General features: G+C 48.2%; 181 protein-coding genes, 5 tRNA genes, 3 rRNA genes, 1 other RNA gene, 3 pseudogenes and 2 other annotated features (2 of these 195 cut by a window edge). Of the genes and pseudogenes, 120 read left to right on the forward strand and 73 right to left on the reverse strand.

Going from position 1 to position 230,686, the window contains the following annotated elements:
* Positions 1 to 175 carry the 5' end (the start) of a GntR family transcriptional regulator gene (locus tag EWA64_RS10870; protein WP_061895256.1) on the reverse strand. The gene continues 485 nt to the left of window position 1, outside the view, so the window shows 175 of its 660 coding nt (coding positions 1–175); the start codon lies at positions 173 to 175; the stop codon falls past the left edge of the window.
* Positions 176 to 342: 167 nt separating this feature from the next.
* Positions 343 to 1,755 (reverse strand): pyruvate kinase PykF, encoded by a 1,413-nt coding sequence (pykF, locus tag EWA64_RS10875; RefSeq protein ID WP_061895255.1) that lies wholly within the window; start codon positions 1,753 to 1,755, stop codon positions 343 to 345.
* Between the two features lie 428 nt (positions 1,756 to 2,183).
* Between pykF and EWA64_RS10880 the strand changes: the two genes are divergently transcribed.
* Together EWA64_RS10880 and glmS are read left to right on the forward strand one after the other, a co-directional pair.
* The gene (locus tag EWA64_RS10880) at positions 2,184 to 2,945 is read left to right on the forward strand and encodes a DeoR/GlpR family DNA-binding transcription regulator (RefSeq protein WP_061895254.1); all 762 of its coding nucleotides are present in this window, start codon (positions 2,184 to 2,186) and stop codon (positions 2,943 to 2,945) included.
* A gap of 73 nt (positions 2,946 to 3,018) precedes the next feature.
* Positions 3,019 to 4,851 carry a glutamine--fructose-6-phosphate transaminase (isomerizing) gene (gene glmS, locus EWA64_RS10885; protein WP_061895253.1) on the forward strand — a complete coding sequence of 611 codons (1,833 nt, stop codon included), beginning with the start codon at positions 3,019 to 3,021 and terminating at the stop codon, positions 4,849 to 4,851.
* A gap of 150 nt (positions 4,852 to 5,001) precedes the next feature.
* Here the strand turns inward: glmS and EWA64_RS10890 are convergent, their stop codons facing one another.
* From EWA64_RS10890 to EWA64_RS10910, 5 genes are all read right to left on the reverse strand, one after another.
* On the reverse strand, positions 5,002 to 5,532 hold the full coding sequence (locus EWA64_RS10890; RefSeq protein WP_061895252.1) for an MltR family transcriptional regulator: 531 nt from the start codon (positions 5,530 to 5,532) through the stop codon (positions 5,002 to 5,004).
* A gap of 56 nt (positions 5,533 to 5,588) precedes the next feature.
* Positions 5,589 to 6,737, reverse strand: a complete 1,149-nt coding sequence (locus EWA64_RS10895; protein ID WP_061895251.1) for a mannitol-1-phosphate 5-dehydrogenase — start codon at positions 6,735 to 6,737, stop codon at positions 5,589 to 5,591.
* Between the two features lie 111 nt (positions 6,738 to 6,848).
* Positions 6,849 to 8,801 (reverse strand): PTS mannitol transporter subunit IICBA, encoded by a 1,953-nt coding sequence (locus EWA64_RS10900; RefSeq protein WP_061895250.1) that lies wholly within the window; start codon positions 8,799 to 8,801, stop codon positions 6,849 to 6,851.
* 500 nt (positions 8,802 to 9,301) lie between these two features.
* The gene (locus tag EWA64_RS10905) at positions 9,302 to 10,381 is read right to left on the reverse strand and encodes a TRAP transporter substrate-binding protein (RefSeq protein WP_061895249.1); all 1,080 of its coding nucleotides are present in this window, start codon (positions 10,379 to 10,381) and stop codon (positions 9,302 to 9,304) included.
* Positions 10,382 to 10,659: 278 nt separating this feature from the next.
* A complete protein-coding gene (locus tag EWA64_RS10910) occupies positions 10,660 to 12,423 on the reverse strand; it encodes a bifunctional lysophospholipid acyltransferase family protein/GNAT family N-acetyltransferase (protein ID WP_061895248.1) in 1,764 nt (587 codons plus the stop codon).
* A gap of 394 nt (positions 12,424 to 12,817) precedes the next feature.
* On the opposite strand from EWA64_RS10910, the gene EWA64_RS10915 reads away from it, so the two are divergent.
* Entirely contained in the window at positions 12,818 to 13,534 is a 717-nt protein-coding gene (locus EWA64_RS10915) for an SIMPL domain-containing protein (protein WP_039437528.1), read from the forward strand.
* 70 nt (positions 13,535 to 13,604) lie between these two features.
* Here the strand turns inward: EWA64_RS10915 and EWA64_RS10920 are convergent, their stop codons facing one another.
* Together EWA64_RS10920 and EWA64_RS10925 are read right to left on the reverse strand one after the other, a co-directional pair.
* Positions 13,605 to 13,868 carry a hypothetical protein gene (locus EWA64_RS10920; protein ID WP_061895247.1) on the reverse strand — a complete coding sequence of 88 codons (264 nt, stop codon included), beginning with the start codon at positions 13,866 to 13,868 and terminating at the stop codon, positions 13,605 to 13,607.
* A 168-nt stretch (positions 13,869 to 14,036) separates the two neighbouring features.
* On the reverse strand, positions 14,037 to 15,911 hold the full coding sequence (locus EWA64_RS10925; RefSeq protein WP_065860340.1) for an RCC1 domain-containing protein: 1,875 nt from the start codon (positions 15,909 to 15,911) through the stop codon (positions 14,037 to 14,039).
* Positions 15,912 to 16,062: 151 nt separating this feature from the next.
* Here EWA64_RS10925 and EWA64_RS10930 point away from each other — a divergent pair, with 151 nt between their 5' ends.
* On the forward strand, positions 16,063 to 16,302 hold the full coding sequence (locus EWA64_RS10930; protein WP_061895246.1) for a hypothetical protein: 240 nt from the start codon (positions 16,063 to 16,065) through the stop codon (positions 16,300 to 16,302).
* A gap of 645 nt (positions 16,303 to 16,947) precedes the next feature.
* Here EWA64_RS10930 and EWA64_RS10935 read toward each other — a convergent pair.
* The 6 genes from EWA64_RS10935 to rpsU form a co-directional block, all read right to left on the reverse strand.
* Positions 16,948 to 18,137, reverse strand: a protein-coding gene (locus EWA64_RS10935) for an IS3 family transposase (RefSeq protein WP_439655066.1) whose coding sequence is annotated in 2 segments (ribosomal slippage) — positions 16,948 to 17,870 and positions 17,870 to 18,137 — 1,191 coding nt in all. Because the reading frame shifts where the segments join, the coding sequence is not laid out codon by codon here.
* A gap of 875 nt (positions 18,138 to 19,012) precedes the next feature.
* Positions 19,013 to 19,088 (reverse strand) — tRNA-Ile (locus EWA64_RS10940).
* 143 nt (positions 19,089 to 19,231) lie between these two features.
* Positions 19,232 to 21,106 carry an RNA polymerase sigma factor RpoD gene (gene rpoD, locus EWA64_RS10945; protein WP_061894107.1) on the reverse strand — a complete coding sequence of 625 codons (1,875 nt, stop codon included), beginning with the start codon at positions 21,104 to 21,106 and terminating at the stop codon, positions 19,232 to 19,234.
* Between the two features lie 99 nt (positions 21,107 to 21,205).
* Positions 21,206 to 22,972, reverse strand: a complete 1,767-nt coding sequence (gene dnaG / locus EWA64_RS10950; RefSeq protein ID WP_061894108.1) for a DNA primase — start codon at positions 22,970 to 22,972, stop codon at positions 21,206 to 21,208.
* Between the two features lie 86 nt (positions 22,973 to 23,058).
* Positions 23,059 to 23,502 (reverse strand): GatB/YqeY domain-containing protein, encoded by a 444-nt coding sequence (locus tag EWA64_RS10955; protein ID WP_039435597.1) that lies wholly within the window; start codon positions 23,500 to 23,502, stop codon positions 23,059 to 23,061.
* A gap of 28 nt (positions 23,503 to 23,530) precedes the next feature.
* Entirely contained in the window at positions 23,531 to 23,746 is a 216-nt protein-coding gene (rpsU, locus tag EWA64_RS10960; protein WP_001145625.1) for a 30S ribosomal protein S21, read from the reverse strand.
* A gap of 227 nt (positions 23,747 to 23,973) precedes the next feature.
* On the opposite strand from rpsU, the gene tsaD reads away from it, so the two are divergent.
* Together tsaD and EWA64_RS10970 are read left to right on the forward strand one after the other, a co-directional pair.
* Positions 23,974 to 24,993 (forward strand): tRNA (adenosine(37)-N6)-threonylcarbamoyltransferase complex transferase subunit TsaD, encoded by a 1,020-nt coding sequence (gene tsaD, locus EWA64_RS10965; RefSeq protein ID WP_061894109.1) that lies wholly within the window; start codon positions 23,974 to 23,976, stop codon positions 24,991 to 24,993.
* 53 nt (positions 24,994 to 25,046) lie between these two features.
* Positions 25,047 to 25,862, forward strand: coding sequence for an alpha/beta fold hydrolase (locus EWA64_RS10970; protein WP_061894110.1), 816 nt, complete (start codon positions 25,047 to 25,049; stop codon positions 25,860 to 25,862).
* An 83-nt stretch (positions 25,863 to 25,945) separates the two neighbouring features.
* Here EWA64_RS10970 and plsY read toward each other — a convergent pair whose 3' ends face one another.
* Complete coding sequence (plsY, locus tag EWA64_RS10975; protein WP_039435591.1) at positions 25,946 to 26,554, reverse strand: glycerol-3-phosphate 1-O-acyltransferase PlsY; 609 nt, start codon at positions 26,552 to 26,554, stop codon at positions 25,946 to 25,948.
* A gap of 124 nt (positions 26,555 to 26,678) precedes the next feature.
* Here plsY and folB point away from each other — a divergent pair, with 124 nt between their 5' ends.
* Genes folB through EWA64_RS10990 form a run of 3 tightly spaced genes read left to right on the forward strand, consistent with a single transcriptional unit; the run spans position 26,679 to position 28,335 of the window.
* Positions 26,679 to 27,038 carry a bifunctional dihydroneopterin aldolase/7,8-dihydroneopterin epimerase gene (folB, locus tag EWA64_RS10980; protein WP_061894111.1) on the forward strand — a complete coding sequence of 120 codons (360 nt, stop codon included), beginning with the start codon at positions 26,679 to 26,681 and terminating at the stop codon, positions 27,036 to 27,038.
* Positions 27,035 to 27,517 (forward strand): 2-amino-4-hydroxy-6-hydroxymethyldihydropteridine diphosphokinase, encoded by a 483-nt coding sequence (gene folK / locus EWA64_RS10985; protein ID WP_061894112.1) that lies wholly within the window; start codon positions 27,035 to 27,037, stop codon positions 27,515 to 27,517. Before folB ends, folK begins: the two co-directional genes overlap by 4 nt.
* A gap of 14 nt (positions 27,518 to 27,531) precedes the next feature.
* Entirely contained in the window at positions 27,532 to 28,335 is an 804-nt protein-coding gene (locus tag EWA64_RS10990; RefSeq protein ID WP_039440726.1) for an undecaprenyl-diphosphate phosphatase, read from the forward strand.
* Between the two features lie 90 nt (positions 28,336 to 28,425).
* Here the strand turns inward: EWA64_RS10990 and EWA64_RS10995 are convergent, their stop codons facing one another.
* Positions 28,426 to 29,646 (reverse strand): multifunctional CCA addition/repair protein, encoded by a 1,221-nt coding sequence (locus EWA64_RS10995; protein WP_061894215.1) that lies wholly within the window; start codon positions 29,644 to 29,646, stop codon positions 28,426 to 28,428.
* Positions 29,647 to 29,742: 96 nt separating this feature from the next.
* Here EWA64_RS10995 and EWA64_RS11000 point away from each other — a divergent pair, with 96 nt between their 5' ends.
* On the forward strand, positions 29,743 to 31,869 hold the full coding sequence (locus EWA64_RS11000; protein WP_061894113.1) for an AAA family ATPase: 2,127 nt from the start codon (positions 29,743 to 29,745) through the stop codon (positions 31,867 to 31,869).
* A 51-nt stretch (positions 31,870 to 31,920) separates the two neighbouring features.
* Here the strand turns inward: EWA64_RS11000 and EWA64_RS11005 are convergent, their stop codons facing one another.
* The 3 genes from EWA64_RS11005 to EWA64_RS11015 form a co-directional block, all read right to left on the reverse strand.
* On the reverse strand, positions 31,921 to 32,532 hold the full coding sequence (locus EWA64_RS11005; protein ID WP_061894114.1) for a TIGR04211 family SH3 domain-containing protein: 612 nt from the start codon (positions 32,530 to 32,532) through the stop codon (positions 31,921 to 31,923).
* Between the two features lie 184 nt (positions 32,533 to 32,716).
* Positions 32,717 to 33,976 (reverse strand): inorganic phosphate transporter, encoded by a 1,260-nt coding sequence (locus EWA64_RS11010; RefSeq protein WP_061894216.1) that lies wholly within the window; start codon positions 33,974 to 33,976, stop codon positions 32,717 to 32,719.
* 128 nt (positions 33,977 to 34,104) lie between these two features.
* Positions 34,105 to 34,785: a TIGR00153 family protein gene (locus EWA64_RS11015; RefSeq protein WP_061894217.1), complete on the reverse strand. Its 681-nt coding sequence runs from the start codon at positions 34,783 to 34,785 to the stop codon at positions 34,105 to 34,107.
* Between the two features lie 205 nt (positions 34,786 to 34,990).
* On the opposite strand from EWA64_RS11015, the gene EWA64_RS11020 reads away from it, so the two are divergent.
* Complete coding sequence (locus tag EWA64_RS11020) at positions 34,991 to 36,508, forward strand: CYTH and CHAD domain-containing protein (protein ID WP_061894115.1); 1,518 nt, start codon at positions 34,991 to 34,993, stop codon at positions 36,506 to 36,508.
* A 31-nt stretch (positions 36,509 to 36,539) separates the two neighbouring features.
* Here EWA64_RS11020 and EWA64_RS11025 read toward each other — a convergent pair whose 3' ends face one another.
* Positions 36,540 to 37,292, reverse strand: a complete 753-nt coding sequence (locus tag EWA64_RS11025) for a potassium channel family protein (protein WP_061894116.1) — start codon at positions 37,290 to 37,292, stop codon at positions 36,540 to 36,542.
* A 113-nt stretch (positions 37,293 to 37,405) separates the two neighbouring features.
* Here EWA64_RS11025 and EWA64_RS11030 point away from each other — a divergent pair, with 113 nt between their 5' ends.
* From EWA64_RS11030 to hldE, 3 genes are all read left to right on the forward strand, one after another.
* On the forward strand, positions 37,406 to 38,662 hold the full coding sequence (locus EWA64_RS11030) for a methyl-accepting chemotaxis protein (RefSeq protein ID WP_061894117.1): 1,257 nt from the start codon (positions 37,406 to 37,408) through the stop codon (positions 38,660 to 38,662).
* A 165-nt stretch (positions 38,663 to 38,827) separates the two neighbouring features.
* On the forward strand, positions 38,828 to 41,626 hold the full coding sequence (gene glnE / locus EWA64_RS11035) for a bifunctional [glutamate--ammonia ligase]-adenylyl-L-tyrosine phosphorylase/[glutamate--ammonia-ligase] adenylyltransferase (protein ID WP_483368914.1): 2,799 nt from the start codon (positions 38,828 to 38,830) through the stop codon (positions 41,624 to 41,626).
* A gap of 70 nt (positions 41,627 to 41,696) precedes the next feature.
* Positions 41,697 to 43,127, forward strand: coding sequence for a bifunctional D-glycero-beta-D-manno-heptose-7-phosphate kinase/D-glycero-beta-D-manno-heptose 1-phosphate adenylyltransferase HldE (hldE, locus tag EWA64_RS11040; protein WP_061894119.1), 1,431 nt, complete (start codon positions 41,697 to 41,699; stop codon positions 43,125 to 43,127).
* A 123-nt stretch (positions 43,128 to 43,250) separates the two neighbouring features.
* Here hldE and tolC read toward each other — a convergent pair whose 3' ends face one another.
* Complete coding sequence (gene tolC, locus EWA64_RS11045; protein ID WP_061894120.1) at positions 43,251 to 44,576, reverse strand: outer membrane channel protein TolC; 1,326 nt, start codon at positions 44,574 to 44,576, stop codon at positions 43,251 to 43,253.
* Positions 44,577 to 44,804: 228 nt separating this feature from the next.
* On the opposite strand from tolC, the gene nudF reads away from it, so the two are divergent.
* The 6 genes from nudF to parC all read left to right on the forward strand — a co-directional run bounded on the left by nudF (position 44,805) and on the right by parC (position 51,701).
* A complete protein-coding gene (gene nudF / locus EWA64_RS11050) occupies positions 44,805 to 45,440 on the forward strand; it encodes an ADP-ribose diphosphatase (protein WP_061894121.1) in 636 nt (211 codons plus the stop codon).
* Positions 45,440 to 45,889 carry a DUF1249 family protein gene (locus EWA64_RS11055; protein WP_039440701.1) on the forward strand — a complete coding sequence of 150 codons (450 nt, stop codon included), beginning with the start codon at positions 45,440 to 45,442 and terminating at the stop codon, positions 45,887 to 45,889. Before nudF ends, EWA64_RS11055 begins: the two co-directional genes overlap by 1 nt.
* An 18-nt stretch (positions 45,890 to 45,907) precedes the next feature.
* Positions 45,908 to 46,723 (forward strand): 3',5'-cyclic-AMP phosphodiesterase, encoded by an 816-nt coding sequence (gene cpdA / locus EWA64_RS11060; protein ID WP_039440698.1) that lies wholly within the window; start codon positions 45,908 to 45,910, stop codon positions 46,721 to 46,723.
* A 1-nt stretch (position 46,724) separates the two neighbouring features.
* On the forward strand, positions 46,725 to 47,315 hold the full coding sequence (gene yqiA / locus EWA64_RS11065; RefSeq protein ID WP_039464805.1) for an esterase YqiA: 591 nt from the start codon (positions 46,725 to 46,727) through the stop codon (positions 47,313 to 47,315).
* Between the two features lie 225 nt (positions 47,316 to 47,540).
* Positions 47,541 to 49,421, forward strand: a complete 1,881-nt coding sequence (gene parE, locus EWA64_RS11070; RefSeq protein ID WP_061894122.1) for a DNA topoisomerase IV subunit B — start codon at positions 47,541 to 47,543, stop codon at positions 49,419 to 49,421.
* Between the two features lie 3 nt (positions 49,422 to 49,424).
* The gene (gene parC / locus EWA64_RS11075; RefSeq protein WP_061894123.1) at positions 49,425 to 51,701 is read left to right on the forward strand and encodes a DNA topoisomerase IV subunit A; all 2,277 of its coding nucleotides are present in this window, start codon (positions 49,425 to 49,427) and stop codon (positions 51,699 to 51,701) included.
* Positions 51,702 to 51,743: 42 nt separating this feature from the next.
* On the opposite strand, the gene degS is transcribed toward parC, so the two are convergent.
* From degS to zapG, 3 genes are all read right to left on the reverse strand, one after another.
* Positions 51,744 to 52,811, reverse strand: a complete 1,068-nt coding sequence (degS, locus tag EWA64_RS11080; protein WP_061894124.1) for an outer membrane-stress sensor serine endopeptidase DegS — start codon at positions 52,809 to 52,811, stop codon at positions 51,744 to 51,746.
* Positions 52,812 to 52,929: 118 nt separating this feature from the next.
* Positions 52,930 to 54,297, reverse strand: coding sequence for a DegQ family serine endoprotease (locus EWA64_RS11085; protein WP_061894125.1), 1,368 nt, complete (start codon positions 54,295 to 54,297; stop codon positions 52,930 to 52,932).
* A gap of 150 nt (positions 54,298 to 54,447) precedes the next feature.
* A complete protein-coding gene (zapG, locus tag EWA64_RS11090) occupies positions 54,448 to 54,897 on the reverse strand; it encodes a Z-ring associated protein ZapG (RefSeq protein WP_061894126.1) in 450 nt (149 codons plus the stop codon).
* A 159-nt stretch (positions 54,898 to 55,056) separates the two neighbouring features.
* Here zapG and zapE point away from each other — a divergent pair, with 159 nt between their 5' ends.
* The 8 genes from zapE to sspB all read left to right on the forward strand — a co-directional run bounded on the left by zapE (position 55,057) and on the right by sspB (position 61,393).
* The gene (gene zapE, locus EWA64_RS11095; protein ID WP_061894127.1) at positions 55,057 to 56,160 is read left to right on the forward strand and encodes a cell division protein ZapE; all 1,104 of its coding nucleotides are present in this window, start codon (positions 55,057 to 55,059) and stop codon (positions 56,158 to 56,160) included.
* Positions 56,161 to 56,411: 251 nt separating this feature from the next.
* Positions 56,412 to 56,840, forward strand: coding sequence for a 50S ribosomal protein L13 (gene rplM / locus EWA64_RS11100; RefSeq protein WP_039423932.1), 429 nt, complete (start codon positions 56,412 to 56,414; stop codon positions 56,838 to 56,840).
* A gap of 15 nt (positions 56,841 to 56,855) precedes the next feature.
* On the forward strand, positions 56,856 to 57,248 hold the full coding sequence (gene rpsI / locus EWA64_RS11105; protein WP_039423934.1) for a 30S ribosomal protein S9: 393 nt from the start codon (positions 56,856 to 56,858) through the stop codon (positions 57,246 to 57,248).
* A gap of 329 nt (positions 57,249 to 57,577) precedes the next feature.
* Positions 57,578 to 58,168: a ubiquinol-cytochrome c reductase iron-sulfur subunit gene (petA, locus tag EWA64_RS11110; protein WP_039440685.1), complete on the forward strand. Its 591-nt coding sequence runs from the start codon at positions 57,578 to 57,580 to the stop codon at positions 58,166 to 58,168.
* Positions 58,168 to 59,433 (forward strand): cytochrome b, encoded by a 1,266-nt coding sequence (locus tag EWA64_RS11115; protein ID WP_039440683.1) that lies wholly within the window; start codon positions 58,168 to 58,170, stop codon positions 59,431 to 59,433. Before petA ends, EWA64_RS11115 begins: the two co-directional genes overlap by 1 nt.
* Positions 59,430 to 60,167, forward strand: a complete 738-nt coding sequence (locus EWA64_RS11120) for a cytochrome c1 (protein WP_061894128.1) — start codon at positions 59,430 to 59,432, stop codon at positions 60,165 to 60,167. The genes EWA64_RS11115 and EWA64_RS11120 overlap by 4 nt, the downstream gene beginning before the upstream one ends.
* A gap of 98 nt (positions 60,168 to 60,265) precedes the next feature.
* A complete protein-coding gene (sspA, locus tag EWA64_RS11125) occupies positions 60,266 to 60,901 on the forward strand; it encodes a stringent starvation protein SspA (RefSeq protein ID WP_061894129.1) in 636 nt (211 codons plus the stop codon).
* A gap of 3 nt (positions 60,902 to 60,904) precedes the next feature.
* Complete coding sequence (sspB, locus tag EWA64_RS11130) at positions 60,905 to 61,393, forward strand: ClpXP protease specificity-enhancing factor (protein WP_061894130.1); 489 nt, start codon at positions 60,905 to 60,907, stop codon at positions 61,391 to 61,393.
* 68 nt (positions 61,394 to 61,461) lie between these two features.
* On the opposite strand, the gene EWA64_RS11135 is transcribed toward sspB, so the two are convergent.
* The 4 genes from EWA64_RS11135 to EWA64_RS11150 are packed head-to-tail and all read right to left on the reverse strand — an operon-like array spanning position 61,462 to position 64,806.
* The gene (locus tag EWA64_RS11135; protein ID WP_061894131.1) at positions 61,462 to 62,043 is read right to left on the reverse strand and encodes a BON domain-containing protein; all 582 of its coding nucleotides are present in this window, start codon (positions 62,041 to 62,043) and stop codon (positions 61,462 to 61,464) included.
* Positions 62,044 to 62,045: 2 nt separating this feature from the next.
* Entirely contained in the window at positions 62,046 to 62,636 is a 591-nt protein-coding gene (locus EWA64_RS11140) for a phosphoheptose isomerase (RefSeq protein ID WP_039423958.1), read from the reverse strand.
* Between the two features lie 3 nt (positions 62,637 to 62,639).
* The gene (locus tag EWA64_RS11145; RefSeq protein ID WP_061894132.1) at positions 62,640 to 63,008 is read right to left on the reverse strand and encodes a YraN family protein; all 369 of its coding nucleotides are present in this window, start codon (positions 63,006 to 63,008) and stop codon (positions 62,640 to 62,642) included.
* Positions 62,995 to 64,806: a penicillin-binding protein activator gene (locus tag EWA64_RS11150; protein ID WP_061894133.1), complete on the reverse strand. Its 1,812-nt coding sequence runs from the start codon at positions 64,804 to 64,806 to the stop codon at positions 62,995 to 62,997. The genes EWA64_RS11145 and EWA64_RS11150 overlap by 14 nt, the downstream gene beginning before the upstream one ends.
* Positions 64,807 to 64,874: 68 nt before the next feature.
* On the opposite strand from EWA64_RS11150, the gene rsmI reads away from it, so the two are divergent.
* The 22 genes from rsmI to EWA64_RS11260 all read left to right on the forward strand — a co-directional run bounded on the left by rsmI (position 64,875) and on the right by EWA64_RS11260 (position 93,524).
* Positions 64,875 to 65,741 carry a 16S rRNA (cytidine(1402)-2'-O)-methyltransferase gene (rsmI, locus tag EWA64_RS11155; protein WP_039423966.1) on the forward strand — a complete coding sequence of 289 codons (867 nt, stop codon included), beginning with the start codon at positions 64,875 to 64,877 and terminating at the stop codon, positions 65,739 to 65,741.
* 105 nt (positions 65,742 to 65,846) lie between these two features.
* Positions 65,847 to 66,244: RNase P RNA component class A (rnpB, locus tag EWA64_RS11160), an RNA gene on the forward strand.
* Positions 66,245 to 66,426: 182 nt separating this feature from the next.
* Positions 66,427 to 67,377 carry a 16S rRNA (cytosine(1402)-N(4))-methyltransferase RsmH gene (gene rsmH / locus EWA64_RS11165; RefSeq protein WP_061894134.1) on the forward strand — a complete coding sequence of 317 codons (951 nt, stop codon included), beginning with the start codon at positions 66,427 to 66,429 and terminating at the stop codon, positions 67,375 to 67,377.
* 3 nt (positions 67,378 to 67,380) lie between these two features.
* Positions 67,381 to 67,698: a cell division protein FtsL gene (gene ftsL, locus EWA64_RS11170; protein WP_039423972.1), complete on the forward strand. Its 318-nt coding sequence runs from the start codon at positions 67,381 to 67,383 to the stop codon at positions 67,696 to 67,698.
* On the forward strand, positions 67,695 to 69,425 hold the full coding sequence (locus EWA64_RS11175) for a penicillin-binding transpeptidase domain-containing protein (RefSeq protein ID WP_061894135.1): 1,731 nt from the start codon (positions 67,695 to 67,697) through the stop codon (positions 69,423 to 69,425). Before ftsL ends, EWA64_RS11175 begins: the two co-directional genes overlap by 4 nt.
* A 35-nt stretch (positions 69,426 to 69,460) precedes the next feature.
* Entirely contained in the window at positions 69,461 to 70,945 is a 1,485-nt protein-coding gene (gene murE / locus EWA64_RS11180) for a UDP-N-acetylmuramoyl-L-alanyl-D-glutamate--2,6-diaminopimelate ligase (RefSeq protein WP_061894136.1), read from the forward strand.
* Positions 70,939 to 72,300 (forward strand): UDP-N-acetylmuramoyl-tripeptide--D-alanyl-D-alanine ligase, encoded by a 1,362-nt coding sequence (locus EWA64_RS11185; protein WP_061894137.1) that lies wholly within the window; start codon positions 70,939 to 70,941, stop codon positions 72,298 to 72,300. Before murE ends, EWA64_RS11185 begins: the two co-directional genes overlap by 7 nt.
* Complete coding sequence (gene mraY, locus EWA64_RS11190) at positions 72,297 to 73,379, forward strand: phospho-N-acetylmuramoyl-pentapeptide-transferase (protein WP_061894138.1); 1,083 nt, start codon at positions 72,297 to 72,299, stop codon at positions 73,377 to 73,379. Before EWA64_RS11185 ends, mraY begins: the two co-directional genes overlap by 4 nt.
* Before the next feature lie 36 nt (positions 73,380 to 73,415).
* Complete coding sequence (gene murD / locus EWA64_RS11195; RefSeq protein ID WP_061894139.1) at positions 73,416 to 74,729, forward strand: UDP-N-acetylmuramoyl-L-alanine--D-glutamate ligase; 1,314 nt, start codon at positions 73,416 to 73,418, stop codon at positions 74,727 to 74,729.
* 15 nt (positions 74,730 to 74,744) lie between these two features.
* On the forward strand, positions 74,745 to 75,947 hold the full coding sequence (gene ftsW / locus EWA64_RS11200; protein ID WP_061894140.1) for a cell division protein FtsW: 1,203 nt from the start codon (positions 74,745 to 74,747) through the stop codon (positions 75,945 to 75,947).
* The gene (gene murG, locus EWA64_RS11205) at positions 75,934 to 77,001 is read left to right on the forward strand and encodes an undecaprenyldiphospho-muramoylpentapeptide beta-N-acetylglucosaminyltransferase (RefSeq protein ID WP_061894141.1); all 1,068 of its coding nucleotides are present in this window, start codon (positions 75,934 to 75,936) and stop codon (positions 76,999 to 77,001) included. Before ftsW ends, murG begins: the two co-directional genes overlap by 14 nt.
* A gap of 13 nt (positions 77,002 to 77,014) precedes the next feature.
* Positions 77,015 to 78,478, forward strand: coding sequence for a UDP-N-acetylmuramate--L-alanine ligase (gene murC / locus EWA64_RS11210; protein ID WP_039440627.1), 1,464 nt, complete (start codon positions 77,015 to 77,017; stop codon positions 78,476 to 78,478).
* A 198-nt stretch (positions 78,479 to 78,676) separates the two neighbouring features.
* Positions 78,677 to 79,453, forward strand: a complete 777-nt coding sequence (locus tag EWA64_RS11215) for a cell division protein FtsQ/DivIB (protein ID WP_061894218.1) — start codon at positions 78,677 to 78,679, stop codon at positions 79,451 to 79,453.
* Positions 79,446 to 80,708, forward strand: coding sequence for a cell division protein FtsA (gene ftsA / locus EWA64_RS11220; RefSeq protein ID WP_039423997.1), 1,263 nt, complete (start codon positions 79,446 to 79,448; stop codon positions 80,706 to 80,708). The genes EWA64_RS11215 and ftsA overlap by 8 nt, the downstream gene beginning before the upstream one ends.
* 32 nt (positions 80,709 to 80,740) lie before the next feature.
* Positions 80,741 to 81,937: a cell division protein FtsZ gene (ftsZ, locus tag EWA64_RS11225; RefSeq protein WP_061894142.1), complete on the forward strand. Its 1,197-nt coding sequence runs from the start codon at positions 80,741 to 80,743 to the stop codon at positions 81,935 to 81,937.
* 98 nt (positions 81,938 to 82,035) lie between these two features.
* On the forward strand, positions 82,036 to 82,953 hold the full coding sequence (lpxC, locus tag EWA64_RS11230; RefSeq protein ID WP_061894143.1) for a UDP-3-O-acyl-N-acetylglucosamine deacetylase: 918 nt from the start codon (positions 82,036 to 82,038) through the stop codon (positions 82,951 to 82,953).
* Between the two features lie 580 nt (positions 82,954 to 83,533).
* On the forward strand, positions 83,534 to 86,257 hold the full coding sequence (secA, locus tag EWA64_RS11235; RefSeq protein WP_061894144.1) for a preprotein translocase subunit SecA: 2,724 nt from the start codon (positions 83,534 to 83,536) through the stop codon (positions 86,255 to 86,257).
* 106 nt (positions 86,258 to 86,363) lie between these two features.
* A complete protein-coding gene (gene mutT / locus EWA64_RS11240; protein ID WP_061894145.1) occupies positions 86,364 to 86,762 on the forward strand; it encodes an 8-oxo-dGTP diphosphatase MutT in 399 nt (132 codons plus the stop codon).
* Between the two features lie 93 nt (positions 86,763 to 86,855).
* Positions 86,856 to 87,665 carry a 4-hydroxy-tetrahydrodipicolinate reductase gene (gene dapB / locus EWA64_RS11245; RefSeq protein WP_061894219.1) on the forward strand — a complete coding sequence of 270 codons (810 nt, stop codon included), beginning with the start codon at positions 86,856 to 86,858 and terminating at the stop codon, positions 87,663 to 87,665.
* A gap of 481 nt (positions 87,666 to 88,146) precedes the next feature.
* Positions 88,147 to 89,286: a glutamine-hydrolyzing carbamoyl-phosphate synthase small subunit gene (carA, locus tag EWA64_RS11250; RefSeq protein ID WP_061894146.1), complete on the forward strand. Its 1,140-nt coding sequence runs from the start codon at positions 88,147 to 88,149 to the stop codon at positions 89,284 to 89,286.
* 16 nt (positions 89,287 to 89,302) lie between these two features.
* Positions 89,303 to 92,536 (forward strand): carbamoyl-phosphate synthase large subunit, encoded by a 3,234-nt coding sequence (gene carB, locus EWA64_RS11255; RefSeq protein ID WP_061894147.1) that lies wholly within the window; start codon positions 89,303 to 89,305, stop codon positions 92,534 to 92,536.
* Positions 92,537 to 92,744: 208 nt separating this feature from the next.
* Positions 92,745 to 93,524, forward strand: coding sequence for a TSUP family transporter (locus tag EWA64_RS11260; protein WP_061894148.1), 780 nt, complete (start codon positions 92,745 to 92,747; stop codon positions 93,522 to 93,524).
* On the opposite strand, the gene EWA64_RS11265 is transcribed toward EWA64_RS11260, so the two are convergent.
* The 10 genes from EWA64_RS11265 to gltB (EWA64_RS11310) all read right to left on the reverse strand — a co-directional run bounded on the left by EWA64_RS11265 (position 93,475) and on the right by gltB (EWA64_RS11310) (position 110,608).
* Complete coding sequence (locus EWA64_RS11265; RefSeq protein ID WP_061894149.1) at positions 93,475 to 94,320, reverse strand: LysR family transcriptional regulator; 846 nt, start codon at positions 94,318 to 94,320, stop codon at positions 93,475 to 93,477. The two genes, EWA64_RS11260 and EWA64_RS11265, sit on opposite strands and share 50 nt — an antisense overlap.
* Before the next feature lie 133 nt (positions 94,321 to 94,453).
* Entirely contained in the window at positions 94,454 to 95,074 is a 621-nt protein-coding gene (locus EWA64_RS11270; protein ID WP_061894150.1) for a TRIC cation channel family protein, read from the reverse strand.
* A gap of 73 nt (positions 95,075 to 95,147) precedes the next feature.
* Entirely contained in the window at positions 95,148 to 95,984 is an 837-nt protein-coding gene (btuF, locus tag EWA64_RS11275; RefSeq protein ID WP_061894151.1) for a vitamin B12 ABC transporter substrate-binding protein BtuF, read from the reverse strand.
* The gene (locus tag EWA64_RS11280; RefSeq protein WP_061894152.1) at positions 95,984 to 96,937 is read right to left on the reverse strand and encodes a cobalamin biosynthesis family protein; all 954 of its coding nucleotides are present in this window, start codon (positions 96,935 to 96,937) and stop codon (positions 95,984 to 95,986) included. Before EWA64_RS11280 ends, btuF begins: the two co-directional genes overlap by 1 nt.
* Positions 96,938 to 96,949: 12 nt before the next feature.
* Positions 96,950 to 97,645: a 5'-methylthioadenosine/S-adenosylhomocysteine nucleosidase gene (gene mtnN / locus EWA64_RS11285; RefSeq protein ID WP_039464838.1), complete on the reverse strand. Its 696-nt coding sequence runs from the start codon at positions 97,643 to 97,645 to the stop codon at positions 96,950 to 96,952.
* A 94-nt stretch (positions 97,646 to 97,739) separates the two neighbouring features.
* Complete coding sequence (locus EWA64_RS11290; protein WP_061894220.1) at positions 97,740 to 98,168, reverse strand: DUF1499 domain-containing protein; 429 nt, start codon at positions 98,166 to 98,168, stop codon at positions 97,740 to 97,742.
* 101 nt (positions 98,169 to 98,269) lie between these two features.
* Complete coding sequence (locus tag EWA64_RS11295; RefSeq protein ID WP_061894153.1) at positions 98,270 to 99,682, reverse strand: FAD-dependent oxidoreductase; 1,413 nt, start codon at positions 99,680 to 99,682, stop codon at positions 98,270 to 98,272.
* 17 nt (positions 99,683 to 99,699) lie between these two features.
* The gene (gltB, locus tag EWA64_RS11300; protein ID WP_061894154.1) at positions 99,700 to 104,163 is read right to left on the reverse strand and encodes a glutamate synthase large subunit; all 4,464 of its coding nucleotides are present in this window, start codon (positions 104,161 to 104,163) and stop codon (positions 99,700 to 99,702) included.
* Positions 104,164 to 104,596: 433 nt separating this feature from the next.
* Complete coding sequence (locus EWA64_RS11305) at positions 104,597 to 106,069, reverse strand: glutamate synthase subunit beta (protein WP_039424042.1); 1,473 nt, start codon at positions 106,067 to 106,069, stop codon at positions 104,597 to 104,599.
* The gene (gene gltB / locus EWA64_RS11310) at positions 106,070 to 110,608 is read right to left on the reverse strand and encodes a glutamate synthase large subunit (RefSeq protein WP_061894155.1); all 4,539 of its coding nucleotides are present in this window, start codon (positions 110,606 to 110,608) and stop codon (positions 106,070 to 106,072) included.
* 547 nt (positions 110,609 to 111,155) lie between these two features.
* Between gltB (EWA64_RS11310) and mnmL the strand changes: the two genes are divergently transcribed.
* The 4 genes from mnmL (at position 111,156) to EWA64_RS11330 (ending at position 116,904) form a co-directional block, all read left to right on the forward strand.
* The gene (mnmL, locus tag EWA64_RS11315) at positions 111,156 to 112,100 is read left to right on the forward strand and encodes a tRNA modification radical SAM protein MnmL/YtqA (RefSeq protein WP_061894156.1); all 945 of its coding nucleotides are present in this window, start codon (positions 111,156 to 111,158) and stop codon (positions 112,098 to 112,100) included.
* A gap of 52 nt (positions 112,101 to 112,152) precedes the next feature.
* Entirely contained in the window at positions 112,153 to 113,937 is a 1,785-nt protein-coding gene (locus EWA64_RS11320) for a diguanylate cyclase domain-containing protein (protein WP_061894157.1), read from the forward strand.
* Positions 113,938 to 114,109: 172 nt separating this feature from the next.
* Positions 114,110 to 116,458, forward strand: coding sequence for an aerobic respiration two-component sensor histidine kinase ArcB (arcB, locus tag EWA64_RS11325; RefSeq protein ID WP_061894158.1), 2,349 nt, complete (start codon positions 114,110 to 114,112; stop codon positions 116,456 to 116,458).
* A complete protein-coding gene (locus tag EWA64_RS11330) occupies positions 116,455 to 116,904 on the forward strand; it encodes a hypothetical protein (RefSeq protein WP_061894159.1) in 450 nt (149 codons plus the stop codon). The genes arcB and EWA64_RS11330 overlap by 4 nt, the downstream gene beginning before the upstream one ends.
* A gap of 63 nt (positions 116,905 to 116,967) precedes the next feature.
* Here EWA64_RS11330 and arcA read toward each other — a convergent pair whose 3' ends face one another.
* Complete coding sequence (arcA, locus tag EWA64_RS11335; RefSeq protein WP_039424057.1) at positions 116,968 to 117,684, reverse strand: two-component system response regulator ArcA; 717 nt, start codon at positions 117,682 to 117,684, stop codon at positions 116,968 to 116,970.
* 303 nt (positions 117,685 to 117,987) lie between these two features.
* Between arcA and EWA64_RS11340 the strand changes: the two genes are divergently transcribed.
* Positions 117,988 to 118,467 carry a DUF3293 domain-containing protein gene (locus tag EWA64_RS11340; protein ID WP_244881443.1) on the forward strand — a complete coding sequence of 160 codons (480 nt, stop codon included), beginning with the start codon at positions 117,988 to 117,990 and terminating at the stop codon, positions 118,465 to 118,467.
* A gap of 38 nt (positions 118,468 to 118,505) precedes the next feature.
* On the forward strand, positions 118,506 to 118,988 hold the full coding sequence (locus EWA64_RS11345) for a putative 4-hydroxy-4-methyl-2-oxoglutarate aldolase (protein ID WP_061894160.1): 483 nt from the start codon (positions 118,506 to 118,508) through the stop codon (positions 118,986 to 118,988).
* On the opposite strand, the gene EWA64_RS11350 is transcribed toward EWA64_RS11345, so the two are convergent.
* Positions 118,985 to 119,449: a hypothetical protein gene (locus tag EWA64_RS11350; RefSeq protein ID WP_061894161.1), complete on the reverse strand. Its 465-nt coding sequence runs from the start codon at positions 119,447 to 119,449 to the stop codon at positions 118,985 to 118,987. The two genes, EWA64_RS11345 and EWA64_RS11350, sit on opposite strands and share 4 nt — an antisense overlap.
* A gap of 313 nt (positions 119,450 to 119,762) precedes the next feature.
* Positions 119,763 to 119,883, forward strand: a sequence feature (Thr leader region).
* Between the two features lie 30 nt (positions 119,884 to 119,913).
* Between EWA64_RS11350 and thrA the strand changes: the two genes are divergently transcribed.
* Genes thrA through thrC form a run of 3 tightly spaced genes read left to right on the forward strand, consistent with a single transcriptional unit; the run spans position 119,914 to position 124,625 of the window.
* Positions 119,914 to 122,373 carry a bifunctional aspartate kinase/homoserine dehydrogenase I gene (gene thrA / locus EWA64_RS11355; protein WP_061894162.1) on the forward strand — a complete coding sequence of 820 codons (2,460 nt, stop codon included), beginning with the start codon at positions 119,914 to 119,916 and terminating at the stop codon, positions 122,371 to 122,373.
* Positions 122,374 to 122,391: 18 nt separating this feature from the next.
* Positions 122,392 to 123,348 carry a homoserine kinase gene (thrB, locus tag EWA64_RS11360; RefSeq protein ID WP_061894163.1) on the forward strand — a complete coding sequence of 319 codons (957 nt, stop codon included), beginning with the start codon at positions 122,392 to 122,394 and terminating at the stop codon, positions 123,346 to 123,348.
* Positions 123,345 to 124,625 carry a threonine synthase gene (thrC, locus tag EWA64_RS11365; RefSeq protein ID WP_061894164.1) on the forward strand — a complete coding sequence of 427 codons (1,281 nt, stop codon included), beginning with the start codon at positions 123,345 to 123,347 and terminating at the stop codon, positions 124,623 to 124,625. Before thrB ends, thrC begins: the two co-directional genes overlap by 4 nt.
* Before the next feature lie 110 nt (positions 124,626 to 124,735).
* Here thrC and grcA read toward each other — a convergent pair whose 3' ends face one another.
* A complete protein-coding gene (gene grcA, locus EWA64_RS11370) occupies positions 124,736 to 125,113 on the reverse strand; it encodes an autonomous glycyl radical cofactor GrcA (protein ID WP_039424074.1) in 378 nt (125 codons plus the stop codon).
* Between the two features lie 322 nt (positions 125,114 to 125,435).
* Between grcA and nfo the strand changes: the two genes are divergently transcribed.
* The 4 genes from nfo to EWA64_RS11390 all read left to right on the forward strand — a co-directional run bounded on the left by nfo (position 125,436) and on the right by EWA64_RS11390 (position 127,968).
* Complete coding sequence (nfo, locus tag EWA64_RS11375) at positions 125,436 to 126,317, forward strand: deoxyribonuclease IV (protein WP_061894165.1); 882 nt, start codon at positions 125,436 to 125,438, stop codon at positions 126,315 to 126,317.
* A gap of 87 nt (positions 126,318 to 126,404) precedes the next feature.
* The gene (locus EWA64_RS11380; protein ID WP_167772723.1) at positions 126,405 to 126,545 is read left to right on the forward strand and encodes a hypothetical protein; all 141 of its coding nucleotides are present in this window, start codon (positions 126,405 to 126,407) and stop codon (positions 126,543 to 126,545) included.
* Positions 126,546 to 126,648: 103 nt separating this feature from the next.
* Positions 126,649 to 127,329, forward strand: a complete 681-nt coding sequence (gene ung, locus EWA64_RS11385; protein ID WP_061894166.1) for a uracil-DNA glycosylase — start codon at positions 126,649 to 126,651, stop codon at positions 127,327 to 127,329.
* 87 nt (positions 127,330 to 127,416) lie between these two features.
* Positions 127,417 to 127,968, forward strand: a complete 552-nt coding sequence (locus EWA64_RS11390) for a hemerythrin domain-containing protein (RefSeq protein ID WP_170320329.1) — start codon at positions 127,417 to 127,419, stop codon at positions 127,966 to 127,968.
* 71 nt (positions 127,969 to 128,039) lie between these two features.
* Here EWA64_RS11390 and EWA64_RS11395 read toward each other — a convergent pair whose 3' ends face one another.
* Positions 128,040 to 128,225: a DUF3545 family protein gene (locus EWA64_RS11395; RefSeq protein ID WP_039424087.1), complete on the reverse strand. Its 186-nt coding sequence runs from the start codon at positions 128,223 to 128,225 to the stop codon at positions 128,040 to 128,042.
* Positions 128,226 to 128,925: 700 nt separating this feature from the next.
* Between EWA64_RS11395 and EWA64_RS11400 the strand changes: the two genes are divergently transcribed.
* Together EWA64_RS11400 and yaaA are read left to right on the forward strand one after the other, a co-directional pair.
* Positions 128,926 to 130,353 carry an alanine/glycine:cation symporter family protein gene (locus EWA64_RS11400; RefSeq protein WP_061894168.1) on the forward strand — a complete coding sequence of 476 codons (1,428 nt, stop codon included), beginning with the start codon at positions 128,926 to 128,928 and terminating at the stop codon, positions 130,351 to 130,353.
* Positions 130,354 to 130,448: 95 nt separating this feature from the next.
* A complete protein-coding gene (gene yaaA, locus EWA64_RS11405; protein ID WP_061894169.1) occupies positions 130,449 to 131,225 on the forward strand; it encodes a peroxide stress protein YaaA in 777 nt (258 codons plus the stop codon).
* Between the two features lie 60 nt (positions 131,226 to 131,285).
* Here yaaA and srmB read toward each other — a convergent pair whose 3' ends face one another.
* Complete coding sequence (gene srmB, locus EWA64_RS11410; RefSeq protein ID WP_039424096.1) at positions 131,286 to 132,512, reverse strand: ATP-dependent RNA helicase SrmB; 1,227 nt, start codon at positions 132,510 to 132,512, stop codon at positions 131,286 to 131,288.
* 104 nt (positions 132,513 to 132,616) lie between these two features.
* A complete protein-coding gene (locus EWA64_RS11415) occupies positions 132,617 to 133,336 on the reverse strand; it encodes a tRNA1(Val) (adenine(37)-N6)-methyltransferase (protein ID WP_061894170.1) in 720 nt (239 codons plus the stop codon).
* Positions 133,337 to 133,644: 308 nt separating this feature from the next.
* Here EWA64_RS11415 and brnQ point away from each other — a divergent pair, with 308 nt between their 5' ends.
* Positions 133,645 to 134,958, forward strand: a complete 1,314-nt coding sequence (brnQ, locus tag EWA64_RS11420; RefSeq protein ID WP_061894171.1) for a branched-chain amino acid transport system II carrier protein — start codon at positions 133,645 to 133,647, stop codon at positions 134,956 to 134,958.
* Positions 134,959 to 135,076: 118 nt separating this feature from the next.
* Here brnQ and fldB read toward each other — a convergent pair whose 3' ends face one another.
* Positions 135,077 to 135,595: a flavodoxin FldB gene (gene fldB / locus EWA64_RS11425; RefSeq protein ID WP_061894172.1), complete on the reverse strand. Its 519-nt coding sequence runs from the start codon at positions 135,593 to 135,595 to the stop codon at positions 135,077 to 135,079.
* Between the two features lie 157 nt (positions 135,596 to 135,752).
* Here fldB and xerD point away from each other — a divergent pair, with 157 nt between their 5' ends.
* From xerD to EWA64_RS11460, 7 genes are all read left to right on the forward strand, one after another.
* Complete coding sequence (gene xerD / locus EWA64_RS11430) at positions 135,753 to 136,670, forward strand: site-specific tyrosine recombinase XerD (RefSeq protein ID WP_039424106.1); 918 nt, start codon at positions 135,753 to 135,755, stop codon at positions 136,668 to 136,670.
* 25 nt (positions 136,671 to 136,695) lie between these two features.
* Positions 136,696 to 137,487, forward strand: a complete 792-nt coding sequence (dsbC, locus tag EWA64_RS11435) for a bifunctional protein-disulfide isomerase/oxidoreductase DsbC (protein WP_170320330.1) — start codon at positions 136,696 to 136,698, stop codon at positions 137,485 to 137,487.
* Positions 137,488 to 137,544: 57 nt separating this feature from the next.
* Complete coding sequence (gene recJ, locus EWA64_RS11440) at positions 137,545 to 139,284, forward strand: single-stranded-DNA-specific exonuclease RecJ (protein ID WP_061894174.1); 1,740 nt, start codon at positions 137,545 to 137,547, stop codon at positions 139,282 to 139,284.
* Positions 139,285 to 139,423: 139 nt separating this feature from the next.
* Positions 139,424 to 140,522, forward strand: a protein-coding gene (prfB, locus tag EWA64_RS11445) for a peptide chain release factor 2 (protein WP_139045661.1) whose coding sequence is annotated in 2 segments (ribosomal slippage) — positions 139,424 to 139,498 and positions 139,500 to 140,522 — 1,098 coding nt in all. Because the reading frame shifts where the segments join, the coding sequence is not laid out codon by codon here.
* Positions 140,523 to 140,555: 33 nt separating this feature from the next.
* Positions 140,556 to 142,097, forward strand: coding sequence for a lysine--tRNA ligase (gene lysS, locus EWA64_RS11450; RefSeq protein WP_061894176.1), 1,542 nt, complete (start codon positions 140,556 to 140,558; stop codon positions 142,095 to 142,097).
* Positions 142,098 to 142,397: 300 nt separating this feature from the next.
* Entirely contained in the window at positions 142,398 to 143,732 is a 1,335-nt protein-coding gene (gene vpsR / locus EWA64_RS11455; protein WP_061894177.1) for a cyclic-di-GMP-binding transcriptional regulator VpsR, read from the forward strand.
* A gap of 485 nt (positions 143,733 to 144,217) precedes the next feature.
* Positions 144,218 to 144,469 (forward strand): hypothetical protein, encoded by a 252-nt coding sequence (locus tag EWA64_RS11460; RefSeq protein ID WP_061894178.1) that lies wholly within the window; start codon positions 144,218 to 144,220, stop codon positions 144,467 to 144,469.
* 41 nt (positions 144,470 to 144,510) lie between these two features.
* Here EWA64_RS11460 and EWA64_RS11465 read toward each other — a convergent pair whose 3' ends face one another.
* On the reverse strand, positions 144,511 to 145,545 hold the full coding sequence (locus EWA64_RS11465; protein WP_061894179.1) for an NADP(H)-dependent aldo-keto reductase: 1,035 nt from the start codon (positions 145,543 to 145,545) through the stop codon (positions 144,511 to 144,513).
* 195 nt (positions 145,546 to 145,740) lie between these two features.
* On the opposite strand from EWA64_RS11465, the gene EWA64_RS11470 reads away from it, so the two are divergent.
* Positions 145,741 to 146,052 carry a DUF6482 family protein gene (locus tag EWA64_RS11470; RefSeq protein WP_061894180.1) on the forward strand — a complete coding sequence of 104 codons (312 nt, stop codon included), beginning with the start codon at positions 145,741 to 145,743 and terminating at the stop codon, positions 146,050 to 146,052.
* Here the strand turns inward: EWA64_RS11470 and mutH are convergent.
* Positions 146,039 to 146,722 carry a DNA mismatch repair endonuclease MutH gene (gene mutH / locus EWA64_RS11475; RefSeq protein WP_061894222.1) on the reverse strand — a complete coding sequence of 228 codons (684 nt, stop codon included), beginning with the start codon at positions 146,720 to 146,722 and terminating at the stop codon, positions 146,039 to 146,041. The two genes, EWA64_RS11470 and mutH, sit on opposite strands and share 14 nt — an antisense overlap.
* 620 nt (positions 146,723 to 147,342) lie before the next feature.
* Here mutH and rppH point away from each other — a divergent pair.
* The 9 genes and pseudogenes from rppH to EWA64_RS11520 all read left to right on the forward strand — a co-directional run bounded on the left by rppH (position 147,343) and on the right by EWA64_RS11520 (position 158,835).
* Complete coding sequence (gene rppH / locus EWA64_RS11480; protein ID WP_039424132.1) at positions 147,343 to 147,861, forward strand: RNA pyrophosphohydrolase; 519 nt, start codon at positions 147,343 to 147,345, stop codon at positions 147,859 to 147,861.
* A gap of 2 nt (positions 147,862 to 147,863) precedes the next feature.
* The gene (ptsP, locus tag EWA64_RS11485; RefSeq protein WP_061894181.1) at positions 147,864 to 150,110 is read left to right on the forward strand and encodes a phosphoenolpyruvate--protein phosphotransferase; all 2,247 of its coding nucleotides are present in this window, start codon (positions 147,864 to 147,866) and stop codon (positions 150,108 to 150,110) included.
* A gap of 11 nt (positions 150,111 to 150,121) precedes the next feature.
* Positions 150,122 to 150,913, forward strand: coding sequence for a sulfite exporter TauE/SafE family protein (locus tag EWA64_RS11490; RefSeq protein ID WP_061894182.1), 792 nt, complete (start codon positions 150,122 to 150,124; stop codon positions 150,911 to 150,913).
* Between the two features lie 42 nt (positions 150,914 to 150,955).
* Positions 150,956 to 151,768: a prolipoprotein diacylglyceryl transferase gene (gene lgt / locus EWA64_RS11495; RefSeq protein ID WP_039436406.1), complete on the forward strand. Its 813-nt coding sequence runs from the start codon at positions 150,956 to 150,958 to the stop codon at positions 151,766 to 151,768.
* Between the two features lie 12 nt (positions 151,769 to 151,780).
* Positions 151,781 to 152,338 (forward strand): annotated as a pseudogene (locus EWA64_RS11500) (thymidylate synthase); the annotation flags it as partial.
* Between the two features lie 146 nt (positions 152,339 to 152,484).
* Positions 152,485 to 153,738, forward strand: a complete 1,254-nt coding sequence (locus EWA64_RS11505) for a tyrosine-type recombinase/integrase (RefSeq protein WP_061894183.1) — start codon at positions 152,485 to 152,487, stop codon at positions 153,736 to 153,738.
* A complete protein-coding gene (locus tag EWA64_RS11510) occupies positions 153,735 to 156,290 on the forward strand; it encodes a tyrosine-type recombinase/integrase (protein WP_369435795.1) in 2,556 nt (851 codons plus the stop codon). The genes EWA64_RS11505 and EWA64_RS11510 overlap by 4 nt, the downstream gene beginning before the upstream one ends.
* 2 nt (positions 156,291 to 156,292) lie before the next feature.
* Positions 156,293 to 158,356, forward strand: coding sequence for a hypothetical protein (locus EWA64_RS11515; protein WP_061894184.1), 2,064 nt, complete (start codon positions 156,293 to 156,295; stop codon positions 158,354 to 158,356).
* Positions 158,356 to 158,835, forward strand: a complete 480-nt coding sequence (locus EWA64_RS11520) for a hypothetical protein (protein ID WP_061894185.1) — start codon at positions 158,356 to 158,358, stop codon at positions 158,833 to 158,835. Before EWA64_RS11515 ends, EWA64_RS11520 begins: the two co-directional genes overlap by 1 nt.
* 26 nt (positions 158,836 to 158,861) lie before the next feature.
* Here the strand turns inward: EWA64_RS11520 and EWA64_RS11525 are convergent, their stop codons facing one another.
* Complete coding sequence (locus tag EWA64_RS11525; protein ID WP_061894186.1) at positions 158,862 to 159,722, reverse strand: thymidylate synthase; 861 nt, start codon at positions 159,720 to 159,722, stop codon at positions 158,862 to 158,864.
* 417 nt (positions 159,723 to 160,139) lie between these two features.
* On the opposite strand from EWA64_RS11525, the pseudogene EWA64_RS11530 reads away from it, so the two are divergent.
* The 3 genes and pseudogenes from EWA64_RS11530 (at position 160,140) to EWA64_RS11540 (ending at position 164,735) form a co-directional block, all read left to right on the forward strand.
* Positions 160,140 to 160,935 (forward strand): annotated as a pseudogene (locus tag EWA64_RS11530) (IS5 family transposase).
* A 129-nt stretch (positions 160,936 to 161,064) separates the two neighbouring features.
* Complete coding sequence (locus EWA64_RS11535) at positions 161,065 to 163,518, forward strand: SIR2 family protein (protein ID WP_061894187.1); 2,454 nt, start codon at positions 161,065 to 161,067, stop codon at positions 163,516 to 163,518.
* Positions 163,519 to 163,694: 176 nt separating this feature from the next.
* Complete coding sequence (locus EWA64_RS11540; protein ID WP_061894188.1) at positions 163,695 to 164,735, forward strand: IS481 family transposase; 1,041 nt, start codon at positions 163,695 to 163,697, stop codon at positions 164,733 to 164,735.
* A gap of 203 nt (positions 164,736 to 164,938) precedes the next feature.
* On the opposite strand, the gene EWA64_RS11545 is transcribed toward EWA64_RS11540, so the two are convergent.
* Together EWA64_RS11545 and EWA64_RS11550 are read right to left on the reverse strand one after the other, a co-directional pair.
* Positions 164,939 to 165,310 carry a hypothetical protein gene (locus tag EWA64_RS11545; RefSeq protein WP_061894189.1) on the reverse strand — a complete coding sequence of 124 codons (372 nt, stop codon included), beginning with the start codon at positions 165,308 to 165,310 and terminating at the stop codon, positions 164,939 to 164,941.
* Positions 165,311 to 166,073: 763 nt separating this feature from the next.
* Positions 166,074 to 167,330 (reverse strand): ParB N-terminal domain-containing protein, encoded by a 1,257-nt coding sequence (locus EWA64_RS11550; RefSeq protein WP_017419712.1) that lies wholly within the window; start codon positions 167,328 to 167,330, stop codon positions 166,074 to 166,076.
* A 148-nt stretch (positions 167,331 to 167,478) separates the two neighbouring features.
* On the opposite strand from EWA64_RS11550, the gene EWA64_RS11555 reads away from it, so the two are divergent.
* The 4 genes and pseudogenes from EWA64_RS11555 to EWA64_RS11570 all read left to right on the forward strand — a co-directional run.
* Positions 167,479 to 168,663, forward strand: coding sequence for a hypothetical protein (locus EWA64_RS11555; protein ID WP_061894190.1), 1,185 nt, complete (start codon positions 167,479 to 167,481; stop codon positions 168,661 to 168,663).
* A gap of 350 nt (positions 168,664 to 169,013) precedes the next feature.
* The gene (locus EWA64_RS11560) at positions 169,014 to 172,283 is read left to right on the forward strand and encodes a hypothetical protein (RefSeq protein WP_061894191.1); all 3,270 of its coding nucleotides are present in this window, start codon (positions 169,014 to 169,016) and stop codon (positions 172,281 to 172,283) included.
* A 155-nt stretch (positions 172,284 to 172,438) separates the two neighbouring features.
* Positions 172,439 to 173,335 (forward strand): bacteriophage abortive infection AbiH family protein, encoded by an 897-nt coding sequence (locus EWA64_RS11565; protein WP_061894192.1) that lies wholly within the window; start codon positions 172,439 to 172,441, stop codon positions 173,333 to 173,335.
* Positions 173,336 to 173,471: 136 nt separating this feature from the next.
* A pseudogene (locus EWA64_RS11570) lies at positions 173,472 to 173,765 on the forward strand (thymidylate synthase); the annotation flags it as partial.
* 81 nt (positions 173,766 to 173,846) lie between these two features.
* Here the strand turns inward: EWA64_RS11570 and EWA64_RS11575 are convergent.
* A complete protein-coding gene (locus EWA64_RS11575; RefSeq protein WP_061894193.1) occupies positions 173,847 to 174,992 on the reverse strand; it encodes a flavohemoglobin expression-modulating QEGLA motif protein in 1,146 nt (381 codons plus the stop codon).
* A 405-nt stretch (positions 174,993 to 175,397) separates the two neighbouring features.
* A complete protein-coding gene (locus EWA64_RS11580; protein ID WP_061894194.1) occupies positions 175,398 to 176,546 on the reverse strand; it encodes a Na/Pi symporter in 1,149 nt (382 codons plus the stop codon).
* A 372-nt stretch (positions 176,547 to 176,918) separates the two neighbouring features.
* On the opposite strand from EWA64_RS11580, the gene nhaR reads away from it, so the two are divergent.
* Both nhaR and EWA64_RS11590 read left to right on the forward strand, forming a co-directional pair.
* Positions 176,919 to 177,809 carry a transcriptional activator NhaR gene (gene nhaR / locus EWA64_RS11585; RefSeq protein WP_369435796.1) on the forward strand — a complete coding sequence of 297 codons (891 nt, stop codon included), beginning with the start codon at positions 176,919 to 176,921 and terminating at the stop codon, positions 177,807 to 177,809.
* A gap of 128 nt (positions 177,810 to 177,937) precedes the next feature.
* Entirely contained in the window at positions 177,938 to 178,246 is a 309-nt protein-coding gene (locus tag EWA64_RS11590; protein WP_039424155.1) for an ArsR/SmtB family transcription factor, read from the forward strand.
* A gap of 133 nt (positions 178,247 to 178,379) precedes the next feature.
* On the opposite strand, the gene rpsT is transcribed toward EWA64_RS11590, so the two are convergent.
* Positions 178,380 to 178,640: a 30S ribosomal protein S20 gene (rpsT, locus tag EWA64_RS11595; RefSeq protein ID WP_039424157.1), complete on the reverse strand. Its 261-nt coding sequence runs from the start codon at positions 178,638 to 178,640 to the stop codon at positions 178,380 to 178,382.
* A gap of 248 nt (positions 178,641 to 178,888) precedes the next feature.
* Here rpsT and murJ point away from each other — a divergent pair, with 248 nt between their 5' ends.
* The 6 genes from murJ to ispH all read left to right on the forward strand — a co-directional run bounded on the left by murJ (position 178,889) and on the right by ispH (position 186,461).
* Entirely contained in the window at positions 178,889 to 180,451 is a 1,563-nt protein-coding gene (gene murJ / locus EWA64_RS11600; RefSeq protein WP_061894196.1) for a murein biosynthesis integral membrane protein MurJ, read from the forward strand.
* 72 nt (positions 180,452 to 180,523) lie between these two features.
* Positions 180,524 to 181,459 (forward strand): bifunctional riboflavin kinase/FAD synthetase, encoded by a 936-nt coding sequence (ribF, locus tag EWA64_RS11605; protein WP_061894197.1) that lies wholly within the window; start codon positions 180,524 to 180,526, stop codon positions 181,457 to 181,459.
* 64 nt (positions 181,460 to 181,523) lie between these two features.
* Positions 181,524 to 184,367 (forward strand): isoleucine--tRNA ligase, encoded by a 2,844-nt coding sequence (gene ileS / locus EWA64_RS11610; protein ID WP_061894198.1) that lies wholly within the window; start codon positions 181,524 to 181,526, stop codon positions 184,365 to 184,367.
* A gap of 78 nt (positions 184,368 to 184,445) precedes the next feature.
* A complete protein-coding gene (gene lspA / locus EWA64_RS11615) occupies positions 184,446 to 184,949 on the forward strand; it encodes a signal peptidase II (protein WP_061894199.1) in 504 nt (167 codons plus the stop codon).
* 96 nt (positions 184,950 to 185,045) lie between these two features.
* Positions 185,046 to 185,477 carry an FKBP-type peptidyl-prolyl cis-trans isomerase gene (gene fkpB, locus EWA64_RS11620; RefSeq protein ID WP_039440512.1) on the forward strand — a complete coding sequence of 144 codons (432 nt, stop codon included), beginning with the start codon at positions 185,046 to 185,048 and terminating at the stop codon, positions 185,475 to 185,477.
* Positions 185,478 to 185,498: 21 nt separating this feature from the next.
* Positions 185,499 to 186,461, forward strand: a complete 963-nt coding sequence (gene ispH, locus EWA64_RS11625; protein ID WP_061894200.1) for a 4-hydroxy-3-methylbut-2-enyl diphosphate reductase — start codon at positions 185,499 to 185,501, stop codon at positions 186,459 to 186,461.
* Positions 186,462 to 186,524: 63 nt separating this feature from the next.
* On the opposite strand, the gene btsR is transcribed toward ispH, so the two are convergent.
* From btsR to EWA64_RS11640, 3 genes are all read right to left on the reverse strand, one after another.
* Positions 186,525 to 187,253 carry a two-component system response regulator BtsR gene (gene btsR / locus EWA64_RS11630; RefSeq protein WP_039424173.1) on the reverse strand — a complete coding sequence of 243 codons (729 nt, stop codon included), beginning with the start codon at positions 187,251 to 187,253 and terminating at the stop codon, positions 186,525 to 186,527.
* 26 nt (positions 187,254 to 187,279) lie between these two features.
* Positions 187,280 to 188,959, reverse strand: a complete 1,680-nt coding sequence (locus EWA64_RS11635) for a sensor histidine kinase (RefSeq protein WP_172564794.1) — start codon at positions 188,957 to 188,959, stop codon at positions 187,280 to 187,282.
* Between the two features lie 97 nt (positions 188,960 to 189,056).
* Positions 189,057 to 190,541 (reverse strand): carbon starvation CstA family protein, encoded by a 1,485-nt coding sequence (locus EWA64_RS11640; protein WP_039440501.1) that lies wholly within the window; start codon positions 190,539 to 190,541, stop codon positions 189,057 to 189,059.
* Positions 190,542 to 190,787: 246 nt separating this feature from the next.
* Here EWA64_RS11640 and EWA64_RS11645 point away from each other — a divergent pair, with 246 nt between their 5' ends.
* Together EWA64_RS11645 and EWA64_RS11650 are read left to right on the forward strand one after the other, a co-directional pair.
* On the forward strand, positions 190,788 to 191,129 hold the full coding sequence (locus tag EWA64_RS11645) for a DUF2799 domain-containing protein (RefSeq protein WP_061894202.1): 342 nt from the start codon (positions 190,788 to 190,790) through the stop codon (positions 191,127 to 191,129).
* Between the two features lie 64 nt (positions 191,130 to 191,193).
* Positions 191,194 to 193,023 (forward strand): cation:proton antiporter, encoded by a 1,830-nt coding sequence (locus EWA64_RS11650; protein WP_061894203.1) that lies wholly within the window; start codon positions 191,194 to 191,196, stop codon positions 193,021 to 193,023.
* Between the two features lie 83 nt (positions 193,024 to 193,106).
* Here the strand turns inward: EWA64_RS11650 and EWA64_RS11655 are convergent, their stop codons facing one another.
* Positions 193,107 to 194,219, reverse strand: coding sequence for an anhydro-N-acetylmuramic acid kinase (locus tag EWA64_RS11655; RefSeq protein WP_061894204.1), 1,113 nt, complete (start codon positions 194,217 to 194,219; stop codon positions 193,107 to 193,109).
* A 105-nt stretch (positions 194,220 to 194,324) separates the two neighbouring features.
* Between EWA64_RS11655 and nagZ the strand changes: the two genes are divergently transcribed.
* The 3 genes from nagZ to tyrA all read left to right on the forward strand — a co-directional run bounded on the left by nagZ (position 194,325) and on the right by tyrA (position 197,720).
* Positions 194,325 to 195,308, forward strand: coding sequence for a beta-N-acetylhexosaminidase (nagZ, locus tag EWA64_RS11660; protein WP_061894205.1), 984 nt, complete (start codon positions 194,325 to 194,327; stop codon positions 195,306 to 195,308).
* A gap of 195 nt (positions 195,309 to 195,503) precedes the next feature.
* Positions 195,504 to 196,574, forward strand: coding sequence for a 3-deoxy-7-phosphoheptulonate synthase (locus EWA64_RS11665; RefSeq protein ID WP_039424190.1), 1,071 nt, complete (start codon positions 195,504 to 195,506; stop codon positions 196,572 to 196,574).
* A gap of 18 nt (positions 196,575 to 196,592) precedes the next feature.
* Positions 196,593 to 197,720 carry a bifunctional chorismate mutase/prephenate dehydrogenase gene (gene tyrA / locus EWA64_RS11670; RefSeq protein WP_039440491.1) on the forward strand — a complete coding sequence of 376 codons (1,128 nt, stop codon included), beginning with the start codon at positions 196,593 to 196,595 and terminating at the stop codon, positions 197,718 to 197,720.
* Between the two features lie 81 nt (positions 197,721 to 197,801).
* On the opposite strand, the gene EWA64_RS11675 is transcribed toward tyrA, so the two are convergent.
* From EWA64_RS11675 to ettA, 3 genes are all read right to left on the reverse strand, one after another.
* The gene (locus EWA64_RS11675; RefSeq protein ID WP_061894206.1) at positions 197,802 to 198,806 is read right to left on the reverse strand and encodes a M23 family metallopeptidase; all 1,005 of its coding nucleotides are present in this window, start codon (positions 198,804 to 198,806) and stop codon (positions 197,802 to 197,804) included.
* Between the two features lie 27 nt (positions 198,807 to 198,833).
* Entirely contained in the window at positions 198,834 to 199,208 is a 375-nt protein-coding gene (locus EWA64_RS11680; protein WP_061894207.1) for a PilZ domain-containing protein, read from the reverse strand.
* Between the two features lie 115 nt (positions 199,209 to 199,323).
* Positions 199,324 to 200,991 (reverse strand): energy-dependent translational throttle protein EttA, encoded by a 1,668-nt coding sequence (ettA, locus tag EWA64_RS11685; RefSeq protein ID WP_061894208.1) that lies wholly within the window; start codon positions 200,989 to 200,991, stop codon positions 199,324 to 199,326.
* Between the two features lie 320 nt (positions 200,992 to 201,311).
* On the opposite strand from ettA, the gene sltY reads away from it, so the two are divergent.
* Positions 201,312 to 203,270: a murein transglycosylase gene (gene sltY, locus EWA64_RS11690; RefSeq protein ID WP_061894209.1), complete on the forward strand. Its 1,959-nt coding sequence runs from the start codon at positions 201,312 to 201,314 to the stop codon at positions 203,268 to 203,270.
* A 12-nt stretch (positions 203,271 to 203,282) separates the two neighbouring features.
* Positions 203,283 to 203,591: a trp operon repressor gene (gene trpR / locus EWA64_RS11695; protein WP_039424208.1), complete on the forward strand. Its 309-nt coding sequence runs from the start codon at positions 203,283 to 203,285 to the stop codon at positions 203,589 to 203,591.
* 10 nt (positions 203,592 to 203,601) lie between these two features.
* On the opposite strand, the gene yjjX is transcribed toward trpR, so the two are convergent.
* The 4 genes from yjjX to EWA64_RS11715 form a co-directional block, all read right to left on the reverse strand.
* Positions 203,602 to 204,147 (reverse strand): inosine/xanthosine triphosphatase, encoded by a 546-nt coding sequence (gene yjjX, locus EWA64_RS11700; protein ID WP_061894223.1) that lies wholly within the window; start codon positions 204,145 to 204,147, stop codon positions 203,602 to 203,604.
* Between the two features lie 34 nt (positions 204,148 to 204,181).
* Positions 204,182 to 205,360 carry a prephenate dehydratase gene (gene pheA, locus EWA64_RS11705; RefSeq protein WP_061894210.1) on the reverse strand — a complete coding sequence of 393 codons (1,179 nt, stop codon included), beginning with the start codon at positions 205,358 to 205,360 and terminating at the stop codon, positions 204,182 to 204,184.
* 12 nt (positions 205,361 to 205,372) lie between these two features.
* Positions 205,373 to 205,493: a sequence feature (Phe leader region), on the reverse strand.
* Between the two features lie 114 nt (positions 205,494 to 205,607).
* On the reverse strand, positions 205,608 to 205,937 hold the full coding sequence (gene hpf / locus EWA64_RS11710; protein ID WP_039424214.1) for a ribosome hibernation-promoting factor, HPF/YfiA family: 330 nt from the start codon (positions 205,935 to 205,937) through the stop codon (positions 205,608 to 205,610).
* A gap of 376 nt (positions 205,938 to 206,313) precedes the next feature.
* Positions 206,314 to 207,039 (reverse strand): outer membrane protein assembly factor BamD, encoded by a 726-nt coding sequence (locus tag EWA64_RS11715; RefSeq protein ID WP_061894211.1) that lies wholly within the window; start codon positions 207,037 to 207,039, stop codon positions 206,314 to 206,316.
* A 134-nt stretch (positions 207,040 to 207,173) separates the two neighbouring features.
* On the opposite strand from EWA64_RS11715, the gene rluD reads away from it, so the two are divergent.
* The 10 genes from rluD to EWA64_RS11765 all read left to right on the forward strand — a co-directional run bounded on the left by rluD (position 207,174) and on the right by EWA64_RS11765 (position 217,509).
* Positions 207,174 to 208,151: a 23S rRNA pseudouridine(1911/1915/1917) synthase RluD gene (gene rluD / locus EWA64_RS11720; RefSeq protein ID WP_061894212.1), complete on the forward strand. Its 978-nt coding sequence runs from the start codon at positions 207,174 to 207,176 to the stop codon at positions 208,149 to 208,151.
* A gap of 6 nt (positions 208,152 to 208,157) precedes the next feature.
* A complete protein-coding gene (pgeF, locus tag EWA64_RS11725; RefSeq protein ID WP_061894213.1) occupies positions 208,158 to 208,880 on the forward strand; it encodes a peptidoglycan editing factor PgeF in 723 nt (240 codons plus the stop codon).
* 107 nt (positions 208,881 to 208,987) lie between these two features.
* Positions 208,988 to 211,561, forward strand: a complete 2,574-nt coding sequence (gene clpB / locus EWA64_RS11730; protein WP_039424226.1) for an ATP-dependent chaperone ClpB — start codon at positions 208,988 to 208,990, stop codon at positions 211,559 to 211,561.
* A gap of 503 nt (positions 211,562 to 212,064) precedes the next feature.
* A 16S ribosomal RNA gene (locus EWA64_RS11735) occupies positions 212,065 to 213,609 on the forward strand.
* Positions 213,610 to 213,671: 62 nt separating this feature from the next.
* A tRNA-Ile gene (locus EWA64_RS11740) sits at positions 213,672 to 213,748 on the forward strand.
* Between the two features lie 8 nt (positions 213,749 to 213,756).
* Positions 213,757 to 213,832, forward strand: a tRNA-Ala gene (locus EWA64_RS11745).
* A 305-nt stretch (positions 213,833 to 214,137) separates the two neighbouring features.
* Positions 214,138 to 217,024 (forward strand): 23S ribosomal RNA (locus tag EWA64_RS11750).
* A 112-nt stretch (positions 217,025 to 217,136) separates the two neighbouring features.
* Positions 217,137 to 217,252 (forward strand): 5S ribosomal RNA (rrf, locus tag EWA64_RS11755).
* Together the 16S, 23S and 5S rRNA genes with 4 tRNA genes alongside form the textbook arrangement of a ribosomal RNA operon.
* 58 nt (positions 217,253 to 217,310) lie before the next feature.
* A tRNA-Asp gene (locus tag EWA64_RS11760) sits at positions 217,311 to 217,387 on the forward strand.
* A 45-nt stretch (positions 217,388 to 217,432) separates the two neighbouring features.
* A tRNA-Trp gene (locus tag EWA64_RS11765) sits at positions 217,433 to 217,509 on the forward strand.
* A gap of 111 nt (positions 217,510 to 217,620) precedes the next feature.
* On the opposite strand, the gene EWA64_RS11770 is transcribed toward EWA64_RS11765, so the two are convergent.
* The 3 genes from EWA64_RS11770 to EWA64_RS11780 form a co-directional block, all read right to left on the reverse strand.
* A complete protein-coding gene (locus EWA64_RS11770) occupies positions 217,621 to 217,944 on the reverse strand; it encodes a hypothetical protein (RefSeq protein WP_230856384.1) in 324 nt (107 codons plus the stop codon).
* A gap of 36 nt (positions 217,945 to 217,980) precedes the next feature.
* The gene (locus EWA64_RS11775; protein ID WP_244292253.1) at positions 217,981 to 218,151 is read right to left on the reverse strand and encodes a hypothetical protein; all 171 of its coding nucleotides are present in this window, start codon (positions 218,149 to 218,151) and stop codon (positions 217,981 to 217,983) included.
* A 151-nt stretch (positions 218,152 to 218,302) separates the two neighbouring features.
* On the reverse strand, positions 218,303 to 218,635 hold the full coding sequence (locus EWA64_RS11780) for a TraB/GumN family protein (protein ID WP_244292254.1): 333 nt from the start codon (positions 218,633 to 218,635) through the stop codon (positions 218,303 to 218,305).
* 434 nt (positions 218,636 to 219,069) lie between these two features.
* Between EWA64_RS11780 and mepA the strand changes: the two genes are divergently transcribed.
* The gene (gene mepA / locus EWA64_RS11785) at positions 219,070 to 219,909 is read left to right on the forward strand and encodes a penicillin-insensitive murein endopeptidase (protein ID WP_065860338.1); all 840 of its coding nucleotides are present in this window, start codon (positions 219,070 to 219,072) and stop codon (positions 219,907 to 219,909) included.
* A gap of 18 nt (positions 219,910 to 219,927) precedes the next feature.
* Here the strand turns inward: mepA and EWA64_RS11790 are convergent, their stop codons facing one another.
* The 3 genes from EWA64_RS11790 to rdgC form a co-directional block, all read right to left on the reverse strand.
* On the reverse strand, positions 219,928 to 220,182 hold the full coding sequence (locus EWA64_RS11790; protein ID WP_039424230.1) for a YfhL family 4Fe-4S dicluster ferredoxin: 255 nt from the start codon (positions 220,180 to 220,182) through the stop codon (positions 219,928 to 219,930).
* A gap of 2 nt (positions 220,183 to 220,184) precedes the next feature.
* Positions 220,185 to 221,585 (reverse strand): prephenate-dependent tRNA uridine(34) hydroxylase TrhP, encoded by a 1,401-nt coding sequence (trhP, locus tag EWA64_RS11795; protein ID WP_045569249.1) that lies wholly within the window; start codon positions 221,583 to 221,585, stop codon positions 220,185 to 220,187.
* 142 nt (positions 221,586 to 221,727) lie between these two features.
* Entirely contained in the window at positions 221,728 to 222,642 is a 915-nt protein-coding gene (rdgC, locus tag EWA64_RS11800) for a recombination-associated protein RdgC (protein ID WP_061895069.1), read from the reverse strand.
* Between the two features lie 218 nt (positions 222,643 to 222,860).
* Here rdgC and phoB point away from each other — a divergent pair, with 218 nt between their 5' ends.
* From phoB to EWA64_RS11815, 3 genes are read left to right on the forward strand one after another with little or no spacing between them, the layout of a single operon-like run.
* Positions 222,861 to 223,550 carry a phosphate regulon transcriptional regulator PhoB gene (phoB, locus tag EWA64_RS11805; RefSeq protein WP_039424239.1) on the forward strand — a complete coding sequence of 230 codons (690 nt, stop codon included), beginning with the start codon at positions 222,861 to 222,863 and terminating at the stop codon, positions 223,548 to 223,550.
* 19 nt (positions 223,551 to 223,569) lie between these two features.
* Positions 223,570 to 224,868, forward strand: coding sequence for a phosphate regulon sensor histidine kinase PhoR (gene phoR, locus EWA64_RS11810; RefSeq protein WP_061895070.1), 1,299 nt, complete (start codon positions 223,570 to 223,572; stop codon positions 224,866 to 224,868).
* Positions 224,865 to 225,815: a PstS family phosphate ABC transporter substrate-binding protein gene (locus EWA64_RS11815; RefSeq protein ID WP_061895071.1), complete on the forward strand. Its 951-nt coding sequence runs from the start codon at positions 224,865 to 224,867 to the stop codon at positions 225,813 to 225,815. Before phoR ends, EWA64_RS11815 begins: the two co-directional genes overlap by 4 nt.
* A 66-nt stretch (positions 225,816 to 225,881) precedes the next feature.
* Here the strand turns inward: EWA64_RS11815 and ppx are convergent, their stop codons facing one another.
* Positions 225,882 to 227,384: an exopolyphosphatase gene (gene ppx, locus EWA64_RS11820; RefSeq protein WP_061895072.1), complete on the reverse strand. Its 1,503-nt coding sequence runs from the start codon at positions 227,382 to 227,384 to the stop codon at positions 225,882 to 225,884.
* Positions 227,368 to 229,470: a polyphosphate kinase 1 gene (gene ppk1 / locus EWA64_RS11825; protein WP_061895073.1), complete on the reverse strand. Its 2,103-nt coding sequence runs from the start codon at positions 229,468 to 229,470 to the stop codon at positions 227,368 to 227,370. Before ppk1 ends, ppx begins: the two co-directional genes overlap by 17 nt.
* Positions 229,471 to 229,680: 210 nt before the next feature.
* Between ppk1 and EWA64_RS11830 the strand changes: the two genes are divergently transcribed.
* Positions 229,681 to 230,686 carry the 5' end (the start) of an ABC transporter permease subunit gene (locus EWA64_RS11830; protein WP_061895074.1) on the forward strand. It continues 1,187 nt past the right edge of the window, so the window shows 1,006 of its 2,193 coding nt (coding positions 1–1,006); it begins with the start codon at positions 229,681 to 229,683; its stop codon lies beyond the right edge, outside the window.

The raw sequence follows: 230,686 nt of genomic DNA on the forward strand, positions 1-230,686 counted from the left end.
TTACGTATTTGGTCCAAGAGAGTTGCACTAACGCTTCGCGGATCGGAGAGGCACCAACGTCGTACTTTGCTTTTAGATCAGCAACGACTAACTTTTGCCCCGGTTTCAATGCGCCGCTTAGAATGTCGTCGCGGATCATTTTGGATACTTTGTCAGTAAGAGTAGGACTGGACACAACAAAACCTCATAGATAAAAAACGACGTATAAATAAGAAGTTATCTTTATTTAACAGTACGAAATTCTGACGGTTTTGATGATATAGCGTACGATTTTTTATCGCAAGGCGTTTCATAAAAAAAGAGGGCCGAAGCCCTCATTTCGTTTTATCTTTGTAAATTTATTTACAGTACGTGTACTGAAGCTGTGTTGGTTGTGCCAGAGGCAACAAGCGCACCAGATACCATCACAACGATGTCGCCTTTGCTACCTAGACCAGACTCAAGCGCAAGCTCTTTACCTGTTACGTAGAAAGCATCCGTGTTGTCGATTGAATCAACAACAACAGGTGTAACACCTTTAGTCAGTACAAGTTGAGCTGCTGTCTTCTTGTTGGTCGTTAGCGCAAGAATGTTTGCAGTTGGGAAGTACTTACGTACAGAACGTGCAGACTTACCACCTTCAGTTGCAACGATGATCAGTGGCGCAGCGAGTTTCTCAGCTGTGTCTACTGCACCTTTACATACCGCTTCAGTGATACGTAGGCGTGGGCTGTCTAGACGAGAGCCTAGCTCTGCTTTTAGTACAGAATCAGTACGGTTAGCGATTTGCGCCATGATAGTTACCGCTTCAACAGGGTATTTACCTTTCGCTGTTTCGCCAGAAAGCATGACTGCATCAGTGCCGTCCATGATTGCGTTCGCAACGTCACCCGCTTCTGCACGAGTTGGACGTGGGTTCTTGATCATAGAATCGAGCATTTGCGTTGCAGTGATAACCACTTTACGTGCGCGGTTACATTTCTCGATCATCATCTTCTGCGCGAAGATAACTTCTTCTGCTGGGATTTCTACACCTAGGTCACCACGAGCAACCATGATACCGTCAGAAAGTTCTAGGATTTCGTCGAAGTTATCCACACCTTCTTGGTTTTCGATCTTAGAGATGATCTGGATGTTCGCGCCGCCGTTTGCTGCGAGAACTTCACGGATCTCTTTCACGTCAGATGCTTTACGGATGAAAGAAGCAGCAACGAAGTCAACGCCTTGCTCACAACCAAATTTCAGGTCGTTTTTGTCTTTTTCAGACAGGGCTGGCAGGTTTACTGAAACGCCAGGAAGGTTAACACCTTTGTTTTCGCCTAGAGCGCCGTTGTTCAGTACTTTACACTTCACTTCAGTGGCTGTCGTTGCGATAACTTCCATCTCGATGAGGCCATCGTCAACTAGGATAGTGTTACCTACAGATAGGTCAGCCGCGAAACCTGGGTAAGTGACAGCAACAACATCTTTGTTACCGACAACAGAAGTGTCTGTGGTGAAAGTGAACTCTTGACCAGCAACTAGATCAACGTCGTCGCCGTTTTCCAGTTTGATAGTACGGATTTCAGGACCTTTAGTGTCTAGTAGGATAGCAAGTTGCTTACCTGTGTTTTCCATTACTTTACGGAAGTTCGCGATACGAGTGCCGTGTTCAACGTAGTCACCGTGAGAGAAGTTCAGGCGCATTACGTTCATGCCTGCGCTAACTAGCTCAGTTAGCTTCTCTACAGATTCAGTTTTTGGGCCAATCGTACATACGATTTTGGTCTTTTTCATGGAAGAGTCTCTCCGGTCAATATAGTTACAATTTGAAAGTCGGTTGTTGTGCTCGGGAGTGAAAAATATCGGCTTCTTGTTGTGTGCGAGCCGAGCTTTTCGTGCAAATTTACTGCCTTCCAGAGCTGTAAGTCTTTCATCAAGTTTAGTCATTTTATGACCAACTCAATGGGCAAATATTCAGGTTTTTTGTGACTTTCCCCACCTTATATGAAAAAAGTTGCAAAAAAATAACGGTCAATTCTGTAATTTATTTTCTTTTCGGGGGCGAATTCTACCATTGAATGATAGCAATATCACTGCCTAAGAATTGTCTTAGGACAAGGTTTTATCGCTATTTATTAATTTTTTGGATCAAAATAAATAGACGTAAAAGTTTCGTTTGGAATATAATAAATTTCAGAACGAAACTTTATTTTCAGTAAAAAATGTCAAAACGAAACACACAGCTCAGAAGACACGCGATTTCTAATCTGGTAAACGAGAAAGGCGAAGTCAGTGTGGATGAGCTAGCCCAAAAGTTTGATACCTCAGAAGTCACTATCCGAAAGGATCTCGCCTCTTTAGAGAAAAATGGCCAACTGCTTAGACGCTACGGTGGTGCTATTTCTATCCCAAAAGAAGTGATTCATGATGAACTCAGCAAACATGTTTCGAATCGAAAGATAAAGCTGGCAGAACTCGCCGCGGAGCTGATCCGCGACCACAATCGCATTGTCATCGACAGTGGCAGTACCACAGGGGCACTGATTCAGCAGCTCAATGGTAAACGGGGTTTGGTGGTGATGACCAACTCCTTACATGTTGCCAACGCGCTGAATGAACTGGAAAGTGAACCCACTTTGCTGATGACTGGCGGCACTTGGGATACCCATTCTGAATCCTTTCAGGGCCAAGTTGCCGAGTCGGTATTGCGCTCGTACGATTTTGATCAACTGTTTATCGGCGCTGACGGCGTTGACCTTGCGCGTGGCACCACCACGTTTAATGAACTGGTTGGTTTGAGCCAAGTCATGGCCGAAGTATCGCGAGAAGTGATCGTGATGGTGGAGTCTGACAAGGTTGGTCGAAAAATCCCGAATCTGGAGCTGGCGTGGTCGATGATCGATATCTTGATCACCGACGAAGAGCTGCTGCCGGAGCACAAAGCAGAAATTGAAGCAAACGGCGTTCGCGTCATTTGCGCCTAATCCTTATTCTTCGCCATTACTCTTGCTTGCCGAGGGCGAAGAAAACAAAAAATATCAATATGGAGAGATAACTATGTGTGGAATCGTCGGTGCGGTAGCACAGCGAGATGTGGCTGAAATTTTGGTGGAAGGTCTGCGCCGTTTGGAATATCGCGGTTATGACTCGGCGGGTGTGGCGATTGTCGATGCCGAGCACAACCTAACGCGTATTCGTCGTTTGGGTAAAGTACAAGAGCTGGCGGATGCGGTTAACCAAGCTGAAGTAATGGGTGGTACGGGTATTGCGCACACGCGCTGGGCGACACACGGCGAACCATCAGAAATCAATGCACACCCACATAAATCGGGCGATATCACTGTAGTGCACAATGGCATCATCGAAAACCACGAAGAGTTGCGCGCACTGCTGCGTGAGCGTGGCTATGTGTTTGAATCACAAACCGATACCGAAGTGATTGCGCACATGGTTGAGTGGGAACTGCGCACCTCTGCTTCACTGGTTGAAGCGGTACAAAAAACAGCGAAACAACTGGAAGGGGCTTACGGTACGGTAGCAATGGATCGCAACGATCCGTCACGCATCGTGGTTGCTCGCTCTGGTAGCCCAATCGTTATTGGTTTTGGTGTGGGTGAAAACTTCCTCGCGTCGGACCAACTGGCGCTGCTGAATGTTACGCGCCGCTTTATGTATTTGGAAGAGGGTGACGTTGCCGAGATCACGCGTCGCGAAGTGACCGTATTTGATGCTTCCGGTGAGCGTGTAGAGCGTGAAATCACTGAATCGAATGCTGAGCATGATGCTGGAGATAAAGGCAAATATCGCCATTTCATGCAAAAAGAGATCTACGAGCAACCAACGGCTCTGATCAATACCATGGAAGGGCGCATCTCTGGCGACTCTGTGGTGACGGAAGCGATTGGTGTTAACGCGGCTGAAATTTTGAGCAAAGTAGAGCACGTGCAGATCGTTGCTTGTGGAACGTCTTACAACGCTGGGATGACAGCGCGCTACTGGTTTGAAGATCTGGCCGGCGTGAGCTGTGACGTGGAAATTGCCTCTGAATTCCGCTACCGAAAATTTGTCACTCGCCCAAATAGCTTGCTGATCACTTTGTCTCAATCGGGCGAAACGGCGGACACGCTAGCGGCGCTGCGTTTAGCGAAAGAGAAAGGTTATATGGCCGCGATGACCATCTGTAACGTGGCGGGTTCTTCTTTAGTTCGTGAGTCGGATTTTGCTTTCATGACCCGCGCAGGGGTTGAGATTGGTGTGGCGTCGACCAAAGCGTTTACCACTCAACTCGCGGCACTGCTGATGCTAGTGACGGCGCTGGGCAAACAACAGCAACGTATCAGCAAAGAGAAAGAGAAAGAGATCGTTCACGCGCTGCATCAACTGCCAAAACAGATCGACGCTGCTCTGTCGTTCGAAAAAGACATTGAAGCCTTGGCTGAAGATTTTGCCGACAAGCACCACACGCTGTTCCTTGGCCGTGGCGAGTTCTATCCGATTGCGATGGAAGCGTCGCTAAAGCTCAAAGAGATCTCCTACATCCACGCTGAAGCCTACGCGGCTGGTGAACTGAAACATGGCCCGCTGGCGTTGATTGATGCCGATATGCCAGTAGTTGTGGTCGCGCCAAGCAATGAGCTACTAGAAAAGCTTAAATCTAACATCGAAGAAGTACGTGCACGCGGCGGCCTGCTGTATGTGTTTGCCGATGCGAATGCGGGCTTTGAAGCGGATGCCACCATGAAGATCATCACCATGCCGCACGTCAGTGAGATCACGGCGCCGATCTACTACACCATCCCAATGCAGTTGCTCTCTTACTATGTCGCTCTGATCAAAGGCACGGACGTGGATCAACCACGTAACCTAGCGAAAGCGGTAACGGTAGAATAAATCGCATACTAATCAAGAACCGAGGCTCTGCCTCGGTTTTTTTATGCCTGAGTGTTTGACAAGCTCACAAACAAAGACGCGCACAAAAGCGGGGTGGTGCTGAGGCCGCGAGTGGCTGTTGAGAGAGAGGAGGGAGGTGAAACAGAGGTGTTAGAATGGGCTATCCTTGCCCAATTCATTGCAGATTTCGACGATGGCCAAAGAGAGACCGGAGCGGATAACTTGTTGCCGACGTTGCAGCTGTAATTGATAAAAGCCAAGATCAATGTCGTCATCGGGTTCATCGACGCGCAGTTGCACCATTCCCATGCTTTTAACTAAATGCAGCTTTTGGATCGTTTCTAAAATGTATGGATCGGTGAACTCGTAATCGGTGCTGTCGCTGTTGAGTTTTTGTTTGAGCTTAATAATGTCTTCGATGTCGTGATAGCAGTGATCGCCTAGCACCCCAAGGCCAAACAGCAGTTTGAGGCGCACGGAGAGATCGCCAAGCGGCCCTGAATCATGCAGTAACGGGCCAACCACCGACTGAACGGCGAAGTTGTCTTTGCGGAAAATACGTTGGATAAGACCGTCAATGGCTTCAGTAAAAATATCTACGCTTTCAACAAAAAAACCTCTGACCGAAGCGGCATTATTCAAGCGTTCTATTATCTCGGTTTCGTTTAGGTTCTCTGCCATATGCTAGGTCAATATATCGTTATTATAGTAGCGGGGAGCTAAGCTCCCCGAACAGATTAAAGTTGTAGGAAAATGGCTTCGATTTGCGCCACTTCCGCACTCTCTTCAGCGAGACCCGTGTAGTGACTTAAGGTCTTTTTCACCCCAAGCTCTCGCAGCGCGTTTTGCAATTCTTGCGCTTGCGGGTCGGTCTCATTTTGGTATTTGAGCGCAGCAGCAATCCCTTTCAGCAGGGTTTGATTGTCGGTGCCGTACTCAATTGTACCCAGTAGTGGTTTGATTAATCTATCATTTTCGCCAAGCTTGCGGATTGGCTGACGCCCAACGCGATCCACTTCATCCACCAAATATGGGTTGGCAAAGCGGCCAAGAATTTTCTCGATGTAAGCATTGTGCATCTCGCGATCAAAGCCATAACGGCGGATCAGCACTTCACCACTCTCTTGCATCGCCTGTTTGACGTCTGCGTAGATTTCTTCATCCTCAATCGCTTCACGGATGGTACGGTGCCCTTTTAAACAGCCTAAGTACGCAGTGATGCAATGACCGGTGTTGAGGGTGAACAGTTTGCGCTCGACAAACGCCATCAGATTGTTGGTTTTCTCCATGCCAGCAATATCAGGGATCTCGCCTTTAAACTGTTGTTCATCGACAATCCACTCGCTAAAACTTTCCACGGTGACTTCCAGTGGGTCATCGTTGGCCGCTTCAGCAGGTGGCACGATGCGGTCAACCGCTGAATCGACAAAGCCAATCAGCTCGTCGGCTTGAGCGTGAAGCTCGGCATCTAAATGCCTGTACACTTCGCCTTTCAAATGTGTGGTGCCGCGTACCATGTTTTCACACGCAATGATATTCAGCGGTGCTCGGTTGCCAGCAGCAAACCGTTGTGCGATGCCTTTGGCAATCGTCTTGGCGATGATATCGAGCACGTTTGGCCCCACAGCGGTAGTGACCAAATCGGTTTTCACAATTTGCTCAATCACATCGTCACTGGCGGAGTTGACCGCAGTAACATGCGTTACGGTGTCGATTTGGCACTCACTGCCGACCACTTTCACTTTGTACTGTTGTTTGTGGCTGAGTTGATCGACTAAGGGAGCGTTGACGTCGGCAAAGGTGACTGCCACATCCGCATCGGCGAGCAGTTTGCCAATAAAACCACGACCAATGTTACCTGCGCCAAAATGAACTGCATTTTTCATATTCTTACCTACCAAAATTAAATCAATGAACGAGACGAAGATGAGGTCAACCGCATAGGGGGTGACAGCTGACCTCGGTTTGCTCAGGAGCAAAAAGGTTGACTCAGAGGCTTACGCGGCTTGTTGACCGCTCAAGATGTTGAGGATTTCTTCAACATCCTGGGTGCTGGTCAGCCTTTCAATTGCTTCTGGCTCGTCAAGTGCGTTGGTAATGGTGGTAATCACCTGAATGTGTTCATCGTTTTTCGCCGCGATGCCAATCACTAACTTAGCCACGTCGTCGGCATCATCGGTAAACTGGATGCCAGCTGGGTATTGGCAGATCACGATCCCGGTTTTTTTCACGCGATCTTTCGCTTCTACCGTGCCATGCGGTACGGCGATCGATTCGCCCAGATAAGTGGGCACCAGCGCTTCGCGTGCAAACATCGCATCAACGTACTCTGGCTCGGCGTAACCTAATTCAACCAACTTGTTCCCCGCAAAACGGATCGCCTCTTCTTTGTTGGTCGCTTTCAATCCGAGGTGGATGTTTTCACGTTGGATTTGAAAAACCGAAGGTTGCTGAGGGTTGTAATGGTCGTCGTTGGCCGCCATTAATGACACTTTCACCGCATTTTCATCGTTTGCCGCCGACGGCTTTTGCGCAGCGAGCAGTTTGGTCACCAGTTGGTTGTACATCTCGCCATCGAGGAAATTCACCAGTGAGATGTGGTGAGCGTTTGGCGCGTGCTTGCGTGCACGGTCAGTGAGATCTTTATGAGTAATCACGATATCGGCACTCTCGGTTAGGCTGTTAATGGCAAGGTTAGTGACGTGGATAGTCAGTCCTGCCTCTTGTACTTTCTTGCGTAGCATACTCGCGCCCATCGCGCTTGAGCCCATGCCTGCATCACAAGCGACGATAATGCTTTGTACTTTGGTCAGATCAACGTTGCCCTTGCTCTGATTGCTTGCACTCACTGCGCCTTTTGACGCCGACTTCATGTTTTTCATTTGTGAGGTTGCTTTGGCCAACGCCGCTTCATCACCTTCTTCTTCGCTTGAGCTCTGGGTTTTCATCAGCAGTGAAGCCACCGTGAAAGAAACCGTTGCCGCCGAGATGATAGACGCAAGTACACCGACGATAGACGCTTTTTGTGTCATTAGCAGCACTGCGAAGATCGAGCCAGGAGAGGCAGGAGAGACGATGCCTGCATCAAATACGGTAAGGACGAATACGCCAGTCATGCCGCCCGCGATTGCTGCGAGGATCAAGCGTGGATTCATCAAAATGTATGGGAAGTAGATCTCATGAATACCACCGAAGAAGTGGATGATGGAGGCGCCGCCAGCGGTTTGACGCGCTGTGCCTTTACCAAACACCATGTACGCCAATAGGATGCCAAGACCTGGACCTGGGTTTGCTTCAATCAAGAAGAAGATCGATTGGCCCATTTCAGAGGCTTGCTGAATGCCCAGCGGTGAGAAAATACCGTGGTTGATTGCGTTGTTCAGGAAGAGAATTTTCGCAGGCTCAACAAAAATGGAGGTAAGAGGGAGCAGGTGTGCTGAAACTAGGAAGTTTACCCCTGCCGCCAAACCGCCAGAAAGGATTTTGACAAATGGGCCAATCAGGAAGAAAGCCAAAATAGCGCAGAGCATACCAATGATGCCAGCGGAGAAGTTGTTAACCAACATCTCAAAGCCGCTTTTGATTTTCCCTTCGACTTTTTTATCAAAGGTTTTGATTGCCCAGCCGCCAAGTGGGCCGACCATCATTGCCCCCATAAACATGGGGATATCGGTACCGACGATGACACCCATGGTGGTGATGGCACCGACGACAGCGCCGCGATCGCCACCGACCAGTTTACCGCCGGTGTAACCGATCAGCAGTGGCAGTAAGTAGGTAATCATAGGGCCAACCATGGACGCTAAGGTCTCATTGGGCAGCCATCCGGTTGGAATGAAAAGTGCGGTAATAAAGCCCCAAGCGATGAATGCGCCTATGTTGGGCATGACCATGTTAGACAGAAAACGACCAAAATTTTGTATCTTGATCTTTGCATCTGGTGATATCATATGTGTTCCCCGTTTGATGTTCTGATGAATATTGTTGTAGTAAAACGGTTCGCCAAAACCGTCTGATTGCTTAATTCACAGTCAATTTACCACACATTCTTCAATTGGAACTGACAACGGGTTTTTCGTGATCAGCGCCTGATTTTCCCACCCAAGCAAACGTTTTTTAAGTGATGGCGATCAATTAATTGATATGTAACTTAATAACGAAAAGCTAATTCTTTATTTGTCAATAAAAATATTAGTGACAAGTGTCATATTTAACTAAATTGTAAATAAAAATATTTCGTGACATTGATCACTTCTGATTTATTTTTATTCGTGAAATAAAATATTTTAGTGATGAAAATCACCTTTTGTTTTTTATTGTTAAAATCCAAAGTGTGATCTGAGTTGGCTTTTGCTGTTTTTTGAAACTTTTTGACAAGAATTAAGCGGGCTTTTCGGTGGGAGGCGACACTGAAGAAGAACGCACAGTGCCGCCGAATTGTAGCTTTGAGTTATTGTGTGTTGCTTTGCAAATAGGCTTGGGTAGAGATGTTGGTCCAAGCACGTACTTTCTTCAGATACTGCTCTTGTGAGTCAATGATCTCTTTTGCCAAAGGATCTTTGGCTGCTTCTTCCGCGAGCAACTCTTGGGTGGCGGTTCGCATCGCAGCGAGCACCTGAGGCGGAAAGTCGCGCACTTTGATGTCGGGATACTCGCTTTTCATCGTTGCCCAACTGCTGGCATTGGCATCCACCGCTTGGGTGTACATGTCAAACGCCGCGACGCGAAATGCTGTTTCTAAGATCACTTGGAGATCCTTGGGTAATTTATCCCACGTCTTCTTATTGACTAAGAATTGGGTTTCCGAGCCCGGTTCATGCCAAGCGGTGTAATAGTAAGGGGCGATCTTCTGAAATCCCATGCGCAGATCAAACGCAGGCCCGACCCATTCCAGCGCATCTATGGTGCCGCGCTCAAGCGACGTATACAGCTCACCGGGAGCAATGTTGGTTGGCTTTGCGCCGACACGGGCCAGTACTTCTCCAGCAAAGCCCGGAATACGCATTTTCAGCCCTTGTAAATCTTCCAGTGAGTTGATCTCTTTTTTAAACCAACCGCCCATTTGAATATCAGAATTGCCACCGGGGAAGGAGAGCAGATTGTGCGGCGCATACACTTTTTCCATCAGCTCCATACCGCCGCCGTGATAAAACCACGCGTACTGCTCCATGGTGACCATGCCAAACGGCATTGAAGAAAAATAGAGGGTATTTGGCACTTTGCCTTTCCAATAGTAAGAGCTGGAATGGCCGAGATCGTATTGACCCGATTTCACCATATCAAACACGCCAAGCGGCGCTTTGTGTTTGTTGGCGGAATCAATACGGATTTGCAAACGCCCGTTGGACATCTCTTGTGCCAGTTTGGCCATATTCTTCGACGCATCGCCTAGAATGGGCGTGTTTGGCCCCCAAGTTTCCGCGAGCTTGAGACGATAGACATCGGCGGAAAAAGCGGAAAAAGAGAGCAGAGCGACAGACGCAATCAGCGCCCGTTTGACTAGCGATTGGCAGAGTTTGTTGGCTGGCATGGCTTCCTCGTTATCGATTGTTGTTTGCCAACAGAGTCAAAGCAGATCAATTTCTCGTCAACTGAGCAGCTAGTTAAAATGAGCGTGTCGAATCGACTAAATGACTGCATTTTGATGATTTATTAATCGTTTCTTGAAGAGTTCTGTTTAATCAGCGGTATAAAGCTTCGATAAATGTCTTGTCAGTAAGAGTAAGATCGTGATTTTAAAACTGCAGAAGCAGTCACGGGCTGGTGACTCGTGACTGCTTGCGGTGGATGTTCGTTGTTCAGGGCTGTTTATCCTTCAAGGGCTTGATGATGCTTGAGATACGCTTCGGCGCCGCTTACGGTCATGTATTTCGCCAGAGTCTTCTCGGGGACATCACGCAAGTCCACCACGATCAGGCCATCCAGTGCGTTGTTAAACGCAGGATCGACATTAAAGCACACCAGTTTGCCATTGAGTCCTAAATATTGCCGTAACAGCACAGGTACGCTTTTCCCTTCATCGAGACGGGCAATAACGCGCGACAACAGTTGCAAATCGCCGAGCGCCGTCAACATGCTGGTGTTCCAGCCTAGGTGAGCCTCGGGCAGCGGATTGAGTGGCTTCACATGTTCGGCATTGGCCGTATCATAATGGTGCAGCGTCATCGATTGGGCCAGTAGCTGTCGCGCTGCTGGGCTGTAATCGTTGCTGATGCTCACCGGACCGAACAGATGCGTGTATTGAGGATGCTGGTGGACGAAAGTGGCGATCCCTTTCCACAGCAGCAGCAGCGCGCTCATGCTGCGTTGGTACTCGGCGGTGATCACCGAGCGTCCCATTTCAATCGACTGACCAAGCTGAGAAAGAAAACGCTGATCGTACTCAAACAGAGTGCGTGAATAAAGGCCATCAATCCCTAGTTGCGCTTGCAGCTCGTCCACTAAGCCAAGACGATAAGCGCCCACTAAGCATTGCTGTTCATCATCCCACACAAACAGATGATGGTAGTAGTGATCAAAATGGTCGATATCTATCGCGTTACCCGTTCCTTCGCCGACGGCGCGAAAGTTAATTTCACGTTGGCGGCCAATTTCATGCAGCAAAGAGGGGATTTGCGATGCTTTGGTACAATAGACGCTGAACTCACCCTGTTTCAACAGCCGTGCATCACGTGGCAGCATAGCCAACTCGCGCAGCAGTATTGTTTTGTCGAGCGGCTGCGCAATCGGCTCTTGGCTCTCTGAGTCACGATTGGACGCTACTTGGCCGTCCCCTCTGTGGCCGAGTAAATACGTGTTGAGGCGCAAATAACTGACCAACTGCTCATCATTGAGCGTGGTCACTTCTTTGTATTTTATCGCTTGACCAATGGAGAGTTGGATCGGCTGGTTGTTTTTGTTCAGCAGTTCCCGCCCGAGCATCAGCGTGCGCAGTAAGGGGTGAATTTTGCCCGCCATATAAAAGCGCTGCGAGTTTTGTCCATTAATAAACACGGGCACCGCGGTGGCTCTGTTCTTGCGGATCAAGGCGCTGACAGAGCGGCTCCAGTCTTTATCTTCCACTCGGCGCTGTTTGCGGTCGACCAATTGCGACACCTCGCCCGCAGGGAAGACCAACAATAAGCCGCCCTGAGCAAGGTGTTTGTTGGCGTCGCGCAGTGCTTTCATATTGGATTTCATCGCATCTTTGCTTTCAAATACATCGACACCGATAAACAGCTTATCCAGCTCCGGCACAGTTTTGAGGTATTGATTGGCTAAGATCTGCACGTCGCTGCGAATGGTGAGCAGTAGCTCCGCCAAAATAACCCCTTCGACACAACCAAGCGGATGGTTCGCCACCACTACCGTTGGGCCGATTTGCGGTACGGAATCCAATGACCCGCGCGCGATATGATAGTCGATACCCAGCACTTGCAAGGTATAACGCAGAAAAGCAGGGGTATTGCAGCCCACTGGGCGCTGCATATAAAACTTATCCAGTTTGCTCAAACCGGTCATCCACTCCGCGACGTTTTCGCCGATGCCAAATGGGGTCTTACGTGGGAGACGGAAAGGACTGCTTGTTGTCATAGTCACCTCTAGACAGGATTGCTAAAGGCATGCTAAGGCGGCTTTGTGACAGCCAAGCGGCACAATGATGAGGCTTTAGTGACGCGCGCGTGACAGTTCAGTGAAGGGGCTTTTAAGTTCAATGCAACAATGATTAATTTAATTGATATAAATAATCCATCGCTCACAAATTATACTAATTTTGCATCAAATCCTAAGTTTGGGTGTTAACTTGCAAATGCGGGATAAAAAAAATAACGCATAAGTCAATAAACCTTTGTTTTGCTGCTCTGGAAAAACGGGAATCGATATCGGTTCCCGTTTCTCTTTCTTCTTCACGGCGTTTCTTAGTCTTGAAGCAATAAATACGCTATGTTTTAGCCAGTTACCCATTTTCCCCACTAAGGACAGAATAATGAAAGAGCTCAATAGTAGGGCCGCGTTGATTTTAGGTATTTCCCTGATGCTAGGCTTGGGATTGCTCGGCTATTTTTTGCAGCAGACCGCGATTCAGTTTAAAGCGTATGAGCGCGTGGTGACGGTCAAAGGCTTATCGGAGCGAGAATATCCAGCAGACACCGTTATCTGGCCGATCCAATTTACCGTCGCTGATAACGATGTGCAGAAACTGTTTACTCGGGTCGAGAGCCAAACGGCCATCATTGAAACGTTCCTCAAAGAAGCGGGGATTGACGAAAACGTCACGCTCGCAGCGCCAGCGGTGATCGACAAAAAAGCGCAACAATATGGCGGTGAAATGGAGCCGCAATATCGCTATCTGGCGACACAGACGATCACCGTGTTCAGTACCCAAGTGGATGCCGTTCGCCAAGCCATCAGCCAAATTGGCCGTTTGGGTAAGCAAGGCATCGTCTTCAACCAAGATCCTTACTACAACTCTGTGGTATACAGCTTTACGAAACTTAATGATGTCAAACCCGACATGATTGAAGAAGCCACTAAGAACGCCCGTGAAGTGGCAGAAAAATTTGCCAAAGATTCGCACAGTACCCTTGGCAAAATTCGCAATGCTTCCCAAGGTCAGTTCACGATTTATGAGCGCGATAGCAACACACCACATATTAAAATCGTCCGCGTAGTATCGACGGTGCAGTACTATTTGTCGGATTGAACAATGCAAAAATGCAAAAGGGCAGATTCATTCTGCCCTTTTGTACTTTTACTGCGTGTCACGACTGAATCTAACGGCTCGGCTTGATTGATGTATTGCGTGCAACCCAGCTCTGCATCGTATCTTTTTCCTCATCAGTAATTAGACCTGCAGAGAGTAAATCATTATGATAATGCGCCATACAACTCACCACTTGTCCTTTGTTTCTCGCGTTTATTTTGCAACTGTCATATTGTGCGTTCCAAAGCATACTCAGTGGAACGCCATAATTATTTGGACGATCAGTGACTCCGGGGACGATATCACCACTAATTACTTGGTTAAGTTGGTCCATACCATCAGGCTCTACTTATAACTGGCCGCGTGAAATCGTCGAACATCATCTAGTAAAATAGATTATCAGACGTCGGCATTTTTAGCCCAAACCGACGTCAATAGTTCACGGGTGGATAGTTACTATTTTTGTATTAGAGATGCTAGATCTCACTTAAGTTTCAAAAAATCAATACGGACGTGCTGAAGCAACCAATCTTAGAGGGCGTTCCTCTTCAAGAATATAAATATCACCATTGTCGGTATATAGAGCAAAACCAGCGTTAACTGGGACGACCCTCTCTATTCTTGCTGAAATTTCTTGGTTTCTATAACTACCTCCGGCTTCTTTAAAACCCCATGTCATAACTATCACATATGGTTGTTCGGTAGATTGATAATCTTTTACAAAAAGGTATGCTCCTTCATTAGAAAAGAGTGTTCCAGCTTTGCCGGATATACCGACTCCCCCTATATCTGAAAAATCTATATGGCTTGGTCGATTGTTGTCGTAGTAATAAAATGGGGTGTATCCTCGAGACTCGACTTTTGCACCCAAGTCCCAAATCCCTTGCCATGAAATAACAGAGCCATCAGAAAGAATTGCAGAATAACCATTACCATTTGAAGCTACGTTTACGACATCGGTTAACTTGAGATCGTGTTTTACTGACTCAGAGTAGATGTTGCCGCCTGTAAAGATACTGCCCCAAGTCACCACTTTGCCATCAAATGTAGTTGCTGCAAATGAATTAGATGCGGCATCAATTGACTTAACGTTGGTTAAAGGGACCTCTAAGTTATAACTGGTCGACTTTTTTACAGTTTCATAATGTGCAGGAATCGTGACTTGCTTTTTGCGCCACCCACAAACAGAATCAATGCCGTCATAATTTTCGTCTAACCGACAAGTTTTAGTCGTAGCAACATATTGTTGCTCGAAGGTATAATAGTCGTAAGAGAAAGTTCCTCCGTGTGCGCGATTTCCCCATACACCAACACTATTGTCTTGTGTTATATAAGCAAAAGCATGATCATTATTTATTAGAGATCGAACACCGTCACTTACTTCCTCAGCTTGTGAGTTAGAAAGAGGATCCCAGCGATAGAGATTGCTTTGATCAGTTAAGATTGCATAATTGCCAAGGTAGGAGTCTTTCAATTCGGAAAACTTAACAACACTACCAGCTAGGGTTGAACATGACTTACTGCCATTTTTTATGTTGAATATACATGTTTCTCCCTGATCAGATTCAGTAGCTAAACTCTCATTGCTACTAAAAATGCTGTTTACACTGCTGACCTGTAATTTCTCAACCTTATCATCTTTACCAACTAAAAAGACATTTCCCGCTTCTGTTAACACAGCGAAGTAATGGTCTAAAAGACTTATATCTTTAATTCCTTCGGAGTTAATAAAGGAGAGATGGTCATTGCTGTGGTTTATAGGTCCCCATACATAGAAGTTTCCATTGCTCTTGAGTCCACCAAATGCGAATTGAGTTGCAAAGATTTTTTTAAACCCAGAATTGTCAACAGCAGATAGTTTTTGAAATCGTCCGACAGCGTGGTATGCCATAGAACCATCTAAGATGTGATCCCATTCGAGAATAGTCCCATCGCTATACAAAGTTACTTTACTGTAGTCATTTGAAACTTGATCAATAGGAAAAGCTTTATTGAAAGTCTTTGTAAATGTTGAAGAAAGTTGGTCATGGTATTGGAGATTGATAGAAACCTCTATCGGTAAAATATGTTCTCCTTTTGAAAGTGTATAGTTACAACTATCAGATACTTTCTTGTCGCCAATTTTCCACGAGCAAGTAAATATTTGACTCCCATCAAGCACACCATCTGTTGATGCTAGTGCTAACAAACTATCTTGACTTGTATACTCATTTTCTCGGTGAGATGAATAAAGCTCAGATTTAAGCCTGATATCGGTAATCGATATACCCTGGTTCGGAGAGGGAGGGTTGGGTTGTGATGGAGTGACATTATTATCATCATTCCCTCCACAACCGACTAAAACAAGCAAAACTAAAAATGGTGATTTGAATTTCATATCTCTATTTCTTAAAGGACATAATTAGCGTGAGGGTAGTAGCTATGGCTCTTCTTTGTCCCCTCAACCATCTAATTGAAATACTAACTACGATGCTCAACCTTGCGCTTTTAGTATACTTTACAAGTTTTAAAAGGCATACTAATTTTAAATGTTAAAGATTAATCACTATAACGTGATTTTCACTGTTCAAGCTGCGAAGGAAGAAGAGTTAGAGTGGTTAGTTAAGTATTTGACTGTCGAACACCAAGACTTTTACGATAAGTTTCGAGATAACCTGCGCAAGAAGAAAAAGAGAGCACAAAAAAAGAAAGTCCAAACGCGTAATTTAAATGCTGAAGAAAAGGTGAGCAGAGCAGGAAAGTTAGCTCACAAACGGTTTCCTATGTGACAAGTCCAGTATGACATGAAAGACAGCATGCGATGGATAATAGTCTTCTTCGTTAGAGAGAGCATCGCCTACCCAATTTTGACTCTGATTTAGGTGGCTGCGGCTAATATGATTACGTCAAAGAGCTAAAACTGTCCAGAACTTGAAAGATTTGCCTCAAGTACCTTCCTCTCCGACAGACTTCATCTTCAAAGAGATCAGCAAAAATAGGTTTTCCAAATCACGAGATCTTAGAGCCCAATATCGATGGTTATTTATCAAAGCATGGCTGTATTCTTATCTTAGAAAGTACAATTTAACGCTATCTGAAGTAGCAGAGCAGATATCTCGGGATGATGATTTCTTCTACATGTCTGACATGCCAAAGCTGGGTGATTTCGAAAAGCAAGTACACAAAGACGAGATACAACAAGCACGATTTCTAGATCTAAAAAACAACTTCTCTGCATGGAAGAACGATAAGTCCAAAGATGGCTATATTCACAGTCAAATCCTAGCTAGTAGTAAAGACCAAGCTTAGCAACAACCTCATTCAATCCACTCAAGGAGAAGCAGCAATGCTTCTCCTTTTTTTTAGTGCGCCGAGCATGGTGTCAACCTAGGAGGTGAAAGTCCTCTACGTGCCTTGTCGAGCAGGTGTAGTGGTCAAGTAAAACTGGCCACGGGTTTATAGTTAAGCCAGTATCTTCGCTCTGACTCGTTTGGACTCAAGCCACCGTTGTAATGGTGTGGCCTGACGTTGCTGTAATACCCCAGGATATAGTGGGTGATTGCCAGCTTGGCCTCGGCAAAGTTCCGATAGCCTGTTTCCGGTATCCATTCCGTTTTCAAACTCCTGAAAAATCGCTCCATTGGGCTGTTGTCCCAGCAATTCCCGCGGCGACTCAGGCTTTGGGTTATCTGGTAACGCCACAGCAATTGCCGGAAGGAGCGACTGGTATAGTGACTGCCCTGGTCACTGTGGAACATCACGCCTTTAGGCCTGCCTCGTTGCTCAAATGCCATGTTCAACGCCTGCTTGGTCAACTCGCTGTCCGGTGAGTGCGACATCGCCCAGCCCACGGGTTTACGGGCAAATAAATCCATTACCACGGCCAAATAGGCCCAGCGAGTACCTGTCCAGACATAGGTCACATCGCCGCACCACACTTGGTTAGGTGCCACCACGTCAAACTGGCGGTTCAACCGATTCGGGATGTCGACATGCTCCTGATTGGCTTTCTTATAAGCATGCTTCGGCAATTGGCAACTGACCAATTCCAGCGTCTTCATTAACCGTCCTGCACGGTAGCGGCTTAATGCAAAACCCCGGGCAGTAGCGATATCGGCGATGGTTCTTGCCCCGGCGGAGCCATTGCTCTCACGGTGGATTTGCCGGATTGTGCTGTGTAAACGCACCGCCTTTGGGCATATCCGCTTATCCCGGCTTAACCAATACCTGTAGCTGCTGCGCTGGACATCAAACACCTTGCACAGCCAGACGACCGGGTACTTTTCCCGGTGGCTCTTGTTGAGTTTCTCGATTAGCGAGAAGTGTTCATGGAGTCCGACATCAACAGAGCTGTAGCCTTTTTTAGGACTTCCTTTTCCAATTCCAGCCGTTCAATGCGCTTCTTTAATTCGCGGATTTCAACCTGCTCTGGGGTCATGGGCGAGGCCTTGGGAGACTTGCCTGAACGCTCTTCTCGCAGTTGACTGACCCATTTGCCAATCGTGGAATAGTCCACCCCCATTGCCTGGGCGGCCTCCTTCTGGGAGTAGCCTTGATCAACCACCAGTTGAGCCGTTTCCAGACGGAACTCAGGGCTAAAATTCGGTCCTTTTTTCTTTGCCATTTCGTCACCTACTGCTGCTACGGGTGTAATCATAACAGCTCTAATCAGGTGGCCAAATTCACTATGCCACTACAATCCTACCTGACTTCCTGCATGATGTAGTTTCTGTAATTTTGCCGACGGAGTCGTCGGTCCGGTCTCTATCCGGTCTTTAGCTGCGATTTTGGCTAGATACCGAGCTGGACACGAACCCTAATGTAAGTTTCCTATTTAGGTTTTCCGTCCAGTTTGCCGTCGTCGTCGACGGCTGTTCCATCTGATTCGACTAACTCAACTCGACACCCTAACTCATACCAGATTTGCGCTGTAATCCAGTATGTCATTGGTTTTTTCCGATTTCAGTATGAATACCAGTTCGGTGATTAGCCGCTGTTTCTGGTGCTGTGGTTGAGTGCCGATGACTACTGACCTAAATCACTTACGAGATAACAGACCGATTACCACTGAGGGTAATCGGTCATCATGATTCAACATTCATCTGTTTCTAATCTTCGGTGCTGAGTCTCCTGCGTAATCTCAGCTAGAACCCCATTCAGGTATCTAAATTATATTTATATTAATAACTAGACCTAATGGAACGGAATGTTGGTTATATTTTTGTTGGTTCCAGCGCGAAGTTTTTCTGGGATTCAGTTCTGGTGTTGAGTGGTATGTATCTGCTCTGATTTGCGTTGTACAGACGAGAGAAGGTTCTGATGGTGGGTATCACTCTGGACTAGGAACTGTGACTCGGTGGTGACTACATGGAGAGTTTCGCCTGACCTAATGGACCAGAGCTTACCGGAAGTAGCCATTGTTAAGAGAAAGGGGACCGGATATAGACCGGACTAGAAAAGACAAAGGCTCGTAGATTTCTCTACGAGCCTTCTGGAATATGGTGGCCCCTCCCAGACTTGAACTGGGGACCAATCGATTATGAGTCGACTGCTCTAACCACTGAGCTAAGGGGCCAAATAAGAGCCAAGATTATAGGAGAACTAGGGCAGGGTGTCTAGACGTTATAACGGCTAATTGCGCTTAGTTTTTATTCACTTAGCATAATAAAAAACAAAAAAGGTGAGCCGAGGCTCACCTTTTTTCTGAAACACGCCGTGTTATTCGTCTAAGAAGCTGCGCAGTGTTTCTGAGCGGCTTGGGTGACGCAGTTTACGTAGTGCTTTTGCTTCGATCTGACGGATACGCTCACGCGTTACATCGAACTGCTTGCCCACTTCTTCTAGAGTGTGGTCGGTGTTCATGTCGATACCAAAGCGCATACGCAGTACTTTTGCTTCACGAGGTGTTAGGCCAGCAAGAACGTCTTTAGTCGCCGCTTTCAGGCTAGTCGCTGTTGCTGAATCTAGTGGTAGTTCGAGCGTAGTATCCTCGATGAAATCGCCTAGATGAGAATCTTCGTCGTCACCGATAGGTGTCTCCATGGAGATTGGCTCTTTGGCAATTTTCAGTACTTTACGTATTTTGTCTTCTGGCATTTGCATGCGCTCAGCCAGTTCTTCCGGTAACGGCTCACGGCCCATCTCTTGTAGCATTTGACGCGAGATACGGTTGAGCTTGTTGATCGTTTCGATCATGTGTACCGGAATACGAATGGTTCGGGCTTGGTCCGCGATAGAGCGAGTGATCGCCTGACGAATCCACCATGTCGCATAAGTTGAGAACTTGTAACCACGACGGTATTCAAACTTATCTACCGCTTTCATCAAGCCGATGTTGCCTTCCTGAATGAGGTCGAGGAATTGCAAGCCACGGTTGGTGTACTTCTTCGCGATAGAAATAACCAGACGTAAGTTTGCTTCCACCATCTCTTTCTTCGCACGGCGAGCTTTCGCTTCACCGATAGACATGCGACGGCTGATGTCTTTGATGTTGTTAACAGACAAAGACGTTTCTTCTTCAATCGCTTTCAGTTTGGCGATAGAGCGACGAATGTCTTCTTCATGTTGGCGGATTTTTTCTGCGTATGGTTTGTCAGAGGCGAGGATCTGATCTAGCCATGCCTCGTTAGATTCGTTGCCTGTAAACAGAGCAATGAACGATTTTTTCGGCATCTTTGCGATTTCGACCGCTGATTTCATGATCAAACGTTCTTGGGTGCGAACGCGATCCATTGCCGTGCGAAGTTCGTTAACCAGATGATCAAACTGCTTTGGTGTGAGACGGAATTCTTTGAATACTTCCAGCATCACTTCATGAGCTTGAGCAACCTGAGCGCTGTCGTAGCCATGCTCGTTGATAGCAAGCTGAACGTTCTGGTAGCTGTTACGCAGTTGTGAGAACTTCTCAAGTGCAACTTCAGGATCGATGCCGATCTCTTCATCAGAATCTGAGCTTGAATCGTCGCCGTCTTCATCCTCGTCTTCATCGTCGTCAATGTCGTTGCTGTCTTCGTCTTCCAAATCCGCTTCGGCTAACTCAGAACCGATGTGTGTTGCAGTAGGAGCGGCGGTTTCGTCAGCGTTAGGATCGACAAAACCACTGATAAGGTCGGTCAGACGAAGCTCTTCTGCCTGCACTTTATCAAACTGCTCAAGGATGTAAGGAATTGTGCCTGGGTATTCAGCCACTGAAGATTGTACTTGGTTGATACCATCTTCAATACGCTTGGCGATGTCAATTTCGCCTTCGCGTGTTAGCAGTTCTACCGTGCCCATTTCGCGCATGTACATACGCACGGGATCCGTGGTACGGCCAATTTCGCTTTCTACACTCGAAAGTGCAGCCGCTGCCGCTTCGGCTGCGTCTTCATCGGTAATGTTTGTTTCATCACTCAGCGACAGGTCATCAGCATCAGGAGCAGTTTCTACTACTTTGATGCCCATGTCGTTGATCATCTGAATGATATCTTCCACCTGCTCGGAATCAACGATCTCGGCAGGTAGGTGGTCATTTACTTCGGCGTAGGTCAGATAGCCTTGCTCTTTGCCACGAATGACAAGTAGTTTTAGCTGTGACTGCGGATTATGATCCATAGACGGTATCCAACTTCGTAATCTGGTGAAGGAATTAGTATGCGAAATGCAAACCACTAACTATAGCAAATAAATTCGTTGCTGACTAATTAAACAGGGTTACGCTTTTAAATCTAGCATCAGTGCTAGCAGCTCCCTTCTTTCATCGGCTGATAAGCCGATACTTCTATCTTTTGCCTGCAGGTTTTCAATTTGCTTTTCGATGCACTGGGCAAGAATTTTATCCAGTGAATCCAAAAATATATCTTCTTCGTTATCTTCTACGAGAGGGATTTCCCAGCTCGCAAGACGAGACAGAAGGGTCTCATTCTGGCTACCGCGCCAGCTTTCTAACAATTGGCCCGTAGTGATATTGGGACGTGCTTGACACTTTTCAAGCACTTCTATCAATAAACTTAAGCCGGGTATGGTTAAGTGAGCGACTGAGCTCAGATCGGGCACCAACTGGGCAAAATCTGGGCGCTGGATTAACAAGGCGATGACTTCACGCATCGGGGTTCGCTTCAGCTCTCGGTGAGGCTGAGGCTTTTGTTCGCTTTGAGCTTGGCGCGCAATGAGTTGCTGCAATTGACGCTCATCAACCAAACCAAGTCGACGTCCCAACAATTCTCTCAAGTATAGACGTAAAGTTCCGCCTGGCACTTTATCAATTAATGGAACAGCGAGTGTACTGAGCTTTGCCATGCCCTCTTTGCTGCTCATATCCACCTGTTGAGCAAGAGAGCTAAACATAAATTCAGACAGTGGTGTAGCACTGGCAGCTTGTCGCTCGAACTCTGCTTTACCAAACTGGCGGATATAAGAATCCGGGTCTTCGCCGTCCGGTAGAAACATGAACTTAAGTTGTCGCCCATCGGTCAGGTACGGCAGCGCGTTTTCCATTGCACGCCAAGCTGCTTCTCGGCCCGCCCGATCACCATCATAGCAACATACCACAGTGCTGGTTTGTCTGAACAACACTTGCAACTGATCGCCAGTGGTGGAAGTGCCAAGGGAAGCAACGGCGTAATCTACGCCATATTGCGCCAAGGCGACAACATCCATATAGCCTTCGACCACCAAAATTTGTGGTGGCTCGCGATAGGCTTGCAATACTTCATAAAGGCCGTAGAGCTCTTTGCCTTTGTGGAAAATCGGTGTTTCAGGTGAGTTGAGGTATTTTGGCGTACCTTCGCCAATCACTCGCCCACCAAAACCGATGACCCGCCCACGGCGATCGCGGATGGGGAACATGATTCGGCCGCGAAAACGGTCGTAGCGATTGCCTTTGTCGTTTTCGATCAGCATGCCGCCCGAGACCAACATCTCTTGCGCATCACTGTGTTGGCCGAAATTTTTACGTACTAAATCCCACTCATCGGCGATGTAACCGATGCCAAACTTCTGCACTATTTCGCCTGAGAGGCCACGATTTTTCAGATAATCAATCGCTACTTTACCTGCAGGCTGTTTGAGTTGGTTACGATAAAACTGTGCGATGCTTGTCATCAAGTCATACAAGCTACGTTTTTCGCTGCTGCTTGCTTGAGGGGCTTGGCTAAAGCGTCCACTGCCTTGAGTGCTCTGTTCTCTCGGTACATCTAGACCAAGATAAGAGGCGAGTTCTTCAATGGCTTCAACAAACTCGAGTCGTTCGTATTCCATCATGAAGTCGATGGCATTGCCGTGCACACCGCAGCCGAAACAGTGGTAAAACTGCTTTTCCTGACTGACGCTGAACGAGGGGGTTTTCTCGTTGTGGAAAGGGCAGCAAGCACCGTAGTTCTTGCCTTTTTTCTTAAGTTTTACCCGTGCGTCAATGATATCGACGATATCGAGTCGAGCTAGGAGGTCATCAATAAAACTGCGAGGGATGTGTCCTGCCATAAAACCTAATAAAAAAGAGAAGAGTAGATACAAACAAGCCGTGCGCTCCAAAGGATAGCACGGCTTGCTGCAAACAGGTGTGGGAGTTAAGCCAGTTTAGCGCGAACTAAACCGCTCACTTTACCCATGTCTGCACGACCTTGAATTTGCGGCTTGAGCACAGCCATTACTTTGCTCATGTCTTGCATGCCCGCAGCGCCAGATTCAACAACGGCGGCTTCAACAAGCGCGGTTACTTCTTCTTCGCTAAGCGGTTGTGGCATGAAGTCTTCAAGCACAGTAATTTCTGCTTTCTCCGCATCGGCCAAGTCTTGACGACCTGCCGCTTCAAACTGCGATACAGAGTCGCGACGTTGTTTAACCATTTTGGTCAGCACAGCGAGAATGTCGTCGTCGCTCAGAGTAATCTGCTCGTCAACTTCACGTTGCTTAATGGCTGATAAGGCTAAACGGATTGTGCCAAGGCGCTGTTTGTCCTTGGCTTTCATCGCTAATTTTTGCTCTTCTTTGAGAGTGTCAATCAGAGCCATAACTAAATTCCTTTTGGGAGCTCAGTTATTAGTACAGGCGAACGCGACGTGCGTTTTCGCGAGCTAGCTTCTTAGCGTGACGCTTTTGAGCTGCTGCTTTAGCGCGTTTGCGAACTGTAGTTGGTTTTTCGTAGTGCTCACGACGACGCACTTCAGAAAGGATACCTGCTTTTTCGCAAGAGCGCTTGAAACGACGTAGAGCAACGTCGAACGGTTCGTTTTCACGTACTTTAACTACTGGCATATGCCTTTCACCTCAGGGGTTATTCGTTAGCGCTGGTAATAAATAGACAAATCACTAGCGATTGGTCTCTAACCAGCTTGATCAAAAATGGTGCGGAATTTTAATCCGATCACAATGGCTTTGTAAAGCCTTTTGTCGACTATTGTCTGTACAAAATTTGTTTGTCAGAGCCCAGCGAGGTAATATGTCGCCAATTTTCAATTAGCACTAAGCATACCGAGAACACTATGCGCATTATCGGCATTGAAACCTCCTGTGACGAAACAGGCATCGCCATTTATGACGATGAAAAAGGCCTACTGGCCCATAAATTATATAGCCAAATTAAACTGCATGCCGATTACGGCGGTGTCGTGCCTGAGCTCGCTTCTCGTGATCACGTGAAGAAAACCATCCCTCTTATTAAAGAGGCACTAAAAGAGGCCAAATTAACGTCAAAAGATATTGATGGTGTGGCGTACACCGCAGGCCCCGGCTTGGTTGGTGCCCTATTAGTTGGCGCGACGATTGGACGCAGTTTGGCGTACGCTTGGGGCGTACCCGCCGTGCCCGTACATCACATGGAAGGCCATTTGCTTGCGCCTATGTTGGAAGAGAACCCACCGCCGTTTCCGTTTGTGGCGGTGCTGGTCTCTGGTGGTCACTCAATGATGGTGGAAGTGAAAGGCATCGGTGAGTACAAAATCTTGGGCGAATCGATTGATGATGCGGCGGGTGAAGCATTTGACAAAACGGCGAAACTAATGGGCTTGGACTACCCTGGCGGACCGCTATTGTCTAAGTTGGCGGAAAAAGGCACATCAGGACGCTTTAAGTTCCCTCGTCCAATGATCAATGTGCCGGGGTTGGATATGAGTTTTTCCGGCTTAAAAACCTTTACTGCCAATACCATTGCAGCCAACGGTGATGATGAGCAGACTCGTGCCGATATCGCCTTAGCGTTTGAAGAGGCGGTGTGTGAAACCTTGGCGATAAAATGCAAGCGAGCTCTCGAGCAAACCGGTATGAAGCGTATTGTGATTGCGGGCGGGGTGAGTGCCAACAAACGTTTACGCGCCGAGTTAGCGAAATTGGCGAAGAAAGTGGGCGGTGAAGTCTACTATCCGCGCACCGAATTTTGTACCGACAATGGCGCGATGATTGCTTACGCCGGTATGCAACGTTTGAAGAACAATGAAGTGTCAGATCTAGCGGTTGAGGCGCGTCCACGCTGGCCGATTGATACGCTGACGGCAATCGAACAATAACAGAGACAAACGGTCGCCAAGGCGGCCGTTTTTATCAGTCAAAAGGATAAAAAATGAAGACATTCGAGATTGATGGTCACCAGATGGCTTATCAAGATGTGGGCCAAGGCCCAGTTTTACTGTTTGGCCATAGTTATTTGTGGGATAGCCAAATGTGGGCACCGCAAATTGAGTGGCTAAGCCAATCCTTTCGCTGCATCGTACCTGAACTGTGGGCGCACGGACAATCACAGGCAGCGCCAGCGAACTGCCATTCATTGGGTGATTACGCGCGTCATGTGCTGGCCTTGATGGACCATCTAGCCATTGAGCAGTTTTCTGTTGTTGGCTTATCCGTCGGCGGCATGTGGGGGGCGGAGTTAGTCTCGCAGGCACCTGTGCGGGTGAAGTCTTTGGTACTGATGGATACCTTTATCGGCCTAGAATCCGAAGTGACGCACAAAAAATATTTCGCTATGTTAGACGCCATTAGTCAAAGCCAAATGGTGCCACCACCGATCGTGGATGCGGTGGTGCCGCTGTTTTTTGCCAACGATGCGAAAGAGAAAAATCCTCAGTTGGTTGATGATTTTACACAAAAACTGGCCTCTCTTTCCGGAGAGCAAGCGGTGCAAGTGGCGAGAGTGGGTCGTATGGTGTTTGGTCGCCGAGATGTGATTGAAGATGCGGAGAACTTTGCCTTGCCGACGCTTATTGCTGTGGGTAGAGAAGATAAGCCGCGTCCGGTGTTCGAGTCCTATCTGATGCAAGATGTGATCACGTCTAGTCAACTAATCGAGATCCCCAATGCAGGCCACATTAGTAATCTGGAGCAGCCGGAGTTTGTTAACCGTATGCTGAGCGATTTTTTTGCGCAGGTTTACGCATAAATTCAGGTTTACGCATGAATGTGTAAAAAAGCAGCAGGTTCACGTTGAAGCTGCTGCTTTTTATTGTTGTTGAGCATCCGTGATTAAGGTTTGGGGAAAGGCAATTTCTTTTCGCCGATTTTCGGCTCTTCGCCAGTAAAAAGGCGGCGGATATTTTGATGATGGCGCAGCACAATCAAGCAGCACAGCATACCGACAGGCAAGGTGTACTGAGGTTTGATCATCCACGTATAAAAGGGTGCAAGCAGTACAGTGATGAGCGCGGCCAGTGAAGAATAGCGAAACAGCAATGCCACCGTCAGCCAAGTAACCATGATCATCGCGGTCAAATCAAGGCCGATGGGGGCGATCGCGCCAAGTGCGGTAGCCACACCTTTACCACCCTGAAAATGAAAGAAAATTGGGTACATATGGCCTAAACAAGCCGCAATGGCAATCACGCCAAGTAAGATGGGGTCGATACCGAAATAGTAACCGCTCCACACCGGAATGGTGCCTTTGAGCATGTCACAGAGCAAAACAGCGGCTGCGGCACCTTTTCCGCCTATTCGTAGCACATTGGTTGCGCCAGGGTTATTGGAGCCGACACCTCGTGGATCAGGCAATCTCAGCACACGACAAATCAACACCGCGCTGGATATTGATCCCAGCAGGTAGGCGATGATGGTCATTGTCACTGCCAGTGCGTCCATGTGAGTACCTAAATATTTGGAAATTAATGCTCATTTTTCGCGTAGTTGCTATCATAGCGCGATTGCGAAAATAATACGATGAATTTACCCCAAACGGGTATCCGACCTCTAATAAGGACAAAACATGGCGCTGGACAAAGTGTTTATTGAACAGTTGGAAGTGATCACCACCATCGGTGTGTACGACTGGGAGCAGGAGATCAAACAGAAGCTGGTACTGGATATCGAGATGGCCCACGACAATCGCCCTGCTGGCAAAAGCGACGATGTGCGCGACGCGCTCGATTATGCCCAAGTGAGTGAGGCCGTGCTGACACATATCGAAGGTGGTCGTTTTCTGTTGGTCGAACGTGTCGCCGAAGAAGTGGCTGAGTTGATCATGAGCCGTTTTAACGTTCCTTGGATTCGTATCCGTCTGGCCAAGCCCGGAGCCGTGCCACAGGCGCGCGCGGTGGGCGTTATCATTGAACGAGGTCAGGCATGAACACCGCGTATATCGGCGTGGGTAGCAACCTAGAGCGAGAGAAACACGCCCGCGCAGCTTGGCAAGAGTTGGCGGCATTGGGCAGTGATTTACGCGCTTCGCCGATATACGAATGTGCTGCGGTCGGTTTTGATAGCCATCCTTTTTTTAACTTTGTTATTCAGCTCAATACTGACCTCGCACTGCCGGAGTTTGTCGCACGTTTGCGCGCGATCGAACATAAGTGGGGTCGAGATACGAATGCGCAAAAATTTCAAGATCGCACCTTAGATCTCGATATTGTGTTGTTTGGTGATTGCATTTGTGCGCAAAATCCGCAGTTGCCTCGCAGCGATATTTTTAAATATCCTTTTGTCATCCAACCTTTGTATGATTTGCAACCGGAGTTGACCATACCGGGTGATGGCCGCACCGTCGAGCAAATTTGGCGCAATGCAAAGGAGCTCGACTCTTTGCAAAGAATTGATTTTTCATTATAAAAACCGAGTAAACCATGAGTTATTTTGAAGCGTTTGTGTTGGCTTTGATCCAAGGCCTAACGGAGTTTTTGCCGATTTCCAGTTCGGCGCATTTAATTTTGCCCTCGGCGATTTTTGGCTGGGCAGATCAAGGGTTGGCTTTCGATGTCGCTGTGCATGTAGGGACGTTGGCCGCAGTGGTCATCTACTTCCGCCATGAAGTGATCACGCTGTTTTCGGCTTTGTTCGCCTCCATTTTTAAAGGGGATCGCAGTAAAGAAGCGAAGCTGGCGTGGATGATCGTGCTGGCGACCATTCCTGCCTGTATTTTTGGCTTATTGATGAAAGATGTGGTTGAGGTTTACTTACGCAGCGCTTATGTGATCGCAACCACGACCATCATCTTCGGCTTGTTGCTGTGGTGGGTTGATAAGAATGCCACGCTGCTCAATGATGAGTATCAAGCGGGTTGGAAAAAAGCGCTCTTTATCGGCCTTGCTCAAGCAGTGGCCATTATCCCAGGCACTTCTCGCTCAGGAGCCACCATTACCGCAGCGCTTTATCTGGGTTTTACCCGTGAGGCTGCAGCGCGTTTCTCTTTCTTAATGTCGATCCCGATTATTACCTTGGCGGGTTCTTACCTTGGTTTGAAACTCGTCACTAGCGGTGAGCCAGTGCATGTTGGTTTCTTACTGACCGGGATTATCACCTCATTTGTCAGTGCTTATCTGTGTATCCATCTGTTTTTGAAGATGATCTCACGTATGGGCATGATGCCCTTTGTGATTTATCGTTTGATTCTGGGCGTCGGTTTGTTTGCCTACCTGCTCAGCGCTTAAGTGTTTAACTCGCTCAGCTCATTTTAAAAAGGCCCGCGGATTGTGATCCGCGGGCCTTTTTTGCTCTATGGCTGAGAGTGTTATATCACTCTAGCGGCCAAGCGCGTTGGTCACTGCGGCAATGCGGCGTTTTTCCAGTTCATCGCGAATCGCAGAACCTTTGAATCCCGCTTCGATCACCGTTTGCACCTCAACGGACAATGCGGCTTGGTATGCACGCATCATAAGTTCTGACTGCGGATACGGTTCGTTCTCCAGCCCTTTTCTACCGGCATGATCCGCCTCGCAGCACAATAGGATCTCTTTTAATCGTTCCGCTTTGCGCCACACATCAAAGCCATTGAGGATCTTGATGATGGTTGCTGGTTTAAGTTCAGCGGCGCGGTGAATGTTAGAGTGTTGCTCACAGACCAACAGCGCCAAATCGCGAAATTCATTGGGAATGCGCACTCGTTCACAAAGGCGCTGGATCAGTTTCTGCCCGGTGTGGCAGTGCAGCTTATGGCTTGGCCACTCTTCCTTGGGTGTCACGCCTTTGCCTAAATCGTGCACTTGCGCGGCGAAACGAACTACAGGCGATGGGCTGCGCTTGGCAGCTTGCTCAGCGACCAGTAAGGTATGAATGCCTGTATCAATTTCCGGGTGCCACTTTTCTGGCTGAGGCACGCCAAACAGCGCATCGATTTCTGGCAGCACGACCGCCAAGGCGCCGCACTCTCGCAGCACTTGCAGAAAAACTTGCGGCGCATCGCTATTGAGCGACTTGAACCACTCCTGCCAGACCCGTTCGGCAGTTAAGGCTTGCAGCTCGCCGGATTCTACGATGCTTCTCATTAGCGTCATCGTCTCCTCGGCGATACGAAAACCCAGCGGCGCGAGTTTTGCCGCAAAGCGTGCCACGCGCAGAACGCGCAGCGGATCTTCGGTAAACGCACTGGAGACATGCCTTAATAGTTTATCGGCGAGATCTTGCTGTCCGCCATAAGGATCGATGATCTGGCCTTGCGCGTCCATCGCCATGGCATTGATCGTCAGGTCACGACGCAGGAGATCCTCTTCCAAGGTCACCTCCGGTGAGAAAAAGCACTCAAAGCCTTTATAACCGGCCGAGGTTTTTCGTTCCGTACGCGCAAGGGCATATTCCTGTTTGGTTTTGGGGTGCAGAAATACCGGAAAATCGCTGCCAACGGCGGTGTAACCTGCGCTGAGCATGGCTTCGGCGGTTGCGCCGACCACGACCCAGTCGTTATCGTAAACCGGGATTTGCAGTAATCGGTCTCTGACTGCGCCACCGACTAAGTAAACTTCCACGTGTGACCTCGAATAATTGCTGATCTGACTGGACATTGTAGCAAGCAATGGTACTTTGCTCCCTATTGAAATGAGCCCGTTGCGTTTGGATTGTGTATGTATAAGGACTTTTTTGGCTTCTCTGAGTTGCCATTTTCGATTGTGCCGAACTCGCGTTATCTCTATTTGAGTCAACGTCATCGTGAAGCCATCACCCATCTGCAGGCAGGTTTGGGCGATGGCGGTGGTTTTGCCATGCTAACTGGTGAAGTGGGGACAGGCAAAACCACTGTGGCTAAGTCGATGTTGGCCAACTTAGGTGACAACAAGTGCGCCGCGCTGCTACTCAATCCGACCTTCTCCAGCTTGGAACTGCTCGAAGCAATTTGTGATGAGTTCAATCTCAGCTATCCACAGCAGGCAAGCCTCAAGCAACTCCATCAGATCATTCATCAGTTCTTACTGCGCAATCACCAAATGGGGAGGCAAACACTGCTGGTGATTGATGAAGCGCAGCACCTCGCGGCGGATGTACTGGAGCAACTGCGCTTACTCACCAACTTAGAAACCGAGAGCAGTAAACTGCTCAAAGTGTTGCTGGTCGGGCAGCCTGAGCTGCAAAAGCTGCTGCAAACCACCCAACTGCGTCAATTAGCCCAGCGCATTACGGGCCGCTACCATTTGTTACCCTTAGATGAGCGAGAGACGGCCGACTACATCGCTTTTCGTCTGCATACCGCCGGAGGTGACAAGCAACTGTTTGATCGCAGCTCCACCAAGCTGATTGCCAAATACAGCCACGGTATCCCGCGTTTGATTAACTTGATTTGCGATAAAGCGCTGCAATTGAGTTTTTACCAAAGTACGCTGCTGGTGTCCAAAACCAATGTGCAGAAAGCGTGTGAAGAGGTGATGCAGTTTCAGGCGCAAATCTATCAGCAGCCACAAACAGGCCGCTCCACTACAAGGTGGGCAAAAAGTGCCGTGGCGCTGAGCATCATCGCGCTGCTGGCAAGCGGTGGTTACTGGTACACCACGCAGCTAAGCACAAATCAAGCCGCAGTGGCTAGCGATGTTGAACCCGATGCGCCAAGCAGCGCTCTCGTGATTGCACCTGCACCGTCAGAGAATATCGTCGACTTGATGATGGCTCGGCAAGATCCACAGCAGGCGCTGAGTGAGCTGTATCAAGTGTGGGGATATCAGGCGAGTGAGCAAGACAGCTTGTGTCTTAATGCGCCACTGTCGGTATTTCGCTGTGCTCGCTTGCAGAGTAATTGGCAGGAGATAGTGCAGGCTAACCGTCCAGTGGTGTTAACGCTACAGCAGCAGAATCAGCGTGGGTATGTGGTGCTTTGGCGCGTGCAGCATGAGTGGGCGGAGGTGCTCAATGGCGATGCGCGCCTGCGAGTACCAGTGAGCGAACTGCTCGCTTTGTGGCGCGGAGAAACGATGGCTATTTGGCGTGCGCCGCTGCGTGACACCTTAAAGCTCAACATGAGCGGCGAAGCGATTACGCTATTAGACCAGCTACTGGCGAAAGCACTCAATGATGATCCGCTAGGCGGTGAGCACTTTGATAGCGCGCTGCAACGCCGAGTGGAATGGTTCCAACAATGGCAGGGGATAAATGTCGATGGTATCGCCGGGCCGAACACTTTGTCGCGTTTGCAGCAGTTGGTTCAATTGAGCGCGCCGAGTTTACAGCAAGGGGCTGAATTGGCCGAACAAGAGAAGGTGGCGCAACGCTTGAGCTATCCGCCGTTCGGTTATCTATCACCGTTGCCTAGAACTTTTCCGCAGGCGTCTCTGGCTGAAGCCACATCTCCGCCTATACTGCTCACGCAAAATGCCTCTTCACCTGAGCAACCGAACGCGGATAAGGCGCAAGACTTACTCGATAACCTAGATCTCTCGGGTTTTTCTCCAGAACTGGCGATGAAAGTGGAAAGTGCGTTGGCTTCACCATCACCCGAGCCAAGTCAGACAAAACAGGGGGAAGTGCACTCGCTGGAAATGGAAGCGGCGCGCTGGCGTGGGCGTTTACCGGCACTGAATCTGCAATCGCATATTTACTCCAATGACAGCCAACGACGCTGGTTGAAGATCAATGGTGCAGAGTATCACCAAGGGGATTGGATTGAGCAGCAAGTTAAGCTGGTGGAAATTTTACCTCAGTCGATTGTGGTGGAGTTTGACGGCGAGAAGATTGCCATTCCAGCCCTGTATGAGTGGAAGGGATGAGCGTAAAGACGGATAAAAATCAGGCCGCAATCGCGGCCTGAACGTTTCGTATTATGCCCAGCCTGACGGGGATTTTTTACGGCGTGGGATTAAGTGGGGCAAAATCAAGCCAAAGAGCAAGCCACCGCCCGCGACACCGCCGCCATACATAAAGTATTTCAATAGCAGATCGTCTTTCTGGGTATCTAGTTTCGCGCGCAGTTGGCGATTTTCCGTTTGAACAGCGGTGAGCTGCTCGCTGATTTCGCCATACTTCATCTCCAGTTCGGAAATTTGTTGGTTACGGTTTTCCAGTGAATCGACCAAGCCCGCTTTTTCAGTGTCAGCACTTTGGCGCGCGTTGGCCAGTTGCGCTTTCACATCTTTGAGTTCTTTTTCCAAACGCGGAAGGCGGATCGCCATGCTTTCTTGGCGAGTGATGAATTTTGTTTGTACCCAGCCTTTGCGGCCACGTTCATCAACCACTTCGCTGTAACCTGTTTCGCTGTTGCTTTGTACTAACTGAATTTTGCTGCCAGCATCAATACTGCCGATGATACGGAAAGTGTTGTTTGGCCCAGAATGCATGTAGGTAAACAGTTCATCTGCAATGTAGCGGTCTTGTGCGAAGAGTGACGGCACAGCAAAGACAGTCAGCAAAACCGTAACGATGAGTTTTTTCACAATAAATCCCTTAACGATTTCTTTAGAGTCGGCGATAAATGCCCCGATGGACGAATAGTAAAAAGTTTCCCAAACTCATGCAACAAAGAAGGGAGGCAAAGCCTCCCTTAATGTGCGTTTGAGTCAAATATGACAAGGTGCTTACAAAATCGGCCCCTGTTTTACATATTTCTGACGCTTTGTGTTAGCCAAAAATCGCTTGCATCATATAGAAGAAGACGACAGCTAACAGTGCGCCCGCAGGCAGTGTTACTACCCAAGAAGCGACGATATTGCGTACCACGCCAAGGTTGAGTGCAGCGATACCACGCGCGAAACCAACACCCAGCACAGCGCCGACAAGGGTTTGTGTGGTTGAAATTGGCAAACCTGTGCCTGATGCCAGCACAACGGTTGATGCGGTTGCGAGCTGCGCGGCAAAGCCACGGCTTGGCGTGAGCTCAGTAATACCAGTACCGACAGTGGCCATCACTTTATGACCTAAAGTGGCAAGACCAACCACGATACCAAAACCGCCGAGAGGTAGGATCCACCAAGCAATTTGGCTTTTCGCCGTGATTTCGCCCATGTGCTCAACGGTAGACACGACCGCAGAAAGCGGACCAATCGCGTTGGCGACGTCATTTGAGCCGTGAGCAAAGGCCATGGCACAGGCGGTAATCACCATCAAAACGCTGAAAATGCTCTCTACGCCAGCGAAGCTGTGGTCATCTTCACGGCTAGCAAATTTTTTCTGGATATAAAGGTAACCACCGACCATTACGAGGGCAGAAATGGCGATTGAGGCCATCCACGCTTCAGAGCTGCTAAGGTGCAAGCCCACGTGTTTGAGACCCTTTTTGATAGTTACCAGCGCGATCACCATAGTGGTGATGAACATGTAAATCGGGACGAAGCGTTTTGCGTTTAGCAGGGGCTTCTCGGTATCGAAGATCAGACGCTGTGCGCTGACGAAGATAAGGTATGCAAAGAAACCAGAGATAAGCGGAGTGATGATCCAACTGCCGACAATGCCTTTAACACTGCTCCAGTCAACCGCTTCTGTGCCAACAGAAACACAGGCAAAACCAATGATGGCGCCGATAATCGAGTGAGTCGTTGAAACCGGCCAACCCATGTAAGACGCCAGCAATAGCCAGCTACCGGCCGCTAAAAGAGCGGACATCATGCCATAAACCAGAATGTCGGGCTTGTCGGCAAAAAGAGATGTTTCGATAACACCTTTACGGATAGTGTCGGTTACTTCACCGCCTGCAAGGTATGCACCCGCAAATTCAAATATCATCGCAATGATGATGGCTTGTTTTACGGTAAGCGCTTTCGAACCGACTGAGGTGCCCATGGCGTTGGCAACGTCATTTGCGCCAATACCAATTGCCATCATAAATCCGAAAGCCGCTGCAACAAGAATCAGGACCGTGCCGTAGTTCGCAAGGATATCCATCGTAATACCTAGTTGATTTATAACAAGCGGAGCAAAATCAAACATACGTTTGTCCTGTTTTGGTCTTTTTCTGTGATGACCAAAACAGGTTGACTATGCTCTTTGTTATTTTTCGTTTACTTAATGTTTTAAGATCGAGATAGCATCAATTCCAGACGCGCGCCTACACGCTGAGCCTGGTCTGCAATACCGCCAACCCATTCGAAAATCTTGTATAGGAACATGACATCTATAGGGTTCATCTCCGATTCAATGGCCATCAGTTGCTGACGTAGAGTGATTTGCATCGCGTCGGTATCGTCTTCGATAACATCCAGCTGATTGATCATCTCTGCGACCAGAGTCACTTCGCGGCCTTTAAATCCGGTTTCGAGGAGTTCATCCAGCTCGTTAATCACGTTTTGAGCCTGATTAGCGGCATCAAGACAACGTTGAACGTAAGCGATGAAATTGGATTGGAGTGCTTCAGGAATCACCAGTTTGCGACCGTAGACGCGACCTGCGACATCCTTTGCCAGGTTTGCCAGTTTGTCTTGCTGAGTCAGGAGCTCCAGCATGTCGGTACGATCGACGGGTAAGAACAAACCGCGAGGAAGTTTGAGACGAATTTCTCGTTTCAGGACGTCCGCTTCTTTCTCAAGATGAGAGATTTGTGCGCGAATTTCCGCTGCTTTTTCCCAATCGCCCTCTGAACAGACTTCAAAGAACTTGATCAGGTGTGAGCAACATTCGTTGACACAAACCACGTGACGCTGCAAAGGCTTTATAGGGGACTTTGCAAATAACCCCATAATTGTATTTACTGGCATGGTCATTCAACCTAATAACTATAACCTTAAAAGAACATACACCATTTCATGGTGAAATGTTGAGCGATGGCTATAAAGGCGCGCATGTTAACGCATTAAATCCCGCATTAAAACTGTTTTAGATCATCTCTAGTGCGATATTTCTTTCTTGCCCCGTAAGAATTTAGGCAATATCCTGTTCCAGTCTGCTTTGAAAGGTATAACTATGGAAACCGAGATAGAACTGAAGTTTTTTGTTTCTCCTGAATTTTCAGAAACTTTGCGAGAAAAAATCGCCGAAACCAAAGTACTTCAGCACAGTTGTCGAGATCTGGGTAACACCTACTTTGACACCCCAGACAACTGGCTTCGTCAACACGATACAGGCTTAAGGATACGCCGCTTTGATGACGTTTTTGTTCAGACTGTCAAAACGGCTGGACGCGTCGTTGCAGGCTTACATCAACGTCCCGAGTACAACGCAGAACATACCTGCAACATTCCCGATCTCTCACTGCATCCGCTTGATATCTGGCCGCAAGGCAAAGAGATTGAAACCTTACAAGCCGAATTAATGCCGCTTTTTTCCACCAACTTTAGCCGTGAACAGTGGTTAATTGGTATGCCAGATGGCAGCCAAGTTGAAGTAGCGTTTGACCAAGGCTTAGTCAACGCACAGGACAAAGAAGACACGATTTGTGAAGTGGAACTGGAGCTCAAATCTGGCCAGACCGACGCGCTGTTTACTTTGGCTCGTTTGTTGTCTGAATCGGGCGGCATGCGTCTTGGTAACTTAAGTAAAGCGGCCAAAGGCTATCGCCTAGCGCAAGGTTATCAAGGCGATGAAGTGAAATCGCTCAGTTTGGTTGATACTGGCAAGCTCGATAACGTTGAGTATTGTTTGATCAATTCACTGGAGCATGCGCTGTCGCACTGGCACTACCACGAACAGATATACGTTGAGCGTGAGTCGGTGGAGGCTCTGCGCGAAATCAATCATGCTATCAGCTTTATTCGGCAAACCTTGACCATCTTTGGCGGGGTTGTGCCGCGCCGCGCTAGCGCCATTTTGCGCCAAGAGCTGAAATGGTTGGAAGAAGAGCTGGCGTGGTTGAGCGAGCATGCGCATTTAACCGAACTTTTGGAAGACAAAGGTCATGTACTGCGCAAGCTGGACGCACGTAAATTTCTCGTTGCTGAGCTCACTCAGCAACTTGACAACCTGCCGGATCGTGAAGAGATGTTGCGTCTATTAACCAGTGCGCGTTACACCGGCTTGTTGCTTGATTTGAGCCGCTGGATTCTAACTCGTGGTTGGCAGCCGTTTTTGGATGACAAAGCGCGCGAGCAGATGGCTAGCTCGGTCAAAGAGTTTTCCGTCTTGCAGTTGGACAGGACTTGGACGGAGTTGATGGAAGCCTTTCCCGCCGAGCAAGAGATGTCGGCGCAGGCGTATATTGATCAACGCTATCGCTTAATGCGCAATCTTTACACTGGGGTCGGCTTTGCCAGCCTTTACGATGCTGAAGAGCGTAACGGCTTTCGTATGCCTTGGGCTGATCTGATCCACGGTATTGATGACCTATTGATGCTGCGCCACTTACATCCTTTATGTGAGAAATTGGCCGTTGAAGAGCGTGAGCAATTAGAGCGCTGGCTGCTGCGCCAAGAACGCTCCATCTTGCACGCGATGGATCAAACACGCGCCATCGGTCTTGAAGCAGAACCTTACTGGCGACGTTAACAGGGTTGTTCGAGAAAATAGGGCATTTGCCCTATTTTTTTATCTGCTGTTCCAGACGCTCAAGCCGGTTGAGGATCTCTTCTTGGCGCTGCAACATGGTCTCTAGCATCTTCTCTTTATTAATCGAGCGCGAGGTTTGCTGGTGGGTTGGGCTGGTGAGTAGCGAAGTGATTAAGCCCGAGATCATGCCAAACAGCCCTACACCGCAGAGGATCACTATCACTGCGACGATCTTTCCCCCATCCGTCACTGGGTAATGATCGCCATACCCGACGGTGGAGATGGTGACAAACGCCCACCACAACGCATCAATCCCCGTCTGAATATTCGCTCCTTCTTCCTTGCCTTCCATAAAAAGCACCAGACCCGAGCCGAGCATCACTAGCACCACCATTAAGAGTAAAATTGAAGCTAAAGTCGTTTCTTTCCGGTTATTTTTCAGTTGTTTAAAAACGGAGTGGGATGAGCGTAGTACTAAGATGACGCGCAGAATGTGAAACAGCCTTGCGAAACGCAGTGGCTCCACTAAAGGGATACTGGCGAGAAAATCGATCCAGTGAGTTTTCATAAAGTTGCGCTTGTCTGCGGCGCGGATCAAATCTACGCTCAGTTGTAGCAGGAAAATGCTACAGATTATGAAATCCAATCCGATAAGGATCTGGCGAGTTTCTTTATCGATAGGAAAGAACAACAAGCCAGAGATCACAAATAGCGCCATAAAAGACAAGATTAGTGATAACAGACTCATAGGTTTGGTGCTGTCTTTGATATCATTGCTATTCATACGGGGCTCGAAATAAATAGGTTGGCTCAATTTTCTCTTCAGAGTCAGCGCAATTTTAATCGGGGCAACGCGCTCTGAGATAAGACTATAAAAGACTTGGTGGAGAACTGACAATGGAAAAGCTGGCGTTTAAACCCTGGGAAAGGGTGATTTCAGACATTCGCCTGGTTCCCAAGATGGTTATGCTGATGGTGTTCAGTACGATCTTAATCGTGGGGAAACAGCTGTGGGATGCGAGTACTTTTTATCAAGCTTTGCTGGCGGCAACGCAGAATGAGCAGCTTGCGCAGCATCACTATGATGCTTACTTAGTACAAGTTGCTTGGCAAACCGCATTGTTGATTGTGCTGTTTATTGTGCTGTTGATGGCGGCGGCGAGTGTGATGCTGCGTCAGACGCGTTATCTCAATGATGCCATCAAGCTTATGGCGCAGAAAAACCTCTCCGTTCCTTTTGGCATGGAGTGTAAAGATGAATACGGTGACGTGGCGCGTGAGCTGGAGAAGACCCGTAAACAGTTACATGATGTGATTAAAACTCAGATTAATGCCTCCGATGAGCTCTCTGGATTGACCGAAGTGATGACGCTGAGCATGTCGGAAACTAAAGAGTCTGCCCAAGAAGAGTTTAACGAAATTGACCAACTGGCCACGGCAATGAGCGAGATGACCTCTACGGTACAGACGGTGGCCGAGCATGCGCACAGCGCCTCTTCACTGACGGAGCTGGCATCCGAGCAGGCGAAAAAAGGCCAGCAGTTCCTCAAGGGTACCGTAAATAAAATGAGCCAGCTCTCTTCGGATATTTCGGCCTCGGCACAGGCGGTTAATCAAGTGGAAGAGCGGGTAGATGCGATCGGAAGCGTTGTCGGCACCATTCAAGGCATTTCTGAACAAACTAACCTGCTGGCATTGAACGCGGCGATTGAAGCCGCGCGTGCTGGTGAAGCTGGGCGTGGGTTTGCCGTGGTGGCTGATGAAGTACGTAACCTAGCACAGCGCACTCAGCAAGCGACGGTAGAGATTCAAGATATGATCTCGCAGTTGCAAAGCAGTGCAACTTCGGCGGTGGAACTGATGGAAAAAAGCGTGGTTGAAGCGGCGGAAGGGGTTGATTTGGTCTCTAACGCGGGCCACGAACTGGATGGCATCGTAGGCCAAGTCACGCAAATTAATGAGATGAACCTTCACATTGCCACGGCTGCGGGTCAGCAAAGCAGTGTTGCGGCCGAGATGGATCAAAACCTCACCAATGTGCGTGAGCTGGTGGAAGCCTCGGTGGTGGTGGTGAGTGAACTTCTCGAAACCTCGGAAATCATGCAAAACAATGCCGAAGAGCTGGATAAAAAGATCAAGTTATTCCGCGTCTAGCACCGAGAAAGCGGAAAAAAAGCCGAGAAAAAAGAGAGAACGCCCACATTGTCGATGTGGGCGTTTTTTATGGCGGCAACTCTGATATAAATAGCACAAAGCAAAACATTACAAGGAAGAATCATGCACTTGCCTTCGTCATTACAGCCTGTCGCAGAACGGGCGATGCAAAGCGCCCAACAAGCGGGCTACCTTGAGCATTGGTCGGCAGAGTTCGCTGAACAATACCGCTATGTCGCAGGGCTCAGCCCTTTTATTGTCGAGGCGCTGCAGCGCGACAGTCTGCTTGCCGAGCAATTGCCGACGATGTTGACGGATGAAAGTCGTCAGGAATCATACCGCGTTCAATTAGCCTCACTACTGGCTGAGTGTCGTGACGAAGCAACGGGACAGCGCGTACTGCGCCAGTTTCGTAATCGTGAGATGGTTTATATCGCTTGGAAAGACTTCAGCCAAAATTGGAGTTTGCAAGCGTCACTGAGCCATCTTTCCCAACTGGCCGAGGCGATGATTTTTGAAACTTACCAGTGGCAATACGCTTTGTGCTGCCAAGAGTGGGGAACGCCGACCAATGCGGCGGGTGAAGCGCAGCCGATGTTGATTATCGGCATGGGCAAACTCGGCGGTGGTGAGCTCAATTTTTCTTCCGATATCGATCTGATTTTCACTTATCCGGAAAACGGAGAGACCCAAGGCGCACGGCGTAGCATTGCCAACGCGCAGTTTTTTACCCGCCTTGGTCAGCGGATCATCAAAGCGCTCGATCAGCAAACCTTTGATGGCTTTTGTTATCGGGTGGACATGCGTTTACGCCCCTTTGGTGAGAGTGGCCCGCTGGTGATGAGTTTTGCTGCGTTGGAAGATTACTACCAAGAGCAGGGGCGTGATTGGGAACGCTACGCGATGATCAAAGCGCGCGTGATGGGACGGGAGATGTACCCGCAATACCAAGAACTGCGCCAGATGCTGCGTCCGTTTGTCTTCCGTCGTTATATCGATTTCAGCGCGATTCAATCGCTGCGGCGGATGAAGTCGATGATCAGCAGCGAAGTGCGTCGCCGTGGTTTGACCAATAACATCAAGCTCGGTGCTGGTGGCATCCGCGAAATCGAATTTATCGCTCAGGTCTTTCAATTGATCCGCGGCGGGCGCGAACCCAGTTTACGCAAGCGAGGGCTCTTGACCACGCTGGAAGCGATTGCCCAACTGCAACTGCTGACTCAAGAAGAAGTCAGTAGCCTGACGGTGGCCTATCAGTTTTTGCGTCGTTTGGAAAATTTACTGCAAGCCATGGCCGACAAACAGACGCAAACCTTGCCGGAAAGTGAACTGGAGCAACAGGCTCTTGCTACGGCGATGGGTTATGCCGACTGGCAAAGTTTATTGCTAGAGGTCAATCAGCACATGGCGGCGGTGCATCAAGTGTTTGAAACCTTGATCGGTGATGACGAAGAGGAAGTGAGTCCGGTGGCGCACCACTTCAGCGAGCTATGGGATATGGCCCACAATCCAGAAGTGATTGAGCAGATTCTACAAAACGATCTCTCTCTTGCCGACCCCAGCGCAGTTGCCCAGCAAGTGATTCAGTTCAAAGCCGATCTGGCGAAAAAGACCTTAGGGCCGCGCGGGCGAGATGTGCTCAATCACTTGATGCCGAAAGTGTTCAGCGCGGCTTTTGCTCATCCTGAAGCGCAATTTGGTTTGCCGCGGGTGTTTTTCTTATTGCACAGCATCGTCACCCGCACCACGTATCTGGAACTGCTGGACGAACATCCAGCCGCGTTAACGCAGTTGGTGCGCCTGTGCACCGCCAGCCCGATGATTTCGCAGCAGTTAGCGCGTTATCCTATCTTGCTCGACGAGCTTATCGACCCGCAGCAGTTGTATAACCCCATCCCACTCGAATCCTATCGCACTGAGCTGCGCGATTTCCTCGCCCGTATTCCTGAAGAGGATATGGAGCAGCAAATGGAAGCGCTGCGCCAGTTTAAACAGATCTGCATTTTACGTATCGCAGCGGCTGATATCGCAGGTGTATTGCCAGTAATGAAAGTGAGCGATCACTTAACCTATTTAGCAGAAGCGATTGTCGAAGCCGTTGTCTATCAAGCTTGGCAACAAGTGGCGGAAAAATATGGTGAGCCAACCCATCTGAAAGAGAGAGAGGGCAAAGGTTTTGCGGTGGTCGGTTATGGCAAAGTGGGCGGCTGGGAGCTGGGGTACAACTCCGATCTGGACGTGGTTTTCCTCCATGACTGCCCAACCAATGTCTATACCGATGGCAAAAAGGAGATTGATGGACGCCAATTTTACTTACGTCTGGCACAGCGCATCATCCACATTTTCTCGACTCGTACCGCGTCGGGCATCTTGTATGAAGTGGACACGCGCCTGCGTCCGTCCGGTGCATCGGGTTTACTGGTGTGCCCAGTGGATGCGTTTGATGAATACCAGCGCCAAGAAGCGTGGACTTGGGAGCATCAGGCGCTGGTTCGTGCCCGTATGATTTATGGAGATGACGATCTCGCGAGCGAATTTGCCCGTGTTCGCCACGAGGTACTGGCGTTGCCGCGTGATGAAAACCAACTGAAAAAAGAAGTGGCGGAGATGCGAGTAAAAATGCGCGAACACCTTGGTGGCAAGAAAGCAGACCGCTTCATGCTCAAACAAGATCAAGGCGGGATCACCGATATCGAGTTCTTGGCCCAGTACCTAGTACTCAATTTCAGCGCGAGTAAGCCGAAAATGACGCGCTGGTGTGACAACGTGCGCATCTTTGAAACCTCGATTGCGCAAGGTGTGATGGACGAATCACAGGCGCTGGCGCTAACGCAGGCCTACACGCGTATGCGTGACGAGATCCATAAACGCAATTTGCTTAATCTGGATGCGGATGTGGCTCTGGATAAATTTACCGCTGAGCGACAGGTCGTAATGGATGCTTGGAACGCGTGGCTGGGCTAGCACCTTCAACTATTTAGCCCGCAAAAGGGCTGTGCTAAACTCTGCGCAGCAAAAAATTTGGAGATCGACAATGAAACCTATCCTACCTGATTACAGCAATGCAGGTGTTCTGATCATCGGCGACGTCATGTTAGACCGCTACTGGTATGGACCTGTGAACCGCATTTCCCCAGAAGCGCCGGTACCTGTCGTTAAAGTCGACAACAATGAAGAGCGTCCGGGCGGCGCGGCAAACGTGGCCATGAACATTGCTTCACTGGGCGGCCTTGCGCACATCGTTGGTCTGACGGGTGAAGATGAGCCAGCCAGAGTGCTGACGGAAACGCTCAGTTCACTCAAGGTGAAGTGCGATTTTGTCTCTCTGCCAGACTACCCAACCATCACTAAACTGCGAGTGATGAGCCGCGGTCAGCAATTGATCCGCCTCGACTTTGAAGACAAGTTTGCCAATATCGATCAAGCGTTGATCCTCTCTCGCATGGAACGCACTTTGCCACAGGTGCAGGCTGTAATTCTCTCTGACTACGACAAAGGTGCGTTAGAGCATGTTGAAGCGTTGATCGCTAAAGCGCGCGCCGCCAATGTGCCGGTATTCATCGATCCTAAAGGCACCAATTTTGAACCGTATCGCGGTGCGACTCTGCTGACTCCGAATATGTCGGAGTTTGAAGCGGTGGTTGGCAAAGTCACCTCGGAAGAGGATTTAGTGGCCAAAGCACTGGCGTTGATTGAGAAGTTTGATTTCTCTGCGCTACTGGTAACTCGCAGTGAACACGGCATGACCTTAGTGCGCCCGGGGCAAAAGCCATTCCATCTGCCAACACAAGCCAAAGAAGTGTATGACGTGACAGGGGCTGGGGATACGGTGATCTCTGTTTTGGCTGCTTCGGTTGCGGCGGGGAAACCACTGGAAGAGGCGTGCGCTCTAGCGAATGCCGCCGCCGGTGTCGTTGTTGGCAAACTGGGCACCTCGACCTTATCTACCATCGAGCTGGCTGAAGCGATTCATGGCAGCCGTGATACCGATTTTGGCGTGATTACTGAAGCGGCACTGATCGATGCCGTCAAAGCGGCGCAGGCCAAAGGCGAAAAAGTGGTGATGACTAACGGCTGTTTCGACATTTTGCATGCAGGCCATGTTTCCTACCTCAACAATGCGGCCAAACTGGGCAATCGCTTAATTGTGGCGGTAAATACCGATGAATCGGTCAAACGCCTCAAAGGGCCGGGGCGCCCGGTCAACCCAACCGATCGCCGTATGGCCGTCTTGGCGGGATTGGGCGCAGTCGATTGGGTGGTGCCTTTTAGCGAAGATACTCCGCAGCGCTTGATTGCCGCGGTATTGCCGGATCTGTTGGTCAAAGGTGGCGACTATAAACCCGAAGAGATTGCTGGTGGCGCAGAAGTGATTGCCGCGGGCGGCGAAGTGAAGGTACTCAACTTCGAAGATGGCTGCTCGACCACAGAGATCATCGATGCGATCAAAGGCGGTAAAGGTTAATCACACGCCAAGATGGAGATCAAAAAAGGGTTACAGATGAAGTAACCCTTTTTGTTTCGCACTTTCTTTTATTTCGCACTTTCGTTAAGCAAGCCAGCGGAGAGACTGGCTCACTATGGGTGCTTATTTTTTCGCAATCAAACCCGCATCGACATCGAGAATATCCTGTTCACTCAAGGTGCCCACAGCTTGACGCAATTGCAGCACGCTCAGGATGTAGTTGTAACGAGCATCAGAGAGGTTTTTGTTGGCATCGTAGAGGCGGCGAGTGGCATCTAACACGTCAACGATAGTGCGAGTGCCTACATCAAAGCCCGCTTCGGTTGCTTCCAGTGCGGATTTCGCTGAGACAACGGATTGCTCATAAGCGCGTAGCGCACCGATTGACGCATTGATGTTATTCTTCTGCGCACGCACTTCTTTGACCACACCACGGTAAGTGGCTTCCAAATCTTGGCTGGTTGCTACGTAATTGAACTCAGCTTGTTTGGTTTGTGAGGTAATATTACCGCCAGTATACAGAGGTACGTTCAGGTTAAGGCCAATATTAAAGTTGTTGGTTGTACCGTCAGAACTTTCACTGCTACCAATATCGGCGTAGTTGTAGCCACCATCGAGCGTAAGAGAAGGCAGATGACCAGAGCTGGCCAGAGAAATGTTCTCTTTAGCGATGTCAGTGGCAATACGTGCTGACAGCAAGCTGAGGTTTTTCTCTTGCGCCTCTTCGATCAACGCTTCTGCAGGAGTGCTTGAGCGGCTGGCGGTGAAACGTTTGGTGTCCAGCACATTTAGGTTTTTGTGCTCTTGCCCTGTGATCTCACGTAGCGCTTCGTAGCTGTTAGTTAGGCTGTTTTCGGCCAACACTTCATCAGCCAAAACGCCATCGTACTGCGCTTGCGCGTCGTGTACGTCGGTAATTGCGGACAAACCAACTTCAAAACGCTGCTTGGTTTGCTCAAGCTGACGCGCAACGGCGGCTTTTTCTGCACGGACAAAATCCAAGTTATCTTGCGCTTTAAGAACCGCAAAATACGCTTGTGCGACACGCAGGATCAAGGCTTGTTGTGTTGCCGCGTAAGAGGCATCCGCTTGACGAGCGGTTTTCTCGGCGTTGTCTAGCGTAATCCAAGAGGAACGCTTGTAGAGTTCCTGAGAAAAACTGATGCCGGCAGAAAGCGCATTTTGGTCATTATCACGTGAGCCGCCCGCGTCTAAATCGGTATCACCACGGGTCAGGTTGTACCCTGCGGTCAAATTAATTTGTGGCAACAAGCTGCTGCGACTTGAGGTGATCGCTTCAAAAGCAGCATCACGCTTTGCTTTGACACTTAGCAGTTGTGGATCATTTTGTTTAGAGAGATCGTAAATCTCTGCCAGAGAATCAGCCCAAGCCGATGTGTTGAGGCCGCCTAGTACTGCACCGATAAGCAGTGGAAGCAGTTTTTTCATTTTTTCATTCCTGCCGTTTATAGTTTGATTAATTCCCAAGAGTCTAACCTAAGTTGCTGGATATTTACCCTAAATTCTGCATTTTTTCTTAGTAGCTGTCCACTTGTATAATAAAAACATCAACAATACTAAAAAATTTTAGAACAATTATATGAAAAGTTGAGCCAAGTCCTTTGAGTCATGTTTAAACAGTGAGTACACTACAAGATTCACTCAGTGAGGTGTCCGATGCAACAGTATGACAATAAACCCGGTGTTTTTACTCCCAACGATGTAGACGTGCAGGCCAAAGAGACCTTATTTAAAGGTTTCTTTAAAATGGTGAAATACCGATTTCGCCACAAACTGTTTGCTGGTGGCTGGAGTAATGTGATCGAACGCGAAATGTTTGAACGTGGTCATGCTGCTGCAATGCTGCCTTATGATCCTGTGCGCGATGAAGTGGTGTTGATTGAGCAGATCCGTGTCGGCGCCTTAGAGCACACCCATCCGTGGCAGATGGAAATCGTCGCAGGCATGATCGATCGCGACGAATCGGCTGAAGAGGTGGTACGTCGAGAAGCGGAAGAAGAAGCGGGTATCTCGGTCAACAATATCCACGCGATTGTCTCCTACTACCCTTCGGCGGGTGGATGCTCTGAAAAACTGGATGTTTTCATTGGTGAAGTTGATGCATCTAAAGCATCTGGCATTCATGGTTTAGACTATGAAGATGAGGATATTCGTGTTCACGTGATGAGCCGCTCGCAAGCGTATGATTTAGTAAGAGAAGGTAAAATCGAGAACGGTGCCTCAATTATCGCTTTGCAATGGTTAGAGTTAAATCACTTGCAGTTAAAGTCGCAGTGGTTGGAGAAAGGTTGATGGTGCAGGTCGCAGTTAAAAAGCCGTATTACGTTGATTTGGCAGGGTTAATGAGAACCTACGAGACCAATTATGCCAAATTGAATGCGCTGTTGCCTTTTCAAGCTGAGGTTGGAGAGGTGCGCTGCTACCAAGTGGCCAATATGGTTTATCAACTGACAGTGAAAGAGGTCACAAAATACACCACGATAGTGGAGGTGTGTCAGAGTGATGAAGCGCCGGTATTTCCTTTGCCAACGATGTCTGTCAGGCTTTATCACGATGCCAGAGTCGCTGAGGTGCTCTCCAGTGGCGACCACTCCCGTTTTAAAGCGAAATACGACTACCCGAATGACAAGTTAATGCAGAAAGATGAAAAACATCAGCTCAATGCATTTCTCGGTGAGTGGCTCACGTTTTGCCTCAAGAGCGGTATCAGTCGAGCGCCAATAACATTTAAAGAAGAATAACAGAGTCAGGTTTTCATTTTGCAACATACAACCAGCGACACGAGCAGCATAAAGCTGCTGCAAATAACCGATACTCATCTGTTTGCGACCGATGAAGGCAGCTTATTAAGTGTCAAAACGCTTCAGAGTTTTCAGGCGGTCGTCGAGCAGGTCATACAGCGCCAAGTGGCGTTTGACTATGTACTGGCAACGGGCGATATCTCACAAGACCACAGCGCACACTCTTATCAGCATTTTGCTAAGGGCATCGCGCCGCTGCAAAAGCCGTGTTTCTGGTTGCCGGGAAACCACGACTATAAACCGAATATGTCGAGTGTCCTGCCTTCTTCGCAAATCACCGCGCCGGAGTATGTTGCGTTGGGCGAGCATTGGCAGATGGTCTTGCTGGATTCTCAGGTGGTTGGTGTGCCTCATGGCCGTTTAAGCGACAGTCAACTGGCCTTGCTAGAAGAAAAACTGGCCAGCAACCCCAGTAAACATACCTTAATTTTACTGCATCACCATCCGCTGCTGGTGGGGAGCGCTTGGCTTGACCAACACACCTTGAAAGATGCTGAGGTATTTTGGGAGATCGTTTATCGCTATCCCAATGTCAAAGGCATTGTGTGCGGCCATGTGCATCAGGATATGAATCGCATGCACCGCGGCATCCGCGTGATGGCTACGCCGTCAACCTGCGTTCAGTTTAAACCCAACTCTGATGATTTCGCTTTGGATAATGTCTCTCCCGGTTGGCGAGAGTTGCAGTTGCACGCCGATGGTGAGATCACGACCCAAGTCCAGCGTTTGAGTGCTGGAAGCTTTTTACCCGACTTTACTTCGAGTGGATATTGATATGACAGAGAAAAAGCCCTCTTTATTAATTTATATTCACGGTTTTAACAGCTCCCCTCTGTCATTGAAAGCGCAACTGATGCAGCAATACTGCCAGTTGCATCGCCCGGATATCGAAGTGGTGGTGCCGCAACTGCCCAGTTTCCCCAAGCAAGCAGCCGATTTTTTGTTGTCCCTTGTTACCCAGTATCATGCAACACACCAAATTGGTTTGGTCGGCAGTTCGCTCGGAGGGTATTTGTCGACTTGGCTCAATGATCAATTTGGTTTCCGCGCCGTAGTGGTTAATCCGGCGGTCAAACCTTATGAGCTGCTCGCGGATTATCTTGGCCCGCAAACCAATCCTTATACGCACGAAAGCTATACACTTGAAAGTGTGCATATTGACGAGCTCAAAGCTCTTGAGGTAAAACGCATCGCTTCGCCAGAAGATTTCTGGCTGCTGCAACAGACTGGAGATGAAGTGCTCGATTATCGTCAGGCGGTAGACAAATTTGCTGCCAGCCGACAGACGGTGGAAGAGGGGGGCGATCATAGCTTTGTTGGCTTTGAACGTTATCCTGAGCAAATTATCACTTTCCTTGAGTTATAACTCCCTTCACTTTGTACAGGATTGGGGAAGGCTCATAGTTTTGCAGCTCATATCCAACCGTTTCTTGACATAGCCGGGCCGCTTTCCGACTATGTTTTCCGAATCCAGCTACCGTGTAGCACACAGGGCCAAACCTGTGAGTAACAGGGTAGCTTTTTCGTTGTCTGTGTTTAAGATGAGCAAGTTCTACAGACAACAGGTAAATATTGAGAACGATTCCGTATTATGACTGAACAATATAATGCTGGTGCCATTGAAGTACTGAATGGTCTTGAACCAGTACGTCGCCGACCAGGGATGTATACGGATACCACGCGCCCCAACCACTTAGGTCAAGAGGTGATCGACAACAGTGTCGACGAAGCGCTGGCCGGACATGCCTCCAAAGTACAAGTCATCTTGCATGCAGACCAATCACTGGAAGTGATTGACGATGGTCGCGGCATGCCTGTCGATATCCACCCGGAAGAAAAGGTCTCGGGCGTTGAGCTTATTCTCTGTAAGCTGCACGCTGGCGGTAAATTTTCCAATAAAAACTATCAGTTTTCCGGTGGTCTACACGGGGTAGGCATCTCCGTGGTCAACGCTCTGTCCAAACGGGTGGAGGTGACGGTACGTCGTGATGGTCAAGTCTACGAAATTGCGTTCGAACATGGTGACAAAGTTTCCGATCTTACCGTCACAGGCACGTGTGGCCGACGCAATCGCGGTACCAGTGTGCACTTTTGGCCAGACGCCAAATACTTTGATTCCGCCAATTTTTCTGTCACACGCCTTGTCAATAACTTGCGTGCTAAAGCAGTACTGTGCCCCGGATTAGAAATCACTTTCAGCGATAAAGTGAATAACCAAGAGTATCAGTGGCGGTATCAAGACGGGCTGAAAGACTACCTGTTTGAAGGCGTGAAAGGCTACACCTTGTTGCCCGAAGAGCCGTTTACCGGCGCTTTCTCGGCGGAAACTGAAGCCGCAGATTGGGCGGTCATTTGGTTGCCGGAAGGCGGTGAGATGATCACCGAAAGTTACGTTAACCTCATTCCGACCGAGCAAGGCGGCACGCACGTCAACGGCTTGCGCCAAGGTTTATTGGACGCGATGCGTGAGTTCTGCGAGTTCCGCAATCTGCTGCCACGTGGAGTAAAACTGACAGGGGAAGACGTTTTTGACCGCTGTGCCTACGTCCTGTCGGTGAAGATACAAGATCCGCAATTTGCTGGCCAAACCAAAGAACGTCTATCGTCTCGTCAAACCGCTGCGTTTGTCTCTGGTGTGGTGAAAGATACTTTCAGCTTGTGGCTTAACGAAAAGCCGCAGCTTGCTGAGCAACTGGCTGAAGTATGTATTGCCAACGCCCACCGCCGCATGCGCGCCAGCAAAAAAGTGGTGCGCAAGAAGGTGGCTTCGGGCCCGGCGCTACCCGGCAAGCTGACCGACTGCTCGGTGCAAGATCTCAATCGTACCGAAATTTTCTTTGTCGAAGGGGACTCGGCGGGCGGCTCTGCCAAGCAAGCGCGCGATCGCGAGTTCCAAGCGGTGATGCCGCTGCGCGGTAAAATTTTGAATACCTGGGAAGTCTCAGCCGATCAAGTGCTGGCTTCACAGGAAGTGCACGACATTTCGGTTGCGCTGGGCATTGATCCCGACAGCGACAACTTAGAAAGCCTGCGCTACGGCAAAATCTGTATCCTCGCTGATGCGGACTCCGATGGATTGCACATCGCCACACTGCTGTGCGCGCTGTTTACCCGTCATTTCCGCGCTCTGGTCGAAGCGGGCCATATCTATGTCGCCATGCCGCCGCTGTATCGTATCGACTGTGGTAAAGAGGTGTTCTACGCCCTCGATGATGCAGAAAAAGAGGGTATTTTGGAGCGCCTCAGCCAGAAGAAAGCCAAAATCAACGTACAACGCTTTAAAGGCTTGGGTGAAATGAACCCGCTGCAATTGCGTGAAACCACCATGGATCCGAATACGCGTCGCCTAGTGCAGCTTACCATCGATGATTCCGAAGCGACCATGGAAATGATGGACATGCTGCTGGGTAAGAAGCGCGCCGACGACCGTCGTTCTTGGTTGCAAAATAACGGCGATATGGCAGAGGTTTAATAGATGTCTACAGAAATTACCTACGATGGCGTCGAACAGTTGCCAATGCGCAAGTTCACTGAAGACGCTTATCTCAACTACTCGATGTACGTGATCATGGACCGTGCCTTGCCATACATTGGCGATGGCTTAAAACCGGTTCAGCGTCGCATCATTTATGCGATGTCAGAGCTCGGCCTTTCTGCGTCGGCAAAATACAAAAAATCGGCGCGTACGGTGGGTGACGTACTCGGTAAGTATCACCCGCACGGTGATTCTGCCTGTTACGAAGCCATGGTACTGATGGCACAGCCATTTTCTTACCGTTATCCGCTGGTGGATGGCCAAGGAAACTGGGGTGCGCCGGACGATCCGAAATCGTTCGCCGCGATGCGTTATACCGAAGCGAAACTGTCTAAATTTGCCGATGTGTTGCTTGGCGAGTTGGGCCAAGGCACGGTCGAGTGGCAAGCAAACTTTGACGGCACGATGAAAGAGCCGAAAATGTTGCCTGCGCGTTTGCCACACATTTTGCTTAACGGCGTGACGGGCATTGCGGTGGGGATGGCGACCGACATTCCACCACACAATGTGCGTGAAGTGGCGGACGCAACCATCCATTTGATTGACCATCCACAGGCTACGCTGCCTGATCTGATGCAGTTCGTCAAAGGGCCGGATTACCCAACCGAGGCGGAAATTACCTCACCAGCGTCAGATCTGGAGAAGATCTATCGCACTGGCCGAGGTAGCATCAAAATGCGCGCGGTATGGCATAAAGAGAGCGCTGATATCGTCATCACTGCGCTACCGCATCAGGTATCTGGCGCTAAGCTACTTGAGCAGATCGCCGGGCAAATGCGCGCCAAAAAGCTGCCGATGGTCGAAGATTTACGTGATGAATCGGATCACGAAAACCCAACGCGCATCGTGATTGTGCCACGCTCTAACCGTGTTGATTGCGAACAACTGATGAACCATTTGTTTGCTTCAACTGACTTGGAGAAGAGCTACCGAGTAAACCTCAACATGATTGGCCTCGACAACCGTCCTCAGGTCAAAGGTTTAGTACAAATTCTGGCCGAATGGATTGAGTTTCGCCGCGAGACTGTTCGCCGCCGCTTGCAATATCGTCTGGACAAAGTGCTGGCGCGTTTGCACATCTTAGAAGGTTTGTTGATCGCGTATCTCAACATCGATGAGGTGATTGAGATCATTCGCACCGAAGATGATCCTAAAGCGGTGTTGATGGCGAGATTCGCCATTACCGATATTCAAGCTGACGCGATTCTGGATACCAAACTTCGTCACCTAGCGAAGCTCGAAGAGATGAAGATCCGCGGCGAGCAAGATGAGCTGGAAAAAGAGCGCAAGAAGCTCGAAGAGTTACTTGGCTCTGAGCGCCGTTTGAATACGCTGCTGAAAAAAGAGATCAAAGCTGACGCCGAGAAATTCGGTGACGATCGCCGATCTCCGCTTATCGAACGTGAAGAAGCGAAAGCACTCACCGAGCGTGATTTGCTGCCGAATGAAGCGATCACTGTGGTGCTGTCGGAAAAAGGCTGGATCCGTCATGCCAAAGGACATGAAGTCGATTGCGAAGGGCTAAGCTACAAAGCGGGCGACAGCTATCTTGCTCATGCATGCGGTAAGAGCAACCAGCAAGTGGTGCTGTTTGGCTCGGATGGGCGCAGCTATTCGCTCGAGTCGCATACTTTACCGTCCGCGCGTGGGCAAGGTGAGCCGATTACAGGCCGACTCAACATCACGCCGGGTAGCAGTATTCGCCAATTGGTGATGGGTGAAGAAGATCAACTGTGGCTGGTGGGCTCGGATGCGGGTTACGGTTTTGTCTGTAAAGGCAGTGACTTACTATCGAAAAACCGCAGTGGTAAGGCGCTCGTCACCTTGCCAGAAAATGCCGAAGTGATGACGCCATCGGCGGTGCTGGATCTGGATAATGATGACATCCTTGCCATTACTAACCAAGGGCGCATGTTGATGTTCCCGATCAAGGATTTGCCGCAGCTTGGTAAAGGCAAAGGCAACAAGATCATCAATATCCCCGCAGCCAAAGCCAAATCGAAAGAGGAAGTGTTGTCTCACCTTGTCGCGTTGCCAAAAGGGGTGTCATTAACCCTATATGCTGGCAAACGTAAACTGGGACTCAAACCGAGCGATCTGGAGAATTTCCGTGGTGAACGTGGTCGTCGTGGCGGCTTGCTACCGCGTGGTTTGCAGCGGGTCACTCGGATCGAAATTGAATCCTCCGACAGTGAGATTGCGCCAGAGCAAGAGTAAAGTAGACCCCAGCATAGCGCTGGGGTTTGTCATTTTATGAGGTTAGATTTCCCGCGCATCTTCGGCGATGGTCACTTGCAGAGTGATTTCTTGGCCCTTGCGAATCACACCAACATCGGTCGTCGTGCCTGGGCGTAAATCGGTGACAATATCCATCACGCTTTGTCGTCCTTGGATCTTATTGCCATCAATACTGATGATGATGTCTTGTGGCTGAAAGCCTGCTTTGGCTGCTGGTCCGTTTGGATCCACGCCTAGCACCACAATCCCGCCAATGTGCTCATTTCCTAATAAACGAGCGGTGACGGCGTTGATGTCTTGTCCATCAATACCAATGTAGCCGCGAATGACTCGTCCGTCAGCGATGATCTTTTGCATGATTTTATCAGCCAGCAAATAAGGAATAGCAAAAGAGATACCGTAGGTTTCCATATCAGTAGCTTGCTGGAAGGAGGCGGTATTGATGCCGACTAACTCTCCGCGAGTATTGACCAAAGCGCCACCAGAGTTACCTTCGTTGATGGCGGCGTCGGTTTGAATAAACGCCTGACGGCCATCTGCACTGATCGAAGAGCGGCCAGTCGCAGAAATAATACCAAATGTGGTGGTTTGGCCTAAGTTGTACGGGTTGCCAATCGCCAAAACGACATCACCGACCTTGGCTTTGTAATTGGGATTTAGCGGAATAACCGGAAAGTTGCTGCCTTCAATACGCAAAATAGCGATGTCGGTGCGGCGGTCTTTCCCCACTAATTGAGCCGCAGCGACCCGACCATCTTGTAAAGCGACCACAATTTGATCCGCCAGCGCAACGACATGATAGTTGGTGATGATGTAGCCCTTTTCACTGACAATCACCCCAGAGCCCAATCCTTGGGTGGAAAGCTTGCTGCGATCATTTTCTACATATTTTCGGCTGTAAATGTTCACTACCGCTGGTGCAGCATTGTGCACGGCTTGGTTAAAGGAGATTTGCATCGTTGCAGCATCTTGAGGAATCGGATCTAACGGGGTGGTCAAGACTTTACTGCGTAAAGAGGGAACCGCCAGCAACACCAATGCTGCTGTCATCAGCCCCAATAAAATAGAACGCAAAAGAAAGTTCACCATACCCTCTCCACAAAAACGGAACAATTTGCAAACAAGGGTGAAGAATAGCACTACCGACAGAAATAATAAAAGGGCAGCCTATGCAAGACTGCCCTAAGTTAGTGAACTCTCAGTGAGATTAACGAATCACGAGATAGATAGTGCGTTCGCCACGCTGAATATTCAGTGCCAGTACACCGGTTTGTTTTTCCACGATGGCACGGAAATCCGCAAGGTTCTTAACCCGTTGGCGGTTGACTCCAATGATGATGTCATCCTTTTTCAACTGGTAACGGGCAGCCGGTGAATTGTCTGCGACTTCAACCACTTTTACCCCAGCAATGCGGTCTGAGCTGCTAGTATTGGCTAACTCCGCTCCTGCTAGCCCTTCATGCATTTTGTCCGCTTTGGCTTTGGTTTGTTGGGATTCATCCAAGGTGACTTTAAACTCTTTGTCTTTACCATCACGGATAACTCCGAGCTTGATCTCTTTGCCTGCGCCTAGTGTTGCAATTTTGGCTCTTAGTTCAGAGAAGGTTTTAATCTTTTTGCCGTTGAGCGAGACGATAATATCGCCAGCCTTGATGCCTGCCTTATCCGCCGCTGAATCTTCGACCACTTGGCTGACAAACGCCCCTTTGCTTGAGTGATAACCCAAAGCATCGGCAAGTTCTGAGGTGATTTCACCACCTTGCACTCCGAGCATGCCGCGCTTCACTTCACCAAATTCCAAAATCTGATCGGTGAGGTTTTTCATCATGTTCGATGGAATGGCAAAACCGATCCCGACGTTGCCACCGCTCGGGCCTAAGATTGCGGTATTGATACCAATAAGCTCACCGTTCAGATTGACTAGGGCACCACCTGAGTTTCCGCTATTGATGGCGGCATCCGTCTGAATAAAGTTCTCGAAATTTTCGATATTAAGGCCGCTGCGACCAAGCGCAGACACGATTCCAGAGGTGACTGTCTGCCCTAAACCAAAGGGGTTACCGATAGCAACACTAAAGTCTCCGACGCGCAGTTGATCGGAATCGGCAATCTTAATCTCGGTCAGATCCTTAACATCGCTCACTTTCAGCAACGCGATATCCGACATCTCGTCGCCACCTATCAGCTCAGCATCGGCTTCACGGCCATCATACAGTTGTACACGGATGCTATCCGCGCCTTTGATGACGTGATAGTTGGTAACAATGTAACCTTTATCTGCACTGATGATGACACCGGAACCGAGCCCGCGAAAGGGGCGTTCGCGCACTTGCTCTGTGGGAAAGTCTGGACCGAAGAAAAATTGAAACTGCTCGGGGATGCGTGAGCGTTCGACTTGTTTACCTTCCACCGCAATACTGACGACTGCGGGGGTGACACGTTCAAGCATGGGGGCGAGGCTGGGTAACTCTTGGCTATTCACTGCGGTAGGAAAAGCCGCAATGGCAGGCAAGGGAGCAAGAGCTGAGCTTAAACTCAATGAAAGGGCAGTTAAAACAAGCAAAGGTTTTTTCATCCGATAACTCCTCGTTAATCATGTCTATTGCAAGGGAGATTGGCTCAAACGAATAAGCTTGTTGCTATTCATATTGGCGCCATAAACAGTTTTCAATAGACACTAGTGTGAGTTAGGACTCAAAAACCTTTGAAAAGTTCAGCAGAAAATTTAAGACGCTTTGGCGGTCACGGCGTCAGTTGCGGTTAAGATTTCCTTTTTCTCACCGCTAAAAAGACCGGTTGCCCCGTTGGCGTAATCTTTTGGTTGTTCTGTCATTCCTTCAGATTGTGCCTCAGCGGCGGTTTCATTTTCTGAAGTGATCGCTTTCTTATCAAAAGGATTGTCTTGATCGGGCAAGTTTGGTAGCAAATCAGCTGAAGTTTTGGCCATGTGCTGATACAGCTTACTGTAGTCCTTGCCTAGCGTTTCGAGTAATTCTGCGGTTTGGGCAAAATGATCCGCCAACTCTTGGCGCTGCTGTTCAAGAGCGTATTTTGCTACCTCCAGCTCCTTTTTGACCGATTTTTGTTTCTTGTATTCGGGGGTTGTCAGTCGAGAAATTACAACGCCGACAATTGCACCGACCAGCAAGCCCACGATGGCATACATCCAAGGCATAACAGCTCCTTATAGTTGTTTTAACATGTTTTTTACTGCTTAGTTACACGTATTGCGTGACCATGTTACTATGGGAAAAGTGGTCAATAAAGAAAAATAGCAACACCGAATTCTCATCCTAGTAATTGTATCGCTTTGTCCTGTTTTGGTATGACAACAATGAGCCCATTAGAAAAATACGAACACGATATCGAGCATCAAGGTTTTAAAAAAGATCCTGCTCAATACCAAGCCGTGCGGGCGTTAGACTCGCTTTTTCACCAATTTATCCAATATTCTGCTACGCCAGTTGAAAGTGTGCCTCGCTGGCAACAATGGCTAGGAAAGAAGCCCATTCGTCCTAAGGCTCCTCAAGGGCTATATTTCTGGGGCGGCGTCGGGCGGGGCAAAACCTATCTAATGGATACCTTTTTTGATGCTTTGCCAACCCAGCGTAAGATGCGAGTGCACTTTCACCGTTTCATGTATCGGGTGCATGACGAGTTGAAGAAACTGGCTGAAGTGGAGAATCCGTTAGAAAAGGTGGCGGAGCGCTTTAAACAGGAAGCGGACATCGTCTGTTTTGATGAATTCTTTGTTTCCGATATTACCGATGCCATGATCCTTGGTACCTTGATGCAGGAAATGTTCAAAAGAGAGATGATTTTAGTCGCCACGTCTAACATCGAGCCAAAAGATCTCTATCGTAATGGTTTGCAGCGTGCACGTTTTCTACCTGCGATTGAACTGATCGAAACGCATTGTCAGGTGATCAACGTCGATAGCGGCATCGACTATCGGCTAAGAACCTTACAGCAAGCTGAAATTTATCATCACCCGTTAGATGCAGATGCAAGCCGCAATTTGCAACGTTATTATCAACAACTTTCCGGTGACGATAGCCACAAGCACACCTCAGTCGAAATTAATCATCGCCAGATAGAGGTGATCGAGGCCAGTAATGGCGTGCTGTACGCAACGTTTGCTCAGCTTTGTCAAACGGCAAGAAGTCAGAATGACTACATAGAAATATCAAAGATATATCACACAGTGTTGTTGGCAGACGTTCAGCAAATGGACAACAAAATTGACGATGCGGCTAGGCGTTTTATTGCACTGGTGGATGAGTTCTATGAACGTCACGTCAAACTGATCATTTCTGCTCAAGTGCCGATGGAGATGCTCTACACCCAAGGACGGCTAGAGTTCGAATTTAAACGGTGTTTGTCTCGCTTAACGGAAATGCAAAGTCATGAGTACCTAGCTAAAGAACACTTGGCTTAGGTTCCAGCCTTTCGAGAAAAATAAGCAGAAAAAATTAGTGATTGAGTGCAAAAAAAGGTGATTTTTTCTTCGCCCTTCTCTATAATCCTGCGACCCACCGTTACTGCAGACCTGATTATCGAAGTTATTCGAGATAGAAGGTCGAGAGTGCCAACCGCTCGAAGGGGTGATGACTGGGCTCTTAGACAGTGTGGGAGCACAGCGGTGTGTTCCTTTAAAGTTTAAATTTGAATTAACGGGTTATTATTAGCATGAAAACTTTCGTTGCTAAACCAGAAACTGTAAAACGCGACTGGTATGTTGTAGACGCTGAAGGTAAAACTCTTGGCCGTCTAGCAAGTGAAATTGCATCTCGCCTACGTGGCAAACACAAAGCTGAGTACACTCCACACGTTGACACTGGTGATTACATCATCGTTGTAAACGCGGAGAAAGTTACTGTAACTGGTAACAAAGCTGCAGCAAAAACTTACTACCGTCACACTGAATTCCCTGGTGGTATTAAGTCAATCACTTTTGACAAGCTGATTGTTCGTAAACCAGAAATGGTCATTGAGCTGGCAGTTAAAGGTATGCTACCACGTGGTCCTCTAGGCCGTGCTATGTACCGTAAGCTGAAAGTTTACGCTGGCGCTGAGCACAACCATGTTGCTCAACAACCAAAAGTACTAGACATCTAATTGGGGATTTCGAAAATGGCAGAGAATCAATACTACGGCACTGGCCGTCGCAAAAGCTCAGCTGCACGTGTTTTCATCAAACCAGGCAGCGGCAACATCGTAATCAACAAGCGTGCGCTTGAAGAGTACTTCGGTCGTCCAACTTCTTGCATGGTTGTTAAGCAACCTCTTGAATTGGTAGACATGGTAGAGAAACTAGATCTATACGTAACTGTAAAAGGTGGCGGTATTTCTGGTCAAGCGGGTGCAATCCGTCACGGTATCACTCGTGCTCTAATGGAATACGATGAATCTCTACGTCCTGCTCTACGTGCTGCTGGCTACGTTACTCGTGACGCTCGTTGCGTTGAACGTAAGAAAGTTGGTCTACGTAAAGCACGTCGTCGTCCACAGTTCTCTAAGCGTTGATTTTACGTTTACAGAGAATTTCTCTTGGATTTATCCATGGAAATTGTGGTTCAAAGCTCGGCTATATGCCGGGCTTTTTGTTTATTTTGAATTAGTTATTCTCCTTTCTTTGTTACACCTCACATCAAATATTTAGAATTTTGCCGCTTTTGTGACGACGTGAGCGATTTACCTCACAAATGTTACAAAAAGGTAGCTTTATCTTGTCAAAAAGTAGGGTTTTATTTATCATTTCTCGTCAATAAATAGAACTAGATTCATATTTTGTTAGCCATGCTCTATTAGCGGAACAATCACGATCCAAAAGGAGCAAATGGGAGAATGTTTGGATGAGCAACGCGCCTTTAAATAACGGCCGCAGGCGTTTTCTGACCGCAACAACCGCAGTGGTTGGTGGGTTGGGGGCAGCTGCCGTCGCCGTTCCTTTTATCAAATCCTGGAATCCGAGTGCCAAAGCGAAAGCAGCTGGTGCGCCGGTGGAAGTGGATATCAGTAAAATTGAAGCCGGTCAGATGATTCGCGTCGAGTGGCAAGGCAAACCTGTTTGGGTTGTACGCCGCACACAAGAAGTTCTGGAAAACCTGAAAACGATTGGTGGTCAACTTCGTGATCCTCAGTCCGAAATGGAACAACAACCAGCTTATGCTCAGAATGAGTTTCGCTCAATTAAGCCTGAGTTCTTCATTGCGGTTGGTTTTTGTACACACTTGGGATGTTCCCCAACGTACTTACCGGATTCTTTCTCAGAGCAAGTTCAAGGGGTTAAATCGGGCTTCTTCTGTCCATGCCATGGTTCTAAGTTTGACATGGCTGGGCGAGTATTCCAGGGCGTTCCAGCTCCATTGAACCTAGTTATTCCTAAACACATGTATTTGAGCGATGACAAGCTACTGATTGGTGTTGACGAGGGAGATGCATAATGCAAGCACTGTTAGATTGGGTTGAGAAACGAATCCCAGCGATGAATGCTTACAAAAAGCATTTGTCCGAATACCCGATGCCAAAGAACTTCAACTTTTGGTACCTTTTTGGTTCTTTAGCCATGCTTGTTCTCGTCAATCAGATCCTAACGGGAATTTGGCTGACGATGAACTACGTTCCTTCGGGTGAAGGTGCGTTTGCTTCAATCGAATACATCATGCGCGATGTGGAGTACGGCTGGTTGTTGCGTTATATGCACTCGACTGGCGCGTCTGCATTCTTCGTCGTCGTTTATCTGCATATGTTCCGTGGCTTGATTTACGGTTCATACCAGAAGCCACGTGAGTTGCTATGGATCTTCGGTATGTTGATCTTTTTGGTGCTAATGGCAGAAGCCTTTATGGGATATCTACTGCCTTGGGGCCAAATGTCTTACTGGGGCGCTCAGGTAATCATTTCGCTGTTTGGTGCGATTCCGGTTATTGGCGATGATCTTACACTGTGGATTCGTGGTGATTACATCATCTCAGGTGCGACGTTAAACCGCTTCTTTGCACTGCACGTTATTGCCTTGCCGATTGTACTGCTACTACTTATCGTGTTGCACATTCTGGCTCTGCACGAAGTAGGGTCTAACAACCCAGACGGTATCGAGACCAAGCTGCCAAAAGGTAAAATGGGCGCGGATTACAAGTCGCAGTTCAAGTTCCATGAGTACTACTCAAACAAATACGACATCATCGATTCGATTCCATTCCACCCATATGGAACGGTGAAAGATTTGGTGGGTGTTGCCGGGTTCCTGTTCTTGTTCTGTTACGTGTTGTTCTTTAATCCAGAGATGGGCGGTTACTTCCTTGAGCCACCTAACTTTGAAGCAGCAAACCCACTAAAAACGCCAGAGCATATCGCTCCGGTATGGTACTTCACCCCGTTTTATGCAATTTTGCGTGCGGTACCTGACAAGTTAATTGGTGTCGTTGCAATGGGACTTTCGATTGTCTTCTTGTTCCTACTGCCGTGGTTTGATCGTTGTAAAGTTCGCTCTTACCGTTATCGTAGCAAAATTCATTTGATTAACATCATCCAGTTTACGATCAGCTTTATTGCTCTGGGTATTCTTGGTGCGTTGCCTGCAACCCCAACATACACATTGCTCGCGCAGATCTTTAGCTTAGGTTATTTCATGTTCTTTATTCTCCTGTATGTGTACAGCAAGAATGAAGCAACAAAACCATTACCAGAGAGGGTGACATTCAAATGAAGAAATGGATTGTAATTCTGTTTGCAATGTTGCCATCACTGGCGATGGCGGCGGGTGCTAATGTTCACTTGGATAAGGCAAATGTTGACCTATCCGATCAGGCATCGTTGCAAAACGGCGCAAAACTGTTTATGAACTACTGTTTCGGCTGCCACTCAACGCAATATCAGCGTTATGAGCGTGTTGCAAATGACATCGGTATTCCAACGGATCTGATGAAAGACAACCTGATGTTTAATCCAGAGTCGAAAATTGGTGACTTGATGGTCAATGCCATGCCACCTAAACAAGCGGCAAACTGGTTCGGTGCGCCGCCACCAGATTTGACTTTGGTGGCTCGTGTGCGTGGTGCTGACTGGATTTACACCTACTTACGTTCGTTTTATGTGGATCCATCGCGCCCATTTGGTGTCAACAACATCGTTTTCCCAAGTGTAGGTATGCCTCATGTGCTCGAAGAGTTACAAGGCATTCCAACACCAGTATACGAAACCAAAGTTGTTGACGGCCATGAAGTGCAAGTTGTTGTCGGCACCGAAAGTGACGGTACAGGCGAGCTGAGTAAGGGTGAGTACGACAGAGCTGTGCTTGATCTGGTTAACTTCCTCGTTTACTCGGGTGACCCAGTGAAACTTGAGCGTCATAATCTTGGCTGGTGGGTTATGGCCTTCCTTGTGCTGTTTACTATCGTGGTTGTGATGCTGAAGAAAGAGTATTGGCGCGATGTGCATTAATTGTGCTATCATGCTGCGCTAATTCTCAATTTTATTGACAGATCAATGGAGGCTTAGCCTCCATTGTTTTTTTCTATCCTAAGTGTACTGGAGGGCCCATGGCTTTAGCTGCCAATAAACGTTCTGTGATGACTTTATTCTCAAGTGCATCAGATTTGTACAGCCACCAGGTGCGTATTGTTCTGGCTGAGAAAGGGGTAAGTGTTGAGGTTGAACTGGTTGATGAAACCAACTTACCAGCAGAGCTTATCGAGCTAAATCCTTACAAGTCAGTGCCAACTCTGGTGGATCGCGAACTGGCATTGTACGACTCTAAGATCATCATGGAGTACTTGGATGAGCGCTTCCCACACCCGCCATTGATGCCTGTATACCCTGTTGCTCGCGGTAACAGCCGTCTGATGATGTACCGTATCGAACGTAACTGGTATTCATTAGCGGAGAAAGTGGCGAAAGGCAACGGTGAAGAGTCAGAGAAAGCGCGTGTTAAACTGCGTAATGATCTGCTGACATTAGGGCCACTTTTTGGTGAATATGAGTACTTCATGAGTGAAGAGTTCAGCTTGGTTGATTGCTATCTTGCCCCATTATTGTGGCGTTTACCGCAATTGGGTATTGAGCTCGTTGGTCCTGGCTCTAAAGAGATCAAGACTTATATGAACCGTGTTTTTGAACGTGATTCATTCCTCGCTTCTTTGACTGAAGCTGAACGTGAGATGCGTCTGGTTCGTTAAGTTATGGAAATTGCTAATATGACTGCCCGCCGCCCCTATATGCTCCGTGCATTTTATGATTGGTTGGTGGACAACGATCTGACGCCACATCTGGTGGTTCAGGCGACAATGCCGGGTGTTCGAGTACCGCTTGAGTTTGTTCAAGATGGGCAGATCATCTTAAATATTGCGCCAAGAGCAGTAGGCCAGCTGGAACTTGGCAACGAGGCGATTTCGTTCCATGCTCGTTTTAGCGGTCGTCCTCATTCCGTCATCGTACCGCTTCATGCTGTGTTGGCGATTTATGCTCGAGAGAACGGCGCTGGCACCATGTTTGAGCCAGAAGAAGCCTACACCAACGTGACTGGTGAGATTGAAGAAGAGTGGCTTGATGACGTGGATGATTCGGAGTTGTCATTAGATGACCTTGATTCAGACACAGTTTCAACAGAAAACTCTAACGCTGAAGTGACTCGACCTAAAGGCAAGCCAAGTTTAAGAGTGGTCAAATAAGCGTTGTCAGGTAAAACAAAAAGCAGCAAACGCTGCTTTTTGACTTTTTATAGCTTGTGATTTATCCGTTACTGCTCTGCGGTTTTCGCGTTGCCATATTCAAAGGCGCGGATCACTTGTTTAACGCCAGAAATGTTGCGAGCGATTTCAGTGGCCTTTTTCGCTTGAGCTTCTGTGACGTAGCCAAACAGAAACACCTCTTTGTCTTCGGTAATCACTTTGACTTTGACGCCATTGAGCTCCGATTCGGCCAACAATGCGGATTTGACCTTAGTGGTTATCCAACTGTCGTTACTGATTTCAGAGACACCGAGCGGCGCTTTCACCCGGATCTGATTGTGCAGTACGGTAACCCCTTTAACGTTGCGCGCCTGGCTTTCGAAGCTTGCCCGTTCTTCGGCGCTAGAAGCCTGCCCCATCAAAACCACCGTACCGTTGTATGAGCTGGCGACGATTCTGACATTGCCCACATATGGGGCTTTGTTGCCGATAGCGGCGATTTCAAACTCGATATTGTTGTCCTGCCAAATCTCTTTGGTGGTTCTGGTATCAGTGACGATATTCGCGGTGGTTGCCGCACCAGCAATAAACAGCCCTGCGCATCCGCTGAGCATCAGGGTTGAGAGTAGCAATAGTGAGTAACGCAACATTCTTATTCCTCATGGGTTGGGAAGAGCACCTGATCGATGAGATCGCACAAGCAGTGCAAGGTCACCATATGAACCTCATGGATACGTGCAGTGCGATGGGAGGGAATGCGAATTTCCACATCGTTTTCACCTAAAAGCCCAGCCATTTCTCCGCCATCTTTGCCGGTAAGTGCAATGATCGTCATGTCACGCGTTACCGCCGCTTCCATCGCTTTGATGATGTTTTTACTGTTACCACTGGTGGAAATAGCGAGAAGAATGTCGCCTGGTTGACCAAAAGCGCGCACCTGCTTGGAAAAAATTTCTTGATAGTGATAGTCGTTCGCCACGGCAGTTAGCGTGGTGTTGTCTGCGGTCAGTGCCATTGCGGGTAGACTTGGCCGTTCGGTTTCAAAGCGGTTAAGCAGACAAGAGACAAACTGTTGGACATTGGCTGCTGAACCGCCGTTGCCGCAGCAGAGAATTTTGTGTCCGTTGAGCAGCGTGGCAACCATCGCTTGCGCGGCATGGGTAATCGCATCGGGCAGTGCTTCTGCCGCTGCAATTTGAATCTGAATACTTTCGGTAAAGCTGTCTTTAATGCTGTCGAGCATTGGTTATCCTTGCGTGATGGCGTTATCTATCCACTGGAGATCGTCGCCATTATTGTGTATTGCAATCACATCAAAGCGGATCGCGGTGTTACAAGCGTTGTATCCGTGTTGGTCTAGCCAAAGATAAGCGGTTTTGAGTAACTTGTTTGCTTTTGCGGCAGAGACCATTTCGGCGGCGTGGCCGTAGTATACGCTTTTCCGGTATTTTACTTCTACAAACACAATGGTTTCACCATCGCGGAAAATAAGGTCAATTTCACCTAATTTAGTGTTGAAGTTTTGTTCAATAAACACCAATCCTTGGCGAATAAGCCAATGCTTTGCCAGGGATTCGTATTGTTCACCGACAGCGCGGCGATTAAAGAGCGCCATGCTCTGACCAACTGATTTCACGCTGCACCACACAATTGTTGTCGATGGTGAGCAGGCCTGTTTTGCCATTGACGGAATGGCCTGGAACCACTTTCATCTGCGGCAACTCTGCCAAAAGTTTGTAAGAGTCCATCCCGAGTGCCTGTAAGCGCTTTTGCACATTTGACTGTTCGGGCCACAATTGGTTCATTTGGTTATCCAGCGCAGGGCTTGCGTGGATCAGCAGCGGAATGTCACTGTAAGCAATGCCAGAGAGATCTTCATATTGCTTCTCACCACTGTTACTCATGGAGTTGGAGAACAGTTTCGGCGGCTTAGTGTCTGGGTTTATGGCTACTTCAATAAAGGGTTTAATGAGTGTCAACTCAGAGCTGCGCGCGGCAATGTACACTGCATCGATATCACGGCGGCTGCGTGGTTGAGTTTCCATCGGCACGTTCATCAGGCTTTCCATCTGCGCGATGCGCTGCTGGCTCTCTTGCAAACCAAAGACAGAGTTGATGTCTCGTTGTAGCTGGCGTTTGTCACCAAAGTAACTGACTGCGGGTTTATCGGCGCTGTATTTTTGCCATTCTTGCTCAAACGCGGCGACTACGCGCTGACCCAATGTGCCTTGAGGTGCCAGAATGAGCGGGTATTTGTAGCCTTCTGCAAACAGATGTTTTGCCGCTTGCGCCACCTCTTGTTCTGGCGAGAGAGCGACGTAGCAAATGCCTGTGCCCGCTTGAATGGTGTCGGGGATGTTCAATGCCAAAGATGGAATTTGTGTCTTGCCGTTTTCGTCTTGCAGCTCTTGCTGTAAAGCTTCGATCATCTCTTTGCGCAGTGGCCCAACGACAAAATCGATTTGCTCGTCAATCAGGCGCTGCTTGATTTGTTTGGCTTGGTAGAGATTGGTATCAATCACGGTCAAGGTGGCATTTGGATCCCGCCCAGTGTCATTCATCATGGCAAAAATGAAGCCGTCACGAACCAGTTGCGCTTGTTTCGCGAACTTACCGCTGAGTGGCAGAAGCAAAGCAGTATTGACCGGTTTGATTATCTCCAGTGCCAAAATCGATTGGATTTCAGCTGGGGTATAAATCGCGGCCGGATGATTTGGGTTCTCAGCAAACCAATGCTCTAGGGTATTTTTTAGCTGGGGAATATTCCCAGCCATGTTTTTCATGTAAATCGCCAGTTGCAACCAGCCGTCCAGTACCTCTTCATCGGATTCGGTATGCAGTTGCGTGATTTCGTACTGTGAATAACGGCTGAAATTGGCCCAAATTTGTTCCGCGATGGCACTTTTTTGCTCTTCTGGTACGTATTGACTGAGCGCGACCCATTGGCGGTTAGCTTCAAAGGGGCGATCAAGCGCTTGAAACGCTTGCGCGCGCAGAGTGTAGTACTGTTGCCATTGGCTGTCAGCCAGCGTCCACCACGTCTTGAAATTGAGCAGCTCGGTGATCAAGCGAGGTTGATTTTTCTTTTGGTGGTAAGTGGCTCTGGCTAGTTGCCATTCGGCTTGCTGTTGCTCGCTCATGGGCAGACGAGCTAAGCGCTGGATAAGTAAATCTGCTTGCTCTAACTGATTGGCCTGTAGTGCCGCTTTGGTGGCCATAATTAGCCAGTCGGTTTGCAAACTGCCTTGACTACTGTCGGCATTGATAATGTAAGCTTCAACGGACTGGCTCGGCTCAAGGGTAATGTCAACACTGGTCGGCATCTTCGGCGCCGAAGAACAGGCCGCTAAGGTAATTGCCAGTGCAACAGGGGTGAGTAGGCGTGGTACACTGAGTCTCTTATGGTTAATCATTGCCGTGAGTTCTCTATAATTCCGTACAAAATTGTCTCTATCTTAATCGTTGAAGTGATGGTAAACAAATGACAGATAAAAATAACTTACCCGCCACGGGTGCCACCCTCTACATTGTTCCTACTCCAATTGGGAACTTGGGGGACATCACCCATCGCGCCATCGAAGTACTATCAACGGTCGATCTCATCGCGGCCGAAGATACACGTCATACAGGTAAATTGTTGTCTCACTTCAATATTCAAACTAAAACCTTTGCCTTGCATGACCACAATGAACAGCAAAAAGCACAGGTGCTGGTCGATAAACTGCTCGCTGGGCAAAACATCGCTTTGGTCTCTGATGCAGGGACGCCGCTGATCAGTGACCCAGGGTATCATCTGGTTTCCCAATGTCGTCAGGCCGGCGTTAAAGTTGTGCCCCTGCCTGGCCCTTGCGCGGTCATTACCGCTTTGTCTGCATCGGGCTTACCTTCGGATCGATTCAGTTTCGAAGGCTTCCTACCTGCCAAAAGTAAAGGCCGTAAGGATAAATTGCTTGAGATTGCAAAGGTAGAGCGTACCTGTATTTTTTATGAGTCACCACATCGAATCATCGACTCACTGCACGATATGCTGGAAATTCTTGGGCCAAATCGTGAAGTGGTGCTGGCGCGAGAGTTGACTAAAACCTTTGAAACCATCCAAGGAATGCCGTTGGGTGAGCTGGTCGACTGGGTGAAAAGCGATGAAAACCAGCAGAAAGGTGAAATGGCGTTATTGATCCATGGTTATCGTGACAGTGCAGAAGACGGTCTGCCGGAAGAAGCGCTGCGCGCATTGACCATCTTGCTTAAAGAGTTGCCGCTCAAACGTGCCGCTGCCATGGTCGCGGAAATTTACAACGTGAAGAAAAATGCCTTGTACAAATGGGGTTTGGAAAACCTCGACCAGTAATGGTTCGTGCCATTGGGCGAGTCGGTTGTGCAAATGAGCGCTAATTTGCGCCGATAATGTGATCTGACTAGACACCTTAGTGAGAAGGCTATACAATCCGCCCTCGGAGCTGACTGGGTAGTCGCTGCTTTGTTGATGTCCTTAGGGAGACTGACAAAGGGGAGGAAAGTCCGGGCTTCATAGAGCAAGGTGCCAGGTAACGCCTGGGGGGCGCAAGCCTACGACAAGTGCAGCAGAGAGAAGACCGCCGATGGCCCTTTTTTTCGTTAGAGAAAGGGGGATCAGGTAAGGGTGAAAGGGTGCGGTAAGAGCGCACCGGACGACTAGTAATAGTTCGTAGCAGGGTAAACTCCACCTGAAGCAAGACCAAATAGGCCTCCACATTGCGTTGCTCGCGTAAGGAGGCGGGTAGGTTGCTCGAGCCAGTGAGTGATTGCTGGCCTAGACGAATGGCTACCGCCGCGCAAGCGGAACAGAACCCGGCTTATGTGTCGGCTCCACCTCTTTAAACCCATCATTACTTGTTAATGATGGGTTTTTTGCTTTTTATTGACGTATTTTATTCACCAACCCATAAACTTGGCGCTATATCACGCCTAGGCCCAGTCTAGTAGTGGCGCTCATGATGGAAATCAGTACACTAATGATTCGCCGCCCAAGGCTTAGCACATTCAACGAGAAGACCATGACCAATACATTCCAGCACATCTCCGTATTACTCAATGAATCGATCGATGGCTTAGCGATCAAGCCCGACGGGATTTACATTGATGGAACGTTTGGCCGCGGTGGTCACAGTCGGACCATTTTGTCGCGCTTGGGCGAAAATGGCCGCCTTTACAGTATCGATCGCGATCCGCAGGCGATTGCTGAAGCGGGCAAAATTGACGATCCACGTTTCACCATTATCCATGGCCCATTCTCTGGCATGGCCAAGTACGCTGAACAGTATGATTTAGTCGGCAAGGTGGATGGTGTTTTACTCGATTTAGGCGTTTCTTCCCCTCAGTTGGACGACGCTGAACGCGGCTTTAGCTTTATGAAAGATGGCCCACTCGACATGCGTATGGATCCCACGTCGGGCATTCCAGTCTCGCAGTGGTTGCTTGAAGCGGATCTTGATGACATCACCTGGGTGATCCGCGAGTTCGGCGAAGACAAACATGCCCGCCGCATCGCCAAAGCGATCGTCGCTCATCGGGAAAATGAAGAGAAAGAGCCACTGACGCGTACGTCACATCTGGCCAAATTGATCTCTGAAGCGGCGCCAAAAAGTTTCAAAGAGAAAAAACACCCAGCGACGCGCACTTTCCAAGCTTTTCGCATCTACATCAACAGTGAATTGGAAGAGATCGACACCGCATTAAAAGGCGCTGCATCGATCTTGGCTCCACAAGGGCGTTTGTCGGTCATCAGCTTTCATTCGCTGGAAGATCGCATGGTGAAACGTTTCATGCGTAAGGAGAGCAAAGGGCCAGAAGTGCCTTACGGTATCCCGATGACCGAAGCGCAAATTCAGGCATTAGGCTCGGCGAATATGAAAACGGTTGGTAAAGCGATTATGCCAACGGAAGCGGAAATTGAGATGAACCCTCGTTCGCGCAGTTCGGTTCTTCGTATTGCTGAAAAACTCTGATTCATGGCAAAGCGCACGCCCAATCTCGCCAAATTAATTTTGCTCGACTTACTCACTGTAGGTCGGGTGCCGCTTTTGCTGCTGCTGTGCATTTTTGCGACGGCAATGGCCGTGGTCTTTGCCACGCACCACACTCGTCAAGCGATCACCTTTAAAGATCAAACCTTGCAAGAGCGCGAGCATCTCGACAGTGAGTGGCGTAACTTAATGCTGGAAGAGACGGCACTGGCTGAGCACAGCCGAGTACAGGAACTGGCGAAGAAAGAGTTGGAAATGCGCCGCCCGGATGGTGACAAAGAAGTGGTGATCAATCTGAAATGATGGCGAAAAAGAGCAAAAGTAAACTTCAGTCGTCAGAGAGAGAGCAAGCGAGCCCGGTACTGATCCGTTGGCGCTTCCATCTGGTGCTGTTTTTTGTCTTCTTGGCGTTTGCAGCCTTGGTGGCACGTTTGGCGCTGATCCAAGTGGTGGAGCCTGATAACCTGATCCGTGAAGGAGACTTGCGTTCGATTCGAGTCAAAGCGCTGCCTTCTGCTCGAGGGATCATTTCGGATAGAAACGGCGAGCCGCTGGCGGTGAGTGTCCCGGTGGAAGCCGTGTGGGCCGATCCGGTGACCATTTTCAAAGAAAAAGGCTTGGATAATCCGCAGCGATGGTATGCCTTAGCGGATGTGCTTGGGCTTGAGCGTGACGAACTGATCGAGCGAATTCGCCGTAATGAAACTCGGCGCTTTATTTACTTGCAGCGTCAAGTTAGTCCTGCGATGGCCAACTATATTCGCGAGCTGAAATTGCCGGGTGTGGGGTTGAAAGAGGAGTCTCGCCGCTATTATCCCGCCGGAGAAGTGAGTGCGCACCTAGTGGGCGTGACTGGTATTGACGGCCACGGCTTGGAAGGGGTTGAGCGCAGTTACGACAATTGGCTGACGGGCGAAGCGGGGAAGCAGACCATCCGTAAAGACCGCTATGGCCGTGTGGTGGAAAACATTGCGCTGGAAGAGCGTCAAGAAGGCAAACCGCTCAATCTGACCATTGATCAACGTTTGCAAGCAATCGCCTATCGCGCCATCAAACAAGCGGTGGCGGATCATCGTGCGACGTCGGGGTCGGCGGTGATGTTAGATGTCAAAACAGGCGCGGTACTGGCGATGGTCAACGCCCCATCTTACAACCCTAATAACCGCAGTGATTGGCAAAGTTATAAAATGCGCAATCGCGTGATTACTGACTCTTTGGAGCCTGGCTCGACCGTCAAACCGTTTGTTATTCTCGCGGCACTGGAAAACGGCGTTGCGACGAAAGATACCGTAATTGATACGGGCAACGGCATTTTGCAAGTGGGAGGCAGCCGAGTACGTGATGTCTCGAAAGTCGGTAAGGCCAATCTCACCGAAATCCTCAAAAAATCCAGTAATATCGGCGTGACGAAACTATCGATGGAGATGCCGATTGAGGCACTACTTGGAATGTATAACTCGGTCGGTTTAGGCGAGCTATCCGGGCTGAACTTAGTGGGGGAAGTGACGGGTATTTTCCCCACGCGTACGCGCTGGTCACCGATTGAACGCGCTACGCTCGCTTTTGGCTATGGCTTGTCTGTGACACCAATCCAGTTGGCGCACGCCTATGCGACTTTAGGTAACGAAGGCAAATATGAGCCGATCCACATTATCGAAAGTCATGAACGCGACATGGCCAAGCAGGTGGTGTCGCAAAAGCATGCACGAGAAGTGCTGAATATGTTGGAAACCGTGACGCAAAAAGGCGGCTCGGCCCGTCGTGCGGCTGTACCCGGCTATCGGGTCGGGGCGAAAACCGGCACCTCGCGTAAAGCGAGCGCGGGTGGATACAGTGATGAATACATCACCTATACCGCCGGCGTTGCGCCAGTGAGCGATCCGCGCATTGCGCTGGTGGTGGTGGTGAACGAGCCGCAGGGTGATGATTACTACGGTGGCTCGGTCGCTTCGCCAGTCTTTTCCGAAATTATGAAAGGGGCGCTGCAAATCTTAAATGTCGCTCCAGATGAAAACCAGTTCCAGAATTAACTGAATACCTGAGCTTAGCTCGGAGAATTGAAACCATGACAACATCCATCAGTTTGGCCAGCTTGTTATCGCCTTGGGCGATTTATCCAGAGCTCAATGCCGTAACGGTCACTTCCCTTGAGTTGGACAGCCGCAAGATTCGTGCTGGGGATACCTTCGTCGCAATGATTGGCCAGCAAAACGACGGTCGCCGTTTTATCGATACCGCCATCGCCAATGGTGCCAACGCGGTGATCGCCAGTGCTTGCTCTCAGTATGCGCACGCCAGTTTGGAATACCGAGGGGATGTGCCTGTGGTGTATGTCGAGCAGCTCGATATGCAGCTTTCGGCCATTGCCGGGAAACTCTATCCACATCCGCAGATGCGTTTGATTGGCGTGACGGGCACCAACGGTAAAACCACCATCACGCAATTGATCGCTCAGTGGCTACAACTGCTCGGTGAGTCGGCGGCGGTGATGGGGACAACAGGTAATGGTTTTCTGCATAACTTGCAGCCCGCCGCCAATACCACAGGTAGCGCCGTCGAAGTGCAAAAAACGTTAGCGACGCTAGCGCAGCAAGGCGCACAAACCACTGCCTTGGAAGTCTCTTCTCACGGTTTAGTGCAAGGGCGAGTGAAAGATCTCAACTTTGCCGCAGGCGTGTTTACCAACTTAAGTCGTGACCACCTCGATTACCACGGCACGATGGAGGCTTATGCACAGGCCAAAATGAGCCTGTTTACTGAACATCAATGCCAGCAAGCGATCATCAATGTCGATGATCCGATTGGCGCTCAATGGTTTGCCGAGCTTGAGCGCGGTATTGCTGTCTCGCTGCAGCCACAACCCTTCGCAGAGCGCACTCTTTGGGCAACGCGTGTCGACTACGCGCAAAGTGGCATCACGCTTGAGTTTGATGGCTGTTTCGGTATAGGCCGTTTTCAAGCGCCGCTGATCGGCGAGTTCAATGCCACCAATTTGATGTTGGCACTGGCCACCTTGCTCAGTCTCGGCTTTGATAAACAAGCGCTGCTCGATAGTGCGGTTCAATTGCAACCCGTTCTTGGCCGCATGGAGCTTTTCCAAGTTCCGGGCCGAGCAAAAGTGGTGGTGGATTATGCCCACACGCCTGACGCTCTGGAAAAAGCCTTGCAAGCGCTGCGCGTACATTGTTGCGGCAAACTTTGGGCCATTTTTGGTTGCGGTGGTGACCGAGACAAAGGCAAACGGCCGATGATGGCGGAAATCGCCGAGCGGCTGGGGGATCGTGTGATCCTTACCGATGACAATCCACGCAGTGAAGATGGCTCGCAGATCATCGCCGATATGTTAGCTGGCCTTACCTCGCCGCAGTTGGCGATTGTGGAACATGATCGCTTCAAAGCGCTGCAACACGCCTTGCAGCATGCCCATGCTGACGACATTATTTTATTGGCGGGCAAAGGGCATGAAGATTACCAAGTGTTATCCCATCAGACGATTCACTATTCTGATCGTGAATCGGCGCAGCAACTTTTAGGAATTCAGCCATGCTAGACACCACGCTTAGCCATTTGGCTCAGCTCACCGAAGGCCAGCTTATCGGTGAGGATGCCCTTTTTTCCAGTGTTTCAACCGACACCCGTCAGATCGAAAAAGGGGCGCTGTTTGTTGCCTTAGTGGGAGAGCGGTTCGACGCGCACCATTTTTGTCAGCAAGCGTTGCAGGCTGGTGCAAGGGCTTTATTAGTGGAACGCGCTCTCGATCTGCCTGTTGCGCAAGTGGTTGTCCAAGACACGAAATTGGCGCTCGGACAGTTGGCGGCCGATGTGCATCAGCGCTGCCAGACGGCGACGGTGGCGATCACCGGAAGCTGCGGAAAAACCACCGTCAAAGAGATGAGCGCCAGTATTTTGCAGCAAAAAGGCAAGGTACTGTTTACCGCCGGTAATTTTAACAACGACATCGGCGTGCCGCTTACGCTGCTGCGCTCACAAGAAGATGATGACTACGCGGTGATTGAGTTGGGTGCCAACCACATTGGCGAGATTGCTTACACCACCCGTTTAGTCAAACCGCAAATTGCGCTGGTCAATAACGTGGCGGCCGCGCATCTGGAAGGCTTTGGCTCGATTGACGGTGTGAAGCAGGCGAAAGGTGAAATCTATCAAGGGCTTGCTGCAGGCGATGTGGCAGTGGTCAACCTAGATAGTAATGGCGGAGAGGCTTGGCAATCGGTGTTGGCCGATAAAAAAGTCGTGACCTTCTCGGCGCACGATCCAAATGCCGACTTTTATGCCTCTGACGTTCATCTCAATGAAGAGGGCCAAGCAAGGTTTGTTTTGCACACGCCAAAGCAAGCTTTACCTATTTCATTGGGGATTATTGGTCAGCATAACGTCAGTAATGCGATTGCGGCTTCGATCATCGCGCTGCATTTTGGCGCGAGTGAGCAAGAAATTCAGGCAGGGCTGCGCAATTTGATGCCAGTAAAAGGCCGCGTGGATGTCCAACGTCTCACCGATACGATTAAACTCATCGATGACAGCTATAATGCCAGCGTCCCCGCGATGAAAGCGGCTGTGGATCTGTTGGCGAGCTTTTCAGGTACGCGCTGGCTAATTTTAGGCTACATGGCCGAATTGGGGGATGAAAGTCTTGCACTTCATCGTCAAGTCGGTGAACATGCTGCCCCATTTGGTTTTGAGCACGTTCTTACTTTTGGTGAGGACACACGAATTATTAGCGATCTGTGTCAGGGGCTTCACTTCTCTGACCATAGCGCCATGATCGATTATATCAAGCAGCATCTCGTTTCTGACACCGAATCGAGCCATACCTTATTGGTAAAAGGGGCGAACTCGGCTGGCATGAGCAAGGTTGTGGTTGCTTTGAAGGAGAACTTTAAATGATTATTTGGCTTGCCGAGCTGCTACAGCCATATTTTTCTTTTTTCCGTTTGTTTGAATACTTGTCGTTTCGCGCCATATTAAGTGTCCTAACGGCGCTTTGCCTCTCGCTTTGGATGGGGCCCAAGATGATCAAACGGCTGCAACTGCTGCAAATTGGTCAAGTGGTGCGCAATGAAGGGCCAGAGTCCCATTTCAGTAAGCGTGGTACCCCGACCATGGGCGGAATCATGATCCTAACGGCAATCACGGTTACGGTATTGCTGTGGGCAAACCTCTCGAGCCCCTATGTGTGGGCGGTGCTAGCTGTGTTGCTTGGTTATGGCGCAGTTGGCTTTGCCGACGATTATCGTAAAGTGGTGCGCAAAAACACCGATGGCCTGATTGCCCGCTGGAAGTATTTCTGGCAGTCGGCGATTGCGCTCGTTGTGGCGTTTGCCCTGTATGCGTATGGCAAAGACACCGCTGCCACTCAGTTAGTGGTGCCTTTTTTCAAAGATGTGATGCCACAGCTTGGCTTAATGTACGTCATTCTCACCTATTTTGTGATTGTCGGAACCGGAAACGCGGTTAATTTGACCGACGGGTTAGATGGTTTGGCCATCATGCCCACCGTACTGGTATCGGCTGGCTTTGCTGTAATCGCCTGGGCGACGGGCAACGTCAACTTCGCTCAATATCTGCATATTCCGTATCTGCCGCATGCCTCTGAGCTAGTGGTGGTGTGTACCGCGATGGTGGGCGCTGGGCTGGGCTTTCTATGGTTTAACACCTACCCAGCCCAAGTATTTATGGGCGATGTCGGCTCGTTAGCGCTTGGTGGCGCACTGGGCACCATCGCCGTATTGGTGCGTCAAGAGCTGGTGTTGGTGATCATGGGCGGTGTGTTTGTGATGGAAACCCTGTCGGTCATTCTTCAGGTTGGCTCATACAAGTTACGTGGCCAGCGCATTTTCCGCATGGCACCGATTCACCATCACTACGAATTAAAAGGTTGGCCAGAGCCGCGTGTGATCGTGCGCTTTTGGATCATCTCTATTGTTTTGGTCTTGATTGGTCTTGCGACGTTGAAAGTGCGTTAAGCGCGGTCTCGCCGCACAATTACAGTGTGAAAGAATATGGAACGTTGGCAATCGATAAAGAATGTGGTGGTCGTAGGGCTCGGAATAACCGGGCTCTCTGTCGTTAAACACCTGAGAAAAACACAACCTCAGTTGCAGCTTAAGGTGATGGATACTCGCCCAACGCCCCCGGGGGCAGACAAACTGCCAGCAGGCGTTGAGCTACATACCGGGGGCTGGAATGACGTTTGGCTGAGCCAAGCCGATCTGGTGGTCACCAATCCCGGAATTGCTTTAGCAACCCCACAGATTCAGGCTGTGCTTGCGAAAGGTACGCCCGTGGTTGGTGACATTGAGCTGTTTGCCTGGGCGGCAGACAAGCCAGTGTTGGCGATTACCGGTTCCAACGGCAAAAGTACCGTCACTGATCTGTGTGGTGTGATGGCCAATGCCTGCGGATTGAAAGCAGCCATCGGTGGCAACATTGGTGTACCTGCTCTTGATTTGTTGCAACAAGAGGCCGAACTCTACGTGTTGGAGTTATCGAGTTTTCAGCTGGAAACCACCGCCAGTTTGTCACTGGTGGCGGCGGCGTTTCTCAATCTTTCCGAAGATCACATGGATCGCTATCAGGGCATGGACGACTATCGCCAAGCCAAACTGCGCATTTTCCAACATGCGCAAACCGCCATCGTCAATCGTGATGATGTGCAAACTTATCCGCTCTCGCCGATGCCATTGCTCTCGTTTGGCTCTGATGCTGAAGAATTTGGCTTAATCACTTGGCAAGGTCAGTCATGGTTGGCGCAAAACGGTCAGCCCATCTTGCCAAGCAGCGAGTTAAAACTGGTGGGGCAGCATAACGTGGCGAACGTGTTGGTCGTGCTAGCGCTACTAAGCGCGGCAGGAATTGACTATCGGAAAGGACTAGAGACGCTCAAGTCTTACACCGGGTTGACACACCGGTGTCAGGTTGTCGCCGATAATCGCGGCATTAAGTGGGTCAATGATTCGAAAGCGACTAATCTGGCCAGCACTCAAGCGGCCTTGTCGGGCTTGCACTGCACGGGCAAGCTCTATCTGTTGGTCGGTGGCGACGGCAAAGGGGCCGATTTTTCACCTTTAGCGCCTGTTTTGGCCAATTTGCCCGTTGAACTCTGCTGTTTTGGTGCAGATGGCGATAAGTTTATGCCTTTACATCCGTCAGCCAAACGCTTTGAACGGATGGAAGATGTGATTGAGCAGATATCTGCGCAATTGCAACCGGGAGATATGGTGATGCTTTCGCCAGCCTGTGCTAGTTTTGACCAGTTCAGTAACTTTATGGCGCGCGGCGATCGATTCGCTGAGCTGGCGCGCCAGTACGCATAGCAATAGGTTCACCGTTTGGTCAAGGCAGCACATTTCAGAACAACTCTGCTCGGATGGTTTGGTCACAGCGCACCAGAGGCGCTGTTTGATCGCCAACTGGTGTGGATCGCGCTCAGTTTAATGTTGATCGGGCTGGTGATGGTCACGTCGGCCTCTTTTCCGATCAGCTCGCGGCTGACGGATCAACCGTTTCACTTTATGTTTCGCCATGCCACGTTTCTCTTTCTGGCATTGGTCACGTCGGCGGTAGTGTTACAAGTGCCGTTGGACAAGTGGCAGCGCTATAGTCCGTATTTGCTTGGCCTCTCTTTCACTCTGCTCGTGGTTGTGTTGCTGGCGGGGAAATCGGTCAACGGTGCATCGCGCTGGATCCCGCTAGGGCTGTTTAACCTTCAGCCTGCAGAAGTCGCCAAACTGTCACTGTTTATCTTTATGTCCAGTTATCTGGTGCGTAAACAGGATGAAGTGAGAGCGACTTTTTTTGGCGGCTTCATGAAACCGATCATGGTGTTTGCGGCGTTGGCGGTGTTGCTGTTAGGTCAGCCGGATTTAGGCACAGTAGTGGTGATGCTGGTGACACTGTTTGGCATGTTGTTTATTGCCGGGGCAAAGCTGAGCCAGTTTCTCGCCTTAATGGTGGCGGGCGTCAGCGCGGTCGTTGGACTTATCCTGATAGAGCCATACCGAGTGCGCCGAGTGACGTCGTTTCTTGACCCGTGGGAAGACCCGTTTGGCAGTGGCTACCAGTTAACGCAATCCTTGATGGCATTCGGCCGTGGCGAATGGTTTGGTCAGGGCTTAGGTAATTCGATTCAAAAACTTGAGTACTTGCCAGAGGCTCATACCGACTTTGTCTTTGCCGTGATGGCCGAAGAATTGGGTTTTATTGGCGTGGTGCTGGTGTTGATGCTGATCTTCAGCCTAGTGCTGAAAGCGGTATTCATTGGTAAGAAAGCCTTTGAGCATCAGTTCCAGTTTGGCGGTTATCTCGCTTTTGGTATCGGTATCTGGTTTGCCTTTCAAACTTTAATCAACGTTGGTGCGGCCGCGGGGATGGTACCAACCAAAGGCTTAACCTTGCCTTTGATCAGTTACGGTGGCTCGAGTTTGATTATTATGTCGGTGGCGGTGTCAATACTGCTGCGAATTGACCATGAATGTCGGCTGATGCCAGCCGTGAAAAAAGCAGAGTCACAAACACAAGATGAAAAAGAATAAACGACTGATGGTAATGGCCGGCGGAACCGGTGGACACGTGTTCCCGGGTTTGGCTGTTGCCAAAAAACTTCAGCAACAGGGCTGGGAAATCCGTTGGCTGGGCACGGCTGATCGCATGGAAGCCGAATTGGTGCCGAAACACGGCATTGAGATCGATTTTATTAAAGTCAAAGGACTGCGTGGTCAAGGATGGAAGCGTCTATTGGTTGCGCCGTTGCAAATCATCAACGCTATTTTACAAGCGAAAGCCCACATTAAAGCGTGGCAGCCGGATGCGGTGCTGGGAATGGGCGGCTACGTCAGTGGCCCGGGCGGCATCGCGGCATGGCTATCCGGCATTCCAGTGGTGCTGCATGAACAGAACGCGGTGGCGGGTTTAACCAATCAATGGCTGGCTAAAATTGCCAAAAAAGTGTTCCAAGCTTTTCCGGGCGCATTTCCACACGCAGATGTGGTCGGCAACCCGGTACGTGATGATGTGGTTGCTCTCGCTGAGCCGCTACAACGCATGCAAAACCGCCAAGGGCCAATCCGCATTTTGGTGATGGGCGGCAGCCAGGGCGCGCGCATTCTCAATCAAACTCTCCCTGCTGTTATGGCGACCTTAGGTAGCGGCTTTGAGATTCGCCATCAAGCTGGAAAAGGCAATGCGCAAGAGGTCGAACAAGCCTACCAACAAGCGGGCGTCAAACACGCACAAGTGAGTGAGTTTATCGACGATGTAGCCGCCGAATACGCATGGGCGGATCTGTTGGTGTGCCGCTCTGGTGCGTTGACGGTATCTGAAGTTTCTGCCGCGGGCGTGGCAGCCATTTTTATCCCGTTTATGCATAAAGATCGCCAACAAGCGTTGAACGCAGACCATCTGGTCGCCTGCGGCGCAGCGAAGATGATTGAGCAACCACAGTTGAGTGTGGAAAAACTGGTGGCTGACATCCAGCCTCTGGATCGCAACCGCTTACTTGCGATGGCAATAAAGGCCAGAGCCGCGGCACAGATCAACGCAGACCAAGTGGTTGCAGAGGCGATCATCGCGCTAACCAATAAGAATTAAAGAGTAGAGATCAATGACGATTCAACATACGCAAGATTTAGCCCAAATCCGAGCCATGGTGCCAGAGATGCGCCGTGTGAAGTCTATCCACTTCATTGGAATTGGTGGCGCGGGGATGAGCGGCATCGCGGAAGTCCTCTTGAATGAAGGCTACCAAATCACCGGCTCTGACATAGCAGAAAATGCGGTGACTGAACGTTTGGCGCAAAAAGGGGCCAAGGTATTTATTGGCCACCAAGCCAGTAATATTGACCAAGCGAGTGTCGTGGTGGTTTCAACGGCCATCAACGAGGCGAATCCAGAAGTGAAGGCCGCTCGTGAAGCGCGTATTCCGATTGTGCGCCGTGCTGAAATGCTGGCGGAGCTGATGCGTTTTCGTCATGGCATTGCCGTTGCGGGCACGCACGGCAAAACCACCACCACGGCGTTAGTGACACAAATTTACTCAGAAGCGGGGCTCGATCCGACGTTTGTCAACGGCGGATTAGTTAAAAGCGCAGGCACCAACGCGCGCTTAGGCTCAAGCCGCATCTTGATCGCCGAAGCCGATGAAAGCGATGCCTCTTTTTTGCACTTGCAGCCGATGGTCAGCATCGTCACCAATATTGAAGCCGATCATATGGACACCTATGGCGGTGATTTTGAAACGTTGAAGCAGACCTTCATCGATTTTCTGCACAATTTACCGTTTTACGGGCAGGCGATAGTCTGCATTGATGATCCGGTGATCCGCGAGCTGATCCCAAGAATTAGCCGCCAAGTGATCACCTACGGTTTTTCACCAGACGCCGACGTGCGTATTGAAAACTATCGCCAAGACGGGCAGCAAGGCAAATTTACCGTGGTGCGTAAAGATCGCGCTAATCTGGAGATCACCTTGAACATTCCGGGGCGACATAATGCGCTCAACGCTTCAGCGGCGATTGCGGTAGCAACCGAAGACGATATTAGCGATGACGCGATCTTGGCCGCAATGATTGGCACGCAAGGAACCGGTCGTCGTTTTGAGCACCTTGGCGAATTTGAGACGGGCAACGGCAGCGCCATGCTGGTGGATGACTATGGTCATCACCCAACCGAGGTCGGCGTGACGATCAACGCCGCGCGCAATGGCTGGCAGGAGAAACGCCTAGTGATGATTTTTCAGCCACATCGCTACAGCCGTACTCGTGATCTCTATGATGACTTTGCCAATGTGCTGGAGCAGGTCGATGTACTGATTATGCTGGATGTGTATGCCGCCGGAGAAAAGCCGATCGCGGGAGCCGATGGTCGTGCGCTCTGTCGTACCATTCGCAGCCGTGGCAAATTGGATCCGATTTTCGTTCCCGACTCGGCCCAGCTACCGTCAGTGCTTGCGAATGTGCTGCAAGATGGTGATCTGGTGCTGGCGCAAGGGGCAGGTGATGTTGGTAAAGTCGCTAGACATCTCGCCGCTTTGGAATTGAATATCGCCAAAATGAAATCATTGTCATAAATGGTGGGTATAAATACACAGAGCCGAACGAGGATCGCGGATTTCCGATAACTTGGTTGCGATTTCTTATTATCAGTATTTGATAGTTTATCAGAGCTCAGTATAATCCCAAGGTTAAAGTGCTTGCTTTTCGTATCGTGAATATTCAGAGAGAAAAGTCTAAATAAACTCAGTCAGGAAGCGCAAACTTTGACGGAACTGACAGTCGATGACGTTGAATTTCAACGTGAAAATCGAATAAATAAAACGCCTCATATTATTGGCGCTCTGTTTTTGGCCGTCGTTGTTACGTTAATTGGCTCGATTTTATATTCAACATTAAGTTGGATGTGGGACGATCAGCGTCTGCCGTTGTCAAAAATGATCCTACAAGGTGATTTGCGCTATGTGACACAAGAAGATGTGCAGCGTGCGCTCGCTCGTATTGATCACATCGGCACTTTTATGTCGCAAGATGTTGATGTGTTGCAACAAAGTGTAGAAGCATTGCCTTGGGTTGCTCATGCCGCCGTTCGTAAGCAGTGGCCAGATACAGTCAAAGTGTATCTGACGGAACATAGAGCCGAAGCCATTTGGAATGGTAACGCGCTGCTTAATGAACATGGCATGGTTTTTGATGGTGATATTGCCCAGTTAACAGAAGATAAAGTGAAACTTTATGGTCCAGTCGCTAGCGGTCCGGAAGTGCTCAATGTCTATCGGGAAATTAGTCCCGAGTTCGCAAAATTGGATTTATCGATATCATCGCTAGTGCTCAATGATCGCAGAGCTTGGCAAATTATTCTGGATAACGGTATTCGGCTAGAGCTTGGCAAAGAATCGTTAGCGGAACGCGTAGCGAGGTTTTTCTCGCTCTACCGCCAGCTAGGTAGTAAGGCGGAGAAGGTCAGCTATGTCGACCTCAGGTATGATACGGGAGCCGCAGTTGGTTGGTTCCCAGAACAAGAGTTAGGACAAGAGAATACAGATGACTAAGACCGCGGATGATAATCTTATTGTTGGTCTTGATATAGGCACTGCAAGCGTATTAGCTCTGGTAGGTGAAATACTGCCTGATGGTCAAATCAATATCATAGGTGCGGGAAGTAGCCCGTCGCGTGGTATGGATAAAGGCGGCGTGAATGATCTTGAATCTGTGGTGAAATCGGTACAGAGGGCGATTGATCAGGCCGAATTAATGGCTGAGTGCCAAATCAGCAACGTATTTATCTCTTTGTCAGGAAAACATATTGCCAGCCGTATCGAAAAAGGTATGGGAACAATATCTGACGAAGAAGTCTCACAGGAAGATATGGATCGTGCTATACATACTGCAAAATCCATAAAAATCGGTGATGAACAGCGTATCTTGCATGTGATTCCGCAAGAGTTCACCATTGACTATCAGGAAGGTATTAAAAATCCACTGGGTTTGTCTGGTGTGAGAATGGAGGTCAGTGTACATCTGATCTCCTGTCACAGCGACATGGCGCGCAACATCATCAAAGCCGTTGAACGTTGCGGGTTAAAAGTGGAGCAATTAGTGTTTTCAGGGCTTGCGGCAAGTAATGCGGTGATCACTGAAGATGAAAGAGAACTCGGCGTTTGTGTGGTCGACATTGGTGCAGGCACCATGGATGTTGCCATCTGGACGGGAGGGGCGCTGCGCCACACCGAAGTCTTTTCTTACGCAGGCAATGCGGTGACTAGCGATATTGCTTTTGCGTTTGGTACGCCAGTCAGCGATGCTGAAGAGATAAAAGTGAAGTATGGCTGCGCGCTGAGCGAACTGGTCAGCAAAGACGACACCGTCAACGTACCTAGTGTCGGAGGCAGACCATCACGAAGCCTACAGCGTCAAACGCTGTCGGAAGTGATTGAGCCGCGCTACACAGAATTAATGGGTTTGGTTAACCAGACCATAGAAACGGTGCAACTAAAGCTTCGTCAGGATGGCATCAAGCACCATTTGGCTGCGGGTGTGGTTCTAACGGGCGGTGCAGCCCAAATCGAAGGATTGGTTGAATGTGCGGAACGCGTTTTCCGCAATCAAGTTCGCGTTGGTAAACCGCTGGAAGTGAGTGGTTTAACCGATTATGTAAAAGAGCCGTATCATTCCACGGCTGTTGGATTACTTCATTACGCACGCGATATGCGAGCCAGTGATGATGGTGACTACAACGAGCCCAAACGTTCGGCGGTCACTGGCTTGTTTGGCAAGCTGCGTAATTGGATACAAAAAGAGTTTTAACCTGAGAGTTGCAGGAAAAACGGAGATAACACATGTTTGAACCGATGATGGAAATGTCTGACGATGCTGTAATTAAAGTCGTTGGGGTTGGCGGTGGCGGCGGTAACGCTGTAGAGCACATGGTGCGTGAATCCATCGAAGGCGTGGAATTCATCAGCGTCAACACTGATGCACAAGCGCTTCGTAAGACGAGTGTGGGGAACGTGATCCAAATCGGTGGCAACATCACCAAAGGTTTGGGTGCGGGTGCAAACCCCCAAGTAGGTCGTGACGCAGCTCTAGAAGATAAAGAAAGAATTAAAGAAGTGCTCGATGGTGCCGATATGGTATTTATCGCAGCTGGTATGGGCGGTGGTACCGGAACCGGTGCAGCGCCAGTGATTGCTGAAGTCGCGAAAGAATTGGGAATTCTGACCGTTGCTGTTGTGACTAAGCCATTTAGCTTTGAAGGTAAAAAGCGTTTAGCGTTTGCAGAACAGGGTATCGACGAGCTATCGAAACACGTTGACTCGCTGATCACCATTCCAAACGAGAAATTGCTCAAAGTGCTTGGTCGTGGGGTCACCCTTTTGGAAGCCTTTGCTAGCGCGAATGACGTACTAAAAAATGCCGTTCAAGGTATCGCAGAGCTGATTACACGCCCTGGCATGATTAACGTCGACTTTGCAGACGTACGTACAGTGATGTCTGAAATGGGGCACGCCATGATGGGTAGCGGTATCGCTAAAGGTGAAGACCGAGCAGAAGAGGCCGCTGAGATGGCAATTTCCAGCCCACTGCTTGAAGATATCGATCTTGCTGGCGCTCGTGGTGTTCTGGTGAACATTACGGCGGGTCTGGATATGCGTCTGGATGAGTTCGAGACAGTTGGTAACACGGTCAAAGCGTTTGCTTCGGACAATGCCACTGTGGTTATCGGTACTTCTCTAGACCCAGACATGGCAGACGAAATCCGCGTTACCGTTGTGGCGACAGGTATTGGTAACGACAAGAAACCAGACATTACCTTGGTTTCTGGCGGTAAAGCCAAAGTTACTCAACCTGTAGTCGCTGCGAAAGTGGAAGAAAAGCCGGCACAGAGTATGCAAGAGAGAGCTCAGGTTGCTCCTCAGCCATCCGCGCCAGTCTCTTCTTCTCAAAGCTCTGGTAGTCAGAATACGGCGCCTAAGCCAGAGAAAGAGAGCGGTTACTTGGATATTCCGGCATTTTTACGTCGTCAGGCTGATTAATACCCAAGCACAATTTGACACTGTTCAGAATTGTGGTAGCATTCACGGTCGGTGTACTATACGACCGTGTTTTGTAGCACTTTTATCGAGGCAAGCAGATGATCAGACAACGTACTCTGAAGGAAATGGTGAAAACAACTGGTGTGGGGCTCCACTCTGGTCGTAAAGTCACATTGACTCTTCGCCCTGCCGCTGCAAATACCGGTATTATTTATCGTCGTACGGATTTGAATCCGCCAATCGATTTTCCAGCGGATCCGGCTTCGGTCCGTGACACTATGCTATGTACTGCATTAGTGAGTGATGACGGTGTTCGTATATCCACTGTTGAGCATTTAAACGCTGCGCTAGCGGGTATGGGGATCGACAACATAATTGTTGAAGTAGACGCTCCTGAAATTCCCATTATGGATGGTAGCGCGAGTCCATTTGTTTATCTGCTACAGCAGGCGGGTATTGAATTCCAAAATGCGGCAAAGCGTTTTATTCGAATCAAGAAACCTGTGCGTTTTGAAGATGGCGATAAATGGGCTGAGTTTGTCCCATTTAATGGCTTCCGCATGGATTTTGAGATCGACTTTAACCATCCAGCCATTGAGTCTGACGAGCAACGTTTGTTGTTTGATTTCTCTTCGCAAGGCTTTGTACGTGAAATCTCTCGTGCTCGTACCTTCGGCTTTATGCGTGACATTGAGTACCTTCAATCGCAAAACCTCGTCTTGGGTGGCAGTTTTGATAACGCTATCGTACTGGATGATTACCGCATCTTAAACGAAGAAGGCTTGCGTTTTGAGAATGAGTTTGTGACTCATAAAGTTCTGGACGCGATTGGTGATCTTTACATGTGTGGTCACGCGATTATTGGTGAGTTCCGCGCCTACAAATCAGGGCACGGTTTAAACAACCAACTATTACGTGCAGTACTGGCAGATCAAGAAGCGTGGGAATGGACGACCTTCGAAGAAGAAGCGGGTTCGCCAGTGGCCTTTGCTGAACCGAATATGGTTTTCGCTTAAGCCGTCAGTCAATCGAATTTTAAAAGCCAGACGTAAGTCTGGCTTTTTGCTATCTAGCTATCCATTTTATACTTTTATCTGTACTTCCATCCCGACCCATTTGCCGCACGGCAATCTGCTGCCATTGCCATTGCCATTGCCATTGGAAAAACTGCGCCTCGCGCTTGGTTAGATAGAAGAGCTAAATCTCGGACATCTAGTGGTAACATCTTAAACGAGCCGTTGTGCTGCAATGGTGATCTAACACGACGACCCACCATTAATCTTAGCGATAAATGCACTTTAAGTTACCGTTTAACTAGAGTTCAAGGAGCTTTCACCTAATATTGATGCTGAATCCTCCACCAATATCAATAAAAACTTCAAAGCGCTTCAAACAATTGGGGTTAACAATGGTGATAAAAAAGAAAAATCCTTACACTAGACAGCATTATTTCCAATTTTAGCCTTGAAAATCCTACCTGACAGTACAATATCTGAGTTACATGATTTATCTCAGTATCCTTAGTTTAAGACTGGTAGAGACTGAAGGCATTTATCGTAGATCATAGATGATCTAGCAAAGAGAGATTCATAACAAATGATAACTAAGCTACTGACAAAAGTTATTGGTAGTCGCAATGATAGAACACTGCGTCGCCTTAGAAAGATTGTTAAAGAGATCAACAATTACGAGCCAACGTTCGAGGCTCTGTCTGATGAAGAATTAAAAGCAAAAACTGTTGAATTTCGTCAACGTCTTGAACAGGGCGAAACGCTTGACCAGCTATTGCCAGAGGCATTTGCGACGGTGCGTGAAGCGTCAAAACGTGTTTATGGTATGCGCCACTTTGATGTACAGCTGATTGGCGGCATGGTGCTTAATTCGGGACAAATTGCGGAAATGCGTACCGGTGAAGGTAAAACGCTGACGGCGACATTGCCGGCTTACTTGAATGCTCTGCCTGGAAAAGGGGTGCATATTGTTACCGTCAACGACTACCTTGCCAAGCGTGATGCCGAGACCAACCGACCGCTATTTGAATTCCTAGGCATGACCGTTGGCATCAATATTCCTAACATGCCTCATCCGGCGAAAAAAGAAGCCTACCAAGCTGATATTCTTTACGGTACCAACAACGAATTCGGTTTTGACTACCTGCGTGACAATATGGCGTTTCGCAATGAAGACCGCGTGCAGCGTGCGCGTTTCTTTGCTGTAGTCGATGAAGTGGACTCGATCTTGATTGATGAAGCTCGTACACCGCTGATTATTTCAGGCCCTGCGGAAGACAGTTCTGAGCTGTACACGCGGATCAACGCGCTCATTCCACTGCTGCAAAAGCAGGACAAAGAAGACAGCGAAGAGTACCGTGGTGATGGTCACTACACTGTGGACGAGAAGTCCAAGCAAGTTCACTTGACTGAAACCGGTCAGGAATTTGTTGAAGAACTGATGGTGAAAAATGGCCTGATGGAAGAAGGCGATACCCTCTATTCTCCGACCAATATCAGCTTGCTACACCATGTCAACGCAGCACTGCGTGCGCACGTTTTGTTTGAGCGCAACGTTGACTACATTGTGACCGATGATGGTGAAGTGGTCATCGTTGATGAGCACACTGGCCGTACCATGCCGGGGCGTCGTTGGTCTGAAGGTTTGCATCAAGCGGTTGAGGCAAAAGAAGGCGTCAAGATTCAAAATGAAAACCAGACGTTGGCTTCAATTACTTTCCAGAATTACTTCCGTCTGTATGAGAAACTGTCGGGTATGACAGGTACCGCAGATACCGAAGCATTTGAGTTCCAGCAAATCTATGGCTTGGAAACTGTGGTTATTCCAACCAACAAACCAATGATCCGTAACGATATGCCAGATGTGGTTTACCGCACTGAAGCGGAGAAATTTGCTGCAATCATTGAAGACATCAAAGAGCGCGTTGAAAAAGGTCAACCGGTTCTGGTAGGTACGGTATCGATTGAAAAATCGGAACTGCTGTCTAACGCGCTGAAGAAAGCCAAGATCAAACATAACGTCTTGAACGCCAAATTCCACGAGAAAGAAGCGGAAATCGTTGCCGAAGCAGGCAAGCCGGGCTCAGTGACTATTGCGACCAACATGGCCGGACGTGGTACCGACATCGTGTTGGGTGGCAGTTGGCAAGCTAAAGTTGAACAGATGGACAACCCAAGCCAAGAGCAGATTGATGCCATCAAAGCGGAATGGAAAATCGTTCATGACCAAGTACTAGACGCGGGTGGCCTACACATTATTGGCACCGAACGTCATGAATCTCGTCGTATCGATAACCAGTTGCGCGGCCGTTCTGGTCGTCAAGGTGATGCGGGTTCTTCGCGTTTTTATCTGTCGATGGAAGATTCCCTGCTGCGTATTTTCACCTCTGATCGCATGGCGGCCTTGATTCAAAGCGGCATGGAAGAGGGGGAAGCAATCGAATCGAAAATGTTATCTCGTTCGATTGAAAAAGCGCAGCGTAAAGTGGAAGGGCGCAACTTCGATATCCGTAAGCAATTGCTGGAATACGACGATGTGGCCAACGATCAACGTAAAGTGGTGTACGAACTGCGTGATGAGTTGATGGGCTCTGATGACATCAGCGAAATGCTTGAGCACAACCGTGTTGATGTCCTGAATAATGTGATTGATGAGTACATTCCGCCGCAATCATTGGAAGACATGTGGGATCTGCTTGGCCTGCAAGATCGCTTGAAGAACGATTTCGACCTCGATGCGCCGGTGAAACAGTGGCTGGAGCAGGACGATAAACTGTATGAAGAAGCGCTACGTGATAAAATCATCGATCTCGCGGTAGAAGTCTACAAAGCGAAAGAAGAAGTGGTCGGTGCACAAGTGCTGCGCAACTTCGAAAAATCAGTGATGCTGCAAACGCTAGATACCTTGTGGAAAGAGCATTTGGCGGCGATGGATCACTTGCGCCAAGGGATCCATCTGCGTGGTTATGCGCAGAAGAACCCAAAACAGGAATACAAGCGTGAGTCGTTCGAGCTGTTTGAAGGTTTACTGGAAACACTTAAGTCTGACGTGATTATGATCTTGTCAAAAGTGCGCGTTCAACAACAAGAAGAAGTGGAACGTATGGAAGCCCAGCGTAGAGCGCAAGCAGAAGAAGCGGCTCGTCGAGCGCAGGCGCAACACGCTGCGGCAGATAACCCACTGGCAGAGGGCGATGAGCACGTATCTCATCAACCAGCTGTACGCGATGAGCGTAAAGTGGGCCGTAACGAACCTTGTCCTTGTGGCAGTGGCAAGAAATACAAACAGTGTCATGGTCAGATCAACTGATCGTGACAGTATAAGTACAAAGAGTCGCCTAGGCGGCTCTTTTTGTATCAGTGAGATATCACCCGACGATAGCAGCGGGGAGCATAGAGAAAGGGGAAACGCACCAATGAAACGAATTCATATTGTCGCAGGTATTATTTTTAATCAGGACAAAAGTGAGATTTTTATTACCAAACGACCAGATGATAAGCACCAAGGTGGCTTTTGGGAGTTTCCTGGTGGCAAAGTGGAAATGGGTGAATCGGTCGAGCAAGCACTGGCCCGTGAGCTGGATGAGGAAATCGGCATTAGCGTGACTGAGCAGAGCCTGTTTGAGCACTTAGAGTACGACTATCCAGACAAGTCGTTAAAATTCGATTTTATCTGCGTACACGCCTTTGACGGTCAGCCCTACGGCAAAGAAGGTCAGCAGTATGCTTGGGTCAAAGTGTCTCAGTTAAGTGAATACGCCTTTCCCGAAGCTAACGTGCCAGTGCTGCAGCGAGTATTAAAAGAGTTTGCTTAATCTCTGGTCTCCCGTTGGGATTGTTGTTAGTTTATGTCGATATTTAAACGATTTGCCGCTCGGGTGGATCATGGATTAATGGAGAAAGATGCAATGGTAAGAATTGCAATTGCAGGGGCAGCGGGACGCATGGGGCGCAACCTAGTAAAAGCCGCTCATCACAACCCTTTAGCCGTGGTGAGTGCAGGCTCGGAGCGACCAGAGTCTTCACTGGTTGGGGTTGACTTAGGGGAGCTGTGCGGAGAAGGGAAATTTTCGGTATCGGTGACTGAGGATCTGGCTAAGGTTATTGACCAGTTTGACGTGATTATTGATTTCACCGCGCCAGCCAGCACATTAGCCAACTTGCAGTTGTGTCAGCAGCATGGCAAAAGCATCGTTATCGGCACCACTGGGTTTAGTGACGCGCAGCGTGAGCTGATTGACCAAGTGGCACAGCAAGTGCCTGTGGTGATGGCACCAAACTATTCGGTTGGCGTCAATCTGGTATTCAAGCTGCTGGAAAAAGCCGCCAAAGTGATGGGTGACTACAGCGATATCGAAATTATCGAAGCGCATCACCGTCATAAAGTGGATGCACCATCGGGCACTGCAATTGGCATGGGCGAGGCCATCGCGCATGCGATGGGGAACAAGCTCAGCGACGTAGCGGTGTACGCACGTGAAGGCATCACCGGAGAGCGCAGCCGCAATGAGATCGGTTTTGCGACTATTCGAGCCGGTGACATTATCGGTGAGCACACAGCTATGTTTGCCGATATTGGTGAGCGTGTGGAAATTACGCACAAAGCGACTGACCGTATGACGTTTGCCAATGGTGCGGTCAAAGCAGCGGTGTGGCTAAGCGGCAAACCCGCTGGTTTCTACACCATGACGGATGTGTTAGGGCTTAATGAGCTTTAATTAAATAATTATGCGCCGGCACTTGCCGGCGTTTCTTTATTTCTCGTTTTTTTTCTCTTAATCACCCATCGATTTTTTTCATTTTATGACTTACTTTTCTTGTTTTTTCTGTGCTTAGGTGTTGGTTTTTATTTGAGTTGCTCAAAAGTTGGATGAGTGGTTTGCTGCGCAACGTTTGCGTCAAAAACAAAAATGAAACTGTGATCTGGGATGGCGTTTAAAAGTGGTGTTTCATCGAAATTACCTCAAAGTGCCCTTTGCGGATTAATAAACTTATACTTTTGCGGTTATTTTATGGCTTTTTGCTTTAACTGGTCTAAATGGCAAATATGTTTTTGACTAATTGTTGACAGAAATCACGACGATCTTTAGAATACCGCCAATTTGTCTGATTTCCCCGAAATCTTCGGAACGTGGTGTTAAGGAAGGCAGGTTTGCAGTTTAATTTATTATTTTTGCATTTTTATTCCTGGAGGTTGTCTTGAGTAAATCAGCACTGTTAGTCCTAGAAGATGGGACAGTGTTCCGCGGAGTTTCCATTGGTGCAGATGGGTCGTCCGTTGGTGAAGTCGTTTTTAATACCTCGATGACGGGGTACCAAGAAATCCTCACTGATCCTTCCTATTCCCAACAAATCGTTACTCTTACTTATCCTCACATTGGCAATACCGGTACTAACGCCGAAGATGAAGAATCCTCTTCGATTCATGCACAAGGCCTTGTGATTCGCGATCTTCCTCTTATCGCTTCTAACTTCCGCAGTGAACGTTCTCTTTCCGATTACCTTAAGTCACAAAACATTGTCGGCATTGCTGACATTGACACGCGTAAGCTGACTCGTATTTTGCGTGAAAAAGGGGCGCAAAATGGCTGCATCATGGCTGGCGATAATCTGGATGAAGCGTTGGCTCTGGCAAAAGCGAAAGAGTTCCCTGGTCTAAAAGGGATGGATCTGGCGAAAGTCGTCACGACCAAAGAAGCGTACCAATGGAAACAAGGTTCATGGACACTGGAAGGTGGCCTGCCTGAAGCAAAAGACGATAGCGAACTGCCATACCACGTCGTGGCGTACGATTTCGGTGCCAAGCGTAACATCCTGCGTATGCTGGTGGACCGTGGTTGCCGACTGACCGTTGTGCCAGCACAAACCTCCGCGGAAGAAGTACTGGCGATGAATCCAGATGGCGTATTCCTATCGAATGGTCCAGGTGACCCAGCACCTTGTACTTACGCAATCGAAGCGACAAAAACTTTCCTTGAGAAAAGTCTACCTGTGTTTGGTATCTGTTTAGGTCACCAAATCCTTGCACTCGCTTCTGGTGCTCAGACGATAAAAATGAAATTTGGTCACCACGGTGCGAACCACCCGGTTAAAGATCTTGATCGTGGTGTCGTCATGATTACTTCTCAAAACCACGGTTTTGCTGCGGATGAAGCAACACTACCTGAGAACCTACGTGCAACGCACAAATCACTATTTGATGGTTCTCTACAAGGTATTCACCGTACGGATAAGCCAGCATTCAGCTTCCAGGGTCACCCTGAAGCGAGCCCTGGTCCGCACGATGCAGCACCGCTATTTGACCACTTCATTGAATTGATTAAACAACACCGCGCTTAATTTGGAGTAGTAGATAATGCCAAAACGTACTGACATTCAGAGCATTCTTATTTTAGGTGCAGGTCCAATTGTTATCGGTCAGGCTTGTGAGTTTGACTACTCTGGTGCTCAAGCGTGTAAAGCGCTACGCGAAGAGGGTTACCGAGTTATCCTTGTGAACTCAAACCCAGCAACTATCATGACTGACCCAGAAATGGCAGATGCAACTTACATCGAGCCAATTCACTGGGAAGTGGTACGTAAGATCATCGAGAAAGAGCGCCCAGATGCGATTCTTCCAACAATGGGTGGTCAAACGGCTCTTAACTGTGCGCTTGCTCTAGAAGCTAACGGTGTACTAAAAGAGTTCGGCGTAGAGATGATTGGTGCGACTGCAGATGCAATCGACAAAGCTGAAGACCGTTCTCGCTTTGATAAAGCCATGAAGTCTATCGGTTTAGAATGTCCACGCGCTGATACGGCGAAAACCATGGAAGAAGCTTACCGTGTTCTCGATATGGTTGGTTTCCCATGTATCATCCGTCCATCATTCACTATGGGTGGTACTGGTGGTGGTATCGCTTACAACAAAGAAGAGTTCGAAGAAATTTGTACTCGTGGTCTGGATTTATCTCCAACCAACGAGCTGCTTATCGATGAATCTCTAATTGGTTGGAAAGAGTACGAGATGGAAGTTGTTCGTGATAAGAACGACAACTGTATCATCGTTTGTGCGATTGAAAACTTTGACCCAATGGGCATCCACACTGGTGACTCAATCACAGTTGCACCCGCTCAGACTCTGACTGACAAAGAGTACCAAATCATGCGTAACGCTTCTCTAGCGGTACTGCGTGAAATCGGTGTAGAGACTGGTGGTTCAAACGTACAGTTTGGTATCAACCCGAAAGATGGCCGTATGGTTATCATCGAGATGAACCCACGTGTATCTCGTTCTTCAGCTTTAGCTTCGAAAGCCACCGGTTTCCCAATTGCGAAAATCGCGGCGAAACTGGCTGTTGGTTTCACTTTAGACGAGCTAATGAATGACATCACTGGTGGTGCAACGCCAGCATCATTCGAACCAACCATCGACTACGTTGTGACTAAGATTCCGCGCTTTAACTTCGAGAAATTTGCTGGTGCCAACGACCGTCTGACGACTCAGATGAAGTCTGTGGGTGAGGTGATGGCGATTGGTCGTAACCAACAAGAATCGCTACAAAAAGCTCTGCGTGGCTTGGAAGTGGGTGTGAATGGGTTAGATGAAATGGTCGACCTCGACGCTCCGGACGCACTGACCAAGATTCGTCACGAGTTGAAAGAAGCGGGCGCTGAGCGTATTTGGTACATCGCGGATGCATTCCGTGCCGGTATGTCTGTTGATGGCGTATTCAACCTGACAAACGTTGACCGTTGGTTCCTAGTTCAAATCGAAGAATTAGTGAAATTAGAAGCTGAAGTGAAAGCGGGCGGTTTTGCTGGTCTGACTCAAGATGTTCTGAAGAAGATGAAGCGCAAAGGCTTCTCTGACGCACGTCTGTCTAAGTTACTTGGTGTAGCCGAAAGCGAAATCCGTCGTCTACGTGACCAGTACGATATTCACCCAGTTTACAAGCGTGTTGATACTTGTGCGGCTGAATTTGCTTCTGACACCGCATACATGTACTCATCTTACGATGAAGAGTGTGAAGCGAATCCTACAGATAAAGACAAGATCATGGTTCTTGGCGGCGGTCCAAACCGTATCGGTCAAGGTATTGAGTTTGACTACTGTTGTGTACATGCATCTCTAGCACTTCGCGAAGATGGCTTTGAGACTATCATGGTTAACTGTAACCCTGAGACAGTTTCTACAGACTACGACACTTCAGACCGTCTGTACTTCGAACCAGTAACACTGGAAGACGTACTAGCAATCGTACGTGTTGAAAAGCCAAAAGGCGTTATCGTTCAGTACGGTGGTCAAACGCCACTGAAACTGGCGCGTGCTTTAGAAGCGGCTGGCGTGCCAATCATTGGTACTAGCCCGGATGCTATCGACCGTGCAGAAGACCGTGAGCGCTTCCAAGCTGCGGTTGAGCGTTTAGGCTTACTACAGCCAGAAAACGCGACAGTAACGACGATGGAACAAGCGGTAGAGAAGTCGAAAGAGATCGGTTTCCCACTGGTTGTGCGTCCTTCATACGTACTTGGTGGTCGTGCGATGGAAATCGTCTATGACGAGCAAGATCTGCGTCGTTACTTTAACGAAGCGGTAAGCGTATCGAATGAATCTCCAGTTCTGCTAGACCGTTTCCTTGATGACGCAACGGAAGTGGACGTTGATGCTATCTGTGACGGCGAACGCGTCGTGATTGGCGGCATCATGGAACACATCGAACAAGCGGGTGTTCACTCTGGTGACTCAGCATGTTCACTCCCAGCATATACGCTAAGCCAAGAAATTCAGGACAAGATGCGTGAACAAGTAGAGAAACTGGCGTTCGAACTTGGTGTACGCGGTCTAATGAATACACAGTTTGCTGTTAAAGATAACGAAGTTTACCTCATCGAAGTAAACCCACGTGCTGCACGTACAGTACCATTCGTATCGAAAGCAACGGGCGCACCACTAGCGAAAATCGCTGCACGTGTGATGGCGGGGCAATCGCTGGAACAGCAAGGCTTTACCAAAGAGATCATTCCGCCTTACTACTCTGTTAAAGAAGTGGTGTTGCCATTTAACAAGTTCCCTGGCGTTGACCCACTATTAGGTCCAGAAATGCGCTCTACTGGTGAGGTTATGGGTGTCGGTGCAACGTTTGCTGAAGCATACGCGAAAGCGGAATTGGGCTGTGGTGCCGTTTACCCTGAAGGTGGTCGTGCACTACTTTCAGTACGTGAAGGTGATAAAGAGCGCGTTGTTGACCTAGCTTCTAAGCTAGTGAAACTGGGTTACCAACTAGATGCCACTCACGGTACTGCGGTGATTCTAGGTGAAGCTGGCATTAACCCACGCTTGGTAAACAAAGTTCATGAAGGTCGTCCACACATTCTGGACCGCATCAAGAACAATGAATATACCTACATCGTGAACACAGCATCTGGTCGCCAAGCGATTGAAGATTCTAAGCTGCTACGTCGTGGTGCTTTGGCTGAGAAAGTGAACTACACCACAACACTCAACGCGGCGTTTGCAACCTGTATGTCTCACACCGCAGATGCCAAAGCGAGCGTGACATCAGTGCAAGAGCTGCACGCGCAAGTGAAAGCAAGTTTACAAGCGTAAGACAGTAAGCCGCCTTAAATATATCAACAGGCTTATTTGACAACCTCATTGCCCGCTCATTTGAGCGGGCTTTTTTATGTCAGCAGGAGCAAGAACTCGATATGATATTGATGAAAATTTGGAATGGGTTGTTGTCGCTTGTTTCGCTGTTGTTACCGCACCGTCAGTGCTACTTTGTTGTTTTATTCAGTGGTTGATTTGCAAGGTCATGGAAGTTTCGTTAGAAGTATTAGGATTACTGTTTTTGGTTGCGGGCGTGGCCGGCTTTATTGATGCGATGGCAGGCGGCGGCGGCTTGCTGACCTTACCAGCATTGTTAGCGGCGGGAGTACCTCCTACTCAGGCTCTTGCCACCAATAAGCTACAAAGCTCATTCGGTAGTTTCTCTGCCAGCTGGTATTTTGTGCGCAACGGTATTGTCAGCCTCAAAGAGATGCGACTGGCGATTGCCTGTACTTTTATCGGCTCAGCAATGGGTGCCGAGCTGGTACAACAATTTGATGCGTCGCTGTTGACCAGTTTGATCCCGCTGCTGCTGATCGCAATTTCGCTCTATTTTCTGCTGGCTCCGCAGACTCGCGCCGATTCAGGTAAAAAACCGTTGCCGGAAGCGTTATTTGCCTTATGCGTCGGTGGTGGGATTGGCTTTTATGATGGCTTTTTTGGTCCGGGGACCGGCTCCATTTTTACCGTCTGTTTTGTGGTGTTGGGGCATTTCAGCCTAGTCGATGCGACCGCACGTACTAAAGTGCTTAACTTCACCTCCAATATCGCCGCGCTGACTTTCTTTTTGATTGCTGGCCTGCCTATCTGGCAAATTGGTCTGACGATGGCGGTCGGTGGGTTTATCGGCGCTCGTATGGGCGCGAAAGTTGTGGTCACCAAAGGCCAAAAATGGATCCGTCCTCTGGTGATTACCATGTCGATGCTGATGGCCCTTAAGCTGCTGTGGGAACAGCACTCACAATCGTTTCTATCAATGTTCTAACACGCGGCGAGCGGTAGCTGGTGGCCCGGAGACAAATGTGGATCGGGCGAAACAGCGGTGCTAATTCGGCAAAGTCAAAGCAGTATTGCGACTCGATTTTGAGCGCATTGACGATGGAAAGGGGCACGAGGGCGGGGGCCATACCACCCAGTGCCAATTGTGCAGATGCGGTGTAGGAGTCCATTTCCATCACCGGATTGATGCCAAGCCTAGCGAGGATGGCGGCCTGATAGGTGTTAGCCGGGTTGGCCAAGTCGTTGGTCACCACTTCGTTTGGCAAGCTGCTCAATGGCTGGCGACTGACAATATAAAACGGCTCATCGAACAGATGCAGCGTCATCAACCCATGGTTACCCGGCAGATAGCCGGCGCAAAGCCCGAGCGTGGCTTTGCCCGATAGAACCTGTTCGACAATGCGCGGCGTATGGTGCGTGGTGATGGTGAAATGGGGATCGCGCTGGCGGTACTCGCCCATCACCTGAGTCAGATAGCCAGCGACCAGAGTTTCTGAGCAGTCGAGGCGAATCAGGGTATCATCTTCCAGCGCTTGCTGCTCAAAGATCAGGCCGCGCAGCTCATTGAATGTCGGCCCAATATTGGCGATTAACTGCTCGGCTTCGGCGGTGAGTTTGATGTGCCGACCAGCAGGAACCACCAGTTTCTTACCCAGTTTCTTTTCCAGATTGGCAATCCGTTTGCTGACAGCAGACTGGCTGATATACAGTTGGCTGCCTGTGCGGCTCATGGTTTTTTCTTTACTGAGGACTAACAGCGTTTCGATGCCTTCTAACAGCATAGACGGTGATGAATATTGGGAATAGGTGATTCACTGTAACCGAGAGAAAGCGACATGCCAAGCGACCAGCGAAATAAAGAGAGTGCACTCATAGGGCCGCCCACTATGGCGGCCAATGATTCACAGTTGATGATTAGCGGTTGATGGCAAAAATCGGTAGCGACAAATGCCAGCGTATCGCGCCTAGGCGAATGATTAAAGTGGAAATTACCCCGGCTAAAAAAGCGGTGGAGTTATCATAGCCCATGCTCAAGGCAACCGTGTGGAACACACCGCCGATAATACAGGCGGTGGCGTACACTTCGCTGCGCAGTACCATAGGGATTTCACGTGCCAGCACGTCGCGGATAATGCCGCCGCCACAGCCCGTAATCACGCCCATGATCACCGCCACCATGCCTGAGTCTTGATAGGCTAAGGCTTTTTCTACGCCGATGCCGACAAACACCGCTAAGCCAATCGCATCACACACGGGCAAAACCCACCAAGAGAGGCGTTTTGGGCGACGGACCAGCAGCATGGTGAGTAAGCAGGTGATAAAAATTACCCACAGATAGGTTGTGTCTTTGATCCAAAACACTGGCGTGGCGCCCAGCGCCATATCACGGATTGTGCCGCCACCGATGGCCGTGACACTGCCCAGCACCGCCACACCAAACGGGTCCATTTTCAGTCGTCCAGCGAGTAACACACCAGAAACCGCAAATACGGCGGTACCAAATAAATCAATAAAATACAGCAGCATGGAATCCATGTTACTCGATACCCTATAAATGCAAGGAAAGGAAAAATTGGGGGCAAATTGTACGAAATTTTTTTGCCAAAAGTTAGCGATTTCCGCGGATGGTGGCAAAGTGTTCACACACTTGTTCAATCGCGAGTAATGTTCTTGGGGTGGGTCGATTGAGCCAGTCGGCATTGAGCTGCCAAGAGTGACCGTTTTGCAGCGCAGGGATCTCATCTCGCCAGGCATCCCACATCCCCCCATCACGCATGGCGTGCTCTGAGGCGAACATCGCCTGCGGTTTTCGCAGCACGACTTGCTCGACACTCACTTGCGGATAAGGTGACGCAGCACTGGCAAAGATGTTTTCCCCGCCACAAAAAGTAAACACCTCGCTGGGCCAGTTCTTCCCCGCAACCGTGATGATCGGCGCTTCACTCAACTGGTAGAAATAACGTACCTTTTCACTGCTGTGATATTTTTCGTTAAGTCTATTTAGTTGAGAGCGAAAACGCGCCGCTTCTTCGCGCCCTTGCTGTGGATTGGCGCTGTACTGGCTGAGCTGTTCGATATTGTTGGCGATGTCGGCCAAGCTTTCGGTTTTCGATTCGTAGAGGTGAAAGCCAAACTGGCGCAATTTTTCCAATTCTTTGGCTGGATTGCCAGCCGGCCAAGTAATGATCAAGTCCGGTTGCAGGGCGATGATGCGTTCAAGCTTGATCCCTTTGTAGTTGGCGATCTTTTCCAGCTTTTGAGCCTCTTGCGGGTAGTCGCTCATTTCGCTGACGGCAATCAGTTGTTCTCCAAGCCCTGCCGCATACGCCAGTTCGGTGGCGTGGGGAGCAAGGCTGATCACCCGCTTGGCTGGCTCGGCGAAAGTGGTTTTCACTGTGCATAAAAGGAAGAACAGGATCAAAAGAGCAGGGCGCACGACAGTCATTATATTCCTTGATAGATCAGGCCAAGAATCAGGCTTTGCAGCAGCAACCAGACAAAAATTCGCCACGCCAGCAGTGTTTGGATTTGGTCAATATGCAGCGCGGAAGGGGCAATTCGACCGCCAATTTTTGCTCGCTCGGTTTTTCGGCCTGCATAAATCGCCGGCCCGCCGAGCGAGAGTTGCAATTTGTTGCCCACAACGCACAGCAGCCAGCCAGGGCCGGGGAGCGGCCACGATGGCGCTTGCTGTTTGATGCCACTTAACGCAATGGCGGCATTTTTTCCGATAGCCAACAACAGGGCAAATAGGCGCAGCGGGATAACATCCAACAAGGCGATCAAGCGAACGGCAGAGAGACCGAAGGGGGCATAGTGCTGGCGACTGGGTGACCAAGCGCGGGCGAGCTCTGTGGTGAGTCGATACATCAAGGCGCCGATACCGCCGCCGATCGCAAACCAAAAAAACACGCCAATGACATTACGCCCATAACCCAGAATGACGGTCTCTGCGCCCGCTTTGCCCAATCCAAGTAGGGAAAGAGTGCGCGTTTCGCGATTGAGAAACGGAGTGAGTAACTCACGGGCTGTTACTTTGTCTTCATTGGCCATCGCGCGCATCAATTGTCTGGCCAGTGTTTCGTTGCTACGCCAGTCAAGCGCCAAGAGCAGCAGCGCCAGTTCAAACAGCTCTGTTTGCCACACTAAAGGCTGCAGGGCGACGAGTAGCACTAAGCATGGTAACAGCATCAGTAGCAGTGCAAGAGTGCCGGAGAGTTGATTTTGTGTGTAACTGTCGGGACGATTGACTTTCTCCGCCAACAGTTGGGCGAACTTATGCCATAACCTGATCGGATGAGAAGCTTGGGGAATAGGCAAAAGTAAATGAAACAACAGCGCGCCCCACATAATGAGGAGCGCGCCATTGGCATAGAGTTGCTTAAACAGTTCTTCCATGAACGCGTGCGATTATTTGATCAGCGACAGCATGTTGAAGACCATTTGCGACGAGCTTTGTGCCGCCAATGGGAGAAACTCTTCAAAACTCATTGGCGACTCTTTATCCGCCACATCTGAGATGGCGCGCACGACCACAAACGGCACTTTGAACTGGTGGCAAGTCTGGGCAATGGCTGACGCTTCCATTTCAACGGCAATCACATTTGGGAAGTGGCTACGAATGAAAGCTTGGCGCTCTGCGGTGCAGACAAACGCATCGCCGGTACAGATCAAGCCGCGCACCGCGTGTTGACCTTCCATTTGCGCCAGCGCTTTTTCCGCGAGGCTCATCAGCTTTTCATCGGCTTCAAAAGCCGCTGGTTGGCCTGCCATCTGGCCAATTTCGTAGCCAAATGCCGTGACGTCGGCGTCGTGGTGGCGAACTTCGCTGGAGATCACCACATCACCCAAGTTGAGGCTAGCGTCAAAACCGCCAGCCGAGCCAGTGTTGATCACCACGTCAGGTTGATATTCATCGAGCAGAATCGTTGTGCCAATGGCTGCGGCCACTTTACCAATACCTGATTGCAGTAACACCACGTCAACGCCGTTGATCTGACCTGAATAAAAGGTACAGCCTGCTTTACTGACTGTTTTTGCGTTTTGCAGCGCATCTTTAAGAATGGCAACTTCTTGTTGCATTGCACCGATAATACCAACTTTCATATCAATCTCTTGTGTTCAACATTTGAATGGGTGTGAGTATAGCAAAGCTCTCTGACAATAAGTACAGTCTGTTGGGTCCGTCTGGTTTGGCCGTTTATTCGATCAATCCGGCCTCTTGTAGCAAGGCTCTCAACTGCTCGGCTCGCTTACGGTTAACACCAAAATCAGAATAGCCGACCCGAGATTCTGAACGCACCAGCAGCTGCTTGCCATCTATTTTCAGTTCCAAATCATCGACAAAACGAAATACACGTGAAGTGCATTCGATGCGCAGATAATTTCCTTGCTGCTGTGCGCTTTTGGCGCCGGGAAGCTGTAATGCAACTTGTTCTATCTGAGCTAAGGTTGCCTGTGGTTTTAGAGCAAAAGGCTCAAGGCGAAACTTGTCGCGATTTTCTTGTGTAGAAACGCAGTTTGGCTTATCGCCACAAGGGGAAGCGGTTCGGTCCATCATAGGCGTGACTCCGGTTGCGCAGGCCGTTAGCCCACAAAGGCAGAAGGTGAGAAGAACGGCTTGTTTCATATTGGTACCTCGCATTGAGAGATAGCGACGTTGAGTGAATGTATCCAGTCTAAAACAAAAGAGGTTGGTGTCCATCACCAACCTCTTTTCTACATCCAGAATTAGACTTCTAAGTAGTCAAGGATCCCTTCAGCGGCTTTGCGACCTTCATCTATGGCGGTCACGACTAAGTCGGAACCTCGCACCGCATCGCCGCCAGCAAAGATTTTGCCGTTGCTGGTTTGGAACTTAAACGATTGATCCGCTGGCGCTTTAATGCGTCCCCACTGATCGAGTTCGACGCCATAAGGTTCCAGCCAACTCATCTGGTGCGGTTGAAAACCAAACGCCATGATCACCGCATCAGCAGGCAGAATATGCTCACTGCCCGCAACGGGCTCTGGGCGACGGCGTCCCGCTTCATCGGGTTCCCCCAGCGCGGTTTGCACCACTTTGACACCGGTGACCGATCCGGCTGCGTTCACTTCAATACCGAGTGGCTGGAGGTTGAACATAAACTCAACCCCTTCCTCTTTGGCGTTTTTCACTTCACGGCGAGAACCGGGCATGTTCTCCTCATCGCGTCGATAAGCACAGATAACCCGTGAAGCGCCCTGACGAATGGACGTGCGCACGCAGTCCATCGCAGTATCACCCCCGCCGAGCACCACCACGTTTTTGCCAGCCATATCAATGAACGGCTTATCGTGCTCAAGCCCCATCACTTTGTAAGTATTGGAGATAAGAAATGGCAGCGCGTCATACACGCCAGAGGCATCTTCGTTACTCAGCCCTGCGCGCATGTATTTGTAGGTGCCGACACCAAGAAATACCGCGTCATACTCATCGAGCAACTGTTGCATCTGGATATCTTTGCCCACTTCTACGTTGAGGCGGAACTCAACGCCCATTTCGCTAAACACGCGACGGCGATTTTCCATCACCCCTTTTTCCAACTTGAATGAAGGAATGCCAAAGGTGAGCAGGCCGCCGATCTCTGGATAGCGATCAAACACCACAGGTTTCACCCCGTTGCGCACCAGTACGTCCGCTGCGGCGAGACCCGCCGGGCCAGCGCCGATGATCGCCACTTTCTTGTCGGTCCATTCCACCTTGGACATGTCAGGCTTCCAGCCCATTTCAAAGGCTTTGTCAGTAATGTACTTTTCAATATTGCCGATGGTGACTGCACCAAAGTCGGCATTGAGCGTACACGACCCTTCGCACAAGCGATCTTGTGGGCACACGCGACCACACACTTCAGGCAAGCTGTTGGTTTGATGCGACAGCTCAACCGCTTCCAAAATGCGCCCTTCATTGGCCAGTTTTAGCCACTGCGGGATGTAGTTGTGCACGGGACATTTCCATTCACAGTACGGGTTACCGCAGTCCAAGCAGCGGTCCGCCTGAGCGGTGGCTTGCTGCTTAGTAAACGGTTCATAAATTTCAACAAACTCAATCTTGCGGATCTGCAAAGGTTTCTTAGCCGGATCGACGCGTTGAACATCAATAAATTGGTATACATTCTGGCTCATGTTCGTCTCCTCCTTGACTATTGGGCCTGCACGCGAAGTTCTGCCGCACTGCGGCTCTGGTGACCAAGCAGCGTGTTTAAATCGGCGGCCTTGGGTTTAACCAAGTAGAACTTAGGAATCCATTCATCAAAGTTAGCCAGAATATCTTCCGCATGGGTCGAGCCAGTCTCTTCAAGATGCTCGGCAATTAAACCGCGCAGATGTTCCTGATGGATATAAAGATCCGACAGGGAGATCGCTTCAACCGACTCGTTGTTCACGCGGCCTTGGAAGTCCTGATTGGTATCCAGCACGTAGGCAAAGCCACCCGTCATACCGGCGCCAAAGTTGACCCCCGTCGCGCCCAATATCGCCACAATGCCGCCTGTCATGTACTCACAAGCGTTGTCACCAGCGCCTTCAATCACACTGATAGTGCCTGAGTTACGCACGCCAAAACGCTCGCCCGCTTTACCCGCCGCGAAGAGCTTGCCGCCCGTTGCACCGTAGAGACAAGTATTGCCGATGATGGTGGCTTCATGGCATTTAAACGCAGTACCCATGTGCGGCTTGATCACCACTTTGCCGCCTGCCATGCCTTTACCGACGTAGTCGTTGGCATCGCCAGTGAGGTAAAGCTCAACCCCGCCAGCGTTCCACACACCAAAGGATTGGCCTGCGGTGCCATCAAGGTAGATCTTAATCGGTGAGGCTGCCATACCTTGGTTACCGTAGCGTTTGGCTATCTCGCCAGATAAGCGCGCCCCGACCGAGCGATCGGTGTTGATCACTTTGTAGAAGAAGCTGGCGGATTGACGCTGTTCAACCGCTTCGAGCGCATCGGCGACGATCTTCTGGTTAAGAATGCCTTGGTCAAACGGCGTATTCGGTTGTGTCCAGTAAAGTGGGTGGCCCTGCGGCGACACTGGCGCTTCCAAAATGCCGGAGAGATCCAGCTTGGCCTGTTTGGCTGTCATGCCTTCGACCGCTTGCAAAAGATCGGTGCGGCCAATCAGGTCAGTCAGTTTTTCGACGCCGAGTTCGGCTAAGTAGCCACGGACTTCTTCCGCTAAGCCAATGAAATAGTTCATGACCATTTCTGGCAACCCTTTGAAATACTCTTTACGCAGCGTCTCATCTTGTGTGGCAACGCCGGTGGCACAGTTGTTCAGGTGACAAATACGCAGGAACTTACAGCCCATCGCCACCATAGGCGCGGTGCCAAAACCGAAACTCTCAGCGCCGAGGATCGCCCCTTTGATCACATCCAGGCCAGTTTTCAGCCCGCCATCGACTTGCAGACGGATCTTATGGCGTAAACCGTTGGCAACCAGTGCTTGTTGAGTTTCCGCCAGACCTAACTCCCACGGGCTGCCCGCATATTTCACTGAGGTGAGCGGGCTGGCCGCCGTACCACCGTCGTAACCTGAGATAGTGATGAGGTCAGCGTAGGCTTTGGCAACGCCAGTTGCGATGGTGCCAACTCCCGGCTCAGAAACCAGTTTGACCGACACCAGCGCTTGCGGGTTGACCTGTTTCAAATCGAAGATCAACTGCGCCAAATCTTCAATCGAATAGATATCGTGGTGTGGCGGCGGCGAAATCAGCGTTACACCTTGCACCGAGTAGCGCAGCTTGGCGATTTCTGCCGTGACTTTGTGGCCCGGTAATTGGCCACCTTCGCCCGGTTTCGCCCCTTGCGCGACTTTGATTTGTAACACGTCCGCATTGGTCAGGTAGTGTGGTGTTACGCCAAATCGGCCAGAAGCGACCTGCTTGATGCGCGAGTTGCGCTCTGTACCGAAACGGCGTGGATCTTCGCCCCCTTCACCCGAGTTGGAGTAACCACCAAGGCGGTTCATCGCTGTGGCTAAAGCTTCGTGCGCTTCTGGGCTGAGAGCACCAATCGACATCGCTGCCGAATCAAAGCGTTTAAACAGCTCGGTACTCGGCTCGATTTTCTCCAGCGGCAATGGTGTTGCACTCGGTTTGAGTTTGAGCATATCGCGCAGCATCGCCACCGGGCGCTCATTCACCTGCTTGGCAAAGTGCTGATAGTCACCTTGCTCACCGGATTTCACGGCGGTTTGCAGCGTGCCCACCACGTCAGGGTTGTAAGCGTGATACTCGCCGCCGTGCACGTATTTCAGCAGCCCGCCGTGTTCCATCGACTTACGTTTGGTCCACGCTTTGCGCGACAGGTTAAACAGATCTTGTTGGAAGTCGGCAAAGTTCGCCCCTTCAATACGGCTGGTGACGCCTTTAAAGCACAGCTCGACCACGTCACGGCTCAGACCGACTGCCTCAAACAGCTGTGAGCAGCGGTACGAGGCGACCGTGGAAATGCCCATTTTCGACATGATCTTATACAGACCTTTATTGATGCCGTACTGATAATTTTGCATCACTTCGCGATAGCTCTTATCCAGCGCGCCATCATCGATCAATTTGCCCAGCGTCTCGTAGGCCAAGTAGGGGTAAACCGCGGTCGCGCCGAAACCGAGTAACACGGCAAACTGATGTGGGTCGCGTGCGGTTGCCGTTTCGGCGATGATGTTGGCATCACAGCGTAAGTTGGCGTTAACGAGGCGAGTTTGTACTGCCCCTACAGCCATCGCTGCGGGAATAGGTAGCTTACCTGCAACCAGCGCTCGGTCTGAAAGTACCAGCAATACGGTGCCTTCACGCACCACTTTTTCCGCTTGGTCACACAGCTCCACAATCGCCTGCTGCAGATCTTTCTCCGCCGGATCGTAGTTAATGTCCAAGATGGTGTTGCGATAGTGATCGTCGCTCAGTTCAAGCAACTGCTGCATGTCGGAATAGAGCAGCACTGGCGAGCCAAAAGTGACGCGGTGGGCGTGGCCGTCGGTTTCGCAAAAGACGTTCATCTCTTGGCCGATACTGGTGGCCAGCGACATCACGTGCTGCTCACGCAGCGGATCGATCGGCGGGTTGGTCACCTGAGCAAATTTTTGTCTGAAATAGTCGGTAATAAGTCGCTCTTTGGAAGAGAGCACCGCCATCGGCGTATCATCGCCCATCGAACCGACCGCTTCTTGTGCCAAGTCGCCCAGCACGCGCAGCACTTGGTCAACTTCTTCGTTGCTCATGGCAAACTGCTTTTGATAGGTCTTCAGCAGATCCTCATTAAAGCTGCGCTCTCCGACCTGATCTTCTGCGAGCTCAGAAAATGGCGTCAGGCGACGAACGTTGTGTTCCATCCACTGGCGGTAAGGGTGACGGCTTTTGAGATCGTTATCGATTTCACTCGATTGCCACAATTTGCCTTTACGAGTATCAATCACCAGCAACTCGCCCGGTCCCACACGGCCTTTTTCCGCCACTTCATCCGGGGCGTAATCCCAAATGCCGACTTCGGAGGCGAGGGTGATCAGTTTATCTTTGGTAATCACGTAGCGCGCAGGGCGCAGGCCATTACGGTCAAGGTTACACGCGGCGTAGCGACCATCGGAGAGAACGATCCCGGCCGGGCCATCCCACGGCTCCATGTGTTTGGAGTTGAAATCGTAGAAGGCGCGCAGATCCTCATCCATATCGGGGTGGTTTTGCCACGCGGGCGGCACCAGCATGCGCATGGCGCGGAAGATATCCATACCGCCAGCTAAAAAGAGGTCCAGCATATTGTCGAGACTGGAAGAGTCGGAGCCCGTTTCGTTGACAAAAGGCGCAGCGCTTTGCAGATCAGGCAGCAGCGGTGACGCGAACTTGTAGGCACGCGCTCTTGCCCACTGGCGGTTGCCTTCTATGGTGTTGATCTCGCCGTTGTGCGCCAGATAGCGGAACGGCTGAGCCAGCGGCCAACGCGGTTGCGTGTTTGTCGAAAAACGCTGGTGGAACAAACAGATAGCCGACTCCATTCGCAGATCGGCCAGATCGAGATAAAAACGTGGCAAGTCGGCAGGCATGCACAGCCCTTTGTACACCATCACTTGCGTCGAGAGGCTACAAATGTAGAAATCTTTATCGTCGCTGATCTGTTTCTCAATGCGGCGGCGAGCGATATACAGGCGGCGCTCAATATCACGTTCACGCCAGCCAGCGGGCGCAGAAATAAACACTTGTTGAATGTCAGGTAAGGACGCCGCGGCAATCGGGCCGAGTACCGCTGGATTGGTCGGCACTTTGCGCCAACCCGCCACGGTGAGGGTCTCTTTAGCCAGTTCTTTATTAATGATGTCGCGTGCCGATTGCGCGTTAACCGGATTTTGGTTGAAGAAGATCATACCTACGGCATACTGTTTACCGAGGTTAAAGCCTTGCTCTTTGGCGATAAGACGCAGATAAGAATCCGGTTTTTGCAGTAACAGGCCGCAGCCGTCGCCAGTTTTGCCATCAGCGGCGATGCCACCACGGTGGGTCATACGATCGAGTGCGGAAATCGCGGTACGAACCAGTTTATGGCTTGGTTCACCCTCCATGTGGGCGATTAGGCCGAAGCCACAGTTGTCCTTTTCCAGGCTTGGATCATAAAGAGCCATTGCAATTCTCCCTTTGCTTCTCTGTCTTCCGGACAGAAATACCAGCATAAAGTTTGGCGGTATAGATGACTAACTATGCATTTAAATTGTTCTATTTTGTATATTAATGCACCAAAACTGTTAGAAAATTTTAACAAAAAGTAATGCATTATTTTGCATTGAGTTCACAACGTATAGGTTATTGTGAAAAAGGTCAAGTTGTTAGTGAAAAATCACGTTAGCGCGGGATTTACCACGTAATGGTCTGAATAAAATGTTTAAATTCAATTGGATAGTTTTTGTGATGTTACATTTTTGCAACATGAGGAATTTCGTTGGCAGAAAAAAGACCAGCATAAAATGCTGGTCAATAAGAAAAGTTTGGAAGGATTGCGTATTGGTTACCGGTATCAGGCAGGTGTTTTGCGTGCACCGCCTGATACCAGTTGGTTTATCAGCCAGCAGAGAGCATCAGTGAATCGGCTTTGGCTTCTAAGTTGGTGTTACCCATGAGGTAAGCATCGATAGCGCGAGCACTTTCGCGCCCTTCGTTGATACAGCGTACCACTAAAGATTGGCCAGTGCGCATATCACCGGCGGCAAAAACGCCCGGTTGATTGGTCTGGAAATCTTGAGTGGCGACGTTGCCACGCTCATCAAGCGCCACATTCAGTTGGGCAAGAACGCCGTGAGGCTCTGGATGGAGGAAACCCATAGCCAGAAACGCCATATCACAAGGGATCACACGTTCGCTGCCTGCCACTTCTTCAAAGCTAGGGCGCTCACCTGGCGCGGCCTCTTTCCACACAATATCAGCGAGGCGCAGGCCAGTGACTTGCCCCTGCTCGTTGCCGATAAATTCCTTGGTCAAAATGTTCCAATGGCGCTCACAACCCTCTTCATGCGAGGTCGACGTGCGCAGAATCATCGGATATTGCGGCCAAGGCATATTAGCAGGGCGTTTTTCTGGTGGCATCGGCATGATTTCCACTTGCGTGATGCTGGCGGCGCCGTGACGGTTTGAGGTGCCGACACAGTCAGAGCCAGTATCACCACCGCCGATCACCACCACATGCTTACCAGCTGCGTGGATCTCTTCCCCTTTGAGATCCATGTTGTTCGCGCGGCGGTTGTTTTGCGCCAAAAACTGCATCGCAAAATAGACGCCATTCAGCTCACGGCCTGGGATGGGCAGATCGCGCGGCACGGTCGAGCCACCCGTCAGCAGCACCACATCGTACTCTTGGCGAATTTGCTGCGCGTTGACGTTAACGCCAACGTGTTGATTGACCTTAAATTCAACACCAGCTTGTGCCATCAAATCGATTTTACGATCAATGATGTCCATGCCCAGTTTGAAATCGGGAATCCCAAAGCGCAGCAAACCACCGACCTTTTCGTCGCGCTCAAACACAGTGACAAAATGGCCCGCACTGTTGAGCTGCTCTGCGGCCGCAAGGCCCGCCGGGCCAGAGCCGATGATCGCGACTTTTTTCCCCGTGCGTGAACGAGGGGTTTTCGGTTTGGCGTATCCTTCACGATACGCCGTTTCCACGATGGTTTTCTCGATATTACAAATGGTGATCGGATCTTGGTTGATGCCAAGCACACAGGCGCTTTCACACGGTGCAGGGCAGACGCGACCGGTGAACTCAGGGAAGTTATTGGTCGAACTTAGGATCTGCCACGCCTCTTCCCAGCTATCACGGTACACCGCGTCATTAAATTCTGGGATGATGTTTCCGATCGGGCAGCCGTTATGACAAAACGGCACGCCACAATCCATACAACGTGATGCTTGTGTATTGATTTTGTTGCCAAAATCGCTGTTTAGGACAAATTCCTTGTTGTTTTGGATACGAACTGCTGGGTCAATTTTCTTCGGCAGTTCACGACCAAACTCTAAAAATCCAGTAGGCTTACCCATTTACACGGCCTCCGCTTCTTGTTGTTCTGCCTCTGCCTTGCGCTTTTTCAGCACCGCTTTGTAATCACGTGGCATCACTTTCACCAAGGATTTCAAGCTGCTTTCAAAGTTATCAAGGAAAGACTGAGCCACTTCACTTCCTGTGAATTGAACATGCTTGGTCAGCATCTCCAGTAGCAGGTCTTTGTCTTCTTGTTCGATTGGATCGAGGTCGACCAATTCTGGGTTGAGTTTCGAGTTAAAATCCCCCGACTTGTCCCAAACGTAGGCCACGCCACCGCTCATACCAGCGGCGAAGTTGCGCCCGGTTGAACCAAGGATCAGCGCTACACCGCCGGTCATGTATTCACAGCCGTGGTCACCGACACCTTCAACCACCACTTTCGCGCCGGAGTTACGCACACAGAAACGTTCACCCGCTAAGCCGCGAATGTAAGATTCACCAGACGTCGCACCGTAGAAACAGACGTTACCGACAATAATGTTGTCTTCTGCGACGAGCGTGGAGTTGGCGTCTGGGTAGAGCACCAATGTGCCGCCCGATAGGCCTTTACCCCAGTAGTCGTTGGCATCGCCTTCCACCTCAAACTTCACGCCTTTGGCAAGGAATGCACCGAAAGATTGCCCCGCACTGCCAGTGAACTTAACCTGCATCGGCTGTGGTAAGCCTTGATCTTTATACACTTTGGATATTTCGTTCGACAGCATGGTGCCAACCGAGCGGTCGGTATTGATGATCGGAAACTCGGCTTGTACCGCTTGGCCGTTTTCCAGCGCAGGTTGCGCCGCTTGGATCAGTTGGCGATCCAGTACCGCTTCCAAGTGATGGTTTTGCTGAGTTTGACAGTAGATGCCGTCTTGCTCGCGTGGTTGCTCGAGGAACAGCACAGGAGACAGATCGACGTTTTTGTATTTCCAGTGAGCAACGTTGCCGCGCACTTTCAGTTTATGCGCTTGGCCGACCATCTCTGCAATGGTGCGAAAGCCAAGTTCAGCCATGATTTCACGTAGCCCTTGCGCCATGTACTGGAAGAAGGTCACGACGTCATCTACACGGCCGTCGAAACGCTCACGCAGTGTTTTGTTTTGCGTAGCGATGCCGACAGGACAGGTGTTCTTATGACATTTACGCATCATGATACAGCCTTCCACCACCAGAGCCGCGGTCGCAACCCCCCACTCTTCAGCACCCAACAGAGTCGCAATCGCGATGTCGCGCGGGGTTTTCATCTGGCCATCGGCTTGTACCACGATACGGTTACGAAGGCCGTTTTTCAGCAGCGTTTGGTGCGTCTCAGCTAGGCCAAGTTCCCACGGCAGACCGGTGTGACGAATCGAAGAGATCGGTGATGCGCCTGTACCGCCATCGTGGCCTGCAATTAGCACCACATCGGCCTTGGCTTTCGCAACGCCCGAGGCGATGGTGCCAACACCCGCTTCAGAGACCAATTTGACGTTGACGCGACCTTTACGGTTGGCGTTTTTCAGGTCAAAGATCAGCTGGGCTAAGTCTTCAATCGAGTAGATGTCGTGGTGTGGCGGTGGCGAAATCAGGCCCACTCCCGGAGTGGAGTGACGCGTTGCACCGATCCAATCATCGACTTTATCGCCAGGCAACTGACCACCTTCACCCGGTTTCGCGCCTTGCGCCATCTTGATCTGGATTTCATCTGAGTTGGTCAGATAGTAAGAGGTGACGCCAAAACGGCCAGAAGCAACCTGCTTGATGGCTGAACGTTCGGAATCGCCATTCTCTCTTGGCTCAAAACGGATCGGATCTTCACCACCTTCACCCGAGTTGGATTTGGCGCCAAGACGGTTCATAGCAACGGCAAGAGTGGAATGCGCTTCGTAAGAGATCGAACCAAACGACATCGCCCCTGTGGCGAAGCGCTTAACGATGCTCTCAATCGGTTCTACTTCTTCAATCGGAATAGAGCCGGCAGGATTTTTGACAAAATCCAGTTGGCTACGCAGCGTGACCGCTTTGTCGCCTTGACTGTCGACCGCAGCGGCGTACTTCTTGAATTCTTGGAAGTCTTTGTTGCGCGTTGAATGTTGCAGCAAATGAATGGTTTCAGGATTGAACAGGTGTTTTTCGCCACGCTGTTTCCACTGATACACGCCGCCGACATCCAACATCTGGACTGGGATTTCACGAGTAGGGTAACCAACACGATGACGTACCAAGACTTCTTTGGCGATGTCATCGAGCGTCAAACCTTGAATGCGGGTGACGGTTCCGGTGAAGTATTTATCGACCACCGCTTTGCTGATGCCAAGCGCTTCGAAGATCTGCGCGCCGTGGTAAGACTGCAGCGTGGAGATGCCCATTTTGGAGAAGATTTTCAGCAGGCCGCCGTTAACACCCTTGCGGTAGTTGTTGAAGTACTGCTCAACCGATACGCTGGCATCGAGTTTTTTACGACGTTGCAGATCAACGATGGTTTCGGTGACCAGATATGGGTTCACCGCATTGGCGCCGTAGCCGACCAGTGTGGCGAAGTGGTGCGTTTCACGCGCATCACCAGTCTCGACCACGATACCGCATTTGGCACGCAGGCCTTTACGAATCAGGTGATGGTGCACTGCGCCGACCGCCAGCATGGCAGGAATGGCGGCGTGGTTGGAGTTTACCGCGCGGTCGGTCAGCAGAATAATTGAGTAACCGTCGATCACCGCATCTTCGGCGTACTGGCAAATACGTTTTAGCGCGCGCTCCAGTTTGCCCGCATCTTCACTGGCTTGGAAAACGATATCCAGCGTTTTGGCTTGTAAATGCTCGTTGTCGATCGCGCGCAGTTTTTCCAGCTCGGCGTTGGAGATAACGGGCGATTCCAATTCCACTTTACGGCAATGAACTGGCGATTCCGCCAATAGGTTCTGATCTTTACCTATGTAGGTATTGAGCGACATCACCATACGTTCGCGGATCGGGTCGATCGGCGGGTTGGTCACCTGAGCAAACAACTGCTTAAAGTAGTTAGCAAGATGCTGCGATTGGTGCGACAAAATCGCAACCGGCCAGTCAGCGCCCATCGAACCGAGCGGTTCGTAACCTGTTTGTGCCAGCGGCAGAATGATTTCGTTCACTTCTTCCGCGCTGATGCCGAAGGCTTGTTGGCGATGCAGCAGACGCTCTGGTGAAGGTTGGCTGTGAACGTTGTCGGCATCCGGCAGCGATTTTAAGCTCAGCAGGTTGTCTTGTACCCACTGCTCATAAGGCTGCGCGTTGGCGATGGAGTCTTTCACTTCTTCATCTGAAATGATGCGACCCTGTTCGAGATCGGCGACAAAGATGCGCCCTGGCTGCAAGCGGCCACGGTACTCGACGTTTTCCGCAGGCACTTCGACTACGCCAGACTCTGACGCCATGATCAGTATGTTGTCTTTGGTTACGGTATAGCGAGAAGGGCGAAGGCCGTTACGATCGAGCGTCGCTCCCACCTGAACACCGTCGGTGAAACAGACAGACGCTGGGCCATCCCACGGTTCCATAATGTTGGCGTGGTATTGGTAGAAAGCGCGACGTTTCGGGTCCATGGCTTTGTTTTCCTGCCACGCTTCTGGGATCATCATCATCAAGGCGTGTGGCAAGCTGCGGCCAGAGAGTACCAAAAGCTCCAGCACCATATCGAAGTTGGCCGAATCCGATGCACCTTCTTGGCACACAGGCAGCAGCATGTCGATTTCTGCTTGAGTGAACAGTTTGGATTCTAGGATCGCTTCACGCGCTTTCATCCAGTTCAGGTTGCCGCGTACTGTGTTGATCTCACCGTTGTGCGCGATGTAGCGGAAAGGCTGCGCAAGGCGCCATTTCGGGAAAGTATTGGTAGAGAAACGCGAGTGAACCAGAGCGAGCGCCGTCACCATGGTTGGGTTTTGCAGATCCAAAAAGTACTGAGGAACCTGCTCTGTGGTCAGTTGGCCTTTGTAAACCAGCGTTTTGTACGACATCGAGTTGATGTAAAAATCATCGCCGATGTTCGAGACGCTTTCTAAACAGACGCGCACCGTGTAGTTGCGCAGCACGTACAGTTTACGCTCCAACTCTTCCGGTGTGCAGCCCGGGCCACCCGAGATAAAAACGTGTTCAAATTGAGGCTCTGTGCTAAGGGGATCTGCACCGATCATCGAGTTGTCGGTCGGCAAGACACGGTAGCCCAAAATGTCGAGATCGAGACGCTTGGCATTGCGCTGTAAAATATCGCGACACTGTTCACGCTTGTACTCGTCTTTCGGGAACAACACCACCCCGACACCGTATTTTTCAAAAGAAGGTAGCTTGAGTCCAAGCTTAACCGCTTCTTCCAAAAGAAATTCATGAGGTTTTTGCAGCAGAATGCCCGCGCCGTCACCGCTACATGGATCACAACCTTGGCCGCCGCGGTGTTCCATTCGCGCCAGCATCTCAAGAGCCTGTGTGACCACTTGGTGAGACTTACGGTTTTTCAGGTGAGCAACAAAACCAATACCACAGGCGTCATGCTCCAGTTCTGGAGTATACAAACCCTGCGAACTTTGCTCTCTATCTACCATAGATACTTCCTTCCAGTTCTAATTGACGCAACAACCCATGCAGAAAACACTGCATAAATAGTGATTGAGCATCCGTCCTTTATAGTTCTGAGTCGCAACCAGCAAGGGAAGCTGGTTTTGAGTCCTTTCCGCATCCCACAGGAATCATGTTGTGGGAAAAACAATCCTTGGTGATATCCCGGTTTTATTGGTCACTTTATAGTGATTTATATAGGTTGGAGTGGGGCATCACCGACATAATCCGTGTTTCATCTTGTAATTAAAGTCACAAAAATGACGGTTATGTGTAAGTATCCTACAATTTTGTGACTAGCCAATGCAACGAAAAGTCTTGATTGCAGCCCAAAAAAATCGTTTAAAAATGCACTTTTAGTTTAACATTTATGCAACATGAGCGTTTTTTGTCTTTAATTATGCAGGTTTATTGATTTTTACCAGTGAATGGGGTGTTTGAATTCGCTAGCATGCTGTGTTTTTTCTTGCGAATGTGTAATTTAATTACACAGATCGAATTAAGATTGATTCCGCTTTAGATTGGGTGAGTTCAATGCAATTACATCAACTGGTGAACACCTTAGGTCAGGACTTGCAGCGTCGTTATGGGGAGAAAGTCCACAAGCTGACGTTGCACGGTGGCTTTAGTTGCCCGAACCGTGATGGGACGATTGGTCGCGGCGGCTGCACATTTTGTAATGTCGCCTCATTTGCCGATGAGCAGGCACAAATCAAGAGTATTCAGTTGCAACTTAGTGAGCGCGCTGGCGAAGTGCATCGCGCCAAACGCTATCTAGCGTATTTTCAAGCCTATACCAGCACTTATGCTGAGGTGCAGGTATTGAAGAACATGTATGAAGAAGCACTGAAAGCGGCGGATATTGTTGGGTTGTGTGTGGGAACTCGCCCGGATTGTGTGCCCGATGCGGTGTTGGATTTGCTTGCAGGCTATGTGCAGCAGGGGTTTGAAATTTGGCTCGAACTGGGTTTGCAGACGGCGAATGATCAGACACTCAAACGCATCAACCGCGGTCACGACTTTGCCTGTTATGCTGAGATCACCCGCCGTGCCCGTGCGCTGGGTATCAAAGTGTGTACGCATTTGATTGTTGGTTTGCCAAAAGAGAGCGGGCAAGAGAACCGCTTGACGCTCGACAAAGTGATCGCCACGGGAACAGATGGCATTAAACTGCATGGTTTACACATTGTTGAGGGAAGCACCATGGCAAAAGCGTGGCGCGCAGGCAAATTGGAGGCGCCGAGCTTAGAAGAGTATGTGGCGATTGCGTGCGATCTGATCCGTCACACCCCGCCAGAAATCGTTTATCACCGCGTTTCTTCTGCGGCGCGGCGTCCGACCTTGCTCTCTCCATTGTGGTGTGAAAATCGCTGGCTCGCGATGACAGAAATTGGCAAGGCATTAGCGCTGCAGGGCGCGCAAGGCAGCGCACTTGAGCGCCCTTTCCGGTTTACAAAACCCCAATTAAAAGCGGAATAACCGCTTATTTGCTGATATATTTGCAAACAGCGTTAAAAATCAGGTAGCAAAGATGGATCAGCTGTTCAGCGCGCTTCGGGACGAAGCACAACATTATGGCCTTATTCTCCTTGGCGCCGTCCTGTTATTGGTGCTGGTCAAGGCCCTGATGCTGCGTTTTCAAAAAGATCTCGATTCGCTGGTGCTGGACGCGCTTTCTCCAGTACTGCTGGTTGATCTTGCGCAAAACAAGATCCTTTTGGCCAATACGGCGGCGATGCAGCTTCTGGGCATTCGCCAGCTTAATCGTTGCTACTTTTTCCCCTCCGCTTCATCCACGTCAGACATAGCACAAACGCTCAACTCACTCTCTGGACGGCAGTTCTCGCATCTCACTTTTACTTGGCGTCTGTCTGACAATGAAAGTTTGCAGATAGCCTTGAGCGGTCGCAAAGTCCACTATCACCACCGTTTTTGTTGGTTATTGCACGTGGGTGCTGTGGCAACGGAGGATGACGGGCAGCAAAGCGAGTTGGAAGCGCTGCGAATGGCCAAATCCGCGTTAGACTCCTTGTCGGAACTGATTTGTCTGCGCGATCCTGATGGGCGGATTTTAGCCACAAACCGCGCTTTCGAACAATTTTGGCAGGGGCGGCGCGAAGAGTCGATCGAACCTGTTGCAGGGCAGATCAAAGGGCGGCGCAGTGAACGTCGTTGGACGACCGATCCGCAAGGGCGCAGTTGTTTGCTGGAAGTAAACCAGAGCCTTTTGATGAGTAAACAAGGGGAACCGCTAGGATCGCTGAGCATCAGCCACGATGTGACAGAGTGGCATAAAATGCAGCAGAATCTGCGTGATGAAATGGAGCGGCGCAAAGACACCGAAGTGGCGCTGGCTCAGCGCGATACCATTTTGCAAAACATCCTTGAAGCCAGCCCTGACTCGATTGGCATCTTTAATGAAAACATGGTCTATCAGGCGTGCAACAAGCCGTTTGTCAATGCACTGGGCATTGCTGAAGTCTCTGATCTCATAGGTAAAAGGCTGCAAGATGTCATTCCAGGCGAAATGTACCAGCGCTTGTCGGCGACCGACAGTCAAGTGTTGCATGAAGGCAAATCGCTGCGCTATCTGGACAAGATTCTCAACAGTAGTGGTGACTATTCTTGGTTTGATGTGGTGAAGTCACCCTTTCGCGATCCCGCTTCGGGCACCAACGGAGTGCTGATCATGGCAAGGGACATCTCAGAGCGCTATCTAGCGGAGCAAAAATTGGAAGCGGCCAATCAAGAGCTCGAAAAACTGAGCTTTATGGACAGCTTGACCAAAGTTGCCAACCGTCGCCGCTTCGACGAACAGTTAAACACGCTGTGGCATCACCATGCGCGCGAAAAACTGCCTTTGGCTATCATGTTGTGTGATATCGACTTCTTCAAAGAGTTTAATGATCGCTACGGCCATCAACTGGGCGATCACGCCTTGACCCAAGTTGCCGAGGTGTTCTCCAAAGTGATCAGCCGCTCATCGGATTGCGTGGCGCGTTATGGCGGTGAAGAGTTTGCGTTCATATTGCCCAATACCACCACCGAAGGAGCGCTAAAAGTCGCGGAAAAAATACATGTCTGCATTGCTCAACTGGCGATTGAGCACCTTGGCTCGAAAGTGGCGCAGCGGATCACCGTTAGCCTTGGTTTGGTCTCCTATATTCCTAAACCTGAAGATTTGCCCGAAATGGGCGTGACCTTGGCCGACAGCGCTTTGTACCAAGCCAAATCCGATGGTCGAAACCGTACTTGCGTCCATCCGGTTTCGCTCACTGCCGATGAAGTGCCCCAGCAGCAGAGTGCGAAAGGTTAACTTTCCCTAATAATGCCCGTTTTGTCACACGAGTTGTGAATTCAATGGCTTAACCGCTAGAGTCAAACACGCTACACTAACCTTCCACCGCTCAACACTTCACCCCGTCCCGTGGGCGTCAGTGTCGAGTCTGGCGGCTATCGCAATGGCCACTCACGCTTTGGAGCTTTAGATGAAACCCATGAAAAATCTTGCCCAGTACTACGTCGATTTGTTAGTCAAACTGGGCATCGTCCGTTTCTCCATTTTGCTCGCGCTGGCATTGGTGGCATTAGCCGTGGTGGTGCAAGTGGGAATTACGCTGGCGCTGAAAGGGAGCGTGGATGATATCGATATCGTCCGCTCGGTCTTTTTTGGCTTAGTGATTACCCCTTGGGCGGTCTATTTTCTTTCGGTGGTGGTCGATCAACTGGAAGAGTCTCGGCAACGATTATCCAAACTCGTCTCAAAGCTGAAAGACATGCGCTCGCGTGACCAAGAGCTGAATGTGCAGTTGCAGCAAAACATCGAGCAACTCAACCAAGAGATCGAAGAGCGGATCAAAGCGGAAGAAGCGCGTGAAGAGGCGATGAAAGATCTGGAGAACGAAGTCTTTCAGCGCGAGCGAACCCAATTAGAACTCGCCGAGCGAACGGCGTTACTGCGCTCGTTTATCGATGCCTCTCCGGATCTTATCTACTATCGCAACGCCGATGGGGTATTTTCGGGCTGTAACCGCGCAATGGAAGAGTTAACCGGGAAAAAAGAGCATCAACTGGTCGGCTTGAGCCCTTGGGATGTCTACAGCAAGGAAGTCGCGCAGCAAATTGTCGACACCGACCAAAAAGTGTTTGCTAATAATCGTGCGCTCACCTACGAGCAGTGGCTCGAATACCCAGACGGGCGCAAGCACTACTTTGAGCTGCGTAAAGTGCCTTTTTACAGCAAAGATGGCCGTCACCTAGGTTTGATGGGATTTGGCCGAGACATTACTGACCGTAAACGTCATGAAGAGTCGCTGGAAAAAGCCAGCCGCGACAAAACCACCTTTATTTCTACTGTCAGTCATGAACTGCGCACACCGCTTAACGGCATCGTCGGTTTAAGCCGTATGTTGCTCGATACGACCTTAACGGATGAGCAACGTAAGTACATGCAAACCATTAATGTCAGTGCTATCACTCTCGGTAATATTTTCAACGACATTATCGACATGGATAAGTTTGATCGGCGCAAATTAGAGCTGTTCCCTGAGCCGCTCGATTTTGAAGATTTTGTGGTCGAAATCGAGAACATCGCCGCGTTGATGGCAGAACAAAAGGGGCTGCGTTTTGACTTAGAACGTCTCAGTGAACTGCCTAAAATGGTTGAGGTTGATGCCACTCGCCTGCGCCAAGTGATTTGGAATCTGGTCAGCAATGCGATGAAATTCACCAAAGAGGGCGGAGTGGTGATGACGGTGAGCGCTGAGGTTGAAGAGGCGCACGCGTCGATTGTGATTGAAGTGGAAGACACCGGAATTGGCATTCCAGAAGCAGAGCTGGATAAGATTTTTGCCATGTATTATCAGGTCAAATCCGGCAAAGACAACCTGCATGCGGTCGGCACGGGCATTGGCTTGGCGGTTTCGCGTCAACTGATCAACATGATGGACGGCGATATCACGGTGACCAGTGAAGAGGGCTTTGGGAGTACCTTTACCCTGACCATCAAGGTGCCCGTGGTGGAAGGCAAAGCCGTTGAAGCGGAGGTTGAAGTGCAACTGAGTTTGAACATTTTTATGGTAGAAGACATCGCACTCAATGTGACGGTTGCGCGCTCGCTGTTGGAAAGTCTTGGTCATCAGGTCACGGTTGCGATGACTGGCGAAGAGGCGATTGAGCACTTCAAACCACAAGTATACGATTTAGTTCTGCTCGATATTCAGTTGCCTGACATGACAGGTTTTGACGTGGCTCACTACTACCGTACCCACTATCAGAATTTGCCGCCGTTGGTCGCACTGACGGCCAATCTGTTGAAAGATAAGCGCGAGTATTTAGATAAAGGCATGGACGACGCGATCAGCAAGCCTTTAGCGGTGAAAGCGATGCAGGAGGTAATTAGCAAATTGATCCTGACAGAGCCGGAGCTCATGCCGCGTGCTCCTGAAGCTCTTGAAGTCGACGCGCAAACGCATGGGCTAGAAACCCAAGTGCTGGACATTGATATGCTCGAATCGTATGTCGATATTGTTGGTCCCACCCCAGTGCTGGACAGTATTCAAATGTTTGCCGAGATGATGCCGGGTTACTTGGAGGTGCTGGATCTCAACATGATTGCTAAAGATCAGTCAGGAATTGTCTCAGAGGCACACAAAATTAAAGGTGCTGCGGGCTCGATTGGTTTGAAGCGGATTCAAAGCGTGGCGCAAAAAGCGCAATCTCCGGATATGCCAGCTTGGTGGGAGAATATCGGTGATTGGGTAGAAGAGATCAAAAATGAGTATCAGCATGATATTGTGATCTTGAAAAGCTGGTTAGAACAAAGGGGAATGAAATGAAACGATGGGCTCTAGCAACACTTTCTCTGGCTCTACTGGCCGGATGTTCTACGCCTCCTTCGATCAGTTGGCAGCAAGACAACCAAGTCACGGTAAACCAAAGTGTGATCGAACTGAAAAGCACACTGTGGGTTAATCAAATGCCGATGGTTGGTGAAGAAGAAACGCAAAGTTTGCACGGTTCTCTCTATCTCTCTTCCAATGGAGAGCTTCCTGCTAGTTTGACTGTGAATCATCTCACCATCAAACAAGGTGAGCAGCAGTGGAACCTAAGTGAAAGCGACCTTGAAGTGCGAACTCACAGCGAAAACCAGTGGGAAGTGGCCTTGAACTGGCAGGGTGAGTTCGATATGGAGAAACCCGTTGATATCGCTTTGCAGCTCGAGAATCAAGCGACGATCTTGTGGCTCGTTGAGCGTAAAGTGGCTATTGATAAGGTCTACTAAACTGACGCAAACAAAAAAGGTTGGCATCACGCCAACCTTTTTTGTTTTATATCGTATTGATATTTAAGCGTCTAAATCACCACAAAAGCGGTAGCCTTCACCGTGAATGGTGGCGATGATCTCTGGCGTACCAGATACGGACTCAAAATGCTTACGGATACGGCGAATAGTTACATCAACCGTTCTATCATGCGGCTTGAGCTCACGTCCGGTCATCTTCTTAAGCAGATCGGCACGGGTTTGGATCTTGCCCGGGTTCTCACAGAAGTGCAGCAACGCACGGAATTCAGAGCGTGGCAGCTTGTAGCCATCACCCAGTGGGCTGATCAGTGAGCGGCTGTTGATGTCTAATACCCAACCGTTAAACTCGTATTTTTCCACTGAACGCTTCTCTTCGTGCACTATGCTATTGGTCATTGAGCGACCAAGTAAATTGCGCGCACGAATCGTCAGTTCACGCGGGTTGAATGGTTTGGTGATGTAGTCGTCTGCACCGATTTCTAAGCCAAGAATTTTGTCGACTTCGTTGTCACGACCAGTCAAAAACATCAGTGCTACATCTGCTTGCTCACGCAATTCGCGAGCCAGAAGAAGGCCGTTTTTACCTGGTAAGTTGATGTCCATTATCACTAGATTAACGTTATTTTCTGACAGCATTTGGTGCATTTCATCACCATTGCTGGCTTCAAATACAGCATATCCCTCTGCTTCAAAAATACTCTTAAGAGTGTTACGAGTTACTTGCTCATCTTCAACGATAAGAATCTGCGGGGTTTGCATTGGCGGTACCTAAATTTGTGACAAAATTGTACTAATAGAATAAATTCTAGGCAAAAACATAACATACAGGTAATGTGATTTTGATAATAAAGCAAAGTGATCAAAAAAACACTTCTTTCGGTTACGTGCCTTCCTTGAGTTCTCGCCAAAAGTAAACAGCATCCGACTGCTACTGGATTATTCTATAGGGTTTGTTTACCTTTCAAGACCCACCGCGACAAGGCAAAGCAGATATGGAAAGGTAAACAACCCTGTTCTTTTGAGCGGATTCTATAATGTTAACAGCATGCTAACAATGCTCAAATGTTAATTCCATTCACTTTGTTGATTTATATCAATTGGCTAAATGTAACAATTATTAATCGTCCGAGACTTATGATAAAAAATGTCCAAATAGGTGTAGATGCTCAATTATGGCATGCATATTCAGACTCATTCTTCGCTTTTGCCCAAAGTTGGACAGAGGACAACTACGCGATTATTACCGCATGGAACCCGGGGAGTGTACTATTGTCAAATGAGCTAAATCGCATAAATAGTCAGCGTCTGAAAGAGAGATTAATGGGCATGGACTATTGCCCGGTGTTGGTCGGCAACCAAGATTTTACCTGGAGCGAAGCAAGCTTTGCGGTAAAAGTGGATATGCGTCTGGCCTTGGACATAGCGAAAGAGTTTCAACAAAACGCCATTTATTACATCGAGAATAAAGAGTTATTTTTAGTTTCTTGTTTTGCCGATGAGACAAAACAGTCGCTAGGCAGCATGGCTTCTCGCCTACGATAAACGTTCTGTCTCTGTCATAAAATTATCAAGGAGGATTTATGAACGACATTACTCCGGACATCTGCGATAAGTTTGAAGATAAAGTGAGGCTACTCAATCTTCCTTTGCAGAATTACGGTCAAAAAACCGCATTTTTTGGAGAGATCGTGACAGTGCGCTGCTACCACGATAACTCGAAGGTGCGCGAAATGCTTAGTCAAGATGGTAAAGGCAAAGTGCTGGTCGTTGACGGACATGGTTCCTGTCAGAAAGCGTTGCTCGGCGATCAACTTGCTATTTTGGCGATTGAAAATAACTGGGAAGGGGTCATCATCTTTGGCGCAGTCAGAGACGTGGCGCAGATGGCACAGATGTCGCTTGGCGTTAAAGCGCTAGGAACCTCTCCTTTTAAAACGGAGAAACGCGGTGCTGGAGAGGTGAATGTGACCCTGATGATGCTCAATCAAATTGTGCAGCCCAAAGAGTACATTTACGCAGACTGGAATGGGATTTTAATTTCTAAACAAGCGCTTGAAATTTAAAAGCGAAAGCCGATACCCACTTCAATGCCTTGCTGCCACTCTTGATAGTCAAGAGTGGCATGCAAATCCAACGACTCGGTAATTTTGACGCGGCTTGATACTTCGGCCGCGAAACCTGTGCTATCTGGTTGGCCATCTTCAGGGCTGACTTTGAACGAACGTAGGGTGCTTTTGAGGGTAAAATGTTCGTTAATCTTATAACTCACGCCGCTTAGAAAACCGCTTTGGTTGTTGAGTTGGGAGTTGTTAACGCGGGCACCGACGTAAAGATCGACCGAATCAAAGACTTGATAGGCGTAACCACCATCTATGTTCCACACATCAAAATTTTCTTCTGGCTGAGTTTCACTGGAGAAAAACAATTTATGTGGTGAGAGCTTGGCGGGCGCGAGAGAAGGAAGCGGGTTGGCCGTCACTTGGCCACACAGAAGCAACAGCAGCAAAACCAGCATGTTTTTCATACCACTACTCCTTGTGTTTTTTTCTCTTATTTTGGCGTACCTTTGATTAAAGCACACATCCTGACATTGGACCTATTTTTTGTCGCATCACGCTTTTCGATTATAGCCTGTCCAAAAGTCATTTTTGTAGCCAGCTTCAAACTATCAGGATATGCATGTGATTTACACAAATGGCTTTATGCCTTTTTCTCACAGCAAGGAGAGTGAGATTAAAAAAAATTGAACTTTTTATTGACGGCAGTACAGAAACTACGGTAAACGTAGAGCTAAGCAAACACACAATCACAATGAATAGTTATCTATGACCTTTAACAGCCAATCAGTAATGACCACCACCATTATTATTACCGACATCACACATGTTGGGGCAGGCTGCTGAACGAAAGAAATTCCAAAAAAAGGCCTGTATCCAACAAGATACAGGCCTTTTTTTATACAGTTTAAAAATGATCCGGGAGGAAGGGATGCGAGTATTGAAGTTTGGCGGCTCATCGTTAGCCGATGCTGAGCGCTTCTTAAGGGCGGCAGATATCATTGCCAATAATGCAAAACAGGAAGAGGTTTCCGTTGTTTTATCAGCACCGGGAAAAACAACCAACAAATTGGTCGCTATCATAGAGTCGGCGTTAAAACATGGTGAAGCGGAACGGCAAATCGCAGAGTTAGAAGCATCATTCCACCAACTGTTTGATGACATTAAACAACAAGTCCCTGACATCAATGGTGCAGACTACCTCGGCCAAGTGGCCAGTTCGCTTTCTCAGCTACGTCAGTTTGTGCATGGCATCGGCCTGTTGGGGATGTGTCCTGATAACGTGAACGCCCGCATTATTAGTAAAGGTGAGCGCGTATCTATTCAATTGATGAAGGCGGTTCTTGCTGCTAAAGGTCATGCGGTTAACTTGATTGACCCGGTCGAATATCTATTGGCGAAAGGCGACCATCTCGAAGGAATGGTCGATGTTGACATCTCCACGCAAAATTTCCGCAGCAAGCCGCTACCTGCAGGCCACGTGCACATCATGCCGGGCTTTACCGCGGGCAACAAACAAGGTGAGTTGGTTACGCTTGGCCGTAACGGTTCTGACTACTCGGCGGCGGTGCTCGCGGCTTGTTTGCGTGCGGATTGCTGTGAAATCTGGACGGATGTTGATGGCGTTTACAACTGCGATCCACGATTGGTTGAAGATGCTCGGCTACTCAAATCGCTCAGCTATCAAGAAGCGATGGAGCTCTCTTACTTTGGCGCTTCTGTGTTGCATCCGAAGACCATTGCGCCTATCGCGCAGTTCCATATTCCTTGCTTGATCAAAAATAGCTTCAACCCTCAAGGGGCAGGCACGCTTATCGGTCAAGACACGGGCGAAGATAAACTGGCGATTAAAGGCATTACCACGCTCAACAATTTGACCATGGTTAACGTTTCCGGTCCTGGCATGAAAGGCATGGTCGGCATGGCCAGTCGGGTGTTTGGTGCGATGTCTACTTCCGGTGTGTCGATTGTCCTGATTACCCAATCTTCTTCTGAATACAGCATCAGTTTTTGTATCGAAGCTGTAGATAAAGCCACTGCTGCTCAAGCCCTCGCCGATGAATTTGAACTCGAGTTAAAAGATGGCTTGCTCGAGCCTGTCGAGTTTCTCAGTGACGTCGCCATTATTACCTTGGTGGGAGATGGCATGCGCACTTCCAAAGGCGTAGCATCGCAATTTTTTGCCTCGTTGGCGGAAGTCAATGTGAACATCATCGCGATTGCGCAAGGTTCCTCTGAACGCGCGATTTCTGCGGTGATTCCGGAAGATAAAATTGCCGAGGCAATAAAAGCGTGCCACGAGAATCTGTTTAATTCCAAACACTTCTTAGATGTGTTCGTGGTTGGTGTCGGCGGTGTCGGTGGTGAACTGGTCGATCAGATCCATCGCCAGCAAGCAAAACTCGCTGATAAAGGGATCGTAATTCGTGTCTGTGGTCTCGCCAACAGCAAAGGCCTGCTGTTAGACAGTAATGGTTTGCCATTGGATCATTGGCGTGATCGCATCAAAAATGCCACCGAAGAGTTTAGTCTGCCGCGTTTGATCGCTACCGTGCAGCGCAACCATATTATCAACCCTGTACTGGTGGACTGTACGTCCAGTGAGGCCATCGCAAATCAGTATACCGAGTTTCTTGCAGCGGGCTTCCACGTGATTACGCCGAATAAAAAGGCCAACACAGCCAGCATGGCGTATTACCACCAATTGCGTGATGTCGCGCGTAGCTCACGCCGCAAACTGATGTATGAGACAACCGTTGGCGCAGGTCTTCCTGTGATTGAAAACTTGCAAAATCTGATTGCGGCAGGGGATGAACTGGAGCGTTTTACCGGAATCCTGTCAGGCTCACTCTCATTTATCTTCGGCAAATTGGATGAAGGGATGAGCTTAAGTGAAGCGACCAACATTGCGAAACAAAACGGCTTCACTGAACCCGATCCGCGTGATGATCTATCGGGAATGGATGTCGCGCGCAAGCTATTGATCCTCGCACGCGAAGCGGGTATGTCACTAGAGCTGGAAGATGTAGAAGTGGATCAAGCATTGCCACCTGGCTTCGATGATTCAGGCAGTGTGGAAGAGTTTATGGCTCGCTTACCTGAAGCGGACGCCTACTTTAAGCAGCAACTTGCGCAAGCTGCGCATGAAGGGAAGGTGTTGCGTTACGTTGGCGAGATCATCGATGGCAAATGCAAAGTGTCTATCGCGGCGGTGGACGAAAACGATCCTATGTTCAAGATCAAAGATGGCGAGAACGCACTGGCTTTCTACAGCCGCTACTATCAACCAATTCCACTAGTCTTACGTGGTTACGGCGCGGGTACTCAGGTGACTGCAGCGGGCGTGTTCTCGGACGTAATGCGTACACTCGGCTGGAAATTAGGGGTTTAATCAATGAGTTCAAGTGATATGGGGGTGGTTGTTTACGCTCCTGCTTCTATCGGTAATGTCAGCGTTGGTTTTGACGTGTTGGGGGCGGCGGTGTCCCCTATTGATGGCACTCTGTTAGGTGATCGAGTGATGGTGAAGCAAGGCAGCGAGCCATTTGCACTTAAAACGGCAGGTCGCTTTGTCGCTAAGTTGCCTGCCGATGCCAAAGAAAATATTGTTTACCACTGTTGGCGCGTGTTCGCTCGTGAGTTAGACAAAAAAGGGGTGACTTTAAAGCCGGTTGAAATGACCTTAGAAAAGAACATGCCAATCGGTTCTGGGCTTGGCTCCAGTGCCTGTTCGATTGTTGCGGCGTTAGATGCGCTCAACCAATTCCATGCAAAACCGCTCGATGAAACAGAGTTGCTGGCTCTGATGGGCGAAATGGAAGGGGAAATCTCTGGTGGCGTGCACTACGATAACGTTGCGCCTTGCTACTTGGGCGGATTGCAATTGATGCTTGAAGAGCTCGGTATCATCAGTCAAGAAGTCCCCTGTTTTGACGATTGGTATTGGGTGATGGCTTATCCCGGGATCAAAGTTTCGACTGCTGAAGCGCGCGCCATTTTGCCATCACAATATCGCCGACAAGACATTATTGCACACGGCCGTCATCTCGCTGGTTTCATCCACGCCTGCCACTCTAACCAGCCAGAGTTAGCGGCGAAGCTAATCAAAGACGTGATCGCAGAACCGTATCGTGAGAGACTGCTGCCAGGGTTTGCTGATGCGCGCAAATACGCCGCATCTGCTGGTGCATTGACGACAGGCATCTCGGGCAGTGGCCCAACCCTATTTAGCATTTGCAAAGAGAGAGAAGTCGCGGAGCGCGTCGCTCGCTGGCTTGAACAAAATTACGTACAAAATGAAGAAGGATTCGTCCATGTTTGCCGTTTGAACAAACAAGGTTCGGTCGTGACAGGAAGTGAGCTATGAAGCTGTACAACATCAAAGAAAATCAACAACAAGTCTCCTTTGGCCAAGCCGTTCGCCAAGGTTTAGGCCGCAATCAAGGTCTATTTTTTCCCGCTGAATTACCTCAGTTTGCCGATATTGACGCACTGCTTGAGGAAGGATTCGTTGCTCGTAGCAGCAAAATTCTTTCGGCGTTGATTGGTGATGAGCTTTCTGAGCAGCAAGTGAGCGCGATGGTGGATGCGGCGTTCCAATTTCCTGCGCCGATTGCGCAAGTTAAGCCGGGTGTCTATGCCCTAGAACTTTTCCACGGCCCGACATTGGCGTTCAAAGATTTCGGTGGCCGCTTTATGGCGCAGTCACTTGCTGCCGTTTCCAATGGCGGGAAAATTACTATTTTGACCGCGACGTCCGGTGATACAGGAGCGGCGGTTGCCCATGCTTTCTATGGCATGGAAGATATCAACGTAGTGATCCTCTATCCAAAGGGCAAAATCAGCCCGCTGCAAGAAAAGCTGTTCTGTACTCTAGGTAAAAATATCCATACGGTTGCGGTTCATGGTGATTTTGATGCGTGTCAGGCTCTGGTCAAACAGGCATTCGATGATGCTGCGCTACGCGAAGAAATTGGTTTGAACTCTGCTAACTCAATCAACATCAGCCGTTTGATGGCGCAAATTTGCTACTATTTTGAAGCGGCGGCGCAAATGAGCAAATCAGAGCGTGAGAACCTGGTGATTTCAGTCCCGAGCGGTAACTTTGGTAATTTGACCGCAGGCCTGTTGGCGAAAGCACTCGGCTTGCCGGTTAAACGCTTTATCGCTGCGACCAATGCCAATGATACTGTGCCGCGTTATCTCGAGACAGGTCAGTGGGATCCTAAGCCGACCATTGCGACGACCTCAAACGCCATGGACGTGAGCCAACCGAACAACTGGCCACGCATTGAAGAGCTTTGCCGCGTGAAAGAGTGGGGACTCGAAACGCTGGGGAAAGGAGCGGTCAGTGATGTGCAAAGCGCGCAATCTGTACGCGAACTTTATGAATTAGGCTATCTGTGTGAACCACATGGTGCAATTGCTTACCGTGTGCTTGAAGAGCAACTTCAAGCGGGTGAAACTGGCTTGTTTTTGTGTACAGCGCATCCTGCCAAGTTTAAAGAAGTGGTTGATGACATTTTGGGCACTGATATTGAGTTGCCAGCGCCATTGGCTAAACATGCGCAGATGACGTTACTGTCTCAGGAGTTGGAAGCCGACTTTGATGCGTTGAAAGTGGTACTGCGTCAAGTTCAGTAGGTGAGCCAAAAATGAAATAGCAAAGGCGGAGTTGACTCCGCCTTTTTTATTGCCAGCTAAAAACAAACGGCGCTCAGAGAGCGCCGTTAAAGTGAGTGGCAATGTTGTGATTAGAGCGACTCAGTAAAAGTACGAGCGATCACGTCGCGTTGCTGCTCTTGAGTCAAAGAGTTAAAACGCACGGCGTAGCCAGATACGCGAATAGTCAACTGTGGGTATTTTTCTGGGTGAGCGACTGCATCTTCCAGCGTTTCACGTTTTAGTACGTTGACGTTGAGGTGTTGACCACCTTCGATGCGAGGTGCTGCTTCAATAGCCACTTCACGGCTTTCGAATTCACCCAGTTCGTTGATCGCCACAACTTGATCGGCTTCATAGCCAGATAGCGCAGCCACGCAACGCGCTTCGTTCTTTTCACTGTCCAAAAGCCAGATAGAGTTCAGTAGGCTGTCGTTTGCCGCTTTTGTAATTTGGATACCTTGGATCATCACTATCTCCTAGTCCACGCAGGTGGTGTTATGGTGTTTATTTTCAAATTTTGTCGAGCTGCTAATTATATAGCCAATAACCATTATTCTAGTATTGATTTAAGTCAAAAAACAACTAAAAACATTAAATTTACAAAGGTTAATTTATTGCTCTAGATCAATAAACTCTTTAAAAACAATATCAATTAAATATAGTTGATTGATTAAAAATTATTTTAACGATCATTTGTTGTAAATTTACTACAAATCACAAGTCAAATTTGACGAATGAAGGCTAAATCGTTGTAATTGCCCACCAGAGATGAAAGTGAAAAGTGATTAAATGACAAACAGTAAAAATCGACATGGTAACAAATTTATTGGTGCCCACGTTTCTGCAGCGGGTGGTGTGGAGAATGCGCCGTTGCGAGCAAGGGAAATTGGTGCGAACGCCTTCGCTTTATTTACCAAAAATCAGCGTCAGTGGGTCGCTAAACCGTTGGAGGCCAAATCCATCAGTGCCTTTAAAGCCAACTGCCAGATGCTTGGGTTTGCGCCTGAGCAGATCCTGCCACATGACTCTTATCTGATTAACTTAGGGGCGCCTGAAGAGGAAAAGCGAGAGAAATCACGCTTGGCTTTTATCGATGAAATGGAACGTTGTCGACAGCTGGGCTTAACCCTGCTGAATTTTCATCCCGGTAGTCACCTTAATCAAATTTCAGAACAAGAGTGTTTGGCGCTGATTGCGCAGTCGATCAATGTGGCGCATAAAGCCGTGCCTGATGTGGTGGCAGTGATTGAAAATACCGCTGGTCAAGGAACAAACTTGGGGTGGAAATTCGAACATCTAGCGGAAATCATCGACCAAGTGGAAGACAAAGAGCGGGTGGGTGTTTGCCTCGATACTTGCCACACCTTTGCCGCTGGCTACGATCTCAGTTCTATCGAGGCATGTGAGCACACTTTTGCTGAGTTTGAACGCGTGGTCGGCATGCACTATTTAAGGGCAATGCATCTCAATGATTCAAAAGTGGATCTCGGTAGTAAGGTTGACAGGCATCAGGCGTTGGGCAAAGGGGCGATTGGCTGGAGCTGTTTTGAATACATAGCTAAAGATAGGCGATTTGATTCTATCCCTTTGATTTTAGAAACAATTGAGCCGGACTTGTGGGCGGATGAAATTCGGGCGTTAAGAGAATTCCACCTACAATCAATCGATTAAATGAAGGTTTAACCATATTGGCATCTTTTTTTCATATCTCACCATGACGATAGTCGCACAGAAGATTTCGCAATGGAGGATGCCACTATGTTACCGACAATCACTGCTACCCCAACGTCCTTTGGCCGCCGCGCTGCGCGGCTGCCCGCTCCCAATCGCCATGTCACAGGGCAGGGACACTATCGAACTCCACAAAAGGCGACGCATCCGCATGAGAAAAGCGAATAGCGTTTACTCTGAGCTGGTGAGGCAATTAAATAAAAATTGCCCGGTTTATCATGCGCATTTGGGTGTAAAATAGCGCCTTTGATAGTAACAGCAGGATTTCCCAATGACGCAGGAACTGACCTGGCACGATGTAATTGGTGCTGAAAAGCAACAGGCGTATTTTCAACAAACACTCAGTTTTGTGGACGCAGAGCGTCAGGCCGGAAAAGTCATTTACCCTCCGGCCAAAGACGTGTTCAACGCCTTCCGTTTTACGGAATTTAATCAAGTCAAAGTGGTCATTCTCGGCCAAGACCCGTACCACGGGCCTAATCAGGCGCATGGCCTGTGCTTTTCTGTTCTCCCCGGAATCAAGCCGCCGCCATCTTTGGTTAATATGTACAAAGAGTTGGCACAAGATATCGAAGGTTTTCAGATACCAGCACACGGTTTTTTACAGAGTTGGGCAGAGCAAGGTGTCCTGCTGTTGAATACGGTTTTGACCGTGGAGCAGGGGAAGGCGCACTCGCACGCAACCAGTGGGTGGGAAGTGTTTACCGACCGGGTCATCGAGGCGATCAACCAGCATCAGCAAGGCGTGGTTTTCTTACTTTGGGGTTCGCATGCGCAAAAAAAGGGCCGCTTCATTGATAGAAACAAGCACTATGTGCTCTCGGCCCCGCATCCCTCTCCGCTTTCTGCGCACCGGGGATTTTTAGGTTGCTGCCATTTTTCTCAAACGAATCAGTTGCTTTCTCAACAAGGAAAAACGCCAATCCACTGGCATTTACCGATGATGGTTTAAATGGTGCTTTTTTGAGCAAGGTCTAAACCGAAACCATTTATCTCTTATACACTTAGTAGCAGCAATGAAGTGTTAAGGAGAAGCACTATGATGATCGAACGGATAAGGCGTGAGCATAGCTACATTGTGCGTTTGTTGGCTATCTTACGTCAGAAAGTGGAACAACTGAAAAACGAGCAACCGATCAACTACAGTTTGGTGGCAGAAATTGTTGACTATCTCTCTGCTCATGCGGAAAAAGTGCACCACCCCAAAGAGGACATTCTTTATCGACACTATTTGCAGCATTATGGGGCGCAGCGGACGATAGAAAATCTAGAGCAAGAGCATATCTCGCTGGCAAAAGAGACGGCAAAGTTTGCTGAGATAGTGCAGATGATCCTCAGCGATGCCGTCGTGCCACATGATGTTTTCCTCGAGCATCTTGAAGCGTTTATCACTTCTCAGCGTCGCCACTTAGATATTGAAGAGCGTTTAGTGTTGCCGTTAATTGCAGAGTCTTTCACCACTCAGGATTGGCAAATGGTCGAATCACAATGGCTGGTGAATGAAGATGACCCAGTGTTTGGCAAAACCATTGCGGACCACTACCAGCAGTTGGCTGAGCGGGTCAAACAGAGTGACAGGGAATGGGCTTAGCGGAGATGAGTCGTCTTCGGACAGCGTAATAAAAAGAGAAATGGCACCTTATGGTGCCATTTCAGTATTCGTTAGAGTTTAATGTCTTCCAGTGAATAATCGTGACAAAGGTCCATGTCTCGAAGCTCTTTCAGAAGATTGCGGCGATCCATCATCGCCTCAATTTCACGCCATTTTCTTTTTACTGGTTTTGACCGGGTTTTGGTGGTACCAGTCGTTTCAAAATCCAGTAAGTCATCTAGTTCAAAGCCGTCCATAAGCTACCTCACGTAAATAACCAGCGCTTGTGCAGTCACTAAGTACCACAGTTTCTCCGAGATTAGCCACGATATATTTCGCATTTGTGTCGGGAACATGAAATTTTCGCTTGGAACTGAATACAACATCACATTTCGCTAAGTTCAATATGGTTGAAAAGTGAGCATTCGCATCAACGAAAACGTTTAAATGAAAAAAAATTGAATGTTAAAGGGGTGTGTATTTAAACCGTATGCCGATACAGATAGACGTTTAAAAGATGAGCTGTTTCCAAATGTAACAAGTATCAGGTTCTGCCCGTAACTGAAAAAGCATTCGATGGCTTCGGATCATAGATAGGGTAAGGACTGCTGAGTAAATTGAAGTGAAAAAGAATGATTATAATTTGATGTAAATACATTGTGCAGTAAATGTAACCACTTTTTATTGCTTGCGCTGTTTTTTATGTTAACAAAAAGTGTATTTACAGTGAAAAATACAACAATAATGCATCGTGGTGCATATTGATTTTTGTTTTTCCAAGCTGCATTATCCGCTGCGTCAAAAAACGTTGGTACGTAAAAAGGATGCATGAAGCGACATTTACGATTCTGGATTGCCAATCTAAAACGAATAAGACCAAGCTAATTTGACACTTGGTATCGCAATCTGGTGGATGGCTGGGACGCACGGACCGACGCAACTCAATTTGAGGTATGTATGACAGACTTGATTAATTTGATGAATGACCTGCTATGGGGGTCTATTCTGGTTTACCTGCTCGTCGGGGTGGGGATCTACTTCACTATCCGTCTTGGGTTTATCCAATTTCGCCATTTTGGCCACATGTTTTCCGTATTGAAGAACAGCCGCAAAGCTGACCAAGCTGGTATCTCTTCTTTTCAGGCACTTTGTACTAGCTTAGCTGCGCGCGTTGGTACTGGAAACATGGCAGGGGTTGCCGTTGCCCTTACTGCGGGTGGTCCGGGTGCGATTTTCTGGATGTGGTTGATCGCCATGTTAGGTATGGCAACCTCGTTTGCTGAAAGTACGCTGGCGCAGCTTTACAAAACCAAAGATGACGACGGCAACTACCGCGGCGGCCCTGCTTACTACATGGAAAAAGGCCTTGGCATGCGCTGGATGGGCGTATTGTTCTCGGTCTTTTTGATCATCGCTTTTGGTCTGGTGTTCAACGCAGTGCAAGCCAACTCAATTGCCGGTGCGATGCAAAACGCCTTCGGTTGGGAAGATAAGTACGTTGGCGGCGCGATCATGGTGCTGGCGGGCGTAATTATCTTCGGTGGTATCAAGCGTATCGCGCGCACCGCAGAGCTGATTGTGCCTGTGATGGCGCTGGCTTACTTGGCATTGGCGCTGTTTGTGATGTTTAGCAACCTCGACAAACTGCCAGCGGTGTTGGCATTGATCTTCAAGAGCGCGTTCGGCTTACAAGAAGCGGCGGCTGGTGGCCTTGGCTATGCCATCGCCCAAGCGATGATCAACGGGATTAAACGTGGCCTGTTCTCCAACGAAGCGGGTATGGGTTCGGCACCGAATGCGGCAGCCTCTGCAACGCCGTATCCACCACATCCCGCTTCGCAAGGTTATGTGCAGATGCTGGGTGTGTTTATGGACACTATCGTGATCTGTTCTGCCACGGTTTCCATCATTTTGATGTCTGGTGAATACGTGCCTCACGGAGAAGTTACTGGTATTGAACTGACTCAGGTAGCCCTTAGTTCACAAGTGGGGGATTGGGGCGGCATCTTTGTCGCGGTGGCGATTTTCTTCTTCGCCTTCACCTCGATCATTGCCAACTACTCGTACGCGGAAACCAACTTAGTCTTCCTTGAGCACAACCACAAAGCGGGTTTGAACCTGTTCCGTATCGTGGTGCTGGGCTTGGTCGGTTACGGCGCGGTGGCACCACTGCCATTCGTGTGGGCGCTGGCAGATGTATCGATGGGTTTGATGGCGATTGTCAACTTGGTCGCGATTTTGCTGCTCTCTGGCATCGTGATCAAACTGGCGAAAGACTACAACCGTCAGTTAAAAGAGGGCAAATTGCCCACCTTTAATGCCGACGATTTCCCAGAGCTCAAATCTCAGCTTGAAGAAGGTATTTGGGATAACAAAAACAAGTAATCGCTCTTTGCTATTAGTGTGATTGTAAAAGCCATGCAGACATTGCATGGCTTTTTTTGTACCCTAGTGAAAAACAAAATTAGGAAGTCATCGTCATGCTTATTGTTGTTTCTCCAGCCAAAACTCTGGATTACGAATCGCCACTCGCGACTCAAAAGTTTACCCAACCGGAATTGGTCGATTATTCCAAACAGTTGATTGAAGTTTGCCGCCGATTGACGCCGGCCGATGTCGCTTCACTGATGAAAGTGAGCGATAAAATCGCCGATCTCAACGTCGGTCGTTTCCAAGATTGGAGCGAAACCTTCACCCCTGAAAATGCGCGCCAAGCGATTCTGGCTTTCAAAGGCGATGTTTATACTGGGCTGGAAGCCGAAACGTTTACTGAGGCCGATTTTGACTACGCACAGCAGCATTTGCGCATGCTTTCCGGTTTGTATGGTCTGCTGAAGCCGCTCGATTTGATGCAGCCGTATCGTCTGGAAATGGGCACTAAGCTGGCCAATCCGCAAGGCAGCAATCTTTACCAGTTTTGGGGCAATGTGATCACCGACAAACTCAATGAGGCGATTGCCGAGCAAGGCGACAATGTGCTGATTAATCTGGCCTCGAACGAATACTTTAAAGCGGTGAAGCCGAAGAATCTGCAAGCTCAGGTGGTGACGCCGATTTTCAAAGATGGCAAAAATGGCCAGTACAAAGTCATCAGCTTCTTTGCCAAAAAAGCGCGTGGCATGATGGCGCGTTACATCATTGAAAATCGAATCCGCAGTGTGGCCGATCTTACCCAGTTTGACACCGCGGGTTACTACTTTGTGGAAGAAGAGTCCACGCCAACGGAATTGGTGTTTAAGCGCGAAGAGCAGCATTAACGCTGTTGTTAGAAAAAAGAAGGGTTGGCACTTGGCCAACCCTTCTGTTTTATCGCTTGGTTACTTTTTCTTTTTCACACTTTTCTTTTTGCTGACGGCTTTTTTATCGTCTTTTTTCTTTTTCTTCTTAAACACCGGTTTTTTGTGTTGTGGACGCAGCTCTTTGACAAAGCGCTCTTTGATCTCTTCTTTGACGTAGCGAGCGACGCGGTCAAGCATCGGCTGGTCATGCGCTTCAACGATGGAGATAGCGTTGCCTTTTTTACCTGCACGCGCAGTACGACCAATTCGGTGCAGATACACATCGGCGCTGCGGGGCATGTCAAAGTTCACCACGTGAGAAACGTCAGGTAAATCGATTCCGCGTGCCGCTACATCGGTTGCAAGTAGCACGTTAACACTGCCATCGCGAAAACGCGCAATCGCATTGTTGCGGCGATCTTGTGGCATTTCCCCTTGGATCCAAGAACACGGGATCTGAGCGCTTTCCAGCTGTGCTCGCAGGTCGGCCAAACGCTCGCGTGTTTTCAAGAAGACAATAGTACGCTCAGCTTGCTCGGTAAGAATGTTTTTCAGCAGCGCCAGTTTGTGGTCCATGCTGTCAGCGCGGTAATACCACTGGGTAATTTTCTTGCGCTCGCGACGAGAAGGCTCGGCATCAATGTCGGCGGGATCTTTGAGTAGATCTGCGGTGAAGCCTTCCACGCCCTTACCTTCCAAAGTGGCAGAAAAGAGCATACTCTGTTTACGCCAGCGACATTCGTTCGATAGGCGGTCCACGGTCGGGGCAAAGCCCATATCCAGCATGCGATCCGCTTCATCAAGGATCAGCCACTCAATGGCTCGGCAGTCGAAACGCTCGGCTTGAATGTACTCCATCAAGCGGCCAGGCGTGGCGACGACGATATCCTGCGTTGTGGAGAGGATATCGGCATGCTCTTGATACTGCACGCCACCTGTGATGGTAAAGATATTGAGTTTGGTGTACTTCGCCAGTGCGCGCGCTTGGTCAGCGACCTGCATCGCCAGTTCGCGTGTTGGCGTTAAAATCAAAATACGGGCAGGCCCCGGTTTGCGACGCGGGAAGTCAATCAGATATTGCAGCGCTGGCAGTACGAAGGCCGCCGTTTTTCCGGTGCCGGTGGGCGCGCAGGCCAGAATGTCTCGGCCGTCCAGAGCTTGTGGGATCGCTTCGGCCTGAATTTGCGTTGGACGCTCAAAGCCAAGTTCATCAATGGCAGCCAACAGGTTGGGGTCAAGATCCAGTTCAGCAAAAGTTCTGATCACAGTAGGGTCTCCACAAGCTCGGTTAACTCACAGGTTAACAGAGCAGCAACAATTAAAAGGGGACATATTATAGAGTGATCGGTGATTAGGATCACATGTTATTTCTACATCTTGAGATAAAAGTCTTGCGTTAGGGCGACAAACTCGGCGCTGTAGCCGTTTACCTCTCGAATGGTCAAGCTTTGCTCTTGTACCGCTGTCGCTTGCAATCTCAGCTCAAAAAGTAGCCGTGAGGCGGGTTTTTGCTCACTAGGGCGCACCCGGCAAAGACGGCTAAGGTGCCAGCCTTGCGTTTGTGCCAGTTGAATGAAGGCAGCTCCTTCGACATCGGGTAACACAAAGCTAGCTCGCCCATCTTGGTTGAGCAGCGCTTTGGTGCGCGCAAGCAGATCCCTGTGACTTAAGCTGTCTGTGTGCCTCGCCGTAGCACGTTGCTGCATTTTGGCCTGCTCTCCGCTGTTGAAATAGGGCGGGTTGCAGATGATGGCGTCAAAACGCGTCCCCAGATTGAGGGTCAGCACATCGCCTTGCTGCACCTCCAGTCGATCTCGCCATGGGCTTTGTGCAAAGTTATCTCTGGCCGCTTCAATAGCATGCGCATCGATATCGACCGCCGTGATGCGCAGCGTTGGAAAACGCTGTGCAGACATCAGGCTTAAAAGCCCAGTGCCTGTGCCAATGTCGAGTAAGTTGTTTGCGCAGGAAAAATCGCTCCACGCACCGAGTAACACACCGTCGGTGCTGACAGGCATCCCCGAGTGGCTGTCTGCGATCGAAAACTGTTTAAAATTGAAGCCTTTAGTTTTTAATGTGCCACTCTTCATGTTTATGTTTTTATCTCGCTACTTTTTAGATACAAAAACCACTGTTAAATGATTGTGTGAAATTATTCTCTGGGTGTTAACGGCTTGTGGGTGAAGTTGTATAGGTTTTTTGTCTGGATTAAAAATAGATACCAGTGACATCAACTGTAATATTGTCATTTCTGTAAATTAATGTAGTGTTTTTATCGCAAAGGTTGCCAATTGATGGTGGTTTAGTCATTATGCGCGCCTTATTCGAAAGAGGGGTCAGGCTTTCTGATCCACAAAAGCATACACAACATTCATCAGAATTATTCTAAGGGTTATCTGTGAAACAGACTTTAAAATTTTCCGATATCCTCGCAGTCGGCTTCATGCTGTTTGCGTTTTTCCTCGGTGCCGGTAACATCATTTTCCCACCGCTTGCAGGGCAACTTGCTGGTGATAATTTAATGCCAGCGATGTTTGGCTTCCTGCTGACGGCGGTTGGTCTTCCTTTGATCACCATTATTGCCATCGCGGTCGCAGGTGGAACTTGGGAACATTTAACCAAAGATCTACCCAAACAAGCTGCGATGCTGATGGCGGTGCTGATCTTCATCATTATTGGCCCTGCATTTGCTGCGCCGCGAACGGGTCTGGTTGCCTATGAAATGGCGATAAAACCGTTTTTCGCTGAAGCCGCGCAGTCGCATCTCACTATTTTCTCTGTGCTGTTTTTCGCGGTAGCGATCTTTTTCTCTTGGTCACAAGGTAAATTGATCGACGTGATCGGCAAAGTACTGACGCCAGCGCTGTTTGTGGGTTTGATTGTTCTGGCAGTTGCGGTGTTTGTTGACCCACAAGGTACGTTTATTGCGGCGCAGGGCGAGTACCTCACTCAGCCGCTGACCAAAGGTTTCCTAGAAGGTTACAACACCATGGATACATTTGGTTCGCTGATGTTCGGCATGCTAATCGTTGATGCGCTGCGCAATCGCGGCATCACTGAGCGTTCGGCAACCACGCGTTATTTGATCCTCGCGGGCGTGATTGCGGCGGCAGGACTGGCGTTTGTTTACGTTTCACTTTTCTATCTCGGTGCAACCAGCGCGACGGTAGCTGCGGGTGCTGACAACGGTGGCGTCGTTCTGAGCCTTTACGTTCAAGCTCTGTTTGGTCCTTATGGTCAAATCGTACTGTCGGTCATCGTGTTGCTGGCGTGTCTGACCACGGCGATTGGCCTTATCTCAGCCTGTTCCGATTACTTTAGCTCTCTGACTCCGCTTTCGTACAAAGCGTGGGTGGTAATTAACGGTGCCGCTTGTGCGGTTGTGGCGAATGTCGGTTTGGCGCAGCTGATTTCTCTGTCTGTTCCGGTGTTGTTTGCTCTTTACCCAGTGGCGATTGCCTTGGTTGCACTGACGTTTGTGCGCAAAAAACTGCCGAACCCACGTGTTGCTTACCGCGTAGTGATCTTAGTTTCACTGCTGTTTGCTTTGATCGACGCGGCAAAAGTCGCTGGTGTGGATGTGTCTGCGTTTAAAGTGCTGCCACTGTTTGAAGTCGGCATGGGCTGGTTGCTACCCACCGCTGCGGCGATTATCTGCATGTTCTTTGTTAGCCGCTCAGTGGCGCAAGAATTGACGCAGCAAAACGCATAACAGACGCAACACTTAAGCAACGAAAACAAAAAGCCCGGCGCTCATCCTGCCGGGCTTTTCCATTCTCAATATTTTTCTCAATTTTCTTTTTGAACGCTGAGTCGCAAGTATGACCGGCTTAAAGCTTGTCGTGGTACTCGACCAACACCTGCTCAACCCAAGTGGCGATGCGCTCATCGCTCAGTTCATATTGTGAGTCTTCATCTAGCGCTAAGCCGACAAAGTGCGTACCGTCTGCGGTCAACGCTTTTGAAGCGTCGAATTGATAGCCCTGATTTGGCCAGTAGCCGATAAACTCAGCGCCAGCGATTTTTAGCTCATCGTGCAGCAGCCCCATGGCATCGAGGAACCACTCGCCGTAGCCTTCTTGATCGCCAAGACCGAACAGGGCGACCGTTTTGCCTTGTACTGGTGAGCTAGACACTTGCTGCCAGATGGCCGACCAATCTTCCTGAATCTCACCAAAATCCCAGGTGGAGATGCCCAATAGCAGCAGATCATACTCTGCCATCAGGGAAAGAGGCGACTCTTTAACGTTGTGAACATCCACTAACTCTTCGCCAATCAAGGCGCGAATTTTCTCCGCTGCCATTTCGGTGTAGCAGGTGGTTGAGCCGTAAAACAATCCGATTTTCATGTTTGTCATCACTGCGATTGGTTAGAACACCGGATTCTACCCATATTTTGCTGAGGATTGCAGCGAATATCGCGCGCACAAGGATTTTTTATAGCATTAATAACCTGCCTGACATACTCTCAGGCCATTAAGTTCTAAATAGGATAAGGAAACAAGCATGCAGCAGTCTGCATCAATCAATATGCAGGACTTTGGCTTGGTGGAGCAGTTTCTCGATGCGATGTGGATGGAGCGCGGGTTGGCGGATAACACCCTTGCTTCTTACCGCAACGATCTGATGAAGTTGCTGCAATGGATGGAAACAAGCCATTACCGACTTGATTTCATTAGCTTATCTGGATTGCAAGAGTATCAAGCCTATTTAGCGGATCTCGATTATAAACAGACCTCGCGCGCCAGAATGTTGTCGGCGATTCGCCGCCTGTTTCAGTATCTGCACCGGGAGAAAATTCGCGCCGACGATCCGAGCGCGTTGCTGATCAGCCCCAAACTGCCGCAACGTCTACCCAAAGACATCAGCGAAGCGCAAGTGGATGCGCTGCTGGATGCGCCCGATGTGAATGATCCGCTGGAACTGCGTGACAAAGCGATGCTGGAGCTTTTGTATGCCACGGGCCTGCGGGTGACGGAACTGGTCAGCCTGACGATGGAAAACGTCAGTTTGCGCCAAGGGGTAGTGCGTGTCACGGGTAAAGGGGGCAAAGAGCGCTTGGTGCCGATGGGAGAAAACGCTATCGACTGGCTGGAAACCTTTATTAAACAAGGTCGCCCGGTGTTGCTCGGTGAGACGACCTCGGACGTGGTGTTTCCTAGTCAAAGGGCCAGACAGATGACGCGTCAGACCTTCTGGCACCGAATCAAACATTATGCGGTGATCGCAGGCATAGACACCGATCATCTCTCGCCGCACGTACTGCGCCACGCTTTTGCGACGCATTTATTGAACTATGGGGCGGATCTTCGGGTCGTACAGATGCTGCTCGGTCATAGTGACTTATCGACCACGCAAATTTATACTCACGTAGCAACTGAACGACTGAAACAGATTCACAGCGAACATCATCCGCGCGCTTAGCGGATGCCAAAATAAGGTGATTTTAATGAGCGTATTACGCCGACTAACTCTTTTGACTCTTCCGTTTTTTGTCACGGCGTGTGGCGCTGAAGAGAGCCATGCAACTACGCCAGCGACCGAGGTCGTTGCCAGTGCTAATGTTGCGAGTACCAACATAGATAGCGCCGCGTTAAAAGCCCGTTTTAGCAAACTTGGCCTGAATATTACCGATATTCAACCGTCCGATGTGGCTGGCTTGGTTGAGATCCAAACCAACAGCGGCGTGCTGTTTGCGTCAAACGATGGTAAGCATTTTATTGCCGGTACTCTGTATGCACTTGACGACAATGGCCAATACCGCGATGTGATTGCCGAACGTCAAGCTCCGCTCAATGCAGAAAAAATCGCCAAGTTTAGCGATAGCGTGATTGAATACAAAGCCGCCAATGAGAAATACGTCGTGACGGTGTTTACCGATACGACGTGTGGCTACTGTGTGCGCCTGCACAGCCAGATGAAAGAATATAACGACCTTGGCATTACCGTGCGTTACATGGCTTTCCCACGTCAAGGTGGTGTGAGTCCGGTGGCCGATCAAATGGCGGGCGTCTGGTGTGCTGCCGATCCGAAAGCGGCGATGCATGATGCGAAAGTAAACCGTAAATTTGCCCCAGCCGAAAATGATTTGGCGCAATGCAAAAAGACCATTGCCGCTCACTACCAGCTAGGTCAAGAGCTCGGTATCAATGGTACGCCAGCGATTTTTCTCGCCAGTGGCGAAATGATTGCTGGCTACTTGCCACCGGAAAAGCTTTTACAACGACTACAACAGCAATAAACCCATCCACATCCAAGGAGCAGAGCCAGGCGCTAGGCGTTTGGCTCTATTCAACGCATGATAGAAATACAACGTCGACCTGAACCCGACCTCTCTCTGTTGCCCGAGAGCCTCCCAGAACTGCTTAAGCGCATTTATATCAACCGTGGCGTGACGGATATTGCTCAGTTGGACAATGCCGCAAAAGGTCTCCATTCCTATCAAAAGCTGCATGGCATTAACCTCGCGGTCACACTGCTGTTTCAAGCCATTCAAGAGCAAAAACGCATCATCGTGGTTGGCGATTTTGATGCTGATGGCGCGACCAGCTCTGCCCTGTCTGTTTTGGCGCTGCGCATGCTCGGCAGCCGCAATGTCGATTATCTGGTGCCAAATCGTTTTGAAGATGGCTATGGCCTGAGTCCTGAAGTGGTGGATCAAGTGCTCGAACTGGGCGCAGAAATGATCATGACGGTCGACAACGGCGTCTCTTCCATTGAAGGGGTGAGGTATGCCAAGCAAAATGGCTTGCAAGTACTGGTGACCGATCACCACTTGCCGGGCGCGCAATTACCGGAGGTGGATGCCATGGTGAACCCGAATCTGCAAAGCTGTGCCTTTCCTTCCAAAGCACTAGCTGGGGTTGGCGTCGCCTTTTACCTGATGATGGCGCTGTGCGTACATATGCGAAAAGCGGGCTGGTTTGCCCAGCAAGGCATGGCCGAGCCCAAGTTGATGGAACTGGTCGATTTGGTGGCGCTTGGCACTGTAGCGGACGTGGTGCCTCTGGATGAAAATAACCGCATTTTGGTTCATCAAGGTTTGCAACGTATTCGCGCTGGTAAAGCACGCCCGGGAATTCAAGCGCTGATCGAAGTGGCTAAGCGCGATGCGCGTCGTCTGGTGGCCGCCGATTTTGGCTTCGCACTTGGGCCGCGCATCAATGCCGCGGGGCGTCTTGATGATATGTCTTTCGGCGTTGAGCTACTGCTGAGTAACAACATCCACGCGGCGAGGCGCATGGCCAACGAGCTGGATGCGCTCAACCAAACGCGCAAAGAAATTGAAGAAGGGATGAAGCAAGAAGCGCTGGCGTTTTGTGAGCGTCTGGAGTTTGGAGAGAACACCGAACTACCGTATGGATTGGCGCTGTTCCAACGCGATTGGCATCAAGGGGTCATTGGCATTCTCGCCTCGCGCATCAAGGAGAAATACCATCGCCCGGTGATCGCGTTTGCCGATGGCGGTGATGGTTTGATCAAAGGCTCCTGTCGCTCTGTTCCCGGTTTACACATGCGTGATGCGTTGGATCTTATCGACACGCAAAACCCAGGTTTGATCCTCAAGTTTGGCGGACACGCCATGGCGGCGGGGTTGACCATCAAAGAGGCCGATTTTACGCGCTTTAGCCATCTGTTTGATCAGGTTGTGAAACAAGAGCTGGATGAAGCGGCGCTCAAGGGGATCATTCTTTCCGATGGCGAGCTCCAACCGGAGCAGTTTTCTATGCATACCGCGGAAATGCTGCGTTCGGCGGGGCCGTGGGGACAAGGCTTCCCTGAACCCGTTTTTGATGGTGAGTTCAAACTGCTGCATCAAAAACTGGTGGGTGAGAAGCACCTCAAACTGATGCTCGAACCGCTTTTTAAAGGCCACCCGACTAACATCATGGTGGATGGTATCGCCTTTAACGTCGATCTGCGCCGCTGGCCTGATGCGTCGGTGAAAACCGTGCGTTTGGCCTATAAACTCGACATCAACGAGTTCCGAGGCAATCAATCATTGCAATTGATGGTGGACCATCTCGAAGCCAGATAAATGTCCATCCGAAGCCCCGAGTCGTGGGCTTCGGATGCTTTGGCTGACGAGTCAACATCGGCCAAATTTTTCCTGTATCTCTGTCACATTTTTCAGTAGAATTCTGCGGTTAAATTCTACTCTAAAATGTTGAGCCAACATGTTTGAAATCAATCCTATTAAAAACCGTCTTCAGGACGTGTCTGCGCGCACGAATGTCCTGAGGGGGTATCTTTGACTACGACGCCAAGAAAGAGCGTCTTGAAGAAGTCAACGCAGAACTAGAACAACCTGACGTTTGGAACGAGCCAGAACGTGCTCAAGCGCTTGGCCGTGAACGCGCTTCATTGGAAGCGGTAGTGGATACCATCGACCAGCTTGATCAAGGCGTTGACGATGTTGAAGGTTTGCTTGAACTCGCCATCGAGGCAGAAGATCAAGAAACGTTTGACGAAATTGACCCAGAGCTGGAAGCGTTAGAAGAGAAACTGGCAGGTCTTGAGTTCCGCCGTATGTTCTCTGGCGCGCACGATTCGTCCGATTGTTACATCGACTTGCAAGCCGGTTCTGGCGGCACAGAAGCGCAAGATTGGACCAGCATGATGCTGCGTATGTATCTGCGCTGGGCCGAAGCGAAAGGCTTTAAAACCGAAGTGATTGAAGTCTCGGAAGGCGACGTGGCGGGTCTGAAATCGGTCACCGTACGCATTGTCGGCGATTACGCTTATGGCTGGCTGCGTACCGAAACGGGCGTACACCGTTTAGTACGTAAATCGCCTTTTGACTCGGGCGGTCGTCGTCACACTTCATTTGCTTCTGCGTTCGTTTATCCTGAGGTTGACGAAAACATCGATATCGACATTAATCCGGCCGATCTGCGTATCGACGTATATCGTGCGTCTGGTGCAGGTGGTCAGCACGTTAACACCACCGAATCGGCGGTACGTATTACCCACGTACCAACTAACACTGTGGTACAGTGCCAAAACGATCGTTCTCAGCACAAGAACAAAGATCAGGCGATGAAACAACTGCGTGCGAAGCTGTTCGAGCTAGAACTGCAAAAGCAAAACGCAGAGAAACAAGCGAATGAAGATGCGAAGTCCGATATCGGTTGGGGCAGCCAGATCCGTTCTTACGTACTGGACGACTCTCGTATCAAAGATTTACGTACCGGCATTGAAAACCGCAATACCCAAGCGGTGCTTGATGGCGATCTGGACAAATTTATCGAAGCCAGCCTGAAATCTGGCTTATAAGCTTTTCACCGACAAAACAGGATAGATCGAAAAATGACTGATGCTGTTCAAAATGAAACCGTACAAGACGCTTCTACACCAGAAGAGAATAAGCTCATTGCAGAGCGCCGCGCGAAGCTAGAGCAAATTCGCAAGAGCTGCAAAGCCAATGGCCATCCAAACGACTTCCGTCGTGACAGCCTTGCTGGCGACCTTCAGAAACAGTTCGGTGAAAAGAGCAAAGAAGAGCTGGAAGCGCTAAACCATGTGGTGGCGATCGCGGGCCGTATTATGGCGAAGCGTGGCCCATTCTTGGTTATCCAAGAGACCACTGGCCGCATTCAAGCGTACGCAGATAAAGATGTACAAAAAGTACTGAAAGAGCAATACCAAGGTCTGGATATCGGTGACATCATCGGTATTAAAGGTGCGTTGCACAAATCGGGTAAAGGCGATCTCTACGTCAACATGGAAGAGTACGAATTGCTCACTAAAGCATTGCGTCCTCTGCCAGAGAAATTCCACGGTTTGACTGACCAAGAACAGCGTTACCGTCAGCGTTATGTGGATCTGATTGTGAACGAAGATTCGCGCAACGCGTTCAAAATTCGCTCTAAGCTGATTTCTGCTATCCGTCGTTATATGGAGTCAAAAGACTTTATGGAAGTGGAAACGCCAATGATGCAAGTGATCCCGGGGGGCGCATCTGCGCGTCCGTTTATCACGCATCACAATGCACTGGATCAGCAAATGTTCCTGCGTATTGCACCTGAGTTGTACCTCAAGCGTTTGGTGGTCGGTGGTTTCGAACGTGTATTCGAAATCAACCGTAACTTCCGTAATGAGGGTCTTTCTCCACGCCACAACCCAGAATTCACTATGATTGAGTTCTACATGGCGTACGCAGACTACAACGACCTGATCGATCTGACCGAAGACATGCTACGCACGGTTGCACTGGAAGTGTTGGGCCACACGTCAATGCCGTACGGCGATTTCACTGTGGAATTCGGCGGCAAGTACGCACGTATGACCATGCTGGAAGCGATCAAGCACTACAACCCAGATCACGCTGACATTCAGGCGTTGACGGTAGAAGATGTGCAGGATCGTGACAAGCTGGTGGCTATCGCGAAATCACTGGATATCTACGTAGAGAAATTCTGGACCTGTGGCCAGCTACTGGAAGAGATCTTCGGTGAAACCGCAGAGCCAAAACTGATCCAGCCAACCTTCATCACTGGCTACCCGGCAGACATCTCTCCGCTGGCACGCCGTAGCGATGACAATCCGTTCTTCACTGACCGCTTTGAATTCTTCATCGGTGGCCGCGAAGTGGCAAACGGCTTCTCTGAGCTGAATGATGCGGAAGATCAGGACCAGCGTTTCAAAGCGCAGGTGGACGCGAAAGATGCCGGTGACGACGAAGCGATGTTCTATGACGCGGACTACATCACTGCGCTTGAGCACGGCCTACCGCCAACGGCAGGACAAGGCATTGGTATCGACCGTCTGGCGATGTTGCTGACCAACACGCACACCATTCGCGACGTGATTCTGTTCCCTGCGATGCGCCCGCAGTCGCAAGCACAATAAGCACACAAAAATAGCAAAAACCACCTTCGGGTGGTTTTTTTATCTATGCTGAAACCAAGATGATACGCATCACACTTTTGAGACAAGGCCTTTTTCTTAACTCGAAAGGTGCAAAGAATTTATTTGCTATCTTATTGGTATTCCTTCTATTTTTTTAGTGAAAATGTCAGTTTGCTTCCAAAGCTAAGTGGTGAGCATATCAATTGTCAGTGGTCTTATTTATAAGACAGACTTGAATGTCATTACTCTTGATAATGTATGCAAAGAAAGATCGTAGTAAGAAGAATATAAGGGTGTTCTATGGCTGGTCAGTTTAAGATGGATTCTGTCCCGGGTTCTCTTGTGGTGGTAGGCGGATCGTACGAGCCTTGGCTATCTGTGTTAGAGCAGGTTGGCTGGAAGTGTCATCAAAGCGGTGACCTGCGCAAAGCCGATGCACTTTTGGCTGATATTGGTCCTTGTATCGGGATTGTGGATCTCAGCCATGATGAATTTAGCCTCAATGGCATTGCTAACTTGGTCAGTGCACACAAACACGTTCGTTGGCTGGCGTTTATTCGCGAGTCTCAACTCAGCTCTGACACGATTTGCCAGTTTATCGTCAACTTCTGCATCGATTTCTTCACCGCCCCTATTCCGGATGCTCAGCTCCTTAGCACCATTGGGCACCAACTTGGCATGCTCAAATTAGAGAAGAAAGTGTGGCCAAGTTTTGGCAATAATCAGGATATGGGGCTTATCGGCGATTCCATCCCGATGAAGCGCTTACGTGATCAGATCAAACGGATCGGCCCAACCGATGTGAGCATTCTTATCTACGGCGAAAACGGTACTGGCAAAGAGACAGTGGCTCGTGCGGTACATAAAATCTCGTCGCGTGCACACAAGCCGTTTTTCTCGGTAAAGTGTCGAGCGTTAAGCGAAAAGCGCTTTCAAGCGGACGTGTTTGGCATTGGCGCGGACGACAATGCAGGGCCATCGATTCTTGAACAGGCTGACGGCGGCACCGTGCTGTTCAACGATATTCTAACCATCTCAAAAACTCAGCAGTTGAATCTGCTGCGCTTCTTGCAAGAGGGAACTATCGAAACCAACGATGGAATGAAGAGCGTCAATGTTCGCATTTTAGCTGCGAACTCATCGGATATTGAGAAGGCGTTGATCGACGGCGATTTTAACGAAGAGCTTTATCACTACATCAATGTGCTGCGCATTAATGTGCCGAGCTTAAAGGAGCGAGCTAGCGATATCGGCCTTTTGGCGCGCTATTACTTGCAGGAATTCTCCAAAGAGTACAACTCGCAAGCCAAAAGTTTATCCGAAGATGCGCAGCGTGCCCTAACACGCTATTTTTGGCCGGGTAACGTACGTGAGTTGATGAATCAGATCAAACGCGCGGTTTTGATGTCAGACAACGTGATGATCGAGGAGTCGCTGCTTGATCTCCCCAAGCGGGGGGAGAGTAAACGCAGCCTAAAGAGCATTCGAGAAAAGAGTGAGCGCGACGCATTACTGCTGGTGTTGGAATCTCATTCAGGCCAAGTGTCGAACGCAGCCAAAGAGCTCGGTGTTTCACGGGCGACGATGTACCGCTTGCTGAACAAACACAATCTGATCTCTGAACAAGTCGTTTAAATCGGTTGATTCTTACAAGGCCACCTCGCAAGTGGCTTTCTATTTTTAGATTCAGTGGAATTTTTTATATTCTATAGTTGAATATCTTATTTCTAACGCTATATGCAATTTGTATATAGGGAAATCTACGGTATTTTTACAATTGCCTAAAAAGTGTTTGATTATAAGGTGGTTTTGGCTAGAATTTAACCGTGACTACTTAGTCACATCCTATCAAATCGTTTGGATTAATAACCTCAGGAGGGGCATAACATGTTGAATCTTTTTGCACATCAACCCGCTTTTGCTTCTCGAGATACACATTCATCTGTGATGTTTGCTGGTGTTGGCGCAGGCGCTGATACCCGTATTGATGGTTAGTTAATCCGCACCTTTAGTTTGTAATTGGGCTGCGGAAAATGGCAGCTCGGTTAGAGACATTCGTTATCTTCATTTTTAGTGTCTGCCATTTTTCTCAGCAAAAATTTTGTTTTTGGAGAAAAATTATGCGTCATTCTATTTATTTGAAATTAGCCACTTTGCTGGTGCAAGCCGATCTAAAACGTGAAGAACGCCAATGGGCGGCGCGCGTTCGCCGCAGTCGTTATGATGTTCCTTGGGCCAATGCGTTTTTGCTCAAAGATATCGGTTTGGACGAAGGTGGACGAATGAATCCGAATACGGTACCTGATGAAGTGAAAGTCGCTCGTCGTATGCGTCATATGCGTCGAGTATTAAGTGCGCGAATACCAACGTAAAACTAAGGCTGCGACGCGTTTTGGGTCGCAGCCTTAACCGCTTACGGACAGGGATTGGAATACGTGGTGCCAATCTCTTGAATCTTAGTTAACACCTCATCACTTAAATCAATATTAATGCTGTCAATATTGGCTTTAAGCTGCGCAATACTGGTTGCACCGATGATATTGGCAGCAACAAATGGGCGCTGGTTGACGAAGGCCAGTGCCATTTGAGCTGGATCTAAGCCTGCTTCTTGCGCCAACGCGACATAGGCTTGTGTGGCCTTAATCCCTTGCGGAGTAAAATAGCGTTGAAAGCGTTCAAACAGGCTGCATCTCGCCCCCGCGGGTTTGGCTCCATTCAAGTATTTCCCACTCAGGCAACCAAACGCCATTGGGGAATAAGCTAATAGCTGGACGCCTTCGTAGTGGCTTATTTCTGACAAACCGACTTCAAAACTGCGATTGAGCAAGTTGTAAGGATTTTGAATCGAGACAATTCTTGGTAAATCGTGCTTTTCGGCCAAACGCAGTAAACTCATCACGCCCCAAGGCGTTTCATTTGATACGCCGATATAACGCACTTTTCCTGCTTTGACCAATTCAGTTAGCGCCTCTAAGGTTTCTATCAGAGTGACCTCTTCTTGGGCGTCTGGGTAAGGGTAGTTTAGCTGGCCGAAGCAATTGGTTTGTCTTTGTGGCCAGTGTAACTGGTAGAGATCGACGTAGTCAGTTTGCAGACGTTGTAAGCTGTCGTTGAGAGCGGTATGGATATGGCGGCGGTTTAAACTCATGTTGTCGCGGATATAGGGGACATTTCTGGGGCCCGCCACTTTAGTCGCCAGTACGACTTTTTCCCGTTTGCCTGACTTGTTCAGCCAATTACCGATAAACTGTTCTGTAAGACCTTGCGTTTCCGCTTTAGGCGGTACCGGGTACATTTCTGCGGTATCGATAAAATTGACGCCATGATCTACGGCGTAGTCAAGCTGGTCAAAGGCGTCCTGCTCGGTATTTTGTTCGCCAAACGTCATTGTGCCTAAGCAAATTTTGCTGATCTCAAGGCTGGAGTGGGGAAGTTTGCTATATCGCATGGCACATCCTTGTCGGTAGAGAGTGAAGTCAACTCAAGCAGGGTTTTGTCTGTCTCAACTGATTGAATTGTAGGTGATCAATATAGGGGAAATTAGGCCATTGCCCAAGTGGTTTGCATGCGATTCGTAATCTCGTTACTTTTGACTAAACTGGATCATGACAGGACTTGTTATCACGGAAGTAGGAGCAGGATGATGCAAAAACATCAGCTGGATCTGTGGATGCAGAGTCATTATAAAGAGGGCGGTGAAATGCCCAAAGTGTTTGTGGTTGGTCGATCGAATGTCAATGAGTACTCACTAGCGGTGGAATACAAGCACCATTTTGAACCGATCATCGATGGTGATGAGCCGATCCATTTTACCTCATTGGAGCAGGTTAAAGACGAACTGGTGCGACTTGGGATCGATAAAGCGTATCTGCGTTTGCATAACGCTTACGAAGAGTGCTGCAGCCCTAAAGCGAGCCTCTATTGTGACATCGAAATCGCCGTTACTCCTCATTAACGGCCGCAATGAATGCGCTGTTGAGTATCTGTTCGGTAAATTGAGTGCGCAGATAAAAGCCTCTGGGTAGAGTTTTGATCGGTTTGCCGTTTGCATTGTATGCTTCGGTCAGAGCACGGCTATTTGCGGCTTTTGGCCTCAAGTGGAGTGCTTCGCCACGTCGCGCGGAAATTTGATCGTACTGGCCAAGAGCGATCTGTTCCATCAACTCTTCCCAATCTTGGCGTATGATAATTTCTTGCTCGGCTGAGGGAGACCAAATTAGTGGTGATCCGACTCGTCTCATGGCGAGCGGAATTTCTCGCTCACCTTCGACTGGAATCCATAGTACGCGAGAGAGCTTGTTGCGCACATGGCTGTTGTGCCACGTAAGACCATGAATCCCTGTTAAAGGCGCGACGCATACAAAGGTGGTTTCCAAAGGCTTGCCACTGTAACTGACAGGGATGCTTTTCAGTTCAATTCCCAGTTCAGAAAAATCTTGTTGTGGTTTACTACCTGCTGGGGCTCCCAAGTGCCATTCTAGAAGTTGTCCGACCCACCCTTTGTCCCGCTTGAGGTTTTCGGGAACTGCCATGCCCGCTTCTTCTGCCAGTTCTGCAAAACTAAGTCCTGCAATTTGTCTCGCGCGCTCAAGGAGCTCATGTTCTGACTGGGGAACGGGTTTCATGATAGTTGGCTCTGGCAAATAAAAGCGCCATTTTAGCAAAAAATATGGTTTGGGAAGCAGTGAAAATCGATCAAAAAGCATTATTTCGGGATCTTTAGACAAGTTATCCACAGAATTCTGTGCTTGTTTTGCTAGTCACTTAGGTTCATGGATCAATAAACAGTGCTTTGGATGCAAATAGAGGCTTGATTTTCAGGATGGACTCTGGGTTTCCCCCACTTTAGTGTGGATAAACTGGTCGCTGTATGATCTTTGAGCGATCTGTTTGTGGTTAAAAGATCATCAGGGTTTTGCGGCTATTTTAAGTGGGGGTTGGGTCGTTAAGCATTTAATAAATAATATTTATTTTCTATTTCTCATTTAATGCCTTTTAAAATGAGTTTATTTTTTCTTCCTAGCATTAAGGCTTTTTTCTCATTCTTCACAAAGTTATTCACAGAAAAGGTGAATAAATGTGGGTTATGTCTCAATCTTGTGTTGATAACTACTATATCGCTGTAAAGTTATGCACTAAAGCTCGAAACGCGATAAATCTTAGCGATATCACATCAGTAAGTTTGCTACTGCTGGGGATATGTGGAAAAATCACTGTAATAAAAATTTATTTTAGAGGTTAGCCAGTGATAGATGGCGATGGTTACCGGCTGAATGTTGGTATAGTGATTTGCAATAACCATGGTCAGGTCTTCTGGGCTAAGCGATACGGGCAACACTCTTGGCAATTTCCTCAAGGGGGAATTGATGATGGAGAAACTCCAGAACAGGCCATGTTCCGCGAGTTGTACGAAGAAGTCGGTCTTACACACAAAGATGTTAAGATTATAGCGAGCAGTCGTCACTGGTTAAGATACAAACTACCAAAACGTCTGGTTCGCTGGGACTCTAAGCCTGTTTGTATCGGCCAAAAACAGAAATGGTTTCTTTTGCGTCTTGAATGTGATGAATCCAGGATTGATATGCAAAGAGGAAGCTCTCCTGAATTTGATGGTTGGCGCTGGGTGAGCTATTGGTATCCGGTTAGACAAGTGGTCTCATTTAAACGCGATGTTTATCGTCGGGCGATGAAAGAGTTCGCCTCTTTAGCTATGCCTTTTCGAGAACGTAAGGTGAAAGGTAAGAAAAGCAAACGCAGAGGATAACTATGCTGAGCCAACTAAGGGAGATAGTTGAAAAAGTTTCTCGGGTCGAAGATGTTCATCAGGCATTGAACATTTTAGTTCGAGAAACTTGTACAGCATTGAACACGGAGTGTTGCACCATTTACCTCGCGAATGAGGAGAGGCAGCGCCTGGAGCTAATGGCAACACAGGGGCTGATTTTCCAGGGAGATAGTATCCACATTCGTTTTGAAGAGGGGTTGGTGGGCTTAGTGAAGCGCAGTGCCGAACCGCTTAACTTGGCCGAAGCGTCTAAACATCCTGCATTTAAATATTTTCCTCAATTAGGCGAAAAGGTTTACCACTCCTTTCTTGGGGCGCCGATCATTCACCGTAAAAAGGTGCTTGGGGTGTTGGTCATCCAGCAGAAAACACCGCGCCTGTTTAATGAAATGGAAGAGTCATTTCTGGTGACCTTGTCTGCGCAGTTAGCGGTGTTGATCGCGCATGCACAAAGCCAAGGGCACTGGTCCCTTTCCTCTAAACCCGCTGCGATTCAAGGTATTGCCGCTTCCAGTGGCGTCGCGATTGGCGAGTTCTGGTTTGATAACTCTCAGCCGCAGCTTGCTGAGGTGTGTCCGGCGTCCACTCTGGATAAAGAGCGTGAGCAAGAGTGGCTGCTGGTCTCGATCGAAGCGGCTTTAGCTGATTTCCGGCGTATGCGTAAAAAATTCGACAGCGAAATCAACAAAGATGCGCTGGCGATATTCGACTTGTTTACCCATTTGCTCAATGATCCCATGTTACGCACCGATTTGAAAAAGCATATCGAACGGGGGGATCGCGCAGACTGGGCGCTGCGCCAAGTGGTGGAAAGCTACTCCAACCGCTTTGCCCGTATGTCGGATGTCTATTTGCGTGAGCGTGCGCAAGACGTGCGTGAGCTTGGGCAACGATTGCTCTTTTTTCTGCACAACAGTGAACATGAGTTGCAACCTGTTGATCGTCCGGTGATCTTGGTTGCTCATGAGCTGACGGCTTCTCTGCTCGCTTCCATTCCTAAAGAATACTTACTGGCGGTTGTTTCTCTTGAAGGGGCGGCAAACTCGCATGCGGCGATTTTATCGCGCGCCTTAGGCGTGCCTGCAGTGATGGGGGCCAATCTCAATCTGGCAGAAGTTCATGGCAAAAAGGGGATTGTTGATGGCTACACTGGTGAAATTTACCTAGAGCCAAACAAGCAGATATTGCGTGAATACCGCAATCTGATCACGGAAGAGACCGAACTGCATGTCATCGTCAACCAAGAGTTGGCGGAGCCTGCGCAAACGCTGGATAAAGTATCGGTAGAGCTACTCCTGAATGCAGGGCTCAGTGCCGATAGCAATATTGCCATTAACTCTGGCGTGGATGGTGTGGGATTGTATCGCACTGAAATTGCCTTTTTGCTGCAACACCGATTCCCCTCCGAAGAGGAGCAATGGCAGCAGTACCGCGCTATTCTCAACAGCTACCCTAACCAACGAGTGGTGATGCGCACTTTAGATATCGGTGGAGACAAAGCGCTGCCCTATCTACCAATTGAAGAAGATAACCCGTTCCTTGGCTGGCGTGGGATACGCTTTACTTTAGATCATCCAGATATTTTTCTCATTCAAGTGCGCGCGATGTTGCGTGCCAGCATTGAGCACAACAATCTCAACATTTTGTTGCCGATGATTTCTGGCGTGCGGGAGCTGGATGATGCCGTTCGTTTAATTGAGCAAGCCTATCAAGACGTGCTGCAATTTGCACCGCAAGTCCAGCGGCCAAAAATCGGCATTATGATCGAAGTGCCGTCAATGGTGTATTTGATCCCGGTCATCGCCAAACGGGTCGATTTTGTTTCGGTGGGAACCAACGATTTAACCCAGTATTTATTGGCGGTTGACCGGAACAATTCGCGGGTCGCGGATGTCTACGAATCCATGCATCCTGCGGTGATGCAAGTGCTCAGGCAGATCCGCCAACAGTGTGAAAAGTACCAGTTACCCGTGTGTATCTGTGGGGAATTGGCGGGTGATCCTTTTGGAGCTCTGCTGTTGCTTGGCTTGGGATATCGCAGTTTAAGCATGAACACCTCTAACGTGGCGAGGATTAAGTATTTGATTCGCCACAGTCAGCTCAGTGATTTACAACAACTGGCGCAACGCGCGCTCGACATGTCGTATGGCGATGAAATTAGCCAGATGATGCGAGCGCATTTTATTGAACATGATTTTGCTGGCTTTGTTCGTGCTGGTAAAAAGTAGAGTAGGTTTTTGTGAACATTGAGTTGTTGATGCTTTTGTTGGCACTAGGTGCTTTTGTCGGTGTGATGGCGGGATTGTTGGGAATTGGCGGCGGGCTGATTGTGGTTCCGGCGTTACTTTATCTATTGCCGTGGGCGGGAATTTCCACGGAGCTGAGTATGCATATGGCGCTGGCGACTTCCCTTGCGAGCATTATTGTTACCTCGGGCTCGTCCGCGCTTAACCACCTCAAGTTGGGTAATGTCGACATGTTCGTGGTTAAATGGTTGATGCCCGGAGTGGTGGTGGGTGGCTTTATTGGTGCCAATATTGCTGAATGGATCCCTACCCAATACTTGCCGAAAGTATTCGGTGTCATTGTTCTGTTTCTTGCTTTGCAGATGTTTCGCTCCATTCGCGTTACTTCGCAGAAAACCATGCCAGGGAGTTTTCTGACAATGGTGTATGGCAGTGGCATTGGCGTGGTTTCAAGCTTGGCTGGCATCGGTGGCGGTTCGCTTTCGGTGCCGTTTCTCAACCGACACGGGGTCGAAATGCGTAAAGCGGTCGGTTCATCCTCGGTGTGTGGCTGTGTGATTGCTATTGCGGGAATGAGCGGTTTTATTTTGCATGGTTATCAAGCTCAAGGTCTACCGAATTACAGTATCGGCTATGTCTATCTTCCCGCTCTGGCGGCGATTGCGGGGACATCGATGCTGACCACACGATTTGGTGCCAAATGGGCGACTACACTCCCCACGGCGGTGCTGAAAAAAATCTTTGCACTGTTTTTAATGTTTGTAGCACTCACCATGTTACTCTAATTCGAATTTTCTCCAGCTGTTAACATTAAAGAGTACTTATTTATGTCTCAGGGATATCTGACCTTTCCCAATATTGATCCTGTGTTGATTTCCATTGGCCCGATCTCCGTCCGTTGGTATGGGCTGATGTATCTGGTTGGCTTTATGTTTGCTATGTGGCTGGCCAATCGCCGTGCGGATAAGCCCAACAGTGGCTGGAACCGCGAACAAGTTTCCGATCTATTGTTTGCAGGGTTTCTTGGCGTGGTCGTCGGCGGACGTTTAGGTTACGTGCTTTTCTACAACTTTGACCTGTTTTTAGCTGATCCGCTGTATTTGTTTAAGGTTTGGACAGGTGGTATGTCATTCCACGGCGGTTTGCTTGGTGTGATTACTGCGATGTTGTGGTATGCCAAGAAGCATGGCCGCACCTTCTTTGGCGTCGCAGATTTTGTCGCACCGTTAGTGCCGTTTGGGCTCGGTGTTGGGCGCCTTGGTAACTTTATGAATGGTGAGCTGTGGGGTCGAGTAACTGATGTGCCTTGGGCGATGGTTTTCCCGACGGGAGGGCCACTACCGCGCCACCCTTCACAACTGTACGAAATGGCATTAGAAGGTGTGGTTCTCTTCTTCATTCTCAACTGGTTTATCCGCAAGCCGCGTCCGCTGGGATCGGTTTCAGGGCTATTTTTGGCTGGATATGGTACATTCCGCTTCCTTGTGGAATACGTACGTGAGCCGGATGCGCATTTAGGTCTGTTTGGTGGTTTTATTTCGATGGGACAGATCTTGTCTTCGCCGATGATCTTCGGTGGATTGGCACTAATGCTGTGGGCTTACAAACGTGGTCACTACCAAGATAAAGCAAGTGCATAGTAAGGAATTGAAGTGAAACAATATTTAGAACTGTGTCGCCGCATCGTCGATGACGGGCACTGGGTTGAAAATGAACGCACTGGTAAGCGTTGTCTTACGGTGATCAATGCAGACTTAACCTACGATGTTGCCAACAACCAATTCCCTCTAGTGACAACGCGTAAGAGTTTTTGGAAAGCCGCTGTGGCTGAGTTGCTGGGGTATATTCGTGGTTACGATAGCGCTGCGGATTTTCGCAAACTTGGCACCAAGACTTGGGATGCCAATGCTAACTTAAACCAAGTATGGCTTAGCAACCCTTATCGTAAAGGGGAAGATCACATGGGCCGCGTGTATGGAGTTCAAGGACGTGCTTGGGCCAAACCGGATGGCGGTCATATAGACCAGTTACGCAAAATTGTTGATGACTTGAGTCGTGGAATTGACGATCGCGGTGAAATTCTCAATTTCTATAATCCCGGTGAGTTTCATATGGGTTGCCTGCGTCCATGTATGTATAGCCACCATTTCTCTTTGCTTGGTGACACCTTGTACCTTAACAGTACGCAGCGTTCATGCGACGTTCCACTTTTATAACCCTTATCACAAAATGCACAATCAATAATAAACAAAACCCTCCAGCCTAGTTGCATATGAAATTATTGTGCTATGTTTAAGTTGCACAATACGTTATCAGTAAAGGTTAATCTGATTATCAATGCACAGTTCGAGGGTTTATGGATAAGGCAGTTATAATTTCTTCTGGTGGGAAGATTGATACATCAACCTCTGTTGCTCATGAAAGCAGTGATATGTATCCCAATGTCCTTTTTCTGGAAGAAGGGGTAGCCGTTTTCAATGACCAAATGGAATTGTTGCCACTTATCTCTGATTTCCTAACATACTATAGGTATAACCATAGTGATAAATCCGTAATAACTTACGCAAATAACTTGCTCTATTTGGTCAAGTACCTGACAACGTATGATAAGAACCACATCGGTTCCAAACGCGATGATTGTCTGTTGACAGTACACACCAATGAAATTCAGAAGTACTTTAAATACTGTAGAAACGATAAAAATAAAGACGAGTCAGTTAAGCGTGCCTTAATGGGGAGCACCATATCCAATAGAGACGCTACGTATGGAAAGTTTTTCTCTCATTTTTTGTGTAATCCCCCCGCAGGCTACAAACTCATTAGAGAAGAAGACCCTTATAAAAATGGAAGCCTATCCGTTACGGCTAAAGAATCATTAATTAAGCCTGCACAGTTCTTAGATATAGAGGCTTTGATTCTTGTTGCTAATCATGAAAGTGAAAGGTGTCTCATCCAATTCTTGTATGACTCTGGTGTACGCAGAGCAGAAGTTAAAGATATTCTTCACGAATATATCTTGAAACTATCCAGATCATCTCGGCAGAGTGTAATTGTAGATAGTGAGACCTTTCAAATATCTAGCCAATATGTCGCGATGGAAATTAAAGGCAACAAGGGGCGTGCTAGAGAATCTAAATATCGATATACGGTTATTACAAAAGAAACTCTCAATAGAGTTCAAAAATACAACTCAAGTCTCGAATATAGAAAGCACAAACGAAAATGGGGCAAAGCCCCCATGCCTGCTTTTCTAAATCAAAATGGTAATCCTTATAATGAAAGGTCAGTCAGCAAGTTAATCAGTAAGCTATCTAAAAGAGCTTTAAAGCTTGGGCTAATTAAAGATCCATTGTCACCACATAAGATTAGACATGGTTTTGGAGCAATGCTTCTCAACTCTGAAGACTTAGGTAAGACGCAGCTTGATAGGTTGTTATTGCTTCAACAATGCCTTGGGCATAAGTCACTAGATACAACACAAAAATATACAAAAATTCCTGTTGGAGTCTGGGAACGATTCTTGGATAGCAATGGTATAGCTTTGAAAAGATACCAACTGATGGAAAAACTAAAAAAACGGACTAGAACGAGTAAAGGAGGCTTGAGTTGAGTATTGATGAATGTAGGGAACTTCTCATTGAATGGTGGCAAGGGTTAAGTGTTGACCAAAAGAAAATAGTCCCCACCAGTCGGAATAAAATTGACTTGCGCGACCTTTTTATTAATACAGAAATTGAGTACTTCAAATTACGGGGGTATCTAAAAAAAGATATTCTTGAGATCGAAAAAGAGCTTAAGGGGCTAGGTGTATTATTTAATGATGATGAAGAAGTAATAGAAAAATTAATGCTTGATTTTATCTCTGATTGTAAAGTTAATCCAGATCTATTGTGGAGTGTGGAGTTAACAAATAAGGTTGGTAAATCAAAGTTGGTCAATGGAGATCTAGATAGTTACTTTGATAAATTTGGGCTTATAAATAAAACATATTTGGCAAACAAGTTCTCATGTAAACCAAAAATCCTCGATAAGCCTGCTTTACTTGATCTCAGAGGTCAACTTAACCAACTGTTGTTGAAATACGAAGTCTCTCTCCCATATAGTCAAATTAAAGATAGTAGTCATTCTGTCGGCTATGACCTTAATAATCGGAGAATTTTTATTCAGTGGAAAAATAGCTTAACAGATGAGGAAAAACTAGCACTCCCAATGTGGGGAAATGCTATTGATAAATTGGCTTTTAGTCATCTTATCCCACCAGAGCGCATGAGAGTAATGCTTCCATTATTACAGGAAGAATTTCAAAAATTCTCAAGTGAGATCTCTGAACTCAAAAAAACTAATTACAAATCAGTAAAAGAGCGGAATGAAATACGTGCCGAAAAAGCTTTAGATAAAGAAGAAAGCAATATATCAGCATTCCTTAAACTGCGAGATAAACCACTGGTGTCAATTGATGACTTCAGCTCTGAAAATGGATACTACGGGAATGTACAACATGCCTTTGCAGTTGGGTCTTTAAAAGCCACTTCAAAATCAGGAATTGACAATTACTACATCGGATATAAGCATTACTGTGACTTTTTAGAAAGTAAAGGAGTCTCCTCAGACAGTGGCCTGAATGAGTGTATTGGAGCATGGTCTTTAAGAGATTTCAAAGAATACCTTGGTGGTAAAGTTGGTAATGCTGAGCTATCAACATCATCGGCAAACACAATTTTGTCATCAGCGAGAATGACGCTAGATAAACTTAAATTAGTTCGGAATTTTGACTTCAATTATTACCCCACCGATGGATTTGAGATTGTCAGAGAGTCGATAGCATATAAGCCATACTCGCCAAGTGAGAGAGAGCAGTTACGTAAAATGCTAAAGGAAGAGATGGCGTTAGCTAAGAAGAAGTTAGCTCCATATCAAAAATTAGATAGAGAGAGTGCTAATCTTAATGATCCAAAAATCCAAGCAAGGATTATTTTTGAAGATGATTGTAACTGCATACCCACTTATTACGATTCAAAAGAGCGTACTGAAGGACAGGGAAAGTTTATTAGTTTTATTTCAACAAGAAGGCTTTCTCTTCCTGAACTTTACGATGATTGGGGAGTGAAAAATCGGAGAGTTACAACGCGTGCCGTTGGCGTATATGTATTAAAAATGGCACAAGTATTGGGTATGAATTTAAACTCTATTTTAGACCTTGATATGGATGACTACCAAGAGCATCACCCGCTCACAAATAAACCCTGCCTTACTTACTGGAAAGAGCGCTCAACAGGTGAAAAGATGTTACATCTTGATCTATTCCACGCCAATCTACAATGGTTGACAGTGAGTCAAAAGCAATTTGTTGAAACCATATTTAATGAGGTCGCTCTTTTGACATGTGAAGCGAGAGAATACGTCTCACCTGAGTTATCCCAACGGCTTTTTATAAATTTTGAAACAGTACCCAAAGCGATGAATGAAAGTTCTATGTCTAGCCTGTATTCAGAACTAATCGAGGAATATCAGTTAAAAAATGATGATGGTGAGCCTTTGGTGCTTACCACTACTAGATTCAGGCCTACGCTTGTGAGTGAGTTAGTTGAAGCAGGAGTCTCGCTTAGAGAAATCCAATATCTGCTAGGGCACTCTTCTATTTATACGACAATGAATTATCTAGAAAAATTAGAATTCGATAGGGTTATAAAAGAAAAAGCAAGAAAAGCAATAGAAGATATTTATAATAATGCCGCTCATTCAGGTAAACCCGATTCTAGTTATCACCAACATCGAAAATTTGATGAAAGCCAGATTATCATGAAAACCCCACTTGGCGGTTGCAAAAACATATTTGATCCACCTGATTTTATCAAAAAATCATCTTTATACGTGAAGGGAAAGCCCTGCTCTCAATACAACAAGTGTTTATCTTGTGAAAATGTGATGCTGACAGAGAAGCACCTTCCAGAGTTGTTTGCTATGCAAAGAGACTATTTGGCAACACTAGAAAGTGGCGAAGTTGTCCATACGCCCTACTATGTGGTTGTGTTGGAGAACCTCTCATTACTGGATGACATCTTGAATCATGAAACCTCTGAGTTTGATGAAGAAATTTTAACGCAAGCGAAAGAAGACTCGTTATTTATTGAAACCACCATGTTAGATAACTGGGGTCGATAACAATGGATAAACAACACTTACAACATTTGGAAAAAATAGACAGTCATTGGAAAAGTGTTTTCTCTAACCTGATGATTTTAAATAAAGTTGACTCCGTAGTGGTAAGTGATCGGATCGACGCGTATGTAGCGAAACTCGCCCTATTGCCAGTTTCTGTCAAAAGTGTATTTCGTGACATGTTGTGGGATTATGATGTTGAAACCTCAAAGCGAGCTGCTTCTGTTGGCTTAACAAAAGTCCAACTTGATTTTTCTACCTATACGCATATTCCATTGGGAGTTATTACTGAGGTGAAGTGCTTGTTTTTGATTGTTTATGCTTCACCAAAAGAGTTCGGTAGAAAGAAAAACGCACTTAAGCCCAATACTCTGATTAGTGCATTCAAAGGAGGACTTAATTTTTTGGATTTTGTCTTTGCTGAAGTAGAGAAACGACTAGGTAAAGAATTTGTACAAGCAAGGTACAGTAGAATCTCAGATATTACGCAGCTAGATTTTGAAGAGGCAGCTCAAAAAACGACATTAAAACTATCATCCGGGAATGATAACAACAGAGATTATAGTAGGTTTTTTGATTACGTAAATAGCCATAAAGCCAAAGAAGATATTGGTATTGAATGTGCTACTGATTATGGCGCAATAAAAAAAGCATATAAAGATGTTCATAAAAATAACAGCGATAAGCCGAAAAAAAGTCTGCCGTACCTTGAAACAAAGGAATTTGACTTGGCTCTAAAGAGGGCTTCATTTAATGTCGTGAGCTTTTTAAAGGCGGTTGACGAAAAAGTAAATGATCCTGTTATGGATAAGCATTACCAAACACTAGCTTCAAGGTACACAGAGTTTTCATATTCAAAGCAAGACTTTGAGAACTATGGCGCTTATCGTTTGAGCAATAAAGGATACTCAATAGCCGATATCAACGAAATTTTCCCTGAGAATCAAATAGTAATATTTAATTCTAATGTGCCACCGACGAATGCAATGGTCGTGGAGCAATTTAGGAAAAAAGTTAGTTCTAGTGAACCTCTTCGAATTGCGATTAATAAAGCTTTTTACTCTGCTTTATGGGTTATCGGAAGTCTGATGGGAGCAAGACCAAATGTGTATTCAGATCTAAAGATTGATAGCTGCCTAGACTCAAAAGACAACACTATTGTATCGGAAGAACATAAGGGGCGAGATAACAGATGGAATTTATTTAACGACCGCTGGGTAGCAATACCAATCATGATCGATGCAATAAAAGTGGTTGAATTGATAGGCGGTAAAGTTTTTCAAAACACATATGTATTTGCAAACGTTGATACCTTAAAGCCCAATGATCTAAACACCCCAATGCCAAACCTCGCTCACACTATTAAAAGTGCCTTCTTGGTATTAACGGGGCTATCTGACAAAGACATTCCCACTAAGCTCAACGGCTATGTATTTAGGCACAGTTTAGCGCACCAAATGTTTAGAGCAGATGTTGGTTTGCCTGTTATTTCTTACCAGCTAAAACACATAGTATCAGCAACAGATGAGCTTTCACGTAAAGGTAAAGTTAGTCAAACAACAATTGGCTATGGCGGTATCGCTAATCAGTTGACAAGCGTCAGTGGTAAGTCTAAATCGTTAGACTTAAGGCATGTTGCTGAATTAGAAGCAGTTAAAGCCAACTTTGATCCGAATGGCAAATACATGGGAGGAAAAGCAGATGAACACCTCTCAAATATTAAGAAGTTCTTCAATGGCTGCATGGAAGCTGGGTATTCAGAAGAAGAAATATACGAAGCAATGGTTGATCAAGGTATAGCGATCATTAATGTGGGCAGTGGTTACTGCTTTGGTGGAGTAGAAGATTTTGATGATACCTTGCCATGCATCGGCGGTTTAAGGTGCAACCCAGTACGCTGTCGCAATGCTATAGTGGGAAAAGCAAATGCTCCAAAGTGGCGCGAAATATACCTTGATAATATAAAACTGGTTGGTGCTGCGGGATACGAAGACAGGCAGGATCAAATAATTGAAGCAATAGAAGAGTCGAAAAGAGTATTAGAGTATTTAGGTGAGGCGTTGATCTGATGGCTGAATATGATGAAAAGAATCAAGAGCTGTATGAAGAAAATACGAATAAAATATGGGCTGCGCTGGATGCTATAAGGAGGGATAAGAAGCTAGATGCGACTAAAGCTCAACTTGCTATATTGACTCAAATGCATCGTAACTCTTTCACGGGAAGTGGCTCTAGGGGATGGGTCAGTAAAGAACTTGAGGATATTAAACTGAACCGAAAACAAGACCCAAATAGCGACAAAGTTACCAAAAAACAACAAGAAGAAAACTTGCAGAGTTTACTTGAACAATCAAAGCTTGAGATTTTACACTGGTTTACGCTCTACTCTGAGTCAGAAAGAGAATTAGATAAGTTAAGAAAACGATTAAACCAGACAAATGAGAGTTTAGAGTGGTACAAAGAAGAACTTAGTAAAGAGCGGAAAGTCCTTCAGGAAAGAATAGAGCTATTGGAGAGCTTAGTTAGTGATGATGGGGGGGAGACTTGAACTTGAAGTCTACCCCGTCAGTCTTGCTAAACAGCAAATGGATATTTGATTGGTTCGTGATGTTGGTAGTCTACAACCTCAAAATCATCAACAGTAACCCACGTTTCCAAGTCTTCTAGTGATTTTATTTTGGGATTAATAATCAGTTTTGGAGCTGCATATGGTTGTCGTGTTACCTGCTCTTTCATTAGCTCTAGTTGATCTTCATAGATGTGAGCATTGACAATTTTATGGAACGCCTTACCAGCCTTCAATCCAGTTATTTGAGCTGTAATTTGGAGCAGCCAAGCCACTTGAACTTGGTTGAAGACCAAGCCCAAAGGGACATCACAGCTACGCTGAGTGCTGTTCAAATATAGCGTATCACCAAGCAATGAAAAATGGTGGTTGTACATACACGGACGCAAACAACCCATATGGAATTCACCGACATTGTAGAAAGAGAGGATTTCACCTCGATCATCAATTCCTTTCCTCAAGTCATTGATAATTTTCTTATACTGGTCAATGACTACACCATCTGGCCCCGACCATGATCTACCTTGAACACCATAGACACGACCCATATCATCCTCACCTTTACGGTGTGGATTGTTTAACCACGCCTCATTCAAGTTTGCGTTAGCATCCCAAGTCTTTGTGCCGAGCTTTCGAAAATCAGCGGCATTGTCATACCCGCGCAAGTAACCAAGCATTTCAGCGATAGCACTTTTCCAAAAAGCTTTGCGTGTTGTAACTAAAGGAAATTCATTCGCGGCAACGTCGTATTCTAAATCTGCATTAATGATGGTTAAGCAGCGTTTTCCGGTTCTTTCGTTCTCTACCCAAGTGCCATCAGCGATGATTCGCTTACACAAATCTTCATATTGGCTGGAATTAGTTTTCATGTTGTATACCAAGTATCTTTTCTTTGATCATATCAATTTTATCCTTCGATGTTTACATCAAAACTGACTTTTTGTCTCATTTATCTTGGTAGGGTAACGGGGGGAAAAAATGCCTAGGCTCAAAGGCTCGTGACGATGCAGGCCCAGTTATGGGAAGGCTTCCTTCCTAGTTTTTGTTTAGCTAATATAGCAAAATCACTGGTATGGCTTTATCTAGAACCTTCAATTTTGATATTTGGTAACTCAGAAGTGCCCCGAAGCTTGTTAGCCTGAAGTTTAAGACGCTTTTTTTGCCATTAATTGACTTACTTTAGGTAATAGTAAATTTGCCTATAATTCTGGTGGCTATTCAAACATTAGAACCTATCTCAATAGGTGTTGTCTGAGTTAAATAAACACCTATCGGAAATATTGTAAATGAGTTCAACACAATACCTAATCTCTGATGCTCTTTTGGCCAAAATTGAGCCTCTGCTGCCTATCCATAAGACTAACCATCCTCTCGGAACACACCGAAAGAGAGTCGATAATCGTGATGCCATGAACGGAATTCTTTTTGTTCTCAGAACAGGTTGTCAGTGGAATGCGCTAAATGCGACTGGTATTTGTACCTCTAGCTCTGCACATCGTCGCTTTCAAGAGTGGCGGACGCAGGACTCTTTGAGCGATTTTGGCAAAATGACCTGATTTACGAGGGTGTTGATTGGCGTTCGATATCAATGGATGGCTGCCAAACTAAAGCGCCTTTAGCTGGCTCAAAAAAACAGGTAAGAACCCAACAGATAGAGCGAAACAAGGCGTAAAACGCAGTTTGTTGACGGACGTGAATGGATTGCCCCTTGCCGTTGTCAGCGACGGGGCGAATGTCCACGACATCAAGTTGGTACTGCAAACTTTAGATGCATTAGAGTGTTATCGCCCACCTTTGAAAGTGCCATTGTATCTGGACAAAGGTTATACAGGGCAGTGGTTACATGATGAGTTGGTCGCTTTGAACTACATTCCCCATGTTCAATCACGGGCTGAAGAGGCCGCGAGTTTAAAACAATCGGATGATTTTAAGGCTCATCGTTGGGTTGTGGAACGAACCCATAGTTGGCTAAATCGTTATCGTAGATTGCTTGTTCGTTGGGAAAAGAAAATAGAAAACTACGAGGCCATGCTGCATTTTGCTTGTGGCCTCATTGTTTGGAATAAATCCCTTTTGGGATAGATTCTTAGTTTTTTGAACTCGATACTAGAAAATGCTTACAGCTCAGTGGATTAATTGAATATACTAATTCAAATGTTGGTGAAAACACAGCAATGCTCAATAATACAATTGCCGCTGGGAGAAAACTTTATGCTAAAAGGTTTTGATATAACTAAAGCGAGAACTCAAGAAGTAGATACCGAGCTGCTCAAGCGAAGAATCTCTACAGGTAAAGCTATAGTATTTACAGGCGCTGGCTTTTCTTTTGGAACAACAAACGTTCTGAATACCGTTCCCCCCATGGCAGGCGCACTTGCAAAAAAGCTATGTTCACTATCAAATTTAGAAGAATCAGATGACTTGATGTTCGCTGCCGATGTGGCAATTGAGTATATAGATCATGACTCCATATTAGAATTACTTAAAGATAACTATACTCTTAAAGCGGTATCACATAGCCATGAGAATATATGTAAGCTTCCATGGAGAAGGTTTTTTACAACTAACTATGATAACTCTATTGAACTAGCGAGCTTAAATGCAGGTAAGCGCATCGAATCTGTAGACTTATCATATAATCCGATAACCTACTTAAGAAAGGATAATGTTTGCCTTCATATCAACGGAAAAATTGAAGGTGCGGAACCCGAAGATTTAATATCTAAAATCAAACTTTCAAACTCTTCATACCTTTCTCCTGATTCTTTCGTAAATTCAGATTGGTATTATCACTTCAAGAAAGACTTGGAAACTGCAAGTGCCATTGTTTTTATGGGTTACTCCATGTACGACATGGATGTAAAAAAGTTCCTTTTTGAAAACCCTTCACTGCAAGAGAAAACATACTTTATTGTAAGAGATAGGGCTGACTTCAAGGAGATTTTTACACTCAGAAAATATGGTCATGTATTACCTATAGGTATCGATGGTTTTTCTGAATTAGCCAAGAATGTAACAAAACAAGAGGTAGAAGAAGGTATTATATTTACCGACTCTTTAATTAAGCATGAAGTTTACGAAGGCCAAACTGATTTTCGTGATATTGATAGTGAAAAGCTTTTTCTCTATGGCGACTACGAAACAGAAAAGTTGCATGATGCACTTCGAAGGATAGAGTCGATACCTTACTTCATCAAACGTGATATTGTGTCCGTCTGCCTTGATAACATAAAAAGCAACAACAACTTACTTCTTATTGGTGACCTAGGTAATGGAAAATCAATAATTCTAGAGATGTTAGCCTATGAGCTTACTACAAATGGATACCACACCTATACATTATGTGACAATGGTGGGGATTACATTTCCGATCTTGATATAATCTCTAAGCATGAGCGTAACGCTGTAGTTATAGTTGATAACTTTTCAAACTACCCAGATCTAGTTAAGCATATCTATGAGACTAGGTTTGACAATTTGCTTTACATATTTGCTGATAGAAATTCAAGTAACCTCAAGAGCATGGAGTCGCTAGATTTCATCGAGCATCATGTCGATTTACTATCGAGCAAAGAAATCGAAAATGCAGTTAAAATTATAGATAACTTAGCAGCATGGCAGGATTTTTCTGCGTTATCTCTTGAAAGAAAAGGTAAGTTGGTAGCTGAAAAATATGGTTCCCAAATATCTTTACTGCTTCTAGGGCTTCTGAATAGTCCAAATATTAAAACTAAAATCCAACAACAGACTGAATTAATTTATAGCAATGCTGAGTTTAAGAAAACAGTATTCGCTATTTGTGTTTGTGAAGTGGCAAATGTTAATCCAACAGCTAGTTTAGTGTCTGAAATATCTGGTTCTAATGCGATTTATAACATTTCACTTAGAGAACTAGACCCATTTAAGCAACTTTTCAAACTTACTGGAACGACAATCAAATCAAAGTCGAGTATTTTGTCTTTATCTTTGTTAAACAATACTTTTTCAGACATTTATGTAAGAGATACTCTCCTAGATATCGTTGAGAGAACAGATTCAATAAAAGACCAAGAGATTGAAATAAAGAAAATATTTAAATCACTGCTGAGATTTCATGTGGTTGAAAGAATACTACCTCAAAATCAGGCCGTTTTAGATAGATATTACGAACAATTGAAGTTTAGATGCACATGGTTGATTGAAAGCCCTCACTACTGGGTTCAATATGCAATGTGTCGACTGTCTTTCTCTGACTATCCTAGGGCTCAGAATTATCTAACTAACGCATACCAAAAGGCTGAAGCCAAAAATGGATCTTATCATACTGATAACATAGATACTCAACAGGCTCGCCTGTATCTTAATCAATGTATAGACACAAACAACGCTTCAGAGTCTTATCAGCTTTTCGAAAAAGCTCACAAGCTTCTAGATAGCTTGCCTATCGAAGGGCGGAAATTCAGACAGGTTTTGCTATATAAAAAAGTTTATGACACGAAGTTCCAAAGTTTCAATAATAAAAATAAAGTAGCTTTTGAACATGCGTGTAAGAGGCTGTTAGAGCAGGCTAAATGTCATAACTTAAATGACGACATACATCATAACAGCAAGATGGTTAAATTTATCTATTTAGCAGAAGATATATTGATAGAAATAACTAGCTCAATTCAAAACATAAGAAAGTAAACAACATGCCCAGAGGGTGGACAAAATGCCAAAACTTGAGACTTTACTGCATTCATAAAAGCCTTGAGGTGTATTAGTTCCGACTAGATCTGACACTTCAATTTGAAAAGAAGAGAGTTACCCACTTTGATTAAAGGTGCTTAATCACTAATCAAAGACAATAAGAGGTAACTCTCATGCTTCATACTAGCAATCCAATCATCAAACACAAAGCAGGCCTTCTCAATCTTGCAGAAGAACTCGGCAATGTATCAAAAGCCTGTAAGGTTATGGGTGTTTCAAGAGACACCTTCTATCGTTATCAGGAGTTGGTTGAAACTGGTGGTATTGATGCTCTGATTAATCAGAGTCGCAGAACACCAAACATGAAGAACCGAGTCGATAGTGAAACTGAACAGGCCGTTATCACATACGCCACCGACTTCCCAGCTCACGGGCAAGTTAGAACAAGCAACGAGCTACGAAAACTCGGGGTCTTTATCTCTCCAAGTGGCGTTCGCTCAATCTGGCTTCGTAATGACTTAGAAAACTTCAAAAAGCGCCTTATTGCCTTAGAAAAACAGGTCGCTGAGAACGGTATCATTCTAACGGACGAGCAAGTTGCGGCCCTTGAACGCAAGAAACATGATGACGAGGCTTGTGGTGAGATAGAAACAGCGCACCCAGGCTATCTCGGATCTCAAGACACGTTTTATGTTGGCAACCTTAAAGGTGTTGGACGCATCTACCAGCAGACGTTCGTTGATACCTACAGTAAAGTTGCCTTCGCTAAGCTCTATACGACAAAAACACCGATCACCGCAGCGGACATATTGAACGATAAGGTTCTACCGTTCTTCGAGGCTCATGAGCTGCCAATGCTACGGATCTTAACTGACCGAGGCACTGAATACTGCGGTCGGGTCGAGCAGCATGATTATCAGCTTTACTTAGCTATTAATGATATTGACCACACCAAAACTAAAGCGATGTCGCCACAGACAAATGGTATCTGCGATCGCTTCCACAAGACCATATTGAATGAGTTCTACCAAGTGACGTTCAGAAAGAAACTGTATGGCTCAATCGACGAATTGGAGAAAGATCTGGACGAATGGATGGACTACTACAACAATCATCGTACTCATCAAGGAAAAATGTGCTGCGGCAGAACGCCAATAGAAACATTAGAAGATGGGAAATCAATCTGGGCTGAAAAGAATCTAGCCCAGATATAATCTGACAGGCACCGAGTCGAAAAGTGGGTAACTGTCAGATCAGGTCTGAATTAGTACACTTGAGGATTATCAGTGTTCGCGTGGATTTCCATACATTTCTTTATTCGAGATACTTTAGTTACAGCTCAATTTCTAACTCACTTATGTCCAAAACCTTCATAGTTGGCACTTGTAAGAAATAACTCAGCCTGCTGCTTTCATCTTTATTGGCTTTCTTCAATCAAATGCCTGATGGTTTTATCCATATTTACAGTGAGGCAGCAATCTAGTGGCATTAGTGGAGAGTGCTCTGCATTTTCAGTTAAAGCCTCTATTTTATAAACAAAATCATTATGTTCTAGCCATTCAATTACTCCAGTCTCAACCGTAACTTGTGTCTCATTATCAAGCAAGTACGCTGCAATTAGAGGTGTGTCGGCATCATGATATCGAACAAAAAACTGGTGCTCACCTTCCATCAGGTCTACGGTAAATCGATTTTGTTTACCACCAAAAGTTAGATTAATATGGTCATTAGTGAAAACAAGTGAGTCGGATGCGCCTTTGAACTCACTGAGTACAGATTGGTAACTCATATAGAACTCCATTTTATTTTTCATCGTATCGAAGTCTCTGATGCCATACACAGAGATTTTATGAATTAATCGCTAGGCAACCTTTATTTTATATTGTTTTTTCTAATTCATGTTCATTTTAGCTTCGATGGTTAAACTCAATTATGAGTTATAAACTAGAACACGGTATGGGGTTTGCCAACTATTTTTGTGGAAATTTGAGCTAAACACCCTAATGCTCTTTCATCATTATTGGATTGGAAAATCAGTTGATTAACTCAGCCACTATTTTTAATAGCTCAGATGCAGGCCTTACCGAGGCGGGAGTTTTGTAGACCACAACCTTATCGCCGTACTGAACTATAAGGTTTCCGGCATCACTGAGTGTGACCGATGCGATTACCTTCTCACCCATCTCGTCTTGTATTATGTGTAGTATGTCTTCCGAAGTCATGAAGTTAACCTCGTGGCCTCAAAGTATGACCCTGAAAAGTAGCTACTGCCAACGATGAATATGTCGTATTTGATTGTTACCTCTCTGGCTAGATTTGTGTGATCTATCTTAGCTTTTAGGCAGTGCTTACATGTTATGAGCCATCGGCTCAAAATCTGGGATGACGTTTGGATAGTTAAGTCAAACTCTGCAAAATTCCCTTGTATCCTCACATTATCGACCGTAAACAAATACAACGCATCAGTATCTAACAGGCTTAGTTCGTGGATAAGCTCATTCATAGTTTTTCCTTAAAATGGCTAGGCAGGCTCGTGTGCCTACCTAAAATCTCTATTTTTTAATTTCTACATTGCTTTGTTTCTGAACTCGTTTGGGCGTCGGCCCTTTGGGGAGGCAAGGGACGCAAAATGCCTCATTGATGTTACCTGCGGCAGGGAGCGGTATATTATTACCATTTTCATCTTTTTTATATCTAGCCACTCGACGCACACTAATTCGGTTCCCCGGAACTGAAAGGCCAAGATGGAGGTTCCAACCTTTGAAAATAGCGGACAGTTTACATAGCAACGAATAGGATGTTGATTCATGAACGATTGATTGAAGATAATTTCTAACCTGATATTCGATATCATCCTCGGAGCTAAGGCCTAATGAAGAGATTACGCGAGTGAGATACGTTTCTGGACAAAGAGGTAGGTTCTCATGCTCACAAACAGAAAGCTGTTTCTTTATTAGATAATGCGCGAACGCGTAGATAGTCTCAGACGCCTGACTCTCAAGTCTATGTTTTTTAAAAACTTCTGAAATAAAATGAACAGACAGGGCAAGTTCATTGTGTTCTTCTACATATGCTAATATTTCTGCGGGTTGAAATGACGTTCCCTGCGTTCCGCGAAAAGCATATGGATTTCTTGTCATATCATATGCTTTGGCGAGCATCGCAACGCGAGAAAGGACGGAAGCGCTTACCTTAACTCCAGCCATCTCTAAAACTTGCGATCTTGAACGTATATTTCCCACATCTATATGAGCAAAACTGAGATCGTCAGTAACACCATAAGTAATGGGCGCTATAAACCCAACACAAGCCTCACACGCAGCCTCTAGCCTATGATGTCCATTCAGAATTTCGCCTTCATAAGAAATGATGATTGGCTCACCAGTTAGACACCATTCGCGTCGTTTCATCGATTCAGCGTATTTTCTGACTTTTGTTTTACTGAGACGTCGGTTTTTATTTTTTTTATTTACCGAACCTCGACTAGAAAACGTCAACATGTTTCTCGCTAACTGAGGACTAATAAAAATGGTTGTGTGCTTCAGTGTTGTTTGTACGACCTTTATTCCTGCGTAGTATTTAGCGTTAACCTTGAAGATTTCTTCTAGCTGAGCAGGTGTGAGTAAATCAGTGGCATTTTTCAGAAGAGTAGTAGAGCTGGCTAGATAGCTCGTTCTTTCGCTTTCATCAAATCGATTGACTAAGCTGCTGACAATCGAGTTCTCTAGATCTGCATTTGAAACCTCATCGGTATCACTGATATGTGGTTCTGTCATGTTTTTCATCCTGTGCCCTGCCTGTGGCAACATAGTGCGCAATCATGCGAGTAAGATTGTGATTCTCACTTATTATTGATCCGACAGGCATGTCGGATCAAATTTAATTTTTAAATTACACTGCGAAAAACACGATATTGGACATAAAGAGTTGAAAGTTTTTGAGCAAAAAATCAGCGGCATGTTGTTTTCGACTAAGGAAAAAACCTTTAAAACCTTAATTTCAACTATTCCAATGGTTGAAATTGATGCCTATTTTTCTGCTGAGAATGTTCAGTCGGAGTTGAAGTGGGTTGTTGATGCTGCAACCAATTCGACTAACGTAGATAAGGTAAAGGCTATTCAGGCTGAGCTTGAGACACGAGTAATCAAGGATGATGTTTTTGCACCAGTTTCTCTTACCTTTGCTGTTGAGGGGAAGCCAATCTTAGATGGCACGTCCCGCACCCTTCCGACATTGTCTTTCAACTCAAACAGTACCTACATCGTTGGTAATGTGCTTACTTTCATTGCTATTTTCAGGATGCTTGGAGTTAAAACTTTCTTGTTTAGTTCAAGATTAAGCGCAAAAGAAATTAATCAAAAAAGCCTAGCTCGGCAGCGATTAGCCATGGAAAAAGTTGAAATTCGGATTATTTTCGACGATGAAAATGGGCTAGATGCCACCGATATCGTTCATTTATTTAAAAAGAATGCACTCTTTGATACAGCTTTAAACCTGCCTCATGTTGGTGATGGAGATAGCTTGTCTAGTAAAGGTGGTTTCCCATTACACCCATTTATTCTTCAGTTGATCGAAGACACTGATATCGAGTCTTATGGTGGCGTCAGCTTTGATGCTAAGCATGTGAAAGTGTCTGAGAGTACTATCACCACTCAATATGTTTTGTTTAAGTTGCTTGTCGGTGCGGTAGCCGGAGCTGGTACTCAAGAATACAGTAAGATGCCTAAAGACATAACTTTGGAATCAGGAGAGAGCCTCACATCGATACTAGCTGGAGACTATATGAATAATATCTCTGCATTCATGAGTGGATGGCTGAAACCTTTGAAAGAATCGTTTGTCAGCAATCGTTCCGGATATCAACTGTCTCCTCAAGTGTGGCAAGCGTTAGGTCTCGTTATTTATCAACTAGTGAAGGATGGCATGTCGTCAGAGGAACTTGAAAATGCAGGGCGAGAACTGGGTAGTCTTGACTACAGCAAGAACGCTAAACATTGGAAAGGCTGTCCTGTAATGGAACTTGATGCTCAAGGGCGTATTTATAAAAATGCCGCAAACTCTACACGTCAGTTTAGGCTCGGCTTGCAGGAATATTTCCTGAAAATAATAAACGATACTATTAGCCATAGAGAGGCCACATAAGATTTTTATGTTTGTGTAAATGCTACTAACTCTGAACATAGCACTTCTATGTTGACATGAATTTCCTTGAAAAAGGTGTAGAAGTGTATTAGCAGGTTCGCCCCAAAAACGTTTATGTCCCCAAGCTTTACCCGAATAACTATGCTCCCCTAGCTTGCCCGTGCTTATTAAGGTGAAATTTTGCAGCTTTTGTAGTGATTAGATTGCGCATTGTCGTAGTGGCGATTGAAAGTTGATCTAGATATCAAAGACTTAAATAACCATCACCAGTTAAGCATAATATGATATGGTGAAAGTGTTTGAATCCGTATCTCTTATATGCACCCCTCTATCAACAATGGATGTTCTAAATGGATAACAAAGCGAATTTTTCACCTAAAGCATTCCTAAAAGAAAGAAGACCTGAAAGGTTTTCAGACTCCATAGTGGTAGAAACAGGTGCCCTTGACCGTCCTCAGCTCGAATACTATCTCGCGACATTAAACACAAGAAGCCAAGAGTTAGAGTTTGAGACCTTCTCTAAAAGGCTATGTGAAAAAATAATCTGTCCCAATTTATTAGAGCAGACAGGCCCAGTAGCCGGAGGAGATGGCAAAACAGATACCCAAACATTTCCTGTTTCTGAGCAAAATCAGTTGTTGTGGTATGAAGGCATTAATGATAGTTCCCATAAGGAAAGGTGGGCTTTTGGTGTCAGTACTCGTAAGGACTGGAAAAGTAAATGCAAGGAAGATGTTAAAAAGATCGTTGGGACAGGTCGCGGTTATGTTAGAGCTTTCTGTATAACAAATCAAAGTGTGAAATCAGATCAGCGAAGTAAAGTTGAAGATTCACTAAGTAATGAGTTTGATATTCAAGTTACCATACTTGATTTAAGTTGGATATTAGACCAAATATTTAAAAACAATCTACAACAACTTGCTATCGAATCACTTAATATTCCAACTCAATATACGAGAACAATTGAGTTAAGTGCTAACGACTATAAAAAACAACAAGAACTTGAACGTTTAAACAGATTGATCAATGAGACTGTTGAGGCCCATGATATCTCATCTCATCAAGTGAGCTACTTTCTTGATGTGGCTATTTTGAGTAAAGAGTTAGAAAAGCCAAGTTATGAAACACAGTCTTTGTTTGATCGAGCTGTTCGCATTGCAGATAGATTTGGTTCTAATCAACAAGCCATTGATGCGTACTACCAATATGCATGGGCATCATATTGGTGGTTTGAAGACTTCCACATGTTTGAGCAGAATTTAGAAAATGTTTATAACAGACTAATAGATAGCTCTAATTCATCTAAGTGGGAATCACTAGTTACCTTACTAAATGTTCATCAGGGGCATTCAAGAATTGCTAAGGTCAGTTCTTCTATTGATATCCAACAAATTACTACAACGACAAAAAAAAGACTTCTAGAAATCTCTTTAGATGAAGGAAGACCTAGTAACTCTTTGAGTGCTAAAATTTTAGCTTGCCAACTAAAGTTGATAGATAAAGTATATGAAAGTGCAGAGTTAAACTCTATCTTTGCTCAGCTTATGTCAATTTGTAGTGAAGGCGAAGGACTAATTGGTTTTCCTTTTGAAGTTACGTTCAATACGTTTTCGGAATTAGATAGTCTTTTTTCTGAAATTGAAGAATATGAAAACTTAATGGACTACCTTACTGAGCAGTCCGTTACGAGAAGTGGTGAAGTCCAAACTTCGCTTTTAGCATTGAAGCGAGGGTTGAAAAGATTAGACTCAGGGAAGCCATATGAAGCAATTAAGTTGATTGGTAAGTCGCTTTCAGGTTTAAACAAAAAAGAAACAATAAATGACTTCGTTATCGCTAATTTTGCTTTGTCATGTGCTTACAGTGACGTTGGATTACTTTGGGCATCTAGGGCTAGTCTACTTTTCGCAGCTTCCTTACTGACTGATCGTTATTGGAAAAAAGATGACATTACACCGATGGCAGTCAAGTCCTATTGGAGGCTGGCATGGGCCGAGCTGAAGTTAGGAAGGATTGCGCATTCATTGAAGTGGTTTGAGCTTGCATTAATGACGGAGCAATGTTTGGCTGAAGAGTGCATAAACCCAGATGAAATTACCACCTTTGATGGTTGTTTATGTCACCTACTATTGAATTGTTCTCTAAAAGATTTAGTCGAATTCGAATACCTCCCAGATGTTTTAGATAAATTCTCCTTATATGGTTCTTACGGAGCACTGTTATACATTCTTGGTTATGAAGACGAGTTTGTAGCTCAGTTTGAGCAAGAAATTGACAAAGAACATATTGATTTTTTATTGATGGCTCGTGATGTCGATATTGGTCATAAAACGTCAAAATTACGTAAAACACTTGGAAAGAGAAGCCAAATTGGAACAAAGGTTTTGGGATGTGAAGTAAATATAAACTTTCCGAACCGTTCACCACTGATAGAAATGGCTGAGTCTATACTATCTTCCTTAGAAGGCTTTTTTTCTACAGGTATAGCAGATCGGCTATATGCGCAGGTACCACTCTTAAATATCAGTCTTGTTTCTGATGATGATGATGACCATTTAATCTCTCATGAGTTGTCTAGAACGTCTTCTAGAAGTGAATTTGAAATAACATGCTCAAATTTTTCTTGGGAGTCACTAAGCTTGAAGGATCGCGAGCTTATTCAAGAATGGTTTGTTAAATTTGTCATTGAGTGTTTATGTCAAATTTGTATTCTGGAAAACACGAAACCCATATTGGAAAAAATGTTACGAGATGATTTAGCCTTATCTCGCTCTATCTCTTTTGAAATATGCTTTGGTTCTGTATATAACATTCTGGGTAAAAATGCTTACGCTGATACAGTCGCTATATTAAACAGTTCCGCAGGCAAAAGATTTGCTGTTAAACGTGACACTCCATGGGACTTGTCTCAACCCAAACAAGATAGACATAATAATACGGAACATAACTTAAAAGTTGGGAATGAGAACAACAGACCAAAAGACGAGGATAGAATTGATTCTATTGGTCATGATCAGATTAAAATCACCAGTCTAATAAAGCCTAACCTTTGGGATGCAGCTCAATGGCATGGGTTGGGCTTTATTACAATTCCAAATCAGCCACCGTTTATAATGCTAGTGTTTAAATCGCCTCAAGGTGGTATTGAACTATTTAAAGACTTATATAAAGAGATTGGTGCGGTTGATAAATCTGAACGTCTTCGAGTTTCAATCATACGTGGGGTATCAAGATCTGCGCCATACCATTACCGTGTACAGATAGGTGAAAATCCTCAACTTTATGGTGATGCAAAGTATTTGACGATGATCAGCCGAATCCATGAAATGACTCCTAATGATGATCAAAACTGGTCTAGGTTTGAACAGGCCTTTAGTGAATATGGTGAATATAGATTGGGATTCGGTATTTTTGACGATGGCGTATTTATTCCCGTACAAAATTTTGAAACTATATCAATAGCTAAAAAAGAGATGGTTATTAAAAATGCATGGGAAGTAGGTCCAAATGATTTCGAATGCTCAACAATTTATGAAGATGACGAGCCTATAGTACCGAAAGGAGTTAGTTCTCCTCCGTATATTGAAACTATTAAAAAGTTTCGTTCGTTTGGAAAATAAACGGAGTACTGGGTAAACTTCAGCCAGCCGAAAGATTTCAATGAGAAGTTTTGGGTAGAGCCTTAATAGTTACAAAGGGGTCTAAAGTTTATCTGGATTTTTGTTTAATACAATCAACAAGTAAAAGTTAACCATCACATAAGGTAGGGTAAAAAATGACCACTTTAGTTATCATCGGAAATGGGTTCGATATTTGGAACTTTTTGCCTACCAGTTATTGGCATTTTTACGATCAATACAGTGGCTCATTAGAGGAGCATATACAGTATTTTGACGACTTCTGCGATGTAGATGCAGAGTGGGCGAACTTTGAAGAATCTCTAGGATCTTTTAATCAAGATAACTTTCATGATAACGCTACACTGCAACCATCTTTGGAAGAAATGGCTGATGACCATAAACTTTTATATGGGTTCGAAGATGAGATATCGAACAAGAGAGAAGAGTTGGTTGGTGACATAACCAATGCATTTAACACATGGATTGGTTCTGTTGATGTTAATGAAGCAACTAAGCTAATTGAAATGCCAACATCTTTTAAGTTTATTAATTTCAATTATACAACCACATTGCAAGATGTATATGGAGTACCTGACGAGAATATCTTGCACATACATGGCAAGGTACGGAGAAACGTAATTTTTGGCCATAGTCATAAGTCAACCTCATCTAGCAATGGGGTTGAACGTGATGAACCTTGGTTTGAAGAGTCTCAAAGAAGCGTCTCTTCGATATCTGATTTATTTCATAAACCCGTAGATGAAATCCTAGAACGTAATAGATCTAACCTTGAGGGTTATGGTGATGTTACAGATATCGTAGTGATAGGCCATTCAGTCAATGATATCGACTTACCGTATTTTCAATATATCTTAAATACATACCCAGATGCAGAATGGAATAATTTCAATTACGTGAACTTAGATGAAGACATCGATGCAGTAACAGAGACTCATGAGAGGCTGCTTAGAGCTGGAGTCCCAAGGGAAAAATTAACCTCAAACTCGTCAGAAGCGCTTAAGACAATTTACCCTTTAGCTCAACCAAGTTAAGTAATAGGACTACACGAGTTACGAAAAGAGACTGTGCATCTTTATAAATGCACAGTCTAAAAAGGTAGTTAATCAGCTTAAAAAACCTATTAATTACTTCATGCTGTGCATAAAAGTTAGGGGTATAAAATTATAGGGACTGAATTTTAATATGGTTCAGGTGTATGTGTTTTTGGCTATCATGGCGCAGATAACCGGCAAGAAGGCGGGGCTGGCCTACCACAAGATAGTCAACGCACACATCTACGAAGATCAGTTAGAACTGATGCGAGAGGTGCAACTGAAACGTGAGCCTTTGGCGTCACCGACCTTCCACATCAATCCTGAGATCACATCGCTCGAAGATTTGGAGACTTGGGTAACGATTGATGACTTCTGGGTGGAAGGGTATCAGCATCATGATCCTATCCAGTATCCGTTTTCGGTTTAACGCCACTTGTTCGATAGCAAGTCAGTGATGAATGAAGGGCTCGATGGAGCCCTTCTTGCTTTCCGATGGCATGATTCAGGCTTATTTCAGTGCATTAGCAACGAATTTATAGATGGGATCGGCTTGAGCAGGCTTGGCGATAGCGGGGCTAATGAACTTAGGTGGCAAAAGAATCTCATCTTTCACTAAGGCTTTGATCGCCGAGAAATAACGAATCTCGGTTTTACCCGCGAGAAGCAAATTGAAGTCATCGCCGAGGTCGTCATACGCGTTGAGAATTTGCCGAAATCCGCGTAAATATAAGTAGTCTTTAGTGTAACCACCACCACGGTAGACGCGTGCGGTGATGGTAAAAGCGGTCATATCGTCGGCCTTGTATTGCTCCTTCAGTAGCAAAAAAGTGTTTCTAAAATCGCGGTCTTTGATCATCGATTCCACTGCCACAACGCGCAGGGCCAAAGTTCTCAGCCGTTTCAAACTAAAATGACCAGAGAGAAACTCGCACAGTATCGCCAGTCCTTCTTGCGTGGTGGTGTTGACTGGGCAACCAAGGCTGAGCAATTTTAGCGGTTGAGCGCGGCCATTCAAGGTGGTTAAAAGATGGACGCCAAGCTCATGATGAGCGAGAGCATGTAACTCTTTGGTGGTGATGTTGGCAGAGGCGTTGATCTTAACCTTAGTGCCCGAAACAAGGGCATTGGCAATCATGTTGGGATTGATTTCTATCTCGCCACTGTAGCCGTGATCTTGGCAAAATTGCCCCATAAAGTCAGCGATAGAATGGCAATCGTGCCGGGATTCTTGCTCTTCTTCGGTCGGTAAATGCAGAAGAAAATGCGCGTTACGCACATCTTTGTCGCTTGGCTCGCCATAGTAACGTAAAGAGTTATACAGAAATTCAGCCTGGCCGATAGAGCAGAGCTGATCCAGCTTATCCGCATAGGACTGGATGATATCGATATAAAGCTGTCGTAGTGCTGGGTGTTCAATTTGCTCGATCGGCAATGCATACAAATTGCGTTTAGCGAGATGAACATCCAACGATTTTGTTTGGTATTTGAAAGCAGGTTCAACGGAGAATCGATTGTCAAAGAAGCGTTGACGTTCTTCTTTGTAGTTAAGAGGGGTCACACTGCTGAGAATATCAATGTCTTCAACCAGTGGAGCCAGTTGCTCATCAATCGTGCTAGCAACCGAAAGTAGCTGTTGTTTATCTGTATAGTCCATTATACCTGCTGCTCGTTTTTTCTTTAGTGTGTCTTAGCTGGCGATATTTGCCAATCAAAACCTAGGGTCTGTTGACCTTTTGCGGTTAAATTTTGTTCGAGATAAAAGCGTTTTAATCGCGGCGAGAGGTTTGTAGCCTAGTCATTCTAAGCAAAACACCTCTCAACAAAGAGTAAAACGCTTTTTGCGGGGGCGCCCAGCTCGAACCCTTCGGGCAGCGTTTGTGGCTCCTTTTTGCTGCGTTATCGGCTTATCATGTAGGCCCCTACAATTCAAAGCCTCTGCCTTGCACAAAGAACCCACAAACTGCTGCAAAAATCATCTCAAAAGGTCAACAGACCCTAGTATTCGAGCAAAACAAAAAGGGGGAAGCATTCGCTTCCCCCTTTTGAGTATCTGCCTATGTTAAGCGGTGAAGGCGAGAATAGCGCCAGGAATCATTAGAAAGACGGTCAGTAGATAGCCAGCAACAACCGCTTTGTTTTTCATTGCCATCTCAGAGATAAGCTCAGCGCCTTTAAGTGGAATCTCTCGTAGGAATGGGACTCCGTAAATAAGCAAGGTCGCTAGAATGTTAAACGTTAAGTGGACCAGAGCAATTTGCAGTGCAAAGACGGCGAACTCGCCTGACACCGCTGTGGCGGCAAGGAGGGCCGTAATACAAGTACCGATGTTTGCACCCAGTGTGAAAGGATAAACATCACGCACTTTTAAAACACCAGTGCCCACGAGCGGTACCATCAAGCTGGTGGTAGTTGATGATGATTGAACTAAGACAGTCACGACTGAACCAGATACGATGCCGTGAATAGGGCCGCGACCAATCGCGTTTTTCAAAATATCGCGAGCACGGCCAACCATTAGGCTCTTCATCAGTTTGCCCATCACAGTGATGGCAACAAAGATAGTTGCAATACCCAAGACAATCAGCAGGATACCGCCAATGGTGTCGCCGAAAGTGCCTAGCGGTTCCTTGACTGCGCTGACAACAGGTTTGGTGATTGGCTTGATAAAATCAAAGCCCTTCATGCTCATATCACCCGTGTTCAGCAGGGGAGAAACCAGCCAGTGAGACACTTTTTCTAAAATGCCGAACATCATCTCCAGCGGAAGGAAGATTGCCACGGCCAGCAAATTGAAAAAGTCATGAATGGTGGCACTGGCAAAAGCGCGTTTAAACTCTTCTTTACAGCGCATGTGGCCAAGAGAAACCAGCGTATTGGTTACCGTGGTACCGATATTGGCACCCATTACCATTGGGATAGCGGTTTCGACAGGGAGGCCGCCTGCCACTAGGCCGACGATAATCGACGTAACCGTACTGGAAGATTGGATCAGAGCCGTTGCGACTAACCCAATCATCAGGCCAGCAACAGGGTGTGAGGCAAATTCAAAAAGTACTTTGGCTTGATCGCCGGTCGCCCACTTAAAGCCACTGCCGACCATAGATACTGCTAAAAGCAGTAGATATAACATGAATGCCAAGTTAGCCCAGCGGAGCCAGCGAGTTGTCACCGAAATCGGCGCCGCTGTTGTTGTAGCTTGGTTCATCATAATTTTCTCCATTGACCGCAAGAATAGGTGTTTGGTCTGTTGTTGAAACTGAGGGCGATACTAGAGGGGTAATATTTCATTATTATTACAGTTCAGTGTCACAATGACTTTTTCTGTCGCGTTCGAGGTTTTTCGCAGTGAGGTAGGTGTTTTTATCATTTAAGTGTTTGATTTTAAATTGATATTTATTTTTCTGGTGCTGAGGTTTATTTGCTTGTTGAGTGGGTGATATGTCACAAAATATGACAATATGAAATTGATATATTCGATATTAATAAGATTATCTGAGTTTTATTTCGGATTATTCGATATGTTTGCTGCCTTTTGTCATATTTGCTATAACTATCGTTCGCACATTTTAGGTCAATCAGCATGTCACATCTCAATTATAACCACTTGTACTACTTCTGGATGGTTTGCAAACAAGGCTCGGTTACCAAAGCGGCCGACGCGCTTTTTCTCACTCCGCAAACAGTGACCGGGCAAATCAAAGCGCTGGAAGATCGGATGAAAGGCAAATTGACCAAACGCAACGGTAGAACGGTTGAGCCGACCGAGTTAGGGCAATTGGTGTTCAAATATGCCGATCGTATGTTTGGTTTAAGTTATGAGATGCTGGATATCGTTAATTACAGCCAACACTCAAATATCTTGTTTGAAGTGGGGGTTGCCGATGCCCTGTCGAAGCGTTTGGTGAGTAAGGTTTTAATGACAACGGTGCTGGAAGATGATCGTATTCATCTGCGTTGTTATGAATCGACGCATGAGTTGTTGTTAGAACGTTTGGCTCAACATAAGCTCGATATGATCCTTTCTGACTGTCCTGTCGATTCGACTCAAAGTCCGGGTTTATACAGCAAGAAACTGGGTGAAAGCAGCATGAGTTTTTTCTCATCAAGCAAATTGGACAATATGGACTTTCCCGCAATCTTAGAGCGTAAGAAATTGCTGCTGCCGGGTGGTCGGACGGCGATGGGGCGTAAAGTCATGCAGTGGTTTGACCGTCAGGGGATGCAACCTGATGTGCTCGGCGAGTTTGATGATGTGGCTTTAATGAAAGCGTTTGCCCGATACCACGACGATGTGATTTTTCTCGCACCAACCGTGTATATGTCTGAGATAGAGGACGACCGCACATTGCAGTTGATCGGTCATGTTGAAGATTTGAAAGAAGAGTACTACGTAATCTTTGCGGAAAGAATGATTCAACATCCGGCAGTGAAAAACGTTTGTGACGCAAATTTTAGTCAATTGTTTACATGAACGAGTTCCTTCAATACTACGAATAGATTACTATCTACAAAAGTATAAACTCAAACTATAAAACAACTCTTACACAACTATCTGCAACAGCCGTTGGGTCATATAAGTTGTAGCTCGGGGACCAACCAATGAACTTAAAAGAAATGGAGCAGAATTCTGCTAAAGCTGTGGTGCTGTTAAAAGCAATGGCAAATGAACGGCGTCTACAAATTCTATGCATGCTGCACAATCAAGAACTTTCTGTTGGCGAGCTCTGTTCTAAACTAGAGCTTAGCCAGTCGGCTCTTTCTCAACACTTGGCGTGGTTACGCCGCGATGGCTTAGTGTTGACACGCAAAGAAGCGCAGACCGTTTATTACACGTTAAAAAGTGAGGAGGTCAAAGCGATGATTAAGTTGCTACACAGCCTTTACTGCCAAGAATCGCCGTGTGCGTAGGCATTAAAGGTGGTTGATGAAAAAAGCTGGCGATGCCAGCTTTTTTATTACCTGTATTAAAAGGCAACAAAAATTCTGCAAATAAAAAAACCGGCATTAAGCCGGCTTTTTCTTCACTGAAATCAGAGCGCTATTACAGAGCTTTGATTTGTGCAGCGAAACGAGACTTGTGACGAGCAGCTTTATTCTTGTGAATAAGGCCTTTAGTCGCCATGCGGTCTAGGATTGGTGTAACTACAGCGAAAGCTGCAGTTGCGCCTTCTTTGTCGCCAGCAGCGATTGCAGCAACAGTTTTCTTCATGTAAGTGCGCATCATTGAACGACGGCTAGCATTGTGCTGACGACGTTTTTCAGCTTGGATAGCGCGCTTCTTAGCAGATTTGTTATTTGCCAAGGGTCTAACTCCCAAAAACTTTAGTTCGGTGACAATTTAAGGGCGAGGAATATCCCTCATTTATGCCCGATTGTCAAATGATTTGTGCAAAAACCCATCGAGCCAAAAGAACTTTTGGTAAGAAAGGTTAACGCGGTTAAGATGGCGGGGATTCTATCAGCATTTTCAGACCAATGCTAATAAATATCCGCTTCGATTCTAATAAAAGGCGGAGAAAGGTTAGGCTACGGTGAGATTTCGAGGTTATTGTGAGTAAACGACTCCTTAAGTCCGGCTTGATCGTCAGTGCTATGACGCTGATTTCAAGGGTTTTGGGCTTAGTACGCGACGTAGTTGTCGCCAATTTGATGGGCGCTGGAGCCAGTGCCGATGTTTTTTTCTTCGCCAATAAGATTCCTAACTTTCTAAGACGCTTGTTTGCCGAAGGCGCCTTTTCCCAAGCGTTTGTTCCTGTTCTGACGGAGTATCATGCCCGTGGCGACATGAATAAAACGCGCGATTTGATCGCGAAAGCGTCGGGAACGTTGGGGGTGATCGTCACCGTGGTGACCATTTTGGGCGTTCTTGGTTCGGGCGTGGTTAGTGCACTTTTCGGCGCTGGTTGGTTCTTAGATTGGTTACGCGGCGGGCCTGCCGCAGAAAAGTTTGAGCTAGCGAGCTTTATCCTCAAAATTACCTTTCCTTATCTCTGGTTTATCACTTTTGTTGCGCTGTCGGGGGCGATCCTTAACACCATGGGGAGATTTGCCGTTTCCTCTTTTACCCCAGTTTTTCTCAATGTGATGATGATCTTGGCGGCTTGGTATATTGCGCCGTATCTTGCTCAGCCCGAAGTGGGCTTAGCGATAGGGGTCTTTTTAGGCGGATTGGTGCAATTTCTCTTCCAACTGCCTTTTTTAATCAAAGCTGGGGTGATGGTAAAACCGAAATGGGGATGGCGAGATCCGGGCGTGGTTAAAATTCGCACCCTGATGCTGCCTGCACTGTTTGGTGTCTCCGTTAGCCAAATTAACCTTCTTTTCGACACCTTTATTGCCAGCTTTTTGCAAACCGGTTCGATCTCTTGGCTCTACTATTCTGACCGCTTGCTCGAATTCCCGCTGGGCTTGTTCGGCATTGCGATTGCGACGGTTATTTTACCTGCGTTGTCGCGTAAGCACGTTGATGCGCACAGTGAAGGCTTCGCCCATACCATGGATTGGGGGGTACGCATGGTGACCTTGCTTGGCATCCCCGCCATGCTCGGACTGATGGTTTTGGCCAAACCTATGCTGATGGTTCTGTTTATGCGTGGTGAGTTTAGCCCACAAGATGTTCACCAAGCTTCTCTATCGCTGCTGGCGTACGCATCGGGTCTGCTGAATTTCATGTTGATCAAGGTTCTCGCCCCTGGGTACTACTCGCGTCAGGACACTAAGACGCCAGTCAAATATGGCATTATTGCTATGGTGACCAATATGGTGTTTAACGGGATTTTCGCTTGGTTTTATGGCTATGTCGGCTTAGCGGTGGCAACAGCTCTGTCCGCATTCGTGAACATGGCGCTGCTGTATCGAGGTTTACATCTAGCTGGGGTTTACCGAATTTCTAAGCGAACCGTCTATTTTATTACACGTTTAATTTTGGCCGGTGCAGCAATGGTTGCGGTGTTATTGTGGAAAATGGAACAGATGTCTATTTGGCTACAATGGACATCGGCCCATCGCGCTGGGGAGCTTATTCTGCTGATTCTGATCGGTGCAATTGCTTACTTAATCTCGGCGTTTTTGCTTGGGATTCGGTTAAAAGACCTAAAAGCTGGGACAGAGTAAGCTCGATTAGTATATAATCCGCCAGTTTGACACTGCATAAATAGAAAAACAGAGGCACTTCGCTGTATCCAAATGGAACTGATACGAGGCATTCATAATATAAGGTCGCAGCATCGTGGCTGTGTATTAACCATCGGCAATTTTGATGGTGTCCATCTCGGGCATCAGCAAGTGTTGCGTCAGGTTTCTCTGCAAGCCAGAGCTATGTCACTGCCATCTGTGGTCATGACTTTTGAACCCCAGCCGATGGAGTTGTTTGCCAAAGACAAGGCGCCAGCACGATTAACCCGTTTGCGGGATAAATTTGTGCAACTTGGCAAGTTAGGGCTGGATCGATTGTTGTGTGTCAATTTCAACCGACATTTTGCCGCTCTTGATGCTGAGGCATTTATTCGCGACTTGTTGGTCGAGCGTTTGGGTGTTAAGTTTCTTGTCGTTGGTGATGATTTTTGCTTTGGCAAAGCGCGTCAAGGCAACTTCGCTATGTTGCAAGCAGCTGGAGAAAAATACGGTTTTACCGTAGTGAACACTCAAAGCTTCTGTTTAGAGCAGTTACGAGTGAGCAGCACCGCCATTCGTGAGGCATTAGCCGATGACGACTTGCCTGCTGCGGCTCAGATGCTTGGGCGGGATTACAGCATTAGCGGCCGTGTTTCTCATGGCCGAAAATTAGGCAGAACCATCGGTTTTCCGACGGCGAATATTCCGCTTAAGCGCTGTGTTTCCCCAGTTTCTGGTGTCTACGTTGTGCAAGCGCTCGGTCTTGCACAAAATGCCATTGGCGGCGTGGCCAACATTGGTCAGAGGCCGACAGTAAACGGCGTTCGTCAGCAGTTAGAAGTGCATTTATTCGACTTTCAGGCCAACTTGTATGGCAAACAGTTAGAAGTGGTGCTTTTGCATAAACTGCGTGATGAAAAAAAATTTGAGTCGTTTGATGCACTCAAACAGCAAATTGAATTGGATGCTGAGGCAGCAAGGGTGTGGCTGCGTCAGCTAACTCGTTGAACGGTTTATTCCACCGAACAACATAATGTCTAACTTTCGCCCAATATAACGGAATTAAGAATCGATGAGTGAGTATAAAGATACCCTGAACTTACCTGAAACAGGGTTTCCGATGCGCGGCGATCTGGCTAAACGTGAGCCAGAAATGCTAAAGCGTTGGTATCAAGAAGACCTTTACGGAGCCATCCGTGAAGCGAAAAAAGGCAAGAAATCATTTGTATTGCATGATGGTCCTCCTTATGCAAACGGTGATATTCACATTGGTCACGCACTAAACAAGATTCTTAAAGACATTATTATTAAATCCAAAACACTTTCAGGTTTTGACGCACCTTACATTCCAGGTTGGGACTGCCACGGTCTACCTATCGAACTGATGGTTGAAAAGAAAGTCGGCAAACCGGGCCAAAAAGTGACCGCAGCCGAGTTTCGTGAAAAATGCCGTGAATACGCAGCAGGCCAAGTGGAAGGGCAAAAAGAGAGCTTTAAGCGTCTTGGTATCATGGGCGAGTGGGACAAACCATACCGCACTATGGATTTCGCCACTGAAGCCAACATCATCCGTGCGCTGGGTAAAATTGCCGACAACGGCCACTTACTGAAAGGGTTTAAACCGGTTCACTGGTGTACCGATTGTGGCAGCGCACTGGCAGAAGCAGAAGTGGAATACAAAAACAAAGTTTCTCCTTCTATCGACGTTCGTTTTAAAGCGGCTGATGAAGCGGCGCTGCTGGCGAAATTTGCTTTAAATGAAGGCCACGAAGGCCACGGTGACGTCTCGATCGTTATCTGGACAACCACGCCTTGGACACTGCCTGCTAACCGCGCAGTGTGTTTGCGTGAGGATCTTGAATACGTACTGATCCAAGTTGAGGGCGATGCGGCTTCAGAGCGTCAACCAGAGCGTATTATCGTTGCGGCTGAACTGGCTAAAGAGGTGATGGATCGCGCGGGTATCGAGCACTTCCACAATCTTGGTTTTGCCAAAGGTGCGGATCTTGAACTGGTTCAGTTCCAACACCCATTCTACGCGTTTACCGTGCCTGCGATCCTTGGCGATCACGTCACCACGGATTCGGGTACTGGTGTGGTACACACCGCTCCGGGACACGGTCAAGAAGACTTTGCAGTCGGCCAAAAATATGGCCTTGAAGTGGCAAATCCAGTGGGCTCAAACGGCGTGTATCTGCCAGACACTGAACTGTTTGCTGGTCAACACGTATTTAAAGCGAATGATGCTGTCGTCGAAACGCTAAAAGAAAAAGGCGCATTGCTGCATCATCACGCTTACGAGCATAGCTACCCGCACTGCTGGCGTCACAAAACGCCCATCATCTTCCGCGCGACCCCTCAGTGGTTCGTTTCGATGGACCAAGCGGGTCTACGTGCCAAAGCTCTAGAGTCGATCAAAGGCGTTCAGTGGATGCCGGAGTGGGGTCAAAGCCGCATTGAAGGGATGATCGAAGGTCGCCCAGAATGGTGTATCTCACGTCAACGTACTTGGGGTGTGCCAATTGCTCTTTTCGTGCACAAAGAAACCGCAGAATTGCATCCAAACTCGCTTGAGCTGATTGAAAAAGTGGCTCAAGTGGTTGAACAAAAAGGCATTCAAGCGTGGTGGGATCTTGACGCTGCAGAACTGCTTGGCGAAGAAGCGCCGCAGTATGAAAAAGTACTCGATACCTTAGACGTTTGGTTTGATTCTGGCGTAACACACTACGCAGTTGTTGATAAACGCGAAGAGTTCAACGGCGCACAAGCAGACATGTACCTTGAAGGTTCGGACCAACACCGTGGTTGGTTCCAGTCTTCGCTGATCTCTTCGATCGCGATGAAAGGCAAAGCGCCTTACAAGCAAGTATTGACGCACGGTTTCGTGGTCGATGGCCAAGGCCGTAAGATGTCAAAATCGATCGGTAACGTGGTTGCACCAAAAGATGTCACCAACAAGCTAGGTGCAGATATTTTGCGTCTGTGGGTTGCTTCAACCGACTATACGGGCGAAGTGGCGGTTTCTGATGAAATCCTCAAGCGTTCAGCCGATGCTTACCGCCGTATCCGTAACACGGCGCGTTTCTTCTTGGCCAACTTGAACGGCTTCAATCCAGAAACAGATATCGTACCCGCTGATGAAATGGTTGCGCTGGATCGCTGGGCGGTAGGTCGTGCATTAGCGGCGCAGAACGAGATCGTCAAAGCGTATGAAGAGTACAACACGCACGGCGTGACGCAGCGTCTGATGCACTTCTGTTCTATCGAGATGGGTTCATTCTATCTTGACGTGATCAAAGATCGTCAGTACACCGCGAAGCGTGGTGGTCATGCACAACGCAGTTGTCAGACTGCGCTGTACTACATCGTCGAGGCGTTGGTACGTTGGATGGCGCCAATCATGTCGTTTACTGCCGATGAAATCTGGAACCAGATGCCGGGTGAGCGTGACAAGTTTGTCTTCACCGGTGAATGGTTCGATGGTCTGTTTGGCCTTGCAGAAGGTGAAGAGCTCAACAATGCATTCTGGTCTGAAATCCAGAAAGTACGTGGTGCGGTCAACAAACTGCTTGAAGCGGCACGCAGCGATAAGACCATCGGTGGCTCACTACAAGCGGAACTGACGCTGTTTGCCAGCGACGATCTTGCAGCGAAAATCAACAAACTTGACGATGAGCTGCGTTTCGTTCTGCTGACTTCAGCCGCTACTGTTAAACCACTTAGCGAGAAGTCAGACGCGGCGCAAGCCACCGACATTGAAGGTCTGTTTGTCGAAGTGCGTGCAACGGAAGCGGCGAAGTGTGACCGTTGTTGGCACCACACCCCAGACGTTGGCACTATCGCTGGTCACGAAAAAATCTGTGGCCGCTGTGTTTCTAACGTCGAGGGCGAAGGCGAAGTGCGTAAGTTTGCCTAATTGTCGGTGAGCGAAAGACTGAACTTTTTATCGTAATTGCAGCCCCAGTATTCACTGGGGCTATTTTTAGGAATTAAGATGAGCGAAAAAGCACTGACGTTAAAGCAATCTGGGGTGCGCTGGCTGTGGTTAGCCTTTGTGGTGTTTGTGGCCGATATTGGCATCAAATTTGTGGTGATGGAGAAGATGGGTTACGGCTGGGCCAATCGCATTGAAGTCCTGCCATTCTTTAATTTGCTGTATGTGCATAACTATGGCGCCGCTTTCAGTTTTCTCAGTGATCAAGAGGGGTGGCAACGTTGGTTGTTCACCGGTATTGCTTTTGCGGTTACGGGCCTGTTGACCTATTGGATGAGTAAACTCTCGGCAAAAGAAAAATGGAACAACATTGCGTATGCGATGATTATTGGCGGAGCCGTAGGTAACGTCTTTGACCGTTTAGTACACGGTTTTGTGGTCGATTACTTGGACTTTTTCTGGGGTAACTACCACTGGCCAGCTTTTAACTTAGCCGATGCAGCCATCTGCGTTGGCGCAGCGATGATCATCTTAGATGGCTTTCGTCGCAAAGAATCGCAATAAAAACCAATAACCCTAAGCGCTGTCCGTTGATTCGGTCAGCGCTTTTGTCTATAACGAGCAAGCAACTGCCACCGTTTTCTACAAGGAAGCCGTAACGTGACCACTATTACCCAACAATCTGCTGTAACGCTGCACTTTACGATTAAAATGAAAGACGGCTCTGTCGCCGATAGCACGCACAACATGGGCAAACCAGCGAAGTTTGTCATGGGCGATGGCAGCCTGAGTGACAACTTCGAGCAGTGTCTGCTTGGGTTGCAAGCGGGCGAAAACAAGTCAATTGAACTCAAAGCGCAAGATGCCTTTGGCTTGCCCAATCCGGATCATATCCACCACATGGACCGCGCACGTTTTGTTGGTGATGCCGCGGTGGAAGTCGGTACGATCATGGCCTTTGCCGGACCCGATGGGATGGAGATCCCAGGCATCATTACCGAAATCGCCGGAGACTCGGTGACGGTTGATTTTAACCACCCACTCGCCGGGCAAGATGTGACTTTTGAAGTTGAAATTTTGTCAGTAGAATAGCCAGCCAAAAGATAACTACCCATGAGCAATGAAATGAAAATCCTGTTAGCCAACCCGCGTGGATTCTGTGCCGGAGTCGATCGTGCCATCAGCATTGTTGAGCGCGCACTGGAACTGTATCAGCCGCCGATTTATGTTCGCCATGAAGTGGTGCACAACCGTTTTGTGGTCGAAGGGCTGAAGCAACGCGGTGCGGTGTTTGTGGAGGAACTTCATGAAGTACCGGATAACAACATCGTCATTTTCTCTGCTCATGGTGTCTCTCAAGCCGTGCGTCAGGAAGCGAAAGAGCGCGATCTCACCGTGTTCGATGCGACCTGTCCTCTGGTCACTAAAGTGCACATGGAAGTGGCGCGCGCCAGTCGCCGCAGTATGGAAGTGGTGCTGATTGGCCACGCCGGTCATCCGGAAGTCGAAGGCACCATGGGACAATATGCCAGCCAGCAGGGCGGTATGTATCTGGTTGAAAAGCCGGAAGATGTTATTGGCCTTAAAGCGGTGGTGAAAGATCCGAGCAATCTGCACTATGTCAGTCAAACCACCTTGTCAGTTGATGAGACCGCCGATGTGATTGATGAACTGCGCCGCGTGTTCCCTGATATCCAAGGCCCACGCAAAGACGATATCTGCTACGCGACACAAAACCGTCAAGATGCAGTGCGTGAGTTAGCCAGTGAGGTCGATGTGATGGTGGTGGTGGGGTCAAAGAACTCCTCGAACTCAACTCGTCTCAAAGAGCTCGCAGAAATACTCGGCACGCCTGCCTATCTGACCGACTGCCCGCAGGATATACAGCCAGTGTGGTTTGACGGTAAAGTCAAAGTTGGTGTCACGGCTGGCGCCTCTGCGCCAGAAGAGTTGGTCAATCAGATCTTGGATCGCATCAAAGAGCTAGGAGCACAATCGGTTGAAGAGGTGCTAGGCCGCGAAGAGAATATGTTCTTTGAAGTGCCGAAAGAGCTGCAAATTAAGCAGATTGATTAAGTGCGGTGAAACGAAGAAGGCGACCAAACGGGTCGCCTTTTGCGTTTCTGTTACTCAGTGTGGCTACTGGTAAATCCCAAGCATCTCTTTGAGTAATTTAAGATAGCGGCGACTGACCGGAATGGTAAAACCCGTGCGGGTGATGATTTCGGCTAAGCCATTTTCCAACAATTTGATTTCACTGATTGCTTTTATTGCCACCAAATATTGCCGGTGGCAGCGTACCAGTGGTGTTTTCTCTTCCAGCGTTTTTAACGTCAGTTGGGTACTGGCGGTTTGATTGATGGAGCGCACATGCACGCCACTAATATCGCTGTAAGCGCATTCGACGTTGTCCGTGGCCATGATCACAATCCGGTTGTGGCCGATACACGGGATTTGGTCCAGCGTTTCAGGGGCGATGCCGGACAAATGTTGGCTGAGCGCCGACTGGCTGGCGGCACGATTGAGGCGCTTTACGGTCTTTTTCAGCCGCTCGGGGTCGACGGGTTTCAGCAGGTAATCAAAGGCATTGTCCTCAAACGCCTGAATCGCGTACTGATCATAAGCGGTGACAAACACCACATACGGCATGGTTTCTGGGTCCATCATGCCAAGCAGCTCTATGCCGGTCACTTGGGGCATCTGTATGTCGAGAAACACCACATCGGGTTTGAGCTCGTTGATTTTCTTTAACCCCATGATGGCATTGGCCGCATCGCCAATCACCTCAATCTCACCCGTTTCACCCAGCAGCTCGCAAAGCTCGTCACGAGCAAAAGGTTCGTCATCAATTACCAGTGCGGTCAACATCCGTATAGTCCCTGTGTTACAGCTATTCAGCTCATCAACGCTGAGTGCGGAATGATAAAGGTCATTTTAGTAAATTGATGCGGTATCGCTTGAATTTTTAGTGCTGCATCACGGCCAAAGTGATGACTCAAGCGTTTATCGACAATCTCCATGCCAAGCCCGGAGTGATCCTCACTCGGCGCTTGATAACAACCTGCATTGTCTTCAACGGTGATAGCGTAGCCTGTTGGGCTCTTTTCGCTGTAGATGCGCACTAAACCGCCTTCGAGCAAGTTGGAAATACCATGCTTCACCGCATTTTCGACCAAAGGCTGCAAGGTAAAGCTCGGCAGTTTGACCTCCAGCAGTTCGGCGGCAATGTCGATTTCCACGTCGAGACGATCAGCAAAGCGCGCTTTTTCAATGCTCAGGTAGGCATTGACGTGTGCCAGCTCTTCTTTGAGTGTGACGGTATTGATGTTTTGCTTAAGGTTGCTGCGAAAGAAATGGGAGAGATTTTGTATCAGCTCGCGTGCTTTGTCAGGGTCGCGGCGGATCACGGCACTGATGGTATTGAGCGCGTTGAAGAGAAAGTGCGGGTTGACTTGCGCGTGCAGCAGTTTGATTTCCGATTGCGTCAGTAAGGTTTGTTGTTGCTGGTAATCGCCATAGAGAATTTGGCTGGAAAGCAACTGGGCAATGCCTTCTGCCATCGACATATTGATGGTGGAGAAGAGTTTGCGTTTGGGCTCGTACAGCTTGATGGTGCCGACCACCTCTTTGCCTGCACGCAGCGGAATGATCAACGCTGCGCCTAATTTACAGTCGGCAGCCAGTGAGCATTGATAAGGGCGCTCACTGCCATCGAGATAAATGATCGCATTCTGCGCCATCGAATCGAGCGTACTTTGCGACGAGATTGGCGTGTTAGGTTTGTGGTGGTCATCACCAATACCGACAAACGCGAGGATCTTCTCTTGATCGGTAATCGCCACTGCGCCGACATTGGTCTCTTCGTAGACTATGCGGGCAATTTTCTCGGCATTGGTGCTGTTAAAGCCGCTGTGCAAGATGCCGACCGAGCGATCGGCAATGGTCAGTGCGCGGCGGGAAAAGGTGGCGGAGTATTTTTCGAAGATGGTTTTTCTGTCTTGCAGAATGCTCATAAACAGTGCAGCGCCGACCGAGTTGGCAATGATCATCGGCGCGGCAATCGCCGACACCAGAGCGTAGGCTTCTGAGTAGGGTTTGGCGACCACCAGCAAGATGATCATCTGCATGATCTCGGCAAAAAAAGTGATGCCAAACACCACTGAAGGGTTAAACAGTTGTGCCCCTTTGTTTTTCTTGAGCAGATAGACATGCAATAGGCCACCGATCAGCCCTTCTGTCGTGGTGGAGATGGCGCAGGCGAGATCGGTAAAACCGCCTAACGTATAACGGTGGATACCGCCAGTAAAGCCAACCGCAAAACCAACCACTGGGCCGCCGAACAGCCCGCCCATCACCGCACCAATTGCGCGAGTGTTGGCAATGGCATCGTTGATATGCAGGCCAAAATAGGTGCCCAGAATACAAAAGGCAGAGAACAGCAGGTAGCACAGTAAGCGGTGGCTCAGGCGTGACGAGATGTTGAGCATCGGCAAGATGAGCGGGGTTTTACTCAGCATATAAGCCAACACTAAGTAAACACACATTTGCTGCAGTAGCGAGATAACCAGTTCCATAACGACTCTTCTGTGACTGAACAGGGTTTATTGTATGGCAAAGAAAAAGAGTCTGCGACTGGGCAGACTCTTTGTTTAGGCGCTCATGGCGTGGTGCTTACGCGGTTTCGGAAACCGCTTGCGGTTTTTCTTCATCCGCTAGCTCGCGCTCACCTTTGCCTTTGGAGATTTTGATCACGTAGCCTGTTACCACCAGCGAGAAGATAAGGCCGGCAATGGTGGAAATCTGCATTGGTAAACCAAAGCCCAGCGCGCTGTTGTTGAGGATAAAGCTGACGCACACTGTGGTCATAAAGAAGGCCGGAACCGTAGTGATCCAGTGCAGCTTGTTGTGGCGTAGCAGGTAAGCCGATGCCGTCCACAGCATCATCACTGCGGTCGTTTGGTTGGCAAAACCGAAGTAGCGCCAGATGATGCCAAAATCCACCTGAGTCAGAATCGCACCAAGGACGAACAGCGGAACGGCCATCAGCAGGCGGTTACGCAGAGTTTTCTGCTCCATGTTGAAGTATTCCGCTAAGATCAAGCGGCTGGAACGAAACGCTGTGTCACCCGAGGTGATTGGCAGAATTACCACACCCAAGAAGGCAATCACACCACCAAACACGCCAAGCAGGCCAAATGACGCACTGTAGACCACGTTGCCAGGGCCACCGTTTTTAACCGCTTCAGAAAGGGACTCCAGTGAACCAAAGAAAGACAGAGCAATGGCACACCAGATAAGTGCAATGATGCCTTCACCGATCATCGCGCCGTAGAAGACAAAGCGGCCATTTTTCTCATTTTCCATACAACGCGCCATCAACGGTGATTGCGTGGCGTGGAAGCCTGAAATCGCACCGCAAGCGATGGTGATAAACAGCGCAGGCCAGAGCGGCATATCGTTCGGGTTGAGGTTGGAGAACATGTCAGCGACTTGGAAATCCCCCATCACTGTGTGTTCAGGTGAAAGGGCAATCGCGGTCATCAGACCAACCGACATGAAGATCAGCAGCGCGCCGAACAGTGGGTAAAAGCGCCCAATGATTTTGTCGACAGGCACAATCGTCGCGATGATGTAGTAAGCAAAAATGATCACCACCATGGTTGTCATGCTCACCGAGAAGCTAGTTTGATCGTTGATAAGGTTAGTTATCATGCCTGCTGGCGCAGACACAAACACCACACCGACCAGCAGCAATAAAACAATGGCAAAAATGTTCATGAAATGTTTAGCGCCATTGCCTAAGTAGCGGCCGGTGATGCTCGGCACAGACGCGCCGCCGTTACGTACGGAAAGCATGCCAGAGAAGTAATCGTGCACCGCACCAGCAAAAATACAGCCGACCACAATCCACAACATGGCAGCCGGGCCGTAAAGAGCCCCCATGATCGGGCCAAAAATCGGGCCGACACCGGCGATATTCAGCAGTTGTACCAAATACACTTTGGGCGTTGACATCGGCACGTAGTCGACGCCATCGGTTTTAGTGTGGGCTGGAGTTTGGCGATGTTCGTTGATACCAAATACTTTCTCAACGAAAGCGCCGTAGATGAAGTATCCGCCAATCAGGGCAGCGACACAGGATAGAAACCACATCATAGCAATTTGTCCTTGGATAATAGTTAAGCTCAGGGTGGAGAGTAAATGACTCTCTGCCCAGTTGCACTGGCTTCTGACTTGAGTGGTCGCATAGCCAGACGAGTGGTCGCTATGGCGACTCAGTGGTTTCTCGTCGGCGTGAGCGGTCTGCTGACTAAGTGAGTGGTTTATTTCGCCCTTGATGCGGCGAGTGGGGAATTTAAGTGGTAAGGTTATTGGATAAAACAATGAGTTAAGGAAATAGGAATGAAACAGAGCGCATTAGTCTTGCTGCTGGTGGCCTTGGTCGGCTGCGCGTCGAGTACCGAAGAGTTGGCCAAAGCGGGCGAGTGGTATCAGGTCGGCTATCAAGATGGAGTGAATGGGCGTACCCAACGCAGCTTCAAAGCGCTCGCTGCGCTGGGCGAGGTGAATAAAAGCGATTATGACCAAGGTTATCTGCAAGGCGTGGATGAATATTGCAACGCAGATTTTGCCTATCAAATTGGCCTGTCGGGCTCCTATTACGAAGGGGTGTGCGAAGGCACCGAACAGGCGCAGCGCTTTCGCATGGAATGGCAACGTGGTTGGAATGAGTACCAGCAATAAAGCGGTGATGGAACGACAAGAAACATAATCAACATCGATAGAGCGCAACAGCGAGGGCAGGGATATGCAAGCAGAAACCGCAGCACTTTGGCTAGCAGGAATTGGCGTCGTTGGGCTCGCCTGCCAATGGTTGGCATGGCGTTTAAAGCTTCCGGCCATCTTATTTTTGTTGCTGGCGGGCTTGTTGGCCGGGCCCGTGAGCGGCCTGTTACAACCGGAGCAACTGCTTGGCGATTTGCTCTTTCCCATGGTGTCGCTGGCGGTGGCGGTGATTCTGTTTGAAGGCAGTCTGACACTTAACTTTCGTGAAATCCGTGGTGTAAGCAACACGGTGTGGAGCATAGTGACTGTGGGCGCCGTGGTCTCATGGGGATTGACCAGTAGTGCCACGCATTACTTGCTCGGGTTTGATTGGCCCTTGGCACTGCTGTTTGGCAGTTTGACCGTGGTGACCGGCCCGACGGTGATTGTCCCTTTGCTACGAACGGTGCGCCCGAGTACGCGGCTGGCGAACATTTTGCGCTGGGAAGGGATCTTGATAGATCCGCTTGGCGCGCTGTTTGTCGTCATGGTGTATGAGTTTATTGTCTCGAGCAGCGAGACGCACAGCTTGATTGTCTTAGGCTGGATTTTGCTGATTGGCTTAGGGATTGGCATCGTTTCAGGGCAACTTTTGGCGACGGTTTTACGTCGTGGCTGGTTGCCTGAATATTTGCAGCCGTTTGCGGTATTGACCATGGTGCTCGGCGTGTTTGCACTGTCGAATCATCTTGAACATGAGTCTGGTCTGCTCACCGTCACGGTCATGGGAATGTGGATCGCCAATGCCCGCGGGGTCGACATCAAGCATATTCTGCATTTTAAAGAGCACCTCACCATCTTATTTATCACTGGGCTGTTTATTCTGCTGGCGGCCAGAATCAAAGCGGACGACTTCGCCACTTTGGGCATCAGTGCGCTGTTGCTATTTGTGTTTATCCAGTTGGTGTCACGTCCGGCTTCGATTTTTATTGCCACGCTGCGCAGCTCTCTCAGCTTCAAGGAAAAAAGCTTTCTCGCTTGGGTCGCGCCGCGCGGTATTGTCGCGGCGTCCATCTCCTCGCTGTTCGCCATCAAGTTGGACTCGCTTGGCATGTCTGAAGCAGCATTACTGGTGCCACTAACCTTCATGGTGATCATCGGCACTGTGGTGTTGCAAAGCGCTTCGGCGCGGCCCATGGCTGTTGCACTCGGCTTGGCCGAACCCGCACCTAAAGGTTTTTTGATTATCGGTGCTAATGATGTGGCCCGCACGCTGGCGCTGGCGATCAGCAAATACGATTGCCGTGTGATGCTGACGGATTCCAACTGGGATTACATTCGTCAAGCGAGAATGGCTGGGCTGGAGCATTACTACGGCAATCCGGTTTCTAGCCATGCAGATGAGTATTTGAATTTGATTGGCATTGGCCATGTGGTGGCACTGAGCCCAGACCGTTACTTTAATATCATGGCCTGTATGCATTTTATGAATGACTTCAGCGATAAGCGGATTTTCTGTCTGTATGATCAGGCCAGTAGCGCGTCGAGCAACGGCGACAAGCATGCCGTTTCAGAGGATTACAAAGGCTTGCCCTTTCTTGGCTCATCGGTCAGCTACAAGAAACTGGCCAGCTTGATCAATCAGGGCGCAGAAGTGCGACACACTAAGCTGAGTGACAACTACACTTACGCCGATTATCGGCAGACCCACGCAGCGAACTTCGTCTTGCCGATGTTTGTGGTGGATGGCAACGGACGAGTGCAGATTTGCCACAATAGTGATCACTTTGCGCCCAAAGTCGGTGAAACCGTGGTTTCCTTGATTAAGGAGCAAACGGCTGAAAACAAAGTCAGCGAGAGCAAAGCGACTTAAAAAAGTGACCAGAGAAAAGTTAGCAGCAGAAAGCTCAGACAAAAAGGTGGCAGCTAAATCGGCCACCTTGCTCTTTTCTGCTGTTATGCTTTTGGATAAAGCACGCCAAGGCAGGCAAGGCGGCTTGCGCCTGTCACCTCAGGCAGATTGCTGGGCAGGCGATGCACGTGGCGATACGCCAGCCAAGCAAACGCCATAGCTTCCATGTTATCGCCATCGACGCCTTTCTCGCTCGTCGTAGCGACTTGCCATTGTGGCAAGCATTGCGCCAAGCGCTGCATCAACAGCGGATTACGCGCCCCGCCGCCACACACCAGCAGTTGCGGGTTCGCTCCGAAGGCATGTTTTTCGACTTCGTTGGCGATGGTCAGCGCCGAGTACTCGCACAAGGTGCGCTGCACATCTTCGACTGAGCAGTCATGAACGCCGAGCATTTCATCCAGCCATTCGCTATTAAACAGCTCGCGCCCGGTACTCTTGGGGGGCAGCTTGGCCAAATAAGGCTCTTGTAACAGACGCGCCAGCAAGTGGCGATCCACTTCCCCTTGGCTGGCGAGTCGCGCGTCTTGGTCATAGCTTCGCTGCGTGTGCCGTTCACACCACGTGTCCATCAGCATGTTGCCGGGGCCAGTATCATACCCGCTGACCCTTTGTTTTGGATGAAGCACGGAGATATTGGCGATGCCGCCGATGTTCAACACCACGGTGGTTGAGTCCTGCATGGCAAAGATGGCTTGGTGAAATGCCGGTACTAACGGCGCACCTTGACCACCTAAAGCGATGTCTTTGCGACGAAAATCCGCCACAGTGTCAATCTCAGTGCGCACCGCGATAATATTGGCATCGCCCAGTTGAGTGGTAAAAGGAGATGGCCCGGTGGGTTGGTGAAAAACAGTTTGTCCATGATTGCCAATCGCGCTCACTTGGCTGGCTGGTATGCCCGTTTTGTTCAGAAGTGCGAGTACGGCGTCGGCAAACAGGTGGCCGAGTTGGTGGTCGAGCTCACCCAGAGTGCGCAAATCGGTACTTTGCCCAGTACAGACAGAAAGCAGTTGCCGCTTTAATGACGTTGGCAGTGGGTGGTCATGGTGCGCGAGCAAGCGCACTTGCCCTTGGTTGATTTCAACCAGCGCAGTGTCGACGCCATCCATGCTGGTTCCCGACATCACCCCGATATACAGCTCTTTCTCTTGCATCCTGATTTCCCCGCCGTTTTTTCCTCGTGCAAAGCATTGTAATGCAAATTCATTCGGAATAACCTCATTTAGTTTTAACCAATATCAGTTGTTTGGAGAGAGAAAATGGGACCGTTATGGGTGGATGTCGCAGGCTACGAACTGGATGCAGAAGATAAAGAAATTCTTGCTCATCCTACTGTTGGTGGCTTGATTCTGTTTACGCGCAATTATCACGACAGTCAGCAACTGCAAGCCTTAGTGGCGTCGATTCGCCGTACAGTCAAGCGTCCGTTTCTGATTGGCGTCGACCAAGAAGGTGGACGAGTACAGCGTTTTCGCGAAGGTTTCTCACCCATTCCTGCTGCGGCTGAATACGCCAAGCATACGCAAGGGGAAGCCCTAGCGCACATGGGCGGTTGGTTGATGGCGGCCGAGCTGATTGCGCACGATATCGATCTCAGTTTTGCCCCAGTGCTGGATAAAGGCTTTGCTTGCAAAGCGATTGGTAATCGGGCCTTTGGTGAAGATATACATACCATCTTGCGCCACAGCAGCGCTTACCTACAAGGGATGCGCAGTATCGGGATGGCGACTACAGGCAAGCACTTCCCCGGTCACGGTGGCGTGATTGCCGATTCGCACTTAGAGACACCGATTGATGAGCGCGATGACCTATGGCAAGAGGACATGGCGATTTTCAAAGCGCAAATTGAGGCAGGAATGTTGGATGCCATGATGCCCGCGCACGTTATCTATCCTCAGTATGATTCTCAGCCTGCCAGCGGATCATCATATTGGTTAAAACAGGTACTTCGCCAAGAGTTAGGCTTTAAAGGGCTGATTTTCTCTGATGATCTTACTATGGAAGGCGCGGCTGTGATGGGAGACCCAGCAGAGCGGGCCAAGCAAGCGTTACACGCCGGATGTGACATGCTACTGATGTGCAATAAACGTGACGCGCAAGTCGCAGCGCTAGATAGTTTGCCCATCACTTCTGTGCCTAGTGCGGCAGCACTGTTGAAGAAGCAGAGCTTTACTTTAGACGAGTTGACGCGCTCTCAAGAGTGGAAAACAGCTCGTGATGCCCTGCAGCGTTTGTTGCCATAAAAGTGAGAAAAGAACCGCTTAAGCGATGAATTCTCATCGATACGCATTTTATCTTTGGTGTAACTTAAAATTTACACTAAATGTTTTTTTATCTTTACGGTTGATTTTCTTTTCTAGCCTGTTATTTTGTCATCAAGGTTGATTGAACTGCCTTATGGATTTGAATTGTAAAAAATAATATACGGGTTGAGAGTTATGCGTAAAAGTGAGTTGAGTAATATTAATATCAGTGATGAACAGATTCTGATCACGCCCGATCAGTTAAAAGCCAAGTTGCCGCTCAGTGACAAAGCGCGTGGCTTTATTCAGCAATCACGCAATACCATCGCGAACATTATCCATAAGCAAGATCACCGCTTGCTGGTGGTTTGCGGTCCTTGCTCAATTCACGACCTTGCCGCGGCGAAGGATTATGCACGTCGATTAAAAGCACTCTCACAACAACTTGATGATCAACTGTATATTGTTATGCGTGTTTACTTTGAAAAGCCGCGCACCACTGTGGGTTGGAAAGGATTAATTAACGATCCTCATCTGGATGGTAGTTTCGACATTGAACACGGCTTGCATGTCGGCCGTCAGCTTTTAGTGGAATTGGCTGAAATGGAGATCCCGCTCGCGACCGAAGCGCTCGACCCTATTAGCCCGCAGTACCTTGCTGATACCTTCAGTTGGGCCGCGATTGGTGCTCGAACCACGGAATCGCAAACCCACCGAGAAATGGCAAGTGGCCTTTCGATGCCAATTGGTTTCAAAAACGGCACCGATGGCAGTTTGTCTACGGCGATTAATGCGATGCAAGCGGCTTCGTCAAGCCACCGTTTTATGGGGATCAACAGTGAAGGTCAGGTGGCACTTCTGACTACGCAAGGCAACCCAAACGGTCATGTGATTTTGCGTGGCGGTAAGCAGACTAATTACGATTCAGTGTCCGTGACTGAGTGTGAGCAAGATATGGCGAAAATGGGCTTGGATGCGTCATTGATGGTCGATTGTAGTCACGCCAACTCACGTAAAGATTACCGTCGTCAGCCTTTGGTCGCGGAAGATGTGATTCATCAGATCCGCGAAGGCAACAAATCGATTATTGGTTTGATGATTGAAAGCCACATTAACGCAGGCAATCAATCGTCGGAATTGCCACTGAGTGAAATGCAATACGGGGTTTCTATCACCGACGCCTGTATTGATTGGGATACCACCGAGGCACTGCTGCGCAAAGCGCACAAAGAGTTAGTGCCATTTTTACAACAACGTCTGAAGTAACAGTAAACAAGGGATATCATGGCTGTTGAACTCAACGCATTGCGCGATCAAATTGATGCCGTCGACAAACAAATGCTAGAACTGCTCGCGCAGCGTCTCGCTTTGGTGGAAAAGGTGGGAGAAGTGAAAAGCCAGCACGGCTTGCCCATCTATGCCCCCGATCGAGAAGCGGCCATGCTGGCATCACGCCGAGCAGAAGCTCAGGCAATGGGCATTCCCCCGCAATTGATTGAAGATATTTTGCGTCGTGTGATGCGCGAGTCCTACGCCAGTGAAAAAGATTCCGGTTTCAAGTGCCTCAATCCAGAACTGCGCTCGGTGGTGATCATTGGTGGTCATGGCCAATTGGGTGGGTTGTTTGCGCGCATGTTCCGTTTGTCAGGTTACAGCGTAAAAGTGTTGGGTAGCCAAGATTGGCCACGTGCCGATGAGATCCTTGATGGCGCGGGCTTAGTGGTTGTCACTGTGCCGATTCATTTAACCCAAGGCGTGATCGATAAGTTGGGGAATCTGCCGCAAGACTGCATTTTGTGCGACCTGACCTCCATCAAAGCCAAGCCATTGCAGGCGATGCTCAAAGTGCATCGCGGGCCAGTTGTCGGCTTACACCCGATGTTTGGCCCGGACGTACCGAGCTTGGCCAAGCAGGTGATTGTCTGCTGTGATGGTCGAGACAGCGAAGCTTATCAGTGGTTATTGCAACAGTTTGTGATTTGGGGGGCGAGCGTGTGCCAAATCGATGCGGCGGAACATGATCATGGTATGACCTTGATCCAAGCGCTACGCCACTTTACCTCGTTCGCTTACGGGATGCATTTGAGCAAAGAGAATCCGAGTTTAGACAAGTTAATGAAACTCAGCTCACCGATTTATCGCTTAGAGCTGGCGATGGTCGGCAGGCTTTTTGCCCAGGATCCCAATCTGTACGGCGACATCATTCTCTCTTCTGAAGAGAATATTGAGATGATCAAACGTTTCCATCAACGCTTTGGTGACGCACTTGCGCTGCTTGAGCAGCATGATAAAAGCAGTTTTGTTGAGAGCTTCAAACAGGTCAGTCAGTGGTTTGGCAGCTATTCGCAGCAATTTATGGCTGAGAGCCAAAACTTGCTTAAGCAAGCGAATGACAACATTCATCGTGGATGAGGCCGTTGCTTACGTGACCCAAAATGAAAAGAGCAGCGCGAAGCTGCTCTTTTGTTATTAGCTTTGTTATTGGCGGTTTGGTTAGTTGGTTTGCAGTGGCTCGACACTGGGCGTTTCTTCGCTGGCAACCGTCTCGATGCTCGCATCGCGATAGGGTGAATTGGTCAGATTGACTTGCAGGCGCACCACGCTGCTGATCATCTCTACCAAAGGTGCCCATTTCACCGTTTTCTCTTTTTCAAACAAATGGTTGAAGTTTTCTGGTGTCCAATCCATCAAGTATTGCGGGTTGAGTGCCCGGCCAAGAAAGCGCACTTCGTAATGCAGGTGAGGACCCGTGGAATTGCCAGAGTTTCCACAGGTGGCAATCACATCCCCTTTACTGACGAACTGGCCACTTTTCACTTTGAAATGCTGCAAATGCGCATAGGAACTCATAAAACCAAAAGAGTGACGCATGGTCAGGAAGTTGCCAAAACCGTTTTTACTCGGGCGCACCGTTTCTACCACACCATCAGCCGGCGCGACGATCTCTTCGCCGCGTTTACAGGTGAGATCAATCCCCGTGTGTGTGTGGCGTTTTCCGGTGATCGGGTTAGTGCGGCGACCGAAAGAAGAGGAGATCCGCTGGTAAGCCATCGGCGTATCATTCGGCAATAGGCGGAACATGGTCGCGCGCACCGCTGAGTCGACCGCCGCGGCATCGATGCGGTTCTCGAGATTGGCTTCGTCAATCAGCAGTTCTTCGTCGGCAAGGCCGAGTACGGATTCCACATCAAAGACACGTTTGCCAAGTAATTGGATTTGATTGCTTTTTTCGGTCAAGGATTGAGAAAGCGAGTGGTTTACATCCAACTGCTCTTGATATTCCATCTCTAACTGCTGCTTTTCAGCAGTGAGATGAGCGACTTGTGACTGCAGAGACTGCGATTCACCGCTTTGCTTTTGGTACAAATACCAACCGCCACCGAGTGAGATCGGCAGGGCGGTCAGGGAAAGCAAAATGGTAAAGACAGTGCCTTTAGCCAAATAAAAAAACTGATCCCCATTTTGAGTGGGGATCTGCATGGTAATTTTCTTGGACATCGTTACTTCGACTTATCGAGCAGACAATTAGTCTTCAAGCTCACCGAGATCAGAGAGAAACTCTATTTCTCTGTGTAGGAGAGCATCGTCACCGACATTGAGTTCAACCAAGCGTTTCAAATGGCTGATACTTTCGATATCAATGTGATTAATCTTAAGTCTAATCGTCTGTTGATCAAAGCCTACTACCGCTGCTTCGAGACTAATATCAATATCACTATCTGAAAGTGTGAAGTACACCAACACCAGATCGTCGTTTTTCAACGTGTGTATTGAGTCTGTTCGCAGTAACAACCCGTGCAATGAGAGGTCCTGAATGGTGGTGTCTAGCACCAGATCACCTTGCACCAGACGCGCTGGTACTTGATAGATAATTCGGGAAAATCGACGTCGTTCAGCCATGTTTACTCTCTCAATTGACGATTTAGGGCTGCTTGGCAACAGGAAACATAAGACCGTATTTGCAATAAAGGCCGCTATATTAGCGGCCCTTGCACAAATTTCAAGCAGTAATGAGTTATTTGGTAATACGCTTGTATTTGATTCGGTGAGGCTCTGCTGCCGCTGGACCGAGGGTCTTTTTCAGCCACTCCATGTACTCAGTATAGTTGCCTTCGTAGAAGTTGACCTGACCTTCATCACGGTAATCAATGATGTGCGTGGCGATACGGTCAAGGAACCAACGGTCATGCGAGATCACCATGGCACAGCCAGGGAACTCAAGCAACGCTTCTTCCAACGCACGCAGTGTTTCAACATCGAGATCGTTGGTCGGTTCGTCGAGTAGCAGAACGTTGCCGCCTGCTTTTAGTAGCTTCGCCAAGTGCACGCGGTTGCGCTCACCACCGGATAGCTCACCGATGATCTTCTGTTGATCGACGCCTTTGAAGTTGAAGCGAGAGCAGTAAGCACGCGCTTGGATCTCAAAATTATTGATCTTGATGATATCAGCGCCTTCCGAGATCTCCTTGAACACGGTGTTTTTGTCGTTCATCGAGTCACGGAACTGATCAACCGACGCTAGTTTCACCGTATCACCCATTTCGATGGTGCCGGAATCGGGTTGCTCAACACCGCTGAGCATCTTGAACAGTGTCGATTTACCCGCGCCGTTTGCACCAATGATGCCGACGATGGCGCCTTTAGGCATGCTGAAAGAAAGGTTGTCGATCAACACGCGACCGTCAAACGATTTGGTTAGATTCTTCACTTCGATGACTTTGTCGCCTAAGCGCTCACCTGGCGGAATGAAGAGCTCGTTGGTCTCATTACGCTTTTGATGGTCAGTGCTTTGTAGCTCTTCAAAACGAGCCATACGCGCTTTTGATTTTGCCTGACGGCCTTTTGGATTTTGGCGAACCCATTCCAGCTCTTTCTCAATGGTCTTTTGGCGCGCTTTTTCTTGAGACGCTTCTTGTTGCAGACGCGCATCCTTCTGTTCTAGCCAAGAGGTGTAGTTGCCTTGCCAAGGAATACCTTCACCACGGTCCAGTTCCAAAATCCAGCCAGCGGCGTTATCTAGGAAGTAACGGTCGTGGGTGATGGCCACTACGGTACCGGAGTAATCCACTAAGAAGCGCTCTAGCCAAGCCACTGACTCTGCGTCCAAGTGGTTGGTCGGTTCGTCGAGCAACAACATGTCTGGTTTTTCCAGCAACAGGCGACAAATCGCAACGCGACGACGTTCACCACCCGACAAATGGGCAATTTTTTGATCCCATTCTGGCAGGCGCAGTGCATCTGCTGCACGCTCCAGCGCGTTGTCGAGGTTGTGACCGTCTTTGGCTTGGATCAACGCTTCCAATTCGCCTTGCTCTTTGGCCAGTGCATCAAAATCTGCATCCGGATCGGCGTAGGCCGCATAAACCTCATCCAAGCGTTTCAGCGCGCCAGCGACATCACCAACCGCTTCTTCGACCACTTCACGTACGGTTTTGCTCTCGTCTAGCACTGGTTCCTGTGGCAGATAGCCAACTTTCAACCCCGGCTGAGGACGTGCTTCACCGTCAATATCGGTGTCGATGCCCGCCATGATGCGTAGTAGGGTAGATTTACCAGAACCGTTTAGACCCAAGACACCGATTTTTGCGCCTGGGAAGAAGCTAAGAGAAATGTCTTTCAGAATTTGACGCTTAGGTGGCACGATTTTGCTCACCCGCGACATGGTATATACGTATTCAGCCATTGCCGATCGTTCCTAAGATTAAAATCCACGTAAGGTCGCCATTTTATATCAACTGACGCCCGTTTGTTACTGTCGAAGGTGATTTTAGTCGTCTAGAATCAAAGCGCAATCTGACTGAAGATGGTCTGTCAGGTGTTGGTCAAGTGAGTTTCCCCTCTAATGGTGTTTCATTAAAATGAAATCACTATTATTTACATCTGTCACCTTTACAAAGGTGTAATGAATAAGAGTAAATAGATGCATATCGTCGCTTGCGCTTCTTACCAAGTAAGAGAGCTTAAGATCGGGAATTTAGAAGTGGCGACAAAACGTCAGAGGATATGACTCGAATGAGACTGAATTTTTTAAGACTGCCCAAACCTTGTCGAGCTTTGGTGGGTCTTTTGTGTGGGCTGACTGGAGTGACGGTGAGCGCCGCGGATATCGCGAGCTTGGAAAAGCAGAGAGAAATGTATCAACAAGCGCAACAAAGTCTAGACAACAAAGATCTTGACGAGTTTGCCAAGTTGCGTCCGCAATTGGACAGTTATGCCTTAACTCCTTATCTCGATTACCGTGTTTTTTTGTTGCAGCTGAAAGATAAAACGCCAGCTGAGGTGGAACGTTTTATTACCCAATCAGAGGATTATCCTTTCTCTGGGCGCATTCGTGCACCTTATCTTGATGCGCTTTATCAAGCGCAGGATTGGAAAAATGTCCTGACGTTTCAACGCCAAGAGCCTAATGGAGAGAGTTATCAGTGCATTTACTACTATGCACATTACCAGCAAGGGGCGCGAGATAAAGCCTTTGCCGCAGCCAAACGGCTATGGTTGAGCGGTCAAGGGGTAGCGGATGAGTGCGATCACCTGTTTGCCGTTTGGGAGCAAGCCGGGCTTCGCAGTGATGAACTCATCTTGCAGCGCATGTTGCTGGCGTTTGAAGAGAAAAATGGCAACTTGATGACTTACCTGATGAAGTTGCCACAGAGTGCTAAGGCGCAGAAGCAAGCGCAGCAGATGAAAGCGTTATTTACCCAACCTGAATCGGTTGCTGAGTTTGCCAAAAAAAGCAAAGCCAACGATTTCAACCGTATGCAAGCGGTGCACGCGTTTAAAAAACTAACCCGTAAGGATGTGGTCGAGGCACAAGCCGTCTTGAGTGATGTGGTCAAAGCGCAAAAAATACCCAAGCCACAAGCGCAAGAGTTGGCAGAGTATGTGGCATTTCGCTTGATCAATACGGACGATGAGAAACTAGCGGCGTGGAGAGACAAGACACTAGCCCAGTCATCACGGCAGACATTGATTGAAAGGCGCGTGCGCTTAGCGATACAAGAGGCCGATTGGGCGGGCGTGCGGCAGTGGATTTTACGTCTGGATGACGAACATCGCCAATCGCTTCGTTGGCAATATTGGTTGGGGCGTAGCGACATCGCGCTTGGCAAAGTAACGCAAGGCAAACAGCGTTTAGAGTCACTGCTCGGGCAGCGCAATTTTTACAGCGTGGCGGCCGCCAAAGAGGTCGGGCAGTCGATTGAATACCCCGTCACGACCTTAAAACTGGAGAACGAACGGCTCGCCCCTTTTCGAACATCGCTACAGCGGATCGAAGAGTTGATCGCACTGGATAAAATTGCCGCAGCGAAGAGCGAGTGGCGTTACTTGCTCTCGCGAACTGACGATGACACCCAAGCGATGCTTGCCGTGTACGCCGCTTCCAAGCGTTGGTACCATTTAACCGTTACCGCCAGTATTTCTGCCAAAATGTGGGACAATGTGGAAGTGCGTTTTCCCGTGGCGCATCGCTGGTGGTTTAATTTTTACGCCAATAAACACAATATTGATCCGATCACCTTGATGTCGCTGGCAAGGCAAGAGAGCGCGATGGATGTGGAAGCAAGATCGCCAGTCGGTGCGCGCGGCATCATGCAGATCATGCCCTCAACGGCGCGCTACACCGCGAAGAAATATCAGTTGAGTTACACCGGAGAGGACGAGCTATATCAGGTGGGGAAAAACATCGAAATTGGTAGCCACTATTTGAATGGGCTCCTTGAGCAGTACGATAATAATCGAATTTTTGCGTTTGCGGCTTATAATGCCGGACCTAACCGAGTAAATAGCTGGCGTGAGCGCACGGGCGGAAAATTGGATGCGTACGCCTTTATCGAAGCGATTCCGTTTAAAGAAACCCGTGGCTACGTGCAAAATATCCTGATGTTTGAGAACTACTATCGGGATATTTTGGGGGTTGATGGTGCGTTCCTCAATCAGCATGAGCTCGAAACCAAGTATTGAAGTAGGTAGAGAATGTCGCAACAACCCGAGTATTCAGACTGGCAGCAAATCATTGAACTGGTTAAACACAGTGTCGAGCAGGGGCAGCATGAGATGTTGCTGACCATGTTGATGACCCCGGATGAAAGAGAAGCGTTGCTTTCTCGGGTGAACATTGTGCGTGAGTTGTTGAAAGGCGAGCTTTCTCAGCGTCAGATCAGCCAACTGCTGGGCGTTGGCGTGGCGACAATTACCCGTGGTTCTAACGAACTCAAAGCGCGATCTGATGAAGAGAAAGCGGTGTTGATGACCTTGCTGGAGGCCAATAAAAAAGGCGGATAATCCGCCTTTTTTAACCCTTGCTTGCCAAATTGGCCGGGAAATGTTGTGGATTGGTAAAAGGGATCAAGGCCAGAATCAAAGCTTGGTGATAAACCGAACTGCGCGTAAGAAGGTTTTGCGTCAGCAAGCTAATTGCGCCTCCTTTTTGCTTGATGTTGTCGGTGCCAAACACCTCGTCCATCACATCGCCCAGCTCATTGGCATCGGCAAGCTTTGCCAGCACCGCGGGGGGCAGCATTAAACTGGCCGAGCGTGATTCGCCGCGATGAGTGTTCGATTCAATCACCATCCAGGCAAAGGTCATATCACCCTCAATGCCCGCTTCCAAGCCCACATAATAATCGCCATCACTGACCGCTTGTTTGGCATTTTTTACCCGATTGAGTGCGCCCAAATGGGTTTCTTCATCGCTCATCGGTTGGTCCGCCACCTCACTGGGGACGCTTACACCACTGAAGGTAAAACTGCGCTGTGGAAAGGCTTGTTGAAAGGCGCTTTCAACCGCACTGAGCTTAGCTGGGTTGAGTGACGCGATAATCACTTTTTGAGTTGCCATGATCTTTTTACTCACCGTGGTTCATTTGCTACTGTCAGGCTAGTTTGACTTGGGTCGGTTTGACATTTTCACTCGGATAGCAGCCAAGTACTTTCAAGTGCTTAGTCAGCTTGGTGAGCTCATTGAGCGCAAGCTGCATACTTTCGGAATCTAGGTGTGCTTCTAAGTCCACATAGAACATCTCTTCCCAAGGGTTGCCCATAATAGGACGCGACTCCAGCTTAGTCATGTTGATGCCGTAGCGTTGCAATACCAGCAAGGTTTCGACCAGCGAGCCCGCCTTTTGCGACGTCGACATAATCAGAGTTGTTTTCGCTGGGATTTGTGCTGAGACTTCCACCGGCTTACGCGCAACCACGATAAAACGCGTGTGGTTCTCTGTTTGGTTTGCGATGTTGCCTTGGATAGGTTGCAGGCCATACAGTTTGCCACTGGAAGCATTGCCAATGGCGGCCACATCATCGCGATTCAGCTCTTGCACTTTCTTCATCGCATCGGCGGTGCTGGCACAAGATTCGAGTGTGACCCCTTTAAGACGGCTGAGAAACTCGCTGCATTGCTGGTGTGGTTGTGGGTGTGAGTAAAGTATTTTGATCTGTTCAAGCCGAAGCTCTTTGGTCGCCACCAAGCAGTGTTCAATCGGTTGGGTCAACTCGCCAACAATGTAGAGTGTGGTATGTTGCAGCAGATCATACACTTCATTAATTGAGCCTGAGCTGGTGTTTTCGATCGGCAGAACGCCGAAATCAGCATGACCGGATTCAACGGTTTGTGTCACCTCTTTGAAATGCTCACAGTTGAGCTCAATCAGTTCCGTGTTTTTACGGCTAAAATACTCTCGACTGGCCAAGTGTGAATAAGAGCCTTTTGCACCCAAAAAGGCAACGCGCGCGAGTGGTTTGCGACTTTGCTCAGGATTCAACAAATTCTGCAGATAAGATTGTTGCAGCAGTACCGAGTCTTCAATGATGGTATGAAACAGCTTGGTAATATATTGAGCATCAAGCTGATATTTTTCTCGTCCATTATTGATCAGCTTAACCAGTAATTGCTGCTCTCGGCTGGCATCTCTCACGGGTTTTGAGGTCTCCACTTTGCTTTTCGCCACCTCAATACTGAGTTTACGGCGCTCAGAGAGGAGGCTAAGCAATTGGTCGTCGAGGTCATTTAAGCGCAGACGGATCTCTTCAAGTGAGATTGGCTGGTCAGTCATCTTGGTATTCCTTATAAAAAAGCCCCCGAGTTGGGAGGCTTTCTGTTTGTTTTTGACTTTTCTTTCACAAACGGCTTTGCCTCCGGCGGTTAGGGGAGGAAAAAGAAGTCAAAAATAAACAGTAGATTGAATTGCATAAATATCTTTCTTGGTGACGTTTAACCACACAATAAGCAAGCAGGCTTAGAGCGTCAAGCAAAAAAATAGCGCCTCGCGGCGCTATTTCCTCTCACAAAATGAATTCGTTTTATTCGTCTTCTTCTTCAACCAACTCAGGTTTTTCGGCGCGACGCGCTTCGGATTTGTGCTGTAGTTTGTTTAGCTGTCTTTCCAGTTTTTGCTCCACTTCATTAATGGCAGCATACAAATCGTCGTTAACCGCTGAAGCGATAAGTTGACCTTTAGGAACCTTAATCACGGCCTCAAATTTTTTCTGTTTGTTCGGTTCTTCGCTAAAGGTGGCTTGGCAACTGATGATGTCCGCTTGCCATTTTTCTAACTTCTTAAATTTGCTCTCAATGTGAGTGCGGATAGCAGAGGTGATGTCAATGTTTTTACCAGTGATGTTTACTTTCATAGATGCTTTCCTCTGTGGTATCCCTCATGGGTTGACTCCAGATTACGACTTTGAACTAAAAAAAATGTGACCAAGATCATTATTTATTATGGTGTGTTAAGTGGCTAAACAGAATGTGATCTTAAGCAAGGCTTGTCGATTTTTCTTGTGAAAAAGCTTGAGATTCGTTTGGAAAGCAGTAGATTGAATCGAGTAGTTCGCTGAAATTAAACCATTTTTCAGGGATTTTTTACTGCCTAAGTAAAATCTATAGTCAAAATTTCACCAAGTGAAAAATGTGATCGCCACCCGTGGGCAAGAGAGAATGAAAAAAAACGCCGCTGAATTTCTCAGCGGCGTTTTTGCGTTTGTAAACGGAATCATCAAAAGAGGCGTATTAGAGTGGATTGAGGCGCATCAGCTCTTTCGTTCTCGCAACCGCATCTTCTAGTCCCAACTGTTGATAGGCTTTAAGTTGGATCGCCAAAGATTTTCTCGCTGCATTGGTATCTGGATAGGTCTTCTGCAACTCTTGGCAGCGATTAATTGCCGCAATCCAAGCTTCGCGGCGTAAATAATAATCCGCCGTCGCAAGATCATACTCCGCTAAACGATTTTTCAGTGCAAACAAGCGTTTTTGTGCATCTTGCGCGTACGGGCTGTTTGGGTAGCGCTCAAGCAGCTTCTTAAAATCATCAAATGCTTCTTTGACCGGTTCAGGATCGCGATCGCTGCGATCAACATTAAACAAGTCATGCATAAAGTTGCGATCTTGCGCCATGTGGGTAAGGCCGCGCATGTAAAGTACCCAATCCATTTTCTCATGGGTTGGATTGAGCCGCGTAAAGCGGGCGATCGTTGCCAGCCCTAGGGCGAGATCGTCGTTCTTGTAATAGGCATAAATCAAATCAAGCTGCACTTGCTCCGAATAAGCACCAAACGGATAACGGGAGTCGAGCGCTTCAAGTTTCTCAATCGCCGTTAGCCAGTTACCACTTTGAAGAGAAATTTGTGCCTCTGAATACAGCTCGGCTGGCGGCACATCAGGAACAATTTGTTCACTGCTTGAACATCCAAACAGCAGTGATACTGCCAAAAGGCCTGATAAAGTATGGTGTTTCATGTCAGGAGTCGATTCCTTGATTCTAAATATTTCTTAAGCTTCCGTTACTTTCTCGTCAGTAACGGATACAATGAACAACAACTATTTTTCCACAGTAGTGAGCATTAGTCTCACAGTTTTTAAAAAAGTTCGATATGGCTCAGCAGATTGAATTAACAAATACCGTAAAAGATAGCCAATTGGGTCAACGACTTGATCAGGCTATCGCAGAATTGTTCGCCGATTTTTCTCGTTCGCGCCTGAAAGAGTGGTTGTTGGACGGAAAAGTAAAAGTGAACGGTGAGGTGATCACCAAACCCCGTACGAAAGTGATGGGCGGCGAACTGATCACGGTGCTCGCCGAGCTTGAAGACGAAGAGCGCTGGGAAGCGCAAGATATTCCCCTGGATATTGTCTACGAGGATGACGACATTTTAGTGATTAACAAGCCGCGTGATTTCGTGGTTCATCCCGGGGCAGGAACCCCTGATGGCACTGTGCTCAATGCACTGCTGTTTCATTGTCCGGAAATTGCAGAAGTGCCTCGTGCGGGTATCGTGCATCGTTTGGATAAAGACACAACAGGTTTGATGGTGGTCGCGAAAACCGTTCCGGCGCAAACTCGCCTCGTGCGAGCGCTACAAAAACGCGACATTACCCGTGAGTATGAAGCCATTGCGATTGGACGTATGACCGCAGGCGGTAAAGTGGATCAACCAATTGGTCGCCACTCAACCAAACGTACCTTGATGGCAGTCAGCCCTATGGGCAAACCGGCGGTAACACATTACCGTGTAGCAGAGCATTTCCGTGAGCACACACGCTTGCGTTTACGTCTTGAAACTGGACGTACTCACCAGATCCGTGTGCATATGGCCTATGTTCAGCATCCACTGCTTGGCGATATTGCTTACGGTGGGCGCGCGCGTATTCCATCTGGCGCGTCTGATGACGTGGTCGAGATGATACGTGGCTTTGATCGTCAAGCACTGCATGCTGTCATGCTGCGCTTTAATCATCCTATCACTGGTGAAGAGCTGGAGTTCCATGCACCGGTGCCAGATGATATGGTTGAGTTAACCGAAACACTACGCCGTGATACTCAAGAACATGGCTTACCGGACGTCTACTGATCAACCATGATTCTCCCTAACTGGCCTGCTCCGAAAAATATCAAAGCCTTTGCGTCAACGCGTGAAGGCGGTTTTTCGTATGCTCCGTATGCGAGCCTAAACTTGGGCGCGCATGTCGGGGACGAGCTTCACCTAGTTAGGGAAAATCGCCTTTGGTTGTCCCAAAAGGCGCAAATGCCAAGCGCGCCAGTGTGGTTGAATCAAACCCACTCAACACGAGTGGCAGAGGTATCGACTCCGACAGATCAAGTGTTGGATGCCGACGGGCTATTTACCCAAACCGTCGGAGTGGTGTGTAGTGCGATGACGGCGGATTGTTTGCCGCTGCTGATCACCAACGCACAAGGCACCCAAGTTGCAGCAGTGCATGCAGGATGGCGTGGCCTTTCTGCGGGCATCGTGGAAAACGCGCTCGACAAGTTTTGTGGTGAAGTCATGGTTTGGCTTGGCCCAGCGATTGGTCCTTTGGCATTTGAGGTAGGCGATGATGTCCGTCAGGCATTCACCGACTTTGATCCACAAGCCGCTAAAGCCTTTGTGGCACAAGAGAAAAGTGGAAAGTGGCTTGCCGATATATTTTTGCTCGCGACTCAGCGTCTGAATCGTGCAGGTGTTAGGCAAGTCTTTTCATCTCAGATGTGCACCTACCGTAATTCGGACCAGTTCTTTTCCTACCGCCGTGATGGCGTTACTGGCCGTCAGGCCAGCTTTATCTGGATGGAAGAATAACAGCATAATTTGTGCGACATCCGCTTTAGTCCCCCTTGAAAAACGTCTGGCACGTATCCATCTTTCATACTGATTAAACCATTCATTTCAGTTGAGGGAAGGTAGGTATGCGTCTTGATCGATTTACCAGTAAGTTTCAAATCGCTATCTCTGATGCACAGTCATTGGCGTTAGGGCGCGATCATCAATACATCGAACCCGTTCATCTTATGGTGGCGCTGCTCGATCAAAATGGCAGCCCAATCAGACCGTTGCTGACCATCTTGAATGTGGATGTCACGCATCTGCGTTCCAAGCTCAGTGAAATGTTGGATCGCCTGCCGAAAGTCAGTGGTATTGGCGGTGATGTACAGCTGTCCTCATCGATGGGCACCATGTTCAATCTCTGTGACAAAATTGCGCAGAAGCGCCAAGACAGTTACATCTCGTCGGAAGTTTTCCTGCTGGCCGCTCTTGAAGACAGAGGTCCGTTAGGTCAATTACTTAAAGAATTGGGGCTCACAGAACAAAAAGTGAGCCAAGCGATTGAACAAATTCGTGGCGGTCAGAAAGTCAATGACCCGAATGCGGAAGAGCTGCGCCAAGCACTTGAAAAATTTACCATCGATCTTACCGAGCGAGCAGAGCAGGGCAAACTTGATCCGGTCATTGGCCGCGACGATGAAATTCGCCGTACCATTCAAGTATTGCAGCGCCGTACCAAAAACAACCCGGTGATCATCGGTGAGCCCGGTGTCGGTAAAACCGCAATAGTCGAGGGATTAGCGCAGCGTATTATTAATAATGAAGTTCCTGAAGGGCTGCGTGGTCGCCGCGTGCTGTCACTCGATATGGGCGCCTTAGTAGCCGGAGCGAAATACCGTGGTGAATTTGAAGAGCGCCTCAAATCGGTTTTGAATGAACTCTCTAAAGAAGAGGGCAATATCATCCTCTTTATCGATGAGTTGCATACCATGGTCGGCGCGGGTAAAGGCGAAGGTTCAATGGATGCAGGCAACATGCTCAAACCTGCTTTGGCTCGTGGCGAACTGCACTGTGTTGGTGCGACGACTTTGGATGAGTACCGCCAGTACATTGAGAAAGATCCAGCATTAGAAAGACGTTTCCAGAAAGTGCTGGTGGATGAGCCAAGCGTGGAAGATACCATTGCTATCCTGCGAGGTTTGAAAGAGCGTTACGAACTGCACCATCATGTCGAAATTACCGATCCTGCGATCGTGGCGGCAGCCAGTTTGTCCCATCGCTACGTTTCAGATCGACAGTTGCCGGATAAAGCGATTGATTTGATCGATGAAGCAGCGTCCAGTATTCGCATGCAGATCGACTCCAAACCAGAAGCACTGGATAAACTAGAGCGCAAGATCATTCAATTGAAAATTGAGCAACAGGCGCTTAGCAATGAGCATGATGAAGCGAGTGAAAAGCGTCTACGCTCGCTCAATGAAGAGTTGAACGAAAAAGAGCGTGAGTTTGCAGAGCTAGAAGAGATCTGGAATGCAGAAAAAGCCGCCTTGTCGGGCACTCAACATATCAAAACGGCGCTTGAACAGGCACGCATGGATATGGAATTTGCTCGCCGTGCGGGGGATCTAAGCCGTATGTCCGAGTTGCAATACGGCCGTATCCCTGAGCTTGAGAAGCAACTGGATCTGGCCACGCAAGCCGAAATGCAGGAGATGACCTTGTTGAGAAATAAGGTCACCGACAACGAAATCGCAGAAGTGCTTTCTAAGCAGACCGGTATTCCTGTGTCAAAAATGCTGGAAGCGGAGAAAGAAAAACTGCTGCATATGGAAGAGGTTCTGCACAATCGCGTCATTGGACAAAAAGAGGCGGTAGAAGTGGTGTCGAATGCCATTCGTCGTAGTCGTGCTGGCTTGTCCGATCCGAACAAACCAATTGGTTCCTTCCTCTTCTTAGGACCAACTGGGGTCGGTAAAACCGAATTGTGTAAAACGCTCGCGAGTTTCATGTTCGACAGCGAAGACGCCATGGTGCGCATTGATATGTCGGAGTTCATGGAGAAGCACTCAGTGGCGAGATTGGTCGGCGCACCTCCAGGCTACGTTGGTTATGAAGAAGGCGGTTATCTGACGGAGGCAGTACGTCGTAAGCCGTATTCTGTCATCCTTCTTGATGAAGTCGAAAAAGCGCATCCCGACGTTTTCAACATCTTGTTGCAAGTACTGGATGATGGGCGACTAACAGATGGACAGGGGCGTACGGTCGATTTTAGAAACACGGTTGTGATTATGACCTCGAATTTGGGTTCAACTCGAATCCAAGAAAACTTCGCTATGCTCGATTATCAAGGTATTAAAGAGCAAGTGATGGATGTTGTCGGCAAACATTTCCGTCCAGAGTTTTTAAACCGCATAGATGAAAGCGTGGTGTTCCATCCTTTGGGCAAAGAGCACATTAAATCTATCGCTTCTATTCAACTGAGCCGATTGGCTAAACGGATGGAAGAAAAAGGCTATTTATTGGAAGTATCAGAAAAAGCGCTGGAATTGATCGCACAAGTTGGCTTCGACCCGGTTTATGGTGCGAGACCACTAAAACGTGCGATTCAGCAAAGTGTCGAAAATCCGTTAGCAAAATCCATTCTTTCTGGTCAAGTGTTGCCAGATAAGAAAATTCAATTGGTGGTCAGCAATGATCAGATCATTGCTCATCAATAGATAAAACTATGCGAGTAAATGACAAAATAAGGGGCCTAGCCCCTTATTTTGTGTGGTAAATGCCCAAGTGGGTTGAAATTTGACCGGTTGAGCGTCGGTTTCGATAAAAATGCGATTTCCCACTTGCCAAGAAAAAAGCATTCCCTATAATGCGCATCCACTGACACGGCAGACGCCACAAGGCTTCAGCAGTGCAGATAAGAGGGTAAGACTTCTAAAAAAGAAATTTGAAAAAGTGTTTGACTCTTCAAGTTAACTCGCTAGAATGCACCTCCGCTTTGAGAGAAAAGCTTCTCGAAAAGCAAGCTCTTTAACAATATAAACCTATCAATCTGTGTGGGCACTCGTTGATGATAATCGCAAAAGATTTATCAATGAACTGAGTGACCAATTTGATACTTCGGTATCGAGCACAGTCAATTCAAGTTTTCTAGGAACTAGCTTCTAGGGACTAGAAACTTATCAGTATTCATTGAGCCGAAGCGAAAGCTTCAAAAAACTTTTAATTGAAGAGTTTGATCATGGCTCAGATTGAACGCTGGCGGCAGGCCTAACACATGCAAGTCGAGCGGCAGCACAGAGAAACTTGTTTCTCGGGTGGCGAGCGGCGGACGGGTGAGTAATGCCTGGGAAATTGCCCTGATGTGGGGGATAACCATTGGAAACGATGGCTAATACCGCATGATGCCTACGGGCCAAAGAGGGGGACCTTCGGGCCTCTCGCGTCAGGATATGCCCAGGTGGGATTAGCTAGTTGGTGAGGTAAGGGCTCACCAAGGCGACGATCCCTAGCTGGTCTGAGAGGATGATCAGCCACACTGGAACTGAGACACGGTCCAGACTCCTACGGGAGGCAGCAGTGGGGAATATTGCACAATGGGCGCAAGCCTGATGCAGCCATGCCGCGTGTGTGAAGAAGGCCTTCGGGTTGTAAAGCACTTTCAGTAGGGAGGAAGGTGGTAGTGTTAATAGCGCTATCATTTGACGTTACCTACAGAAGAAGCACCGGCTAACTCCGTGCCAGCAGCCGCGGTAATACGGAGGGTGCGAGCGTTAATCGGAATTACTGGGCGTAAAGCGCATGCAGGTGGTTTGTTAAGTCAGATGTGAAAGCCCCGGGCTCAACCTGGGAATTGCATTTGAAACTGGCAAACTAGAGTACTGTAGAGGGGGGTAGAATTTCAGGTGTAGCGGTGAAATGCGTAGAGATCTGAAGGAATACCGGTGGCGAAGGCGGCCCCCTGGACAGATACTGACACTCAGATGCGAAAGCGTGGGGAGCAAACAGGATTAGATACCCTGGTAGTCCACGCCGTAAACGATGTCTACTTGGAGGTTGTGGCCTTGAGCCGTGGCTTTCGGAGCTAACGCGTTAAGTAGACCGCCTGGGGAGTACGGTCGCAAGATTAAAACTCAAATGAATTGACGGGGGCCCGCACAAGCGGTGGAGCATGTGGTTTAATTCGATGCAACGCGAAGAACCTTACCTACTCTTGACATCCAGAGAATCTGGCGGAGACGCTGGAGTGCCTTCGGGAACTCTGAGACAGGTGCTGCATGGCTGTCGTCAGCTCGTGTTGTGAAATGTTGGGTTAAGTCCCGCAACGAGCGCAACCCTTATCCTTGTTTGCCAGCGAGTAATGTCGGGAACTCCAGGGAGACTGCCGGTGATAAACCGGAGGAAGGTGGGGACGACGTCAAGTCATCATGGCCCTTACGAGTAGGGCTACACACGTGCTACAATGGCGCATACAGAGGGCGGCCAACTTGCGAAAGTGAGCGAATCCCAAAAAGTGCGTCGTAGTCCGGATTGGAGTCTGCAACTCGACTCCATGAAGTCGGAATCGCTAGTAATCGTGGATCAGAATGCCACGGTGAATACGTTCCCGGGCCTTGTACACACCGCCCGTCACACCATGGGAGTGGGCTGCAAAAGAAGTGGGTAGTTTAACCTTTCGGGGAGGACGCTCACCACTTTGTGGTTCATGACTGGGGTGAAGTCGTAACAAGGTAGCGCTAGGGGAACCTGGCGCTGGATCACCTCCTTATACGATGATTATTGCGATGAGTGTTCACACAGATTGATACGGTTTAGATTAGAGCATTTAGTGGGTCTGTAGCTCAGGTGGTTAGAGCGTACGCCTGATAAGCGTAAGGTCGGTGGTTCGAGTCCACTCAGACCCACCACTACTGATGGGGCTATAGCTCAGCTGGGAGAGCGCCTGCCTTGCACGCAGGAGGTCTGCGGTTCGATCCCGCATAGCTCCACCATCTTTAAACATTCTCTCTTGAGAGTTTTTAAAAATGGTTTCTTTCTTTCAATAGAAAGTTAAATCTTGCTCTTTAACAATTTGGAAAGCTGACAAAGTAATTTATCTTCATTGATAGATTACTTGTAAAGTTCTCAATGTTTGTCTTTAAGACAAATACCAACAAAACACATTCAAGTGTTCTTGGAAATGTCACTTACAGTGACGATTCAAAATTGAGTCCGGCAAATCAAAGCTATCTCGCTCATTCAAATAATGAGATAGCGAACCTTGGTTGTTTAACGTAAAGACCCTTTCGGGTTGTATGGTTAAGTGACTAAGCGTACACGGTGGATGCCTTGGCAGTCAGAGGCGATGAAGGACGTACTAACTTGCGATAAGCGGTGATGAGGCAGTAAGAGCCACTTGAGTCACCGATTTCCGAATGGGGAAACCCACTGGCATAAGCCAGTATCGCTGCATGAATACATAGTGCAGCGAAGCGAACCGGGAGAACTGAAACATCTAAGTACCCCGAGGAAAAGAAATCAACCGAGATTCCGAAAGTAGCGGCGAGCGAAATTGGATTAGCCCTTAAGCTTTACATGCGTTAGACGAATGGTCTGGAAAGGCCAACGATACCGGGTGATAGTCCCGTAGTTATAGGCGCATGTTCAGTGAAATCGAGTAGGGCGGGACACGTGTTATCCTGTCTGAATATGGGGGGACCATCCTCCAAGGCTAAATACTCCTGACTGACCGATAGTGAACCAGTACCGTGAGGGAAAGGCGAAAAGAACCCCTGTGAGGGGAGTGAAATAGAACCTGAAACCGTGTACGTACAAGCAGTAGGAGCACCTTCGTGGTGTGACTGCGTACCTTTTGTATAATGGGTCAGCGACTTAATGTTAGTAGCAAGGTTAACCATCTAGGGGAGCCGTAGGGAAACCGAGTCTTAACTGGGCGTATAGTTGCTAGCATTAGACCCGAAACCGAGTGATCTAGCCATGGGCAGGTTGAAGGTTGAGTAACATCAACTGGAGGACCGAACCGACTAATGTTGAAAAATTAGCGGATGACTTGTGGCTAGGGGTGAAAGGCCAATCAAACTCGGAGATAGCTGGTTCTCCCCGAAAGCTATTTAGGTAGCGCCTCGGACGAATACTACTGGGGGTAGAGCACTGTTAAGGCTAGGGGGTCATCCCGACTTACCAACCCTTTGCAAACTCCGAATACCAGTAAGTACTATCCGGGAGACACACGGCGGGTGCTAACGTCCGTCGTGGAGAGGGAAACAACCCAGACCGCCAGCTAAGGTCCCAAATTACAGCTAAGTGGGAAACGATGTGGGAAGGCTTAGACAGCTAGGATGTTGGCTTAGAAGCAGCCATCATTTAAAGAAAGCGTAATAGCTCACTAGTCGAGTCGGCCTGCGCGGAAGATGTAACGGGGCTAAGTTGTAAACCGAAGCTGCGGCAATGTTCTTTGAACATTGGGTAGGGGAGCGTTCTGTAAGCCGTTGAAGGTGTGTTGTAAAGCATGCTGGAGGTATCAGAAGTGCGAATGCTGACATGAGTAACGACAAGGGGGGTGAAAAACCTCCCCGCCGGAAGACCAAGGGTTCCTGTCCAACGTTAATCGGGGCAGGGTGAGTCGACCCCTAAGGCGAGGCCGAAAGGCGTAGTCGATGGGAAACGGGTTAATATTCCCGTACTCGATCAAATTGCGATGGGGGGACGGAGAAGGCTAGGTGGGCCTGGCGACGGTTGTCCAGGTTCAAGTGCGTAGGCTTAAGAGTTAGGTAAATCCGGCTCTTTTTAAGGCTGAGACACGACGTCGAGCTACTACGGTAGTGAAGTCATTGATGCCATGCTTCCAGGAAAAGCCTCTAAGCTTCAGATTTGATGGAATCGTACCCCAAACCGACACAGGTGGTCGGGTAGAGAATACCAAGGCGCTTGAGAGAACTCGGGTGAAGGAACTAGGCAAAATGGTACCGTAACTTCGGGAGAAGGTACGCTCTTGATGGTGAAGTCCCTCGCGGATGGAGCTGACGAGAGTCGCAGATACCAGGTGGCTGCAACTGTTTATTAAAAACACAGCACTGTGCAAAATCGCAAGATGACGTATACGGTGTGACGCCTGCCCGGTGCCGGAAGGTTAATTGATGGGGTTAGCGTAAGCGAAGCTCTTGATCGAAGCCCCGGTAAACGGCGGCCGTAACTATAACGGTCCTAAGGTAGCGAAATTCCTTGTCGGGTAAGTTCCGACCTGCACGAATGGCGTAATGATGGCCACGCTGTCTCCACCCGAGACTCAGTGAAATTGAAATCGCTGTGAAGATGCAGTGTACCCGCGGCTAGACGGAAAGACCCCGTGAACCTTTACTACAGCTTGGCACTGAACATTGAACCTACATGTGTAGGATAGGTGGGAGGCTTTGAAGACGTGACGCCAGTTGCGTTGGAGCCGTCCTTGAAATACCACCCTTGTATGTTTGATGTTCTAACGTTGGCCCCTTATCGGGGTCGCGGACAGTGCCTGGTGGGTAGTTTGACTGGGGCGGTCTCCTCCCAAAGAGTAACGGAGGAGCACGAAGGTGGGCTAATCACGGTTGGACATCGTGAGGTTAGTGCAATGGCATAAGCCCGCTTAACTGCGAGAATGACGGTTCGAGCAGGTGCGAAAGCAGGTCATAGTGATCCGGTGGTTCTGAATGGAAGGGCCATCGCTCAACGGATAAAAGGTACTCCGGGGATAACAGGCTGATACCGCCCAAGAGTTCATATCGACGGCGGTGTTTGGCACCTCGATGTCGGCTCATCACATCCTGGGGCTGAAGTCGGTCCCAAGGGTATGGCTGTTCGCCATTTAAAGTGGTACGCGAGCTGGGTTTAGAACGTCGTGAGACAGTTCGGTCCCTATCTGCCGTGGGCGTTGGAAGATTGAAGGGGGCTGCTCCTAGTACGAGAGGACCGGAGTGGACGAACCTCTGGTGTTCGGGTTGTGTCGCCAGACGCATTGCCCGGTAGCTAAGTTCGGAATCGATAACCGCTGAAAGCATCTAAGCGGGAAGCGAGCCCTGAGATGAGTCTTCCCTGACAGTTTAACTGTCCTAAAGGGTTGTTCGAGACTAGAACGTTGATAGGCAGGGTGTGTAAGCGCTGTGAGGCGTTGAGCTAACCTGTACTAATTGCCCGTGAGGCTTAACCATACAACACCCAAAGGGTTTTGATGGACTCAAAGCAAGAACAGATTTGAATGTGTTAAAAAAGAACTGAAACAGCTTTCCGAATTATTCTCTAGAAATAGAGAGAAAGAATTTGCTTGGCGACCATAGCGTTTTGGACCCACCTGATTCCATCCCGAACTCAGAAGTGAAACGAAACAGCGTCGATGGTAGTGTGGGGCTTCCCCATGTGAGAGTAGAACATCGCCAGGCTTTGAACATCCGTTTATTTGAAGCGCTGAAAAGGTAAGACTTAAAATAGACACCGTGTGGAGCGGTAGTTCAGTTGGTTAGAATACCGGCCTGTCACGCCGGGGGTCGCGGGTTCGAGTCCCGTCCGCTCCGCCACTTATTAAGAGACCTTGCTAGCGTGCAAGGTTTTGTCAAATCTGCAGGGGTGTAGCTCCAATTGGCAGAGCAGCGGATTCCAAATCCGCGTGTTGGGAGTTCGAATCTCTCCACCCCTGCCATCATTGAAAGCCTCAGTCGTAAGACTGGGGCTTTTTTATATTCCTCACTTTACGCTATTCCCTCGAACTCCTGCGTGTCTTGCTAGGGAACTCTATTGGTGTTGCTGGTTCTTATTGCGGAATAAAAAGAAGCCCATCCATGCTATTCCAAGGAATGTGTGGGGTAAGTGTTCCCCACGCATAACGTAAGTAGAACATTTTCTGAAAATATCGTTTAATGCTATCCGGTTGAGTAGCGAGATTGACGAAAACATCAGGATATCCGGCCGAATATAACGCGTAGTTCAGCGTGTTGTTGTCCTCCTTAAAGGTTTCTGTCTCTTTCAGCCATCGGCTGTGGTCTGGGGTATTGGCGGCTAACGAGCCTCTAAAACCTAATTGCATAACACTATAGGTTGATAGATCTGGGTAGCGCTGCTGTAGCGCAGAAATCATCGAGCTTTGTATTGGTGTGGCGTGGATGTTGTGCGCCTAGACCAACGTTTGTCCTTTCAACTGAAACCATTCGTTAATCAGCCAGTACAAGTTTTCGGCTGACTGCGCATTGGTATAGGAATTGTCTATGTCATTGATGATGAAATAAGCTTGTGCCTGAAGACTCTTGACGATTTGCAGCCAAAAAAATGCGTAGTTGCGGATCATATTCTGGAACCGTTTCCGCTTGCTTCTGTGTGACTAACAGTGTTTCAAGTGACTTTAATTCGGTGATTAAAAGGCGGTGATCTGCTTGAGTATAAGGCTGCGTCGTGTACCACGGGCACATCATACGAGGCGCAGTTTCTTTGATCTTCTTCTAGTCCGCTATCTCCAAGTTGTTGGTTGTTAGATAGTTTTCCAGCTCCTCGAACATGATACTGCAGCCAGGATCACTATTGATGCGGGCATCGTAGCCAATCAGCAACAACGGCTTTTCTCTCTGGGGATCATCATTAACATACCTCATCAATGCGGCCACTTCTTGTCTAAAACGGTGTCCATACATGTAGTTGGCATCGGGACCGATCACTGCCTCCTGTAACGTTTGTTTGCCGTTGAGGTAATTTTGCCACGCAGCTAGCCCGTCATAGAGGCCAGCTTCAAATGCGATAAAATTTAAATCACCCTCTTCATACAGTGCCTTGGCCATGCGCGCTTTATAGCTGTTCCTTGGTTAGTTCTCTCTCCAACACTGACGATATCAATAGCGTGAGTTGCGGAGACGAATTCACTTAAATCCATGTTATTACAATTTAAATCGGTGCTAAGTAACGCTTGATAGTGAATATCTCCAACCGCCTCTGGTTCAGTGTGATTACACACGGCGAGGAGAACTAGGCTTACTAGGGCAAATCTATACATATCTACTCCTTTTTCCTCTATTTCAATCGAGTAGTAGAGGGAAAGACAGGAATAAGAAGTTGGGCTGCGAGCGACTGCAAAATAAGAACTCAAGTGGGTGTTTTTGGGGGAGTTAATCGAGCTGACGAGAAGGCTACTTTTAGAAAGGTTTTTCTACGTACAGGGTTGTAGTGGGTTAAACTGTCGGAATCTTAACGGAGATAAATGACGCGGGATGATTGTATGAGAGGAGGAAAAGTGGAGAAAATTTATCTGCTGTTCGCATTGTTACTAACGAGCTTTTTCTCATACGCATCGACCCCTTGGGAAACGGTCTCTACGCCACTCGTGGCAGATGCCCGTGCCGTTGGTACCTACGCAAATGGTTGTCTGATTGGAGCTGTGGCTTTGCCCTTGGAAGGGGAAGGATTTCAAGTTGTTCGTGCTGAAAGAAGGCGCTACTTTGCTCACCCTGATACACAGAACTTTGTGCAGCGCCTTGGCGTGTATGCCAAAGAGACACTGCACGCCAGTTTGATGATTGCCGACGTCGGTCTCCCCCGTGGCGGCCGATTTGCTTATGGGCATGCGAGTCATCAAACGGGATTAGATGTGGATGTCTGGTTAAAACTGAACTCTAGTCCATTAGAGATACAGCGATTGGCAGAGGCCAAGACCGAAAGTCTGGTTGATGTGAAAGCTCAGAACATTGATGAGGCCGTATGGCGCGATGACTACTTTGAGCTGGTTAAAAAAGCCGCAGAGGATGAACGTGTGGCGCGTATTTTTATCAATCCGGTGATCAAAGAGCGCCTGTGCGTGATGGAAAAAAGCGACGAGCGAGATTGGCTGCGCAAGGTGCGTCCATGGTGGGGACACAGCGCCCACATGCACGTACGCCTTAAATGCCCACAAAACAGTGATGAATGTGTCAGTCAGCCGCTGCCACCAGAGGGCGATGGATGCGGTGAAGAGGTGACCAGTTGGAGCATTCGCCCCACACCGCCACCCAAAAAACCATCATCTCCCCCGCCTATGCCAGAGGCCTGTCTGAGAGTGCTTGAAACAGACAGAACGCCATAAAGACGCTCTGGGTGATTCTTAGGCAAGCCCCTGAATAATGACGAATTTCTCAAGCAGTTGTGCTTCAGTTTCGATATGTGCAGGGTCGGTAATAATGCACTTGGTGATCGGACAAACGGACTGACAGGTTGGCTTGTCGTAGTGTCCTTTGCATTCCGTACAGAGGTTGGGATCAATTTCAAAGATCTTCTCCCCCATCGAAATCGCACCATTCGGACACTCAGGGTCACACATGTCGCAGTTAATGCATTTATCCGTGATGAGCAGTGCCATAACTACTTACCTGTGGGGTTGCGGGTATCCTGACCGTCATTCAGATTACGCATCAGTAGAGCGTATTGCAGATCTAGCTCGGCAGGCACTGGCACGTAAACAAAGTGACCATTGCCTTTTGCGTCGTCAATGGCTTCACCTTTGCGGTTTTCCATCGCTTCCAACCTGAAAATGACATTACCTTTCGGCGTCATCAGTTCTAAGCTGTCACCCACGATGAACTTGTTCTTCACTTCCACTTCCGCCATATCGCCGCGGCGTTTGCCAGTGAACTCTCCGACAAATTGCTGCGCGTCTGAGACTGAGTAGCCGTAGTCGTAATTTTGATAGGCATCGTGGGTGTGGCGGCGAAGAAAACCTTCGGTATAGCCACGGTGCGCCAAGCTTTCCAGTGTGCCCATCAAGCTCTCGTCAAAAGGCTTGCCTGCAACCGCGTCATCGATCGCTTTGCGGTAAACCTGAGCGGTACGTGCACAGTAGTAGAACGACTTAGTACGGCCTTCGATTTTCAATGAATGCACACCCATTTTCGTCAAACGCTCAACGTGCTGTACGGCACGTAGATCTTTTGAGTTCATGATGTAGGTGCCGTGTTCATCTTCAAATGCGGCCATTTTTTCTTCTGGACGATGGCTTTCAGAGAGCAGTACCACATCGTCAATCGGCTTGCCGCGACCAATGGTGGTCTCAGGGCGCTCTTCCTGTACTTCAATTGCTTGAGCTGCGTTTGGATCGAACTGTTCGACGATCTGGCCAGCATCATCTTCTTTCCCTTGCTCAACTTTGTATTCCCAACGGCAAGCATTGGTGCATGTACCTTGGTTTGGGTCACGTTTGTTGATGTAGCCAGAGAGCAGGCAACGGCCAGAGTAAGCCATACAAAGAGCGCCATGCACGAACACTTCCAGTTCGGTTTCAGGACAATGTTGGCGAATTTCTTCGATCTCTTCGAGTGACAGTTCGCGAGAGACAATCACACGTTCAACGCCATAAGCGGCCCAGAATTTGACGGTTGCCCAGTTGACCGCGTTCGCTTGTACTGACAGGTGAATGGCCATATGCGGAAAGGCTTCACGCACCATCATAATCAGGCCAGGGTCTGACATGATCAGCGCATCTGGGCCCATATCTACCACGGGTTTAAGATCACGGATGAAGGTTTTAAGTTTGGAGTTATGTGGCTGAATGTTGCACACCACATAAAACTTCTTACCTTGAGCATGTGCTTCATCGATACCGATTTGCAGATTCTCATGGTTGAATTCGTTGTTACGTACACGCAGGCTGTAGCGAGGTTGTCCGGCGTAAACCGCATCGGCACCATAGGCAAAAGCATAGCGCATATTTTTCAAGCTGCCCGCAGGTGACAATAGCTCGGGAACAAAAGGTTTGGTGGATGTCATTGCTCGTTTTCTCTTCTCTCTGATCTCAGGTCAGTCCAATTCCACCAGATGGAATTGGGGCGCAAATTTTACGCTAAATTGTGATCTTTGACTAGGTAAAGGAGAGAAAAACGCCTTCATCAAGAAGGCGTCGAAGAAGCGATTAAGCGTTGGGATGGGGAAGACCACCCAGCGCGTCATACAAGTTAGGTAAGAAGGCCGAGAGCTCACCGCAGAGCAAAGAGAAATCGGCATCAAAACGCGCCGCTTGATCTTCGCGAGGGATATCGTCGTTTTGATCGCGCAACTCATCAGAAAACTTAAAGCGCTTAATGCTGCCGTCATCTGCGAGAATAAACTCAAGACGCTGCTGCCAATCAAGGGCAAGTTTGGTCACCATCTTGTCTGCTTCGATGTGGCTACGGATCTCATCGCTGGTCAGTTCTTGCTTTTTACAGCGAATGATACCGCCATCTTCCAGTACCGATTTGAGCTCGGCTTCGTCCAGCAGAGTAAAGCCTTGCGGCGTTTGACCTGTTTTGACCCATTCGGTAAGTGTCACTTCCACGGCCTTTTCTGGAATCGCCGGAACCACAGGTAAGCTGCCCATGGTTTTACGCAGCAGCGCCAGTACTTCTTCGGCTTTCTTGTAGCTGCTGGCATCGACCAAAATAAACCCTTCCGTTGGCAGAATGAGCACATTGGTGTGGTTGCTGCGGCTAAACGCTCTGGGTAACAAATCGATAATGATCTCTTCCTTTAAGGCGTCCTTCTCTTTTTTCTTCAAAGGACGGCCTTCTTGCGCTTCCATCGCTTCCACTTTGGCGTTGAGTGAGTCTTTGATCACTGACGCAGGCAGCATTTTCTCTTCTTTTTTGGCGCAGAGCAGGATGCGGTTCTCTGATACGTGAGTCATCATATCGCCATGTCTGCCCATCGCGGTCACCCAGCCAAATTTCTGTTTTTCTTGACTGCCACAAGGGGTAAAGCGGAACTCAGCCAACTGTTTTTCCAGTTGTTCAGCGTTGAAATCTATGTCGCGATTAACGCGGTAGACCATACAGTTTTTAAACCACATAACTTGTCTCTAGGCTAAAAATAAGGGGGCCATAATAGGCAATTTTAGGGCGCTTGTCTTAAGGGAATTTCAAAAATTGATGATGAATTGATAAAGAAAGTTATATGAAAATTTGTTTGCAAAGGTCACAAAAGTGTCATAATTGGCGGTAATAATGCTTACAGTTGCAAAGGGCTAGGGCCTGAAAATTATTCAAACTAACATAAGGTTATTCAATTATGTCTAGAAGGATTCTGGTAGTCGAAGATGAAGCGCCAATCCGAGAAATGTTGTGCTTTGTCTTAGAGCAGAAAGGTTATCAGGCGGTGGAAGCGGAAGATTACGACACTGCGGTAACTAAGCTCGCTGAACCCTTCCCGGATCTGGTTTTACTGGATTGGATGCTACCTGGTGGCAGCGGTATCAACTTTATCAAACATATGAAGCGCGAAGAGCTGACGCGCAATATTCCGGTGGTGATGCTTACCGCGCGTGGTGAAGAAGAAGATAAAGTGCGTGGTCTTGAAGTCGGTGCAGACGACTACATTACCAAGCCGTTCTCGCCGAAAGAGTTAGTGGCGCGGTTAAAAGCTGTGATTCGCCGAGTGACGCCAACCGCACTCGAAGATGTGATTGACGTACAAGGCCTGAAGTTGGATCCGGTTTCTCATCGTGTTACTGCTAATGATCAGCCCGTCGACATGGGCCCGACGGAATTCAAAATGCTGCATTTCTTCATGACTCACCAAGAGCGGGTTTACAGCCGTGAACAACTGTTGAACAATGTTTGGGGCACCAATGTGTATGTGGAAGATCGCACCGTCGATGTGCATATTCGTCGCTTACGTAAAGCGCTTGAAGACGCTGGACATGACAAGCTGATCCAGACCGTTCGTGGCGCAGGATATCGTTTCTCAACAAAAGCGTAATACCATGTCGGAGTGTTGAGTGGTTGAAAGATTAACGTGGAAAAAGCTGGCTTGGGAGCTGGCTTTTTTTTACACCCCTTGGGTGATTGTAGGATGGATTTTTGGTTCGATGCCGTGGTTGCTGTTGGCAGCCACGGCGTTGCAGCTTGGCTGGCATCTGCATAATCAGGTGCGCCTTTCCTCTTGGCTTTGGGATGAAAAACGTCTCACGCCGCCATCAGGGAGCGGTCATTGGGAGTCGCTGTTTAATGGCCTGTATCGCTTGCAACAACGGCAGCGGCGTAAGCGCAAAGAGCTGACCAATTTGATCAGACGCTTTCGCAATGGGGCCGAATCGCTGCCCGATGCGGTAGTGGTGTTTCGCGCCGAAGGCAACATTGTTTGGTGCAACAAACTGGCGCAACATCTGCTCGGTTTTCATTGGCCAGAAGATGCTGGGCAACCTATTTCCAACTTGATCCGTACACCGGATTTTATTCGTTATCTCAGTAATAAAGATTTCTCTGAGCCGCTAGAAATGCGCGCGCCGCTGAACATCGAACGCACGCTGGAGCTTCGGATCGTCCCATACACCGAAGGTGAGCATTTGATGGTGGTGCGTGACATCAGCCAACTGAAACAGTTGGAAGGGATGCGCCGCAACTTTTTTGCCAACGTTTCACACGAACTGCGCACGCCAATGACGGTATTGCAAGGCTACTTGGAGATGACGGAAGATCCCGATGTGTTAGCTGGCCCGATGTGGAGCAAAGCGCATGGCGTGATGACCGAGCAGCTCAACCGTATGAATAGCTTAGTGAGTCAACTGCTAACCTTATCAAAAATAGAGGCTGCGCCGATTCATGAACTGGATCAAGTGGTGCATGTGCCTGCTATGTTGGACGTGCTGGAAAAAGAAGCAGTCAGTTTAAGCGGCGATAAAGCGCACGTGATCAAGTTTGATGTCGACAAGAGCTTAAAAGTGTATGCCGACGAAGACCAACTGCGCAGCGCTATTTCTAATCTGGTCTACAACGCCGTCAAGTACACTCCAGCTGGCGCACATATCGATGTACGTTGGTTCAACACCAGTAAGGGGGCGTGTCTTGAAGTGCAAGACAGTGGCGATGGTATCGAGCCACAACACATTCATCGCTTGACCGAACGGTTTTATCGCGTCGATAAAGCTCGCTCTCGTGACACCGGTGGCAGCGGGCTCGGGCTGGCGATCGTCAAACATGCGCTCTCCCATCATGACTCGCATTTGCAGATCCAAAGCCAAGTGGGTGTGGGCAGTAAATTTTCTTTCGTTCTTCCCAGTAAGTTGGTGGTGAAATGAGAACTCTCTTGGGTTTGATGCTGAATGTTGTGTTGCTTAGTTCAGCGCAGGCGTTTGATACCCCGCTAGAGGATTACCACAAAGTACCAGGTGTGTCAGGCAATCTGCTTTCCGTTGGTTCGGACACGCTGGCGGGCATGACGACATTGTGGGTGGAGGAGTTTAAATCACTGTACCCGAATATTAACGCCCAAGTTCAAGCGTCGGGTTCTTCCACTGCGCCGCCTGCACTCACAGAGCAAACGGCGCAGTTTGGCCCAATGAGCCGCCCGATGCGTTTACGCGAGCTGGAGGCGTTTGAACGTGCTCACGGCTACAAACCTACTGCGTTACGAGTAGCGATTGACGCGATCGGTATTTTTGTTCATCAAGATAACCCAGTTGAAGGGCTTAATTTTCCCCAGTTGGACGCCATTTTCTCGGCCACTTTGCGCTGTGGGGCGAAGGGGTTTGCGGGGAACTGGACCGATTTGGGGATTGAGGCTGGATGGGCCAAGCGTAACATCCAACTTTTTGGGCGCAATTCAGTCTCCGGTACATATGGCTATTTCAAGAAAAACGCCCTTTGCGGGGGGGATTTTAAAAATCGCGTCAATGAACAGCCGGGCTCCGCTTCTGTGGTTCAATCGGTGGCATCCACCATTAGCGGAATCGGCTATTCAGGTGTTGGCTATCGAGTGGCGGGCGTTCGTTTAGTGCCGATAGCTAAAGAGGGAACGAATTACATTCAACCAACGCGGAAAAATATTGTTACTGGGGTTTATCCGTTGTCACGCTATCTATACGTCTATGTCAATAAACACCCGAGTCGGCCACTTAGCCCAATTGAAGCGGAATTTATCCGTTTTATCTATTCTGCTCAGGGGCAAGCGTTGGTGGAAAAAGATGGCTATGTACCGATTACGCGTGAGTTTGCCCAGAATGAGCTGAGTAAAATTGGTCTGTAGAACTGTGTAGTAAAATGAACTTTAAAAGGCCCGTTTGGGCCTTTTGTGCTGTTTTGACCAGCCTTGTCACTCAATCACCAGTTGCCAGTTCACTTGCTGCCAGCGCTCTTGCTCACTTTGCAAATCGGCGGACAGCAGTTTGTTGTTGTCCAACCAATCCGCTTGTTGACCATGCAGCGTCCAGCAGTTGCCGTTCACTTCCAAACTGAATTCCGGTAAAGGGTCGTCGTTACGCTGGCCGTTGATCAATATCGCCAAACGTAAAATACGGATCAAATGCACCACTTGCTCTTTATTATAGAGGTGGAAATCCGCCAGTTCCGTCAGCTTGAGCGATTTACGCTGATAACGGGTGAGAGAAGAGAGTAAAAGCTGCTGTTCGCTGTTAAAGCCAGGCATGTTGGTATGCTGAAGAATATAAGCCGAATGGCGCTGAAAACCGCGTAAACTGATGCTCAGCCCCACCTCGTGCAGCAAGGCTGCCCATTCGAGCATGGCAAACAGGTCACTTTTACGTTTTATGCCGAGCGTTTGATGTACCTGCTCAAGTAGCTCTACGGCCAAGCCTTTGACTCGCGCAGCGTGCTCTAAGTCAACCAGATGCTTTTTCGCCAAGTTTTCGGTGGTGCGCATGCGGATGTCTGAGCGTGCTAGGCGCGATTCCATTTCGTACATTAGGCCTTCACGTAGCGCACCGTCAGAGTAGTGCATCTCTTTGATTTTGAGATCTTGGAAGATAGCGCTGAGAATAGCGACGCCAGCGGCGAACACGCTTTTTCGCTCTTCGGTTAAGCCGGGAAGCTCGATATCGTTGATGGTGTCAAACTCGCACAGCACTTCAATTAGAGTGTTAAGGCGTGGGCCAGTAATGATACCGTCTTCAAAACCAATGCCAATCAACACCTCGCGTATCGCTTTTATGGTGCCTGAAGAGCCAAACGCAATGTCCCAACCGCGTTTGCGATACTGCGCAGCGATCGATTCCAGTTTCTGCTCTGAGGCAAGAATCGCTTTGGAGAAGTTCTTCTTGGAAATCTTACCGTTGCTAAAAAAACGGTTGGTGAAACTGACACAGCCCATCTGCTTGCTGTTGAGCAGTTCAGGTTCAAACTCGGTGCCGATGATCATCTCAGTACTGCCGCCGCCGATATCAATCACCAGTTTCGATGTCGCCTCAATTTGCGTGTGAGCAACACCAAGATAGATAAGGCGCGCCTCTTCTTCCCCAGGAATGATTTCAATCGGGAAGGGCAGTACTTGGCGCGCACGTTGTAAGAACACGTGCGCGTTTTTCGCTTGGCGCAGGGTATGCGTGGCGGCAATCCTGACGTTATCGGTATCGAATCCTTGCAAGCGCTCAGCGAACATGGAGAGGCATTCAAGACCACGCTCCATCGCTTCGTCGCTTAAGTTCATCTCATCGTCGAGGCCATCTGCAAGTTGAACTCGTTGTTTATGACGGCTGACCAGTTGCAGATCTTCATCTGCAACTTTCGCGACCACCATGTGAAAGCTATTTGACCCAAGGTCAATAGCTGCTATCTCTCTGGTGTTACTGACTATTGTCATTCGTTTCTAATTGCCCTTTATTCTTACGTGTCTGTTTCTCTACATTTTTAAGATAGTCGTAAATCGCTATTTGAGAACGGATTTTTTTCCGGTTACCACGGTCAACGTAGCTGTTACTCATCTCTTTATCGATGCGGCGGGCTTTCACTGTATCGATAAATTGAATGTTGAGAATGTCGATAATGCGCTGCTTGATGCGCGGATCTCTTACGGGTGCCATCACTTCGATTCGGTTATCGATATTGCGTTCCATCCAGTCAGCGGAGGAGATGTACACCAGCGGATTGCCGTCATTATGCACCACCAGAACACGAGGGTGCTCAAGGAAACGGTCAATAATACTGATGATCTCAATATTTTCACTCACCCCTTCAACACCCGGAACCAACGAACACATACCGCGCACGATCATACGAATCTTTACGCCAGCATTGTTGGCACCGTAAAGCTTGCTGATCAATCCTTTGTCGACCAAGTTGTTGACTTTAAGTGTAATCTCGGCTTTCTTGCCAGCCTTGGCATTGGCAATTTCGCCATCAAGTAGGCGATAGATCTGTGTTCTTGAGTTACGTGGCGATACGATCAAATGGTTGAATTTCACCGGACGGAACGGATTTTCAATGTAACCAAACACCGAACGTACTTCCGCAGCGAGCTCTTGATCAGCCGTGAGTAGAGAGAAATCGGTGTAGATACGAGCGGTACGCTCGTGGAAGTTCCCCGTCCCAATGTGGGCATAGCGGACAAACTGATCGTCTTCACGTCGGGTGATCAGCAGTAACTTGGCGTGGATTTTCATGCCTGGAACGCCAAAAATGACGTGAACGCCCGCATCGGTCAGTACGCGTGACCACTCAATGTTGGCCTCTTCGTCAAAGCGGGCTTGCAGCTCGACCACCACCACTACGCGCTTACCGTTGTGCACTGCATCCACCAAAGAGTTCATCAGGCGCGAGTTTTTCGCCACTCGATAGATGTTTATTTTAATGCTGACGACTTTCGGGTCAAACGACGCCTGGCGTACCAACTCGGTGATGTGCTCGAATGAGTGGTACGGGTAGTGCAGCAAAATATCCTGTGCGCGGATCGCGTCAAAGGCGTTGGCGTGGCCTTCAAAATCGGCGCAGCTCATCGGTGGTAGCGGTTTGTTTTCCAAGTAATCACGGCCAACGTTCGGAAAGCCAATGAAATCTTTGAAATTGTGGTAGCGCCCCCCGGGGATCAAGCTATCGTAGTGAGAAATTTTTAATTTAAAGCAGAGGTACTTCAGCATCTCTTCCGGCATTTCGCGCTCATAAACAAAGCGGATCGGCAACGCAGTCAAACGTTGGCTTAAGCCTTCGGACATCTGTTCTAACAGGCTGTATTCCACTTCATGACGCAAGTCGTATTCAGCGTCGCGCGTCAGTTTCATCGCGTAGCCATTAAGCTCATCGTATTCGAAGAAACCACGGAAAATGTCGTTTAGGCAGTAACGGATGATGTTATCGAGCAAAATAATGGTTTTCTTTCGCTTGCCTTTTTGCTCTGGCACCATGACAAAACGTGGTAAGTGGTCGGTTGGGATCTCAAGCAACGCATACTTTGAGGTGCTGCCAGTTTTAAGCTCAACGGCAATGTAGGCGTATTCGTCTTTGAGAAATTGCAGCACATCGATTTCGTCGGTCAACATCACTGGCGTGATATGTGGTAGCACCTCTTTTTGGAAGTATTTGGTGATCCACTTTTGCTGTGCTTCGTCTAATTGCCCTTCGTTGACCAAAAAAATGCGCCGACGCGCCATTTCACGAATGAGCTCATTGTAGAGTTCGTCAAAACGTTCATTCAGTTTGAGCGCTTTAGTCTGCATTTTCGACAACAAGTGCTTGGAAATGTCGTTGCCACCTTGCTCACGGTTAATCAGAATGCGGCGTTTGACATCGGAAAAGCGAACTTTATAGAACTCGTCCAGATTATTGGAGAAGATCCCCAAAAAGCGAATTCTTTCGATCAAGGGAACGGTTTTATCTGCCGCTTCCTGCAAAACTCTTTCATTGAAGGAGAGCCAACTGAGCTCTTTTTCGATATACAACTTTTCCGCACTCATAAACCTAACCTGACACTAATAAAAATTTATAGATAAGTGGTTCTTTAACCCTTATTGAGCAAGAACATTATGTGTTTTTTGTTACAGATTTATTTCATATCATGTTCTAGGTAATAGTTGTATTCTTTTCATACGGTTAATGTGATCTGTAATATAATTGTCATCTTAACGAAATATTATGCTTTTACGTGTAAATAGGTAGAGAGACAGATGGCCAGAGCCGGATTCACATTGCAGGAAAAAGATAGGTCGAGATTGCTCAAAGATCGACTGGCTCGTTTTGCTGTCACTTGTGGCGGTTTGGGCGTACTTGCTGCGTTAGTATTGATTTTTGTCTACCTAGCGATGGTGGTGTTTCCGCTCTTTTCCGACGCCAAATTAGAGCGTAATTATCAAACCATGCCAGCGACACTCTCTCAGCCAGTGGCTTTGGCTGTGGATGATTACGGTCAGCGAGCGATGAGTGTCAGTCAATCTGGTTTACTCTCTTTCTGGCAACTTGATCTGGGCATTCGTCTCAAAGAGATCCAGTTAACGGCCAATCCGCTGTTGTTCGCCCGTACTATTCCGGCGGTTGAATGGTATGGCTTTTTGGATGAAAGTGGTGAAGTGACGCTCTTCAAGCCCGAGTTTAACAGCTCGTTGGCAAAAGAAGTTCAGCAGCCAGATATCGAGTTTTACTCGCCAGAATTTAGCTTTCGTTTGGCTGAAAACGGCGAGTCTGTCCGGCAGTTTGCTTTCAGTGTTAATCCTAACTCACCCACCTTGGTTTGGCTTGATCGTGATGGCACTTTGTCGGCGCGCTGGCTGATGAAGTCTGCGTTAACGAAGCGTCAAATCGATTTTCAGTTTGAAAGCCCGTTTCACAATATTGATCAACTGTTGCTAACGCCCGATGGCGCGACCTTGTATCTGCGCAGTGGCTCAGAGCTGATTATTGCCCGCAAGCGGCAAGAGGTTTTTCGCGTGCGAGAGGTGGTGGATTTGACCTTGGGGGACAAAAAGCATTCGGTCAGAAATATCGATCTTTTGGCGGGCGCATACTCCTTATTGGTCACACACAATGATGGTCGAGTGTCGCAGTGGTTTGATACGCGTCGCGACAATCAGCGCCGCTTAACACACATTCGTGATTTCAAATTGGCCTCACAGGTGCAGTATCTGCTGCCTGATACGCATCGTAAGGGCTTTTACAGTTTTTACACCAATGGCACTT

It is taken from the genome of Vibrio cidicii (assembly GCF_009665415.1).
Lineage (GTDB): Bacteria > Pseudomonadota > Gammaproteobacteria > Enterobacterales > Vibrionaceae > Vibrio > Vibrio cidicii.

Coding starts and splice junctions, on each gene's coding strand:
- pykF (WP_061895255.1), bottom strand. CDS start 1,755: ATGAAAAAGACCAAAATCGTATGTACGATTGGCCCAAAAACTGAATCT.
- EWA64_RS10880 (WP_061895254.1), top strand. CDS start 2,184: ATGTCAAAACGAAACACACAGCTCAGAAGACACGCGATTTCTAATCTG.
- glmS (WP_061895253.1), top strand. CDS start 3,019: ATGTGTGGAATCGTCGGTGCGGTAGCACAGCGAGATGTGGCTGAAATT.
- EWA64_RS10890 (WP_061895252.1), bottom strand. CDS start 5,532: ATGGCAGAGAACCTAAACGAAACCGAGATAATAGAACGCTTGAATAAT.
- EWA64_RS10895 (WP_061895251.1), bottom strand. CDS start 6,737: ATGAAAAATGCAGTTCATTTTGGCGCAGGTAACATTGGTCGTGGTTTT.
- EWA64_RS10900 (WP_061895250.1), bottom strand. CDS start 8,801: ATGATATCACCAGATGCAAAGATCAAGATACAAAATTTTGGTCGTTTT.
- EWA64_RS10905 (WP_061895249.1), bottom strand. CDS start 10,381: ATGCCAGCCAACAAACTCTGCCAATCGCTAGTCAAACGGGCGCTGATT.
- EWA64_RS10910 (WP_061895248.1), bottom strand. CDS start 12,423: ATGACAACAAGCAGTCCTTTCCGTCTCCCACGTAAGACCCCATTTGGC.
- EWA64_RS10915 (WP_039437528.1), top strand. CDS start 12,818: ATGAAAGAGCTCAATAGTAGGGCCGCGTTGATTTTAGGTATTTCCCTG.
- EWA64_RS10920 (WP_061895247.1), bottom strand. CDS start 13,868: ATGGACCAACTTAACCAAGTAATTAGTGGTGATATCGTCCCCGGAGTC.
- EWA64_RS10925 (WP_065860340.1), bottom strand. CDS start 15,911: ATGAAATTCAAATCACCATTTTTAGTTTTGCTTGTTTTAGTCGGTTGT.
- EWA64_RS10930 (WP_061895246.1), top strand. CDS start 16,063: ATGTTAAAGATTAATCACTATAACGTGATTTTCACTGTTCAAGCTGCG.
- rpoD (WP_061894107.1), bottom strand. CDS start 21,106: ATGGATCATAATCCGCAGTCACAGCTAAAACTACTTGTCATTCGTGGC.
- dnaG (WP_061894108.1), bottom strand. CDS start 22,972: ATGGCAGGACACATCCCTCGCAGTTTTATTGATGACCTCCTAGCTCGA.
- EWA64_RS10955 (WP_039435597.1), bottom strand. CDS start 23,502: ATGGCTCTGATTGACACTCTCAAAGAAGAGCAAAAATTAGCGATGAAA.
- rpsU (WP_001145625.1), bottom strand. CDS start 23,746: ATGCCAGTAGTTAAAGTACGTGAAAACGAACCGTTCGACGTTGCTCTA.
- tsaD (WP_061894109.1), top strand. CDS start 23,974: ATGCGCATTATCGGCATTGAAACCTCCTGTGACGAAACAGGCATCGCC.
- EWA64_RS10970 (WP_061894110.1), top strand. CDS start 25,047: ATGAAGACATTCGAGATTGATGGTCACCAGATGGCTTATCAAGATGTG.
- plsY (WP_039435591.1), bottom strand. CDS start 26,554: ATGGACGCACTGGCAGTGACAATGACCATCATCGCCTACCTGCTGGGA.
- folB (WP_061894111.1), top strand. CDS start 26,679: ATGGCGCTGGACAAAGTGTTTATTGAACAGTTGGAAGTGATCACCACC.
- folK (WP_061894112.1), top strand. CDS start 27,035: ATGAACACCGCGTATATCGGCGTGGGTAGCAACCTAGAGCGAGAGAAA.
- EWA64_RS10990 (WP_039440726.1), top strand. CDS start 27,532: ATGAGTTATTTTGAAGCGTTTGTGTTGGCTTTGATCCAAGGCCTAACG.
- EWA64_RS11000 (WP_061894113.1), top strand. CDS start 29,743: ATGTATAAGGACTTTTTTGGCTTCTCTGAGTTGCCATTTTCGATTGTG.
- EWA64_RS11010 (WP_061894216.1), bottom strand. CDS start 33,976: ATGGATATCCTTGCGAACTACGGCACGGTCCTGATTCTTGTTGCAGCG.
- EWA64_RS11015 (WP_061894217.1), bottom strand. CDS start 34,785: ATGCCAGTAAATACAATTATGGGGTTATTTGCAAAGTCCCCTATAAAG.
- EWA64_RS11020 (WP_061894115.1), top strand. CDS start 34,991: ATGGAAACCGAGATAGAACTGAAGTTTTTTGTTTCTCCTGAATTTTCA.
- EWA64_RS11025 (WP_061894116.1), bottom strand. CDS start 37,292: ATGAATAGCAATGATATCAAAGACAGCACCAAACCTATGAGTCTGTTA.
- EWA64_RS11030 (WP_061894117.1), top strand. CDS start 37,406: ATGGAAAAGCTGGCGTTTAAACCCTGGGAAAGGGTGATTTCAGACATT.
- glnE (WP_483368914.1), top strand. CDS start 38,828: ATGCAAAGCGCCCAACAAGCGGGCTACCTTGAGCATTGGTCGGCAGAG.
- hldE (WP_061894119.1), top strand. CDS start 41,697: ATGAAACCTATCCTACCTGATTACAGCAATGCAGGTGTTCTGATCATC.
- tolC (WP_061894120.1), bottom strand. CDS start 44,576: ATGAAAAAACTGCTTCCACTGCTTATCGGTGCAGTACTAGGCGGCCTC.
- nudF (WP_061894121.1), top strand. CDS start 44,805: ATGCAACAGTATGACAATAAACCCGGTGTTTTTACTCCCAACGATGTA.
- EWA64_RS11055 (WP_039440701.1), top strand. CDS start 45,440: ATGGTGCAGGTCGCAGTTAAAAAGCCGTATTACGTTGATTTGGCAGGG.
- yqiA (WP_039464805.1), top strand. CDS start 46,725: ATGACAGAGAAAAAGCCCTCTTTATTAATTTATATTCACGGTTTTAAC.
- parE (WP_061894122.1), top strand. CDS start 47,541: ATGACTGAACAATATAATGCTGGTGCCATTGAAGTACTGAATGGTCTT.
- parC (WP_061894123.1), top strand. CDS start 49,425: ATGTCTACAGAAATTACCTACGATGGCGTCGAACAGTTGCCAATGCGC.
- degS (WP_061894124.1), bottom strand. CDS start 52,811: ATGGTGAACTTTCTTTTGCGTTCTATTTTATTGGGGCTGATGACAGCA.
- EWA64_RS11085 (WP_061894125.1), bottom strand. CDS start 54,297: ATGAAAAAACCTTTGCTTGTTTTAACTGCCCTTTCATTGAGTTTAAGC.
- zapG (WP_061894126.1), bottom strand. CDS start 54,897: ATGCCTTGGATGTATGCCATCGTGGGCTTGCTGGTCGGTGCAATTGTC.
- zapE (WP_061894127.1), top strand. CDS start 55,057: ATGAGCCCATTAGAAAAATACGAACACGATATCGAGCATCAAGGTTTT.
- rplM (WP_039423932.1), top strand. CDS start 56,412: ATGAAAACTTTCGTTGCTAAACCAGAAACTGTAAAACGCGACTGGTAT.
- rpsI (WP_039423934.1), top strand. CDS start 56,856: ATGGCAGAGAATCAATACTACGGCACTGGCCGTCGCAAAAGCTCAGCT.
- petA (WP_039440685.1), top strand. CDS start 57,578: ATGAGCAACGCGCCTTTAAATAACGGCCGCAGGCGTTTTCTGACCGCA.
- EWA64_RS11115 (WP_039440683.1), top strand. CDS start 58,168: ATGCAAGCACTGTTAGATTGGGTTGAGAAACGAATCCCAGCGATGAAT.
- EWA64_RS11120 (WP_061894128.1), top strand. CDS start 59,430: ATGAAGAAATGGATTGTAATTCTGTTTGCAATGTTGCCATCACTGGCG.
- sspA (WP_061894129.1), top strand. CDS start 60,266: ATGGCTTTAGCTGCCAATAAACGTTCTGTGATGACTTTATTCTCAAGT.
- sspB (WP_061894130.1), top strand. CDS start 60,905: ATGGAAATTGCTAATATGACTGCCCGCCGCCCCTATATGCTCCGTGCA.
- EWA64_RS11135 (WP_061894131.1), bottom strand. CDS start 62,043: ATGTTGCGTTACTCACTATTGCTACTCTCAACCCTGATGCTCAGCGGA.
- EWA64_RS11140 (WP_039423958.1), bottom strand. CDS start 62,636: ATGCTCGACAGCATTAAAGACAGCTTTACCGAAAGTATTCAGATTCAA.
- EWA64_RS11145 (WP_061894132.1), bottom strand. CDS start 63,008: ATGGCGCTCTTTAATCGCCGCGCTGTCGGTGAACAATACGAATCCCTG.
- EWA64_RS11150 (WP_061894133.1), bottom strand. CDS start 64,806: ATGATTAACCATAAGAGACTCAGTGTACCACGCCTACTCACCCCTGTT.
- rsmI (WP_039423966.1), top strand. CDS start 64,875: ATGACAGATAAAAATAACTTACCCGCCACGGGTGCCACCCTCTACATT.
- rsmH (WP_061894134.1), top strand. CDS start 66,427: ATGACCAATACATTCCAGCACATCTCCGTATTACTCAATGAATCGATC.
- ftsL (WP_039423972.1), top strand. CDS start 67,381: ATGGCAAAGCGCACGCCCAATCTCGCCAAATTAATTTTGCTCGACTTA.
- EWA64_RS11175 (WP_061894135.1), top strand. CDS start 67,695: ATGATGGCGAAAAAGAGCAAAAGTAAACTTCAGTCGTCAGAGAGAGAG.
- murE (WP_061894136.1), top strand. CDS start 69,461: ATGACAACATCCATCAGTTTGGCCAGCTTGTTATCGCCTTGGGCGATT.
- EWA64_RS11185 (WP_061894137.1), top strand. CDS start 70,939: ATGCTAGACACCACGCTTAGCCATTTGGCTCAGCTCACCGAAGGCCAG.
- mraY (WP_061894138.1), top strand. CDS start 72,297: ATGATTATTTGGCTTGCCGAGCTGCTACAGCCATATTTTTCTTTTTTC.
- murD (WP_061894139.1), top strand. CDS start 73,416: ATGGAACGTTGGCAATCGATAAAGAATGTGGTGGTCGTAGGGCTCGGA.
- murG (WP_061894141.1), top strand. CDS start 75,934: ATGAAAAAGAATAAACGACTGATGGTAATGGCCGGCGGAACCGGTGGA.
- murC (WP_039440627.1), top strand. CDS start 77,015: ATGACGATTCAACATACGCAAGATTTAGCCCAAATCCGAGCCATGGTG.
- ftsA (WP_039423997.1), top strand. CDS start 79,446: ATGACTAAGACCGCGGATGATAATCTTATTGTTGGTCTTGATATAGGC.
- ftsZ (WP_061894142.1), top strand. CDS start 80,741: ATGTTTGAACCGATGATGGAAATGTCTGACGATGCTGTAATTAAAGTC.
- lpxC (WP_061894143.1), top strand. CDS start 82,036: ATGATCAGACAACGTACTCTGAAGGAAATGGTGAAAACAACTGGTGTG.
- secA (WP_061894144.1), top strand. CDS start 83,534: ATGATAACTAAGCTACTGACAAAAGTTATTGGTAGTCGCAATGATAGA.
- mutT (WP_061894145.1), top strand. CDS start 86,364: ATGAAACGAATTCATATTGTCGCAGGTATTATTTTTAATCAGGACAAA.
- dapB (WP_061894219.1), top strand. CDS start 86,856: ATGGTAAGAATTGCAATTGCAGGGGCAGCGGGACGCATGGGGCGCAAC.
- carB (WP_061894147.1), top strand. CDS start 89,303: ATGCCAAAACGTACTGACATTCAGAGCATTCTTATTTTAGGTGCAGGT.
- EWA64_RS11260 (WP_061894148.1), top strand. CDS start 92,745: ATGGAAGTTTCGTTAGAAGTATTAGGATTACTGTTTTTGGTTGCGGGC.
- EWA64_RS11265 (WP_061894149.1), bottom strand. CDS start 94,320: ATGCTGTTAGAAGGCATCGAAACGCTGTTAGTCCTCAGTAAAGAAAAA.
- EWA64_RS11270 (WP_061894150.1), bottom strand. CDS start 95,074: ATGGATTCCATGCTGCTGTATTTTATTGATTTATTTGGTACCGCCGTA.
- btuF (WP_061894151.1), bottom strand. CDS start 95,984: ATGACTGTCGTGCGCCCTGCTCTTTTGATCCTGTTCTTCCTTTTATGC.
- EWA64_RS11280 (WP_061894152.1), bottom strand. CDS start 96,937: ATGGAAGAACTGTTTAAGCAACTCTATGCCAATGGCGCGCTCCTCATT.
- mtnN (WP_039464838.1), bottom strand. CDS start 97,645: ATGAAAGTTGGTATTATCGGTGCAATGCAACAAGAAGTTGCCATTCTT.
- EWA64_RS11290 (WP_061894220.1), bottom strand. CDS start 98,168: ATGAAACAAGCCGTTCTTCTCACCTTCTGCCTTTGTGGGCTAACGGCC.
- EWA64_RS11295 (WP_061894153.1), bottom strand. CDS start 99,682: ATGAGCCAGAATGTATACCAATTTATTGATGTTCAACGCGTCGATCCG.
- gltB (WP_061894154.1), bottom strand. CDS start 104,163: ATGGCTCTTTATGATCCAAGCCTGGAAAAGGACAACTGTGGCTTCGGC.
- EWA64_RS11305 (WP_039424042.1), bottom strand. CDS start 106,069: ATGGGTAAGCCTACTGGATTTTTAGAGTTTGGTCGTGAACTGCCGAAG.
- gltB (WP_061894155.1), bottom strand. CDS start 110,608: ATGGTAGATAGAGAGCAAAGTTCGCAGGGTTTGTATACTCCAGAACTG.
- mnmL (WP_061894156.1), top strand. CDS start 111,156: ATGCAATTACATCAACTGGTGAACACCTTAGGTCAGGACTTGCAGCGT.
- EWA64_RS11320 (WP_061894157.1), top strand. CDS start 112,153: ATGGATCAGCTGTTCAGCGCGCTTCGGGACGAAGCACAACATTATGGC.
- arcB (WP_061894158.1), top strand. CDS start 114,110: ATGAAACCCATGAAAAATCTTGCCCAGTACTACGTCGATTTGTTAGTC.
- EWA64_RS11330 (WP_061894159.1), top strand. CDS start 116,455: ATGAAACGATGGGCTCTAGCAACACTTTCTCTGGCTCTACTGGCCGGA.
- arcA (WP_039424057.1), bottom strand. CDS start 117,684: ATGCAAACCCCGCAGATTCTTATCGTTGAAGATGAGCAAGTAACTCGT.
- EWA64_RS11340 (WP_244881443.1), top strand. CDS start 117,988: ATGTTAATTCCATTCACTTTGTTGATTTATATCAATTGGCTAAATGTA.
- EWA64_RS11345 (WP_061894160.1), top strand. CDS start 118,506: ATGAACGACATTACTCCGGACATCTGCGATAAGTTTGAAGATAAAGTG.
- EWA64_RS11350 (WP_061894161.1), bottom strand. CDS start 119,449: ATGAAAAACATGCTGGTTTTGCTGCTGTTGCTTCTGTGTGGCCAAGTG.
- thrA (WP_061894162.1), top strand. CDS start 119,914: ATGCGAGTATTGAAGTTTGGCGGCTCATCGTTAGCCGATGCTGAGCGC.
- thrB (WP_061894163.1), top strand. CDS start 122,392: ATGGGGGTGGTTGTTTACGCTCCTGCTTCTATCGGTAATGTCAGCGTT.
- thrC (WP_061894164.1), top strand. CDS start 123,345: ATGAAGCTGTACAACATCAAAGAAAATCAACAACAAGTCTCCTTTGGC.
- grcA (WP_039424074.1), bottom strand. CDS start 125,113: ATGATCCAAGGTATCCAAATTACAAAAGCGGCAAACGACAGCCTACTG.
- nfo (WP_061894165.1), top strand. CDS start 125,436: ATGACAAACAGTAAAAATCGACATGGTAACAAATTTATTGGTGCCCAC.
- EWA64_RS11380 (WP_167772723.1), top strand. CDS start 126,405: ATGTTACCGACAATCACTGCTACCCCAACGTCCTTTGGCCGCCGCGCT.
- ung (WP_061894166.1), top strand. CDS start 126,649: ATGACGCAGGAACTGACCTGGCACGATGTAATTGGTGCTGAAAAGCAA.
- EWA64_RS11390 (WP_170320329.1), top strand. CDS start 127,417: ATGATGATCGAACGGATAAGGCGTGAGCATAGCTACATTGTGCGTTTG.
- EWA64_RS11395 (WP_039424087.1), bottom strand. CDS start 128,225: ATGGACGGCTTTGAACTAGATGACTTACTGGATTTTGAAACGACTGGT.
- EWA64_RS11400 (WP_061894168.1), top strand. CDS start 128,926: ATGACAGACTTGATTAATTTGATGAATGACCTGCTATGGGGGTCTATT.
- yaaA (WP_061894169.1), top strand. CDS start 130,449: ATGCTTATTGTTGTTTCTCCAGCCAAAACTCTGGATTACGAATCGCCA.
- EWA64_RS11415 (WP_061894170.1), bottom strand. CDS start 133,336: ATGAAGAGTGGCACATTAAAAACTAAAGGCTTCAATTTTAAACAGTTT.
- fldB (WP_061894172.1), bottom strand. CDS start 135,595: ATGAAAATCGGATTGTTTTACGGCTCAACCACCTGCTACACCGAAATG.
- xerD (WP_039424106.1), top strand. CDS start 135,753: ATGCAGCAGTCTGCATCAATCAATATGCAGGACTTTGGCTTGGTGGAG.
- dsbC (WP_170320330.1), top strand. CDS start 136,696: ATGAGCGTATTACGCCGACTAACTCTTTTGACTCTTCCGTTTTTTGTC.
- recJ (WP_061894174.1), top strand. CDS start 137,545: ATGATAGAAATACAACGTCGACCTGAACCCGACCTCTCTCTGTTGCCC.
- lysS (WP_061894176.1), top strand. CDS start 140,556: ATGACTGATGCTGTTCAAAATGAAACCGTACAAGACGCTTCTACACCA.
- vpsR (WP_061894177.1), top strand. CDS start 142,398: ATGGCTGGTCAGTTTAAGATGGATTCTGTCCCGGGTTCTCTTGTGGTG.
- EWA64_RS11460 (WP_061894178.1), top strand. CDS start 144,218: ATGCGTCATTCTATTTATTTGAAATTAGCCACTTTGCTGGTGCAAGCC.
- EWA64_RS11465 (WP_061894179.1), bottom strand. CDS start 145,545: ATGCGATATAGCAAACTTCCCCACTCCAGCCTTGAGATCAGCAAAATT.
- EWA64_RS11470 (WP_061894180.1), top strand. CDS start 145,741: ATGCAAAAACATCAGCTGGATCTGTGGATGCAGAGTCATTATAAAGAG.
- mutH (WP_061894222.1), bottom strand. CDS start 146,722: ATGAAACCCGTTCCCCAGTCAGAACATGAGCTCCTTGAGCGCGCGAGA.
- ptsP (WP_061894181.1), top strand. CDS start 147,864: ATGCTGAGCCAACTAAGGGAGATAGTTGAAAAAGTTTCTCGGGTCGAA.
- lgt (WP_039436406.1), top strand. CDS start 150,956: ATGTCTCAGGGATATCTGACCTTTCCCAATATTGATCCTGTGTTGATT.
- EWA64_RS11505 (WP_061894183.1), top strand. CDS start 152,485: ATGGATAAGGCAGTTATAATTTCTTCTGGTGGGAAGATTGATACATCA.
- EWA64_RS11515 (WP_061894184.1), top strand. CDS start 156,293: ATGGATAAACAACACTTACAACATTTGGAAAAAATAGACAGTCATTGG.
- EWA64_RS11520 (WP_061894185.1), top strand. CDS start 158,356: ATGGCTGAATATGATGAAAAGAATCAAGAGCTGTATGAAGAAAATACG.
- EWA64_RS11525 (WP_061894186.1), bottom strand. CDS start 159,722: ATGAAAACTAATTCCAGCCAATATGAAGATTTGTGTAAGCGAATCATC.
- EWA64_RS11535 (WP_061894187.1), top strand. CDS start 161,065: ATGCTAAAAGGTTTTGATATAACTAAAGCGAGAACTCAAGAAGTAGAT.
- EWA64_RS11540 (WP_061894188.1), top strand. CDS start 163,695: ATGCTTCATACTAGCAATCCAATCATCAAACACAAAGCAGGCCTTCTC.
- EWA64_RS11545 (WP_061894189.1), bottom strand. CDS start 165,310: ATGAGTTACCAATCTGTACTCAGTGAGTTCAAAGGCGCATCCGACTCA.
- EWA64_RS11550 (WP_017419712.1), bottom strand. CDS start 167,330: ATGTTGCCACAGGCAGGGCACAGGATGAAAAACATGACAGAACCACAT.
- EWA64_RS11555 (WP_061894190.1), top strand. CDS start 167,479: ATGTTGTTTTCGACTAAGGAAAAAACCTTTAAAACCTTAATTTCAACT.
- EWA64_RS11560 (WP_061894191.1), top strand. CDS start 169,014: ATGGATAACAAAGCGAATTTTTCACCTAAAGCATTCCTAAAAGAAAGA.
- EWA64_RS11565 (WP_061894192.1), top strand. CDS start 172,439: ATGACCACTTTAGTTATCATCGGAAATGGGTTCGATATTTGGAACTTT.
- EWA64_RS11575 (WP_061894193.1), bottom strand. CDS start 174,992: ATGGACTATACAGATAAACAACAGCTACTTTCGGTTGCTAGCACGATT.
- EWA64_RS11580 (WP_061894194.1), bottom strand. CDS start 176,546: ATGATGAACCAAGCTACAACAACAGCGGCGCCGATTTCGGTGACAACT.
- nhaR (WP_369435796.1), top strand. CDS start 176,919: ATGTCACATCTCAATTATAACCACTTGTACTACTTCTGGATGGTTTGC.
- EWA64_RS11590 (WP_039424155.1), top strand. CDS start 177,938: ATGAACTTAAAAGAAATGGAGCAGAATTCTGCTAAAGCTGTGGTGCTG.
- ribF (WP_061894197.1), top strand. CDS start 180,524: ATGGAACTGATACGAGGCATTCATAATATAAGGTCGCAGCATCGTGGC.
- ileS (WP_061894198.1), top strand. CDS start 181,524: ATGAGTGAGTATAAAGATACCCTGAACTTACCTGAAACAGGGTTTCCG.
- lspA (WP_061894199.1), top strand. CDS start 184,446: ATGAGCGAAAAAGCACTGACGTTAAAGCAATCTGGGGTGCGCTGGCTG.
- ispH (WP_061894200.1), top strand. CDS start 185,499: ATGAGCAATGAAATGAAAATCCTGTTAGCCAACCCGCGTGGATTCTGT.
- btsR (WP_039424173.1), bottom strand. CDS start 187,253: ATGTTGACCGCACTGGTAATTGATGACGAACCTTTTGCTCGTGACGAG.
- EWA64_RS11635 (WP_172564794.1), bottom strand. CDS start 188,959: ATGGAACTGGTTATCTCGCTACTGCAGCAAATGTGTGTTTACTTAGTG.
- EWA64_RS11640 (WP_039440501.1), bottom strand. CDS start 190,541: ATGATGTGGTTTCTATCCTGTGTCGCTGCCCTGATTGGCGGATACTTC.
- EWA64_RS11645 (WP_061894202.1), top strand. CDS start 190,788: ATGAAACAGAGCGCATTAGTCTTGCTGCTGGTGGCCTTGGTCGGCTGC.
- EWA64_RS11650 (WP_061894203.1), top strand. CDS start 191,194: ATGCAAGCAGAAACCGCAGCACTTTGGCTAGCAGGAATTGGCGTCGTT.
- EWA64_RS11655 (WP_061894204.1), bottom strand. CDS start 194,219: ATGCAAGAGAAAGAGCTGTATATCGGGGTGATGTCGGGAACCAGCATG.
- nagZ (WP_061894205.1), top strand. CDS start 194,325: ATGGGACCGTTATGGGTGGATGTCGCAGGCTACGAACTGGATGCAGAA.
- EWA64_RS11665 (WP_039424190.1), top strand. CDS start 195,504: ATGCGTAAAAGTGAGTTGAGTAATATTAATATCAGTGATGAACAGATT.
- tyrA (WP_039440491.1), top strand. CDS start 196,593: ATGGCTGTTGAACTCAACGCATTGCGCGATCAAATTGATGCCGTCGAC.
- EWA64_RS11675 (WP_061894206.1), bottom strand. CDS start 198,806: ATGTCCAAGAAAATTACCATGCAGATCCCCACTCAAAATGGGGATCAG.
- EWA64_RS11680 (WP_061894207.1), bottom strand. CDS start 199,208: ATGGCTGAACGACGTCGATTTTCCCGAATTATCTATCAAGTACCAGCG.
- ettA (WP_061894208.1), bottom strand. CDS start 200,991: ATGGCTGAATACGTATATACCATGTCGCGGGTGAGCAAAATCGTGCCA.
- sltY (WP_061894209.1), top strand. CDS start 201,312: ATGACTCGAATGAGACTGAATTTTTTAAGACTGCCCAAACCTTGTCGA.
- trpR (WP_039424208.1), top strand. CDS start 203,283: ATGTCGCAACAACCCGAGTATTCAGACTGGCAGCAAATCATTGAACTG.
- yjjX (WP_061894223.1), bottom strand. CDS start 204,147: ATGGCAACTCAAAAAGTGATTATCGCGTCACTCAACCCAGCTAAGCTC.
- pheA (WP_061894210.1), bottom strand. CDS start 205,360: ATGACTGACCAGCCAATCTCACTTGAAGAGATCCGTCTGCGCTTAAAT.
- hpf (WP_039424214.1), bottom strand. CDS start 205,937: ATGAAAGTAAACATCACTGGTAAAAACATTGACATCACCTCTGCTATC.
- EWA64_RS11715 (WP_061894211.1), bottom strand. CDS start 207,039: ATGAAACACCATACTTTATCAGGCCTTTTGGCAGTATCACTGCTGTTT.
- rluD (WP_061894212.1), top strand. CDS start 207,174: ATGGCTCAGCAGATTGAATTAACAAATACCGTAAAAGATAGCCAATTG.
- pgeF (WP_061894213.1), top strand. CDS start 208,158: ATGATTCTCCCTAACTGGCCTGCTCCGAAAAATATCAAAGCCTTTGCG.
- clpB (WP_039424226.1), top strand. CDS start 208,988: ATGCGTCTTGATCGATTTACCAGTAAGTTTCAAATCGCTATCTCTGAT.
- EWA64_RS11770 (WP_230856384.1), bottom strand. CDS start 217,944: ATGATTTCTGCGCTACAGCAGCGCTACCCAGATCTATCAACCTATAGT.
- EWA64_RS11775 (WP_244292253.1), bottom strand. CDS start 218,151: ATGATCCGCAACTACGCATTTTTTTGGCTGCAAATCGTCAAGAGTCTT.
- EWA64_RS11780 (WP_244292254.1), bottom strand. CDS start 218,635: ATGGCCAAGGCACTGTATGAAGAGGGTGATTTAAATTTTATCGCATTT.
- mepA (WP_065860338.1), top strand. CDS start 219,070: ATGAGAGGAGGAAAAGTGGAGAAAATTTATCTGCTGTTCGCATTGTTA.
- EWA64_RS11790 (WP_039424230.1), bottom strand. CDS start 220,182: ATGGCACTGCTCATCACGGATAAATGCATTAACTGCGACATGTGTGAC.
- trhP (WP_045569249.1), bottom strand. CDS start 221,585: ATGACATCCACCAAACCTTTTGTTCCCGAGCTATTGTCACCTGCGGGC.
- rdgC (WP_061895069.1), bottom strand. CDS start 222,642: ATGTGGTTTAAAAACTGTATGGTCTACCGCGTTAATCGCGACATAGAT.
- phoB (WP_039424239.1), top strand. CDS start 222,861: ATGTCTAGAAGGATTCTGGTAGTCGAAGATGAAGCGCCAATCCGAGAA.
- EWA64_RS11815 (WP_061895071.1), top strand. CDS start 224,865: ATGAGAACTCTCTTGGGTTTGATGCTGAATGTTGTGTTGCTTAGTTCA.
- ppx (WP_061895072.1), bottom strand. CDS start 227,384: ATGACAATAGTCAGTAACACCAGAGAGATAGCAGCTATTGACCTTGGG.
- ppk1 (WP_061895073.1), bottom strand. CDS start 229,470: ATGAGTGCGGAAAAGTTGTATATCGAAAAAGAGCTCAGTTGGCTCTCC.